General features: G+C 44.4%; 191 protein-coding genes, 3 pseudogenes and 1 other annotated feature (2 of these 195 cut by a window edge). Of the genes and pseudogenes, 110 read left to right on the top strand and 84 right to left on the bottom strand.

Going from position 1 to position 230,686, the window contains the following annotated elements; all coding sequences use genetic code 11:
- A protein-coding gene (locus VIA_RS16975; protein ID WP_004414436.1) for a methyl-accepting chemotaxis protein crosses the window boundary here: on the top strand, window positions 1-1,683 show its 3' portion. The gene continues 198 nt to the left of window position 1, outside the view; 1,683 of the gene's 1,881 nt are visible here — the last part of the coding sequence; its start codon lies off the left edge, out of view; the stop codon is at window positions 1,681-1,683.
- Here VIA_RS16975 and VIA_RS16970 read toward each other — a convergent pair.
- The 3 genes from VIA_RS16970 to VIA_RS16960 all read right to left on the bottom strand — a co-directional run bounded on the left by VIA_RS16970 (window position 1,680) and on the right by VIA_RS16960 (window position 7,014).
- Window positions 1,680-2,687, bottom strand: a complete 1,008-nt coding sequence (locus VIA_RS16970) for a lipid A deacylase LpxR family protein (RefSeq protein ID WP_004414435.1) — start codon at window positions 2,685-2,687, stop codon at window positions 1,680-1,682. The two genes, VIA_RS16975 and VIA_RS16970, sit on opposite strands and share 4 nt — an antisense overlap.
- Window positions 2,688-2,865: 178 nt before the next feature.
- Window positions 2,866-5,142 carry a formate C-acetyltransferase gene (gene pflB / locus VIA_RS16965; protein ID WP_004414434.1) on the bottom strand — a complete coding sequence of 759 codons (2,277 nt, stop codon included), beginning with the start codon at window positions 5,140-5,142 and terminating at the stop codon, window positions 2,866-2,868.
- 324 nt (window positions 5,143-5,466) lie between these two features.
- Complete coding sequence (locus tag VIA_RS16960) at window positions 5,467-7,014, bottom strand: DUF3360 family protein (protein ID WP_004414433.1); 1,548 nt, start codon at window positions 7,012-7,014, stop codon at window positions 5,467-5,469.
- A 676-nt stretch (window positions 7,015-7,690) separates the two neighbouring features.
- On the opposite strand from VIA_RS16960, the gene VIA_RS16955 reads away from it, so the two are divergent.
- The 5 genes from VIA_RS16955 (at window position 7,691) to VIA_RS16935 (ending at window position 13,734) form a co-directional block, all read left to right on the top strand.
- Window positions 7,691-8,461: an ABC transporter ATP-binding protein gene (locus VIA_RS16955; RefSeq protein ID WP_004414432.1), complete on the top strand. Its 771-nt coding sequence runs from the start codon at window positions 7,691-7,693 to the stop codon at window positions 8,459-8,461.
- 66 nt (window positions 8,462-8,527) lie between these two features.
- On the top strand, window positions 8,528-9,298 hold the full coding sequence (locus tag VIA_RS16950; RefSeq protein ID WP_004414431.1) for an ABC transporter substrate-binding protein: 771 nt from the start codon (window positions 8,528-8,530) through the stop codon (window positions 9,296-9,298).
- Between the two features lie 84 nt (window positions 9,299-9,382).
- Complete coding sequence (locus VIA_RS16945; protein ID WP_004414430.1) at window positions 9,383-10,123, top strand: ABC transporter permease; 741 nt, start codon at window positions 9,383-9,385, stop codon at window positions 10,121-10,123.
- A gap of 3 nt (window positions 10,124-10,126) precedes the next feature.
- Complete coding sequence (locus VIA_RS16940; RefSeq protein WP_004414429.1) at window positions 10,127-10,804, top strand: ABC transporter permease; 678 nt, start codon at window positions 10,127-10,129, stop codon at window positions 10,802-10,804.
- A gap of 140 nt (window positions 10,805-10,944) precedes the next feature.
- On the top strand, window positions 10,945-13,734 hold the full coding sequence (locus tag VIA_RS16935; protein WP_004414428.1) for an ImpA family metalloprotease: 2,790 nt from the start codon (window positions 10,945-10,947) through the stop codon (window positions 13,732-13,734).
- 51 nt (window positions 13,735-13,785) lie between these two features.
- Here the strand turns inward: VIA_RS16935 and VIA_RS16930 are convergent, their stop codons facing one another.
- Entirely contained in the window at window positions 13,786-15,468 is a 1,683-nt protein-coding gene (locus tag VIA_RS16930) for an aspartate:alanine antiporter (protein WP_004414427.1), read from the bottom strand.
- A 194-nt stretch (window positions 15,469-15,662) separates the two neighbouring features.
- Window positions 15,663-15,929, bottom strand: coding sequence for a GrxA family glutaredoxin (locus tag VIA_RS16925; RefSeq protein WP_004414426.1), 267 nt, complete (start codon window positions 15,927-15,929; stop codon window positions 15,663-15,665).
- A 263-nt stretch (window positions 15,930-16,192) separates the two neighbouring features.
- Here VIA_RS16925 and VIA_RS16920 point away from each other — a divergent pair, with 263 nt between their 5' ends.
- Window positions 16,193-17,443 carry an iron-containing alcohol dehydrogenase gene (locus VIA_RS16920; RefSeq protein WP_004417434.1) on the top strand — a complete coding sequence of 417 codons (1,251 nt, stop codon included), beginning with the start codon at window positions 16,193-16,195 and terminating at the stop codon, window positions 17,441-17,443.
- Between the two features lie 56 nt (window positions 17,444-17,499).
- Here the strand turns inward: VIA_RS16920 and VIA_RS16915 are convergent, their stop codons facing one another.
- From VIA_RS16915 to VIA_RS16890, 5 genes are all read right to left on the bottom strand, one after another.
- Window positions 17,500-18,354: a MurR/RpiR family transcriptional regulator gene (locus VIA_RS16915; protein ID WP_004414424.1), complete on the bottom strand. Its 855-nt coding sequence runs from the start codon at window positions 18,352-18,354 to the stop codon at window positions 17,500-17,502.
- A 281-nt stretch (window positions 18,355-18,635) separates the two neighbouring features.
- Window positions 18,636-20,294 carry a pyridoxal-dependent aspartate 1-decarboxylase PanP gene (panP, locus tag VIA_RS16905; protein WP_004414423.1) on the bottom strand — a complete coding sequence of 553 codons (1,659 nt, stop codon included), beginning with the start codon at window positions 20,292-20,294 and terminating at the stop codon, window positions 18,636-18,638.
- Between the two features lie 144 nt (window positions 20,295-20,438).
- Window positions 20,439-20,951: a hypothetical protein gene (locus VIA_RS16900; RefSeq protein WP_004414421.1), complete on the bottom strand. Its 513-nt coding sequence runs from the start codon at window positions 20,949-20,951 to the stop codon at window positions 20,439-20,441.
- Window positions 20,952-21,063: 112 nt separating this feature from the next.
- A complete protein-coding gene (locus tag VIA_RS16895; protein ID WP_004414420.1) occupies window positions 21,064-21,969 on the bottom strand; it encodes a LysO family transporter in 906 nt (301 codons plus the stop codon).
- Between the two features lie 19 nt (window positions 21,970-21,988).
- The gene (locus tag VIA_RS16890; protein ID WP_004414419.1) at window positions 21,989-22,909 is read right to left on the bottom strand and encodes an HDOD domain-containing protein; all 921 of its coding nucleotides are present in this window, start codon (window positions 22,907-22,909) and stop codon (window positions 21,989-21,991) included.
- 357 nt (window positions 22,910-23,266) lie between these two features.
- On the opposite strand from VIA_RS16890, the gene VIA_RS16885 reads away from it, so the two are divergent.
- Window positions 23,267-23,854, top strand: a complete 588-nt coding sequence (locus VIA_RS16885) for a TfoX/Sxy family DNA transformation protein (protein WP_004417436.1) — start codon at window positions 23,267-23,269, stop codon at window positions 23,852-23,854.
- 86 nt (window positions 23,855-23,940) lie between these two features.
- Here the strand turns inward: VIA_RS16885 and VIA_RS16880 are convergent, their stop codons facing one another.
- The 3 genes from VIA_RS16880 to VIA_RS16870 form a co-directional block, all read right to left on the bottom strand.
- Window positions 23,941-24,489, bottom strand: a complete 549-nt coding sequence (locus tag VIA_RS16880; RefSeq protein WP_004414417.1) for a hypothetical protein — start codon at window positions 24,487-24,489, stop codon at window positions 23,941-23,943.
- 165 nt (window positions 24,490-24,654) lie between these two features.
- Complete coding sequence (locus VIA_RS16875) at window positions 24,655-25,152, bottom strand: response regulator (protein ID WP_004414416.1); 498 nt, start codon at window positions 25,150-25,152, stop codon at window positions 24,655-24,657.
- Window positions 25,149-27,101 (bottom strand): ATP-binding protein, encoded by a 1,953-nt coding sequence (locus tag VIA_RS16870; protein WP_004414415.1) that lies wholly within the window; start codon window positions 27,099-27,101, stop codon window positions 25,149-25,151. Before VIA_RS16870 ends, VIA_RS16875 begins: the two co-directional genes overlap by 4 nt.
- A 173-nt stretch (window positions 27,102-27,274) precedes the next feature.
- On the opposite strand from VIA_RS16870, the gene VIA_RS16865 reads away from it, so the two are divergent.
- Window positions 27,275-28,540, top strand: coding sequence for a DUF945 family protein (locus VIA_RS16865; protein ID WP_004414414.1), 1,266 nt, complete (start codon window positions 27,275-27,277; stop codon window positions 28,538-28,540).
- A 123-nt stretch (window positions 28,541-28,663) separates the two neighbouring features.
- On the top strand, window positions 28,664-29,746 hold the full coding sequence (serC, locus tag VIA_RS16860) for a 3-phosphoserine/phosphohydroxythreonine transaminase (RefSeq protein WP_004414413.1): 1,083 nt from the start codon (window positions 28,664-28,666) through the stop codon (window positions 29,744-29,746).
- Between the two features lie 56 nt (window positions 29,747-29,802).
- On the opposite strand, the gene VIA_RS16855 is transcribed toward serC, so the two are convergent.
- Complete coding sequence (locus VIA_RS16855; protein ID WP_004417440.1) at window positions 29,803-32,112, bottom strand: YgiQ family radical SAM protein; 2,310 nt, start codon at window positions 32,110-32,112, stop codon at window positions 29,803-29,805.
- A 227-nt stretch (window positions 32,113-32,339) separates the two neighbouring features.
- On the opposite strand from VIA_RS16855, the gene VIA_RS16850 reads away from it, so the two are divergent.
- The 4 genes from VIA_RS16850 to VIA_RS16835 all read left to right on the top strand — a co-directional run bounded on the left by VIA_RS16850 (window position 32,340) and on the right by VIA_RS16835 (window position 38,330).
- Window positions 32,340-34,778: a bifunctional diguanylate cyclase/phosphodiesterase gene (locus VIA_RS16850; protein WP_071816353.1), complete on the top strand. Its 2,439-nt coding sequence runs from the start codon at window positions 32,340-32,342 to the stop codon at window positions 34,776-34,778.
- 54 nt (window positions 34,779-34,832) lie between these two features.
- Window positions 34,833-37,307, top strand: coding sequence for an EAL domain-containing protein (locus VIA_RS16845; RefSeq protein ID WP_004414410.1), 2,475 nt, complete (start codon window positions 34,833-34,835; stop codon window positions 37,305-37,307).
- A gap of 55 nt (window positions 37,308-37,362) precedes the next feature.
- The gene (locus tag VIA_RS16840; RefSeq protein WP_004414409.1) at window positions 37,363-38,043 is read left to right on the top strand and encodes a hypothetical protein; all 681 of its coding nucleotides are present in this window, start codon (window positions 37,363-37,365) and stop codon (window positions 38,041-38,043) included.
- An 86-nt stretch (window positions 38,044-38,129) separates the two neighbouring features.
- A complete protein-coding gene (locus tag VIA_RS16835) occupies window positions 38,130-38,330 on the top strand; it encodes a DUF4250 domain-containing protein (protein WP_004414408.1) in 201 nt (66 codons plus the stop codon).
- 37 nt (window positions 38,331-38,367) lie between these two features.
- On the opposite strand, the gene metR is transcribed toward VIA_RS16835, so the two are convergent.
- Complete coding sequence (gene metR, locus VIA_RS16830) at window positions 38,368-39,279, bottom strand: HTH-type transcriptional regulator MetR (protein WP_004417447.1); 912 nt, start codon at window positions 39,277-39,279, stop codon at window positions 38,368-38,370.
- Window positions 39,280-39,555: 276 nt separating this feature from the next.
- On the opposite strand from metR, the gene metE reads away from it, so the two are divergent.
- The gene (gene metE, locus VIA_RS16825; protein WP_004414406.1) at window positions 39,556-41,847 is read left to right on the top strand and encodes a 5-methyltetrahydropteroyltriglutamate--homocysteine S-methyltransferase; all 2,292 of its coding nucleotides are present in this window, start codon (window positions 39,556-39,558) and stop codon (window positions 41,845-41,847) included.
- A 91-nt stretch (window positions 41,848-41,938) separates the two neighbouring features.
- Here the strand turns inward: metE and ohr are convergent, their stop codons facing one another.
- Window positions 41,939-42,361, bottom strand: a complete 423-nt coding sequence (gene ohr, locus VIA_RS16820) for an organic hydroperoxide reductase Ohr (protein WP_004414405.1) — start codon at window positions 42,359-42,361, stop codon at window positions 41,939-41,941.
- Window positions 42,362-42,485: 124 nt separating this feature from the next.
- Here ohr and ohrR point away from each other — a divergent pair, with 124 nt between their 5' ends.
- Complete coding sequence (ohrR, locus tag VIA_RS16815) at window positions 42,486-42,944, top strand: transcriptional regulator OhrR (RefSeq protein WP_004414404.1); 459 nt, start codon at window positions 42,486-42,488, stop codon at window positions 42,942-42,944.
- A gap of 18 nt (window positions 42,945-42,962) precedes the next feature.
- Window positions 42,963-43,520, top strand: coding sequence for a GNAT family N-acetyltransferase (locus tag VIA_RS16810; protein ID WP_004414403.1), 558 nt, complete (start codon window positions 42,963-42,965; stop codon window positions 43,518-43,520).
- A 7-nt stretch (window positions 43,521-43,527) separates the two neighbouring features.
- Here the strand turns inward: VIA_RS16810 and VIA_RS16805 are convergent, their stop codons facing one another.
- From VIA_RS16805 to VIA_RS16765, 9 genes are all read right to left on the bottom strand, one after another.
- Window positions 43,528-44,217, bottom strand: a complete 690-nt coding sequence (locus tag VIA_RS16805; RefSeq protein WP_004414402.1) for a DNA-3-methyladenine glycosylase I — start codon at window positions 44,215-44,217, stop codon at window positions 43,528-43,530.
- A 111-nt stretch (window positions 44,218-44,328) separates the two neighbouring features.
- The gene (locus tag VIA_RS16800; RefSeq protein ID WP_038211194.1) at window positions 44,329-46,776 is read right to left on the bottom strand and encodes a molybdopterin guanine dinucleotide-containing S/N-oxide reductase; all 2,448 of its coding nucleotides are present in this window, start codon (window positions 46,774-46,776) and stop codon (window positions 44,329-44,331) included.
- Between the two features lie 23 nt (window positions 46,777-46,799).
- Window positions 46,800-47,894, bottom strand: a complete 1,095-nt coding sequence (locus VIA_RS16795) for a NapC/NirT family cytochrome c (protein ID WP_004414400.1) — start codon at window positions 47,892-47,894, stop codon at window positions 46,800-46,802.
- Window positions 47,895-48,160: 266 nt separating this feature from the next.
- A complete protein-coding gene (locus VIA_RS16790; protein ID WP_004414399.1) occupies window positions 48,161-48,760 on the bottom strand; it encodes a thiol:disulfide interchange protein DsbA/DsbL in 600 nt (199 codons plus the stop codon).
- Window positions 48,761-48,843: 83 nt separating this feature from the next.
- Window positions 48,844-49,185: a hypothetical protein gene (locus tag VIA_RS16785; protein ID WP_138977039.1), complete on the bottom strand. Its 342-nt coding sequence runs from the start codon at window positions 49,183-49,185 to the stop codon at window positions 48,844-48,846.
- Between the two features lie 110 nt (window positions 49,186-49,295).
- Entirely contained in the window at window positions 49,296-49,559 is a 264-nt protein-coding gene (locus VIA_RS16780) for a hypothetical protein (protein WP_004414396.1), read from the bottom strand.
- Window positions 49,560-49,657: 98 nt separating this feature from the next.
- Entirely contained in the window at window positions 49,658-52,480 is a 2,823-nt protein-coding gene (locus VIA_RS16775) for an Hsp70 family protein (RefSeq protein ID WP_004414395.1), read from the bottom strand.
- Between the two features lie 77 nt (window positions 52,481-52,557).
- Window positions 52,558-54,486: an Hsp70 family protein gene (locus VIA_RS16770; protein WP_004414394.1), complete on the bottom strand. Its 1,929-nt coding sequence runs from the start codon at window positions 54,484-54,486 to the stop codon at window positions 52,558-52,560.
- Entirely contained in the window at window positions 54,486-55,118 is a 633-nt protein-coding gene (locus VIA_RS16765; RefSeq protein ID WP_004414393.1) for a DUF2760 domain-containing protein, read from the bottom strand. The genes VIA_RS16770 and VIA_RS16765 overlap by 1 nt, the downstream gene beginning before the upstream one ends.
- Before the next feature lie 322 nt (window positions 55,119-55,440).
- On the opposite strand from VIA_RS16765, the gene VIA_RS16760 reads away from it, so the two are divergent.
- Window positions 55,441-56,970 (top strand): sensor domain-containing diguanylate cyclase, encoded by a 1,530-nt coding sequence (locus VIA_RS16760; RefSeq protein ID WP_004417459.1) that lies wholly within the window; start codon window positions 55,441-55,443, stop codon window positions 56,968-56,970.
- An 88-nt stretch (window positions 56,971-57,058) separates the two neighbouring features.
- Complete coding sequence (locus VIA_RS16755; protein WP_004414391.1) at window positions 57,059-57,589, top strand: 3'-5' exonuclease; 531 nt, start codon at window positions 57,059-57,061, stop codon at window positions 57,587-57,589.
- Window positions 57,590-57,638: 49 nt separating this feature from the next.
- Here the strand turns inward: VIA_RS16755 and VIA_RS16750 are convergent, their stop codons facing one another.
- From VIA_RS16750 to VIA_RS16740, 3 genes are all read right to left on the bottom strand, one after another.
- Window positions 57,639-58,091, bottom strand: coding sequence for a tellurite resistance TerB family protein (locus VIA_RS16750; protein WP_004414390.1), 453 nt, complete (start codon window positions 58,089-58,091; stop codon window positions 57,639-57,641).
- 77 nt (window positions 58,092-58,168) lie between these two features.
- Complete coding sequence (locus tag VIA_RS16745; protein ID WP_004414389.1) at window positions 58,169-60,070, bottom strand: metallophosphoesterase family protein; 1,902 nt, start codon at window positions 60,068-60,070, stop codon at window positions 58,169-58,171.
- A gap of 3 nt (window positions 60,071-60,073) precedes the next feature.
- On the bottom strand, window positions 60,074-60,439 hold the full coding sequence (locus VIA_RS16740) for a VC1380 family protein (RefSeq protein ID WP_004414388.1): 366 nt from the start codon (window positions 60,437-60,439) through the stop codon (window positions 60,074-60,076).
- Window positions 60,440-60,557: 118 nt separating this feature from the next.
- On the opposite strand from VIA_RS16740, the gene VIA_RS16735 reads away from it, so the two are divergent.
- The 11 genes from VIA_RS16735 to VIA_RS16685 all read left to right on the top strand — a co-directional run bounded on the left by VIA_RS16735 (window position 60,558) and on the right by VIA_RS16685 (window position 76,188).
- Entirely contained in the window at window positions 60,558-61,883 is a 1,326-nt protein-coding gene (locus VIA_RS16735) for a MipA/OmpV family protein (protein ID WP_004414387.1), read from the top strand.
- A 538-nt stretch (window positions 61,884-62,421) separates the two neighbouring features.
- On the top strand, window positions 62,422-64,869 hold the full coding sequence (locus VIA_RS16730) for a DmsA/YnfE/YnfF family dimethyl sulfoxide reductase (protein WP_004414386.1): 2,448 nt from the start codon (window positions 62,422-62,424) through the stop codon (window positions 64,867-64,869).
- Window positions 64,869-65,498: a DMSO/selenate family reductase complex B subunit gene (locus VIA_RS16725; protein WP_004414385.1), complete on the top strand. Its 630-nt coding sequence runs from the start codon at window positions 64,869-64,871 to the stop codon at window positions 65,496-65,498. The genes VIA_RS16730 and VIA_RS16725 overlap by 1 nt, the downstream gene beginning before the upstream one ends.
- Window positions 65,498-66,349 carry a dimethyl sulfoxide reductase anchor subunit family protein gene (locus tag VIA_RS16720; RefSeq protein WP_004414384.1) on the top strand — a complete coding sequence of 284 codons (852 nt, stop codon included), beginning with the start codon at window positions 65,498-65,500 and terminating at the stop codon, window positions 66,347-66,349. Before VIA_RS16725 ends, VIA_RS16720 begins: the two co-directional genes overlap by 1 nt.
- Window positions 66,350-66,460: 111 nt before the next feature.
- Complete coding sequence (locus VIA_RS16715; RefSeq protein ID WP_004414383.1) at window positions 66,461-67,072, top strand: molecular chaperone TorD family protein; 612 nt, start codon at window positions 66,461-66,463, stop codon at window positions 67,070-67,072.
- Window positions 67,059-67,556, top strand: coding sequence for a 4Fe-4S binding protein (locus VIA_RS16710; RefSeq protein WP_004414382.1), 498 nt, complete (start codon window positions 67,059-67,061; stop codon window positions 67,554-67,556). Before VIA_RS16715 ends, VIA_RS16710 begins: the two co-directional genes overlap by 14 nt.
- Before the next feature lie 129 nt (window positions 67,557-67,685).
- Window positions 67,686-71,630: an ATP-dependent RNA helicase HrpA gene (hrpA, locus tag VIA_RS16705; RefSeq protein ID WP_004414381.1), complete on the top strand. Its 3,945-nt coding sequence runs from the start codon at window positions 67,686-67,688 to the stop codon at window positions 71,628-71,630.
- 104 nt (window positions 71,631-71,734) lie between these two features.
- A complete protein-coding gene (locus tag VIA_RS16700; protein WP_004414380.1) occupies window positions 71,735-72,226 on the top strand; it encodes an outer membrane beta-barrel protein in 492 nt (163 codons plus the stop codon).
- Between the two features lie 171 nt (window positions 72,227-72,397).
- Complete coding sequence (locus tag VIA_RS16695) at window positions 72,398-74,188, top strand: ABC transporter ATP-binding protein/permease (RefSeq protein WP_004414379.1); 1,791 nt, start codon at window positions 72,398-72,400, stop codon at window positions 74,186-74,188.
- Between the two features lie 75 nt (window positions 74,189-74,263).
- Window positions 74,264-75,577, top strand: a complete 1,314-nt coding sequence (locus VIA_RS16690; RefSeq protein ID WP_004414378.1) for an ABC1 kinase family protein — start codon at window positions 74,264-74,266, stop codon at window positions 75,575-75,577.
- A gap of 161 nt (window positions 75,578-75,738) precedes the next feature.
- Complete coding sequence (locus VIA_RS16685; protein ID WP_004417468.1) at window positions 75,739-76,188, top strand: GNAT family N-acetyltransferase; 450 nt, start codon at window positions 75,739-75,741, stop codon at window positions 76,186-76,188.
- Between the two features lie 69 nt (window positions 76,189-76,257).
- Here the strand turns inward: VIA_RS16685 and VIA_RS16680 are convergent, their stop codons facing one another.
- From VIA_RS16680 to trpL2, 8 genes are all read right to left on the bottom strand, one after another.
- Entirely contained in the window at window positions 76,258-77,517 is a 1,260-nt protein-coding gene (locus tag VIA_RS16680; RefSeq protein WP_004414376.1) for a dicarboxylate/amino acid:cation symporter, read from the bottom strand.
- A 339-nt stretch (window positions 77,518-77,856) separates the two neighbouring features.
- Complete coding sequence (gene trpA / locus VIA_RS16675) at window positions 77,857-78,663, bottom strand: tryptophan synthase subunit alpha (protein ID WP_004414375.1); 807 nt, start codon at window positions 78,661-78,663, stop codon at window positions 77,857-77,859.
- Complete coding sequence (gene trpB / locus VIA_RS16670) at window positions 78,663-79,853, bottom strand: tryptophan synthase subunit beta (protein WP_004414374.1); 1,191 nt, start codon at window positions 79,851-79,853, stop codon at window positions 78,663-78,665. The genes trpA and trpB overlap by 1 nt, the downstream gene beginning before the upstream one ends.
- Window positions 79,854-79,907: 54 nt before the next feature.
- Entirely contained in the window at window positions 79,908-81,335 is a 1,428-nt protein-coding gene (gene trpCF / locus VIA_RS16665; protein WP_004414373.1) for a bifunctional indole-3-glycerol-phosphate synthase TrpC/phosphoribosylanthranilate isomerase TrpF, read from the bottom strand.
- A 21-nt stretch (window positions 81,336-81,356) separates the two neighbouring features.
- Window positions 81,357-82,355, bottom strand: a complete 999-nt coding sequence (gene trpD / locus VIA_RS16660) for an anthranilate phosphoribosyltransferase (RefSeq protein WP_004414372.1) — start codon at window positions 82,353-82,355, stop codon at window positions 81,357-81,359.
- Between the two features lie 11 nt (window positions 82,356-82,366).
- Entirely contained in the window at window positions 82,367-82,957 is a 591-nt protein-coding gene (locus VIA_RS16655) for an aminodeoxychorismate/anthranilate synthase component II (protein WP_004414371.1), read from the bottom strand.
- Window positions 82,958-82,966: 9 nt separating this feature from the next.
- Window positions 82,967-84,544, bottom strand: coding sequence for an anthranilate synthase component 1 (locus tag VIA_RS16650; RefSeq protein WP_004414370.1), 1,578 nt, complete (start codon window positions 84,542-84,544; stop codon window positions 82,967-82,969).
- A 128-nt stretch (window positions 84,545-84,672) separates the two neighbouring features.
- Window positions 84,673-84,776: a sequence feature (Trp leader region), on the bottom strand.
- Complete coding sequence (trpL2, locus tag VIA_RS16645; protein ID WP_004414369.1) at window positions 84,723-84,848, bottom strand: tryptophan operon leader peptide; 126 nt, start codon at window positions 84,846-84,848, stop codon at window positions 84,723-84,725. It overlaps the preceding feature by 54 nt.
- 82 nt (window positions 84,849-84,930) lie before the next feature.
- Here trpL2 and rnm point away from each other — a divergent pair, with 82 nt between their 5' ends.
- From rnm to rluB, 3 genes are all read left to right on the top strand, one after another.
- Window positions 84,931-85,797 (top strand): RNase RNM, encoded by an 867-nt coding sequence (rnm, locus tag VIA_RS16640; RefSeq protein WP_004414368.1) that lies wholly within the window; start codon window positions 84,931-84,933, stop codon window positions 85,795-85,797.
- Window positions 85,798-85,833: 36 nt separating this feature from the next.
- Entirely contained in the window at window positions 85,834-86,454 is a 621-nt protein-coding gene (locus tag VIA_RS16635; protein WP_004414367.1) for an L-threonylcarbamoyladenylate synthase, read from the top strand.
- Between the two features lie 106 nt (window positions 86,455-86,560).
- On the top strand, window positions 86,561-87,499 hold the full coding sequence (gene rluB, locus VIA_RS16630; RefSeq protein WP_004414366.1) for a 23S rRNA pseudouridine(2605) synthase RluB: 939 nt from the start codon (window positions 86,561-86,563) through the stop codon (window positions 87,497-87,499).
- Between the two features lie 128 nt (window positions 87,500-87,627).
- Here rluB and VIA_RS21945 read toward each other — a convergent pair whose 3' ends face one another.
- From VIA_RS21945 to trxB, 6 genes are all read right to left on the bottom strand, one after another.
- Window positions 87,628-88,056 (bottom strand): bactofilin family protein, encoded by a 429-nt coding sequence (locus tag VIA_RS21945; protein WP_071816327.1) that lies wholly within the window; start codon window positions 88,054-88,056, stop codon window positions 87,628-87,630.
- The gene (locus VIA_RS16620) at window positions 87,960-88,913 is read right to left on the bottom strand and encodes a M23 family metallopeptidase (RefSeq protein ID WP_004414364.1); all 954 of its coding nucleotides are present in this window, start codon (window positions 88,911-88,913) and stop codon (window positions 87,960-87,962) included. The genes VIA_RS21945 and VIA_RS16620 overlap by 97 nt, the downstream gene beginning before the upstream one ends.
- A 238-nt stretch (window positions 88,914-89,151) precedes the next feature.
- Window positions 89,152-89,304 (bottom strand): DUF1289 domain-containing protein, encoded by a 153-nt coding sequence (locus VIA_RS21940; RefSeq protein ID WP_328285401.1) that lies wholly within the window; start codon window positions 89,302-89,304, stop codon window positions 89,152-89,154.
- A gap of 141 nt (window positions 89,305-89,445) precedes the next feature.
- A complete protein-coding gene (gene cydC, locus VIA_RS16615; protein ID WP_004414363.1) occupies window positions 89,446-91,167 on the bottom strand; it encodes a heme ABC transporter ATP-binding protein/permease CydC in 1,722 nt (573 codons plus the stop codon).
- Entirely contained in the window at window positions 91,160-92,947 is a 1,788-nt protein-coding gene (gene cydD, locus VIA_RS16610) for a heme ABC transporter permease/ATP-binding protein CydD (protein ID WP_004414362.1), read from the bottom strand. Before cydD ends, cydC begins: the two co-directional genes overlap by 8 nt.
- A 146-nt stretch (window positions 92,948-93,093) precedes the next feature.
- A complete protein-coding gene (trxB, locus tag VIA_RS16605) occupies window positions 93,094-94,056 on the bottom strand; it encodes a thioredoxin-disulfide reductase (RefSeq protein ID WP_004414361.1) in 963 nt (320 codons plus the stop codon).
- Window positions 94,057-94,471: 415 nt separating this feature from the next.
- Here trxB and VIA_RS16600 point away from each other — a divergent pair, with 415 nt between their 5' ends.
- Window positions 94,472-95,128, top strand: coding sequence for a 2OG-Fe dioxygenase family protein (locus tag VIA_RS16600; protein WP_004414360.1), 657 nt, complete (start codon window positions 94,472-94,474; stop codon window positions 95,126-95,128).
- Window positions 95,112-96,347, top strand: a complete 1,236-nt coding sequence (locus VIA_RS16595; RefSeq protein ID WP_004414359.1) for a cysteine desulfurase-like protein — start codon at window positions 95,112-95,114, stop codon at window positions 96,345-96,347. The genes VIA_RS16600 and VIA_RS16595 overlap by 17 nt, the downstream gene beginning before the upstream one ends.
- A gap of 40 nt (window positions 96,348-96,387) precedes the next feature.
- Here the strand turns inward: VIA_RS16595 and VIA_RS16590 are convergent, their stop codons facing one another.
- Window positions 96,388-97,212, bottom strand: coding sequence for a DUF2797 domain-containing protein (locus VIA_RS16590; protein ID WP_004414358.1), 825 nt, complete (start codon window positions 97,210-97,212; stop codon window positions 96,388-96,390).
- Between the two features lie 305 nt (window positions 97,213-97,517).
- Here VIA_RS16590 and VIA_RS16585 point away from each other — a divergent pair, with 305 nt between their 5' ends.
- Window positions 97,518-98,789: a GGDEF domain-containing protein gene (locus VIA_RS16585; protein WP_004417478.1), complete on the top strand. Its 1,272-nt coding sequence runs from the start codon at window positions 97,518-97,520 to the stop codon at window positions 98,787-98,789.
- On the opposite strand, the gene VIA_RS16580 is transcribed toward VIA_RS16585, so the two are convergent.
- From VIA_RS16580 to VIA_RS16570, 3 genes are all read right to left on the bottom strand, one after another.
- Window positions 98,779-99,567 carry a SanA/YdcF family protein gene (locus tag VIA_RS16580; protein WP_167317849.1) on the bottom strand — a complete coding sequence of 263 codons (789 nt, stop codon included), beginning with the start codon at window positions 99,565-99,567 and terminating at the stop codon, window positions 98,779-98,781. The genes VIA_RS16585 and VIA_RS16580 overlap by 11 nt on opposite strands.
- Entirely contained in the window at window positions 99,540-99,860 is a 321-nt protein-coding gene (locus VIA_RS16575) for a DUF3392 domain-containing protein (RefSeq protein WP_004417480.1), read from the bottom strand. The genes VIA_RS16580 and VIA_RS16575 overlap by 28 nt, the downstream gene beginning before the upstream one ends.
- Window positions 99,861-100,021: 161 nt before the next feature.
- On the bottom strand, window positions 100,022-101,710 hold the full coding sequence (locus tag VIA_RS16570) for an NAD-dependent malic enzyme (RefSeq protein WP_004414355.1): 1,689 nt from the start codon (window positions 101,708-101,710) through the stop codon (window positions 100,022-100,024).
- Between the two features lie 157 nt (window positions 101,711-101,867).
- On the opposite strand from VIA_RS16570, the gene VIA_RS16565 reads away from it, so the two are divergent.
- The 3 genes from VIA_RS16565 (at window position 101,868) to VIA_RS16555 (ending at window position 105,669) form a co-directional block, all read left to right on the top strand.
- Window positions 101,868-104,213, top strand: coding sequence for a helicase-related protein (locus VIA_RS16565; protein ID WP_004414354.1), 2,346 nt, complete (start codon window positions 101,868-101,870; stop codon window positions 104,211-104,213).
- A 213-nt stretch (window positions 104,214-104,426) separates the two neighbouring features.
- Complete coding sequence (locus VIA_RS16560; RefSeq protein ID WP_004414353.1) at window positions 104,427-104,804, top strand: hypothetical protein; 378 nt, start codon at window positions 104,427-104,429, stop codon at window positions 104,802-104,804.
- Window positions 104,805-105,015: 211 nt separating this feature from the next.
- Complete coding sequence (locus VIA_RS16555; RefSeq protein ID WP_004414352.1) at window positions 105,016-105,669, top strand: outer membrane beta-barrel protein; 654 nt, start codon at window positions 105,016-105,018, stop codon at window positions 105,667-105,669.
- A gap of 70 nt (window positions 105,670-105,739) precedes the next feature.
- Here the strand turns inward: VIA_RS16555 and VIA_RS16550 are convergent, their stop codons facing one another.
- The 3 genes from VIA_RS16550 to VIA_RS16540 all read right to left on the bottom strand — a co-directional run bounded on the left by VIA_RS16550 (window position 105,740) and on the right by VIA_RS16540 (window position 109,177).
- Complete coding sequence (locus VIA_RS16550; RefSeq protein ID WP_004414351.1) at window positions 105,740-106,930, bottom strand: amino acid aminotransferase; 1,191 nt, start codon at window positions 106,928-106,930, stop codon at window positions 105,740-105,742.
- 208 nt (window positions 106,931-107,138) lie between these two features.
- The gene (locus VIA_RS16545; protein WP_038211204.1) at window positions 107,139-108,650 is read right to left on the bottom strand and encodes an HD-GYP domain-containing protein; all 1,512 of its coding nucleotides are present in this window, start codon (window positions 108,648-108,650) and stop codon (window positions 107,139-107,141) included.
- A 227-nt stretch (window positions 108,651-108,877) separates the two neighbouring features.
- Window positions 108,878-109,177 (bottom strand): hypothetical protein, encoded by a 300-nt coding sequence (locus VIA_RS16540; RefSeq protein WP_004414349.1) that lies wholly within the window; start codon window positions 109,175-109,177, stop codon window positions 108,878-108,880.
- A 186-nt stretch (window positions 109,178-109,363) separates the two neighbouring features.
- Here VIA_RS16540 and VIA_RS16535 point away from each other — a divergent pair, with 186 nt between their 5' ends.
- The 4 genes from VIA_RS16535 (at window position 109,364) to VIA_RS16520 (ending at window position 114,099) form a co-directional block, all read left to right on the top strand.
- Window positions 109,364-110,755, top strand: coding sequence for an aminotransferase-like domain-containing protein (locus tag VIA_RS16535; RefSeq protein ID WP_004414348.1), 1,392 nt, complete (start codon window positions 109,364-109,366; stop codon window positions 110,753-110,755).
- 89 nt (window positions 110,756-110,844) lie between these two features.
- A complete protein-coding gene (locus VIA_RS16530; RefSeq protein WP_004414347.1) occupies window positions 110,845-111,054 on the top strand; it encodes a hypothetical protein in 210 nt (69 codons plus the stop codon).
- 162 nt (window positions 111,055-111,216) lie between these two features.
- A complete protein-coding gene (locus VIA_RS16525) occupies window positions 111,217-112,068 on the top strand; it encodes an SMP-30/gluconolactonase/LRE family protein (protein ID WP_004414346.1) in 852 nt (283 codons plus the stop codon).
- 183 nt (window positions 112,069-112,251) lie between these two features.
- Window positions 112,252-114,099 (top strand): M3 family metallopeptidase, encoded by a 1,848-nt coding sequence (locus tag VIA_RS16520; protein WP_004414345.1) that lies wholly within the window; start codon window positions 112,252-112,254, stop codon window positions 114,097-114,099.
- Between the two features lie 94 nt (window positions 114,100-114,193).
- On the opposite strand, the gene asnS is transcribed toward VIA_RS16520, so the two are convergent.
- On the bottom strand, window positions 114,194-115,594 hold the full coding sequence (gene asnS / locus VIA_RS16515; RefSeq protein WP_004414344.1) for an asparagine--tRNA ligase: 1,401 nt from the start codon (window positions 115,592-115,594) through the stop codon (window positions 114,194-114,196).
- A gap of 521 nt (window positions 115,595-116,115) precedes the next feature.
- Between asnS and VIA_RS16510 the strand changes: the two genes are divergently transcribed.
- The gene (locus tag VIA_RS16510) at window positions 116,116-117,606 is read left to right on the top strand and encodes a SulP family inorganic anion transporter (RefSeq protein WP_004417482.1); all 1,491 of its coding nucleotides are present in this window, start codon (window positions 116,116-116,118) and stop codon (window positions 117,604-117,606) included.
- 108 nt (window positions 117,607-117,714) lie between these two features.
- Here the strand turns inward: VIA_RS16510 and VIA_RS16505 are convergent, their stop codons facing one another.
- Entirely contained in the window at window positions 117,715-119,337 is a 1,623-nt protein-coding gene (locus VIA_RS16505) for a methyl-accepting chemotaxis protein (protein ID WP_004414341.1), read from the bottom strand.
- A 315-nt stretch (window positions 119,338-119,652) separates the two neighbouring features.
- Here VIA_RS16505 and VIA_RS16500 point away from each other — a divergent pair, with 315 nt between their 5' ends.
- Both VIA_RS16500 and VIA_RS16495 read left to right on the top strand, forming a co-directional pair.
- A complete protein-coding gene (locus VIA_RS16500; RefSeq protein ID WP_004414340.1) occupies window positions 119,653-120,297 on the top strand; it encodes a hypothetical protein in 645 nt (214 codons plus the stop codon).
- A 613-nt stretch (window positions 120,298-120,910) separates the two neighbouring features.
- The gene (locus VIA_RS16495; protein ID WP_038211199.1) at window positions 120,911-122,065 is read left to right on the top strand and encodes an amino acid permease; all 1,155 of its coding nucleotides are present in this window, start codon (window positions 120,911-120,913) and stop codon (window positions 122,063-122,065) included.
- A 79-nt stretch (window positions 122,066-122,144) separates the two neighbouring features.
- Here VIA_RS16495 and tpdA read toward each other — a convergent pair whose 3' ends face one another.
- The 4 genes from tpdA to VIA_RS16475 all read right to left on the bottom strand — a co-directional run bounded on the left by tpdA (window position 122,145) and on the right by VIA_RS16475 (window position 127,691).
- Entirely contained in the window at window positions 122,145-123,860 is a 1,716-nt protein-coding gene (tpdA, locus tag VIA_RS16490) for a cyclic di-GMP phosphodiesterase TpdA (protein WP_004414338.1), read from the bottom strand.
- A gap of 219 nt (window positions 123,861-124,079) precedes the next feature.
- A complete protein-coding gene (locus tag VIA_RS16485; protein WP_004414337.1) occupies window positions 124,080-125,441 on the bottom strand; it encodes an L-serine ammonia-lyase in 1,362 nt (453 codons plus the stop codon).
- A gap of 97 nt (window positions 125,442-125,538) precedes the next feature.
- Complete coding sequence (locus tag VIA_RS16480) at window positions 125,539-126,792, bottom strand: aromatic amino acid transport family protein (protein ID WP_004414336.1); 1,254 nt, start codon at window positions 126,790-126,792, stop codon at window positions 125,539-125,541.
- Between the two features lie 290 nt (window positions 126,793-127,082).
- Window positions 127,083-127,691, bottom strand: a complete 609-nt coding sequence (locus VIA_RS16475; RefSeq protein WP_004414335.1) for a CoA pyrophosphatase — start codon at window positions 127,689-127,691, stop codon at window positions 127,083-127,085.
- Between the two features lie 84 nt (window positions 127,692-127,775).
- Between VIA_RS16475 and VIA_RS16470 the strand changes: the two genes are divergently transcribed.
- Window positions 127,776-128,318, top strand: a complete 543-nt coding sequence (locus VIA_RS16470) for a heme NO-binding domain-containing protein (RefSeq protein ID WP_004414334.1) — start codon at window positions 127,776-127,778, stop codon at window positions 128,316-128,318.
- A gap of 5 nt (window positions 128,319-128,323) precedes the next feature.
- Window positions 128,324-130,021 carry an ATP-binding protein gene (locus VIA_RS16465; RefSeq protein WP_004414333.1) on the top strand — a complete coding sequence of 566 codons (1,698 nt, stop codon included), beginning with the start codon at window positions 128,324-128,326 and terminating at the stop codon, window positions 130,019-130,021.
- A gap of 31 nt (window positions 130,022-130,052) precedes the next feature.
- Here the strand turns inward: VIA_RS16465 and pabB are convergent, their stop codons facing one another.
- Window positions 130,053-131,420: an aminodeoxychorismate synthase component 1 gene (pabB, locus tag VIA_RS16460; protein WP_004417487.1), complete on the bottom strand. Its 1,368-nt coding sequence runs from the start codon at window positions 131,418-131,420 to the stop codon at window positions 130,053-130,055.
- A gap of 170 nt (window positions 131,421-131,590) precedes the next feature.
- Here pabB and VIA_RS16455 point away from each other — a divergent pair, with 170 nt between their 5' ends.
- The 8 genes from VIA_RS16455 to VIA_RS16420 all read left to right on the top strand — a co-directional run bounded on the left by VIA_RS16455 (window position 131,591) and on the right by VIA_RS16420 (window position 139,256).
- Window positions 131,591-133,114, top strand: coding sequence for a fumarate hydratase (locus VIA_RS16455; RefSeq protein WP_004414331.1), 1,524 nt, complete (start codon window positions 131,591-131,593; stop codon window positions 133,112-133,114).
- Window positions 133,115-133,226: 112 nt separating this feature from the next.
- Window positions 133,227-133,412 carry a hypothetical protein gene (locus tag VIA_RS16450; RefSeq protein WP_004414330.1) on the top strand — a complete coding sequence of 62 codons (186 nt, stop codon included), beginning with the start codon at window positions 133,227-133,229 and terminating at the stop codon, window positions 133,410-133,412.
- Window positions 133,413-133,529: 117 nt separating this feature from the next.
- Window positions 133,530-134,906, top strand: a complete 1,377-nt coding sequence (locus VIA_RS16445) for a YcjX family GTP-binding protein (RefSeq protein ID WP_004414329.1) — start codon at window positions 133,530-133,532, stop codon at window positions 134,904-134,906.
- Window positions 134,903-135,949, top strand: a complete 1,047-nt coding sequence (locus tag VIA_RS16440; RefSeq protein WP_004414328.1) for a YcjF family protein — start codon at window positions 134,903-134,905, stop codon at window positions 135,947-135,949. The genes VIA_RS16445 and VIA_RS16440 overlap by 4 nt, the downstream gene beginning before the upstream one ends.
- 100 nt (window positions 135,950-136,049) lie before the next feature.
- Window positions 136,050-137,594: a transcriptional regulator TyrR gene (tyrR, locus tag VIA_RS16435; protein ID WP_004414327.1), complete on the top strand. Its 1,545-nt coding sequence runs from the start codon at window positions 136,050-136,052 to the stop codon at window positions 137,592-137,594.
- A gap of 1 nt (window position 137,595) precedes the next feature.
- Window positions 137,596-138,174 carry a ribosomal protein S5-alanine N-acetyltransferase gene (gene rimJ / locus VIA_RS16430; RefSeq protein WP_004414326.1) on the top strand — a complete coding sequence of 193 codons (579 nt, stop codon included), beginning with the start codon at window positions 137,596-137,598 and terminating at the stop codon, window positions 138,172-138,174.
- Between the two features lies 1 nt (window position 138,175).
- On the top strand, window positions 138,176-138,763 hold the full coding sequence (locus VIA_RS16425) for an HD domain-containing protein (RefSeq protein ID WP_004414325.1): 588 nt from the start codon (window positions 138,176-138,178) through the stop codon (window positions 138,761-138,763).
- Between the two features lie 19 nt (window positions 138,764-138,782).
- The gene (locus tag VIA_RS16420; protein WP_004414324.1) at window positions 138,783-139,256 is read left to right on the top strand and encodes a DUF2947 domain-containing protein; all 474 of its coding nucleotides are present in this window, start codon (window positions 138,783-138,785) and stop codon (window positions 139,254-139,256) included.
- Between the two features lie 25 nt (window positions 139,257-139,281).
- Here the strand turns inward: VIA_RS16420 and VIA_RS22620 are convergent, their stop codons facing one another.
- Window positions 139,282-139,503 (bottom strand): BLUF domain-containing protein, encoded by a 222-nt coding sequence (locus VIA_RS22620; RefSeq protein WP_160162472.1) that lies wholly within the window; start codon window positions 139,501-139,503, stop codon window positions 139,282-139,284.
- 19 nt (window positions 139,504-139,522) lie between these two features.
- Window positions 139,523-139,705 (bottom strand): BLUF domain-containing protein, encoded by a 183-nt coding sequence (locus VIA_RS22615; protein WP_004414323.1) that lies wholly within the window; start codon window positions 139,703-139,705, stop codon window positions 139,523-139,525.
- Between the two features lie 111 nt (window positions 139,706-139,816).
- On the opposite strand from VIA_RS22615, the gene VIA_RS16410 reads away from it, so the two are divergent.
- The 10 genes from VIA_RS16410 to VIA_RS16365 all read left to right on the top strand — a co-directional run bounded on the left by VIA_RS16410 (window position 139,817) and on the right by VIA_RS16365 (window position 150,150).
- On the top strand, window positions 139,817-140,788 hold the full coding sequence (locus tag VIA_RS16410) for a GGDEF domain-containing protein (RefSeq protein ID WP_004414322.1): 972 nt from the start codon (window positions 139,817-139,819) through the stop codon (window positions 140,786-140,788).
- Window positions 140,789-140,966: 178 nt separating this feature from the next.
- On the top strand, window positions 140,967-141,140 hold the full coding sequence (locus VIA_RS22440; RefSeq protein ID WP_004414321.1) for a hypothetical protein: 174 nt from the start codon (window positions 140,967-140,969) through the stop codon (window positions 141,138-141,140).
- A 200-nt stretch (window positions 141,141-141,340) separates the two neighbouring features.
- Window positions 141,341-141,937, top strand: a complete 597-nt coding sequence (locus tag VIA_RS16400; protein ID WP_004417490.1) for a GTP cyclohydrolase II — start codon at window positions 141,341-141,343, stop codon at window positions 141,935-141,937.
- A gap of 167 nt (window positions 141,938-142,104) precedes the next feature.
- Complete coding sequence (locus VIA_RS16395; protein WP_004414319.1) at window positions 142,105-143,367, top strand: imelysin family protein; 1,263 nt, start codon at window positions 142,105-142,107, stop codon at window positions 143,365-143,367.
- A gap of 120 nt (window positions 143,368-143,487) precedes the next feature.
- Entirely contained in the window at window positions 143,488-144,882 is a 1,395-nt protein-coding gene (locus VIA_RS16390; RefSeq protein WP_004417492.1) for a di-heme oxidoreductase family protein, read from the top strand.
- An 8-nt stretch (window positions 144,883-144,890) separates the two neighbouring features.
- Window positions 144,891-145,922 carry an imelysin family protein gene (locus tag VIA_RS16385; protein WP_004414316.1) on the top strand — a complete coding sequence of 344 codons (1,032 nt, stop codon included), beginning with the start codon at window positions 144,891-144,893 and terminating at the stop codon, window positions 145,920-145,922.
- On the top strand, window positions 145,912-146,988 hold the full coding sequence (locus tag VIA_RS16380; RefSeq protein WP_004414315.1) for a DUF1513 domain-containing protein: 1,077 nt from the start codon (window positions 145,912-145,914) through the stop codon (window positions 146,986-146,988). The genes VIA_RS16385 and VIA_RS16380 overlap by 11 nt, the downstream gene beginning before the upstream one ends.
- 105 nt (window positions 146,989-147,093) lie before the next feature.
- Complete coding sequence (locus tag VIA_RS16375) at window positions 147,094-148,647, top strand: L,D-transpeptidase family protein (RefSeq protein WP_004414313.1); 1,554 nt, start codon at window positions 147,094-147,096, stop codon at window positions 148,645-148,647.
- A 215-nt stretch (window positions 148,648-148,862) separates the two neighbouring features.
- Window positions 148,863-149,405, top strand: coding sequence for a peptidoglycan L,D-endopeptidase MepK (mepK, locus tag VIA_RS16370; RefSeq protein ID WP_004417493.1), 543 nt, complete (start codon window positions 148,863-148,865; stop codon window positions 149,403-149,405).
- A gap of 88 nt (window positions 149,406-149,493) precedes the next feature.
- The gene (locus VIA_RS16365) at window positions 149,494-150,150 is read left to right on the top strand and encodes an MBL fold metallo-hydrolase (protein ID WP_004414311.1); all 657 of its coding nucleotides are present in this window, start codon (window positions 149,494-149,496) and stop codon (window positions 150,148-150,150) included.
- A gap of 50 nt (window positions 150,151-150,200) precedes the next feature.
- On the opposite strand, the gene VIA_RS16360 is transcribed toward VIA_RS16365, so the two are convergent.
- On the bottom strand, window positions 150,201-150,869 hold the full coding sequence (locus VIA_RS16360; protein ID WP_004414310.1) for a DUF2982 domain-containing protein: 669 nt from the start codon (window positions 150,867-150,869) through the stop codon (window positions 150,201-150,203).
- Window positions 150,870-151,090: 221 nt separating this feature from the next.
- On the opposite strand from VIA_RS16360, the gene VIA_RS16355 reads away from it, so the two are divergent.
- The 8 genes from VIA_RS16355 (at window position 151,091) to VIA_RS16320 (ending at window position 158,123) form a co-directional block, all read left to right on the top strand.
- Window positions 151,091-151,465: a hypothetical protein gene (locus VIA_RS16355; protein ID WP_004414309.1), complete on the top strand. Its 375-nt coding sequence runs from the start codon at window positions 151,091-151,093 to the stop codon at window positions 151,463-151,465.
- A gap of 398 nt (window positions 151,466-151,863) precedes the next feature.
- The gene (locus tag VIA_RS16350) at window positions 151,864-152,952 is read left to right on the top strand and encodes a TRAP transporter substrate-binding protein (protein ID WP_004414308.1); all 1,089 of its coding nucleotides are present in this window, start codon (window positions 151,864-151,866) and stop codon (window positions 152,950-152,952) included.
- A gap of 125 nt (window positions 152,953-153,077) precedes the next feature.
- Entirely contained in the window at window positions 153,078-153,611 is a 534-nt protein-coding gene (locus VIA_RS16345; protein ID WP_004414307.1) for a TRAP transporter small permease subunit, read from the top strand.
- Window positions 153,612-153,621: 10 nt separating this feature from the next.
- Window positions 153,622-154,905: a TRAP transporter large permease gene (locus tag VIA_RS16340; RefSeq protein WP_004414306.1), complete on the top strand. Its 1,284-nt coding sequence runs from the start codon at window positions 153,622-153,624 to the stop codon at window positions 154,903-154,905.
- A gap of 91 nt (window positions 154,906-154,996) precedes the next feature.
- Window positions 154,997-156,358: a cache domain-containing protein gene (locus VIA_RS16335; RefSeq protein WP_004414305.1), complete on the top strand. Its 1,362-nt coding sequence runs from the start codon at window positions 154,997-154,999 to the stop codon at window positions 156,356-156,358.
- Window positions 156,351-156,989 carry a response regulator gene (locus VIA_RS16330; RefSeq protein ID WP_004414304.1) on the top strand — a complete coding sequence of 213 codons (639 nt, stop codon included), beginning with the start codon at window positions 156,351-156,353 and terminating at the stop codon, window positions 156,987-156,989. The genes VIA_RS16335 and VIA_RS16330 overlap by 8 nt, the downstream gene beginning before the upstream one ends.
- An 85-nt stretch (window positions 156,990-157,074) precedes the next feature.
- Window positions 157,075-157,413, top strand: coding sequence for a DOPA 4,5-dioxygenase family protein (locus VIA_RS16325; protein ID WP_004414303.1), 339 nt, complete (start codon window positions 157,075-157,077; stop codon window positions 157,411-157,413).
- A gap of 107 nt (window positions 157,414-157,520) precedes the next feature.
- Window positions 157,521-158,123, top strand: coding sequence for a 2OG-Fe(II) oxygenase (locus VIA_RS16320; protein ID WP_004414302.1), 603 nt, complete (start codon window positions 157,521-157,523; stop codon window positions 158,121-158,123).
- 3 nt (window positions 158,124-158,126) lie between these two features.
- Here VIA_RS16320 and VIA_RS16315 read toward each other — a convergent pair whose 3' ends face one another.
- Window positions 158,127-158,993, bottom strand: coding sequence for a patatin-like phospholipase family protein (locus VIA_RS16315; RefSeq protein WP_004414301.1), 867 nt, complete (start codon window positions 158,991-158,993; stop codon window positions 158,127-158,129).
- A 285-nt stretch (window positions 158,994-159,278) separates the two neighbouring features.
- On the opposite strand from VIA_RS16315, the gene VIA_RS16310 reads away from it, so the two are divergent.
- On the top strand, window positions 159,279-159,500 hold the full coding sequence (locus VIA_RS16310; RefSeq protein ID WP_004414300.1) for a hypothetical protein: 222 nt from the start codon (window positions 159,279-159,281) through the stop codon (window positions 159,498-159,500).
- A 485-nt stretch (window positions 159,501-159,985) separates the two neighbouring features.
- Window positions 159,986-161,404, top strand: a complete 1,419-nt coding sequence (locus VIA_RS16305; protein WP_004414299.1) for a basic amino acid/polyamine antiporter — start codon at window positions 159,986-159,988, stop codon at window positions 161,402-161,404.
- Between the two features lie 51 nt (window positions 161,405-161,455).
- Here VIA_RS16305 and rarD read toward each other — a convergent pair whose 3' ends face one another.
- Window positions 161,456-162,346, bottom strand: coding sequence for an EamA family transporter RarD (rarD, locus tag VIA_RS16300; protein ID WP_004414298.1), 891 nt, complete (start codon window positions 162,344-162,346; stop codon window positions 161,456-161,458).
- A 395-nt stretch (window positions 162,347-162,741) separates the two neighbouring features.
- Here rarD and VIA_RS16295 point away from each other — a divergent pair, with 395 nt between their 5' ends.
- From VIA_RS16295 to VIA_RS16280, 4 genes are read left to right on the top strand one after another with little or no spacing between them, the layout of a single operon-like run.
- Entirely contained in the window at window positions 162,742-164,856 is a 2,115-nt protein-coding gene (locus VIA_RS16295) for a type VI secretion system Vgr family protein (protein ID WP_004414297.1), read from the top strand.
- A complete protein-coding gene (locus VIA_RS16290) occupies window positions 164,846-165,364 on the top strand; it encodes a DUF4123 domain-containing protein (protein ID WP_004417719.1) in 519 nt (172 codons plus the stop codon). Before VIA_RS16295 ends, VIA_RS16290 begins: the two co-directional genes overlap by 11 nt.
- Window positions 165,361-168,936, top strand: a complete 3,576-nt coding sequence (locus VIA_RS16285; protein WP_004414296.1) for a LysM peptidoglycan-binding domain-containing protein — start codon at window positions 165,361-165,363, stop codon at window positions 168,934-168,936. The genes VIA_RS16290 and VIA_RS16285 overlap by 4 nt, the downstream gene beginning before the upstream one ends.
- Before the next feature lie 2 nt (window positions 168,937-168,938).
- Window positions 168,939-169,940 carry an SEL1-like repeat protein gene (locus VIA_RS16280; RefSeq protein ID WP_004414295.1) on the top strand — a complete coding sequence of 334 codons (1,002 nt, stop codon included), beginning with the start codon at window positions 168,939-168,941 and terminating at the stop codon, window positions 169,938-169,940.
- Between the two features lie 42 nt (window positions 169,941-169,982).
- Here VIA_RS16280 and VIA_RS16275 read toward each other — a convergent pair whose 3' ends face one another.
- Window positions 169,983-170,795: a fumarylacetoacetate hydrolase family protein gene (locus VIA_RS16275; protein WP_004414294.1), complete on the bottom strand. Its 813-nt coding sequence runs from the start codon at window positions 170,793-170,795 to the stop codon at window positions 169,983-169,985.
- A 227-nt stretch (window positions 170,796-171,022) separates the two neighbouring features.
- Between VIA_RS16275 and VIA_RS16270 the strand changes: the two genes are divergently transcribed.
- A complete protein-coding gene (locus VIA_RS16270; protein WP_004417721.1) occupies window positions 171,023-171,379 on the top strand; it encodes a PilZ domain-containing protein in 357 nt (118 codons plus the stop codon).
- Window positions 171,380-171,526: 147 nt separating this feature from the next.
- Window positions 171,527-171,955, top strand: a complete 429-nt coding sequence (locus VIA_RS16265; protein ID WP_004414292.1) for a hypothetical protein — start codon at window positions 171,527-171,529, stop codon at window positions 171,953-171,955.
- A 65-nt stretch (window positions 171,956-172,020) separates the two neighbouring features.
- Here VIA_RS16265 and copI read toward each other — a convergent pair whose 3' ends face one another.
- The 7 genes and pseudogenes from copI to VIA_RS22435 all read right to left on the bottom strand — a co-directional run bounded on the left by copI (window position 172,021) and on the right by VIA_RS22435 (window position 180,556).
- Entirely contained in the window at window positions 172,021-172,560 is a 540-nt protein-coding gene (copI, locus tag VIA_RS16260; RefSeq protein WP_004414291.1) for a copper-resistant cuproprotein CopI, read from the bottom strand.
- 65 nt (window positions 172,561-172,625) lie between these two features.
- The gene (locus tag VIA_RS16255) at window positions 172,626-175,769 is read right to left on the bottom strand and encodes an efflux RND transporter permease subunit (protein WP_004414290.1); all 3,144 of its coding nucleotides are present in this window, start codon (window positions 175,767-175,769) and stop codon (window positions 172,626-172,628) included.
- The gene (locus VIA_RS16250; protein ID WP_004414289.1) at window positions 175,766-177,478 is read right to left on the bottom strand and encodes an efflux RND transporter periplasmic adaptor subunit; all 1,713 of its coding nucleotides are present in this window, start codon (window positions 177,476-177,478) and stop codon (window positions 175,766-175,768) included. The genes VIA_RS16255 and VIA_RS16250 overlap by 4 nt, the downstream gene beginning before the upstream one ends.
- Window positions 177,479-177,487: 9 nt before the next feature.
- Window positions 177,488-178,756: pseudogene (locus VIA_RS16245) on the bottom strand (TolC family protein); the annotation flags it as partial.
- Window positions 178,757-178,975: 219 nt separating this feature from the next.
- Entirely contained in the window at window positions 178,976-179,449 is a 474-nt protein-coding gene (locus VIA_RS16240; protein WP_004417725.1) for a hypothetical protein, read from the bottom strand.
- A gap of 201 nt (window positions 179,450-179,650) precedes the next feature.
- Window positions 179,651-180,346 (bottom strand): VV20781 family protein, encoded by a 696-nt coding sequence (locus VIA_RS16235; RefSeq protein WP_004414286.1) that lies wholly within the window; start codon window positions 180,344-180,346, stop codon window positions 179,651-179,653.
- A 54-nt stretch (window positions 180,347-180,400) separates the two neighbouring features.
- On the bottom strand, window positions 180,401-180,556 hold the full coding sequence (locus tag VIA_RS22435) for a hypothetical protein (RefSeq protein WP_004414285.1): 156 nt from the start codon (window positions 180,554-180,556) through the stop codon (window positions 180,401-180,403).
- A gap of 647 nt (window positions 180,557-181,203) precedes the next feature.
- On the opposite strand from VIA_RS22435, the gene VIA_RS16230 reads away from it, so the two are divergent.
- The 4 genes from VIA_RS16230 (at window position 181,204) to VIA_RS16215 (ending at window position 186,742) form a co-directional block, all read left to right on the top strand.
- Window positions 181,204-181,908 (top strand): response regulator transcription factor, encoded by a 705-nt coding sequence (locus VIA_RS16230; RefSeq protein WP_004414284.1) that lies wholly within the window; start codon window positions 181,204-181,206, stop codon window positions 181,906-181,908.
- Complete coding sequence (locus VIA_RS16225; RefSeq protein WP_004414283.1) at window positions 181,899-183,248, top strand: sensor histidine kinase; 1,350 nt, start codon at window positions 181,899-181,901, stop codon at window positions 183,246-183,248. The genes VIA_RS16230 and VIA_RS16225 overlap by 10 nt, the downstream gene beginning before the upstream one ends.
- Before the next feature lie 353 nt (window positions 183,249-183,601).
- Entirely contained in the window at window positions 183,602-186,229 is a 2,628-nt protein-coding gene (locus tag VIA_RS16220; protein WP_004414282.1) for a cellulose-binding domain-containing protein, read from the top strand.
- A 207-nt stretch (window positions 186,230-186,436) separates the two neighbouring features.
- On the top strand, window positions 186,437-186,742 hold the full coding sequence (locus VIA_RS16215; RefSeq protein WP_004414281.1) for a DUF1330 domain-containing protein: 306 nt from the start codon (window positions 186,437-186,439) through the stop codon (window positions 186,740-186,742).
- A 107-nt stretch (window positions 186,743-186,849) separates the two neighbouring features.
- On the opposite strand, the gene VIA_RS16210 is transcribed toward VIA_RS16215, so the two are convergent.
- Together VIA_RS16210 and VIA_RS16205 are read right to left on the bottom strand one after the other, a co-directional pair.
- Window positions 186,850-187,881 carry a methionine synthase gene (locus VIA_RS16210; RefSeq protein ID WP_004414280.1) on the bottom strand — a complete coding sequence of 344 codons (1,032 nt, stop codon included), beginning with the start codon at window positions 187,879-187,881 and terminating at the stop codon, window positions 186,850-186,852.
- Window positions 187,882-187,908: 27 nt separating this feature from the next.
- Window positions 187,909-188,883, bottom strand: coding sequence for a DUF1852 domain-containing protein (locus tag VIA_RS16205; RefSeq protein ID WP_004414279.1), 975 nt, complete (start codon window positions 188,881-188,883; stop codon window positions 187,909-187,911).
- A 336-nt stretch (window positions 188,884-189,219) separates the two neighbouring features.
- Between VIA_RS16205 and VIA_RS16200 the strand changes: the two genes are divergently transcribed.
- Both VIA_RS16200 and VIA_RS16195 read left to right on the top strand, forming a co-directional pair.
- Entirely contained in the window at window positions 189,220-190,029 is an 810-nt protein-coding gene (locus tag VIA_RS16200; RefSeq protein WP_004414278.1) for a sulfite exporter TauE/SafE family protein, read from the top strand.
- Between the two features lie 106 nt (window positions 190,030-190,135).
- The gene (locus VIA_RS16195; protein ID WP_004414277.1) at window positions 190,136-190,492 is read left to right on the top strand and encodes a VOC family protein; all 357 of its coding nucleotides are present in this window, start codon (window positions 190,136-190,138) and stop codon (window positions 190,490-190,492) included.
- Between the two features lie 105 nt (window positions 190,493-190,597).
- On the opposite strand, the gene VIA_RS16190 is transcribed toward VIA_RS16195, so the two are convergent.
- On the bottom strand, window positions 190,598-191,695 hold the full coding sequence (locus tag VIA_RS16190) for a hypothetical protein (protein WP_004414276.1): 1,098 nt from the start codon (window positions 191,693-191,695) through the stop codon (window positions 190,598-190,600).
- Between the two features lie 435 nt (window positions 191,696-192,130).
- On the opposite strand from VIA_RS16190, the gene VIA_RS16185 reads away from it, so the two are divergent.
- From VIA_RS16185 to VIA_RS16175, 3 genes are all read left to right on the top strand, one after another.
- Window positions 192,131-193,009: a 6-pyruvoyl trahydropterin synthase family protein gene (locus tag VIA_RS16185; protein WP_004417888.1), complete on the top strand. Its 879-nt coding sequence runs from the start codon at window positions 192,131-192,133 to the stop codon at window positions 193,007-193,009.
- 76 nt (window positions 193,010-193,085) lie between these two features.
- Window positions 193,086-194,789, top strand: coding sequence for a protein adenylyltransferase SelO (locus VIA_RS16180; RefSeq protein WP_004414273.1), 1,704 nt, complete (start codon window positions 193,086-193,088; stop codon window positions 194,787-194,789).
- Window positions 194,790-194,899: 110 nt separating this feature from the next.
- Entirely contained in the window at window positions 194,900-195,238 is a 339-nt protein-coding gene (locus VIA_RS16175; protein ID WP_004414272.1) for a hypothetical protein, read from the top strand.
- A gap of 89 nt (window positions 195,239-195,327) precedes the next feature.
- Here the strand turns inward: VIA_RS16175 and VIA_RS22610 are convergent.
- The 3 genes and pseudogenes from VIA_RS22610 to VIA_RS16160 all read right to left on the bottom strand — a co-directional run bounded on the left by VIA_RS22610 (window position 195,328) and on the right by VIA_RS16160 (window position 198,734).
- Window positions 195,328-196,598 (bottom strand): annotated as a pseudogene (locus VIA_RS22610) (methyl-accepting chemotaxis protein).
- 212 nt (window positions 196,599-196,810) lie between these two features.
- Window positions 196,811-198,226, bottom strand: coding sequence for a leukocidin family pore-forming toxin (locus VIA_RS16165; protein ID WP_004414268.1), 1,416 nt, complete (start codon window positions 198,224-198,226; stop codon window positions 196,811-196,813).
- 1 nt (window position 198,227) lies between these two features.
- Window positions 198,228-198,734 (bottom strand): hypothetical protein, encoded by a 507-nt coding sequence (locus tag VIA_RS16160; protein ID WP_004414267.1) that lies wholly within the window; start codon window positions 198,732-198,734, stop codon window positions 198,228-198,230.
- Window positions 198,735-199,377: 643 nt separating this feature from the next.
- Between VIA_RS16160 and VIA_RS16155 the strand changes: the two are divergent.
- A pseudogene (locus tag VIA_RS16155) lies at window positions 199,378-200,226 on the top strand (site-specific integrase); the annotation flags it as partial.
- A gap of 292 nt (window positions 200,227-200,518) precedes the next feature.
- Here VIA_RS16155 and VIA_RS16150 read toward each other — a convergent pair.
- Window positions 200,519-201,367, bottom strand: a complete 849-nt coding sequence (locus tag VIA_RS16150; RefSeq protein ID WP_004414265.1) for a DUF4435 domain-containing protein — start codon at window positions 201,365-201,367, stop codon at window positions 200,519-200,521.
- Window positions 201,367-202,683 (bottom strand): AAA family ATPase, encoded by a 1,317-nt coding sequence (locus VIA_RS16145; RefSeq protein WP_004414264.1) that lies wholly within the window; start codon window positions 202,681-202,683, stop codon window positions 201,367-201,369. The genes VIA_RS16150 and VIA_RS16145 overlap by 1 nt, the downstream gene beginning before the upstream one ends.
- A gap of 873 nt (window positions 202,684-203,556) precedes the next feature.
- Here VIA_RS16145 and VIA_RS16140 point away from each other — a divergent pair.
- Both VIA_RS16140 and VIA_RS16135 read left to right on the top strand, forming a co-directional pair.
- Entirely contained in the window at window positions 203,557-204,420 is an 864-nt protein-coding gene (locus tag VIA_RS16140; RefSeq protein WP_004414263.1) for a phage integrase N-terminal domain-containing protein, read from the top strand.
- Between the two features lie 344 nt (window positions 204,421-204,764).
- Complete coding sequence (locus tag VIA_RS16135) at window positions 204,765-206,927, top strand: hypothetical protein (protein ID WP_004414262.1); 2,163 nt, start codon at window positions 204,765-204,767, stop codon at window positions 206,925-206,927.
- A 25-nt stretch (window positions 206,928-206,952) separates the two neighbouring features.
- Here the strand turns inward: VIA_RS16135 and VIA_RS16130 are convergent, their stop codons facing one another.
- The 3 genes from VIA_RS16130 to rplY all read right to left on the bottom strand — a co-directional run bounded on the left by VIA_RS16130 (window position 206,953) and on the right by rplY (window position 208,420).
- Window positions 206,953-207,318 (bottom strand): phage protein, encoded by a 366-nt coding sequence (locus VIA_RS16130; protein WP_004417879.1) that lies wholly within the window; start codon window positions 207,316-207,318, stop codon window positions 206,953-206,955.
- Between the two features lie 252 nt (window positions 207,319-207,570).
- Window positions 207,571-207,705, bottom strand: a complete 135-nt coding sequence (locus tag VIA_RS22605) for a hypothetical protein (RefSeq protein WP_004414260.1) — start codon at window positions 207,703-207,705, stop codon at window positions 207,571-207,573.
- A gap of 436 nt (window positions 207,706-208,141) precedes the next feature.
- Window positions 208,142-208,420, bottom strand: a complete 279-nt coding sequence (rplY, locus tag VIA_RS16125; RefSeq protein ID WP_004414259.1) for a 50S ribosomal protein L25 — start codon at window positions 208,418-208,420, stop codon at window positions 208,142-208,144.
- 338 nt (window positions 208,421-208,758) lie between these two features.
- On the opposite strand from rplY, the gene VIA_RS16120 reads away from it, so the two are divergent.
- The 15 genes from VIA_RS16120 (at window position 208,759) to VIA_RS16050 (ending at window position 225,822) form a co-directional block, all read left to right on the top strand.
- Window positions 208,759-209,487, top strand: coding sequence for a glycosyltransferase family 2 protein (locus tag VIA_RS16120; RefSeq protein WP_004414258.1), 729 nt, complete (start codon window positions 208,759-208,761; stop codon window positions 209,485-209,487).
- 17 nt (window positions 209,488-209,504) lie between these two features.
- Window positions 209,505-210,776 (top strand): LssY C-terminal domain-containing protein, encoded by a 1,272-nt coding sequence (locus tag VIA_RS16115; RefSeq protein ID WP_004414257.1) that lies wholly within the window; start codon window positions 209,505-209,507, stop codon window positions 210,774-210,776.
- Between the two features lie 187 nt (window positions 210,777-210,963).
- The gene (gene tssI / locus VIA_RS16110; RefSeq protein WP_004414256.1) at window positions 210,964-213,018 is read left to right on the top strand and encodes a type VI secretion system tip protein TssI/VgrG; all 2,055 of its coding nucleotides are present in this window, start codon (window positions 210,964-210,966) and stop codon (window positions 213,016-213,018) included.
- A complete protein-coding gene (locus tag VIA_RS16105) occupies window positions 213,018-213,800 on the top strand; it encodes a DUF4123 domain-containing protein (protein WP_004414255.1) in 783 nt (260 codons plus the stop codon). The genes tssI and VIA_RS16105 overlap by 1 nt, the downstream gene beginning before the upstream one ends.
- Window positions 213,797-215,869 (top strand): phospholipase effector Tle1 domain-containing protein, encoded by a 2,073-nt coding sequence (locus VIA_RS16100; protein ID WP_004414254.1) that lies wholly within the window; start codon window positions 213,797-213,799, stop codon window positions 215,867-215,869. Before VIA_RS16105 ends, VIA_RS16100 begins: the two co-directional genes overlap by 4 nt.
- A 1-nt stretch (window position 215,870) precedes the next feature.
- The gene (locus tag VIA_RS16095; protein ID WP_004414253.1) at window positions 215,871-216,587 is read left to right on the top strand and encodes a DUF2931 family protein; all 717 of its coding nucleotides are present in this window, start codon (window positions 215,871-215,873) and stop codon (window positions 216,585-216,587) included.
- A 181-nt stretch (window positions 216,588-216,768) separates the two neighbouring features.
- On the top strand, window positions 216,769-217,476 hold the full coding sequence (locus VIA_RS16090) for a CDP-alcohol phosphatidyltransferase family protein (protein ID WP_004414252.1): 708 nt from the start codon (window positions 216,769-216,771) through the stop codon (window positions 217,474-217,476).
- Window positions 217,470-218,402, top strand: a complete 933-nt coding sequence (locus tag VIA_RS16085; RefSeq protein WP_004417875.1) for a phosphatidate cytidylyltransferase — start codon at window positions 217,470-217,472, stop codon at window positions 218,400-218,402. The genes VIA_RS16090 and VIA_RS16085 overlap by 7 nt, the downstream gene beginning before the upstream one ends.
- A 6-nt stretch (window positions 218,403-218,408) precedes the next feature.
- On the top strand, window positions 218,409-219,050 hold the full coding sequence (locus tag VIA_RS16080) for a lysophospholipid acyltransferase family protein (RefSeq protein ID WP_004414250.1): 642 nt from the start codon (window positions 218,409-218,411) through the stop codon (window positions 219,048-219,050).
- Between the two features lie 140 nt (window positions 219,051-219,190).
- Window positions 219,191-219,835 (top strand): winged helix-turn-helix domain-containing protein, encoded by a 645-nt coding sequence (locus tag VIA_RS16075; RefSeq protein WP_004417873.1) that lies wholly within the window; start codon window positions 219,191-219,193, stop codon window positions 219,833-219,835.
- Complete coding sequence (locus VIA_RS16070) at window positions 219,828-220,277, top strand: hypothetical protein (protein ID WP_004417871.1); 450 nt, start codon at window positions 219,828-219,830, stop codon at window positions 220,275-220,277. Before VIA_RS16075 ends, VIA_RS16070 begins: the two co-directional genes overlap by 8 nt.
- A gap of 201 nt (window positions 220,278-220,478) precedes the next feature.
- Complete coding sequence (locus tag VIA_RS16065) at window positions 220,479-221,630, top strand: efflux RND transporter periplasmic adaptor subunit (RefSeq protein WP_004417870.1); 1,152 nt, start codon at window positions 220,479-220,481, stop codon at window positions 221,628-221,630.
- A complete protein-coding gene (locus tag VIA_RS16060; RefSeq protein WP_004414246.1) occupies window positions 221,617-224,688 on the top strand; it encodes an efflux RND transporter permease subunit in 3,072 nt (1,023 codons plus the stop codon). Before VIA_RS16065 ends, VIA_RS16060 begins: the two co-directional genes overlap by 14 nt.
- On the top strand, window positions 224,688-225,377 hold the full coding sequence (locus VIA_RS16055) for a winged helix-turn-helix domain-containing protein (RefSeq protein ID WP_004414245.1): 690 nt from the start codon (window positions 224,688-224,690) through the stop codon (window positions 225,375-225,377). Before VIA_RS16060 ends, VIA_RS16055 begins: the two co-directional genes overlap by 1 nt.
- A complete protein-coding gene (locus tag VIA_RS16050; RefSeq protein WP_004418003.1) occupies window positions 225,370-225,822 on the top strand; it encodes a hypothetical protein in 453 nt (150 codons plus the stop codon). The genes VIA_RS16055 and VIA_RS16050 overlap by 8 nt, the downstream gene beginning before the upstream one ends.
- Before the next feature lie 68 nt (window positions 225,823-225,890).
- On the opposite strand, the gene VIA_RS16045 is transcribed toward VIA_RS16050, so the two are convergent.
- The 4 genes from VIA_RS16045 to radD form a co-directional block, all read right to left on the bottom strand.
- Complete coding sequence (locus VIA_RS16045) at window positions 225,891-227,234, bottom strand: ATP-binding protein (protein WP_004414243.1); 1,344 nt, start codon at window positions 227,232-227,234, stop codon at window positions 225,891-225,893.
- Window positions 227,224-227,883 carry a response regulator transcription factor gene (locus VIA_RS16040; RefSeq protein ID WP_004414242.1) on the bottom strand — a complete coding sequence of 220 codons (660 nt, stop codon included), beginning with the start codon at window positions 227,881-227,883 and terminating at the stop codon, window positions 227,224-227,226. Before VIA_RS16040 ends, VIA_RS16045 begins: the two co-directional genes overlap by 11 nt.
- A gap of 13 nt (window positions 227,884-227,896) precedes the next feature.
- Complete coding sequence (locus tag VIA_RS16035; RefSeq protein WP_412774855.1) at window positions 227,897-228,235, bottom strand: PepSY domain-containing protein; 339 nt, start codon at window positions 228,233-228,235, stop codon at window positions 227,897-227,899.
- A gap of 132 nt (window positions 228,236-228,367) precedes the next feature.
- Window positions 228,368-230,110 carry a DNA repair helicase RadD gene (gene radD, locus VIA_RS16030; RefSeq protein ID WP_004414240.1) on the bottom strand — a complete coding sequence of 581 codons (1,743 nt, stop codon included), beginning with the start codon at window positions 230,108-230,110 and terminating at the stop codon, window positions 228,368-228,370.
- Between the two features lie 73 nt (window positions 230,111-230,183).
- Here radD and rsuA point away from each other — a divergent pair, with 73 nt between their 5' ends.
- A protein-coding gene (gene rsuA, locus VIA_RS16025; protein WP_004414239.1) for a 16S rRNA pseudouridine(516) synthase RsuA crosses the window boundary here: on the top strand, window positions 230,184-230,686 show its 5' portion. The gene runs 199 nt beyond the window's last position; the window shows 503 of its 702 coding nt (coding positions 1-503); the start codon lies at window positions 230,184-230,186; the stop codon falls past the right edge of the window.

Here is a 230,686-nt window from a genome sequence, read left to right as displayed (position 1 = left end):
GATCTCGATGCGATGACCGGGTCACGCGTTGCTGGAACGAAAAACGTTATTGAGGACGTAGTAAAAGCGATTGAACAGGATTCTCAGTTTCTAACGAAAGTTGGATTAAACCAACAAGCTCAACGGCTTACTGAAAGTGTTATGAACTTTCGTAGTGCCGTAATGCCGTGGTTAACGCTAAAGCAAGAGATGGGCTTCACTATTGATGAAGGCAAACTCGGGCAATTAAAACAACTGGCAACGGTGATCGAACAAAAGATCGCTGAGACAGGTATGGTAACGCTGAATTCAGACTTTCAAGCGATGGTGAAGTCTCAGCAAAATTATCTACTGCAGCCAACCGAAGACAATTTAAAACTGTTCAATCGTGCGATGGGTAGCTTTGAGAGCATGTCTAATGTGTACGCCATGCTTGAGTTATATGAAAAAGAAATTGAACAGTACAAGCAGACATTTACTCGGGTTGCGGAGCTCTCTCAGCAACTGGGGACAGTGGAGCAACAGCTTGATGTTTCTAAGAATGAAATGACGCAATTGATTGGTAACATCACCGCAGAGTTAGGGGGGATTAGTGCCAATTATCAACAAGTCGCGGAAAAAGCATCAACTCAGACAATGTGGTCAATCATGGTCGCCTGTGTCGTGCTAGCGGTGTTTACTATTTCGATCTTTGGTATGCAGAGTGCTTCGATGTCCCGTTCGTTGAATCGTACCAAAGAAGTCCTGAACAGTTTATCTCAGGGTGACCTTTCTCAGCGTATGACGCCCGCAAAGAACCCTAACGATGAATTCAACCAGCTAGCCACAAGCATTAATCAAAGCTGTGAAAATTTAGGTGAATTGGTATCCGGAGTACAATCGAGTAGCCAAGAGCTTTCGGGGAATGCAGCGGAGCTTAACCAAGGGCTAGATATGCTTGCTCACCACCAGTCTGAAGTGTTGGGGCAAACTCAACTACTTGCCTCGGCGACTGAAGAGGTCAGTGTCACAACACAAGAAGTGTCGAGTTCGCTTGAGTTTGTGGCAGAAATTAGCCGCTCGTCAACGCACGCAGCGGAAGAGGGGGCAAAGGTAATTGGTTCTGCGATTGGTTCGTTAGAAGAGGTGGGGGCGATCATGACCTCTGCTGCGGGTCATATTAAGCAGTTAGAAGAGGCTTCCTCAAAAGTTGACTCAGTGATGGAGATCATCAACGGAATTGCTGAACAGACTAACTTACTCGCCTTGAATGCAGCGATTGAGGCGGCGAGAGCAGGGGAGCAGGGGCGGGGTTTTGCCGTCGTAGCTGATGAAGTACGCAGCCTGGCTGTTCGTACCGTCGATGCTGTAACTGAAATCTCTGGAACCATTGATACGATGAAGAAAGAGAGTGCCGAGGTGATCCAATACATCGGTCAGTCTGAATCTTCGATGACTGCGGGTCGAGAAAAAGGTCAGGAAGCGATGGATGCGCTTAAATTGATCACTGAAAAAGCGGACGAAGCATCACATCAAACCGAAGTGATTTTTTCCTCTATCAAAGAGCTAGCGACCACCAGTCAGTCGATGGCTGATAACATGACACAAATATCCTCGGCGATGAAAGAACTCGAAGAGAATAACGCGCAGTTGAAGAGTGTCAGTGGGGCGGTAGAGCAGAGAGCTGGCAGCCTCAATCAAGACTGCCAGAAATTTACGATTTAGAAGAAAGCGTAAAGAGTGACAGCGCCTGTGCCGTAGACGGATTCAGGCGCTTTTTTGTAATCAGGTGTTTTTACGGTTGCCGTCAAAGTAGCACCGAAGCTTTGGCTATACCATGCGAAACCTGCAACGCCTGTTGCTTGGACATTCTCTAGCTCGACATCATAGATGCTAGGATCTTCGCCATTGGCAATCGCATATTCATCAACACCAGGGCGGTCACCTTCGATAGTAATATCATTAAAGCGATAGCGTGCTTCGGCGCCAGCGAACAAGAACCAGCCGCCTTGTGAAGCGCCTAGCATGCCCGCTCTAAACGGATTCTCGTTGTCGATATTAGCTGCACCCATACTACCGCCTAGATCGGCACCCCAACGGAACATTAAACCGGTAGATACATCGCTGCGGAAGTTGCCGACATTAACCTCAGAGACGTTTGATATTTCCCAATCGGTATTGGCAACGGAACGCTGACGTAGCAAGTTAAAGTGGCTCAAATAGCCGATACTACCGACCACTTCATTATCAATTTGATAGCCCCAGCCATTTGGTTCATCTGACTTGGTGATTGAATGGACTAACTTTTGTGCCTCTTCCGAAAGAGAGTTCTCACCAGTTGTACCAATGGTTAGATTGAATCGCTGTGCTTGTTGAGGGTGAAGGCTGATGTAATTGAATTCACCATGTAAGTAACCCGCATAAGGTCGATCATTGATCATTGGTTCGGTCGCTTCGATATCCGAAGGCGTATACATCTTATGGCCTAAAGTGAACTCAAACTTATCTAATGACGCACCACCCCAGTAAGAAAGACTTAATGGACTAAAGAGTGAATAAGGAGTAATCGCTCCACTGGTATAACTTAGGAAAATACCATTGGTATAGTCTTGGTCAACGCCAAAAACCCCATCATTATCAAGAGAAAATTGGATGGTTGATTTTTCCGAGGCAAAAGATGCCGTAGAGGCCAATACAAGTGGCAAGAGTAGGGCGTGGTTTAACTTCATTTGATTGTGCTTCACAAAATAACTGAGATGATAGTACAGGATAAGTTGATACAAATGGTAGCAATAAATAGGCCATCTGTAGCTAAGTGTGTGCGAAATCGCTGAAAGCGTAGAGTTTGATAAGTAGAAATAATAAAGCCCCGCGATTGCGGGGCTTTAGTCAATCATTTAACTGAGATTATAGAGACTCAGTAAATGTACGTGCGATTACGTCTTTTTGCTGCTCAACAGTTAGAGAGTTGAAGCGAACAGCGTAACCAGATACACGGATTGTTAGCTGAGGGTAGTTCTCAGGGTGCTTAACAGCGTCTTCTAGAGTTTCACGGTTAAGAACGTTAACGTTCAGGTGTTGGCCGCCTTCGATGCCTTGTTCATGGTGGAAGTAACCATCCATAAGACCAGCAAGGTTAGCGCGCTGTGAACCTTCTTCTTTACCTAGTGCATTTGGCACGATAGAGAATGTGTAAGAAATACCATCTTTTGCGTCAGCAAACGGTAGTTTACCTACAGAAGTCAGTGAAGCTACAGCACCTTTCTCATCGCGACCGTGCATTGGGTTAGCACCTGGAGCAAATGGAGCGCCTGCTTTACGACCGTCTGGCGTAGTACCAGTCTTCTTACCGTAAACCACGTTTGAAGTGATAGTAAGGATAGACTGAGTTGGGATTGCATCACGGTAAGTCTTAAGCTTACGGATTTTGCCCATGAAGTTAGAAACAAGTTCACAAGCCATGTCATCAACACGTGCGTCGTTGTTACCAAATTTAGGGTAGTCGCCTTCGATTTCGAAGTCGATTGCGATGCCATCTTCGTCACGGATAGGCTTAACCTTACCGTATTTGATTGCAGACAATGAGTCAGCTGCAACAGATAGACCAGCGATACCACAAGCCATAGTACGACGAACGTCACGGTCATGAAGAGCCATTAGCGCTGCTTCGTAGCTGTACTTGTCGTGTGAGTAGTGGATAGCGTTTAGCGCAGTCACGTATTGCTTAGCTAGCCAATCCATTAGGTTGTCTAGACCAGCCCAAACTTTGTCGAAGTCTAGAACTTCGTCAGTCATTGCTTCAGTCTTAGGACCCACTTGGATCTTAAGCTTTTCATCTACACCGCCGTTGATAACGTAAAGTAGAGTCTTAGCTAGGTTTGCACGAGCACCGAAGAATTGCATGTGCTTACCGATAACCATTGGAGATACACAACAAGCGATAGCGTAGTCATCGTTGTCGAAATCTGGACGCATTAGGTCATCATTTTCGTACTGGATAGAAGAAGTATCGATAGATACCTTCGCACAGAACTTTTTGAAGCCGTCAGGTAGTTGCTCAGACCAAAGTACAGTGATGTTTGGCTCTGGAGAAGGACCCATAGTGTATAGCGTGTTTAGGAAACGGAAGTTAGTACGTGTTACTAGCGTACGACCGTCAACACCCATACCACCCATAGATTCTGTTGCCCAGATTGGGTCGCCAGAGAATAGCTCGTCGTACTCAGGAGTACGTAGGAAACGAACCATACGTAGCTTCATTACGAAGTGGTCGATCATTTCCTGAGCTTGTTCTTCAGTGATGATGCCAGCAGCGATATCGCGCTCAACGTAAACGTCAAGGAACGTAGAAGTACGACCTAGAGACATAGCCGCGCCGTTTTGAGATTTAACAGCAGCTAGGTAACCGAAGTAAGTCCACTGGATAGCTTCTTGAGCTGTAGTCGCAGGGCCAGAGATATCGTAGCCGTAAGACGCTGCCATCTCTTTCATTTGACCTAGTGCACGGTGCTGCTCTTGAATCTCTTCACGAAGCTGCATCGTCATTTGTAGGCTTTCACCAGACTCAAGTTGGTCTTGAGTTGAGTGGAATTGAGCTACTTTGTCTTTGATTAGGAAGTCTACACCGTATAGTGCTACGCGACGGTAGTCACCGATGATACGACCACGACCGTATGCATCTGGAAGACCAGTTAGAACGCCAGACTTACGACATTTTAGGATGTCAGGAGAGTAAACATCGAAAACACCTTGGTTGTGTGTTTTACGGTACTCAGAGTAGATTTTAGAAACTTGTGGATCAAGCGTACGGCCGTATGCTTTACAAGAACCTTCGATCATACGTACGCCGCCGTTAGGCATGATTGCACGCTTAAGCGGAGCTTCAGTTTGTAGACCTACGATAGTTTCTAGGTCTTTGTTAATGTAACCAGCATCATGTGAAGTGATGGTAGAGATAACAGAAGTATCGAAATCAACAGGTGCGTGAGTCGCGTTTTCCTGCTTGATACCTTCCATTACTTTAGCCCAAAGCGCATTTGTCGCTTCAGTACCTTCAGAAACTAGGAAAGACTCGTCGCCTTCATATGGTGTGTAGTTCTTCTGAATGAAGTCGCGAACGTTTACTTCGTTTTGCCAATCACCGTTAGCAAAACCTTCCCAAGCTTTAGCAAATTGCTCTGCCATGACATACCTACCTTTTTAGTAGAAAAAACACGTACCTTGCTAACTGTTGAGCCAGCTAGTTTCCCATTGCTGGGGCGGTACACTCTTATGAATAACAATATGTATAGTCTTTAAATTCGATCAGTCAAATTGGTGTAAAACTATAGATATTGTCACTGTTATCTAAATGGTTGCTTACTAACTTGCTTTCAAGAGTACGCTAAAAAAAATTTGCAAACCTTAAACTAAATCAATAAATGGACGTTTTATTAAATTATTTTTTAAATTAAAGCTTGTTGTTCAAAAAAAGTTGAGAGCCTAACTTGGCTCTCAACATTATTTTTCTTATAGGAACGCAGGGATTCCGTACTGACCTTCTAGCATACCAACTGCTAGCATTGCAACTAGACAGATAACTAGAACACCAACAGGGATAACAATCTTATCGACGAATGATAGACGTGCTGCGCGCTCTTTATCACCGATTAGACCGTTGTTGTCTAGCAGCATAGTAAGTGCCCAAGCAAGTACTGGGTTAACAACCGCAGAACCAAAGATACAGATACCAGCCGCTTGTGAGTCTTTTGAATCTTTAACCATCTGCATACCCGCTTCAAGTAGAGGTAGAGATACACCTACAAGCAGCGCAACGCGCATTACTGGTGGCCAAACTGCAACGTCCATTGGGAAACCCAGAATCGCAACAATAATACATAGAGAGCCTAGTAGAATTGCACCACCTGGAATAGGGCGCTTAGCAATCGCTGCAGGGATCATGTAAGTACCCCAAGAAGAAGTAATGTTACCACCACCAACTGCTGTACCCACCATCTGACGAACAGAACACATAGTCATTGTGTCATCAACATCCATCAGCACTTTTTCAGATTTTTTCGGGTAGTTTAATTCTTGGAAAATACGGTGACCAAGGAAGTCTGGAGACCACATTGCAACAGCAAGGATTGCGAACGGCAGTGAAGCAATGAAGTGCTCTAGGTTTGGTAAACCAAGCATCCAACCTTCTTCTGTACTACCCCACCAGTAAACTGGGTTTAAGTTTGGTAGACCCGTTTCAGTCACAAATTTGATATCGAAGCCGGCACCGAGTATCAATGCGATCACTAGTCCTGTAAATGCACAAACTGGAATGGCTAACCAACGTTTGTTTACTTTAGCAAGGAATGCATAGAGACCAATGGTTACCGCAAGAACGATCAAGCCAATGTAACCCATGCTGCCAGCAGCAACAGTGTCAGATTGTAAACCAACAGCCCAAGCTTGGATTGAGTTGATCTGGCTCATTGTACCGGTCAAACCAAGGAAGATAAGCAATCCCCCCGCGGTTCCTTGTGAAGTCAGGTTAACCAGTTTTGAACCACCCTTTAGCAGACTCAAAATCAGACCAAATACACCAATTAGAATTGCCAATGCAAGAGGGTGTGCACCCGCTAGAGCGATTGTGCCTATAAGAGGGATCATTGGCCCGTGGTTACCTGCTAGGTTAGCTTTAGGGTTAATAAAGCCAGAAGCAAGAATACAGAAAAGGAGTGCAGGGATAAGCATTTCTACACGTGCAACTTCAATAGCAAAATCTTTGCCTAAGTTAACGTGATCCCATGCTGCTGTTAGACCTTCTGCCCAAGACATCATTACCGCTGAGTACATTGCGATAATACCGATAGTACCGGCAAGAGCTGGGACCAAATCTTCTAGTTCGAAGCGGAAGTCACGACCAGGAAGGTTCAAACCGAAGCGGCGTGGCTTCATGATTTGCAGTTCGTGATCTAGGTAATCTGAACGGCTTTCAAATTCAGAAGCTGGACGGTGCAGCTCTTTATAGCTCTTGTTTTCGATATCCGAATCAGAGTGCGGCTTGTTTACTGCGTCTGACATAGATTCCTCATATTCAAAAATTGTTAATAACTCTTCAACATACGACCCGATTATTATTCTATGACGGTCGCACTATATATAACCTGGCTTAGCTTCCTGCAATTGAATCCTGGTCACCTTAGCTGTAGCACGATGTAAGTGAGCTTAGCGTAGAGGATTTAAAAGACAAAAAATATGCCTATTGAGGCTTTTATCTTTGAGGCGAGTGTAACGTGGTAACCCTAAAGAGTGATTGATTTAGATCACTTTATGAAAGGTTGTGAAAGAAAACTACACAACAGCGGATTTATTGCGTGTCTGCCGATGATTTCAGTGAAATATAATTTCATATTCTGAGAAAAATTAACGGTCTACAGTGAATAATAATCGGCCAGTTTATTAGATATGAGACGATTAAGTGAGTTGGATCTTGTTTTTATAAAATTGTTAATTAGCTATAAGTTGCCGTCACTGTGTTAGTGAATGGTTTTATGCGTAAAATGAAGTTTATTTGTCTGTAATGAGCATTTTTACTCATATAAATTGACTGTATATCTGGAAATGGCAGGTTAATAATTTGTTGCAACTTAGCCGGTGTAGTGCTAATTTGTATCGCAATGTGGGTGGAACCCAGCAGTCAACCAGTCTCTTCTTTTATAGAGTGATTGGTCATAATAAAGACAGGGAGTAATAGCGCATGAATGATGTACCAGCGCTGGACATAAAAGAACTGCACAAAACATTTGGACAAAATGAAGTTTTAAAGGGCATCTCATTAGAAGCTCACAAAGGGGACGTAATCTCAATTATCGGTTCATCAGGTTCCGGTAAAAGTACCTTTCTCAGATGTATTAACCTTCTAGAAACGCCAACTGCGGGCGATATTTGGGTAAACGGTGAGTTAATCCAGATGAAAAACAATCGCCAAGGTGAAGCAGTTCCGGCTAATGAAAAACAAGTTCAACGCATTCGCTCGCGTTTAGCGATGGTGTTCCAAGGTTTTAACCTATGGTCACACATGACCGTGCTTGAAAATGTCATTGAAGCGCCTATTCATGTGCTTGGTGTACCCAAAGCTCAAGCCATCGAAAATGCAGAAATGTTGTTGAAAAAAGTGGGTCTATACGAGCGTAAAGATTACTACCCAGGTCACCTTTCTGGTGGTCAGCAACAACGTGCTGCTATTGCACGAGCTTTAGCGGTTGACCCAGAAGTAATGCTATTCGACGAGCCTACCTCAGCCCTTGATCCTGAGTTAGTCGGAGAAGTGCTAGGGGTTATGCGAGATTTGGCAGAAGAAGGGCGCACCATGCTAGTGGTTACCCACGAAATGGCTTTTGCTCGCGATGTGTCTAATCACGTTATGTTCTTACATCAAGGATTAGTTGAAGAACAAGGTAACCCATCTAAACTATTTACGAACCCGGACTCTGAGAGATTGCAGCAGTTCATTTCGTCAATTTACTAATCGCCGGACAACGGCAAACACAACAAGTACGTTTAAAATAAAAATCACAATATCAGGAGTATGGAAATGAAAAAGTGGTTATTAGCAGCAACATTAGCAGCTACCGCAGTTACAGGTGTGGCACAAGCAAAGGATTGGAAAACAGTTCGTTTCGGAATTGAAGGTGCATACCCTCCGTTTAGCTGGACAGAAGCCGATGGCTCACTGAAAGGCTTCGATGTCGATATGGCAAACGCACTTTGTGAAGAGATGCAAGTGAAGTGTAAGATCGTACCTCAAGATTGGGATGGCATCATTCCTTCTCTATTGGCTCGTAAATACGATGCAATCATTGCAGCAATGTCTATTACTGAAGAGCGTAAGAAGAAGATCGACTTCACTGGTAAATATGCTCTTATCCCAAATAAATTCATCGCGAAGAAAGGCGCAGGTCTAGATTTCGATAACCTAGATGGCCAGAAAATCGCTGTTCAGCGTGCAACAACACACGACAAGTACCTAACTGATAACTACGGTGACAAAGTATCTATCGTACGTTACGGTTCATTCGATGAAGCTTACCTAGATCTTGCTAACGGCCGTGTAGCTGCAGTTTTAGGTGATGCATCAGCGCTTGAAGAAGGCGTGCTAAATAAAGCAGGTGGTGAAGCGTACGAATTCGTAGGTCCATCTCTAACTGACCCTAAATGGTTCGGTGAAGGTTTTGGTATCGCTGTTCGTAAGCAAGACAAAGACCTAACTAAGAAGCTAGATGCGGCTATCCTATCTCTACGTGAGAAGGGCGTTTATCAAGACATCGCTGCTAAGTACTTCAACTACGACGTTTACGGTCAGTAATCGTCAATAGATGGCCGTTGGTTTTTGTTCCTAGGAGTATAACCAACGGCCTAGTTTTATAGTCTAGGGATCAGGAACATACCTATGCTGGATTTACAAGGATATGAAGCCTCTATTTTAAAAGGGGCCGTAGTGACCATAGAGGTGGCTTTATTGTCGCTGCTGGTGGCAATGATTTTGGGTATGCTTGGCGCGCTTGCTAAAATGGCACCTTATCGCTGGGCGAGAGCAATCGCAACGCTTTATACTACTGTAATACGTGGCATTCCAGACTTAGTTCTGATGATGCTTATCTTCTTTGGTGGACAGATTCTTCTTAACAACAGCCTTTACTCCATCAATGAATGGCTCAATGAATGGTTTGCATCTGGCAATCCAGATCACGAGTGGACTTCTTACCTACCAGATTATATTGATGTCAGCCCTTTCATTGCTGGCGTTCTAACCATTGGATTCATCTTCGGTGCCTATATGGCTGAGACCTTCCGCGGCGCAATTATGGCGGTAGACCGAGGTGAACTTGAAGCTGCTAAAGCTTATGGTATGAGCTCGTTCTTAGCATTTCGTCGAATCTTATTACCGCAAATGATCCGCCATGCTTTACCAGGCTTTGGTAACAACTGGTTAGTACTTCTTAAGACCACAGCCCTTGTGTCCATCATTGGCTTGGAAGACATGGTGCGTATGAGCGCTCTAGCGGCGGGTACGACCAAAATGCCGTTTACATTCTATATGGCGGTGGCGCTTATTTTCTTATTCTTTACCAGTGTATCGACAGGTTTCCTGAAGATGGTAGAGCGCAAATTTAGTATTCATGCGAGGTAAGAAATGGATTTCTCTTTGATTATCGAAAGCCTACCGATTTATTTGGATGGGCTTTGGACTACAGCGTGGTTAGTTGGTGCAGCACTGATCATCGGCTTGGTTGTCGCAATTCCTCTAGGTGTTGCTCGTAATAGCCCGAACTATTTGTTTAATGGGCCAAGTTGGGCGTTTATCTACTTTTTCCGTGGCACGCCATTGCTTGTTCAACTTTACCTAATCTACTACGGCATGGACCAGTTCTTCCCGGTTAAAGACACCTTGTGGGAGCATGCGTGGTTCTGCGCGTTAGTCGCATTTGTACTCAATACCTCGGCTTATACTGCTGAAATCATTCGTGGGGCGATTAACGGATTGCCGAAAGGTGAAGTGGAAGCCGCAAAAGCGTACGGTATGAGTACTTTTAAAACTTATCGACGCATTATTTTACCAAGTGCACTGCGCCGCGCATTACCGGCTTACAGTAACGAAGTGATCTTTATGCTGCATGGCAGTGCAGTTGCCGGCATCGTTACTATTGTCGACCTGACAGGAGCTGCTCGTTTAGTTAACTCGCGCTACTATGCGCCATTTGAGTCCTTCTTAACTGCTGGCCTTTTCTACATGGCACTGACGTTCATTATTCTCGGTTGCTTCAAGTTTGCTGAGAAACGATTCTTAGCCTATTTAAGGCCCCTCAGCTAGCTCACTAACGGCACCGAAAGGTGCCGTTTTCATTTCTATTTTGATAGCACGCTTCAAAAATACAAAAGATCAGAAAACTCCCCATAGGCTCTTGATTCTGTAGCGATTAAACTCCGAAAAAATTTAATGAGCTACTTAATATGAGTCGTATTAGCTGGAAAATTGTGTCGTGTTTTTCATTTGTTGTACTGCTCTCTGCCTGTGGTGGAGACGGGGAAAACGGTGCCCAAGGTAATGTTAACACTGGAGGTGTGGATACGGGGGGCTCTACAGGAGGAAGTGGAGGTGGCGGCGTTATTGTTAAACCGCAAACTAACGTAGAACGAGCTTTATTATCCGGTGACGCGCTTTTGGTCAAAGATGCAAAAGAGTATGCGCAGCATAGTGAAAAGCTGCTCGAAGGTTACCAGAACCAGTTTAATCAAATAAAACGTAGCCTCAACGGCGATACCAACTCACTATATTGGGACCCTAGTCATGATGCAGCAATTATGTCTCCAACCTACGGTTTTAATGACTCAATATTAAAGACCAATAAAGCGTTGCAAAGTGGCTATGCTGACCAGCAGCTCACATTAGGTATTGCAGGAGAGTATGGCGTTTCAGGTCGCTATGTCGCGCTCGGCAGTAACCCATTTCGAACCAGCTTGCGTTCACCGTCATCAATCAATAGTGAGATGGAGCAGTGGTCAGAGAATCTATGGACTTGGCTAAATGGGCAGGGCATTACTAAAACGACCAATATTGTGTTAGCTCACTTGGATCAGTCTTATTATTTTCCTGATGAGTCCGCGACTAGAGAGTGGATAGATAAACGGTTTAATGAAGTGGTGACAGTTAACCAAGTTGGTGCTTGCGATGGGGAGCAGCTATTAAGTTGTGTAGAGGCGAGGCCGAACGTTTTGGTGTTGTCTCAGCATCTCACCGATGAACAAGATTTACCTGCAGTAGAAGTAGCACTTCGAAGAGCTCTTGAGTTAGAGATTCCGATTTTCTACCTACACTTAAATGGTCATATGATGCCGCTTGGAGACTTGGTATTTAATTTGTTGAATATCAAATACGTTGGCGATAACTATTGGAGAAAACTAGGTATATCTGATTGGTCGCCAAGCGAGTTGATTGATCATGTTCCCGCTGAAATCAGCCAGCAGCAAGCTCTGTTAGAAAAGCTGGCTGACGACACATTCAGTATTGATCTCTCTTTGTGTGATGACAAATCGTGTCCAGCCGAGGCAAATATGGATGAGTTTTATCAGCCGGCTAATAGTATACGTGAACATCTAAAGTCGTTAGATGAGCGGGGCACAGAACTGTTTAATACAGACCAGTACGAGTATGAAAAGTTATTGGTTTTAACCGCTGACTATTATCGAAATAAAGTGTCTTTCCCGATGGATAAGCTCAATACAGAACGAGTGGAATTCCTCAGGTCATACTATGCAGATTATGCGCAGTATAACAGTCGCACGCTTAACTATGCTCAACCCGATATGGGCAATTTCAGTCGTAGTCACTTTGATGAACGTGTGGAACGTATTTCGAAAACCGTAACCTTAGAATCTAAGCGTAACTTTCGTAGTGCCGGGGTTTACGCATTGCCTGGCGAGAGCGTAGTTGTCACGCGACTGGACAATGAGCCCGTGACAACCAAAATCGTCATTAATACCTTGCGCAGCGGGGCAACGCATGAGTTCAATGATCACGCGTATAGTCGACCTAAGTTAGTCACATCGTACGCTTATGAAGTGAAACCTAGGGAGACAATTCGTTTAACCTCCTCCTATGGCGGGCCAATTCAAGTTCACTTCAGTGCTAACAATTACGATGTTTCGCTTAAGTTTGAAGGGGTGGCGCAGCATCCGGTTTGGCGAAGCCGAGAAGATAATCAAACGTTCGTCGAACAGCTGAACGCCAATCTTTTCGATTGGGCCGAGCTTGTTACTCCGGGTTTTGAAGTTCACTCTAAGTCAGAAAAAATGAAGGAGTCGATCAGCGCGCCAGAATGGGAACAGCCAGAAGATATGGCTTTGGCTACGGAAAGATATGTACATAACTTGCCTCATGCGTTAGCCGGATTCCAAGGGCCGGGGATCGACAGTATTGAGGATATTCATCACTACGCAATCAATAAGGGATGGGAAGTTGAAACCATTGATGTGGTAAAGCATATGAACGCAGATCAAGCGAACTGTGGCTATGGTTGTTCAGGGAATCCGTATGATGCGTATTGGTCATTCCATCCACTCGGACACGGTGACTTGCATGAGCTAGGCCATGGACTTGAAAAAGGGCGATTTCGTTTTGCTGGTTGGGATGGACACTCAACAACCAATTACTACTCGTATTACAGCAAGTCCCGATACTTTGCTGAAACAGGTAAAGTCTCTGCGTGTCAAAGCCTAGATTTTAAGAGCCAGTATGAGTTGTTACAAACGAGTCGTCAGCAAGCGGATCCTCATGCGTTCATGGCAGCGCAGGGTCAAACGAGTTGGAGCTGGGGAGCAAGGATCTTCATTCAGATAATGATGCAGGCACAAAGTCAGGGCGTGATTAACAACGGTTGGCATTTGCTTGGAAGATTGCACATTCTAGAACGAGAGTTTAACCGACTAAGAGCGGATGAAACGCGTTGGTTAACTTATCGGGATAATATAGGCTTCTCGAGCTACAGCCGTGATGAGGCAAACACCATCAGTAATGATGATTGGTTGTTGATTGCGTTTAGCATCATCACTGAGCGTGATATGCGTGACTATCTCGACATGTGGGGTTTTAGTTTTTCTGATAAGGCGAAATCTGAAGTGAGTGCAAAGAGTCTTACTCCGATGCCTCTAAGCTATTTTTCTTCAAGCAATACGGGGTATTGTTTGGATGAGTTCGCTCAAAGAGAAACACCAGTGGATGGCGTGACTTCTTGGCCACTATAGTAGAAACGAGAAGAGGAGGCATTGCCTCCTCTTTGCTTGTCAGTCAGTTTGCTAGCTCAAAATAATTAACACTGTACCTGCGAGGGTCATTAATATGTTGGCTATAGCGTATGTGCCAGCATAACCCAATGCAGGAATTGTCGATTTAGCGTAGTCATTAACGATGTCCATCGCTGGAGCACAAGTACGTGCGCCAATAATAGCACCAAACAGCAAAGCGCGGTTCATCTTGAGTATATAAGCGCCAACCAAGTACGCCAGCACGACAGGGACAACGCTGACCAAAAACGCAAGGCCAATAACTTGCGGACCAACTTGTGATAGGTGCTCAAACATCTTACCGCCAGCACTCAAACCGATCCCGACCATAAAGAACATCAGACCAAGATCTTTGACCATGTTTAGCGCGCCTTGAGGTACATAACCAAAAGTCGGGTGGTTTGCTCTTAAGAAGCCCAGTGTAATACCTGATAGCAGAAGACCTACCGCATTGCCCAGTCCGAATGAAACTTGGCCGAATGTCATGGTGATCAAGCCAAACATAATGCCTAAGATGAAGAAGCTACAAAAAGCGAGCAGATCCGCCATCTGGCTATGAATCGAGATGAAACCGATTTTTTCAGCAAGGCCGTGAACGCGACTTTTCTCGCCGCTCACCTGCAGGACGTCACCTTTAGCAAGAACAATATCAAGATCCATTGGCATTTCGATTTGCGCTCTGACTACTCGGTTTAGGAAACAGCCGTATTCGGATAAGTTCAAATCTGACAGGCGTTTACCGGCGATAGAATCACTTTTTACCACGATCTCTTCTTCAACAATACGAAGATCGAGTAGGTTACGGTCGAATACTTCTTTACCGTTACGGAAACTTGGATCCAGTCGAGCGTGGCTATCCGGGAAGCCTACCAGTGCTATCTCATCGCCTTGTTGCAAAATCGCATCACCGTCAGGGTGCGCTAGGATGCCGTTACGACGAATACGCTCGATGTAACAGCCAGTCTGACGATAGATCCCCAATTCTCGCAGGTTCTTGCCATCTATCCAGTCAATAAGCTCTTGGCCGACTCGGTAGGCACGGATAATCGGCAAATAGACTTTACGTTGCCCTGAGCTACCTAATCCGCGTTCTTGCGCGATTTGTTGGGCAGAATCAGATAGGTTTTGCTTTTGCAGTTTCGGCAGTAACTTAGCAAACATGATCATGCTAATTAGACCAACCAAGTAAGCCATCGCATAACCCACGGATAAGTTCTCTATGACTTGCGCAAAATCCATATTTCGTGGCGTAGTGGCTAAACCGGAATTTAGTGCGTCTTGCGCACCTACTAGTACAGGCGTTGAGGTGAGAGCTCCTGCCATCATACCGGCTGAAAGGCCGAAATCGAGACCAAAGTGGTGGCTAGCAAAGTAAGTGATGCAGAGTGCAGTCGATAACACAACCATACTTAATATGAAGTAGTGCTTACCGTCCCTGAAGAAGATGCCAAAGAAGTTCGGGCCGGCTTCGATTCCCACACAGTAAATAAACAGCATGAAGCCAATGGTTAAAGCGTCAGCATTGAAGGTAAAACCAAGGTGACCCATAACTAGCGAGGTAATTAATACGCCAATTGAGTTACCGAGTTGTAAGTTGCCGAAGCGCATTTTTCCGATACCAAGGCCGATAGCCAAGACAACGAAGATCAATAGGATAGGGTTTTGTTCTAACAGGAGTACGACGTCTATGTTCACGGGCAATTCTTGTTTGTGCCGAGGGGATTAAGTAAGTGTGCGAATTGTATCTGATTATTGCAAAAAGATAAGTGAAATATTTTATAATTGACTATTAGTTTACTTAGTCAAATAAGTTCACACGAATTTAATGAATGAGTTGGACTGTGGGTATAAAAAAAGCCGCGATAAGCGGCTTCTTTCGAAATATTCGATTACTCAGCGAATAGGCCTAGGTGCTCTTTCGCGTATGCTTCGAAATCATCACAGCCACCGATGTGCTCTTGATCAACGAAGATTTGAGGAACAGTTTCAACGGGCTTACCTACTGTTTTTTCTAGGTCAGCTTTAGAGATACCTTCTGCGTGGATATCTACGTAGCGGTAGTTGAAATCATCGCGTTGTGCTTTAAGTGTCTCAGCGTGCTCTTTTGCACGAACACAGAAAGGACAAGCTGGGCGACCAAAGATAACAACGAACATATTTCTTTCTCCTTTAATTTGATACCTGCAACTATGCACGAATCATTGTCGGAAATAAAGTGGCATTTGCCTGTTGTTTCGATAGGTGAAATCTATCGAACAAAATTTAAGCCTTACAACGCTCATTCGTAATGTTTTGACGTGCGTTAGGTCGAGAAGCCGCATGAAAGTAGGGGTTATTTCCAACAACTTGCAGTGCATCAAGTTAATTTTGACTGCGAGGGTGCAAGCTTAATCTACGACTTAGAAAAGGGGTGAATAGCATGTTTCAATTTATGACCTCCACACGAATTATCTTCGGAGAGGGTGCTCTGAATTCTTCATTGTCAGTCATAAATCAGTACGGTTATAGCGTTCTTCTTGTGACAGGTAAGAGCTTGGAACGCGCCACACCGATCATACGCTACTTGAAATCCCAAGGAATGCGCTACCAGCACGTTTCAATCAATGGGGAGCCTAACATCACCATGATTGAAGAGACAGCGTTAGCTGGTCGTAAATTCAAGCCTGATATGGTGGTGGCGATCGGTGGTGGGAGTGTTCTTGATATGGGTAAAGCTCTCGCTGCGGTGATTCCCAATCAAGGTGATGTATATGATTATGTGGAGGTGGTTGGACGAAATGTGCCACTAAAATCTAAGCCGCTACCTTATATCGCGATCCCGACAACAGCCAGCACCGGTTCTGAAGTGACCAAGAATGCGGTGCTACGCTCCGGGCAAGACCAAGTCAAAGTAAGCTTACGTAGCCCTGATATGCTGGCTGACGTTGCGATAGTTGACCCAACGCTTACTTATGGCACTGAACGATATTTGTCAGGACGTGGTGCAATGGATGCGTTTACCCACTTAATGGAAGCGTATGTTTGTGGCGAACCAAATCCGCTTACCGATATGATATGTGAAGAGGGACTTCGTCGTCTGGCTCAGTCGATGGTGGCAGGTTGTCTGCAAGATGATCACCGTGCGCGTTCGGATCTTTCTTTCGCTGCAATGCTAGGGGGAATGGCCATTTCTAATGCTAAGCTAGGTGCCGCTCATGGACTAGCGTCTGCACTCGGAGGCAAGCTAGATGCTCCCCATAGTGTTATTACCGCTCGGCTAGCTCCTTACGTCATGTCGGAGAACATTAAGGCTGCCTTTTCGGCAGGGCGTAGTGATGTTCTCAGTCGTTATACTAAGCTGGCACAAATACTAACGGGTAGGGCGAATGCCCATAGAAACGATGCCATATTATGGGTCAATATGATGTTAGAAAAGCTCGCTATTCCTACTTTAGATACCTTTGGTGTGTGTACAACATCGTTTGAATTGGTTACAGAGGATGCATTGAAAACTGTCGCCATTAAAGGTAATCCGCTTCCACTTACTAAGGAGCGTCTGCGTTATATACTCGAGAATGTTTGTCAGTGTGGTGGCGTGTGCAAAGAGGAATCTGCCGTGCCGACACCTAAGTCTGCTGGTGTATTGCGAATTAGCGTAGCAGAAGATGAAAGCCGCTACTCGAAAAGCTAGTAATATCTTGAGATAGAAATGAAAAAAGCGGAGCATGTTGCTCCGCTTTCTTTAGATTAAAACTGTGACAGTTTATCGTAACGTGAGTCTTTTAAGACATCTTTAACGCGCTTGAGGTTCTCTCTAAAGCCAGAACCTCGGCGAAGAGTAAATCCTGTTGCAAGCACATCAATCACTGTCATTTGGACAACACGACTCGCCATTGGCATGTAAACGTCCGTATCCTCTGGCACATCAAGCGAAATAGACAGTGAACTCGCTTTATCAAGCGGTGAGTCTTTTGCTGTGATAGCAATAACGGTCGCACCATTTTCACGGGCAAGGTTCGCAATCTCAACCTGGCTCTTAGTGCGGCCAGTATGTGAAATCAACACAATCACGTCGTTGTCTGTACAATTGATACAGCTCATACGTTGCATCACGATGTCTTCGAAGCAAGTAATTGGAATGTTAAAGCGAATAAACTTATTTTGTGCGTCTTTTGCAACGGCAGAAGATGCGCCTAAACCAAAGAATGAAATGCGTTTCGCTTGAGTCAGTAGATCGACCGCACGGTTAACTTGCATTGCATCTAAGCTGTTCTTTGCCACATCCAGACAAGCCATCGTAGATTCGAAAATCTTATGCGTGTAAGCATCTGGGCCATCATCTTCTTCGACATTACGGTTCACATAAGGAGTACCGTTAGCCAAGCTTTGAGCGAGATGAAGTTTAAAGTCTGGGAAACCTTTGGTATCCAAACGACGGCAAAAACGGTTAACAGTCGGCTCACTCACATCAGCCATTTTAGCCAGTGTAGCAATACTAGAATGGATAGCAGTCTGAGGTGAGGCCATAATGACTTCAGCAACTTTACGCTCTGACTTACTAAAATTTTCTAGGTTCTTTTGAATTTTTTCTAATGTGTTCATAGTGTTCACGAGGGTATAGAGAACAACTCACTGGACATACCCGAAATTAATGATAAGAAACAAACTGTTTCCTAAGAGAGCAAATACAATCCAGCGCCATGCAGCCAGTATAAACCTAAGCAAAAGGTTTGCGGCAACTTTTCTACTAGGGAATTGGCTAATATATGACAAGCCTCAAACTAAATTTTGGCTAAACTACAGAATTCGATCCTGTAGCGCTAAAACTTTCAATAATGAGGCTGTCGTTGATAGAGAAATTACACTTTTCTAGAAAGAAAATTTCAGTTTTTTCTAGACGAATGATTAATGTCGTCGACTAATCGTTCAATTTTTGCCATCAGCTTAGGCGCTTGCTTGGCAATTTCTCGCTGTTCTTCGAGCACTGAGCTTAAAATATCACAACCCGTTAGTGGGTTCGCAAGAACAACTCGGAATACGATGGTATTTAATCGTCCCCAACGCTCTGGGTTTAAGCGTGTACGTGAGACAAAGGATTTCCCTGTCTCGCGCTGACGTTTTTGAATGAACTTAGTCAACTCATTGAGTAGTTCGTTTAATTCTTGTCGCTGTTTACCGGATGCGCGTTCTAGCGTGGATTGAATGTGGCTTGGTACATAGCGATAGGTGAGCAAGCAAAGCTCAGGCTCAGAAACCAGTTCGAAGTCATCTTGCTGTTCGATGTGGTTTGCGAAGAACTTTGCTTTTTCGATACTTTGGTCGATAAGCAGTTCATAGCCTGGGCGGCTGATAATATGCATTGCAGCATAAACCAACATTGCCATTCCTGAGCGAGAGCCCTCAAGCGTATGACTACCTAAATCTTTAGACCCTTTGCGTAAAATGTATTGAGCGTGGTGCTCGATCGATTTCATCGCATCAGGCTTTTTAAACAGTACCATCCCTGCACCCATAGGAATGTATAACTGTTTATGAGCATCAATAGTGACAGAATCCGCCAATTCAACACCATCTAGAAGGTGACGGTAGTTGTTCGACATCAATGTTGCTCCACCCCATGCCGCATCAACATGGAAATGACAAGCTTCTTGTTGGCAGATCTGCGCAATAGCTTTAAGCGGGTCAATGCTCCCAGTTTCTGTCGTTCCTGCAACACCAATAACCGCGAACGGCTTAATGTTCTGTGCTTTTAGCTCGATGATTTTTTCATGTAGAGCGTCAGGACAAATTCGATTGTTATTGTCAGTTTTGACCGCGACAAGGCCTTCTTGGCCAATGCCTAAGACATCGGCTGCTTTCTTCAGCGAGTAATGGCCACGTTCAGAGACAAGTACAGCAAGCCCTTCATAGCCATAGTGTTTCATGGCTTTAAAGAGGCCTTCTTTTTCTACGCCTTTGAAACTTCCTTGGGCACGTAAAGCATTGTTACGAGCTACCCAAAGTGCGGTGATGTTAGCGATGGTACCACCAGAGCAGAATGCGCCTAATGAGTGGTTGGCGCTGTGCATCCATTGACTGTAAAACTGATCATTTTGACCGTATATAAGGCGATGTAGCATGCCAAGAACTTGGCGCTCTAATGGAGTGAATGCTTTGGACGTCTCGATTTTAACCAAGTTTTGGTTAAGCGCGATCATAATCTTAGACAGCGGCATTAAGAAATAGGGCAGTGCCGACGTCATATGACCAATAAAGCTGGGTGCGGAGGTATGAACCGAATGCGAGACTAAAGAATCTAGCAAATGCTGCGTATGGTCTGAAACAAATTCGGGTTGCTCAGGAATTGAAGCGTTAGAAAAGTCTTTTTCAATCTCTCGCAGCGGTTTTTCTTCTGCGACGATGTGCTCGCGTAGAAACTGGTTCAAGTTGCGCGATAGCTCTTCTTCAATTCTTGTTAGCGTTGAGTCTGGCCCTTCAGGTACTGTGAAAATTCGGAGTAAACTCTCGAAGTTCACATCAGCCGTTTTGTGTTCCGATATCATACAGCCTACATTGCTCTAATCTTTTTTATTGCAGCGCGACAATCTAAACGAAAACGGGAGCAAAGTCCCGTCTTAATTAACGAATCTTAGATTTTGTAATACGCCAGTCGCAGAATCTAGTTAAAGACCCTGTGAGCAATAAGGCTACTCACATTTGATCGATTCTAACTGTTTAATTGATGAATTGTAGCGCTTAAGTGCAGCATCAATTTTTGTTGGGTGGCTGAGTAAATCAGCAAAAGCCGAGCGGAGTTCGTAATTTTTTTCGTGTGGCTTTGCTTGACGATCACCAAAGGTTACTTTTGCTAGCTGGCCTAGTTCATCGTTACGAGATGCAAGCACCTTAATATCTTTCTGTTCCAGTTGCAGCCATGCTTCGACTGGTTGTGCAGTAGCTACTTTGGTTTGATCTTGCGTTAAGTAATAGTGAACCGCAGCTCGATTTAACTCAAAGTGGTGTTTTCGGCCTTCTAGGAACCAATCGCTTACTTCTTTGAGATCTGGGTATTGCTCAGACGTTAAACTCGCTAAATCTTCATACCAATGGAGTGAAGCGTCAATGTACGCATCATATTTTTTTGCAAGGCAAGTGTTATCTGCCGCAGCAGCAAATGTAGAGGTAGTGCCTAGCAGCAATGCAACGAGCATGCGTTTCATAATGATTCCTTTTGAAGTTTTATCTTATTATTTTTCCGTTTAGATAACTCTAAACAACTCAGGCTAAAAATAAGGGCCAATAATAGAAAAATTACAGATGAATTCCTGCGATCTAGCCTGCAAGTGAGACAAAGAACAGCATCAATACTGGTACAAGTAGGCTGAGTATGAAGCCACTAACGATTGCAATCGGCACACATCTGACCCCACCTGTTGTTTGAATCACAGGGAGAGTGAAATCCATAGCGGTTGCTCCTGCGTAACCAATCGATGTACACGGCTTAGTGCGGATGAATAACGGAATCAGAATTAGAGCGACCAATTCGCGCAGCAGCTCGATCATAAATGAAGCGCCGCCGTATATCGGGCCAAATGCGTCGCCCATTAAAATGCCTGCCAATGAGTACCAGCCGAAACCCGAAGCCATCGCTAAACCTCGGTATATATCGATATCAAGGATCAAAGCTGCGATGATGCCACCAATCATTGAGCTAACGATAATGACCAAGGCGATGACCATGCCATGTTTGTTGAGCAGGATTTGGCGCAGAGTAAGCCCGCTGTTGCGTAATTGAATGCCAATAAAGAAGAGAAGGAGAAATAGAATCCATTCGCTTGCGGTATCGACCCAACTGAGATCAAAAGGTAATGCTAACCCGACAATTAAGCCACTGCCGACCACCAAAATAAGCTTCGCAGATTCCATCGCCATCGATGAAAGAGGTAACTTTTTGTTGCTAGTGTCAGTTTTAATCGGCATCAACTTATCGACAAATGGCAGTACTGCCAAGTTAGCGAGGCTCAAGCATATGAAGAAAACAGCAGTGGTCTTTAAGATCAATTGCAGGTTCTGGCCTAGGTTATCCAACCCAGCCAGACTCAAGCCCATCAACGACAAAATAACGTAGATAAGATTTGAAGTAGTGACGTTTATTGTGTCGAGAGTCGATTTTTTAGATATAGAAATTAGATACCCCACCACCAATGGGGCAAAGATAAATATCATCCCTGAAAACATGGTACATCCTGTCTAGTGGTTATAAGCCACTTGCACTAATAAGTTCATCAATCTGTGTGTTGAACTCACTATCACTTAAATTACTGAGTTTGTACAGTATATCCGCGCCGGTGATATCGATTTCGACAGTATGTTCGTCTATCGCGTCATCCTTACGACGATACATCAATATATGATTAGCGATACGCGCGATATCTAAGTAAGAGATCAGGTGTTCAGTTGATCGGAGGGCTTGGTTAGATGCCACTTCTAGGAAGTCGTTATCGAACCCCCAACTATCAAGGACCAGTTTACTTGCTTTAGAACATTGCCTATCAAAGATTTGGAATGCGATATCCTCATCTAGGTAGTTTCCTTGTTCAAGATAGTTGTGGTATTCGTTTACGATACAAAACAGACCAATATCCGCGAGAAGGCCACACAATAGTGCTTTATCCGTTTCAATATGACGATATTGTGCTTGTTGACTCTCTTTGAATCCGCGGGTGACTAATACCATCGTTGCCGCAAGTTCACGAGACGTAACCGCACTTTCAACTAAGATACTGTTGCATGAGTTGCTGAGATTAATGGAATGCTTTAATTGCTCGATCGCTTGGGCGGTCACAATGTCACGTACTCGGAGAATTCCTAGTCTAGAAACAGCTGTCACCAGATCGGTACAAGTGATGTTACGGCGATTAAAAATAACAGAGTTTGCAACGCGGATAACGATTGCGGCCAAGCCTGGATCTTCAAGCAGTAAGTCTGCGACATCCGAAATCGTTGTTGATTCTTGAGTACATTGTTGCTGAATTTTGAGAACGACATCAGGAATAGGGGGAAGAGATATTTTCCTTGAACTAATTGCGTGTTCAATCAGGCTAAAAAACTCAGACTCAATTCCTTTGAGCAACAGATCGCCATTTTCAGGCAACCAGTAAAAAGATAGGTGATTCATATAAACTTAAGGGTTATGCCACTTTTTACAGTGTAACGTTTCTATATGCATATTAGCAAATGATTGATCACTATTATTGATATTTTTCGTGGCATTTTATTGGTGAATTCCTAACGGGTTTTATAAATGCTAAAAGTATTAAGGTGTGATTTACTTCCCAATAAACCGTCAACTATCTCTATTTGATGTGATTCATGCACAGACTTATTTCGTTTCGTTAACTATCATTTACCTTACTTGTTATCGCTTAGGTTAAACAACAAAAAATAATGTAACTTAGGTGAGTTTTTAATTTTTTCGCTTATAACTGCTGCTATCTGGTGATCGTAACTAATCGGGGTTTTAGATTAAGGATCAATGGATATGACAGAGCAACAATTTATTCAGTACGTGACAAAATTCGGTGACTTCCAAAAACGTTCGATGTTTGGCGGCACAGGTTTGTTTAGAGACGAAGCAATGTTTGCACTTTTAAGTGCGGACAAAATATTTATTCGTGGTGGTGAGAAGCTTGATCAGCAACTCAATTTGCTTGGTTGTGAAAAATACCGTCACGTGAAGAAACAAACGACAGCGACAGTAAACTATTATGATATCACTGAGCTGTTCAACACAAAGCACGCTGACTTATCTGATTTAGTAGAGCAATCTATCTCTTTTTCAGTCTCTCAACGTGAATTTAAGCGCTCTTCAGCAAACCGACGCTTACGTGATCTACCCAACATGCAACTGACTCTTGAGCGCATGGTGAAGAAGGCGGGCGTAGAAGACGTAGAGACTTTCCTAGAATTAGGGGCGCCAGCTGTGTTTTCTCGAGTTAAGCAGGCCTACGGTAGTGATGTCGATGTGAAACTACTATGGAAGTTTGCTGGTGCGATAGAAGGGATTCACTGGAAACTGATTCAAGAACCGCGCAAGCGTCAGCTATTGGCGAATTGTCACTAAGCTAACCGAAATAAATGCTCAAGTGCAAAAGGATTTGCATTAAAAAAGCCGAGGTATAAACCTCGGCTTTTTAGTAACAGTAACGCTTAGAACTTAAAGCGCGTAGTGAACATAAACTGATCACCATAGTAGTCGTTGATGCGCAGTTCGCCACCTAGAGAGAATAGCTCTGTAGAGTGGAAGCGTACGTATGCTGAACCAATCCAATCATCATTGTCATCAATTGATACGTAACCACCTGTGCCACCCACTTCAAGTTGTGGACCTAACCACTGGCGAACACCTAGGTTCAGTTCCATACCAGTGTCAGTGCCTTTAGCAGCGCCATCATCGACTAAGCGGAATAGCATTTCACCAGTAAGGTCTGCCCAGTTGTTGATTGGGGCGTGGAAGCCGAAACCTGCTGCGGCATCGTAATCGCCTTCGAACTCAGAGTCGATACGGCCAATTAGGTGTGCATTTGGGTGTACGGATTTGCTCATTGCGGCACCAAAAGTAACCGGGCTTGCGCCGATACGAGCTTCTAGGTAGTCATAACTAAAGTTGCTCATTACCGCCGGGCTGTTTGGGTCGGTTTGAGCAAAAGATTGACCAGATGCTAGCACGAGTGCTGCAGCTAAGATTGTTTTACGCATATTGACGATAAACCTATATCTTGTGAATTTCCTTGGTCTTTAGCGACGGGCGCCATGACGTTTAATACGACATGATAATGCATCATAGCGACTGCCACTATAGAAATGTCATTGTTTTGTCGTTATTTATATAAGAAAGCAATAGGCGTGCCAAGCTTTGTTTAATTATTCACCATAGTTGATTCTATTTTGTGCGACGGCTTCGAATATTTTCTCAGTATCGAGCGCGGCCGCCCAAGGCATCAGCTCTTGTTCATTGTCGATGATGTAACTGGTTAGCTGCTGCTTCACCGCTTGTCGTAATTCATCTCCGCGCCACGGCTTAGCAATGTAAAAGTCGAGGCTTGAGTGATTAACGGCCTCAACGGTGTCTTCTAAACCTGCTTGGCCTGTGAGTAACACTTTTTTAGTCGGGATAGTTTCTGGCTGCTCATTCAATTCAATCAAGAATTGAATCCCAGTTTGGTCAGGCATGATATGATCACAAACGATAAGCGCCAATTTTATGTCTTGTTCCTTACATTCACTGATCAATTGTTTGGCTTCTTGAACGGACTCCGCCGCTTCTAATAAAAAGTGCTCTTCAAAACAATCTAAGTCTTGAATGACGCTATCTAATACTTCACGTTCGTCATCAACACATAAAATGAGGTATTTGTTCATTCATGGCTCCTTGCTGTTAACTGAGGTTGGCTAACCGGTAGCCAAACTGACATTTGAGTAAACTTATCCAGACATGAATCGACCAATATTTTGCCGCCATGTTGATGGATGATCTGTTGGCAGACTGACAGCCCGATACCTAGGCCAAAATTGCCTTCTTTCTTGGTGGTAAAGTTTAAAGAGAAAATATTGTCTATGATTTCTTGCGGAATACCGCAGCCATTATCAGTAAACGAAATGACCGCCCAATCTTGAGCATCTTGCTGAGTAAGTTCGGTACGTATTGTTAGCGTTCCCTTGTCGGGAAAAGCATCGATAGCGTTTGAAATGAGGTTGGTCCACACTTGCTGCAATGCGATGGGTAAACAAGGCAGTTGCGGTAACTCATTATAGTCTCGTTCAACGGTGTGGAATTTGAGTTTGTTTTCGAAGATCACTAAGGTGTCTTCAATACCTTCATGAATATCAACAACATGAAAACGCTCATCATTCGGTCTAGCGTAGCCTTTTAAGCTTTTGACCATGTCGGCAATTCGCCCTGCGCAAACACCAATTGACCTCAGTGTACTCCCTGCGAGGTAATATTCTTCTAGCCGTTCTAATCGTTCTAAAGTTGCGTCGGGAGATTGTTGGGATTCCTCATACCAACGGCTTTGCTGTTCAAGCCCAAGCTTAACCAGTTTTTTGGCAACGCGTCGATTATCGACTTTCTGATTCACTTGATTGGCTAAGTCGCGTTCAGCGGCCGTTGATTTTGGCCTTTGAGTCAATCCGAGTTTAAGGACACCAATGCCGTCATCTCCGACCTGATCAATCGAGCGTGCGTCAATCAGGGTTTGAATTTTGTTGGTTAGAGTTTCAGTCCCTCTCAAAATCGCAGCAATAGGGTTATTCAGTTCGTGAGCCACACCTGAAACAAGCTGACCGAGCATCGCCATTTTCTCACGCTCAATAAGTTGTTGATGAGCATCTTCTAGTGACTCAAGGGTTTTTTGTAGCTCTAGTTTGGTATTGATACTGCGTTGCAAGCGACGATTAAAGTGGCGTAAGAGAAGGTTGGTAAATAGAGGCAGCAGCGAAGTATTCGAATGCATCACTTTAGAAAATACCTTGCGGTCGAGCTTAATCACTTCGGTTTCGGTGAGCGTTACTGCGGTCGAAAAAGAGGGCTCACCCGTGACAAAAGACATACCACCAACAATATTCCCCTGAGAGTGGCGTACCACTTCTCTTTGGACGCCTATTTCATCTTTCTTATATAGCGCGACCGTCCCCTTGGTGATGAACCAGAGAAATTGGTTTTCTTCACCTTCCGTAGTCAGTAAGTGATCTGAAGAATAAGTACGTCTTGCTCGGGTTTTATCTTCTTTAGCAAAGAACTCTAATAGCGCGGTAGTGACTTGTTCCACCAACTGCTGATCAGAAAGGCTGTGATGGTCAGTGATGAAGCCTTCACGATAGTGACGCATTTTTTGGTCAATATGAGTGCGAAGTAATCGGTGTTGGTCGAGGATTTGACTATAGGAAAGCAAATTCTCTTTGTCGTTTTCAATGATAAAAGTGGTTAGTTCTTTCTGCGCCGTTTTGTGAACCAAGTTATCTTGTAGGGGCTTGGTCAAACAGTGGTCGAGTCTGCCATCGTTAACCGCAGATAAAATCGCCTGGATGTCTTGGCCGCAACTGATGAGAATCTTTCGCGCTGTTTTAGTGTGTTGGTTTTTATCGAGTTGAATTAAGAAGTCAGCGCCATTAAACGACTCATGATGACTGGCGATGACTAAGGCGACAGTTTGTTTTCGTTCAGTGCAAAAGGTCAGAGCGGCGTTTGCTTCCTCGATACTTTCGGCACTATGTAAGTCGAACTTAGCAGCGAAAGGGCTAAGTTCGCGACGTAGTTGTTCAATACTGATCGGGTTACTGTCTAAACAGAGTACGGAAAATTGATTCACAAGTAGGCTACACTTTAAACACGGACACTGGTTACAGTAACAACTATTCAAGGTAGGGACTGGGAGCTAGATATGAGATTTTCGATTGTTTTCGCTTGAAAGCCAATACACTGATTTATCTCAATGTTTTTTCGTGTAGACTGAAACAAATCTTAATATAAGAAACGAATACCATGGAACTAAAAAAACTCGGTGCCATCGGCGGCGCCATTGCGCTTGCATTGTGTTGGCCTCTTGCGGTTGGCCAAATTGGACAGTCCGTGATTCAAGACGGGATCGCGAACCTCTCTTCGGAGTCAGTTAAAGCTGAGGTTGTAAGCTATGAACGCGGCTATTTCTCATCGAAAGTAACAACGCGCTATACCGTGTTAGATCCAGTGTTGGCAGAGCAGTTAGCGATTGACGGCTTGCCTTCTGAGGTTGTAGTAAACAGTGACATTAGCCATGGTTTATTTAGCTTAAGCGCAGACTCTGTCTTACAAGATATGCCCGAGTTTCCTTTGACGTTGAGTACCACGACGCAACTTAACGGCAATACAGACTTCGACTTACAATTGAGTGCGTGGAATCAAGTCAGCGAAGGCGTTGATGGCGCGATTGTGTCGGTGACGCCATCTACCTTAAAAGGCCATGTGAGCGTTCTAGGTGACATTACTTATGATCTCGATGTGCCATCGGTTGAGATCGATTTTAATTCCGGCGAAAAGGTCTTGATGTCTGGTCTAAGCGGCCAAGGTAATGGCAAAAAAATGAACAGTTTTTGGCTCGGTGAACAGACATTAAAAGTGACGGAAGCGTCTGTGATGAATGTTGACCAAACCCCTTTGTTTAGCATGCATGACAGCCAGTACACATTCAGTAGTTCATTTGATGAAATGGCTAAGACGGTTAGCAGTCAGCACAAAGTCGATCTTAATGATCTTATAACCTCAGATGGTCAAGTTGACAGGGTCTCTATTGATCTTGCGTTTGGTGATTTAGACAGTGAGTCGTTTGAGAAATTGGTTAACCTATATCAAAACAACCCAATGCTCACGAGTGCTGATATTGAAACGGCCATTCCATACGTTGAGAGCTTATTCTCCAAAGGTTTCTACCTAGCGATGAATAAAATGGCGGTGAAGCTAAGTGAAGACAGCGAGTTTGAGTCTAAATGGAAAATTACCGTTCCTGAAGGCACAAGCAATGTTACCCAAAACCCCGCGATGATTTTGCCTGCTCTAACGGGTGACTTAGATACCTTTTTCTCAAGTGGTCTAGTCACTGAGTATCCATTTATCAAGCAAGGTATTGATGAAGCCATGGTGATGGAGCTAATCCAAGAGACAGAGCAGGGCTACCAAATACAAGCTGAGCTAAAAGAAGGTAACTTGGTGTTTGAAAATGGGCAGCAGATTCCATTGATGGCATTACTTCTACCCGCATTACTGCAACCATAATTGCCACATTTGGCAGCTTAAAGTGAAAAGAGGTCTTAAGACCTCTTTTCTTGCTTTTTATCAGTGCTAAAACATGGTATTAATCGAGTAATTAGTTATTGAATCATCTGCAAGGAAAGACAAATGGGCAATGTGTTTAACTTTAGTGCGGGTCCGGCGGGCCTACCTAAAGCTGTGATGGAAAAGGCGCAAAAGGAATTGGTTGACTGGAACAACCTAGGCACTTCTGTCATGGAGATTAGCCACCGTAGTAAAGAGTTTATTCAGGTGGCGGAAGAAGCAGAGCAAGACCTGCGTGACTTACTCAATATCCCTGACAACTACAAAGTACTATTTTGCCAGGGTGGTGCGCGAGCTCAGTTTGCTGCGGTTCCTCTAAATCTTTTGGGGGCAGCGAAGAAAGCGACTTATGTTGACGCGGGTTATTGGGCAGAAAGTGCGATTGATGAAGCAAGCAAATATTGCCAAGTTGATACCTTTGTAGCCAAAACAGAGATTGATGGCAAAGCAGCGGTTATCAATGCGTCAGATTGGAAAATTGACCCAGAAGCGGCATATGTTCATTTCTGTCCAAATGAAACCATTGACGGTATCGAAATTTCAGAACTGCCACAGACTGACAAACCAATCGTAGCGGACATGTCGTCTAACATTTTGTCTCGCGAGATTGATGTTGCTAAATATGGCGTTATCTATGCAGGTGCGCAAAAGAACATTGGCCCAGCAGGCATTTGCATTGCGATTGTTCGTGATGACTTACTCGAACTGGCTAACGAATTGCTTCCTAGCTTTATGAGTTACAAAGTTCTGGCTGAGAAAGATTCGATGTTTAATACACCACCAACGTTTGCTTGGTATCTTTCTGGCCTAGTCTTTAAGTGGCTGAAAGAGCAAGGTGGCGTGGCCGCGATGGAAAGCGTCAATAAGCAGAAAGCAGAGCTGCTTTATCAGCAGATTGATAACTCAGATTTCTATGTTAATAACGTTCACGCGCAAAACCGCTCGCGTATGAATGTACCATTCCAATTGGCTAAACCTGAGTTAGACGCAGTGTTCCTTGAGCAGGCAGCTGAGCGTGGTTTGGTTTCTCTAAAGGGTCACCGTGCCGTTGGAGGTATGCGCGCATCCATCTACAATGCAATGCCGTTGGAAGGCGTACAGGCTCTAGTCGAGTTTATGCAAGAATTTGAAACTGCTAACGCTTAACGTCTCTCGTGTTATCAACGTAAAGGCCTAGCTCTTGAGCTAGGCCTTTATTTTTATTAGCGGCGTTTTGGTTTGCGTCCTGCTGGTGGCTTATTATTGCCTTGGCTTGAAGGTTTACCATTACGGGATGTATTAGGTTTACTCGCCGGCTTACCATTACCATTGCCATTGCGGTTACCTTGGGTTTTGTTGCCACCTTGAGCGCTTGGTTTTCCCTTACCATTGCCGCGTTGTTCACCATTCATCTTCTCGAATCCTGGTTGACTCTTAGTATGTTTGGTCGCAAAACGTTGCGAGCCGTGACGGCCGGACTTTCTGCGTTGGGCTGGTGTTTTCGCGTCGATATCTTCAGCAGGAACAAGACAGTTTGGCTTATCGCCAATTAAATGCTTTTTACCCATGCTGATCAGAGATTCCCGAATGATTGCCCAGTTATCGGGATCATGGTAGCGCAGTAAGGCTTTATGCAATCGACGTTGGCGCTCACCTTTAGCCACGGGTACTTCTTCACGCTTCTTGTACTTCACACGCTTAAGCGGGTTAGTTTCGGAGTAGTACATTGACGTCGCATTACACATCGGTGACGGGTAGAAGTTTTGTACCTGATCACATTCGAAGTTGTTCTTCTTCAACCAAAGCGCCAAGTTGAGCATATCCTCATCTTCGGTACCTGGGTGCGCCGAGATAAAGTATGGAATTAAGTATTGCTTCTTACCGGCTTCAGCACTGTACTTTTCAAACATCTCTTTGAAACGATCGTAAGTGCCCATGCCTGGTTTCATCATCAGATCCAGAGGACCTTTTTCTGTATGCTCAGGGGCAATTTTAAGGTAACCACCAACATGGTGCGTCACAAGCTCGCGCACGTACTCAGGTGATTCAATCGCTAAGTCATAACGTACACCAGAAGCAATCATTACTTTCTTAACGCCTTCCACTTTACGCGCTTCACGGTAAAGGTCGATGGTGTGTTGGTGATCAGTATTGAGTTTATTACAGATCCCCGGGAACACACACGATGGGCGACGACAGTTTGCTTCTGCTTTAGGATCGCTACAGCCTAAACGGTACATGTTAGCCGTTGGACCACCAAGGTCTGAAATGGTGCCAGTAAAGCCAGGTACCTTATCACGGATTTCTTCTAACTCGCTCAAGATAGATTCTTTCGAGCGGTTTTGAATAATACGACCTTCGTGTTCGGTAATCGAACAGAATGAGCAACCACCAAAACAGCCACGCATGATGTTCACTGATGTTTTGATCATGTCATAAGCAGGGATTTTCGCCTTGCCATACATAGGGTGCGGCACACGGGCATACGCGAAACCAAATACATGGTCCATCTCTTCCGTCGATAGTGGAATAGGCGCTTGGTTTACCCAAAGTTCACGATCGCCGTGACGTTGTATCAGCGCACGACCAGAATACGGGTTGGTTTCAAGGTGCATAATCCGACTAGCATGAGCATATAAAATTCGGTCGTTATTGAGTTTTTCAAACGGCGGAATTCGCACAGCGGTTGTTGCTGCATCATGGCGAGAAGGACGAATAGTAATGGGTTTAGCTTCAGGCTCTTCTGTTTTCGCCTTGGTGTCACATTGCTCTTCAACCGCATATGGGTTTTGAGGAACAAAGGCTTCTTTACGCGGCTTTTCGATGCGTGAAGAGTCAATGACGTTGTAGCCTTCTGGCGCTGCAGCTAAGTTTACTGCGGTACCACGAATATTGGTGATAGTTGAAATATCTTCGCCATCAGCAAGACGGTGCGCAACCTCAACCAATGCACGCTCGGCATTACCGAACAGGAGAATGTCCGCTTTTGCATCAAAAAGTACAGAGCGACGAACTTTATCAGACCAGTAGTCGTAATGAGCTAGTCGACGCAAACTTGCCTCGATGCCACCTAATACGAGTGGAACACCTTTGTAGGCCTCGCGGCAACGCTGAGAGTATACAAGTGTCGCGCGATCAGGTCGTTTGCCACCTTCGTTATTCGGCGTATAAGCATCGTCATGACGGAGTTTACGATCGGCTGTATAGCGGTTAATCATCGAATCCATGTTGCCCGCAGTAATGCCAAAAAATAGATTTGGTTTACCAAGCTTCATGAACGCATCTTTATTGCTCCACTCTGGCTGGGCAATAATACCGACGCGAAAGCCTTGAGCCTCAAGTAGTCGGCCAATGATCGCCATACCGAAACTTGGGTGATCAACATATGCATCACCAGTAACAATAATAATGTCACAGCTGTCCCATCCTAGGGCATCCATTTCTTTTCGGCTAGTAGGAAGAAATGGTGCAGTGCCAAAGCATTCTGCCCAATATTTTTTGTGCTCATGAATAGGAGTAACGTCGCTGTACATATTTTGCTCTCAGTTTCAAGGAGCGCGAATTATAGCGACTTGGACGGCGACTATCTACCTCAAATATATGTGATCTGATAAGCAGAAAATTCCCTTATTTTGCCTATGGAAATATAGGAGCACTGAAAGTGTTATCTAAGTAAAGCATTACACAGAGAAAATAAGCTAAATTATGAGTCTGAGTGCTTATTTTGTCTGGGGGTATCGTGACGAACGCGATCAATCAAATGTCGAGGTCTCAAGCCGTTCCGGTTACGTGGGATAAATCTAGTGTTTATGATTGGCAAATTGATATCAAAAGCCAGACATTACAATGCGATGAAGAGCTTAAACTCTTATTGTTTGGTGACAAGCACTATGAAGTTGGTGCGGGGATGTTGTTTGAGTTGTTACCTAAATCGCAGCGTGCCCAAATCAAGCAAGCGTTTAAGTCAGTTTTAGAAAGCGATAACTCGCAAAGGGTGAGTTGTTGCTTATTAGCCCCTGACATTCTATTTGCGTATGTTGAGATTAAGATTGATAGGGTAAGTCCGCATGAACTTTCGGGTACCTTGTCCCCAAGCCTAATCATTACGGATAAGCATCAGTTAACTGAAGTCTTTTATTTCCTGTTCGAAAATCACCACCATGGAATCCTAGTCGCAGACGAGTTAACCAAGATCTTGGTATGTAACCATCACTACGAAGAACTAACGGGTTACGCTAGTAATGAAATTACAGGGCTGAAAACCAGCATTTTTAATGCAGAAAAACACAGTGATGCTTATTACGAACACCTATGGGGGCAACTAAAGCAACAAGGCCACTGGAGTGGGACTATTCTAACTCGCCGAGCTGATGGCACTGTCTTCCCTCAGGATCTCACTATTCAAAAGATCCAATCGACCAATCGCGCGCCTTTTTTTATCGGCCTTTCCGCAGATCTTTCCGGAAAGTTAGAAAGAATCGATGATATCGAAAGTGGTGGTATCGACTTACTTACTCAATTGCCAAATCGTGAGGGCTTTTTGGCGCTGTTGACGCAAGCATGTAACGATATTCAAAAGGGGCAAGGTTTAGTGGTGGTCGCACTACAGCCAAAGTTGGATTCTACGGCGGAAGTGAAAAGGCAGTTTGCGAGCTATCTAAAAGACAATGCGCATACTCTGTGCTGCGGTTACTTAGGCCATGATTGCTTTGCTTTGTGTTTGCCATTTGAGTATCAACACAATCAGCATGTGGTAGCACAGATCGGTCGCGCAATTACAAAGCTGTTTCATAGTTTTAAGCATGCACAAGCGCCGGTGGCCATGGCTTTAAAGTCTGGAATAACGGGTGTTTCAGTGTTTCAGGCCGATGCGACAACACCGAGCCAGCTTGTTTCTCATGCCTACCAAGCGGTTTTAGAGTTGCACTCAGGGCATGAAAGAAGAGTTAACTTTTATGATCGCCAGATCCACCAGCAGATAGAGCGTAAGAAACGTATTGAAGAGCATGTCATCGATACATTGAGTAAGGGAAACATTGAAGTTTACTTCCAGCCAATTGTTGACTTGAAGATGCAACAGGCAGTGAAGTTTGAGGCTTTATGTCGCTTTCCTGAGCATGAGGAGTTTGTCGCTTCAACCCAAGAGATGATAGAAGCGGTTGAAGATCTAGATAAGGTGGTAGAACTCGATGACCTTGTTTTAGTCAATGCACTGAAGCAGTTTCCAGATTTACAGCAGCGTTTCGGAAATCATGTCTCTTTATCCGTTAACCGTTCACTGAAAACGACCACAGAGTTGAGCGACATTCTAGAGCGAGCAGCAAAAATTCTCGATGTTCAAGGAACGGATCCTGAACTTATCACTTTTGAATTTACCGAGAGCGCTTACTTTGATAGCGATGAAAAGAACAGAGAGATTCTGGCCCTATTGAGAGGTGCTGGCGTTAAGATCGCGGTTGATGATTTTGGCACAGGTAGTGCTTCGTTTCGTTACTTGAAAGAGTGCTACTTCGATACTCTTAAAATTGACCGCACTTTTATTCAAAATATCACGCCTGATTCAAGGCAGTACAACATTGTTAAGGCATTGGTGCATTTGTCCGCTAAGCTCGACTTGGAAGTGATAGCGGAAGGTGTTGAAACCGAACAAGAGTTAGAGGCAATGAGATCTCTTGGCGTCAACTTAATCCAGGGTTATTACTTTTCCAAACCGCTTCCTTTGGAACAGTTACCCACTGAACAAGATTGCTATCGCGTGGCGGAGAAGGAGCAGCCATCATTGGCCGATACTCTCGGTCATATTGTTGAGGTTTCTCATCATATCGATCCGGGAGAGCCACTTTCATTGGTCTATCAATACTTTAATGAAGGTGAACACGATTGTTTTCCGGTGGTTGAACAAAAAGAGTGTGTAGGCTTTATTGACCTACCAAGTATCAACCTGCACCTTACTCCCAATATGGGGACGGATTTAGAGTCAAACAAAGAAAATACTTATTGGTATAAACCAGCGAATAGGATTATGCAGCCAATTTTGAGTATTTTACATTGGCATACTCCTCAGGAGGAAATTGCTCAACTTGTGGCGAATGAGGTGCCTTTCCCTTGGTGCTTAGTTGACGATAAAGGTCAGTTTAAAGGTTTGGTTAGTCAGAAGTCTGCGTTGAAGTGTTTGGTTAATAATATTTATGTTAGTTAGCCACTATTGTTCTAATCTTTAGTAGTAGTTATAGCTAAACTAAAGAGGCAATAAATGGCCCAAGTGCAAGGCTCTAGCACGAGCTCTCCTGAACTGTCGCGATACTCTAGCCATTTGTCTATAGAGTGGCGGTGGGATATTGCAAAGCATCGACTGGATATTGATGAAGCGCGGTGCCGCCAAGTTCTGAATGCCGATTTACCTTCGCTTACTGGCAACGTGCTGCTGCCTTGCATGAGTTACCACGATCAAACCATCCTATTAGACAAGTTGACCAATCTTAAGCCGCAGTCAGGTTTACAACGCTTTAATTGCTGCTTGAGATTGGAAAGTGATCAATGCTGCTATGTTGAAATGAAGTTTCGAACCGATGATGGAAAGCTGGCATTTGGACATCTCACCCCCTTATTTTTCTTCCAAGCTACCGCTCTGAGTATCGGAGCCTTATTTGGTCAGCTGTTCAATAATGCTCATCACGGCGTGCTATTAATTGATGCAGAGCGCAGCATCATCGTCTGCAATGATAATTTTTTGTCTCTGTCTGGTTATGCGAACTCTGAATTAAAAGGGCAGCCTTTTTCGTCACTGCAATCTGATCGGCATAGCGCCAACTTTTACACCAAGATTTGGTGTGAGATTGGGCAATCAGGTCATTGGTCTGGGGTGATGTTACTCGAAAGTGCTCAAGGTCGCGCTTATCCCCAAGATGTAACGATTCAGCGTATCATGCTTGAAGAGGGCATCTTTTATGTCGCAGTGTTGCTAGACCTTTCCAACAATATCTACCGCATCGAAGATGTTGAGCATGGTGGGGTAGAGCTACTGACTCAACTGCCGACTCAAACGCAGTTTATTCGTGCAGTCACCTACCGAAGCCAGCGTGAAGGGAGTGAGAAGGTGACCATGGTGGTTGCCTTTCAACCTCCCTTCGACCACACAGAAGATTTTGAGCTCAAGGCGCTCTTATCGGAACACCTGACCAAAGAACCTCAGGCGGTCGAGGTAGGCTATCTAGGCAGTAACCATTTTGTCGCCTGTGTAGAGTGCAACAAAGTCAAAGGCCCGTCTCAAGTGAGGATGATTCACCAAGCGATACGGCGTTTTTTCTCATCGATTAATCAGCACGTCGGTACTCAGATTTACAATGCAATCATGACCGGCCGAATTGGCGTCTCTGTTTTAGGTCAAGATACGCATGATCCCAAACTGCTGGTGGCTCACTCTGTTCAAGCGATGTTAGAACACAGCGTAACAAGTCGCGGACAAATTACGTTTTATCACGGGGTACTCCATAAACAAGTATTGCGCAGAAAAGAGCTTGAGGAGTGGGCGGAAAAAACCATCAAGACCAAAGATGTCGAGGTGTACTACCAACCGATAGTCGATACAAAAAACTGGGACGTGGTTAAATTTGAAGCACTAAGCCGTTTTAAAGGGCCAAATGGTCAGATGCTCAATACCCAGGAGATGGTCAATATTGCCGAAGATTTAGATTTGGTTTCGGATTTAGACTGGTGTGTGGGGCAGCGAGCGCTGCAAGACCTCAACCATATTCAGGAACGATTTGGCCAACACCTTGGCGTGACGATTAATCGCTCCCTCAATACCAAGTTAGATACTGATGAAGTATTAGCAAGCGCGGATTCTCTGGTTCATAAGTACGCTAAACGTCCGGAAACCGTGACCATTGAATTAACCGAAAGTGCATATTTTGATAGCGAATCACGTCAGTCCTCTTTGATACGAAACATTCGCCGCCGAGGGGTACAGGTCGCGATTGATGACTTCGGTACGGGATACAGCTCATTTTCTTATTTGAGTGATAGTAATTTCGATGTGATAAAAATTGATAAAGAGTTCGTCACTAACCTGATGGAAGGGACCAACAAATATTATATTGTCAAAATGATTACTCAATTGGCTCATACGCTCAATGTTAAAGTCGTGGCGGAAGGTGTAGAGACCCGAAATGAACTTGAAGCGGTCTGCTCGTTAGGGGTGGATTACATTCAAGGCTACTATTTCTCCAAACCGTTACCGCTCCAGGATCTCGAAAAAGCATGGGATTATTGCGAAGATCTTGAGAAGTTCCTTTCTGGAAAAGGTCGTAAACTGAAGTCCAACATATTGGGTATTACTCAGGTTCATCTACCGTGTTTATCGCCTGATGATACGATAGAAAGAGCGCGCTCATTACTCACCTCAGAACAATACAATTTGGAAGTTATTCCCGTTCTCGATCGCAATATGTGCGTCGGCGTGGTGGGGTTAGAAGAAGTGAACCTACATTTATCACCAACGGCGGGGACTAAGTTCGAAACCCGCAATGACATTGTAAATAGCCGAAAAACGTTAAATCAGGTCATGCGGCGAAATATCCATACTTTGACGCTTGAAGAAAACAATGATCAAGTGACGGAAACACTAAAACAAGGGATTAGTCCTCCTTGGCTTGTGGTCAATTCGGTGGGGGAATACCTTGGCGTTGTGACGCACCAAAATATATTGTCTTACTTCACTGATAGCTAAAATTAACCAGTCTGCTATTATCCGCAACCAGTAATAATTTTAGTTTAATGACACCATGATCCAGCAGCTACTAGCCGTGTTTGCGCCAATGTTATTGGGCGCTCAACTCCTTTTGACCCTGATTCTTGTTAAAGGCGATATTTGTCCCGGTCAACGAGGCCGTATTCATAAAATGTTGCCTTCACTAGCGATACTTTGGCTTGCGCTGGCATCACTGCGAATTGAAGCCATGATGGTAGTGTTTGCTATTGCCTATTTTTATTCTCAAGTGCAAACCAAGAAGACACGCGACCAAGGCCCTATGTGGGTAATGTATCTAGCCAATGGTTTAGCACTAGCGTATGTCGGTATTGAAGTTAGCGCACAAACTTCGATTGCGGCGGGTTTAAGTGTTTTGTTCCAAGTGTTTTTGCTTGGTGCTTTGCTTGCGCATTTATTGCTGACCATTGCCCGTACACGTTTGCAGGCATTTCATCGCATTTTGCCTGTAACAGGTGTGGTTGCTGCCATGATGATGTCGCTCGCTATCTTACTTAAAGCGTACGGCTTAGATAGTGATGTGCTAACTTCAGTGACTCAGCCTCTGCTAACCAGTTTTGCGCTGCTGATTACCGCCATTGTGGCCTGGTCTTGGCACTTACTTGCATCGAAAGAGATCAACAAAGGTCAGCTTGCTATCGCACTGGTATTTTTGCTTCTATCAGCAACGTCAAATCAGGCTCTATTTGTTCTGTAATCACTTAAGAGTTTGAAGCTAGCTCACTTCAAGGCGGTGAATTTGCGTCTACTATAGAAAGAGTAGATGTGGAGTAGGAGGACGCCATGGATCTGAGCAATGTGAGCAACTTTGATAGCATCATCTTGTTGGGCATAGTGAACGAAAAGCTGCGCCTAGAATGTGACAGCTTTGAAGAGCTTGTTTCTATGTACGAAATGGATGTAGAAGCCGTAATTGGTAAGTTGGACGTGCTAGGTTACCAATACGATCCATTGACCAATCAGTTCAAATCTTATGAAAGATAGCAAAAAGGAGGCTTAGGCCTCCTTTTTAGTATTTTGATTAAACGGTTTTAATCCCATCAAGGTGACTTTGAGACTGCTGTCTTGCGGTATTAAAGAACGCCTGCAAGTAACGTTTATCTTTGTCTGCATGGCGTGTCGCAGCAAATAGGCGACGCCACAAGCCACTACCCAGTGGAATACTACTGATTAAGCCTTGTCTAGAAAACTCACTGATCGCCCAGTTTGGTAAGGCCGCCACACCTAATCCCGCTGAAACCATCTGAATTAACATCAATGTATTGTCCGCCTGTTTCCATTTAGCTGGCTCAATGCCAACCGGCTGCAAAAAATGCTTAACCACATCTAAGCGATTTTTTTGCACCGGGTAGGAGAGCATGGTTTGATCGGCAAGATCTTCTGGCTCAATGCACTCTTTTTCAGCCAGTGGATGCGAGATAGATGTCACTAGGCGCATTTCAAAATCAAACAGTGGCTCATAATGTACTTCAGACCGGGGTTGAATGTCTGAGGTAATCACCAAGTCGAGTTCACCTGCCATCAGAGCGGGTAGTGGTTCAAAGCCGAAACCAGATGAAAAGTCGAGTGTCACACTCGGCCAGGCGACTTGGTACTCCTTCAGCGCTGGCATCAACCATTGGAAGCAAGAGTGGCACTCGATCGCCATATGCAGTCGGCCATTAACATCCTCTTTGAGACTGGCTATCTCATTTTCTGCTTTGGCTAATCGCGGCAGCACATCATCAGCAAGCTTAAGTAAGATCTCTCCTTCGGAGGTGAACTTAACCGGTCTGGTTTTGCGCAAAAACAGTTGCCCACCAATTCGAGCTTCCAAATCTTTAATTTGGTGAGAGAGGGCAGATTGAGTCAAATGCAAGGTTGTCGCCGTTGCCGTGAGCGATCCTGTGTCTCTGAGTGTGGTGAGTGTTCGTAAGTGCTTTAGCTCTATCATGAATTCCCTTCAGTCAGACTGTTTAAGCATGAATATTATTAACCTAACCTGTTTTTATGGGAGTGTAAACATCTAGACGTCTAAAAATTCAAGGGAGTTTAATTATTAGTTAAGTGGTTGAGAAACGAATCATCATGAAAAATTTTAATAAACAAGTTGAATATTTGTCGATTGTCGTTCGTCCAGTTTAGCGAGATAGTTTAGCCATCCAGACATCCTAGGTGGTGAGCTGACCAGAATAACAGATTTGAACGTGCAGAATTAAGGATGAACACCATGACAACTACGACACACATACTCGGTTACCCACGCATTGGTGAAAAACGAGAGCTGAAATTTACCCTTGAGAAATATTGGCGCGGAGAAATTAGCCAAGCTGAACTAAAATCTGTCGGCAGCGAGCTGCGCATTAAAAACTGGCAGACTCAATCAGACGCGGGTCTAGACTTTGTCGCCGCGGGTGATTTTGCATGGTACGACCATGTTTTAACTACGACGCTGTTACTTGGGCATGTGCCTAAGCGTCACCAAAGCGGCTTCCCAGATCTTGATACCCTGTTTAAGGTTGGTCGCGGTCAATCTCAAGTTAGCTGCGATTGCAGTGGTCATGCCGCATCAGACATGACTAAGTGGTTTAACACTAACTATCACTATATTGTTCCGGAGTTCAGCAAGGACGATAGCTTTGAAGTGAGCTGGCCGCAGCTGTTTGAGGAAGTGAATGAAGCGGTGAAAGCGGGTCATAATGTAAAACCAGTGCTGCTTGGCCCTCTGAGCTATTTGTACCTAGGAAAAGAAGTTGAAGAAGGATTTGACCGACTGTCATTGCTGCCACGTTTGTTGACTGCTTACCAAGCGATTCTGGCGAAACTCGCCAAACAAGGTATTGAATGGGTGCAAATTGATGAGCCAATCCTAGCGCTTGAACTAGATAAACCTTGGCTTGATTCTTTTAAGCTGGCGTATCAGGTGATTCGCAGCGATGTAAAAGTTCTGCTCACCACTTACTTTGATTCAGTGGTCGACTCACTCGATAAAATCGTCGAGCTAGAAGTAGACGGTCTGCACATTGATTTGTCGGCTTCTCCACAGCAACTAGAGCAAGTTGCGGCAAAGTTACCAAGCGACTGGGTGCTTTCAGCCGGTGTTGTGAATGGCCGTAACGTGTGGCGAGCAGATTTAAGCGCGCAACTTGAGCTCCTAAAACCATTGAAAGAGAAACTTGGTGATAAACTTTGGGTGGCTAGTTCGTGTTCACTGCTGCATAGCCCAGTTGATTTAGACCTAGAGCCTGCTTTAAGTGACGAAGTTCAAAGTTGGTTTGCGTTTGCGAAACAAAAAGTGACCGAAGTGGCGTTACTCGGAAAAGCGCTAGATGGCAGCCAAGAAGCGATCCTAGCGTGTGATACCTACAGTGCGCCAATTCAGGCTCGTAAAACGGCAACCCATGTGAATAAGCCTCAGGTGCAAGCCCGCCTAAACAAGATTACAAAATCACTGGCTGAGCGAAGTGCGCCATACGCAGAGCGTGCTGCCCACCAGAATGAAGTGCTTGGTTTACCTCTGTTCCCGACCACGACTATTGGTTCTTTTCCTCAGACGAGTGAAATCCGAGTTCAACGCAGTGCTTATCGCAGCGGTAAACTGTCCGAACAGGAATATCAAACGGCACTAAAAGGTCATATTGCAGACGCGGTAAAACGCCAAGAAGCGCTGGATCTGGATGTCTTAGTACATGGTGAAGCAGAGCGAAATGACATGGTGGAGTACTTTGCGGAAAACTTAGCCGGTTTCCAAACCACCAAGTTTGGTTGGGTGCAAAGCTACGGATCTCGCTGCGTGAAACCAGCCATTGTGGTTGCCGATATTGAACGTGAAAAACCGATTACAGTTGAGTGGTCTACTTACGCACAATCATTAACTTCAAAACAGATGAAAGGCATGCTGACAGGTCCGGTCACGATTCTATGTTGGACATTCCCTCGTGAAGATATCACCCGCAAACAAATCGCTGACCAGCTGGCATTAGCTTTGCGTGATGAAGTGTCAGATTTGCAAGACGCAGGTATCAACATTATTCAAATCGATGAGCCGGCCATACGCGAAGGCCTACCGTTGAAAAAGCGTGACCACAAAGCGTATCTAGAGTGGGCGGTAGATGCATTTAAGATCTCGGCTGCGAGCGCTAAGCCGGAAACACAAATCCATACTCATATGTGTTACTCAGAGTTCAATGAAATCATCGACTCAGTAGCAGCACTGGATGCCGATGTGATTACCATTGAAACATCACGCTCAAACATGGAGCTACTTAAAGCGTTTGAAGAGTTCAATTACCCGAATGAAATTGGCCCAGGTGTGTATGACATTCACTCGCCTAACATCCCAACTAAGGAGTGGATCGAAGGCTTAATCAATAAAGCCGCGGAGAAGATTCCAGCTCAGCGCTTATGGGTAAACCCAGATTGCGGGCTTAAAACTCGAAACTGGCAAGAAACAGAAGCGTCACTAGCAAACATGGTTCTTGCAGCGAAACAGTTACGTAAAGAGTACGCCGAAGAAGCGTAATATATCTGCAAGCATTTAACGCAAAAGCCGACCTTTACTAAGGTCGGCTTTTTATTTTGACTCGCGTGTAGTGAATTAGCTTTATGAGCGCTTAAATTGCTTGACCATTTACAGTCACTGCCACATCAATATTTCCGCGTACGGCGTTTGAGTATGGGCAAACCTGATGAGCAACACGCACTAGCTCTAGCGCTTGTTCTTGAGGTAATTCGATAGCCGCGGCTAGGCTAACCGTTAGCGCAAAACCACCTTGATCGTTAGGGCCGATACCCACTTCAGCAGTAACAGGTGCTTCTTTTAGTGCAACTTTACCTTCACGAGCAACATGTAAAATTGCGTTTGAGAAACATGCAGAATAACCCGCAGCAAATAGCTGCTCAGGGTTTGTTGCTAGACCAGAGCCGCCCATTTCTTTCGGGTAAGACAGCTCAAGATTAAGAAGACCGTCGTTAGTTTTTACGTTGCCATTTCGGCCAGCTAGGGCAGTCGCTTGAGTTTTGTATAGAGTCGTCATGATGTCATCCTTATTAATTTAAGTTGCGCGCAATTTAATTGTTTGCAATATTAGATCGAGAAATGACTTGAATGCAAGTATATTGTGCGCAATTTATTTTTTAATTACTTGTTTGAGGTTGAGTATGGCCAGTTGCGACAGTGATATGATTAGCGCTCAAGAAGAGAGTTTACGGTTAGATAATCAAGTCTGCTTTCCTCTTTATAGTGCCGCAAACGCAGTGATAAGGACATACCGTCCGCTACTTGATGCGATGGATCTGACTTACTCGCAATACCTTGTGATGATGGTATTGTGGGAAAGTGATGGCATTAGCGTCAAAGATATCGGTGCTAGATTGCACCTAGACTCAGGCACTCTGACTCCGTTACTGAAACGACTTGAAGCGAAAGGCTTTGTCAACAGAGGTCGTAGCGAGCAAGATGAGCGGGTGAGGGTATTAAAGCTCACGGATTCTGGTGTTGATCTGAAGAAGGCAGCACTGTCTGTCCCGCAAGCAATGAAATGCAAAATTGAACTGGAAATGGAAGAGCTAATTCTTTTAAAGAAGTTGTGCGAAAAAGTCATCGCGACACTCGATTAATGATTAAGGCAGGGAAGCATGTTAGAAACCGAACGTTTACGATTAAGGCAATGGCAAGATAGCGATGTTGAGCCATACATTCGATTGAATGCTAACCCAGTGGTCATGCGCTACTTTCCATCTGTGATGACTGAAGAGGAAACTATAGCCCAAATTGGCCGTGCTAAAGCTTACATTGATAATAATGGCTGGGGGTTCTGGGCGTTGGAGCTAAAAGAAACAGGCGAGTTTTTAGGCTTTGTCGGTTTGCTTGGGCAAGATGAGCAACGCGAAATCCCTAACACGCCGTTTGTTGAAATCGGCTGGCGTTTAGACGAACAACATTGGGGTAAAGGTTACGCGCCGGAGGCAGCCCAAGCAGCGCTAGATTTTGCGTTCAACCAACTCGACTTACCTGAAGTTTACTCGTTTACCGCGCTGCCTAATCATCCTTCACAGCGGGTGATGGAGAAAATTGGTATGGTGAATACCGAGCAAAATTTTGACCACCCGAAACTAGCCAAAGGGCATGAGTTAGAGCGCCATTGTTTGTATCGAATTACTAAACAACAATGGCGAGAGTCTAACAAGTTATAAAAGCGGATTATAAAACTCGGTTATCGCCTGTACTGTAGGCGATAACTTGACTGATCTGAGTCAGGCTACGACCGCTTTCTTGTTGCCACCCGGCGAACGCTTCATTTGTCGCGGCCAGCGAACGTTTAGTATCTTTTCCGCCTTCAATGACTTTACAGTTGCGTAGATAACTTTCGACATCTCCCGATAAAATGAAGGTATCTACACCTAATTGACGCAAACTATAAGGTCCGGTATTGCCACCAAGTCGATTACCATGTTTCTTCAAATAGAGCCACAAACCAGTAATATCTTCACTCGGCCAATTGGCGACCATCTTAGCGAAAGAACCGTGCTCGATAGACGCTTCATGGATCATTTGAGCATTGGCCAAAATGGATTTCACTTTAGCGTGGTGGCGAATGATTCGAGTATCCGCTGCTTTGTTATCCCATTGCTCTTCCGACAGCATTAATAACGGTTCAATCTTAAAACCGAAAAACACCTCTTCAAAATTTGGCCATTTGTTTCTAACCACTTTCCAAGAAATACCGCTTTGAAATACCTTCATGCTGAACGCTGCTAACCAACGGTCATTGGGGATTTCTAACAGCTCTTCTCGACTTAAAGGAGTGGCCAATAGCGACTCTAAGTTGGCTTCTCCACCTTTTCTAGCCGCGGCTCGGTGGTAGATGTCATCAAATTTTTCAAGTGTCATAGGTTAAGTTTCTTTCGCTGAGTAAACGTCAAATATCCTAACTGATACGGATAAAAAAACCAGAGCGTTAAAGCTCTGGTTTTACGATGGAATTTTAGTTATTGAACGCCGTTAACCGTTTTTAGGCGGTGTAAATGCGGTGAGTTCAAGCACTGGGCCTTGGTACTTTTCGATGCGTACCAATGCAGAGTTTGCTGCACAGCCATTAGCAAGACGAGAGGTTGGAATGTCTAATGTTAGAACGTTACAACCGCCGTTTTTACAGATACCTGTTTGCGGGTCTAGATCTGGCCAGCCACCTTCGTGGATACATACCGAACCTTGCTTGATACCATCAGTCACCAATGCACCGACTAATACCTGACCACGGCCATTGAAAGCACGAACAAGATCGCCGGTCTTAATGCCGCGTACCTTTGCGTCTTCAGGGTGGATAGAGATCGGTTCACGGTCAGCAATCGCATACTCTTCACGAATCTTCGCGTAGTTGAACTGACTGTGCAGGCGGTGAGCTGCGTGCGCTGTCATTAACTGCAGTTCGCCATCAACAGCGTTACCTGTGTACTCCGTTGGCTCTAACCATGTTGGGTGCGGAGGACAGTCTTCTAGCTGGTAGCCTTCGATAGTGCGCGAGAAGATCTCAAACTTACCACTTGGTGTACCTAGAGGGTTCATGATTGGATTCTCACGGAACTCGGCGTAACGAACAAACTTAGCGTTCTTCTCGTTCCACTTCATCTCGATTAGCTGGTTATCTTCCCAGAACTTGCTGAAGTTTGGCATTGCGATACGCTGACCGCGACCACCTTGTTGCGCCGTTTTGTAGAAGCCGTAAAGCCATTCCATTTCTGTCTTGCCTTCGGTGTAAACGTCACGACCGCCCGGCGCAAGAAGTTCTGACATATCTGCAAATACATCAAAGTCGTTACGTGCTTCGCCCTGAGGCTCCACCACTTGCTTCATTGGCACAAGGTGCTGGTTACTGTAGTCACCTGTCATGGTCATATCGTTACGCTCGAACGAGGTAGTGATAGGCAGAACAATATCCGCGTGCTTCGCTGCTGCTGTCCAATAAGGTTCAGAGATGACGATAAGCTCAGGCTTTTGCCACGCTTTGATCAAGCGGTTGGTGTCTTGGTGGTGAGTAAAGTTCGCACCGCCTGCCCACCAGATCATCTTGATCTCTGGGAAGGTTAAGTTGTGACCGTTGTGATGGTAACTGGTGCCTGGGTTTTCTAGTGCTTCAACAATACGTGCTACAGGGAATGCGTTGACAGAACCAGAAACCGCCCAGTCATTGCCCGCTGAAGAACCGCCACCAAGTGATGCTGAAATCGCAGGAAGTACGCCCGCGTCACGTGCCGGATTACCGCCGTTAGAGTAGTGGTAAGATAGACCGAAGCCACCACCAGGTAGACCGACTTGACCAAGCATAGTTGCAAGAGTTACTAGCATCCAGTGGCGCTGCTCACCGTATTGCTGACGCTGCATACCCCAGCCAGACATTAACATTGTGCGGTTTTTGCTGAAGATATCGGCCAGTAACTCTAGCTGTTCTACAGGTACGCCACAGATCTTAGATGCCCACTGTGCAGATTTCTCTACGCCGTCTTCTTTACCCATTAGGTACGCTTCAAATACGTCGTAACCCGTGGTGTATTTAGCTAGGAATTCTGTGTCGTGCTTACCTTGCTTAACCAGCGTATGCGCAATACCCATCATCATCGCTACGTCAGTCATAGGGTGAGGGGCAATCCACTGCGCGTTGTCACCGAAGAACTCGATCGTTTCAGAACGCATAGGGTCAATTGCGATAACCGTCTTGCCTGACTTCTTAAGCTGATGGAAGAACTCAAGGCCCGCACAGTCTGTTGAGCTCCATGCGATTTTCAATGTGTTGATTGGGTTTAGGCCCCAAAGCACCACAACGTCACTATGTTCAAGAACCACAGGGTAAGTGGTTTGCTGCTCATAAACTTCGATAGAGCCTACAACGTGCGGCATGATCACCTGCGCAGCACCTGTAGAGTAGTCACCAAGGTGGCCCGAATAACCGCCAGCCATACTCATGTAACGTTGCAGAAGCGTTTGTGCTTTGTGCAGTACGCCACTTGAGCGCCAACCGTAAGAACCTGCGAATACAGACTCAGCGCCGTGCTCTTTACGAATGCGCATATGTTGTTCGTGGATCAGCTTGTAAACCTCATCCCAAGAGACACGAACGAATTCATCGCTACCACGTACGCCTTCTGGTGCTGACGGGTTAGCCAAGTAGCCTTTACGTACCATCGGGTACTTAACACGAGCCTTAGTATGAACTTGATCTGGACCGGTGGTTTGTAGGCTATTTGGTACTGTTTGTGGCAATGCGTTGGTGGTTGAAACCAGCTTGCCGTCTTGTACTTTACACAACATTGGGCCCATACGGCCAGATGTTAAAATACCAGAGCCACGCTTGTCAGAAGCAAGCGCACTCATTGGCGTTAGCGATGTGAATGCTAAGGCACCTGCGGTAATGCCAGTACCTTTTAGAAATCCGCGACGAGTTAAATTAGTCATCATTATTATCCTTCTATTATCTATTAGTGACCAACCACATCTTTCGCGTGGTGCTGGAAGAACTTAGTCAAAATTTCTAGGTTTTCGACGGTAATATCCGTGCGATCACCCATACTCTTCGCGACAGGCCCCCAAGCGTTCACTGTGAAGTGATTTGAAGGAATTTTCGCGTGACAAGTTGCACAGTAAACATTGTCCAACTCTTCTGCGTATGACCAAACTGGCGCTAACGTGTCTACGACTGGAGAGTCGATAGAAGCCGTCAAAGAAACAGAACGCCACTCGTTGCCGTATACGTCTGCTTTGAACTCGCCCGCTTCTAGCGCTTGTTGGCCTTGTTCAGATAGCGTTGCTACGATGGCACGTTGACCTTCACCCATGTAAAGCACTTGTTCTGCGCCTTTCATTTGGAATGCATTAAGCTTAACCGTACGGTTATCACCTTCAGCTTTCACAACTTCAAGCTTGGTTGTTGGGTTTAGCGTACCGAAGTCACCCATAGAGATTGCTGTTACTGGGTAAACCACTTTGGCGTCAGCAGCTGTTTTAGTTGTGAAGCTCATTAGTGTTTCAAAGGCTTTGCTATCTAGCTCCGCTTCTGGAGCGAAGTGCGCCACACCTTTGTGACAGTCGATACACGTTTGGTCGTTTGCTTTGCCGTATGCATGCATTTTTGCTGCATCGCGTGATTGCTCGTACTCTTCCATTGCACCGAAATCGTGACAAGAGCGGCAAGTTGCCGAATCATTTTCACGGAACTGAGCCCATACGGTTTCTGCCATCTCAGTGCGATGCGCTTCGTATTTCTCTTCAGTGTCGATCTTACCAGTCACAAACTCATGGTAGATGTCTTTAGACGCTCGAATCTTGGTAACTAAGTAATCCATTGGCTCTTGAGGAATGTGGCAGTCTGAACATTCCGCGCGGATGCCTTTCGCGTTACTGAAGTGAACGGAGCCTTGATACTCTTTGTAAGGGGTTTCCATAGAGTGGCATGAGACGCAAAACTCTGTATCTGATGTGTAGTGCATTACTGCAGCAGAGCCGCCTAAAGTTAACCAGCCTATCCCAACACCAACAGCTGCAATCAGTGCGATATAACGTTTTTTTATAGACATGAAGTGAAATAACTCTTAATAAAAATACATGATTCGTTACATTACTCCTTTAGGGGTAGGTGGCTTTGATCTGGCGCATAACAGTGTTCTGTTTAATTCCTTGGGAGAAAATTCTTACTTAATGCTTATCTTATGTATTTGTTAGGTGAATATATTGCAGTGAAGGGGTATGGCTAGGATGTGCAGTATGGATAACTTGGAAAGAAACGGGTATAGAAACACCAAAGGGTATAAGCCAGTCAGGGTTTCCGACTGGCTCTGAGCTTTTATAGAGTCAGCAGGTAGTTAACTAACTGGTTGTACTCTTCGAACGAACGAATCTGATCAGGCTTAACAATGTATTTGTCGTTAACCAGAACGCCAGGTACACCTGTTAAAGTACTTTTCTCAAACTGCTTGTCGAAGCCGCGTTGCATTGAGCTAACGACAAAGCTGTTATAGGCTGAATCAAACTTGTCTGCGTCGACACCATTGTCGATAAACACTTGGCGTAGCGCTTGTTCATCTTGCGGTGCACTGCGTAGTTCATGGATCTGTTTGAACATCGCAGGAACCATGGATTTTTCTGCATCGAGTGCAACCATAGTGGCATACGATTTTGCCATTGGAATCGCCATATTGTTGCCCATAAACGCTACGTGTACTTTTTCAAATGTTGCGCTGTCAGGAAGCGATGCTTTGAGGTTATCGATTACTGGTTCGAACTTGTAGCAGTGTGGGCAGTAAAATGAGAAAAACTCAGTCACTTTGGAGGTCGCTGATTTCTCGACATCAAGAACCTTGTAGTGAGTGCCTTCTTCAAATTGTGTGGCATGGACTGAGAATGACAGTGCCATAGTCGCGATGAGCGCAAATAACTTTTTCATTAGCGAATTCCTAAAATTATTCAGATAAATAGTGTTTAGGCTCTGTCATTGGACGGAGCCGAATCGTGGACTAAATTTAGGGGTTATGCAATCGGAGGGCGAAAAAGCGTTTGAATACGTGAAACGGCTTTTGCGAATTCATCTTTTCCAATCAAAGCTAAGGATGCTGCAATCGGATTGGTGACAGAAATAGTTTGAGAAAATGGCATTTTCAGCAGGCAGAATGACGCACAACAATGGTGGCTTATCGCATTGTTCTCATGGTCAGTCTTTGGACACTCAGCTTGATGAAGCGGCGTTGTATGCTGAACGCTTGATTCGTTATTTGTGGAGATAGGTTCGTAAGCAGACACCGGGACAGAAACACTGCCGAGTAACAGTGCCAATGACATCAACAAACTAATGACTATTTTACGACTCTTCAAAATAGTGTCCCTAATCTACCTAGACCGTTAGCTTACTAAAATCGCACCTAATGAGAAGGAGAGGTGTTCGAAGATGTTAACCTAAGGCCATTTTTCTCGGTAGTGAAGGGCTATTGGTTGCGTGTGATAAGTCGAGATAGTTTATGGCCGATAGCAAAACTGACCACCAAAACTGTCACGATGACAAAAATTGTATAGATATGGCCAACTAAGGTTGAGACACCAAAGCCCCAAACAAATGAAAATACCAGACCTTGAAATGCTTCATATGGCCATTGTGCGATTGGAAAGTGGGAATCGGAAGTGAGAAGAATAATCAGTCCCAAGAGCCCAAGTAATGAAGTGAAACTACCAAAGTAAATATGCTTATTCATGATTGTACTGCTGTTTGTTGTAATGACTTCAAGGAAACGTCTGATTGAGATAATTCGATGAAAAAGCATGCCTAACGAGACGTTGGCATGCTTTCCAATCAATGATGAACTAAGGTTAAACCGCTCGGCAAAGCATCACCGAATACGCGTTTTGATTCGCTTTCTGATAGCTCTTTGACTTCCTCTACGAGAGAGAGCCAAGAATCGGGCACTTTGCTTTGTTTTAGCTTAGCGATGACCTGATTCCGGAAGTCATCGGAGATATCAAATAAGCGATCGCCTGTCTTACGACAAATCATAACAGCCGCAAAGGCGATCATTGGTTCTTTCTGCCAGTTTTGTTCAAGCAGTTTTGGTAGCCATTGTTCTGCTTGTTCACGCGGAATCACACTGTGCTGACTGCCGTACAGAGGCGTACGTGATGCTAGTCGGCCTAATGCCCACCAATGTGCTTGTTCAAACTGGTTGTGGTTAATGGCCTTACTTAGACACCAAGAAGCGAGTAACACTTTGTCTTCGACTTCTAAGTGTTCTAACGATGCCGCCAAACGCACCATCGACTCATAACCCATATCTTGCGCCGCTTTGGCAGATTGTGGGTTCTTCATTGCGCCAGGGTGCAGGTATTTTGCGATATCGGCAAGAATGGTTTCTTGTTGCTCTTGGCTTAGCCCCCCGGCGATACGACGCCAGAATACCCACCAGTCCGTCCAACCTTGGTGATTCTTAAATTGAATCCCTTGTTGGTAGAGTCCCCAAACTTGTTCAATACGCCATGAGTCAGTGGCATCACCAAACCCTGGGCGTAGTGAAAATCCAGCCAGCCGTAACCAGTTTTTCTCATGCGGTTCTGAGCGGCGGCGACGTTTTCGGCCAAGGGCAAAGGCATCAAATAGGTGGCGTAAAGTCGTGAAATCCCACTCGTCACGTTTACCGAGTTTTTTCTCTAGCTCTTTGGCCAATGTTTTAATTTCTTTTGAATCACCGCTCTTTTTATTGCTGCTGTAAAGACGAGAAATCAGCTCTTTACAGTCTCCAAGTCGCGGGTGCAGATCTTGCTGTTGTTCGTCATCGGCTTTTTGATTACGAACTTCAAATTCTAATGCCCAGCGCTTGCTGTCATCATCGACATGGACACACTCCATCTTCAGTGTACCGACCTCAGTCAATTGGCATGCGAGTTGAACTTCGACACGCTCTTTTTGGTTGGCTTGAAGTTCAGCACCTTCACCTTCCAATGTAGAGATATAAGGTGGGAGAGGGGAGAATAAGTCAGGGTCGACGTCGACCATCACACCATTTTGAATAGCGGTGTTATTCGATAGCGTATCATGCGTGGTTGTCAGTAGATTGAAACGAACCGGTTCGCCAAGAGTCAGCGAGAAGCGACGACCACTAAGGCGAATTTCTTGCCCTTCTTCGGTACCTTTTGAGAGCAGGCAAAGCGCCTTACCCATTTTATTCTTTTCTTGTAGATGCAAGAAGTAAGAGCGTGCAGCACCACCACCAATTTTTAGTTGAGCGCCGCGGCGAGCTTTACCGAAAGCCACCGCACCAAGCGCAACCGACCAATCGGGATGTGGGTTATCTAATACCGTGACAGGAGCGCCGCGCCAATTACCGAGTAAGTTAGTGACACGCTCAGTAACCAGTTCACTATTAAAAACGCCGCCATTGAGCAATAAGCCTACAGGTATAGCAGGCTGCGATTGGTCTTCTTGATTCAGCGCAGAGTAAGAAACTTGCTGATGCTGATTCAAAAACTCCGCGACGTGTTTACTCACCGCAGGGTCGGCAACGTAAGGCAAACCAAATTCGACTACCGCACTGCGGCGCTTGTCTGGCGTGTCATTAAAATCGCTGAGAGGGAAGAAGCCATCTAACGCGATTTGGTGTACTTCTTGTTTTGAAAGGCCGATACTCTTGGTGCCACCCAGCAGTTTTGAGCCACTACCGAGCATAGTGATTTTGACTTCTTCAGGGGCATCTGCGGAAAGCAGGTTCTCTTTCGCTTTTCGAGTTTGCTGAATTAGCTTAGTCAAACTGGCTGCATTGAGCTTTTTCGATTGGTTAAAGCGAGTTTCTGCTAGGTGAGCGAGTGCAAGATCGAGGTTATCACCGCCAAGCATAAGGTGTTCACCGACACCGATACGATCCAGTGACAACTCTTCTTGCGCGCCATTTTCAGCATTAAAGCGCGCCTCAATTAGGCTCAAGTCAGTCGTACCGCCGCCGACATCGCAGACTAGAATTAGAGGTAACTGTTTTAGCTCATCAGCAGCTGAGTGCTGGTGGCGAGCGTACCAGTCGTAACAGACTGCTTGAGGCTCTTCGAGTAGTACGATTTTGTTGAGGCCGGCGAGTTGCGCTGCTTCAAGTGTCAGTTTGCGTGCCGTTTCATCAAATGAGGCTGGAACGGTCACCACAACATCTTGGTCTTCGAGTTTGTTACTTGGATTGCGATAGTTCCAAGCTTGGCGAATATGGTTGAGGTAGCTTGCACTCGCAATGACCGGAGAAACTTTATCGACGTCTGTCGCACCCGCCCAAGGGAGAATATCGCTACTGCGATCGACGCCTTGGTGAGAAAGCCAGCTTTTAGCACTAGAGACTTGGCGGCCTTCGACTTTAGCGCCTAGCTCACGCGCCCATTCACCAACGATAACGTTGCGGATGTCTCCTTCTACGGGTTGATCTTCCCAAGGCAGAGTTAGGTCTGATGGTGAAATTTGGCCTTGTGCAGGGTGGTAGCGAAATGAAGGTAGTAGAGGTTTACGTACTACTTCGCCGGGGCCAATTAACTGATCAATATTAAATAGGGATACATCGGATTGTTGTAAGTCGTCGGTGATTTCACAGAATGCGACAACCGTATTGGTTGTACCTAAATCAATACCGACAAGAAAACGAGGAGATGCCATACAAACCCTTATTTTGCCAATGTGATGACGAATTCTTATTATAAAAGAGCGGCACCCAAGAGGGTGCCGCACATTGATTAAATTTGCTCGTTGTCAGCTGCGTTAGCGTCTTCGCGGACATCGAACTCAACGTGCCATTTTTGACCGTTGTCGGTTGCGATGGCTTCTAGGTAGAGTGTACCGAGCTCAGTTACGCGTGAGGCTAGAGTGACAGGAACCACTTCGCCTTCACGGCGGCCTTCTGACACTGGAAGCGTCACTTGAATTTCTGGTAACTCATCAAGCTCTTCTGGACCCCAATGGTCGAGGTGCGTTCCTGCGAGATCTTCACGACGAACCGTTGAACCGAAGAACTGGAAGTTAACTGGTTGGCCGATGATCAAACCGAATTCTTGACTCGGTACGTCAACACTTGAACCTTCTTCCATACCAAATGGTGCCACACATAGCGCTTCCATTGGAGGCGCCATACCAGGAATTGCTGGCATAGCACTTTCGATACCTACGTAGTAGCTTGATGCAATACCGCCGCGGATACGAACACCTTGACCACGACGTACAGAACCGTAGTACGAAGCGCCGCTTGCTACTGCAAGATCTAGGTCAACACCCGTAAGGCGTTTTGCCATCTCAGTATCAGCGGTTAGCAGCCACTCGTTGATGGTATCTTCTAAGCGGTTTGCAAGTAGTGTTGATTTCAGAACACCACCGTTAAACAAAATTGCGGTTGGTTTGATGAAATCAGCGATTGTCGCTTCGCCGCCCATGCCCGGCATGTTAGCAAATGGGTTAAAGTCTTGTGCTGGAGCTTCACCGTTCTGCGCGTTAGCTTGTTTGGTTAAGAACGCAGCAATATGGCGTGTAATTCCCGCATCTTGTGCATACGGTAGACCCATTTGAGTCAAAGCACCACGATTACGCTGAACAGGATGCTCGGTCACTGCAACTTGTGGGAAGAAACCATCGACTAGCGTCTGTTGTACTTCTTGCTGAGTTAATTCAGTCTTCAGCGTAGCGCCTAGTAGCTTAGAACCACGACTTGGTACAACGATTGGTACTGACTGAAGCTCACTGTCATTAAGCAGTGCTTCTTTGGCGTCACGACAAGCGTGCGTCATGGCTTGAACTTGCCACGGTTGAAGCTCTTTACCGTCTTGGGCTAGCTTCATTTTTAAGCGGTACGCAAGTGCTAAGTCCATGTTGTCACCGCCAAGTAGGATATGCTCACCTACAGCGATGCGGTTTAGAGTTAGGTTACCTTGGTCTTCCGTCACTTCAACTAAAGAAAGGTCCGTGGTACCACCACCAATGTCGACAACCAGAACAATATCACCAACAGCGACTTCATCACGCCACTTGTCATTACTGTTATCAATCCAGTTGTAAAGCGCCGCTTGTGGCTCTTCAAGCAAGGTTAGGTGCACAAAACCGACATTGCGCGCTGCTTCAGCCGTTAAATCACGTGCAGCCGGGTCAAATGACGCAGGCACAGTAATCGTCACATCTTGATCAGCGAGCGGGTTATTCGGGTTAGTATGATCCCAAGCTTGCTTTAGATGCTCTAGGTAAAGCTCAGTTGTGCGCAATGGCGATACTTTTTCAACTTCTTCTGGGCTACCAGCAGGTAAGAATGCGTCACGGCGATTTACACCACCGTGGCATAGCCAAGATTTTGCGCTGGCGATAAGACGAATTGGCGTTTTCGCACCAAGGTTACGTGCAATCGCACCAACCAGCGCCGTTGGTTCAGTTGACCAAGGCAATACGCGCGATGACGGGTTCATTTCATGTTCGTGTGGTTGATACAAGAATGAACCCAGTTGGCTGCGTGTTTCAACTGTTCCCGGCGCAGTTAGTTGTGGGATAGGCATGACTTGCACGCGCGAATCTTCTTGCGTTGTATCCACATAAGACAACACACAGTGAGTAGTACCTAAGTCGATACCAACACTGAACTTAGGTGTCTCAGATACAGATGTTTGTTGTGCTAGATCTTGGTGTTCCATTACAGCTCAACCTCAGCTGGAGCAATCACAGAAGCGTCGTAGTTCTCGGCCAGTTTAGGTAGGTTCATTGAACTTGCTTTCCAACCTTTGTGAACAAGTGTGCCGCTGAAAGGTGCGCTGCCAGTCACGTTACCAGTTAAACGTACTTCTTGTGGGTTGAAGCCTTCTTGGACTGTGATGCGAGTTTCTTCGTCTTCATTACGAATATGCTCAAGCGTTACGTAATCAGCCAGCACTTTTTGTCCGCCAGTATGAATAACGCGAGCAGCTGCGCCAACGTCTTCGTCTGAGAATGACGTTAGGTCTTCTTTTAGGAAGTCAATTAGGCGCGCTTCTTGTTGCATGATAGAAAGCAGTTGCATCGCTGAGTCAGTCGAGGCTGTTGCTAACTTAGACTCTACTTCGACTACTTTCTCAATAACTTTTTCTACTTCGACCACTTTTTCAACTTCAACGATCTTTTCGACAGGCTTTTCTACTTCTACGATTTTCTCTACTGGTTTCTCAACCACTTTTTCGATCACTTTTGGTTTACGAGAAACCGCGATGAGAAGTAAAAGAACACTTGATGCAGTTAAACCTGCATGAAGCATATCGAACGTTTGAGGGATCATTTGTAAATCGAACGTCATGACAATTCTCTTATGTTTAAGTTTACTGAGAGATTGGCTCAATCTCTGCTGTGGCTCTATTAAAGAATTAAGAGCCAATTTATTCTGATAAATTGGGGCTGATAGTACCATAATCAAGGTGCTATCCGGCTACAAAAACAGGTCTAATCTTATGTTTAAACGATTAACTGGTTTGTTTTTGAACGAATGGCTGAGCGTAATAGCGGCAAAGATCATAGAAATGAAGGATTTTGCTCAATCTGGTTATTAGTGCTTTTAGTCAATAATGCAATATGGCTAAAATGAGGGGTCATTTTCGATAGGCTAAAAGCACCAAGGCTTTATGCAACGACTTACTCAAAAGAAATTCCTATATCCAATAGTTACCTTCGTTATTACGGCCTTAGTTGCCATCTACGCGGTACACTTTGTTTATAAAACGCAATTTGATCACACCGTATCAATGGTGAACAAACTCGCCGAACAGCAAGCAGAAAATTTGCAGAAAGTGGTCGAAAGTGACCTGCACTTTATCGGTGCTGGCGCGAACTTCTATCATTCAACGGAGCAAAGTAATTGGAGTCGTTTCCCAGTTTTTGCTGAAGAGCTAGTTTCTAAATCGGATACCTTAATTGCTTTGCAGTGGATGCCAAGAGTTGAGAGCGGCGACGTCGCTGAGCATACCCGTAAAGTGCGCGCTACTTTTCCCAACTTTGAAATTTACACTATCCCTAAGGATGGACCCAAAACCTCCGGTTACTTGATGGCCGACAATCAACCGATTTTTGTTGTCTCTGATATTTTCCCGCGCAGCGAAGCCAACATAGGTCTATTAGGCTTTTACTCTTCACGTTTACGTTTTCAATTGGTACTCGATGGTTTAGCGGCAACGGGTGAGCCGAACGTCTCTGATAAAGTCAGATTGCTGCAAGATGGCCTCGACCAAAATCTTAAAAAGACTGGTATGTTGGTCTATCACCCTGTGTTTGATATCGAGAAAAAGCAAGAGTTGATCGGTGTGGTGGTCGGTGTAATCAGAACGACCCACTATTTTGATGGATTAGTTAAGCGGACTGCAACGGAACAAGATCTGTTGATCAAAGTGATTGATATGGGCTTTGATGCTGAAGATGACTCGGTTCTTTATCAAAGTGAAGGGTGGGATAGTTCAGAAGGTATTGAAATTACAAAGCGCGTCACTTTGCCGAACCGAGAGTGGCTAGTCGACTTTAAGTTGGTTAATAACGTGACTGAAAACGAGCGTTTAGTCCTGACTTGGATCGCACTGGCAGGATGCGTTATCGCCGTTTTACTTAGCTATATCGTTTGGCTGTTGGTAAGAGACAAAGAGCACCTCGGTTTGTTACTTGATGAGCGAACGGAAGAACTGCAGTTTATGGTCGATCACGATTCATTGACGGGCTTATATAATCGACGTGCATTTAATCGCTTTTTATCGGATATGGTTGAACGAGAGCAAACCTTCTCTCTGATTGCCTTTGATATTGATAAGTTCAAGTCGATCAATGATTACTTTGGTCATGTGGCCGGAGATGAAATGTTGGTCTTTGTCACCAATACGGTACAGGCTCAATTGGATGAAAGTGATATTTTTGTCCGTATGGGCGGGGATGAGTTTTGTATCCTCTCCCCTAAAATTGACCGTGACGATCTATTTGCGTACTTAAACAATATTTGTCGAGTCGTTGCTAGCTCCGTTTATGAGTCTGACCATCATAAAATTCGTTGTACATTAAGTGTTGGGGCGGCGGTGAGAATGTTGGAAAGTGAAGAAGAAATTCTTAAAGCCGCGGATGCTCAACTGTATAAGAGTAAACAAGCGGGTCGAAATTGTGTCACCGTTGCGGATTAACTGACCACTTAACGGATCAATATTCGAGTTTTGCGTGATTCTCATGTAGAATTTTGCGCTTTCTCAATTGTTTGAACATAGGCGAATCATGAACCATAACCGTGTAGTTTGTTTCGATTTAGAGATGTGCTGTTGGAATGAAAACGGTGTCGGTACGACTGGCGAAATCATTGAAGTAGGCTTAGCTGAAATAGATCTTGTTAATGGCGAGATCGTTAAGCGCGCTCAGTACTATGTGAAGCCGGAACATGATGAGGTCTCGCTGTTTTGTTCTCAATTGACAGGGATTACGCCGCGCAAGGTAGAAAAACAAGGTCGACCTCTTGAAGAGGTGCTTAAGTCGATGGTTAAGAACTTCGGCGGCGCAAATAAAATCTATGCGGCATGGGGACGTGATGACCGTATCTTGATCAAAGAGTGTCAAGATAAGGGTATCGAGATGCCATTCAATGAATTTATTAATTTAGCGACCTTGTATCGAATCCAAAATCGCCTTAAAGACAAACGCATCGGCCATAAGGCGGCGCAAGAAGCAAAAGGTATCGAGTGGGAAGGGCGCCAACATTCTGGTTATGTTGATGCGTACAACTTAGCAAAACTCGCTTTAACCATGTTTTAAGCCAGATACAAGATAACAAGAGGGAGCCGAATGCTCCCTTTTTTGATCGTTACTCTTTCGTTTCAGTCACTGACAATTTAGCGCGAATAAAGTCGCTATGATCGACATAGAGTAATTCAGCTGTCTTACGAATAACGGCATCTTCAACGGGATCGATTTCACCGTCAGCATGAGCGACTTCCCACATCGCCTTGATTAACTCAAAGCGAGTTTCTTGGCTTAGCTCCCTTAGCTGAGAGGTAAAGTCGTATAAAGACGCGGATTCTTTGCTTTTGGCTTCAGCGCGAGCTAACAATGCTACAGCGCCGTTCTCATCAATATCCAACAATCTCGCCAGCAATAACCTCTTTGCTTCAATCTCTACTTGTTCAATTTGATGATCTGCACCAGCGACCTCACACAGTAAACAGGCAATTGCGAGGTTACTGTCTGCATGCGTAGTGTGGCCTAAATCGTTTCCTTCAAGTAGTTGCTTGAATAGTGAAGTAATAGAGTTGAGCATATAACGCGCCTTTATTGGGGTGTTATTGATATAAATAGTGCTTATCGAACCACAACTCAAGGCTCTTTACAGAAACCTTACTTTTCTTCAATTGGTGGAAAGTCCCATTCAACACCTTCACCGGTCAAAATGGATATGCGCTGTGGCTTACCATGACTATCGAGTTTTAACTCACCAATAGCACTGGTATTGACCAATCTACGTCTACCCGAAGTATTTGGATCTCTTTTCTTTATCTTGAGTCGCTTACGCTTAGTTAAAAAGTTAAGTGGTGAGCGAGGTGAGTAGAGTAAGCGGTCTGCGTGGTCGCACCCTGCCAGTAGGGGCTCAGGAAACTGATTCTTAAAGCCACTACAAGTGATTTGATAGATGTTAGGACTACTGCGTCTGAATCTTAACTTAATGTCATAAGCAAAGGAGTAGTGGACGTCGCCTGAGAGAATAACAAAGTTGGTCGGCGTTTTGGTGTGGGTAAAAATGCTCAACAAAGTATTGGCACTACCCGGATGGGCCATCCAGTTTTCGGCATCGATTAATAGTGGCTGAGCCGCCATTGTTGCCGCCTTTTGCATCGCCTCGATGACCTTCACGCCAAACATTGGTGCAGCGGAGACCACGACGACTTTGTCTTGGTGCATCAGCTCATGTTGAAACTCGATGAGGGCTTCCCAATCCATTAGGCCAGAAGGTTTGTTCATACGTGATTCAGAGCGCCAGCGGCGGGTGCGAGTATCTAATACGACAACCTTAGGTGATGTGTGAATGGTGTAGTGCCAGCGTTCAAAGGTGTAAAGGTATTGAATAAACTCATCTTGATAGCGCTCACCTGGCTCCGATAAAAAGCGAGTCGCGACCGACATAAATTCTTGATTGAAGTTGTCAGGCTCATTTCCCCAACCTTGGCAAAGCCAGTAGGCGATCAGGCCGTTACCGATAATACGGTTAGAGAAAGGGTTACTGTAGGCCGCCTTTTCCCACCCAATGGTCAGGTTCCAGTCATCAGTGACATCATGATCGTCAAAAATCATATAAGTGGGAATGTGGGCGAACAAACGTTGGACCTGAGGCAGGCCTGTAACGAACTGGTCAATAATCGCTTTTTCTTCACGCCACTTTTGTTGCCATTTAGGCTCGAGTTCTTGACCCGCTTGGGTGAACTTGTTGTCGTGTAAACGCGAAGTATTCAGCAGTGGCCACAATGTTGGCGACCATACCAGCAGATACATGGCAAAAAATTCAGAGAAACTCACTAGGTGGTTCTCTGCCTCACGCGAGCTGAAAATAGGCGTGTTGCGATGTGGGAACAGCTTAGTTAATAAGCTACCGTCATCGACATAGTGCGGCAGGATTTTATCCCGACCGTAATAACAATCGGCATGGCTGAACAGTTCCGTCGCGGAAGAAATCGGTGCTTCACCATATCGCTCGTCTGGTAGCCCCAATAGTCCAATCGTTTGAATTATTGCATCGAGTGTCGGCCCAGCAACATGATCGGCATAGATTTGATCACCACTCATCATCAACATATCAGGACGCTCTTCAATTGGCAGTGTTGCGACCTTGTTGTCAGCACTGACTAACGCGTCAGAGCTAGGGTGGTGTGGGTTACGACAAGAACCGTGCAAAATGTAGTCGGCTTGAGTGGATATCTTAAAGGTCAGCCGTGTTTCATCGCCATACAGCAATTCTGGATAAAGCTGACTTAACGCGCCTTGGTCTGTGTGGAACTCATAGCTAAGTGCGACATTGGCAGGGAACTCACCGCGAAAATGGGCGAGCGTAAGATAACAGTGGCTGCCAATTTGCAACTGGCTGCAACTATTTAAGTCTTCGCTAAAAATCTGTCCTTGCTCAGGCTCTAAGTGGAGAGAGAAATGGCCTTTAAGTGGCTTACTGGTGACAAGCCAGAAAACCAGCTCATTGGGGGTCACTTTACGTAAGATTGGGCCTGCAATAAGAAAAGGTAAACGCGTTTTCATTCACTACTCGGTTGGGTCTTTAGGTACGTCAGGATCTTCGAGTATTTCGATGATTTCGGAGCTGGAAAGTTCATGTCCCATTAAAAATAGTGCGAGCATCGCATCCGCTTTGGTTTTGATATCTTCGCTATCCATCAAGATTTGTTCAAAACGGTAGCGAATCATGTCAATTTCATGTTCAACGAACCCTCGTCCTTCTTCATCGCCTTGGATATCTTCGGGCGCAGAATCGAATTCGAGAAACATCAATTCACCGTCAAGTGCCGCGTTGACTAAACGTTCAGGCAGCCACTCTTCACCGATCACAATTTCAGGGTCGCTATCGTCCGGTAAGGCGTCGAGTAATCTTTTTAATTCTGAGGCTTTCACTATTTTTAGATTTAATGGATTATATATTCATATTTTAACGACCAATCGCCAATAAACATAAGTATTAACGAGATTAATTGGTCAGAATTTGAGTGTCTTCGGTACTTTTGAGTAAAAAATGTCAAATTATAAACGTCTAGCAGGCTTATTTTTAGCCAGTAGTGGGTTAGTAACAACGTCTGTACAAGCGGAAAAAACTTCTGCAGTGGCAGAACAAGACTGGGGAATAGCCGCAGTTTATCGCACTGCTTCAATCCCTTTTGATACTCAAGGTGGGGATCAAACCGTGGGTACATTTGTACCTATGATGTTTTTCGAGAACGAGCATGTTTTCATTAATGGTTTGGAAGGTGGTGCGTATCTTTTTGAAACTGATGATGAACAGTTTCAGCTTAACGCGCTAATGCGTTTGCGGTTCGTTGATATTCCAGCCTCAGAACAGAACGTCAATGAAGGGGATTCAGTCGACTTTGGTGGTCAACTCCGATACCGAATCAATGAGCAGTGGACCCTCGATACCGAGCTATTAGCCGATAAGGATTTCCGTTTTCACGGCAATCTAACGGCGACGGGCGATTATGAGTTTGGCGACTGGGAACTCAAGCCTCACGTAACCTTACGCTACAAAGACGCTGACTTTAACAGTGAGTATTACGCGTTCTCTGCTCAGACTGGTGAAACGGTCGGAGCGGGTATCGATATGAATGTCGGTGTGAGTGCGCGCTACCACGTCTATTCAAACCTATACTTGTTAGGCGCAACTAGTGTGACGCGACTCGACGACAATACCTATGATTCATCAATTATTGAAGATAGATATCAAGGAGAGTTTTACGTTGGTTTCGGCTTCTTCACTGACAAGAGTAAAGCGAAAAAATCTGAGTTAACTAATAAACGCTACGTTCGTATTGCACACGGCTGGGCTACTCCTTCTAATATCGGCGACATCATGAAGTTGAACGCCGAAAAAGACCCTTATAATAACCAGCTAACGTCATTTTTCTATGGTCACCCTTTAACCGATGAGCTATTTGGCTTGCCGATAGATATCTACCTGACGCCGGGTATTGTCCATCACTGGTCGTCAGATGTTCAGTCTTCATCAACAGAGTATGTTGCGGCAATCAAAGCGTACTATACGTTTGATTGGCCAACCAAGTGGCGTTTTGGTGTTGCGGAAGGCATGTCGTACATCGACAACATCACTTATATCGAAGGCTCTGAAATGGCAGAGAAGGGCTATACACCAAGCCACCTTCTTAACTATTTGGACTTCTCGTTTGATATGAATGTCGGCGACTTAATTAATAATCGCGATTTAGACAATATGTGGGTAGGCTACTCGCTTCACCACCGTAGTGCTATCTTCGAACAAGCATCCCAATACGGCCGAATCAAAGGCGGCAGTAACTACAATACGATTTACGTGCAGTATGACTTCTAATCACAGATTTTCGTCATAATTTGGACGTAGTTATTTAAAGCCTTGCTCTTGACGCAAGGCTTTTTATTATTTATTCAATTGGTAATTATTTCTATTTCCATTCTTCTCTATTTGTTTTTTCTATTTATGCTTAGTGTGATTAATTGATCAATATTATTGGTTTGACATGCCTCTGACCTATTAATATTTCATTCATATAAAACGTTGGAGTGGAATATAAGATTGCATCTTGTACTTTTTATTAATTGACTGTGGTCAAGATTATAACCCCTCAAATCTACAAGGATATTAATAGTGGCGGTGGCCTTGCCTTTGTTTGCTCAAGGCTTGTGCTATCTAGCTTAATTGATGGTTTTGTAGAAATGTTGCTTTGATTTGTCTTGTGTATTAATTAAAGCAAAATTAGATATTTTCAATGAATGCCTATTTTGAAAATACAATCTCTATGTCTTTTATTTCTAACGAGTGTTCTTTCCCCACTTAAAGCCATTAATTAAGCGCCACGACCAAATTCAAAAACGTAATTTAGGAAAAAACCATGAGTCAAAATGGTAAGTTTAATATTACTCGGCGTGATGCTTTAAAGGGTGGTTCTGCACTTGGCGCTCTAGCGCTAGCAGGAAACGCGCTTTCTCTCCCGTTTGCAACTAAAGCGATTGCCAAAGAAACACCAGCAAAACCAAACGAAAAAATTGTCTGGTCGGCATGTACCGTAAACTGTGGCTCTCGTTGTCCGCTTCGTATGCACGTGGTCGACGGTGAAATCAAATGGGTAGAAACCGATAACACGGGTGATGATGTTTACAACCACAATCACCAAGTTCGCGCTTGTTTACGTGGTCGCTCTATGCGCCGCCGTGTTTACTCGCCAGACCGTTTGAAATACCCACTTCTTCGCGTTGGTAAGCGTGGTGAAGGTAAGTTCAAACGCATCACTTGGGATGAAGCCTTTGACCTCATTGGTGATAACCTAAAACGCATTATTAAAGACCACGGTAACGATGCGGTGTACCTAAACTACGGTACAGGTACGCTTGGTGGCACAGTAACTAAGAGTTGGGATCCGAGCGCGACATTGGTTGCTCGTATGATGAACCTTTGTGGTGGTTACCTAAATCACTACGGTGATTACTCTGCAGCAAACATCGAATGTATGTCGGAGTACTTCTACGGTTCGTTCGTTGACAACAACTCGATTGACGATGTTCAAAATGCAGACCTATGTCTGATGTTTGGTAACAACCCAGCAGAAACCCGTATGTCGGGTGGTGGTCAGGTTCACAACTATGTGGATGCGAAAAACATCAGTCACACTCGCACGATTTGTATCGACCCTCGTTACACCGATACCGCAGCAGGTCGTGAAGACCAATGGATTCCTATCAAGCACGGTACAGATGCAGCTTTAATTGCAGCCATCGCCCATGTATTGATTACAGAAGACAAGGTCGATCAAGACTTTCTTGACCGCTACTGCGTGGGTTATGACCGTAAAACGCTTCCTGCGTCAGCGCCAGAAAACGGCAGCTACAAAGACTACATAATGGGCACAGGTCCGGATGGTATCGAGAAAACGCCAGAATGGGCACAGCCAATCACAGGTATTCCTGCTGATGTGATCTTGAAACTTGCGCGTGAAGTGGGTGACGCAAAACGTATCTACATCACGCAAGGTTGGGGTCTACAGCGTTCAGCGAACGGTGAGCAAGCATGTAAAGCAGTAATGATGTTGTCATTGCTACGTGGTCAAGTTGGTCTGCAAGGCGGCGGTACCGGTGCTCGTGAAGGTAACCACTCATACCCATTCCAACGCTTCCCGAAAGTGCCAAACCCAATCAATGCGTCAATTCCAATGTTCCTTTGGACAGACGCGATTTACCGCGGTACGGAAATGACAGACCTGACCGACGGCATTAAAGGTGTTCAGAAGCTACAAAACAACATCAAATTTATCTGGAACTACGCAGGTAACTGTCTGATTAACCAACACTCAGATATCAACCGCACGCACGATATTCTTCAAGATGAAAAAGCGTGTGAAATGATTGTTGTGATCGACAACCACATGACGTCTTCTGCGAAGTATGCCGATATCGTACTGCCAGACTGTACAACGTCTGAGCAATCGGATTTCTGTATGGATGGTGCTGCTGCGTCGATGCCTTACTTCATTTTTGCAAGCCAAGCGATTAAACCTCGTTTCGAATGCAAACCTATCTACGACATCATGTCTGGTGTGGCGAAACGCATGGGCGTGTTTGATGAGTTTACCGAAGGTCGCACTCAAGAAGAGTGGTTGCAATGGATGTATGCTCAGACCGTTAAACAAAACAACGATCCAAACCTACCGTCTTACGATGAGATGAGAAAGCAGGGTATCTATAAGAAGCAATTCGACCGTCCACACGTGGCGTATGAAGACTTCCGCCGTGACCCAGAAGCGAATCCATTGCCATCGCCTTCGGGCAAGATTGAGATCTACTCAGAGACGTTAGCGAAGATCAACGAAGAATGGGAATTGGACGAAGATGAATCGATCAAGCCATTACCAGAATACGTTTCGACGTTTAATGGCTGGGATTCTCCTGATCGTAAAGAGTACCCACTTCAGTTAACGGGTTTCCACTACAAAGCTCGTGCGCACTCTACGTACGGCAACGTCGACATCCTAAAAGCAGCCGCACCACAGGAACTTTGGATCAACCCAATTGATGCAGCGTCACGCAACATCGATAACGGTGACTTGGTTTGCGTGCGCAGCAAGTTTGGTGAAATGAACGTTCGCGTAAAAGTAACCCCACGCATCATGCCACACATCGTTGGCTTAGGTGAGGGCGCATGGTACTCACCAAATGGTAAAGGTGTTGACCAAGCGGGTTCAATCAACGTACTGACGACACAACGTCCAAGCCCGTTGGCAAAATCAAACCCGAGCCATACCAACCTCGTTGAAGTGACGCTAATTAAGAAAATGGGGGCTAAATAATGAGCACAGCGAAGCAGTATGGCTTTTACATTGATTCAAGCAAATGTACTGGCTGCAAAACATGTCAGCTCTCTTGTAAAGACAACAAAAATCTGGGTATCGACCGTAACTTTCGTCGTGTTTACGAATACGTAGGCGGCAACTGGACGGAAGAAAACGGCGCGTTCCGTCAAAACGTGTTCGCGTACTACCTATCGATTTCTTGTAACCACTGTACTAACCCAGCGTGTACCAAGGTTTGTCCATCAGGTGCAATGCACAAGCGTGAAGAAGACGGCTTTGTTGTTGTCGATGAAAGCGTGTGTATCGGCTGTAAATCTTGTCACATGGCATGTCCTTACGGCGCGCCTCAATACAGCGAAGAAAAAGGTCATATGACCAAGTGTGATGGCTGTTACGAACGTGTCTCAGAAGGCTTAATGCCAGTGTGTGTCGATAGCTGTCCACTGCGTGCGATTGAGTTTGGTCCAATTGACGAGCTACGTGCGAAATACGGTTCAAATGCGGATGTGGCACCACTGCCTGATTCTCGTATTACCAGCCCGAACCTGATCGTGAAGCTAAATCCAAATGGTCGTCCAACCAATGATCGCACTGGTTTCCTACAGAATCCAAGAGAGGTGAAATAATGTTATACGAAGCACCATTAGTTGCCTTTACGGTTCTTGCTCAAACAGCGGTTGGCGCGCACCTAACGGTTAATGCGTTCGAGAAATTCGGTAAGCCACCACGTGTGACAGAACCTCGTATGAACATCGCTCGTTTCGCTATTTTGGTTGTGATGGGGTTGGGTTTCTTGTTCTCAACCACTCACTTGGGTAGTCCACTTCGTGCGTTCAACGCATTAAACCGTGTTGGTAGTGCGGCGCTATCTAACGAGATCTTAACGGGCGCAAGCTTTCTGTCTCTAGCGGGTTTGTACTGGTTGCTGACGATTCTAAAAATCGGCAGCGAAGGCGTTCGTAAAATCGTGAACTGGTTGTCTATCGCGGTTGGCGTGATTTTCATGTTCGCGATGGCGAATGTTTACCAAATCGAAACGGTACCAGCATGGTACTCTCCAATGACCACGGTTGCGTTTTGGTTCACGGTGGTGACTTCGGGTCTGATGTTCGGTTACACGCTGATCAATGTATTGGACGTGACGGCTGAGAAAACCAATCGTCGCCTAATGTGGGCTGGCGTAAGTCTGATTGCGCTGAACCTTGCGTTCTCAGTAATGCAGACGATTTACTTTGCAGGTATCTCAACGGCGATTCACAGTGGCTTGGATCAAATCACAATGCTATCTGGTTATGTTGCTGGTCATGTGTTGTTGCTTGTGGTTGCTGCTGCTCTTTGGGTATCCGCTGAGTTGTTTACCGCAGAAGGTCGTCAGAAGAACTTGCTGGTTATCGTGGCATTCGTTGCCTTGTTCGTTGCAGAGATTCTAGGTCGCAACGTGTTCTACGGCATGCACTTTACATCTGGTTTGTACTAATAATCGTTATTTGTACTGATAACCATTAATAGAGTGGGGCGAGTGTTCGTCCCACCTCTATTCCGTTTCATTGAACAGAAGAATAAAAACACCAGTCATCAAAGGTACTTCATGCAAATTTCTCAACTTGAACCACAAGATACCAGCATCGTTCTTAAGCTGTTTGGTGCACTGTTTTACTACCAGCCAAAAGATTACTCAGCGGCGAATCTTGATACATTGTTGAGCAATACCGATACCCCAATCGAAGCGCTTAACAATATGCTACGAAGCTTTCAAAATGAGAGCGAAGAGGTGCTGCAATTGGAGCACGATCGTTTGTTTTCTGGTATTGGTGAAATGCCAGCGCCGCCTTGGGGTTCTGCCTATCTCGACAAAGAAGCGGTGTTGTTTGGTGAATCGACTATCGAATATCGCTACTTCTTGCAGCGTTGCAGATTCTCTTTGGAATCTGAACAACGTGAACCAGAAGATCAGGTCGGTTTGATGCTGATGGTGTTGGGTATGTTGATTGAGGCTGACCAACAAAAATTGGCGACTGAAATGCTCAGCGAACACCTAATGACGTGGTTTGGCTTTTTCATTAAGCGTTTCAAAAAAGCGGCAACACTGACGCCGTACTTAAAGTTATCCGAGCTAACTGAAGCGCTACTCCAATCCTTAAGTGAGCAATACCAAGTGGTTGTGCCAACGAAGAGAGATTACTCGGATGCGCCAGTCTGAATCGGTAGATCTAAGCAAGCGCCGCCTGTTTTCGTTTCGTCGCGCGCCAATTGAACAAGCTCAAGAGCCTCGTGTTAAGGCGAGACCGCCGTGTGCGGTGGAAGAGTCGATGTTCACAAGGCTGTGCGATGGTTGTGGTAAGTGTGCCTCTGCGTGCCCAAGTCAAATCATTGAAATGATCGATGGCGTTGCCGCGCTAGACATCAGTTATTCGGCATGCGATTTATGCGGAGAGTGCAAGTCGGTGTGCCCAACGTTAGCGCTTTCAAACCAAACAGAGTCTACAGGTTTGATGGCAACTATCTCGAACAGCTGCGAAAACCTATACGGTTATTGCGGCAGTTGTGAAGACAGTTGCCCTTACAATGCGTTGCAATGGCAAGACGACGCCAAACCCCTAATTGACGCTGCCAAATGCAAAGGTTGCGGGCAATGCGCGCAAAGTTGTTACACCAGCATGATAAGCTTTGACTTAAAACGATAAAAAAGGGATTGGCGCGAACCAATCCCTTTGGCTTCAATTAGTCCCTGAACGCCGCTTTCCGTTATCTTGTTCTAGCCCTTATGTGATACAATTCACGCAGTTTTATCGATAAAAAGAATAGGTAACGCTTTGACTTCGTCACAGCCAGAAAAATCGACCGCAGCTGAGGGTAAAGCTCAGGCCAATAATGCGGCGTCACTTCGCAAAGCACTTAACCAGTGCATGATCAAAGACAGATTCCGTTTAAGTAAGCGTATTTCCGGTGCAAATAAAATTAAGAAAGATGCCGCGAGAAACGCTGTTTTCGACGAGATCGCATTAGATATCGCTAAGTCCATGATGGATGCTGAGCAGCGCGGTAGCTATACCCCTACCATTGAATACCCTGAAATTCTTCCGGTAAGTCAGAAAAAAGATGACATCGCTAAGGCGATCGAAGAAAACCAAGTGGTGATTGTTGCCGGTGAAACTGGTTCAGGTAAAACCACCCAGTTGCCGAAAATCTGTGCTGAACTTGGCCGTGGTAAGTTTGGTTTGATTGGCCATACGCAGCCTCGTCGTCTGGCTGCTCGTTCTGTAGCGAATCGTATTGCAGAAGAGATGGAAACCAAACTCGGTGAATTTGTTGGTTACAAGGTTCGATTTAACGATCAGATCTCTGAAAATACCCAAGTTAAATTGATGACGGACGGTATCTTGTTGGCAGAGATTCAACATGACCGTTTTCTCAACCAATACGACACAATCATTATCGATGAAGCGCACGAGCGCAGCCTGAATATCGATTTCATTTTGGGCTACTTAAGAGAGTTACTTCCGCGTCGCCCAGATCTAAAAGTGATCATTACCTCGGCGACCATCGATCCTGAGCGTTTCTCTAAGCACTTTGATAATGCGCCGATTATCGAGGTGTCGGGTCGAACTTACCCAGTTGAAACACGTTACCGTCCACTTCGCGGTGATGATGACGTCGATCGTGACCAACTTGACGGTATTTTTGAAGCCGTTGATGAACTGTGCGATGAAGGTTTAGGTGACATCCTGATCTTTATGAATGGTGAGCGTGAGATTCGTGATACGGCTGATGCGCTGAGTAAGCGTAATTTGAAGTCGACGGAAATTGTCCCGCTATATGCGCGTTTGTCTGCGGGTGAACAGAACAAGATTTTCCAACCTCATGCGGGGCGTCGAATCGTACTCGCAACCAACGTTGCTGAAACATCGTTGACCGTTCCGGGCATTAAATACGTCATTGACCCAGGTACAGCGCGTATTTCTCGTTACAGCTACCGCACTAAGGTTCAGCGCTTACCGATTGAGCCAGTTTCTCAAGCGAGTGCCAATCAGCGTAAAGGTCGTTGTGGTCGTGTTGAAGAGGGTATCTGTATTCGCCTGTACTCTGAAGACGATTTTGAGTCACGTCCAGAGTTTACTGATCCAGAAATCTTACGCACCAACTTAGCGTCGGTTATTTTGCAGATGACGGCACTTGGGCTGGGTGATATTCAAGCCTTCCCATTTGTTGAAGCGCCGGATAAACGTAATATCCAAGATGGTGTCCGCCTGCTCGAAGAGTTAGGTGCAATCAATGCGGAAGCGAAAGAGCCAGCTTCTCAAGGTAGTAAGAAACGTTTGACCTCTATTGGTCGTCAACTTGCACGTTTGCCAATCGACCCACGTTTAGCTCGTATGGTTTTAGAATCGCCAAAATACGGTGCAACCAAAGAATTGATGATCATTGCTTCGGCGTTATCGATTCAAGATCCGCGTGAACGCCCAAGCGATAAGCAGCAATCGTCAGATGACAAGCACAAACGTTTCTTCCATGAAGAATCAGACTTCCTGACGTTTGTGAACCTGTGGGACTACATCCAGAAGCAGCAGAAAGCGTTGTCTAGTAATCAGTTCCGTAAGCAGTGTAAGCAAGATTACTTAAACTACTTGCGTGTCCGTGAATGGCAAGACGTCTACTTCCAAATCCATCAATCAATGCGTGAGATGGATTTCAAACTTAATGATGAGCCTGCTTCGTACCAAGGCGTGCACTCAGCGATTCTTGTTGGCTTGCTATCGCATATCGGTATCAAAGACCAAGAGAAGAATGAATATCAAGGTGCGCGTAATGCTCGCTTCCATATCTTCCCTGCGTCTGGCCTATTCAAAAAGCAGCCAAAATGGATCATGTCCGCTGAGCTGGTGGAAACGTCCAAGCTATGGGGTCGAATTATTGCCAAGATTCAGCCTGAGTGGATTGAGCCTTTGGCAAAACACCTGATTAAACGCAGCTACAGTGAACCGCATTGGTCGAAGAAGCGCGCTGCTGTTATGGCTCATGAAAAAGTGATGCTTTATGGTGTGCCAATTGTACCTAAACGACTAGTGAACTATGGCAGCATTGACCCATCAGTAAGTCGAGAGATTTTTGTTCGTAGCGCACTGGTTGAAGGTGAGTGGGAAACCAAACATGCGTTCTTTAAGCAAAACCGCAAGCTACTGCGCGAGGTTGAAGAGCTAGAGCACAAGTCTCGCCGCCGCGATATCTTGGTTGATGACGATGAGCTGTTTGATTTCTATGATCAACGTGTCGGTACTGAAGTGGTATCTGGCAAGCACTTTGATACTTGGTGGAAGAAAGCATCGAAAGAAAACAGTGAACTGCTCAACTTTGAAAAAGAGATGCTGTTCAAAGGGGATGCGAGTCATGTTACCGACCTCGATTATCCAAACTTCTGGCATCAGAATGGACTTAAGCTCAAGCTAAGCTACCAATTTGAGCCGGGTGAAGATAACGACGGTGTGACGGTTCACTTACCGTTGCCGATTCTTAACCAAGTCGAGCCGGGTGGCTTTGATTGGCAGATCCCTGGGCTTCGCCACGAATTGGTGGTGAGCTTAATTAAGTCTCTGCCAAAGACCATCCGCAAAAACTTTGTTCCTGCGCCAAACTACGCGGATGCATTTTTAGCGCGAGCAACAGCGATGGAAGCTCCGCTTTTAGACTCGTTAGAGAAAGAGCTACGCCGTATGACGGGTGTCGAAGTACTGCGTGAAGATTGGAAGCTTGACCAAGTGCCAGAACACTTGAAGGTGACGTTCCGAGCTGTGGATCACCGCAATCGCAAACTGAAAGAAAACCGTGACCTACACGAACTTAAAGAGAGCTTAAAAGACAAGGTTCAAGAGACTTTATCTAAGGTTGCCGATGATGATATCGAGCAGCAAGGTCTGCACACGTGGAGCTTTGGTGAGTTACCTAAAGTGTATCAACAAAAACGTGGCGGCTACGATGTAAAAGCCTATCCAGCGCTTGTTGATAGTAAAGATAGTGTCGAGATTAAGCTTTACGAAACTGAGTATGAGCAAGTCACTGCCATGAAAGCAGGTCAGCGTCGCTTAATCTTGCTCAACGTACCATCGCCAATTAAGTATTTGCACTCGAATCTACCGAATAAATCGAAGCTTGGCTTGTACTTTAACCCTTATGGCAAAGTACTTGATCTCATCGATGACTGTATCGCTTGTGGTGTAGATAAACTTATTGAAGAGAAGGGTGGCATCGTTTGGGAACCAGAACAGTTTGAAGTGCTAAAAGAGCACGTTCGAGCGGAATTAGGTGACACTGTGGTGGAAATCGCTCAACAAGTAGAGACTATTCTGACAACCGCATTTAACATCAATAAGAAGTTAAAAGGTAAAATAGACTTCACGATGGCGTTTGCGCTGTCTGATATCAAAGCTCAGATTGAAAGCTTGATCTTTAAAGGCTTTGCAACCGAATGTGGCTGGAAACGTTTGACAGATATTTTACGGTACATGAAAGCAATAGAACGTAGAATGGAGAAGCTACCAATCGATCCAAACAAAGATCGTTTGCACATGCTCAAAATTGAGTCAGTAACTAATGATTACAAAGAGTTGCTGAACAAAATACCAAAAGGTGTCGCGGTCCCTGACAATGTTAAAGAGGTTCGCTGGATGCTCGAAGAGTTGCGAGTAAGCTATTTTGCGCAGCAACTTGGAACACCTTACCCAGTATCAGATAAACGTGTGAAAATGGCTATAGACGCTTGTTAGGCACATTAGTTGCATAATTATTGGGTATCAATCGGAATTTTGACTATACTGGCAGAGGTTTGCCGCAGCGAGCCTCTGTTTTAAATAACTAGAGAAGGTTTATTATGAAAAAGACACTACTAGCGCTAGCTCTAATCGGCGCATCAGCTACAGCTTCTGCTGATTCTTGGATTTACGGTAGCGCAAGTGTAGGTCAGGCGGATCTGGGCAATGAGTCATCAACGTCATACAACGTACACGTTGGTACAGGTATTCTGCCATTCATCGGCCTGGAAGCGGGTTACCAAAATTTTGGCGATTTTGATGGCGTTAATTACGGTGGCGTAATTCGTGATCTAGAAGGTTCAGCGGTTTACTTTGCAGCAAAACCAAGCATTGATTTTGGTCCACTGCACGTATATGCAAAAGCGGGTCTGCATTCTTACGAGCTAAGTGGCGGCAACTTTAAAGAAGACGAGATCGACATGATGTACGGTGTGGGTGCTGAGTACTTCGTAATGGGCCCTATCTCTCTAGGCGCTAGCTACAACGTATTCTCGATGAAAGAAGAAGACGTGAAGAACTTCTCTCTAAACGCGACATTCCACTTCCTATAATGAGTTCGCGGTTGTGATTTCAAAAGCCTGACTTCGGTCGGGCTTTTTTGTGGCTCCTGATCGCTAGTCGGTGTATCACAACGCACACAATTCACCCTGATCACTTGCGAAAGTTATATATGCCCCAATAACTTATGTTAGAGCGCTAACGTATGGTGAAAAGGTATCTAAATGCAATCAGCATCAAATCTCGAATCAGAGAGTCCCCAAGCCACCAAGAAGAACCTTGGAATCCTTTTTGAGCTATTAGAGTTCATTAAGCCTTATCGAGTAAAAGTTGGCGCAGCATTGCTTGCCCTGATCTTTACGGCGTCGTTAACGCTAACCGTTGGCCATGGTGTGAGAATATTGATCGACCAAGGCTTTGCTCAGCAATCAACGTCTGAGCTCGGTAGTGCTATTGGCTTTATTCTGATTGTTACGGTTCTTATCTCAATCGGTACATTCTTTCGCTTCTATTTAGTGTCGTCAGTGGGAGAAAGAGTCAGTGCTGATATCCGCTTAGCCGTGTTCAATCATATTGTCACGCTTCATCCAAGCTACTTTGAGACCAATGGCAGCGGTGACATCATGTCTCGTATCACCACCGATACCACCTTGCTGCAAAGCATTATTGGCTCTTCGTTCTCGATGGCGATGCGCAGCGCGCTAATGTGTGTTGGCGCTATCATTATGCTGTTTGCCACCAACATCAAATTGACCCTCATTGTGTTGGCGTCAGTGCCGTTTATTCTGGTGCCTATTCTGTTTTACGGCCGACGAGTCCGCGCGCTGTCTCGTCAAAGCCAAGACTCGATGGCAGATGTGGGTAGCTATGCTGGCGAAGCGATAGAGCATATTAAAACGGTGCAAAGTTATAGTCGGGAAGCTGAAGAAAAAAACTACTTCTCTCAAGAGGTTGAGAAAGCGTATGACATTGGCCGACAACGCGTAAAGCAACGTGCGATCTTGATTTCTGGTGTGATTGTTATCGTGTTCAGTGCCATTTCCGGCATGCTATGGGTGGGTGGCAGCGATGTCATCAACGGCACAATGTCGGCGGGTGATTTAGGTGCCTTTGTCTTCTATGCGATTATGGTTGCTTCTTCGTTGGCAACGATTTCTGAGGTGATGGGAGAGCTACAAAGAGCCGCCGGTGCAACAGAACGATTAGTAGAAATCCTTCAGGTGAAAAGTGACATTGTCGCGCCGAAAATGTCGACCAAGCCTTCGCCATCTTTGACAGCCGAAGTGAGCTTCAAAGATGTGACGTTTCATTATCCCTCGCGGCCAGATACTCCCGCATTAGGCCAGTTAAGCTTGCAAGCGGAAGAAGGCAAAGTTCTGGCACTAGTTGGGCCTTCAGGAGCAGGCAAAAGTACGCTGTTTGAGTTGCTGCAGCGCTTTTATGACCCACAACAGGGGGAAGTGATGTTTGGTGGGGTGGACGTGCGAAACTTTGCGCCGAGTGAGTTACGTGAACGGATGGCACTTGTTCCCCAGCAACCTGCATTGTTTAGTAATGATGTTTACTACAATATTCGTTACGGAAACCCTGATGCCACTGATGAGCAGGTGATTGAAGCAGCCAAGAAAGCGCATGCCCATGACTTTATTATGAAACTACCGGAAGGCTATCAGAGTTTTTTGGGCGAGAGAGGCGTACGCTTATCTGGTGGCCAACGTCAACGTATTGCTATTGCGCGAGCCATCTTAAAAGATCCAAGTATCCTATTGCTTGATGAGGCGACAAGTGCGCTTGACAGTGAGAGTGAACATCATGTCCAACAAGCGTTAGATGAGCTTATGCGCAATCGAACAACCATTATTATTGCTCACCGACTTTCTACCATCCAACACGCCGATAAGATCGCGGTATTTGACCACGGAAGGTTGGTTGATGTCGGTAACCATAAACAATTGATGGGTAGCTGCGAGTTGTATCAACGCTTGGTTGAACTCCAATTTAAGCACCTTAGCTGAGAATAAATCGGCACGAGTTAAGCCCATGTAGTCCTTTCGAGCGTATACAAGAGAGAATCATTAAAGAGATAGTTTATGTCGACAAAACAGAAAAACATTCCTACCCATCGAATCTCACGCTTCGGAAAACTTGCGTCACTTGCTACTCGCGTTGCAGGTAATGTTTTAACAGAAGGGACTAAGCAGTTAGCAAAAGGTCAAAGGCCTAAAGCGAAAGATCTAATTTTGACACCAGCGAATATCTCAAGACTCACCGAACAGCTGGCACACTTACGTGGCGCTGCAATGAAGCTAGGTCAAATGCTATCTATGGATGCGGGCGACGTTCTTGAGCCAGAACTCGCTGATATTCTCGCAAGGCTTCGCTCGGATGCTGACCCGCTACCCGCTAAGCAGCTCAATCAGGTGTTAGAAGGTGCGCTAGGGGAAGATTGGAAGCTCCAGTTTGCTGCTTTTAACTTCAAGCCTGTAGCCAGTGCCTCTATCGGTCAGGTCCACCAAGCCTATAACGATGATGGTGAAAAGTTGGCCGTGAAAGTTCAGTATCCGGGAATCAGAAAAAGCATCGATAGTGATGTCGATAACGTGGGGACATTGCTCAGTATCGTTGGCCTGATTCCAGAGTCTGTTGATTATAAGGGCTTACTTGAAGAAGCGAAAAAACAGCTGCACGATGAAGCTGATTACCAGCGAGAAGCGAACTTTGCACAACGTTATCATCAAGCCCTGCAAAATACCGATCACTTTGTGGTACCTAATATTCATAGTGAGATAACCTCAGAATCTGTTTTAGCGATGGACTTCCTTGAGGGTATATCGATAGAACATGCCGGTAGCTTAAAACAATCAGAGCGAGACCTTGTGATGCATCGACTGCTTGAGTTGATGTTCAGAGAGTTGTTCGACTTCAAGATGGTTCAGACTGACCCCAATTTTGCTAACTACCTTTATATGCCGGAAACAAAGCAGATTGGTTTGCTCGATTTTGGTGCGACACGAGAATACAGCGACAGATTCAGTGACGGGTATCGCAAGGCATTTTCTTCGGTGGTGCAGGGGAGTGAGTCGGGTTTGAATTATGCCTTGGAGCAAATCGGCTTCTTCAGTCAGGACATTTTACCGGATCAGCGCCAAGCCATACTTAACTTAGTTGAACTTGCCTGTGAGCCTATGTTGGTGGATGAAGAGTATGATTTCAGAGCCAGTGGCTTAGCTATGCGTTTAAGAGAGGCCGGAACGATATTAAGTATGGAGCAAGACTACTGGCACACCCCTCCGGCAGATGCGCTGTTCTTACATAGAAAAATTGCTGGTATGTATCTTCTTGCTGCACGCTTGGGAGCAAAAGTGAATATCCATCGATTGGCGACGCCTTACTTAAACATCTAAAGTGATCAATCCAGACCGTACTTCAACTGATTGTTTGGGCGAGGTGAAGATCAAAGGCTTAGCTTTGAGACATGCCTTTTAAACTTCGCATTTAGCGTTGAGATTTGTTGAGTCGATTGACACTATTTAAAGCATTAGAAACAAGGAGTGTGAGGATAAAATTGACTACTAGTATTATTAGGGCAACCGTGGAGCAACTAGACTTAGTTGCCGACCTATTCAATCAGTATCGAGTTTTTTACGGCCAAGAGAGCGACCTAAAACTCGCTCATCATTACATCAATGAAAGACTTCATAACGATGAATCCGTAGTGTTTTTAGCAGTGAATGCCGATGGTGAGGCGTTGGGCTTTACCCAGCTTTACCCAAGCTTCTCGTCTGTGTCAGCGCAACGTAGCTGGATTTTAAACGATCTGTTTGTGACCGAGAGTGGGCGTTCGGGCGGAGTAGGCAGAGCATTAATGAATGCCGCTACACAACATGCGATAGAAACCGGAGCGAATGGTCTTAGTTTAGAAACCGCCCATGATAATGTTGTAGCACAAAGCCTCTATGAATCATTAGGCTATAAAAGAGAGACCGCCTATTTGAGCTACTTCTTGAGCGTATAGATTAGTAAGGAATAGAATTAAAAAAGCCACTCGTTTGAGTGGCTTTTGTCTATCTAGAACAAAGAGAATTTACGCTTGTTGCTTTTGCAGTTCAGCTTCTTTTGCTTCGTCTTCGATTAGTGCATCAACGATAACTGCACACGCTGCATCACCGGTGATGTTAAGTGCTGTACGAATCATGTCGAAGATACGGTCAAGAGCGAACAGTAGTGGTAGACCTTCGATTGGAATACCGGCCGCTAGAAGTACTGCAACCACTAGGAAAGATGGACCAGGAACACCTGCTTGACCTACCGCACCTAGTGTAGAGGTAACGATGATCGCGATGTACGCGCCCATACCTAGATCAATGTTGAATAGCTGAGCAAAGAAGATTGCAACCAAACCGTAGTAGATTGCGTTACCGCTCATGTTGATGGTTGCACCTAGAGGAAGAACGAACGATGCCGTAGTGTTCTTAACACCTAGCTCGTGTTCAACGGTGTCAAGTGTTACTGGTAGCGTTGCCATAGATGACGCTGTTGATAGCGCAACTGCTTGAGGCTTCTTCATCGCGACTAGGAACTTCTTCGCAGAAGTTTTAGTGAAGATGTGCACCATTAGAGGGTAAGCAACAAAACCGAAGATAAGAATCGCAGCAACGTAAACAACGAATAGCTTGAACACCACCATTAGCGCGCCAAAACCAAACGTACCAACGGCTTCAGCCATTAGGCCAAATACGCCGATTGGTGCAATGATCATCACTTTGTTGATCATCCAAACCATTGCGTCAACGATAGCGTTTACACCGTTGATGATTGGCTCACGTTTTTCTTTAGCTTGCTTAGAAATCGCAATACCAAAGAACATACAGAATACTAGGATCTGTAGGATGTTTGCTTCATTCAGTGATTGGAAAACGTTGGTTGGGATCATACCAGTGATGGTCGCCCAGAAAGTTGGAAGTTCACCTTTTGAAGCGTATTCAGCTGAGAACATACCCTCAACGCCAGATACGTCGATGCCCATGCCAGGCTGGAATACTTCACCCATAAATAGGGCTAGTGCTACCGCTAGCGCAGACGTTAGGCCAAAGTAACCCAAAGTCACTACGCCCACTTTACCTGCTGATTGGCTATTACCAAGGCCCGCAGCACCAGAAATCAGTGCAACGGCTACCAATGGGATAACCAGCATTTTAATTAGGTTGATGAAGATCGCACCTAGCGGAGCGAACATTGTCGCGCTCTCGCCCATGAAGGCACCAACGGCAGTACCGATAATCATGGCGATGACAACTTGCACACCAATATTGCTTAGCAAACTCTTTTCTTTTAACACTTCCATAACCTCTGTGCTAATAAAATTTAAATATCCAGAATTACCATCTGAGTTAAAACTCGAACATGGTTAATAATTTCGCCTAGCTTTTTACACGTTATTTTTACAATTGGCAATACGTGTCGATAGTGAGAGTTGGATTTAAAAACAGATTTATTGATAGCTGACAATTTTTTAGCCGTTAGCAAACGTTTGCCCAAAAGGAATGCAAGAGCTTGGTGAATTGGATTTTATAGAATCATTTGGTATTTGAATGCTGGGATGGGGAGGGCAAATGTTAAAAAAAAGATCGATTTCTCTGTTTGTTAAGAAATCGATCTCATAGATGTTTAGATGGCTAACACGTTACTTTTGTGTCGCAGTCTTCATGGATGAAACAAAATTTGCGAGCTGCTGTAACATAGTTTCTGGCTGTTCAATATTGTTTTCAATGATCTTCACAACGGCCGAACCAGAAATAGCGCCTGCTGCTCCCGCATCGATAGCTTGCTTTACTTGCTCAGGTTCAGAAATACCAAAGCCTAATAGCGCTGGAGGCGCATCAAATTGGTTTAGTCGCTCAAGTAACGTACTGACTGGCATGTTTGCTTTGGTTTCTGCACCAGTGACCCCTGCGCGCGAGAGTAGGTAAGTGTAACCACCGCCTAGTTTCGCCACTTGGGTTAGAGTTTCGTCGGAAGCGGTTGGTGGCGCAATAAAAATTGGTTCAACACCATGCTTTTTAGCGGCTGCGACAAATTCTTCACTTTCATTAGTCGGAACATCTGCAATAAGAACTGAGTCGATGCCGGCGTTTGCACAGCGCTGGTAGAAGTCTTCAATACCACGAGAGTAGACAAGGTTTGCATACATCAGCAGACCAATTGGAAGGTCTGGGTATTTAGCGCGAATTTGACCAATTAGCTCGAAACAGATATCAGGTGTTGCACCAGAATCTAGTGCACGAATGTTCGCGCCTTGAATCGTTGGGCCATCCGCTAGCGGGTCAGAGAATGGAATACCAAGCTCTAGGGCATCAGCGCCAGCTTCAACCAAAGCTTCCATGATTTTTAGAGACTGCTCAGGGTTCGGATCGCAAACTGTTACGAACGGAACGAAAGCACCTTGGTTTTTATCGTTTAGGCGCGCGAATAGCTTTTCATAACGGTTCATTAGATCGCTCCTTTTTGTTGCAGAATGTCATGTACAGTGAAGATATCTTTGTCGCCGCGACCAGATAGGTTTACCACTAGTAGTTGTTCTTTCTCTGGGTTCTCACGAGCCATACGCAGTGCGTGTGCAAGAGCGTGAGATGATTCAAGAGCAGGGATGATACCTTCGCTACGAGCCAACTCTTGGAACGCATCTAGTGCTTCATCATCTGTGACGTTGTCGTATTCAGCGCGACCAATGGCGTTAAGGTGCGCGTGTTGCGGACCAACTGATGGGAAATCGAGACCTGCTGATACTGAGTAAGACTCCTCAACCTGACCATTTTCATCTTGCATCAATGGTGCTTTCATACCAAAGAAGATACCCGTTTTACCGTGCTTCAGAGGTGCACCGTGTTGGTCAGTATCGATCCCTTTACCTGCAGGCTCAACACCGATTAGGCGAACAGTTTCTTCTTCAATAAAGTCAGCGAACATACCGATGGCATTCGAACCACCACCCACACAGGCAATCACTGCGTCAGGTAGGCGGCCTTCGCGCGCTAGAATTTGGTTCTTAGTTTCTTCACCAATCATGCGTTGGAATTCGCGAACGATGGTTGGGAATGGATGAGGACCTGCTGCTGTACCTAATAGGTAATGCGCGTCTTCATAGCTTGCTGACCAGTCGCGCAGAGCTTCGTTACAAGCATCTTTGAGTGTTGCAGAGCCAGAGTGCACAGGGATAACCTCTGCGCCCATTAGCTTCATACGGAAAACGTTCGGGCTTTGGCGCTCAACGTCTTTGGCACCCATGTATACGCGACATTTAAGGCCAAGTAGGGCACACGCCAGCGCTGTAGCCACACCGTGTTGACCCGCGCCGGTTTCAGCGATGATCTCTTCTTTGCCCATGCGCTTGGCTAGCAGAGCTTGGCCTAATACTTGGTTAGTTTTGTGTGCACCACCGTGAAGGAGGTCTTCACGTTTTAGGTACAGTTTGGTTTTCGTGCCCTTAGTTAGGTTACGCGTAAGTGTTAGCGCGGTAGGACGGCCTGCGTACTCTTGCAGTAGAGTCATAAACTCACTGCGAAACTCTGGGTCTTCCTGCGCGTCAATAAACGCTTGCTCTAGTTGCTCAAGAGCTGGGACAAGAATTTGTGGTACATACTGCCCACCGTATTCGCCGAAGTAGGCATCTAATTTAGCCATGGTGTAAATCCTTCATTTTGGGATAGCGCCAGTTATCACTCACGCTATAAATAATTAGTAGTTTCGAATTGCTGCAAAAGCTTGTTCAAGTTTTTCCGCGTCTTTCTTACCTGGAGAAGACTCCACGCCGGAGTTTAGGTCTAAGCCCAGACAACCTTGCTTTGCGGCTTTTTGGGCGTTGAACGGAGTGATTCCACCTGCCAGCATGACCTTAGATGGATCGCCAATCAGTGACCAATCAAATACAAGGCCTGTACCGCCGACTTGTTTACCAACTTTAGTGTCCAATAAGTGACGGTCGATATGCTCAGTAATCAGCGTTGGCATAGATTCGCTAACACCATACGCTTTCCAAATTTCGATCTGTTCTGGAAGCTTGCTTTTGAGCTCGGAAACAAAGGCTTGGTCTTCGTCGCCATGCAGTTGCACACCGGTAAGACCGAGTTGCTCCGCGGTCTCAGTGATTTGTTCGATGGCGTGGTTTTGGAATACGCCGATGTACTTTAGCGGTGCGCCACTCATGGTTAAGCGCGCTTCTTCTAGGTTAACGAAGCGTTTAGAGGCTTCAACGAAAATGAGGCCACCAAAGATCGCACCTGCTTTGTAAACTTTAGCGGCATCATCTGGGTGAGTCAGGCCACATACCTTATTCTCACCTAAGGTCACTTTGCGTACTGCAAGTTCTAAGTTGTCTTCAGCCATTAGTGAGCTACCAATGAGGAAGCCGTCTGCATATGTGGCCAGATCTCTCACTTGCTGATGAGTGTAGATGCCAGACTCTGAAATGATGGTCGCTTCAGGTGCGAGCTCACGAATAGTTGGAGCCAGTTCTTTGGTGCGATTCAAATCAGTTGAAAGGTCGCGCAGGTTACGGTTATTAATGCCGATAACTTTTGCGCCTAACTTGACGGCGCGATGCAGCTCTTGTTCATTGCTGACTTCCGTCAACACGCCCATTTCAAGTGAGTGCGCAACTTCAGCAAGTTCAGCATACTCTTGGTCGTCGAGTACTGAAAGCATCAGGAGAATCGCATCCGCTTGGTAGTGGCGAGCCAAGTAAACTTGGTAGCTATCAACCATAAAGTCTTTACACAGGATAGGCTGCTTTGCTTGCTTGCGTACCTGTGGCAGAAACTCAAAGTTACCTTGGAAGTACTTCTCATCGGTCAGCACTGAAATCGCATTAGCGTGGTTGTTGTATACCGACGCAATGTAATCTAAATCGAAGTCATCTCGGATCAGACCTTTCGAAGGCGATGCTTTTTTACACTCAGTAATGAATACCGTGTTTTGGCTTTTAAGTGCATCGTAGAAGCTGCGATCAGAAGCAGTCAGATCGTCTTTAAATGTATCAAGTGGCTGTTGCTCTTTGCGCTCTGTGACCCATTGATATTTATCTTTAACGATTTTTGCCAATACTTCAGCCATTTCAGCTTCTTTTACTGAAACGTGCTCGGATAGCTTATTTTTAACCTCAGTCATGATGTTTCCTTTTGCTCTGGGTTACGCGTGCGCGGCAAGTTTTTTGACAAGCTCGTAAGCTTTACCTGAATTCATCGCGTCGATGGCTTGTTGGGTATTGGCTTTAAGATCTTCGTGACCGAATAAGCGCATTAGCAGGGCAACATTGGCAGCAACTGCGCCAAGTTGAGCGTCAGTGCCTTTGCCCGTCAGCATGTTGGTGATGATCGCTTTGTTTTCTTCTGGATCGCCACCTTTAATCGCTTCAAGTGGATGAGATTCTAAACCGAAGTCCGCAGGGGTTAGGGTGTACTCAATAATCTCACCGTCTTTGATCTCAGCGACTGTCGTTTCACCGTGAATTGCGACTTCATCTAAACCACTACCGTGCACCACGGCCGCACGCTTCATACCCATTTGCAACATGGTTTCTGCAATAGGGCGCACAAGCTCTTGTGAGTACACGCCCATCAGTTCGATGTTTGGACGAGCAGGGTTAATCAATGGGCCTAAGATGTTGAAAATCGTACGCGTCTTCATGGTTTGACGTACTGGCATCGCATGACGAACGCCGCCGTGGTATTGCGGAGCGAATAAGAAAGCCACACCGATCTCATCGACTGCTGTGCGAGTATCTTCGGCACTCATCGCTAGGTTAATACCGAAAGAGTCCAGTAAATCAGAGCTGCCGGATTTGCTCGATACGCTACGGTTACCGTGTTTAGCGACTTTTAAGCCACAAGCTGCTGCGACAAATGCGGCAGTCGTCGAAATATTAATCGTGTTATGACCATCGCCGCCAGTGCCAACGATATCAGCGAAATCATAATCCGGGCGAGGGAAAGGGTTCGCATTGGCTAATAGAGCTTTTGCTGCGCCGGCAATCTCGTCTGGGGTTTCACCTTTGATTTTTAGCGCTGTTAGCGCTGAAGCCATTAGAATTGGGTCTAGCTCACCACGAATGATGACATCAAATAGCTGTTGGCTCTCTTCTTGAGTGAGTGACTGCTGCTCGTAAAGTTTGTTGATAATCTGTTCCATGACATTCTTCCTTATTTGTCGTTCTTCTTTAGAGCCCACTCAATCGCATTGGCCAATAAGGTCGCGCCGTAGGTGGTCATAATCGATTCAGGGTGGAATTGGAAGCCACACACCTTGTCTTCTTCTTGTACTACAGACATCACTAGGTCATCAACTTCAGCAGTGATGGTTAGCGAGTCTGGCACATGAGTTGCGACTAATGAGTGGTAACGCGCTATTGCAAGTGGAGAAGGCAATTGAGCATAGGTCGCGTGATTCTGGTGTTCCATCATCGACACTTTACCGTGAATTATTTCACCGGCGCCAGCAACGGTACCACCGTACGCTTCAACGATCGCTTGGTGACCAAGACAGATACCAATCATAGGTACTTTGCCTTTTAAGCGCTGAATGATTTCAGGCATAGAACCCGCGTCAGCAGGTGCACCGGGACCTGGCGATAACAAGACGACCGGGTTTTCTAATTGTTGAACGGCTGACTCAATCGTGTCAGCGGCTATATTGTTGCGATAGATTTTGACTTCATGACCTAAGGAACGAAATTGATCGACTAGGTTGTAAGTGAAAGAGTCAAAGTTATCGATAAATAGGATATTCGCCATCTCTTCCACCTATTGCTTATCTTGAATTGGCTGATGAGCCGCTTGAATCGCAGAGATCACTGCCTGAGCTTTACCGCGTGTTTCATCTGCTTCCGCTTGCGGATCAGAATCAAATACCACACCTGCACCAGCTTGAACTTGTGCAATGCCGTTTTCCACGTATGCTGAGCGAATCACGATACAGGTATCTAATGTACCTTCACCAGTTAGGTAACCAACTGCGCCACCGTAGCTACCACGACGAGCACCTTCCACATCACGAATCAACTGCATTGCGCGAATCTTTGGGGCACCTGTTAGCGTGCCCATGTTCATACACGCTTGGTAAGCATGCAGGGCATCTAGGTCGTTACGTAGTTGACCAACCACGCGAGAAACTAAATGCATCACGTGACTATAACGGTCAACTTTGAGTAGGTCAGCGACATGGCGGGTGCCTGCTTCAGAAATACGCGCAACATCGTTACGTGCCAAGTCAACCAGCATCATGTGTTCTGCGTTTTCTTTCTTGTCGGTGCGAAGCTCTAATTCAATGCGGCAATCTAGATCGAAATCGATCTCTCCATTCGGGCGTTTGCCACGGCGGCGAGTGCCAGCAATCGGGTAAATTTCTACCTGATTGGTGTGAGTTTCGTACTTCAGTGCACTTTCAGGTGACGCACCAAACAAGGTAAATAGCTCATCTTGCATATAGAACATGTAAGGGCTTGGATTTGACTGCTTGAGTTCTTTATATGCGGCGAGAGGAGAAGGGCACGGCAAGGTAAAACGGCGTGACGGTACGACTTGGAACACATCGCCCCTTACGACATATTGCTTTAAGTCTCGTACTGTTTGACAGAAGTCTTCATCAGAGATGCTCGGGACTGCTGTCGTGTCAGTCACAGGTGCTGCATTCGGCAATTGTTTTAGTGTCGTACACGCTTGACGTATCTCTTCTAAACGCGCTTCAAGTGTTGGTTTTTGTTGGTCATTGGCAAACAGTGCCGCTTGTAAGTCGCAGCTTCGCTTTTGGTGATCAACAACCAATAAAGTTTCGGCGACATAGAATACGTAATCTGGACATTGATTGGTCGCTTGCGCGTTACCTAACGGCTCAAAGTTGGCGACAAGATCGTAAGCGAAAAGACCACCGATAAATATCGCATGTTTATGCAGCCCTTCAATGTTGAAGCTGTGTTGAATCAGTCTGAGTGCATCGAAAGAAGACGCTTCACGTAGTCGTGAATCTTCATCAAGCGTATCGCAAGGAGAGGTGTACTCAAGGACAAGCTCTGTTCCGTCAAAACGGTTTTCAATACCGTCGTTAATGTTAAGAGTTAAGTGAGAAAGTAGGTGCTTACCGTTTTCAGTCAGCGCGGTCATAGTGACAGTGTGACCAAAACAGACGATACGTACTGCAGAGTCGACAATCAGCAGGCTTTGAAGATCTTGCTTGGAATCGATCTCGGCCGACTCTAGCAACAGGCTATCCGTCTTGTTCTCGCATAGAGTATGGAACAACTGCGTTGGATCTTGAGCGTAGGGTGCAGTAGTGCGAATCAGCTCAAGGTTACCTAGCTTTTGAATATTAATGGCCTTGTTCACAAGACCTCCTTTTCTCTTAATAATTTTTCTTCCTGCCGTACATAGTCGCATAAAGCAAACGTTCTCCCAATTAAGATTTGGTCAAATCTGGTGATTGTTTAAGCACTTAGGTGTGAGGCAGACAACAAAACAAAAAGCCCGCTATGGTAGCGGGCTTGATATACATGAAATCTATAATTTAGAAGTACACGTTAGCCCACCAAGAACTTGTCCAAGTGCGCCACCAAGCAAGGTCAGCTGAGCTACGATTAATCGTATCAGCGTTAACTTTTGCGTTTTGCTTTAGGTTGATGTCTTGTAACATAATGAGCCCAAATTCAGGTACTTCGTATTTGTGTACTAGTTAACTAGTGCAGAGGTAAAAAGTCAACTAAAAAAACAAAATTATGAGAATTGATTTACATAGCCACACCACAGCCTCTGATGGACGATTACCTCCGAATGAACTTATTGATAGAGCATTAAGCTTTAACCTCGAAGTATTAGCGATTACTGATCATGATACGGTTGATGGTTTGGATTTGGCGCATCAATACATCAATGACAATGATCTGCCGATCAAACTGATTAATGGTATTGAGATCTCGACGGTTTGGCAGAATAAAGACATTCATATCGTTGGTCTTAATATCGACCCGACAAACGACGCGTTGTTGTCTCTCATTGACCAACAGAAAAGCCATCGAGAATCTCGTGCTGAGCTGATTGCCCAGAGACTGGAAAAGGCGACCAGAGAAGGGGTGCTCGAAGAGGTAAAACTAATCGCTGGAGATGCGCCCGTCACTCGCGCCCACTTTGCGAAGTGGTTGGTGGATAATGGTTATGCCAAAACCATGCAGCAGGTATTTAAAAAGTATTTAACGCGCAATAACCCAGGCTATGTACCACCGACATGGTGTTCAATGAAAGATGCGGTAGATGCAATTCACGCCGCTGGTGGCGAAGCGGTTTTAGCTCATCCTGCGCGTTACGATTTGACCGCTAAATGGCTCAAACGCCTATTGGCCGCTTTTGTTGAAGCGGGTGGAGATGCGATGGAAGTCGCTCAACCTCAACAAGGGCAACAAGAAAGACGCAACTTGGCTGATTATGCTATACAATACAAACTATTAGCCTCACAAGGCAGTGACTTTCATTATCCGTCGCCGTGGATGGAGCTAGGACGAAACCTTTGGTTACCGTCAGGTGTCGAAGCGGTATGGAAAGATTGGGGTATTGAGCCTTCTAAGTCAGATTCAATCAATACCAATTAACTATAGAGTCGTGAGACTCGATATTGAGGAATTACAATGAGCCAGTTTTTTTACGTTCACCCAGAAAACCCACAGGCTCGCTTGATTAACCAAGCTGTAGCAATCATACGAAATGGTGGGGTAGTGGTTTACCCAACCGACTCAGGCTATGCCCTTGGCTGTCAGCTTGAGAACAAACAGGCGCTGGAAAGAATTTGTCAAATCCGTCGCTTAGATGACAAGCATAACTTCACGTTACTATGTCGTGATCTTTCTGAGCTTTCACTCTATGCACGTGTTGATAATGGTGCTTTTCGTCTGCTGAAAAACAACACTCCTGGCCCTTTCACATTTATCTTTAAAGGGACAAAAGAAGTGCCTCGTCGTTTGATGAATTCAAAGCGTAAGACGATTGGTATTCGTGTTCCGGATAACCGTATTGCTTTGGATTTGTTGGAAGCGCTGGGTGAGCCTCTAATGTCGACGTCACTTATCTTGCCGGGTAATGACATCACCGAATCAGACCCTGAAGATATCCGCGATAAACTAGAGCATGCTGTTGATTGTATTTTGAACGGCGGTTACCTAGGCGAACAGCCAACGACTGTCATCGATTTTAGTGATGACGAACCTAAGGTCGCTCGTTTAGGCTCGGGTGATCCAACCCCTTTTGAGTAATCAAAAGTTAGTGATTTCCTCCACAGTTTTTGCGATAATGTGCGGCCGCGATTTTGGGTCGCACTTGTTTATTCGACGTCTGAGAAGACGACACATAGGTAGATAAATGAACGAAAAATTACAGAAAGTATTAGCTCGAGCTGGTCATGGCTCTCGTCGCGAACTTGAAGCTTTAATTAAAGCGGGTCGCGTGAGTGTGAACGGTGTTGTAGCTAAGCTTGGTGAACGACTAGAAGATGAAAACGCCATTGTGCGTATCGATGGTCATACTGTTTCTGCGAAAGCTCAGGAAGAGGTGGTTTGTCGAGTTCTTGCGTACTACAAGCCGGAAGGTGAATTGTGTACTCGTCATGACCCTGAAGGTCGCCGAACTGTATTTGACCGTCTACCTAAAATCCGTGGTTCTCGTTGGATCTCTGTTGGTCGTCTAGATGCGAACACATCGGGTCTACTGCTATTTACTACAGACGGTGAACTTGCGAACCGCCTAATGCACCCAAGCCGTCAAGTTGAACGTGAATACTTGGTACGTGTGTTTGGTGAAGTAACTGAGCAGAAGGTTAAGAACCTAGTGCGTGGCGTAGAGCTAGAAGATGGCATGGCACGTTTCGAAGATGTTGTATACGCGGGCGGTGATGGTATGAACCACACTTTCTATGTTGCAATCAACGAAGGTCGTAACCGCGAAGTTCGTCGTCTTTGGGAATCTCAAGATACGACGGTAAGCCGTCTGAAGCGTGTTCGCTACGGTGATATCTACCTAGACAAGAAACTGCCTCGTGGCGGTTGGATGGAGCTTGATCTGAAAGAAGTAAACTACTTGCGTGAGCTTGTTGAACTTCGTCCAGAGAAAGAGACGCTACTTGATGAAAACAAAGCGAACACTTCTCGTAAGCGTGAGCGTTCTCGTAGCCAGAAGATTCGTCGTGCGGTTAAACGTCACGAAGAGCGCGTAAGCAGCGGTGGTGGTCGTAGCAATAACCCATCTCGCCGCAAGCCTAAGAAAGGTGCGGGTAAACCAAACGCACGCAATAAGCAGCGCTAAGTAGTACTCTTACTTAAACCGTCTCTAAATCCGAGTGTTGAACAACACTCGGATTTTTATTTTGAAGCTCTAATACATCATTACTGAATAAAGCGAAGTGACTTCTTTCGACAAACGTCATTGATGGGCTAAGCGCTTTTGTGGTTAGAGAACGTTTTGGTTTGGTCTTCAGTTGATTGACTCTTTAGACTAACGACTTCTTTTTCAGGCAGCTCTGCCGCTTCACCGAAGAACTTACCACCGGGTTCAATGCTCAGGTTATTGCTCCAAATCTTGCCACTGACGCGTCCTTTCGAAAGAACTTGAACACGTTCTACATAGCAGTTGCCATCAAGAATACCGTTGACGATAAGCTGCTTAGCGTAAATTTCTCCTCGCACGCGGCCACTTTCTGCAACGATTAAGGTGCCGTCTACATGTAGTTGACCCTCTACGATGCCATCTATTTGGATGTCACTTTCTACCTTGAGTTCTCCGCTAACAGAACATCCTTTGGCGATGATAGTTGAAGTTGCTGAGCTACTCGTTGTTCTACTGTTTCGATTAAAGATTCCCATCGTATTTGTCGTTCCTTAGTAAAGATGTCTTCAAAATTATTGAGGTTCCATTCAACGAATGACCTAGGATTTAGTGCTCTGCCAACAAAGCGAACCTCGTAGTGAAGGTGGGGGCCAGAAGAGAGTCCGCTATTGCCAGAAATAGCGATAAGTTGTCCTTTTTTGACGAACTCACCGCTTTTGACTTTGAACCCTTTTAAGTGCGAATAAGAGCTCGAAAAGCCGAAAGAATGTTGTAAACGTAAAAAGTTGCCAGAACCTTTCTTGCTGTATCGAGTGACTTCAACCACACCATCTGCTGGGGCGTAAACCTTAGTTCCGGTATTGGCCGCAAAATCCAATCCTCGGTGCATCTTGGACGTTTTGGTTACCGGGTGAATGCGTTTACCAAAGCCCGATGAAAGGCGGATATTGCCGACAGGTGATCCATTTGGAATCTGGTTGAGCATCGCCAGTCTGACGTTTGAGGTAATGGCTGCAATATCTAAACGTGCATCTAAGCTGTGTTCGGTACTCTCATTAGCAACGCCTAGGACTTTTTCCAAGTCAACCAATCGTTCCGACACCAATTGGACACGTTCTTCTCGCTCGGACAAATCGTTTTCGAGTTCAGACTTAAGGGCCTTTAAGCTCTGCAACTCTTGGCCGATATTTCGCGAATGTTCTGCCAGTTCTGACTGCTTTAACATTGCATCGCCAACCTGAGAATAAAGATGATCAATGAGAAACACGGTTGCGGTGATTGCTAGTACAACCACAACGAAGCCGGTTTTAAAGTGACGCTGCATGGTTTTGCTGAAATACCAATGCTTGGAACCATTGATAGTCGAAACAGTAATCGTTAATTGGTCTTTCATGGTGTCTATTGATTCATTGACTTAATTGTTCTTCGTTATTGATAAGTGTGACTGTAAGGAAAAATGGTCGTTACCGCTAGGATTTCACCTGGATGAAATGTCAGGGCGTGAGCTGTTGTCAGACTATCAACAAAAGTTATTTGCGCGCTTGAATCTTACGAGAAGTTTGTTTTGCAGAATAGGGTAATGAGTCAATTTTGAGAGGGTGAAATAGTAATAATGTGTGTGTGAACTGAAGTTAATACCGGTGGTTTTGTGCTCTTCTTTCTTTACATTTGGCTAAGATAGCTTGCTTTTCTACATTGGAGGAGTGCGACCAATTTAGAATTTCTTCAAGCGTGCGAAAGCAACCCAAGCACACATCGTTTCCATCGAGACAGCAGTTGCGCACGCATGGGCTAGGGTAGATGGGCTCTTCATCAGACGTTTCGTTCAAGAACTTGTTACCCTTGTTAGGCTCATAGGTATAAATATACAAAAAGACCCAGAACAACGAGAAGTCGCGCTGGGTCTTTTTAATTAATTGGCCTTTTTATAAGGTTTGATTAAGCGCGTAGTAACGTCCTTGCTCAGCCATCAGTTCATTGTGGCTGCCATGCTCTACGATTCTGCCTTGCTCAATCAGACAAATAGAGTCCATTTTATCGAGGTCAACTAATCGGTGAGTAATGAATACCACCGTCTTACCTTTAAAATGCTGCTCGAATAGCTGCATCATTTGCTGTTCAGTCTGTTTGTCTAAACCTTCGGTCGGTTCATCGAGTAGCAATATAGGGGCATTGTGGAGTAACGCTCTCGCAATACCGATTCTGCGTTTTTCACCACCAGACAACTGACGTCCGCCATCACCCAGCCAAGTGTCGAGCGCCGTATCTTCTAACAGTTTCGATAGACCCACTTTTTCGAGTGCTTGAGCGAGTTCTTGATCATCGGCTTGTGGTTTGGCCATCACGAGGTTATCGCGCAGTGAGCCATTCAATATATCAACCCTTTGGCTAACGACACTGATTGCTTGGCGAAGCTGGCTTTCGCTCCATTGTTCTATTGGTTTGCCTGCTATCTCGATGGTTCCTTGCTGCACATCCCAATAGCGGTTTAGCAGCTGTAGCAAGGTCGACTTACCTGAACCAGTTTGACCGACGATAGCGATACGGTGCTGCGCTGGAATGGTCAGTTCAACATTGGAGATCACTTGGCTATCACTGTCAGGATAGTGGAAAGAAATATCGTTATAAACAATAGAGAACTCTTCACTGTGATCAAGATGCTCTTCAGGGAACTGAACATCGGGTTCGGAAAGAATGATGTCATTCAGTCGGCGAGCAGACGTCAAGGTTTGCCCGAGATGCTGGAAGGCTCCGGCAATCGGCATGAGTAACTCGACGCTTGCCATGGTTGCGAAGGCGACTAACGCGATCATTGGGTCTGGGGTGTTTCCGCCCACACCATCGGCGGCAAGCCACAACATGAGAACGACCGTCCAGCCATTAGCTAACATCAGCAGTGCTTGAGCAATGCCAGAAAAGTGTGCGTTGAAGTACTGATTTTTCAGTAACTTATCTTGAGCACTAAGAATCGCATTACGGTAGCGTTCTTCTGCACCAAACAAGGTAAGTTCGCTATACCCTTGAAGCCAGTCGAGTGTTGAGATTCGCAGTTGAGCTTTGTGCTGAGTTAATTCGCTACCGTTTCGTTTACCAAGCTTATAAAACAAGACTGGCCAAGCAAGGACAAGCGACATTAGAATCGCACCTAGTGTTAGGCCGAGATCTTTATCAAACCAGCAAACAAGAGCAGTTAGACCAAGAATACCTAGAGTACCCACAACCATAGGGCTGATAAGACGCAGATAAACATGGTCCATTGCATCCACGTCGGCGACAAGGCGATTGAGTAAGTCAGCATCACGTAGGTTCGAAACTCGACCCGGAATAAGAGGGGCTAACTTCGAGAAGAAGAAGACTCGCAGATCAGTTAAGAGTTTGAATGTTGCGTTATGGCTGACGACACGCTCTCCCCAACGGCCTGCAGTTCGGCCCATCGCAAAGCCGCGCACGAAGGCACCCGGTAGCATGTAGTTAAAGGTTTCACGAGCAATGGTTAAGCCAGCAACCGCTGCCGCTGATAAAAACCAACCTGACAGAGTTAATAGACCAATCGATGCCGCTACAGTTAAAAAGGCGAGTAGCATGCCAAGGGATAGGCCAAACCAGTGCTTCTTATATAGCTTTAAGTAGGGAAGTAAATCACGCATCTAGGTTCCCCTTATTCGCTTGGTTTAAGGCTTGGTTTGCTTGCAGCATTGACTGGAATAGACCTTGCTCTTGCGCGAGCGTATCAAAATGGCCGGATTGCACCAAAAGTCCATTTTCCATGACAAGTATCTGGTCGACATTTCTCAGTGGCGTCAGTTGGTGGGTGACCATTAGTGCAGATCTGCCGTCAATTTGATTTTCTAAGCCTTGCATAACCAATTTTTCACTACGCGCATCGAGGCTTGCGGTCGGTTCGTCCAATAACCAGAACTTACCATTTTGAACCATCGCTCGAGCAAGAGCTAAGCGCTGCGCTTGACCAACAGACAGACCACCTGAACGGTCGGAGATTGAGTAATCTAATCCGTGTTGATTAACAAACTCGGCAGAAAATGACTCTTCTAATGCGTGGTTGATTCTTTCGTCACTCACATTGGATTTACCCAAGGTAATGTTGTCTCGAATCGAGCCATGTAAGAGGAGAGGATTTTGACCAACCCAACTGATCTTTTCTCGCCAATCCTCTAAAGAGAGTTCACTGCGTTCTATACCATTGATGGTGAGCGAGCCTTTGTAAGGTAAGAAGCCAAGAATCGCATTGATTAGGCTGGTTTTACCTGCACCACTTGGGCCAACAAGGGCGGCGGTTTGCTTAGCATTGAGTAAAAAGCTGATGGGACCGACGAGCTTCTGCCCTTCAGGCGAATAGACTTCTAAATCTTGCGCTTGGATAACAATATCATCTTCGTTATCAAGGGTCTTTTGACCTGAGTTGACGGTTTCAACATCGGTTTCAATAAACTCTACAATGCTCTCAGCTGCGCCTACGGCTTGTTGCTTAGCATGATAGAAGGTACCCAAGTCACGTAGCGGTTGATAGAACTCGGGAGCAAGAACAAGGATAAATAGGCCAGCAAACAGCGTGACACCTGCACCGTAGTCGCCAAAGTTCAATTCACCAATGAAGGCAAAACCGAAGTAAACCGCAGTAAGTGCAATCGAGATGGAAGTAAAGAACTCAAGCACGGCTGATGAGAGGAAAGCGATCTTTAACACATCCATAGTGCGTGTACGGAACACTTCGGATGCACCGTGCATGACCTCGGTTTCCGCTTTTGTACGATCAAACAGTCTGATGGTTGTCATAGATTGCAAACGATCGTAAAAATGACCCGAAAGGCGTTGTAAGGCTTTGAAGTTCTTACGGTTTGCATCCGCCGCTTTCATCCCAACTAGTGCCATGAATAAAGGCACAAGTGGCGCAGTGATTAAAAAGATTAATCCTGCAGCCCAGTTAACGGGGAATACCACAATCAAAATAACGAAAGGTACCAAAACGGACAGAGACATTTGTGGTAAGTAGCGAGCAAAGAAGTCGTGCATGTCTTCGACTTGTTCAAGTAGCAAGGTTGCCCACGCTCCAGCCGGTTTACCTTTTATGTACGCAGGTCCTAACTCACGCAGCTTGTCTAAAATTAACTGACGGATATAGACGCGTATCTGTTCGCCACAGCGGTAACCTGCGATTTCTCGTCCCCATGAGCAAAGGGCACGGACCGCAATGATAGCTGCTAGACCAAAAAAGTGAGGTACAAGCTGGTATTTATCGACTTGTTCAATGATGAGTTGGTGCAAAATTGTGGCAAGCAAAGCCGCTTGGGCCAAGAGAAATATGCTTGAAAGAACACCGAGACCCACAGCGATCATAAGCCAGCGCTTGGCGAGCTTACTCTGCTGCTTGAGCCATTGATTCAAGCTGCGTTGTTTCTTTTTATCCATCGTGAAGGCTTAATGAGAATTATTATTACGAATTAGAATGGCGCATTATACAAAAGAAAGCCCTGCGGGAATACCGCAGGGCTTTAAGGATTTGAGCTAAAAGTGAAAAATATTATTTACGTTTAGCGTGGAACTTATAAAAGAGGTTAGTTGTTATCAGCTAATCCATCTAAGAAACGTTCAGCATCTAGCGCAGCCATACAACCCGTTCCTGCAGAGGTAATCGCTTGGCGGTAGTTATGGTCCATTACATCACCAGCGGCAAAAACTCCGGGAATACTCGTTTGAGTCGCATTACCTTCAAGTCCTGATTGAACGATGATGTAGCCATCTTTCATCTCTAACTGGCCTTCGAAAATTGAAGTGTTTGGTTGGTGACCAATGGCAATAAACGCGCCCATAACATCAATCTGTTCGATAGCGTCTGATTGAGTGTCCTTAATACGAACACCTGTAACGCCCATATCATCGCCAACGACTTCATCCAGAGTTCGATCAGTGTGAAGAACGATGTTACCGTTTTCTACCTTATCCATTAGGCGCTTAACTAGAATCTTTTCAGCGCGGAACGTGTCACGACGGTGGATCAAGTGAACTTCAGATGCGATGTTTGAAAGATACAGAGCTTCTTCGACAGCAGTATTACCACCACCAACAACAGCTACTTTTTGGTTACGGTAGAAGAAACCGTCACAAGTGGCACAAGCTGAAACACCGCGGCCCTTGAAGGCTTCTTCAGACTCCAAGCCCAAGTACTTAGCAGAAGCACCTGTCGAAATGATTAAAGCATCACAGGTGTATTCGCTGCTATCACCTTTGAGACGAAACGGGCGCTGACTAAAATCAACCTCGTTAATATGATCGAACAAAATTTCAGTTTCAAAGCGTTCAGCATGCTCCTTCATTCTGTCCATCAAGCTAGGGCCAGTTAGACCTTCAGGATCACCAGGCCAGTTTTCAACTTCAGTTGTGGTGGTCAATTGCCCACCTTGCTGCATGCCAGTCACGAGAACAGGGTTAAGGTTTGCGCGAGCAGCATAAACTGCTGCTGTGTAGCCAGCTGGTCCTGAACCTAGAATAAGAAGGTTGCTATGTTTTACGTCGCTCATTTGTGCTCCATTAGCGGTGACGCTTTATCATCTATTTGAGTTCGATTGTATGGAAAATATGGGGTCTTTGAAAGCATTTGCGAGGCTGAGGAATGTAATAATTGGTTATAGATTAGAACGCAAACGTTAACTTCTTGGATTTAGATAAGACTCTAACATATTGATGTTCATGGTTATTTGTAAACAGGCTAGTGAAGTCATCTAGTTTTCGACATTTCGACTTTCTTAAACTGGTTTATATCTCTAAGTAACGATAATAACTTGGTGTATGTGTCTTTATTTTATATTTTGATGGATTGAAATGCTAAATAAAGTTGATCTGCCGATATATATGCGCAAATAATAAATGTGAACAAGATGTTAACTACAACTACAACTGCAACTACAAGTATGTACCTTCATTAAGGAGATGATGATGCTGCATCAGCGAGAAACAACCTTACAACTGACTAAGTTAAGTGATTCTGCCATTTCTCAACTAGCCCCTTCTTTTATGCACCTGCCGCATACAGAGCACGCAGATGGGAAATTTCGCCTAAGACGTTATTCAGTGGTTGCACTTAAAGATGGCCAGGTTGTCGACTTAAATAAAAACGAATTCATGCAAACGGATGATATAAACCGCTTCCAAGGAAATGTGATTCGTCAATTTGAAGGCATTGAAGCCTCTATCCTAGAAAGTGATGGTATGCGAGAAATGTGTTCTCTGTTCGCTGCATCGAACCAGCTGAAAAATGGTCAAGAAATAGAAATCCACCAGATCCGAATTTCTGCGATTTACGATGAAACGCAAGTGGCACCAGAAGGTGTTCATCAAGACGGCTTTGAACATATCGCATTGGTAGGTATGGGGCGTCACAATATCGAAGGGGGAGACATCATGCTGTACAACAGTTTCAATGAAGCTCCATTCTTTCGCAAAGTACTATTAAGTGGTGAAGTCGCAATGCTTGCTGATAACAAGCTTTGGCATAATGCGCAGCCAATTCGTTCAGTAATTGAAGGCACAGAAGGCCATATGGATGTTTTTGTTTTAACTGCAAAGGGCGCTGTTAATGAGCTTCACTCCTAACCTAGCAAGAGCGCAATTTAGCGCGTTAAGCCAAACGCACAATGACCTACCGGTTATTTTCCTCGATGGCCCGGGAGGCTCGCAAGTACCTAAATCAGTATTAGAAGCGATGCAGGCGTACTTAGGTTTCTTTAACTCTAACCTTGGTGGGCACTACTTTTCGAGTCGAAATACCACGGATTTAATGCAGCAAGCGCGTGAACATGCTCAGGTCTTGGTCAATGCTGAATCGGCTGACAACATGGTGTTTGGCGCCAATATGACATCTTTGACATTCCAATTAAGCCGTGCGATCAGTCGCGGTTGGGAGTCTGGAGATGAAGTGATCGTCACCGCGCTCGATCATTACTCAAACGTATCGAGTTGGCAGCAAGCGGCAGATGACAGAGGGGCTGTTGTGCACCAGGCTCGTGTGAATGAGTCTAACTATGGGCTTGATATAGACCATCTGCTGTCGCTAATTAACGATAAGACGAAACTGGTCGCTTTAACCTTTGCATCAAATACCACGGGATCAATGGTTGATGTCAAACGCGTGATAGAAGCGGCTCATGCTGTCGGTGCGATGGTCTACGTCGATGCTGTTCATTACGCGCCACATCATTTGGTTGATGTTCAAGCATTGGGTTGTGATTTCTTAGCCTGTTCAGCGTATAAATTCTTTGGGCCTCATGTCGGTATAGCCTATGTCGCACCGAAGTGGCTACACACTCTTCAACCATACAAAGTCGAACCTGCCACCAATCAAGGTCCGGGTCGATTCGAAACGGGGACGCAGAGTTTCGAAGGGCTTGCCGGTGTCATTGCAGCGGTGAAGTACCTGTCTCAATGGGGGAATAGTGCTGACTCACTAAGAGAACGTCTGGTTGATTCGTACAAACAGTTTAATCAACACGAATCAGCGATCAGTGAGCGATTTTTATCACGCTTGTCTGAATTAAGCGGTGTCACCTTATGGGGAGAGCATCAAGCAGACAGTGAACTGAGAACGCCCACGTTTGCCTTAACATTTGACAGCCATTCACCAATCGAGATTGCCCAAAAGTTAGGCGAGAGAAATATATGTGTCTGGAACGGGCATTTCTACGCGTTAGGGTTAGTGCGCCAACTCGGTTTAGAAGAGAGTGTGGGTGTCGTTCGCGTAGGGTTTATGCATTACAACACCCTAGAAGAAGTTGATATCTTTTTTGATGAATTGAAGATTATATTGAATCAATAAAGCCTAAAAAAAGACCTCCAATCGGAGGTCTTTTTCTTATTTAGGAAGAGACTTCAACCTCGTAGGAAGTGAATTTCCTGATATTTATCACACCAGTATCAAAGATCATGTATTGCCCTTTGATACCTTGCAGAATGCCAGTGACTTCGGGGTTCTTATCAAAGTTGTGCGAAGTGATCTTAGTTGGATGCTGATTTACCGGGTAACTGATTGGTGTAATAGCTTCGCTCAGGATTTCAATCGCATCATCACCAAATTGCTGTTTGATTTCAGCGATCTTATCTTCAACTAGAGGAAGTAGTTCTGCAAAGCGCGCTTCTAACTCCATTGGCTCACCATCGCCTTTTAACAGGGTACGCCAGTTGGTTTTATCAGCAATGTGCTTAGCGAGCTCAACTTCGATTAGGCCAGAAATATAACGGGTTTTAACCTTAAAAATCGGTAGGCCTTGTGTTGCGCCTTGATCAATCCAGCGAGTAGGAATTTGGGTATGTCGCGTAATGCCAACTTTTAGGCTAGAAGTGTTTGAGAGATACACAAAGTGATCCACCATACAGTTCTCTTCCCCCCATTGTGGCTCACGGCATGTGCCTTGGTCGTAGTGGCAAGTCTCTGGCTTCATGATGCACATATCACAGCTTGCGAGCTTCTTCATACAGACAAAACAGTGACCTTGAGAGTAACTTTTTTTGGTTTTCTTGCCACACGCACTGCAAAAAATATTTCCAGTATGGGTGAGTGTTAAGCGTTGTCCAATAAAGGGGGTGAGATCGACGAGTTCGTCACCAACTGGCAATCTATATTGGACGGTATTTTCGAGAGAGGCGCGCATTTTACTTAGCGTACCTTTTGCTAATAAAGACATGACATTGCTCTTGCTGTATGGGCTGAACCCTATTGTATTTTAGGCAAACAGTGTAGCAGGTTTTGTATCGTTACTCAGGTATTCTGTTAAATCCTCTTACACCATTCAGAAGCGGCTAATAATTCGACTATTATTGAAAGTAAGCTACCTCTTTATGAGTGAATTCATGTTTTTATTGATTTCTCAACAATAAAAACAAGTTAAAATTGGAACCAAGGTTGCATAATATGCATGATGTGAATTCTGGTTTTATATTGGTTTCTTATGGGTGTTGAGTGAAGTTAATACACAAAATTATCTTTGGCATGGGCTTGGGGACCATTTTGCTAGTGCAATTATATTGGATGCACGGTAGTAGCCTTATTTACAAAATATCACCGAGTGATTTGTCCTATTTGGCGACAAACGATCAGTCTCAAGGTGGAGTTTCCACATCAAAGCTGACCTTTGATGGGGAGGAAACGATTCTGGAATGTGAGCTAGGCAAATCGCCGAGTTATAGTTGGCCTTATTGCGGTATTTCTATCAATCTCGGTCAATCCGATCATCAAGGTGTCAACTTGGACAAATTCCACACTATTCGACTCAATATTGATTTTGAGCAGCTTGATAGTGATGCTGAACCAAGCTTGCGCTTTTACTTGCGTAATTTTAACGAGGCCTACTCGACCGAGGGGAATGACTATACGCAAAAATATAATGGGGTAGAGTTTAAACCTGGTACAGGCCAAGGCATCATTGAGATACCCATTGCCAATTTACAAGTGATGACATGGTGGTTGGCAGACAATAACATTCCGATCGAGCACTCGGCTCCCGAATACACTAACTCGACTAAATTTGAACTGGCGACCGGCTCTGCCCACCATAATGGGCAATACCGGATGGTCATTAAGAGTATTGAATTTGTTGGTCACTATATTTCCGGTGAAAAACTGATGCTTGGCTTGTTGGTGTTTTGGGTTTCTTTAGCGCTGATATACAGCATTGTTGAGATTCGCCGTAGCCATCAATTGATTTTGCAGGCGCACTTTAGACAAGACCACCTTAAAAAGCTCAATCGTAGCCTGAAAGAACAGAATGTACATTTTGCAGAATTAGCAAATCGTGATGCTTTAACTGGTGCGATGAACCGTCATTCAATTCGTGAATGGTTAGATGTGAACTTCGAAAAAGAGGCCAATACAGCCAAGCTATTATCGGCGCTCTATCTTGATATTGACCATTTCAAGCATGTCAATGATCAATATGGTCACGGAATGGGGGATGACATTTTGCGCGAGTTTACAATGGTTGTGCTTTCTGCTCTAAGCCCTAGTGAACGCCTTGTTCGTTGGGGCGGTGAAGAGTTCGTTGTCTTCTGTCCTGGAATGGAACTCAGTGAAGCTGCAGAATTGGCAGAGCGCGTTCGTCATAAAGTGGAGGCGCATATTTGGGTTCATGGTGATGTATTAACGACGAGTATCGGTGTCGCGAGCCTGGGGAATGAGCGGACCAATGAAATGCTAACACGTGCTGATGAGGCATTGTATTTGGCTAAGCGCAAAGGGCGCAACCAAGTAACTATCAGTGAGTAATATCGTCTAGCGCTTCGGTTTCTTCTAACGAAAGCTCGAGTTCAGATTCTGTATTATCATGGTCTGCATTAAGAATGGGCTCTTTTGGTCCTAAAAATTTAGGTTGAGCGTTTATCACATAGATATCTAGTACGGCCTTTGCCCTTGCAAACACTTCTCTTACGCGCACCTTCCATCCTGAGTGGCGAGAAGGGCCGGGCACGGCGAAGCAACTTGCGTTGATATTGTGCGATTTAGCAATGAACAGGGCGCGCTCACAGTGGAATTTTTGAGAGATGATCAGGAAGTTATCGGTGTCGAAAATCTCCTTTGCACGTACAACGGAGTCTAGGGTTCGGAAGCCAGCGTAATCCAGAAAAATTTTCTCTTCCGGTACTTCTGCTCTCAATAGGTCTCGCTTCATTGTCCAAGGCTCATTGTATGAGCGATGTGCATTGTCGCCACTCAACAAGAAATGAGCTACCTTCCCTTCATTATAGAGTTCTATTGCAGCATCCATACGGTGTGAATAGTATTCGTTAAGGATCTTGCCGAGGTATTTACTTGTTCCCAGTACAACCGCTACGTCAAATTTATCGATCTGCTCAACTTGGGTAAATAGCTGCTTTTGAGCTTGATAAGAGACCCAGCGGTCAATGGCGAACAGTGATGCAGCCAATATTAGAGCGAATACCGGTAGCCAACGAGCAACCTTGGTAACTTGTGTCCAATTAAGCCATCTTGATTGTTGTCGGTGGAATAGTCTTCGCACTAGATTTGTCGATTCCTTTGAGCCCATAGGCCGATAGTGATGAAAGTGATTGAAACGCAGCTAAACATAATACCCGCTTCCAAGGAGTGCAGTGTCCGAGATAGGTAAGGTGTTGCTTTTACGATGATTAAGCCGTATCCGAACGCATTAATCAATATGAAAGCGAGTGTCCTAATCACAAAGTTATAAGGCCTTAACACTTTTCTCAATAGCGTATTGATTTCGCCACCTGCCACGACGAGAGCACATGCAATCAGTGCGGTCGAGATTTCATTCAGGTATGGGACAAGGTAGTTTCCCAGTAAGTTCAAATATTCCATGAATTTCGTGAATTAATTGCTCGTGAAAGTAGGATACCACGAACTGATGAGAGCGAGTGAACTTAGAAAAACCAAGTTGGAAGTGTTTGTTTAACAAGCGTTAAACTACTTAGATAAAAAAAGCCCAGCATCTCTGCTGGGCTTTTTGATACTAACGCCAATTAGAAAGCCGTACGCTTGTACTTGCGGTAAACCGGCTGCCAGAATGAAGCATCGATGGCTTCTTCTAACGCTTCATCGGTGATTTCTAGTGCCACACCTTGCTCGATAGCCTTCTTAGCAACGGCAAATGCAATCTTCTTAGATACAGAGTGAATCGCTTCTAGAGGTGGGAGTAACGCACCTTGGCCATTGATTGCTAGAGGAGAACAAGTCGCAAGTGCTCGGCTTGATTCCATTAGCATTTCGTCAGTAACACGCTTCGCCTGTACAGCAAGCACACCTAGGCCGATGCCTGGGAAGATGTAGCTATTGTTACATTGGGCGATTGGGTAAGTTTTACCTTCGTGTACCACTGGGTCAAATGGGCTGCCTGTCGCAACAAGTGCTTCACCGTTGGTCCAACGAATAATGTCATTAGGTGTTGCTTCAACACGGCTAGTCGGGTTCGATAGAGGGAAGACAATCGGACGAGCACAATGTTTGTGCATCTCTTTGATGACTTCTTCGCTAAATAGACCCGGCGCGCCAGATACGCCAACCAATACTGTTGGCTTAGCATTACGCATTACATCCAGCAGTGAGTAACCATTACCTTCAGAGTCCCACTTAGCGGTGTTCTTATGCTTTTGAACAAGGCGCTGCTGGAAGTCGAGCAAGTTAGGCATGCCTTCTTGCAGTAGGCCCCAGCGGTCAACCATGAACACTTGTGAACGCGCTTGTTTGTCACTGATACCTTCCGATACCATCTGTGCAATGATAGCTTCAGCAATACCACAGCCAGCAGAACCCGCACCTAAGAAGGTAACACGTTGATCAGACAGCTTGCTGCCTGCTGCTTGACATGCTGCAAGTAAAGAGCCGACAGTAACGGCAGCTGTACCTTGAATATCATCGTTAAAGCAACAAACGCGATCTTTATAACGCTCAAGTAGTGGCATTGCGTTTTTCTGAGCAAAATCTTCGAACTGGATCAGTGCATCAGGCCAGCGACGCTGAACCGCTTGCATAAATTCTTCTACGAATGCGTCATATTCTGCGCCTGTGATACGCGGATGGCGCCAGCCCATGTACATAGGGTCAGCCAGACGCTGCGGGTTGTTAGTACCCACATCTAACACGATTGGTAGAGTGTAAGCAGGACTGATACCACCACAAGCGGTGTAAAGAGCCAGCTTACCGATAGGAATACCCATACCGCCGATACCTTGGTCGCCTAGGCCTAAGATACGTTCACCATCCGTTACAACGATTACTTTTACGTTGTGGTTTGATGCATTGTTCAGAATGTCATCAATGCGGTCTCTGTTAGCGTATGAGACAAACAAGCCACGGCCACGGCGGTAGATGTTAGAGAAGTTTTCACATGCTGCACCAACGGTTGGTGTATAGATGATTGGCATCATCTCAGAGATGTGGTTTTGTACCAGACGGTAGAATAGTGTTTCGTTAGTGTCTTGAATGTTGCGTAGGTAGATGTGCTTATCCATATCGCTTTCGAAATTACGATATTGTTGGTAAGCGCGTTCCACTTGTTCCTGAATTGTTTCAGTGTTTTCTGGAAGCAGACCTTCTAGGTTAAATGAGCTTCTTTCTTCAGCTGAAAAAGCACTGCCTTTATTAAGGAGCGGGGTGCTGAGAAGCGCAGGGCCTGCATATTGGATATATAGAGGGCGTTTATCGTTATTCATCACATGCCTATAGTAAGGTTTAGGGTCGACAGACCTTTGGGAACAGGAACATAAAAATGATAGGGATTCGTTGTCGTATTGTAAACTGAATATTCCTGCATTCTGGCACAGTTTACGTATATAATTTCGTGCTTTATCCCAACAGATAGCTTAGTCCATGTCTCGCTTGCCAATCGATAGCCTCAAATCTCAATTCTTAGCGCAAATCTCTTCGCATCACCTGATTGTTGAAGCAGAAACAGGCTCGGGAAAATCGACGCGTTTACCACTGTGGGCTGCAGAGAAAGGGCGCGTGTTGGTGATTGAGCCTCGGCGAATTGCCTGTACATCTTTGGCACAGTTTTTAGCTGAAGAAAGTCAGCAACCGCTTGGCAAACAAGTTGGCTATGCGATTAAGCTTGAAACACTTTATGACGAAGATACTCAAGTGGTATTCGTAACGCCTGGTGTTGCACTACGCTGGTTCTCTGAAGACAAACTTGCCACTTTCGATACCATTATTGTCGATGAGTTTCATGAAAGGCGCTGGGATACCGATTTGCTGGTAGCTCTACTCAACGATTGGCAGCAGCACCGACTAGTTGTCACCTCTGCAACGATTGAAGGCGATAAGCTGGCGGCTTATGTTGGCGCGAAACGACTGCAGGCGAGTGGGCGAAATTATGATGTCGCCGTCGGGTATCGCAGTGGTGACTCTAGGCAATTGCCTGATGCAAGAAACCTAGACGAAAAAGTAAAACAAGAGGTGCTTGCTCTTCTCGATATGGAAGGGGATATTCTGGTGTTCCTTCCGGGGCGTAAAGAAATCGCCCAATGTATGAGCAAGTTATCTAATCTTGAGAGTATTGTTCCGGTTCCCTTGCACGCATCGGTGACTGACGAGCAGCGACAAGTCGCACTAAATACTCAACCCTACAAAAAAGTAGTTTTAGCGACCAATGTGGCTGAAACATCATTGACGATCCCAAATATCGTTGCGGTGATTGATTCAGGCCTAGAGCGTAGAACTGAACAAAGAAATGGCCGTACCGCTTTAAGTTTAAAGCATATCTCCAAAGCGAGCGCTAAGCAGAGAGCTGGGCGTGCCGGGCGTGTTATGGATGGGGTATGCATTCGACTTTATGGCGAGCATGCTGCTTTGGCTGCGACCACTCCACCTGAACTTCATAGAGAGACACTCACCGAAGCGATGTTAGCTTCTTCAAGCTGTGGCTCTGCGATAACCACGTTAACCTTCCTAGAACCTTTACCCGAAAAGTCTGTCACTCAGGCTCTCGATGTATTGCATAAAATGGGCGCTATTGATGAAGAGGGATTAGCGACTGAGCATGGCAAACGTCTCTATCCACTCCCTATCGATGCACTATATGCGGATCTCGTCACTCGCATCGAAAAAAAATCGCTCAGGGAAGCCATGGTTGATATGACGGCTGTCCTTGCGACGCCTGCAAGCCTCTATCGCTATTCAAGCAATGAAGAGCAGCAAGAGAAATTGGCCCAAGAAGAACCAATCGGCTGCGATGCTCAATTGGCAATTGCTTTGATTCGCGGAGAGACATTCTCTGGCGTTAATGTCGATAGTGATGTGCTAAAAGAAGCGCAGGCATTGGCCAAACAGATGAGAGAGGCGTTTGAATTACCAGAGCTTTGTGTTGCGTCACGCTATAGTCATTCTGAATTGGCCTTTGCAATCGCAGCACTGCATCCAGAGTTAGTCTTTGTTAGACGAGTTAAACGTAGGGAAGCCTTCGCCAATGGTTTGATGGAAGTTACGCTTGGCCGGGATAGTCGCTTGCTTGATAAAGCGGAAGCGGCATTGGTACTGGATACTCATAGCCTGCCAGGTCGGGGAGTGAAACAAACACTTAATTTAGCCACATTTACCATGCCATTAGCTCAAGCAAAACTTGCTGAATTGGGCATAGGTGAGTGGGAACAAGCGGAGACTCAACTGATTGAGGAAGTGCCTCATGTTGTGATGCAGTTGGTCTATGCGGGAAAAGTTATCGCTAGTAAAACTGAGGTGGCTAAAGGGGAACTGGCAATACAACCTATGATTGAAGCGGTAAAAGCGAACACAATCATGCCGGGATTTGCCAAGTTAAGAACTCAACAGATAGAACACTGGAAGATCTATAACGCACTTGGATTAAACAGTGAAAGCTTAGAGTCCAATCAGTTAACGTTTGAGACATGGTTCCACGAACAGCTAGCCATGCTAGAGCTGACTGATATTGAAGAGCTGCAATTATTTAACGCCGATGATTTCGTTTTTGAAGGGATCCCTTACTGGGAATATGAAGACTTCGCGCAAACTTATCCATTTGAACTCATGTTGGGAGACTTAAACCTCGACGTTGAATATCACGTTAACAAGAAGTTGGTTTGTGTCGTTTATCGGGATGGTCTACGTAAGACCTATCCAAAACGTTGGGAGCTACCAAGGTGGAACGGCTGGCGAGTGCAATATAAAAAGGCGAGTAAGGTCGTCGATATAAAGTAGCTGATTTTGTTGTATATTATTCGGTAATAAAAATATTAAACTTCGGAAACTGTATGGCGTTTTGTTGTGTGGTTTTTGTTACAAAGTGTGTTTTTATATAGCTTTTCTAGCTCTTTTTTGGGCATAAAAGATGATTGTTTTATATCCTATTGCTATAACAAAGCTTATGAAGGATATTGAATACACTGTGTTGCCGACGTTACGGGGGATGATATGGAACATCTAGGCAAGACAAGTGTTGTATTCGACTATACTTCTTTTCTCGGTGCTTCTTGTAGTAAGAAATGGACATTCTTAGAGGCAATGAGTACGTTTGCTCCGATCTTTAGTTTAGCTTGGAAGAATACGATAAAAGAAACTATCTCGGTTGAAGACCGCTTGTGGGATCAGGCAATGAAATCGTTGTCTGCCAATCGTAGTGATGAGTCAAACATCGTCACCTTACTTCAACTTGCACAAACTGAAGGTATTGAAGAGTTGAAGCTTGTTATGCCTTATGAATTAGAGGCAGAACAACTAGAAAAAGTCCGCTCTAAGATTAACGTAGAAATCTCTTCATTGTCTCAAGACGAGCTCATGATTAAGTTCTAACCAAAAAAGATCTCCCTGCGAGATCTTTTTTAGTTTTCATTGTTCATAAGATAGCGCTCGATCATAAATCTTACTATTACTTCAGTAACTTGCCGAATACTTACGCTATATTTCTAACTGTTGTTCTAATTTATCTATACACACTTTAACGGTCAAACTCCCAAAAGTATGGGGTTAACGTGAAGGTAGTTGGAGAGTCACAGGGGTTATAATGGAATTAAAACTAAGCTGGGTATTGGCACCTCTTCTAGTCGCTACATCGTTTCCATCATTTTCTAGTCCAGAAACAAATGAGATTAAGTACGATTACTTCTATGCGGATTTAAGTGCTGGTTCATTGAATGAAAACCTTGGGGTAAACAATAACGTGACCGCACTGTCTATAGGCGGTAATTACCTATGGACTGATAATGTGTTGGTTACGTTAGATTATACCGCGAGGTTTATCCACCCGAGTGCGACGACGACAGAGTTCTACACATTACTTCCTGGCGTTGCCTATCGCTACCCATTACTCGATAAGCTTGATGTCATTGCTGGTGCCAAGTTAGGTTATTTATGGGCCTCGCAAACCCTTGATGCAACCGATCAAGAACTGTTTAAAGACAACGAAATGATGTGGGGTGCGAGTCTTGAATTGAAGTACGCGTTAACCAAAGCGTGGGAGCTCGCAATGCGAGGTGAGCTGAACAGCAGTGACTTAGCTGACGTTGGTGTATTCCATGTTCGTGCCGATTATCAATTTAGCTCCAACTTAAGCGTCGGCGGCTTTTATACTCACAGAGATGGCGACTATCAGACCGCTGAAATTAACGGAAATGCGACCACTAATGAAGGTGGAATCTCACTACGTTATCTCTATTAATTCGCTTTTCGATGCCTAGAATCAAAAAGAGCCAGCAAATTGCTGGCTCTTTTAATTTGTCACAGTGCTATTAAAGAACAGCAGCGATGCCTTTACAAAGTGGCAGCATGTTTGAGCGAGTCATACCAGCAACACTGATGCGGCCTGAACCAACGATGTAGATAGCGAACTCATCTTTTAGGCGATTAACTTGTTCTTTAGACAGACCAGAGAACGAGAACATACCATTTTGGCGTTCGATAAAGCTAAAGTCAGCGTCAACACCTTGCTCTTTCAAAGTCGCAACGAATAGTTCGCGCATTGCTTGGATACGATCGCGCATTTCAGCGACTTCTGCTTCCCATTCTGCGCGTAGTTCAGCGTTATTCAGAATATGAGTCACAACGGCGCTACCGTGTGCTGGTGGGTTAGAGTAGATAGAGCGAATAATTGCTTTTACTTGAGAGAATGCTGTCGTAGCAACTTCCTCAGACTCAGCGACTAGAGTAAAGGCACCAACACGCTCATTGTATAGGCCGAAGTTTTTAGAGAATGAACTCGCAACTAAGATTTCTTTGTTGTACTTAGCGAAAATACGCAGACCTTGAGCGTCTTCTTCTACGCCTTTCGAGAAACCTTGGTAAGCGAAGTCGAATAGTGGTAGAAGTTTTTTATCAGCAACAAGTTTCGCTAATGTTTCCCACTCTTCAGCTGTTGGGTCAATACCAGTAGGGTTGTGACAACAACCGTGTAGTAGAACGATATCGCCTTCTGCAGCTTTTTCTAGGTCAGCGACCATAGATGCAAAGTCTTTGTCTTTAGTTTCAGCGTTGTAGTAGCTGTATTGAGCAGTTTGGATACCCGCAGCGGTGAATACACCGTTGTGGTTCGCCCATGTCGGGTTGCTGATCCAGATCTTAGCATCACCTAACTGACGCTTAATGAACTCACCGGCTACGCGAAGTGCACCTGTACCACCTGGTGCTTGCGCAGTTTTTGCACGTTTGTCTGCAACGAGGTCTGCATCAGCACCGAATAGAAGCTTCTGAACCGCTAATGCGTATTCTGCTGTCCCTTCGATTGTTAAGTATGATTTGGTTTTTTCCGTTTCAATAAGCGCAGCTTCGGCTTTCTTTACCGTCGCAAGAACAGGGGTTTCACCTTGTTCATTTTTGTAAATACCAACACCTAGGTTAATTTTTTCTGAGCGAGCGTCTTTTTTAAACTCTTCAGTAAGGCCTAGAATCGGGTCCGCAGGAGCCGCAACTACTTTTTCAAACATAATCGTCATCCGTGTTAATCGAAGGGAAGATATAAATAACTCGTTTATTTATACCTGTCTCAGCGATGAGTGACAACAGCGAAAGGAAGAAAATAGTGAAATATAAACGTTTAGCGTTTACTCAGGCAAAATTGAGGGATTTAAAACAACTATCCCTTTCACTTTTAGAGTGAAAGGGAGAGTAGAGTACAGAAAATCGTCGAGGGAATTATGCGTGACTAGGGGTGAACTGTTGCAGCTGTTCTCGCTCAAGTTCATTTTCTTGTTTTTCGAGCCCGCGATACTTGTCGGCAATCGCAACAAACTCATGCTCTATGGCAAGGAAGGCTTGCACGATCTGCGGGTCAAAGTGTTGTCCATCCCCTTCAAGGATAATCGATTTCGCTTTGTCATGACTGAATGCTTTTTTGTATACACGTTCGGAAATAAGTGCATCATAAACATCGGCTAATGCCATTAATCGTCCTGAAAGGGGAATTTCTTCGCCTTTTAGACCATTAGGATAGCCTTTACCGTCCCACTTTTCGTGGTGAGTCAGTGAAATCTCTTTGGCAAGCTGCAAGAACGAATTACTGCCGAGTTGTTGTTCTGCCATCGATAACGCTTTCGCGCCAATTTCAGGGTGACCTTTCATTACTTCAAACTCTTCAGCGGTTAACTTACCCGGTTTGAGTAATATCTGATCCGGGATACCGACCTTGCCGACATCATGGAGTGGTGCTGACTTGTAGAGAAGTTCGATATAGTTCTCGGTGAGTAATGTCTGGTGTTGCTCAAACTGGCTGAGGTATTGGGCGAGGGCTCTAACATACTCTTGGGTTCTTAATATATGCGCCCCCGTTTCATTGTCGCGCGACTCGGCCAAAGCCGATAGACTAATGATCGCTACATCTCGAGTTGTCTTCACTTCTTCTTGGCTTGACTGCAAGCTGTCTAGCATTTCATTGGTTAATGATGCCATCGACCCCAACTCGTCATGCTCGAAGATGGGTAGTCGGGTATTCATATTACCTTTGGTGACTTCGACTAGTGAGCTCTCTTGAGCCAGTAGAATTTTGTGCATTAGTTTTGACCATAACACCATGATAGTGATGGCATAGCCACCTAGCACAAATGCAATATAAATAAACTCTTTGATAACACTTATCTTACCGCTGCCATCAAGCACACGGTCAGGGTTGTGCTCTAACCAAAAGATGTCTTTAACCGCGACCATTGCGAGCATCGTCGATAGAGTCACTAACAACAAACTCACCATAATGATCATCTGCTTGACCATCGATTGTCGTTCGCCGCTTAACTCAAAATCGCGACGCTGTTGATTGGATAGATTGTCAAACTGGGCTAGTTTGGCGATGAGCTGCAAGATTAACCCAGTAAAAAAGCCAAAAAGCGTCATTCCCAGTAGTACTTTTAAATTACTATCAAGCGGAAAGTCATAATGAAAATTGTAAAACAGCGCTAGTGGAAGGCTGGCTAAGCAAAACAGCGTAGCATCAAGCCTTGCAAGTCGGTTTTCTTTAACCAGAGAGTGGTCCCGCAATAAATAGTGGCGGAATAAAAAAACGGCTCCATAGGTGACAGAGATATGGAAGAGTATCTGGCTAGCGGTTAACGTTTCAAGCATTGGGCAAACGCGCCCGCCATAGATACCAAAAATCAGTGCAGCTACTACGTAAAGTTTTAGTGTAAGAGATGCATTATAGTTTGAATTCACCATCATCTAGCCCCTGCGCCTTTCGTTTCCGCTATGAATAAGAATAGTATTCATAACTACTAGTGATAAAGACCCGGAATCATATCGCCAAATTTCGCTTATGAATACATTTTTACAACAATAGTCGTACTTTTGGTTTCATACTAAAGATTAGTACAGTCGTCAGAGAGGGGATGGAGGTAAGGTTCCATGCCTAGATTGACATGGAACCTGTGTCAGTGTGGGAGTGACTATTTCTTTAGATTAATTTCTGATTCGCGAGCTTGAGTTTCAATGTCAGGCGTAGAGCTTAATTTATTTTTAGCCCAATCATTGATATGAGATAAAATCGCTTTAACAGCATGTTTTTCTGTTGCCACTTCACCATCCGTCACATCGAGATCTTGTTTTGGGTGAGAGCCTGTCGCGTCTTCTGCGATATGTAGCCAATCAGGGTGCCAGTAGTAAGGTTGGCCGCTTGGAGTCGTCCAACTATGAACGCCATTGCTCTCGCCTTTGTATTCAATGTGTGATGAATCGTACTTTTTCATTATTGTTATCCCTGTTATTAAGGTTAATTGGATCACTTTAACCTGATAAATGTAACAGAGTTTTAAAGATTTAATGTGATATGGCGCAACAAACAGGATGCGTTAAAAACTAATGTTGCCGACGAGAGATAAGTAACTCTTTGATTTTGTGAACTATGATATGGTTCAGGCACTAAAGAGGGAACAATGAACCGATATCAGCAGTTAGCGCAACAACTTAAAGAACAGATCAAGTCGCGAACTTGGAGGGCAGGAGAGAAGATTCCGTCGATCCGAGCGGCAAGCCAAAGCTTTTCTGTAAGTCCAGCCACTGTCCTACAAGCCTATCAGCTATTGGAATCTGAAGGGTGGCTCAACGCGCGCCCCCAGTCTGGCTACTTTGTTACCGCAATACTTGAACGAGGCAGTGAGCCCGAGCTAGAAGCTCTACCTGATTTGCCTAAGTTTAACGACACGTTATTCGAATTCCTGCAATCTAATAGTCGTGCATCGGTGGCACTTGGGTCCGCATTCCCTGACCCAAGCTTGTTTCCAATTGCCACATTAAATCGCCATCTAGCGAGCGCAGGGCGTAAAATGTCAGCGCAAAGCGTGGTATCGAATATGCCACCTGGTAATGAAGACTTGAGGCGACTTATTGCTCAACGTTATCTCAAACAAGGGGTAGATGTCTCACATCAGGATATTGTTATTACTTCTGGTGCACTGGAAGCCTTAAACCTCAGCTTACAAGTGGTGACCAATCCGGGAGGTTATGTCGCGATTGAAACGCCGACTTTTTATGGCGCGATACAAGCAGTCGAACGGCTTGGGTTACAGCCTATCGAGATCCCGGTTGATCCGAAGCATGGGCTTAGCCTCAAAGCGTTGGAAGAAGCGTTCAAAAATAACGATGTTAAAGCATTTTGGCTGATGGCGAATTTTCATAACCCAACAGGCTCTACATTAAGCAATCAAAAGAAACAGAAGGTAGTGCAGCTTGCGAATCAATACAAAGTTAAGTTGATTGAAGATGATGTTTATTCAGAGCTGTACTTTGGCAGTGATAAGCCTAAGCCACTTAAAGCTTGGGATAGTCATGAGGATGTATTGCTATGCGGTTCACTCTCTAAGGCGCTATGTCCGGGTTATCGAATTGGCTGGGTGGTGAGCAAATTATTTAATGCGCCGATTCAAAAGCAGCAATTAATTTCTACATTATCAGGCAGCGCGCCGATTCAACAAGGTGTTGCACACTTTCTGACTCACGAAAGCTTTGATAATCACCTCAGGAAATTACGTAAAGAGTTGGAAACTAGACAAGAGTATGTTGTGACTTTGCTTCGTCAATTACTCGGGGAGCGGGCTAGGTTCTATATACCTAACGGAGGCTATTTTATCTGGATAGAGTTACCCAAGAATACCGATACGCATAGTTTGTTTAAGTCTACGGTCGAACAAGGTATTACTTTTGGTTTTGGTGGGCTATTTGGTGAAGAGAAGCGGCATGGTAACTTTATACGTTTGAATACATCATTTAAACCTAGCCCTGAACTTGATCAGGCATTGCAGCTTATCGCATCGAAGGTAATGGAGTAACTGCTTGGTTAATTTTTGCCACAACTGTACTGCTCGTTAACTCACTGTTTATGCTGAAATAGCGAGATTTGTTTAAGTGTGGTGACAGTATGGAAAAGCAGAACATTAACAATGAACTTCGTCTGGTTGGCGTAGCCATTGTACTCGCGTTGCTCTTAGTTGTGGGGCATTTGATTTTAGCTAAATCATTTGAAGGAATCGCTTGGGTAGAATACACGGCGGCAGCGATACCTTTTGTCATGTTTGGTTTATGTATATTTGGAATACACTCCGCTGCACGTTCTAATCGTTCGCAGTAATAGAAGGGCTAACTTATCAGGTTAGCCCGTTAGCGCATTGTTGATTAGAGTATTGTTGATATAGTGCAACAGTATTTTGAGTAATGGTGTATTTATCAACAGTAAGCGTTTCCTTAGTATTCATGTTGAATTATTAATCAACGTAAAACATAAGGAAATACGATGAAAATTCTTGCTCTCGAGCTTGCTGCCGCTCTAGTAATTAGTGCTCCTGTTATGGCTGAACCACAGCTGATGAAAACCATTCCTAACTTACCAGGAGCGGAGTCGATCGTTTACGATCAATCAAAACAAACATACTTCGTTTCCCTTCAAGCTGGTGATAAAGCCGGAGATGGGTCTATTGTCGCATTGAACAAAGATCTCAATTTTATTGCGACGGTAGCAAGTGGCCTAGAAAACCCCAAGGGGATTGCATTAGCCGGAGATACATTATTCGTCGGGGATATGGAGTATTTAGTTGAGGTTGATTTATCTTCTGGCGAAATCATTAAGCATGCAGCGAAAAATGCGCAGTTTCTAAATGACGTGGCAATTGACGACAATGGTGACGTCTACGTTTCAGATATGTTTACTTCAGTCATTTACAAAATGTCTGAGAATCAAGTGACGACTTGGATAGACTCGCCGGAGCTCGAAAACCCGAATGGATTGACCTTTATTGATGGCGATCTCTACGTAGCAGCGTGGGGTTACTTCAATGACGGCAATCCTATTGAAGCCCCTTATGGACGAATTCTAAAAGTCGATCCAAAGACCAAGAAGATATCAGCCATCACTGAAAAGCCACTTGGAAACTTAGATGGCATTCAAGTCGATAACCGCGGCGATCTGCTTATCTCTGACTGGAAGCAGGGAACGATCTACTCAGTATCAGAACAAGGTCAATCACGTATGTTGATAGACTTACCAAGGGGCGTTGGTGATATCTATTATGCGCCGAATACGTATCAACTCTTCGTCCCAATGGCACTGGAAGGGGAGATACTAGTCTACCGCAACATCAGTCTATAAGTTTTTGCCCCATGACCAGTCTTTACTTTGGTCATTGGGGCTTTCTTCTCTGTAAACTGAAATAGCGTACGTGTAACAGAATTTACGCTGACCCGAGAGCTCGATATGCTACTCATTTTCTAAATACGATCAAAGCGTGTCATAATCCTTTCTCTACACTAAGTTAACATTTGAAGGACCCAAATGACTGCTACCGAATATCTCAACGACCTAAACCGACGCTATCTTGCTATCCACCGCAGCAAAGAAGACTTCTTTTGGGCAACGTATATGGGGATCAGCGATGACCATGATGGCTCGACCAAAGCGCAAACTAGATGGACGAGTTTCTTAAGTGATGCGGAGCAAATAGCAACCATCAAGCAGCAGTTACAAGCGGCAGAATCTATTGCAGATGCCACCGAAAAGCAGCAAACAAGTATTGGTCTACGAGGCTGGTTAGCGACGTTTCAATCTCATGCAATTGAAGGCGCTGCTGCTCAACAACTGAAAAATGAACTGATCGAATTTGAAGCCGGTTTGTTTGAGAAAAAGCAAAAACATACGCTCTACTACCAAGATGAAAATGGTCATCAAGTCGAAGGCTCCTTACCTGTATTGGCTGCGGCTATCCGCACCAACGATAATGAAGACACGCGTCAGTCAGCGCATCAGGCTCTCCTTAACTTAGAGCAATGGCTACTTGAAAATGGCTTCATTGATCTGATAAAACTGCGAAACCAATTTGCTCGCTCTCTCGGGTACGAGAGTTTCTTTGATTATTCTGTCGCCAAGAAAGAGATGATGTCATCGCAAGAGTTGTTTGCGATCTTAGATGACTTTGAAGCGCGAACTCGCGAAGCCAACCTTTCTAGTTTAGCGAATCTCGCTCACGAAAAAGGTCAAAATGCATTAACGGGACATAACTTTGTCTACTCATATTCAGGTGACGCGATGCGTGACCTCGACCCTTATGTTCCGTTTTCAAAATCTTTGCGTCGTTGGGTAGAGTCATTTGGCCGCCTAAATATTGAATACTCTCAAGCCGAGCTCACTCTGGATTTACTTGATAGAAAAGGAAAATACCAAAACGGTTTCTGCCATGGGCCAGTTCCATCATTCTATGATCAGAATGAGTGGGTCCCAGCTCAAGTAAACTTTACCAGTAACGCTAAACCAGACCAAATAGGCAGTGGTTATTCTGGCATTAACACCTTGTTTCATGAAGGTGGCCACGCGGCACATTTTGCGAATGTGAAAATGAATGCGCCTTGTTTTTCCCAAGAATTCGCTCCAACTTCAATGGCGTACGCTGAAACACAATCGATGTTTTGTGATAGCTTGCTAAATGATGCAGATTGGCTAAAACAGTACGCTCTAGATGCAGATGGCAACCCGGTCCCTGATGAGATTATTCAAGCGATGATCAACAGCAGTCAACCCTTTGCGGCTTACCAAGAACGCAGCATACTTGTGGTGCCATATTTTGAACGATCTCTTTATCAATTGGCTGAAGAGGAACTGACTCCTGAACGCATTACTGCATTAGCTCGAGAGTGTGAGAAAACGATTTTGGGGATCGAGTGTAGCCCTCGTCCTTTGATGGCTATTCCGCACCTAATTTCTGATGAAGCTGCTTGTGCATACCACGGTTACTTGCTGGCACACATGGCCGTTTACCAAACGCGCGCGTACTTCTTAGATAAGTTTGGCTACCTTACCGATAACCCAGAAATTGGCCCTCTGCTAGCAAAACACTATTGGCATGCTGGGAATCAAAGATCTCATAACGAGACGATCATTAGTTTAACTGGGGAAGGGTTTAATGCTAAGTATCTTGCGGATGCGTGTAATCAATCTCCACAACAAGCATGGGCTGCGCAGCAAGAGAAGATTGCTGGCTTAGCAACGCGCCAAAGAGCCAAGGTCGCTTCACTTAATGCAAAAATTAAGGTGGTTGATGGCAGTCAGGAGCTGGCCAATAATCAAGGTTCTGACGAGCAAATGTGTGAGCAATTTGAGCGTTACATTAAACAAACTTACGGTTGTTGATGCCCAGTTCGCTCTAGGTTCGGCGGTTTGAATCCGCAGAACAAAAAAACGGTCCTAATCAGGACCGTTTTTATATGCAAAACTTGCTAGATAATTAGAAGTTCGCAGAGCGTGGTGTACGTGGGAACGGGATAACGTCACGAACGTTGCCCATACCAGTTACGTAAGATACTAGACGCTCAAAACCTAGACCAAAGCCTGCGTGTGGCACAGTGCCATATTTACGTAGGTCGCGGTACCAGTTCATGTGCTCTGGGTCGATACCCACTTCACGCATACGCTCGTCTAGGATGTCTAGACGCTCTTCACGTTGAGAACCACCAATGATTTCACCGATACCAGGTGCTAGTACGTCCATTGCTGCGACTGTCTTACCGTCGTCGTTAGCACGCATGTAGAATGCTTTGATATCTTTCGGGTAGTTTTTAACGATTACAGGCGCTTTGAAGTGTTCTTCAGCTAGGAAACGTTCGTGCTCAGAAGACATATCGATACCCCACTCAACAGGGAATTCGAACTCACGACCAGAATCTACAAGGATCTGGATTGCGTCAGTGTAGTCTACTTGTGCAAAATCAGAAGAAACGAACTGCTCTAGACGAGTAATTGCTTCTTTGTCGATACGTTGAGCGAAGAACTCAAGGTCATCACGACACTCTTCAAGTACCGCTTTGAATACAAACTTAAGCATATCTTCTGATAGCTTGGCAACGTCGTCTAGGTCTGCAAATGCAACCTCAGGCTCAACCATCCAGAACTCAGCTAGGTGGCGGCTTGTGTTTGAGTTTTCAGCACGGAAAGTAGGACCGAACGTGTAAACTTTGCTTAGGGCACAAGCGTAAGCTTCAGCGTTAAGCTGGCCAGATACCGTTAGGAATGTCTCTTTACCGAAGAAATCTTCATTGTAATCTACTTCGCCTTTGTCTGTGCGAGGTAGGTTTTCCATGTCTAGCGTAGATACGCGGAACATTTCGCCAGCACCTTCTGCATCAGAAGCCGTGATCAATGGAGCAGATACCCAGAAGAAACCTTGCTCGTGGTAGAAACGGTGGATCGCTTGAGATAGACAGTTACGAACACGCGCTACTGCACCAATTACGTTTGTACGTGGGCGTAGGTGAGCGACTTCGCGAAGGTATTCGATAGAGTGGCGAGTTTTAGCCATTGGGTATGTTTCTGCGTCTTCAACCCAGCCAACGACTTTTACGTCAGTGGCAGCAAGCTCAAAATCTTGACCTTTCGCTGGAGACTCAACAATCTTACCAGTTACTTCGACAGAGCAGCCTGTAGTCAGCTTCAGTACTTCGTCTTCGTAATTATTCAGATTATTTGGGACCACGGCCTGAATCGGGTCGAAACAAGAGCCGTCATAAATGGCAAGGAAAGAGATTCCAGCTTTGGAATCACGACGTGAACGGATCCAGCCGCGAACAGTTACTTCACTGTCTACCGCTAGCTTGCCGCCAAGTACGTCTTTTACAGGCGCGTAAGTCATGTTGGTTTCATTCTCCATTGAGGGACAAATTCAACGCAAGGTTTACAACCGTTTGTTTAGAGTTCGCTAAATTTGAACAAAAAACAGTCGAAACATTGAGTTGTATAAACTTTTTAAATCAATGGAACATATTACCTGTCATTCAGCGAGCTTCAACCATTATTGTTGCTTGTTGAAAGAAATATTGCGTATGTAAGCGATAAAAATCACTAGGGGTTGGTTTTTTGTTCAATCTTATCGCGCGAAATCGGAATCTTTGTTTTCAAAGATGGTAGTGTGATTGAGTAATGAGTCGCTCTATATTGGCGTGGCTTCAGTTACTTTGGAGCTTATTCACAACCTTAAGTACCAAGTCAATGAACAACTAGAGGAGTTTAATATTCACGTGTTAATTACGCCGCCTTAGCCCCTGCATTCTCTATACACCCGCACTTTTCGAGCGCTCGCTCATTCATGAAAAACAGTCGATCAAATTATGTCTGAACAAGGCAGGACTGGCTGTATAAGTAAAAGAGAATTACATGCTTAATTATTTAAAAAAACACTGGTTATCAAATGTTAAAGGAGATTTATTGTCTGGGATTGTAGTTGCACTTGCATTGATCCCGGAAGCTATCGCATTTTCCATTATCGCAGGCGTCGATCCCAAAGTTGGGCTTTATGCGTCTTTTTGTATTTGTGTCGTGACCGCTTTGGTTGGTAGCCGTTCGGGCATGATTTCAGGTGCTACCGGGGCAATGGCTCTGTTAATGGTCACCTTAGTGAAAGAGCACGGACTAGAATACTTACTCGCCGCTTCATTTCTGGCAGGTGTGATTCAAATTGCAGCGGGTTATTTAAAGCTGGGCAATTTGATGAATTTTGTTTCCAAGTCGGTGATTACTGGTTTTGTCAACGCGCTCGCTATACTCATTTTTATGGCTCAACTACCGGAGTTGATCAACGTCCCTTCGAGTGTTTATCTGTTGGTTGGGTTAGGCTTGGCGATTATTTATTTGCTGCCTTACTTCCCCAAATTTGGCAGAGCGATACCTTCGCCTTTGGTGGCAATCATCGTACTTACCACCATTAGTTTGTTATTGGGTTTAGATGTCAGAACAATAGGAGATATGGGCAAACTCCCAGATTCACTTCCTGTCTTTTTAATCCCAAATATTCCATTCACGCTTAATACCTTCGAAATCATTCTTCCTTATTCTATTGCTCTGTCAGTTGTCGGCATTTTGGAATCATTGATGACCGCGACGATAGTTGATGACCTTACTGATACAGAAAGCAACAAGAACAACGAATGTAAAGGACAGGGGATCGCTAACATCGTCGCATCACTGTTTGGTGGTATGGCTGGCTGTGCAATGATTGGTCAATCGATTATCAACATTAAATCTGGCGGCTTGACCAGACTATCAAGCATGGTTGCTGGTGTCGTTTTATTGTTGATGGTGGTGTTTGCGTCTGATTGGTTGAAGTTAATACCTATGGCCGCGTTGGTCTCTGTGATGATCATGGTATCAATTGGTACGTTCTCATGGCGTTCTATTGTAGAGCTTAAAGATCATACGTTACCCACCAATATCACCATGTTAGCAACTGTTGTGGTGGTTGTGTTTACTCACAACTTAGCGATAGGTGTTTTGGTCGGCGTGGTTCTTTCCGCTTTGTTTTACGCCCATGCGAGTCAATCCATGGTTTTTATATCTGATGAAGTGGTGACGAATAAGCTGAGTACGATCCACCGAGTAAAAGGCCACGTCTTTTTTGCTTCTTCTGATGCGTTTGTCGACTTGTTCGATTATGACAAAGCGACCTCCTTAGTAACGATTGATATTTCTGACGCGTCTTTTTTAGATAACACCTCGGTTGAAGCCCTGGATAAGGTTGTGTTCAAATTTCGAAAAAAGGGTGCGAATGTTGAGGTTGTAGGAATGGATACCATGAGTGCGAAGCTCATCGACAAACATGCGATGTACCACAAGCATGAAGACTTATCTGCAGTGTCTATTACACACTAAACACTTTTGAAAACGTCGAGTTATCCGCTAAATCAAGTTGGATGACAAATAAAAAGCGCTCATCACCGAGCGCTTCTTATTAATCGTGAGATTCAACACCTGTTGGCGCTAATACTTGTTATTTGAGTTTGAAAAGGTGAACTGATTGATGAGTGATTCAAGGTGATTGGACAGCTCTTCTAAGTCATTGCTGATCCCACGAGTCTCAGCCGCAGATTTCGATGTGTTGTTTGCGTGAGAAGTAATGGTTTCAACCTTTTGCTGAACATCTTTGGTCGCGTGGGTGGTTGATTGCGTCTGCTGTTGGATATTTTGTGCATGATCGAGCACTTGCTTCATCTCTTTGACTACGCCATTCATTTCAATAGATAACGCGTCAATATCCGTTGAGCTTTGATGTGCTTGTTCGCAAACGCGATCGGCAGATGCCAGAGACTCTTCACTGCCTTGTTGGAATTGGTGGATAATCGATTCAATACTGCCCGTTGCTTCAGCGGTTCGCGATGCTAGGTGGCGGACTTCATCAGCAACCACAGCAAAGCCTCGGCCTTGCTCACCTGCGCGAGCGGCTTCGATGGCGGCATTCAAGGCCAGAAGATTGGTTTGATCGGCGATGCCACGAATAACACTCAATATAGAAGAAACTTCTCCAGTCTGTTCATTGAGGGTCATTATCTTGCATTTCACTTCTTCTATGCTGGTAACTAGGTTCTTTATCTCGCTGCTTGCATCGTGGGCTTGGTTAGCACTTTTACATGCTACGTCGGCGGTATGATTGATCAGAGCTGATGCCGTTAAGGTGGCTTGTTCTACATTGATCTGTTGGTCTTGTATCCCTTCCACATTATTCTGTACTTCAGCCGTTTCGTTTTGTTGATCGGCAGCTGCTTGCTCTGTGATTTGTGCGACGCTAGTCAGTTGGTTGGCAGAAGCATTCAGCTTGTGCGAAGTATCTTGTACCTTTTCTAAACTATCTGAGACCGTCCCCATAAACGAGTTGATCGAGTTCGCTAAGGTGCCGATTTCATCCTTACTTTTCTCTGGTAGTCGAGTTGATAAGTTTTTGTTGTCACTGACTTGGGTCATAAAGCGTGACGTTTGCTGAAGTGGTCGTACTATTATCTTACGAATGAGCCCCATCGTTAATAGGAACCCCGCAAAAGAGATGACGGCCATAATACCAACCGCTGTCATTGTTTGGGTGTTGATCAGCGAATTGACATGGCTCAAGTTGTACTCCAATCGAATCGCACCAAGTACCTCGCCCTCCGGCGCCATATGACAGGCGACGCAATTGGTTCCGCGGTAATTTTCGCTCGACTTCATTGGCAGAGCGATAACTAAGCCTTTCCCCCAATCTGCAGAAAAGGGTTCGATGACGGTTTCGCCAGCCAACGCTCGTTTATCGATATCGTCAACGGGGGTTTGGTTATCATTGCCGGGCCCATACAGTTTGCTTACCGCGTCGGCGCGTAATACCCGAACATCTTCAATGCCTTCTTGGGTCAATGCCTTCTGACGTAGGGTCTCTTTTTGAGCCATTGTGCCAGTAAGCATCATCATATTGAGGCTGTCGAAATAATTGCTCGCCTTATCATGCAGCTGTTCACTCAGGACAGAGTTGATAAGATCTCTTTGTTGTATGTATTGATAGCTTGTTGAAGCGAGTAGCACGATACCGAAAACAGCCACCAGTGTGATCAATAGCTTTGTTGTAATTGTTGAGCGCATTATTAGATAGAATTTTTAATTATTGGAATAGACATCATAATCTTCGCCTATATAACCCTTATGGGGAATAGCCAGAAATTTATTATGTGACCACACACTATGAGTGGTTATTGTAAATGTGATGTAAGATCTATGTAATCAAAACTTTGGCGCAGTGACGGTTTTTCGTCGTAAAGGCGTTGTTGGTACTAAGTGGGCTTGGTGACAGCTAAATGAAGGTTTTCTCTCTTGATTATGACTGAGATCTTCGCTTTTTTGTGCCAGAGTTACGCTATTATTGGCTGATTAAAGCCGCAACTTTTCGAAGGAATGAATATGGCTGCCAAAATCGGCTCAGCGATTCAATTGTTACTTGCTCTATCGATATTTTATTTAGGATACGCCATTCATTCGATGACTTCGAAAGTTGGTGACGTGATAGACACTTACCCGCAAGTTTTGCAAGACGTTGGGACGTTATCAAAAAACTTGCAAATCGACGAATGGCTGCAGGTTGCTGATACTTTAGAGACGTTGTTACCTAGTGTCATAAACAGTGTCGATGGTGTAACGGCTGCGGTAAATGATACTAATAAGACGGCGGCATCCATAGACCAAAAAATCCCGGCCATTGTTGAAGAGGTTAGCTTATACCGACAGCAAGTGATCCCTCCAGTACTTGCCGAAACCAAGCAATATCGAACCGACGTATTGCCAAAAGTACTGGTTGAAAGCAAAGGCTATCGTCAAGAAACTATCCCTCAGTTAGTTAAAGAGTCTGAAGCGTTACGTAGTGATATTCCACCCATCTTAACTAAGGCGGATGAGCTGGCCCTAAAAACCGACCAGATAATTGATAAGAGCCAAGAAATTGCCAAGCAAGCGACACAAGGCGCCGTGAAAGGGGTGATCCTCTCTCCAATTGATCTTATTCGTGAAGCAGGCAATGAGATAAAAGGGCGTGTGGTAAGTGAAGAATAGTGAAATCAAGTAGATAAACGCTTTTCGTTACGACATGAATACCTTGGTCGTGCTTCCTGAATACTGACAAGCAAATCAGAAAGTCCGCATTCAAACCAGATTGAAAACACATTAGTATATATCGTGTGCAGTAACAAAAGGACTGAACTGTACGCTTTCATTTAATAAAGACATTTGTTTTTGCCGCCATTTTCCCCTTCATAATGGCGGTTTTTTTACGTTCAAACATTGTGCATTGGTGTTTATTTGACCACTTGAAAAATAGGTCATTGCAATCGGAGTTTGAACCGATAAGATGGAGTTATCTCATTCGAGATGACGTCACGCAGGATTTGTGGCGAACACTCAAAGGATTGTCTGCGCTATTAGGACATCTTAATGCTTTTCAAAATTACTTCTCCAATCTTGGAGCCAACTGAAGGGTCGCCACATGCGATCATTTGTCAGCTACGTACAAACTCAACGTCTCTTTTCTCCTCCTTCTTTCCAAGCTCGGCGTCTCTTCAGCCTCGTTCATTTTCTCGATTTTATTTTTCTTATTGATTCCATCTAAATCAATCACGTTCGTGTTTTCGCACGTCTAAATCTTTTCAATATTACGGTTTTAAAGAAAATGAACACAAAATTAATGGGTAGCGCCCTTATTATCTCAGGTACCGCTCTAGGTGCCGGTATGCTTGCAATTCCAATGGTTCTGGCTCAATTTGGCCTACTATACGGCACACTACTGATGGTGCTGATTTGGTTTGGCACGACTTATTCCGCATTGCTATTACTCGAAGCAACAATAAAATCTGGCGGCGGTTTAGGACTCAATTCCATTGCACGTAAAACGCTGGGGAAAGGGGGGCAGTTACTGACGAATGGCTTGCTTTACGCACTGTTGATCTGCTTGCTGATGGCCTACATCTTAGGCGCGGCCGACCTCTTAGTTCAGGCGCTCAATGCCGTCGGACTAGAGCTAACCTTTATGCAAAGCCAAATCCTATTTACATTAACCACTGGTGTGATCGTAGCTTGCGGCACTGGCGTGATTGATAAACTCAACCGTTTGCTGTTCTTCATTATGTTAGCAAGCTTACTGATGACCTTAGCGGTTCTTCTTCCTGAGTTTTCAACCGAGAATTTGAGCCAAGTAAGCAATAGCGATCATATTGGCTTAATCAAAACTAGTGCTGTTCTATTTACCAGTTTCGGCTTTATGGTGGTGATTCCAAGCTTGGTTTCTTACAACTCCGAAGCGAGTGACAAGCAACTCAGAAATATGGTGATAGCGGGCTCGATCATACCGCTTGTATGCTACCTTTGTTGGTTGTTTGCGGTTGTGGGCAATTTGCCAGCTAGCCAACTCAAAGAGTTCGGTAGTGTATCTGAACTGATGGCAGGGTTTGAGCATGACGCACCTTGGGTGGGCGGGTTCTTATCCGTGTTCACAGGCTTAGCTCTGTTGACCTCTTTCTTCGGCGTTGCGATGTCACTGTTCCACCAAAATAGCGACACATTTAATCAAAACCGAGTGGTAACCTATGTACTGACGTTTGTACTTCCATTAGTCGGTGCAATATTGGCCGCTGACCAGTTCTTGTCAGTGCTTGCTTATGCCGGGATTATATTGGTATTCCTCGCGGTGTTTGTGCCACTCGCAATGGTGTACAAGTTGCGTTTATCGCAAGCATTACCTGAGCGATACACCGCGGAGGGTGGCTCTGCAATGATGGTATTCGCCCTATTGTTTGGTGGCTTCTTACTGGCTTCGCAAGTCATCTAAACGTAACCCAATTCAACGATTAAACAGCCTTCATTATTGAAGGCTGTTTTTGTATAAGCGTTAGATGTACTTGTCGATGTTAATGACAAAGAGGGTAGTAGAATCCTTGATGGATATGCGCCCCTAGAGTGGTAAGCAGGTGAGCACAATCCCCATTTTCAACCCCTTCGACGATGACTGTGCAGTGGTAGGTATGACCCATGGCGATTAACTGGCGCAAGGTTTCGACTTTTTTATCATCCTGTTTTAAGTCCATGACAAAGAGACGATCTATCTTTAGGTAGTTTGGAGATATGTGGCCAATGAGCTCAACATTGTTATTGCCCGTACCAAAGTCATCAATACTAATTCTACAACCTAACTCTTTAAGTCTTTTGGTATTTCGGAAGATTTCTTGGGTGTAGTACATCGATGCGTTTTCGGTGATCTCAATCGTCAGTAACGAGCAATCTAACTGTTCGAGCTGACGATAGAGACGTTTGAAATTATCCCCTTCAAGTAGGGAAGGACATACATTCACACTTAACGGGGCCAACAAGGAATGGCTGTTACCATAGATGAGTTTAATCACTAATAGCGTGTGGTTAATGAGCAACCCATTGCTAATCAGGCTCTCAATAAACTGCTGGGTATTTTTGACCTTGAAACGTGAGAGCACTTCATAGTGTATGTTCTGGTTATTGGTCGTGTTATGTATTGGCTCAAGCTTTAAATTAAAGTGCCTTATTGCCCATAGGTAAGTGATGACCGCACGTAACGTTTTACGCCGTGCAATAATGAGAAAAAGAACGCTAAAGATAGTGATACTCGAGATTGGGTTAGAGACATAATAGATCTCTTTGTAATCATCTTGCTGAAAGTTATGCATCAGAGATTGACCTTCAGTATCACCGATCTCCAATGGTAAACCCGTGTTGGTACATACTTTCATTCCTGATAGGAAGAGACGAGACATATGGCTTTCAATACTATTTTCTACATTGATATTCTTAACTCTCACCAACACGTCACTATCAGCATCGGAAAATGAGTGATAGGTGTAGTTTAAGTTGCCCTGCCAATCATTTTGATCACGAACGTTAACCGGGTCAACGGTCTCTGGGGTCACTAAGCAGCGCACATTATATCGGTCGGTAAATAATGCAGACTCAACCAGTTGGACATTGTCGAATAGTTCTCTCAGTAATTTTTCTTGTTCAAAGCAGCCATGTTGAGCAAGTTCTTTAGAAAATGCTAACGCACCTTCGAAGTAGTTCTGACGAACAATCGTACTAATGGCGTAAAGGCAGATCAAAATATAGAGTACGCTCGTGATAGTGACGAAAAAAACTATGTTTAGATAAGGTTTACGGTTGTTAAGGCATATGCCCATTGCCGTTCTAATGCTGTGTGGTACTAGTTTAAAGATACGTGCTTGTTGCAGTAGTCCGTCTTTTTGCGCATGTTGGCTGTCGAAGGGTACGAAATAGCCTTTCCGATGAACGTTTTCAATCAGTGATTTTGACACCTTGGTGTGTTTCCTTACGAGTTGTCTGAACTTTTTTCTGATCGATGCCACGGCGTTTTTGAAGCCATTTTCTGGCAATATTATCTGATGTTGAGTCGATAACTTCTTTTCAATTCGTCTTTGGCTGATTGGTGAATTTACGCTGCCAAAAGCAGCGATAGTACTCAGGATAAAATACTCAATTTGATTAATGGAAACTGAGGATTGGCTGGACTCGTCGAGCGTTAGTGAAAGTTCATTTTCGGACAAGCAAACGCAGATTTGGTTTCCAAGTTCAAACCTAATCATGTGTTAAGCACTCCAGGATTGATTTTTTCGATACGGTAGCAACATTGGTATATGAGGTATGTGACCTTTTACCGGCATATCCTAATCTTATAGATATATCATTAAATTTAGATTTTTTTATAGACTAATCTATCAGCGACTAGGGGGAATATCAGTTGATCTTAGCTAGAAAATAAAAAACCCGAGCGATTTGCTCGGGTTTTTTCAAACAGGTGAGATTTAGCAAATAACTTTAATTGCTAGGCCACCCTGAGAGGTTTCGCGATACTTTGCGTTCATGTCTTTACCTGTCTCTAGCATGGTTTCGATAACCTTATCTAGAGAAACAGTAGGAGCAGAAGAACGACGTAGAGCCATACGAGTCGAGTTGATCGCTTTCACTGCCGCGATGCCGTTACGCTCGATACATGGAACCTGTACCTGACCAGCAACTGGGTCACAAGTAAGACCTAGGTTGTGTTCCATTGCGATTTCAGCTGCCATACATACTTGCTCAGGGCTACCACCCATAAGCTCAGCAAGGCCCGCCGCCGCCATAGAACACGCTACGCCAACTTCACCCTGACAGCCAACTTCAGCACCAGAGATAGAAGCGTTACGCTTGTATAGACCACCGATCGCGCCAGAAGCAGCGAAGTAACGGATGTAGTCTTTCTCAGTCACAGTTTGGATAAACTTGTCGTAGTAAGCTAATACCGCTGGGATGATGCCACATGCACCATTCGTTGGGGCAGTCACAACTCGGCCACCTGCTGCGTTTTCTTCGTTTACTGCGAAGGCAAACATGTTAACCCAGTCAACAACCGCCATTGGGTCGTTGGTGGTTTTTTCAGAGGTAAGCAGTTGCTGGCGAAGTGCTGCTGCACGACGTGGCACACGAAGTGGCCCAGGTAAGATACCTTCAGTATTCATACCACGGTCCATACATTCGCGCATCGTCTTCCAGATGTTAGCAAAGTAAGTGCGAGACTCTTCGTCAGAATGCAGCGCCGCTTGGTTTTTCATCACTAGCGTACTGACTGAAAGACCGTTCTCTTTACATTGGTTCACTAGCTCTTCAGCTGTTGTGAATTCGTAAGGAGATTTAATAGGGTTTTCTTCTTCTTTGCCGAAGTGCTCTTCATCAACGATGAAACCACCGCCGATTGAGTAATAGGTTTTCGAGTACTCTTTTTCGTCGCCGATCCAAGCATGGATCTGCATACCGTTTTCGTGTAGCTCTAGGTTAGTAGTATGGAAGTTCATACCACCATCTTTCGGGAACGATACTGTGTGACAGTGCATGCCAACAGGAAGGCGCTCAGTTTCTTCTACGCGAGCGATGAAGCCCGGAATAGAATCGATATCTACTTTCTCAGGAGTATTGCCAGCAAGACCCATGATGATTGCGATATCTGTGTGGTGACCTTTCCCTGTCAGTGATAGTGATCCATATACGTCAACGGTGATTTTAGTGATGTCGCGCAATTTTCCCATTGAACGTAAATCATCAATAAACTCTTTACCCGCTTTCATTGGGCCTACAGTGTGAGAACTAGAAGGACCAACACCGATTTTATAGATGTCAAAAACACTAATCATATCGATTACCTCAAAAGAAAGCCTCCCAAGGGGAGAAGGGAGGCTCATTATTATCGTTATATTCTTGTATTAATCAGACTTTATAAAAGTGTCTAGATTAAAGAGCGCCGTAGATTACAGAAGTAATTGCTGCAATACCACAAAGAGCTGTGAAAACTTGCACAGGTGCTGAAGTTTTGTACTTAGCCATTGCTGGTACTTTCTGCATTGCGAATACAGGCATTAGGAACAGGATAGCTGCAATCATTGGTGCACCCATTGTTTCAATCATGCCAAGGATACTTGGGTTAACGATAGCCACAATCCAAGTTGTTACAACGATGAAGATTAGAGACGCTTTTTCAATCTTGCTTACAGAAGTGTTAGAGCGAGACTTGATTAGACCAACTAGACCTTCGTGAGCACCTAGGAAATGACCAAAGTAGCTTGAAGTGATTGCTGCGAAAGCAACTAGAGGACCCATGTAAGAGATTAATGGAGATTCGTGAACGTTCGCTAGGTAAGAAAGAACAGAGATGTTTTGTTCTTGAGCCATTGCTAGTTGCTCTGGAGACAGTGAAAGTACTACAGAGAATACGAAGAACATTACGAAGCCCATTAGCATCATCGCAGCGCCACCAGTGATCGCGTCAGTTTTCTTAACTGCATCATCACCGTATACGCGACGTTGTTCTTTAGAGAACTGAGAAATCACAGGACTGTGGTTGAAAGAGAACACGATGATTGGAATTGCTAGCCAAACAACAGATGGCATTGCAGACCAATCAGGTGCAACTGACATCATTGAGCTGTTCCAGTCTGGGATAAGGTAGAAAGAAAGTGCTAGCAGGATTGCAACTAGTGGGTAAACCAGTGCAGATGTCGCTTTTAGCATTAGCTCTTTGCCAAATACTACACCAGCGGTCATAGCTGCGATTAACGCACCAGAAAGTAGCCAGCGTGGGATAGACTCCATACCCATTTGGTTAACTAGGAAAGAGTCAACTGTGTTTGTGATACCAACACCGTAGATAAGTACGATTGGGTAGATAGCGAAGAAGTAAGCAAAAGTAATAAGGTTTGCGCCAGTCTTACCAAAATGTTCTTCAACAGTGTCAGTGATATCAGCTTCAGGGTTTTTCGCAGAAAGTACGAAACGTGCAAGAGATTTGTGTGCGAACCAAGTCATTGGCGCAGCAATTAGAGCAAGGATAACTAATGGCCAGAAGCCGCCAGCGCCTGCTTTAATTGGAAGGAAAAGTACACCAGCACCTACCGCAGTACCGAAAAGTGACAGACACCAGGTGAAGTCCTTGTAAGTAAACTTACTAGGGGATTGTGCGGTTGTAGCCGCAGAAGTAGTAGTATTCATTTTGTGATACTCATTTTTGGGAACAGGAAATAAGTCAGGCGCAATTTTGCATAAAAATCTTGCACGAAAACTAGATCTAAATCATGAATTGATGCGAGTTATAACATGATATGTCAAAAAGGCGTTTTTGGTCACGAAAATGATGTGCCACTAGTGATTTATGCTAATCCTTGATATTAGTTTTTCTAATATTGCTATTGTAAAGTTAGTTATGCGTCGCGAGTAAACGTTTGCTTTATTGATAGAGAATTAAACTAATGTGAACAAATCTTGTTCAATGTGTAATTTTATTAACATTGATGCATAATATGATTCTGCATTGCTTGAATAATTTGGGCCGTCATTCCCCAAATAAAATGTTGTTTATATGACAATCCAAAAACACGATGTGAAAAATTATTAATCTGAAATGTCTGGCTATGTAAATTATGCCTATCTAGAACGATATTTGCGGGTACTTCAAAAATCTCATCCACTTCATTTCTGTCAATAATGGTTTTGTAATCTGGAGAAACAAATGCCAGAAATGGTGTGACGGTAAATTTACTTACCGTGATGAGTTCCGGCATTTGACCAAATATTGTGATCTGTTCTTGGTTGATGCCGACTTCTTCAAATGTTTCACGTAGAGCAGTGTGCGACAGGTCTTCATCAGTAGGTTCAAATTTACCGCCAGGAAAGCTTATCTGACCGGGGTGATGCTTTAGGTGAAGAGCACGTTTGGTGAAAATGATATTTAGGCCGTGTGGTCTTTCTACAAATCCAATAAGAACCGATGCCTTACGGAGGTGGCTTTGGTTTAAGTGTGAGACACGCTTAAGTGCTTCTTGATGGTAGTCAACCGTCTGATGCAATTGGAATCGTTGAATGAGATGATTTTTGTTTAACTCTGACAACACGTTAGCTCCTGTTTTTATTTGTAAAAGCCTTAAATATGACTCATGCTTTCTACTACGTTAGTTAAAGCAAGGATAGCGCCACTGATGAAAGGGATTATCTTTACTGAGTTTATGGATCTCGTAGAGCAAAAGTTTGGCCTAGAGGCTCTCGATAGCTTACTGGCTGACTCCGGCGATTGTGGGATCTACACAACGGTCGGGAGTTATGATCACCGGAATTTAATTAAACTGATTGTTCAGTTAAGTAAGAAGACGGGGATCTCTCCTGAAGAGCTACAGCGTGTATTTGGACAATCCGTTTTTCATAACCTTTATAACACCTTACCTAATAATAATAGCCTACAAGCATGTAAGACGTCGTTTCAATTTATTAAATTGGTTGAAGATTACATACATATCGAGGTCAAAAAACTCTACCCCGAAGCGAATCCACCTTCGTTCTATTTTATCTCTGAGTCGGAAACTGAATTGGTATTTGATTATGTCAGTGCACGGTGTATGTCTTATGTTTGTTTAGGACTGATGGAAGGGTGCGCTGAGTTCTTTAACGAGGAGTTATCAATGTCGATGGACAACGTCGAAAATGACGGCAGCCGTGTCCGTTTTACGGTTAATTTGGTCGAGTAGTTTTAATGGATAATGATTCCCCTTTAGAACGAAAATTGGCACGTGAGATAGCGGCAAGAAAAGAAGCAGAAACCTTACTTGAAAAGAAAAGTTTGGAGCTTTATGAAACCAATCAGCATTTGCAATTGGTATTAACTCAACTCAAGCGTCAGAATTTACAAGATTTAAATAAGCTTGAATTTGAGCAACAAATTAATGAAGCACTGATTCACTTTGGACGAGCTTTCCTTAGCCGTACGCTCGATGATGGATTGATTTCAAGTTTATTAGAGTGCCTGGAATCATCGTCTGCACTAGAGAAAGCCCACTTATATGTGGAACAAGATCTTGTGACGAGTTTGGTCGGCAGTGAGTTTGGAGAGAGTTTAAGTACTGATCTTGCCAATATTAAGCCCTATGCTACTTGGCAAGATAACATCCTCAGTTTGCCCGTCGAAGTTGATCATAAGGCTGTCGGAATATTGTCTGTCCTTGTTAACGAAGCAGGAATAAGTCGAGATTTTGTGGTCAGCCAAATGCTGTTGGTTGGTGAACTACTGTGTAGTGCGCTAAGTCGCCAAATCATTTTATCTCGTCATCAAGAAGCGCGCAGTAGGGCGGAAGAGTCGGAACGTTCGACCAAAGAGTTTGTTGCCATGATTAATCATGAATTACGCACCCCCTTAAATGGTTTGCTAGGCAGCGCCGAACTCTTAGATGGTACCGAGTTAGACGAAGAGCAACGTACGTTATTAACCAACTTAACCCATTCTGGGGATCTCCTGCGCCATATTATCAACGATATTCTCGACTTCAGTAAGATGAATGCGGGCATGATGGAGCTCATTCCCTCTACGTTTCAAATGTCTGAACTGCGCAATATGATCCATGGAATCTTTGAGCCTAGAGCAAGAGAAAAAGGGATTGAATTTACGATTACTGAAAGCGGGGAACTGCCAACAAGCTTTATTGGTGATTTTGAGCGAATAGGGCAGATACTGGTCAATCTTGTCGGGAACGCCGTCAAATTTACTTCAGAAGGAAGCGTCACCGTCACTGCTCGTTGGAGCGCAGGCAGTTTAACCATGTCAGTGAGTGATACTGGCGTAGGGATTGCAGAAGAAGCAAAGAAAGAACTGTATAGCCCGTTTGTTCAAGCTGACAGAACAGCAAAGCGCCATTTCGAAGGGACAGGACTCGGCTTAGCCATTTGTAAGAACCTCGTGGAGTTAATGTCTGGAACGATAGCTCTTGAAAGTGAAGTCGGTAAAGGAAGCTGTTTTGAAGTTACTCTTCCGCTGAAAGTGGCTGATAAGTTGCCGGTAGGGGAATCAAGTAGTGACACTGGTCTGAGAGAAAAACCTTTAGAAGAGCTTGCGATATTGGTTGTTGATGATATTCGTATGAATCAAGTGATCATTAATCAGATGCTTAAGAAGCTCTGCATCACCCCTGAGATTGCTAATAACGGATTCGAGGCTATTAAAGCGATCAGTCACACTAAGTATGATTTGGTTTTTATGGATTGTAGGATGCCGGAAATGGATGGCTTTGAGGCTACCACGTATCTGAGAGAGCAAAAATACGATCTGCCGATCATTGCGTTGACTGCAGGGACGACGCTAGAAGAAAGAGAGAAATGCATTGAATGTGGTATGGACGACATACTCACCAAGCCATATTCGGCGAAAGACTTGCAGTTAATGCTCGAAAAGTGGGCTTGATGTTCGATTATCAAGCCCATCACCACATCGTTTAGTCACGTAACACGGGTAAAATGCGACTGAGCTTATCGAGAGTCTCTTGATACTCAGCATCGCACTGACTGTCTGCGACCAAGCCGCCACCCGCCCAAACATACATAGTTCCTTGCTCTGCGACCAAAGTACGAATGGTAATGCTTGTGTCCATTCTACCGTGGCGACTGATGTAGCCGATACTGCCACAATAAGCGTTGCGACGATGGGGCTCTAACTCCTCGATGATTTCCATGGCTCTAATTTTGGGAGCCCCAGTAATTGAGCCTCCAGGAAAAGAAGCGCGGAGCAAATCGGTAGATGAGTAGCCCACATCAAGCTCTGCTCTGATGGTACTCACTAAGTGATGAACAGCAGGGAAGCTTTCAATATCAAACAGCTTCGGAACGTGAACACTGCCAGGTTTGGCTACTCGCCCTACATCGTTACGCAGTAAATCAACAATCATCAGGTTCTCTGCCTGATCTTTTTCTGCATGGGCTAAGTCATAAGCAGCTTGTTGGTCAGTCGATTTGTCTTCGCTACGAGGGCGCGTTCCCTTAATTGGCTTAGTCTCTATCTGCTTATCTTTAACTTGTAGGAAGCGCTCAGGAGAGACACTCAACACCGCCCCTTTATCAGTGCGGATAAAGGCAGAAAAAGGACCTTGATTGACGTTTTCTAGCTTTTGGTAAGCTTGCCATTCACTTCCTTGGTATTGGGCTTTAAAGCGTTGGGCGAGGTTGATTTGATAACAGTCACCGCTACGCAGATATTCTTGGACCTTGGCAAACTTGTCACTGTAATTTTGTTTAGTCATGTTTGACTGCCAGTCACTGGCGAGTTTGAACTCGCTGGCTTGCTCTGATTGCTGGCTGGTTAGCCAATTCCAGTGTTTCTCTACCTGTTCGCCGACAATAAATGCGGACTTTTCTTGATGATCGACAATCAACGCCCAGCTATAGATGCCAACCATCATATCCGAGGTATGTAAGTCTTGTTCTGCCAGTTCTGGCATCCGTTCAATTCGTCGTCCCAAATCATAAGAGAAATAACCCAATGCTCCGCCAATGAAGGGAAGGTCTCCGTCGTAATCGAGAGCTGGTAAGCAATCATCTTGAATCTGCTTGATGATATCGAATGGGTTGTCCGTCGATGTGGTTTTGTGGCCTTTAATCGTAATCAGGCTTCGCTCGCCATCGGTCGTAATCGTTGAGACAGGCTTAGCGACTAAGATATCGAAACGGCTATCGATATGGTTCTGAGACGGTGAGCGCAGTAACATCGCCCAAGGTAGAGATTCAATGTTAGCAAAGTGTTGAACCGCAAGGTCCGACTGGTAGCTGATCGGCTTGATTTCTAAGCAATTTGGCGTGTTGTTATTCATTTGTTTAATTTGTGACAAAGAGATCGTTGATTACGTGGCGTGTTGAGGAAAGCAAGAGTATCATATTGGTATCAAAGGCCGCTACATCAGTGTTTTGCAATTATTACAATCGATAAGCAAACGTTTGTGTACGGCAGCAAAAGGAAGCAAAAAATATAACGAGGCATGCAATGACCGTAATTCGCCAGCAGGATGTGATCAGCAGTGTTGCTGATGCGCTTCAATACATTTCGTATTACCACCCATTAGACTTTGTTCAAGCCCTAGAAAAAGCCTATCACCGTGAAGAGAGCCAAGCAGCGAAAGATGCGATTGCTCAAATCTTAATTAACTCTCGTATGTCCGCAGAAGGGCACCGTCCAATCTGTCAAGATACAGGTATTGTGACCTGTTTTGTTAACGTGGGTATGGGCGTTAAATGGGACTCAACGGATTTAACTGTGCAACAGATGGTCGATGAAGGTGTTCGTCAAGCGTACACCAATCCAGACAACCCTCTGCGCGCTTCAGTTCTAATGGATCCTGCGGGTAAACGTATTAATACTAAAGACAACACGCCTGCGGTTGTTCACATTAATATGGTGCCGGGTGACAACGTTGAAATTCAAATCGCGGCGAAAGGCGGTGGTAGTGAAAATAAGACTAAGATGGTTATGTTGAACCCATCGGATGACGTTGCAGAGTGGGTAGAAAAAACACTACCTACGATGGGTGCGGGCTGGTGTCCACCGGGTATGCTGGGTATAGGTATCGGTGGTACGGCAGAAAAAGCCGCGGTACTAGCAAAAGAATCGCTAATGGAGCACATCGATATTCAAGAGCTTATCGATCGTGGCCCTGAAAACGCAGAAGAACAGCTTCGTTTAGATATCTTTAACCGCGTTAATAAGTTAGGCATCGGTGCGCAAGGCCTAGGCGGTCTAACGACAGTTGTCGACGTTAAGATCAAAACGGCGCCAACGCATGCGGCTTCTAAACCAGTTTGCTTGATCCCTAATTGTGCGGCAACGCGTCACGTACACTTCACTCTTGACGGCACAGGTCCGGCGGACTTAACGCCACCTAAACTAGAAGAGTGGCCAGATATCACTTGGGAAGCGGGTGCGAATACACGTCGCGTTAACCTTGATGAAGTGACTCAAGCTGACGTTGAACAGTGGAAGACTGGTGAAACGGTTCTGCTATCAGGCAAGATCCTAACGGGTCGTGATGCTGCGCACAAACGTATTCAAACCATGCTACAAAATGGCGAAGGCCTTCCTAAAGGTGTCGATTTCAAAGGCAAGTTTATCTACTACGTTGGTCCAGTTGATGCAGTGGGTGATGAGGCCGTTGGTCCTGCAGGTCCAACAACGTCGACTCGAATGGATAAGTTTACTGACATGATGCTAGAAGAAACCGGCATTATGGGCATGATTGGTAAAGCTGAGCGTGGCCCAGCAACGGTTGAGTCAATTAAGAAGCATAAAGCAGTCTACTTAATGGCAGTTGGTGGCGCGGCTTATCTAGTTGCTAAAGCGATTAAGAAAGCGCGCGTCGTGGCATTTGAGGATCTTGGTATGGAAGCAATCTACGAGTTTGAAGTAGAAGATATGCCAGTTACCGTTGCCGTGGACTCTGAAGGAGCCAATGCGCACCAGATTGGTCCTGACACTTGGAAAGTGAAAATCCAAGAGATGGAATCTCAAGCATAAGATTGTGAGAAAGTGCTGATTTAGTTAGCAAACATTTGACAAAGGTGCGGGTAAAACTGCACCTTTTGTCTATATACTCGAATAATTGTAAAACTATACGTCAGGAGCTCAAATGCCTCGTTTTATCCAAATCCTACAGCTGATTATTGCAGTTGTGATAGGTGCCTTCGTCGGTTATGACCTAATTCTTCACGGCATCAGTATCTTCGATGAAAAATACGTAACGATTACATGTGTGCTGTTTGGTTTGATAGAAATCGCACTGTTTGTTATTTATAAATTGATAGAAGAAGATTAGCCAATAATCTTAATGAGTTCTTATGAAGCCTCTGATTTATCGGAGGCTTTTTTGTTCATATAAGATTAATATTAGCTTCGTTAAGCTAGTATCGAACTGAATTATAAGAGATCGTGAATGAAGCAAATTACTCAAGAAGTGAATGATTTAATCAGTCGTAGTATGGACTCCCATGTACGCATTGCTGTTACTGGCCTTTCGAGAGCCGGTAAGACGGCGTTTATTAGCTCCTTAGTGAATCAGTTACTTCATACTTCAACTCATGATAGCTTGCCACTTTTTGCTGCATCGCGAGATAAGCGCCTAGTCGGTGCAAAGCGTGAGCCTCAAACGAACATGATGGTTCCTCGTTTCGCCTATGATGACGCAATGGAACATGTGCACTCAACGCCTCCCAAATGGCCTGAACCGACGCGGGATGTCAGCGAAATACGTCTCGCGCTCAAATATAAGCCGAAGAAAAAGACCAAAAAGTTGTTTGGCAGCACCTCCACATTACATATCGATATCATTGATTACCCCGGCGAGTGGCTGCTTGATTTACCGCTATTGGATATGGACTTTGAGCAATGGTCACAAAGCCAGTTTGATGCACTGACAGGAAAACGCAGAGAACTCGCGCAGGCTTGGCTAGATAAGCTGGACAATCTTGATATTTCGCAGCCGCTCAATGAAAAAGCGATTGCCGATGTCGCGCAAAGTTATACCGAATTTCTTTATGAGTGTAAGCGTGAAGGTTTACATTGGGTTCAACCGGGTCGATTTGTCTTGCCGGGTGAATTAGAAGGCGCACCAGTACTGCAATTCTTTCCATGTCGAGTAGATGACAACGTTAAAGCCGGCAAGGGCTCTAACTTAGCAATGTTAAAAGCACGCTATAACGAGTATCAACAGAAGGTGGTAAAGGCATTTTATAAGCACCATTTTTCGACGTTTGATCGCCAGATTGTGCTGGTGGACTGCCTACAACCGTTAAATGCAGGTTATGAGTCGTTTCAAGATATGCGCCATGCGTTAGAGCAAATCATGCATAGCTTTCGTTATGGTCGTAGCAATCTACTCAAACGACTGTTTGCGCCTCGAATTGATAAAATACTCTTTGCCGCTACTAAAGCTGACCATGTCACACCAGAGCAACACCCAAACTTGGTCTCTCTATTACAACAAATGGTTCATCCAGCATGGCAAAGTGCTTCGTATGAAAATATAGAGATGAGCTGTATAACAATGGCGTCAATTCAGGCGACGCAAGCGGGCTTCATCAATAAAGGTGACCAAGCTTATCCGGCATTGCAAGGCACGACGGTTGATGAGCAGGCGCTAACAGTGTTCCCGGGGGAAGTCCCGAAGAAGCTTCCCGACCAAGCGTATTGGCAAGAACAGGGATTCGAATTTACGGCGTTTAGGCCAAGAAAAGCCTCATCAGATGAGCCGCTACCGCATATCCGCATGGATAAAGCCCTAGAGTTTTTGATTGGAGACAAGCTGAAATGACCGAATCAGAACAAACCACATTAAAGCAGAAACAAGTATTCGAAGAGTCATTTGCACAGCCGCATGATGAGCAAAACGTTGAGATCACTGCGCAAATGCAGTTTGAGCAGCAAGATAAGTTCGTACCAGCGCAAGTGAACAGTGACGAGGATTCAGTCGAGGAAGCGCGTTTAAGCCAAGTGATTCGTCCTCGTTCAGGCACAAAATGGATGGTGACCGGCCTGCTAACGGCATTTTCCGGATTAGTCGGCTGGCAAGCGATAGATAGTGTTGTGACTGCAGTGCAAACCTCCGATTGGTTAGCATTGGGCTGGGCTGGCTTTATCGCCACAATCTCGTTGCTCGGGGTTGGTGCGATCGGTAAAGAGCTGTTCAAACTGCGTAGGCTACGTAACCACTTTAGTGTTCAAGAGCAAAGCGAAGCGTTAATCCAGTCAGACAGTGTCGGCAAAGGAAAAACGTTTTGTGAGTCAATTGCGCACGAGTCGGGAATTCAACCTGAGTCACCAAGCTACGACCGTTGGAAAAACAGTATTAACTCTTCTCATAGCGATGCAGAAGTATTGGATATGTACGATGCGATGGTGGTGTCGGAGCAAGATAAAGCAGCAACGAAAGTGGTGTCTCAGCATGCCACCGAGTCGGCTGCACTGGTGGCTATAAGCCCATTGGCCATTGCGGATATGTTGCTTGTTGCGTGGCGCAATTTCAAAATGATTGATAGTTTGGCCGAGATTTATGGTGTCGAGCTTGGCTATTGGTCCCGCTTGAAACTATTTAAAGCGACCTTAATCAATATGGCCGCCGCGGGAGCGAGTGAACTTGCCATCGACGCGAGTATGGATCTGATGTCGATGGACCTTGCAGGTAAAGTGTCGGCTCGTGCAGGGCAGGGGTTAGGTGTTGGTATTCTAACCGCAAGGCTAGGTATTAAGGCAATGGCTCTATTGCGCCCAATTCCTTGGCATAAAGACCGTCAAGTAAAACTAGGTGCGATTAGAAAGCAAATTGTTGAAAAAGTCGCCGCAATAACAATCAAATAGTGTGAATGTGAAGCAGGTAATATCAGTTTGCTTGACGAGGATCTAGGCTTAAGAGAAACTACTGTCAACTTTTCGTGACACCTAAGTTAGGAACTCATCTGTGCGCTTAGAAGTTTTCTGTGAGGACAGACTTGGTCTGACTCGTGAACTACTCGATATTCTTGCTTCCAAAAACCTTGATCTTCGCGGTATCGAAATCGATGTTACTGGGATTATTTACCTCAATTGTCCGGATATCGATTTTGATACCTTTAGCGAGCTCATGGCTGAGATTCGCCGCATTTCAGGTGTGAAAGATGTTCGAAAAATCCAATTTATGCCGATTGAGCGCCACAACAATGAGCTTATATCACTGCTAAATAACCTGCCTGAACCAGTTTTAGCGATTGATCTAAAAGGTCACGTTGATATGGCGAACCACGCAGCACTTTCACTGTTTGCCAGTGAAGAGAGCGAGATGATTGGTCACCAAATTACCACGCTACTGCCAAGCTTCAACTTTGCAAAATGGGCGGAAGGTAATATTACTCGCCAGCGTGAAGAGATTGTGATTCGTGGTTTAGATTACATGATGGAAATCATGCCAGTGTATATCACCAACGAAGCGAAGGAATCGGTGCTCGCCAGTACCGTGATGATCATTCGCTCAACGCAAGAAAAGCCATTGTTTGATGATTCGCTCCCACTACACAACAACTTAGGCTTTGAACATTTTGTTGGTGCTTCGAACCGACATAAAGCATTAATCAGTCAGGCGAAAAAGCTCTCTATGCTTGATCAACCGTTGTTGATTCAAGGTGAGACTGGAACAGGTAAAGAGATGCTTGCGCGAGCTTGTCACAGTCGCTCTCATCGCGCCGCAAATCCATTTTTAGTTTTAAGCTGTGCCTCGATGCCTGATGACGTTGCTGAGACAGAGTTATTTGGTCACGCGCCAGGTTCATTTAACCATGAGCAAGGGCACAAGGGCATTTTTGAGCAAGCTAACGGTGGCACGGTTTTCTTAGATGAAATCGGCGAAATGAGTCCGCACCTGCAAATTAAACTGCTGCGTCTACTTCAAGATGGTCGCTTCCGTCGAGTAGGCGAAGAGGATGAAATTCACGTTGATGTACGTGTGATCGCTTCAACTCGTCATCACTTGGCAGACCTTGCTGAATCAGGCACTTTCCGCGAAGACCTATTTTATCGTCTTAATGTACTGACCTTGCAGATTCCGCCACTGCGTGAGCGTTCAAACGATATCACTCCATTACTAGAGCTATTTATTGCCAAGTACGTTTCCCAGCTTGGTATCTCTAAACCTAGAATTGCGGATAGCCTTGTCGATCAACTTGTAAGTTATCAATGGCCTGGCAATATGCGCCAGTTGGAGAACATGGTTCTACGTGCGTTAACCGAACTGGAAAGTGAGGAATTGACCGCTGATTTATTCCACTTGCCTCAACTTGATACCGCGAGCGCTAATGGTCCGGCATTGAGCCTAGACGGTTCTCTCGACGAAATAATGAAAGAGTATGAGTCGCAAGTACTTGGTCGCTTATATCAGTCATTCCCATCAAGTCGTAAGTTGGCTAAGCGCTTGAACGTTTCGCACACTTCCGTGGCGAATAAGCTTCGTGAATACGGAATTCGTAAAAACTAGTATGAAAAGAGTAAGTACGCCTACCCAAGCTTATGAAGTAGATCAAGACATTGTTATCCGCACGGCTGAGCCGACGGATGGCAAGTTAATATCAGATTACTTTATAGCAAATCGAGCGCATTTGAAGCCTTGGGAACCAAAACGCGAAGACGCTTTTTATTCCGAATCAGGCTGGACGCAGCGCTTGATAAAGCTCAATGAGTTACATCGAATGGGGCTTGGGTACTACCTGATTATCTTGGATAAAGAAACCAACCAAATGCTTGGTACGGTTTCATTTAGCAACGTCTCTCGTTTTCCGTTTCATGCCTGCAACATGGGTTATTCGCTGGCTGATAGTGCCCAAGGTCGTGGCGTGATGACTCGAGCGGTGAAAATGGCGGTTAACTACATGTTCAAAATCCAAAATATGCACCGCATTATGGCTAGTTATATGCCTAGAAATACACGCAGTGAATTGGTGTTGGAACGTGTGGGGTTTAAAAAAGAAGGCTTTGCTGAAAAATACTTGTTGATTGACGGCCAGTGGGAAGACCACAATTTAACGTCACTAGTGAATCCAAACTGGGAGGATGCGTAAGATGGAAAGACTAGAGAAGCAACTAGCTCTGTTAATGGAGTTAGATCGCCTCAAGTCGGTGTTGCGCCGTACTCGGGTTAAAAGCGCAGAAAAACGTCTAGAGAACAGTGCAGAACATAGTTGGCACGTAGCGCTGATGGCGATTTTAATGGAAGAGTATGCAAACGAGCCTGTCGATACTGGGCGAGTGGTGAAAATGCTACTTCTCCATGACATTGTTGAAATAGACGCTGGTGACACTTTCGTTTATGACACCGCCGCATCGGCTAAGCAAGAAGAGAAAGAGCTCGAAGCGGCCAAGCGCCTTTTTGGTATGCTGCCCGAAGAGCAAGGCAAAGAGCTCTTTGAACTATGGTTAGAATTTGAATCAGCGGACAGTGCTGATGCCAAGTTTGCCAAAGCGCTCGATCGCATTATTCCTATGCTGTTGAATTACCATAATCAAGGTCAAAGTTGGCAGGAACATGGTGTGACAAGGGAGCAAGCGTTAACGGTGAACCAAAAAATTCAGCTTGGTTCTGAAACGTTGTGGGATAAAGCGAAACAAATTATTGAAGAGGCCACCAATAATGGTTGGCTAAAAGCATAGTGCTTTAAGAGGTTACTAAATGTCGTATTTAACTTTGGATGAATACCAAAGAAAATGGATTTTCACGCACCAATCGATGCCCGCTCCAGAGGAAGAGCTGAAAGCGATTAAACCGATGACTCAGGCTAGGTCGTCTCAGCTGTGGCAAGAGAACATTAGTGCACAGAGTCCAGATGTGGATCGTTTGAGCTCTTCAGATTGGCCAATGAACGAGTCCAATTGGAAGGAAACGATCGATTGGATGGCCGCGTGGGAGTCTGATGATGAAAGTTTACCTGAAGAAATACTCGCATTTATTGATTGGCAAGATGACGTAACCGTCTACTTTTGCTATGAAAAGTATAACGTTATTGAAACGAAATGGTCGACATTTAAGAGATGTTGGAAGAACTTTTTATTCTATGATGATGGTCCTATTCTGATAGGTCGCCGTCGTAACGAAGCGTTGTGGTTTGATGGTAACGGCAACGTAAGATTAGGTAGTAGAAAGTAAAAAAAGCAGGCTAAGCCTGCTTTTTTTAGACTACATTGACTATTTTACTCAGATGAACAAGAAACTTGTGAGCACTTGGGCCCGACATATTGTAGGGGTCGAAGCTCTTGTTTGATGAATACTTCAAATTTACTGGTGCCGTCATAGCAATCTCTGGTATGTACCCCATACTCCATTCGCCAAATTCTCTTTCTGATACTTCCCTATAATCGAGCAAGACAATTTTATTATGTCTTTGGTCGTTCAAGATTTGATGATAGATGTCATTAATTAACGCGCGAACGTGAACCTTCAAGACACTGTAAGAAATAGTTTTGATTAAAAAGAAGCAGTCCTGTTACGTCGACTGATTCATTATTTTTTTTGGCTTTGTTCAGCAAACCTTCGATGTCTATTGGTGTGATCCCTAGATTGACCGTACTAGCATAAACTAAACGAACTAGAAACATGTTATTCCCTCATAAAAAGTGACTAGCAAATCCAATTATATGACATGAATGGCATATTGGTGATCTTGGCCCTATACTTTATTTATTCAGTAACCAAGTTGGGGCTGACGGATGAAAGATAGAATACTGGACTCGGTTGTCGAGATTACTGAGCAGAGAAATTCGATTTCTTTAGGTCATTGTGTATTAGCAACGTTGACCGAAATGATGCCAGTTATCAATGCAAGCCTGACTTATTATATTGCAAATACAAAGGTAGTATTAGCCGAAGTTACATTGAACCGAGGCTCTGGAAGTTATCAATGGCAGTATGAAAACTCGGGTATGCGCACAAGCCAGCATGATCATGAGGCGGTTGAATGCGATATATATAAAACATGCAGAAACACCCATACCATTTGTTATCCGATTCCAATTTCTTCTGATTGCTCCGCTGAGCTTATTGTAGAAATGGATGGCGATATTGAGGAGTATCATTTACTGATAGATGGATTTGCGAAAATCTATAAAAACTACTTAGTTGTTTTGCATGAAAGTGAGCGTGATAAGTTAACCGGACTGCTTAACCGAAGGACATTAGAAGAGCGATTAACACGATGTTTTGACCTAGTCCCCGGTGACGTTGATGGTTTGAATATGTGGGTTGCGATCATCGATTTAGATCACTTTAAAAATATCAACGACACTTTCGGTCACATGATAGGTGATGAAGTACTGTTGTTGTTCGCGCAACAGATGCAAAACTATTTCTGCAACAACGAACAATTATTCCGCTTTGGTGGAGAAGAATTTGTCATCATCTTTCCTCCTCAGGAAAAGCAGCAAGTTTTAAACACGCTAGAGAATTTTCGCTCCTTAATAGAACAATACCGTTTTCCTCAGGTTAACAAGGTGACCTTCAGTTGCGGTTTATGTGTGATTTCTCGGACTCAGTACCTACCTACGATACTCGATCATGCAGACAAAGCGCTCTATTTCGCTAAAGAATCGGGGCGTAATCAAATACAGTGTTATGAGGATCTGTCTAAAGCAAGTTCACATTTAAATGATGATGATCTATTTGATGAGGCAGAGCTATTCTAAATGATCAAAATAGATCGTATAACTTCATGAATTGTAAAGAGTAAAACCACAACAAAAATGTGACTTTTAGCTCATAAATTGACGCTTTCTTTGCGTAAATACTGTAATTTGTTATCATTTATGAGAAGAATCAATCCAATGAGCAGTTTTAAGCAATCAACCGTCTTAGGGAAGAGCAGTGAACTTAAATATATCTCAATTACGTACAGACTTTTACGCACATATCAGTGCGTTTCAGGCTTATGCACTGCCTCAGACAAAACCGACGCTTTCATTTTTGAGTGAAGAAGAATTAAGAGAGCTAGAGACGTTATGGATTGAACACTCGGTGTGGAAACACCAGCAAGACTAACCCCTGCTGACTCACCTGATGATAGCCTCACAATATTATTGTGGGGTTTTTTATTGCCTCAATGTTAAAATGTTATATTATAACAATTGCTAACTAACCATTGAATTATGACGTAAGAGTCCCCATAGTTAGTTTCAAAGTGAGATCTTTTGATAAATCCCACACTAGATAAAAACATAGAGATTCAAGTGAGTAAAAATATGGCGGAAGTAAGAGCCAGAGTCGACTTCAAAGTAGGTGTAAACAGTAACATCGATGCGGAGCTACTTTCTTTTCATGGATTGAAAACAGAAAAAGAGCACGTGGCGGTAATATTTAAACAAGCCGATAAAAACCAAGAAGCGCCACTTGTCCGTATGCATTCAGAGTGCCTTACTGGTGATGTATTCCACTCATCACGCTGTGACTGCGGTGAGCAACTTGACGAAACGATCAATCGCATGGGCGAATCTGGCGGCATTATCTTGTACTTACGACAAGAAGGGCGCGGAATTGGTCTATACAATAAAATTGACGCTTATAAGCTTCAAAGCGAAGGAATGAATACCTACGAGGCGAACAACCATCTTGGTTTTGGAGATGATCTTCGTGATTTCACCGAAGCAGCACAGATGCTTAAAGCGTTAGGTGCAGAGCGAATTCGTTTGGTGACCAACAATCCGAAGAAGGTCAATGATCTGAAAGAATATGGCATTCAGATAGAAGAAGTAGTCAATACCTCTGCGCATGTTAAAGATGGCAACGAAGGTTATCTACAAGCCAAAGTCTCTCACGGTAAGCACAATCTAGATATCTAACATATTGAAAAGCCTATGTTGATAAAAGCCTCACTTTAGTGAGGCTTTTTTCGTTTCTGGGTTGCAAAAAAATTGTAAGTTTGTATTATTCGCATTAATAGTGCAAATGAGAATAATTAGCACTAACAATGTAGAATAATTATTAAGCTCAACAAGGATGCTTTTCAATGAATGTAAAAAACCTCTTGGCTCAATCTGTCGCCGCTTCACTTTTGATCGCTAGCGGTTCAGTTTTCGCAGCAAACGTAACAAAAGATCAAGTCGTAGAGCATTATGCGGATGTTGCTCACGCAGTATTTGCAGACTCTGTGACGACTGCTAAAGCGCTAGATGTTTCAATCGAAAACTTTCTAGCTAATCCAACTGCAGCTAAATTTGAACAAGTAAAGCAAGTATGGCTTGCTTCTCGCGTACCGTACCAACAGTCTGAAGTATTCCGTTTTGGTAACGCGGTTGTTGATGATTGGGAAGGTCAACTTAACGCTTGGCCACTGGATGAAGGCTTAATCGATTACGTTTCTGCTGATTACCAATATGAACTAGGTAATGAAGGCGCTAACGCAAATATCGTTGCAAACACAGAGCTGACTATTGGCGCATCTAAACTCGACGTTGCGAAAATTACGCCCCAACTTATTGCAGACTTAAACGAAGTAGGTGGTTCTGAAGCGAACGTTGCATCAGGCTACCACGCGATTGAATTCTTACTATGGGGCCAAGACTTAAACGGCACTAATGCTGGTGCTGGTCAACGTGCTTACACCGACTTTGTTGTTGGCGCAGAGTGTACCAATGGTCACTGTGATCGTCGTGGCGACTTCTTGAAAGCAGCAGCTGAGCTTCTTGTTCAAGATCTAGAGTGGATGGAAAACCAATGGTCTGCTGACGTGAAAGGTAACTACCGTGAAGAGCTACTAAACGATTCAGCAGATAATGGTCTACGTAAAATGCTATTTGGCATGGGTTCACTATCTCTAGGTGAGCTTGCAGGTGAGCGTATGAAAGTTGCTCTAGAAGCAAACTCAACTGAAGATGAGCATGACTGTTTCTCAGACAACACGCACAACTCGCATTACTACAATGAGCAGGGCATCTATAACGTATACACAGGTCTTTACAAGCGTGAAGATGGCACACTACTGTCAGGCCCAAGTATCCATGACCTTGTAAGCCAAAACGATAAGCAAGCCGCGCAAGAGATTCAAAAGCAGTTTGATATGACTCGTTCTCAGGTCGGTCAATTAGTGACTTCTGCAGAGAAGAACAATCAGTACTTCGACCAGTTAATCGCTGCGGGCAATACGCAAGGTAATGCTCTAGTCAATGACACAATCATGTCTCTAGTAGCGCAAACAGTACAAATTGAACGTGCTGCAAAAATTGTCGGTATCACTAGCCTGAATCCAGATACAGCAGACCATGAGTTCTAATTAATACTTAGATCAATAGAAAGGGCTCATTAGAGCCCTTTTGACGTTTATATACATTGTGCATTTGAGAATTATTCCCATTTAGTTTGTGCGGATATATCCGCTTAGTGAGCCATCGTAATGAAGTTGTACACGAAACCTGCCATCATCAGTCTGTTCTTACTCACAGTTTCTTCGTCAGTTGCCGCATATGACACCAAATCTGGCGGCGATACCTCAGTGAAAAAAGAAGGCCCTAACGCTTTTTCATTGCCTGCTGGCAACCTGCCCATGTCTAAAAGGCTGGATTTCAGCGTCGGAAACAGTTTTTTTCGAAATCCTTGGGTTCAAGCGCCTGCCTCTACCGATGCGCGTGATGGTCTAGGGCCGTTGTTTAATACTAATGGATGCCAAAATTGTCATATTAAAGATGGGCGTGGCCACCCGCCTGAAGAAAACGATCTGCATGCGGTGTCAATGCTAGTTAGGTTGAGTATTCCTGCGATGACGCCAGCGCAGAAAAAAGCGTTTATCAAGGATGGGGTTATTCCGGAGCCTACCTATGGTGGACAACTTCAAGACTTTGCTTTGCAAGATCAAAAGCCAGAAGGAACGATCAACATTACCTACCAAGAGGTTCCAATGACGTTTACCGATGGTACTGTGGTTAATCTACGTAAACCAAACTTAACGATCACCGATTTAGGCTATGGTGAGATGCACCCTGATACACAAATGTCAGCGCGCGTTGCACCACCAATGATTGGACTCGGTCTCTTAGAGAGCATCCCTGATGCAACATTGAAACAGTGGGCTGATGAAAATGATACCAACAATGATGGTATTTCGGGCAAGGTAAACGTGGTTTGGGATGTTCGTAAAGAAGACTTCGCAATTGGTCGCTTTGGTTGGAAAGCGGGGCAGCCCAATTTGATGCAGCAAAATGCAGCAGCATTCAATGGTGATGTTGGTTTAACCAGTAACCTGTTCCCCAATGAAAACTGTACTTCTAAGCAGTCAATTTGTGATGACATGCCAAATGGTGGTAATCCAGAGGTTAGCGACAACATCCTTGATTTTGTCGAGTTTTATTCGCAGCACCTTGCGGTTCCCATTCGTCGCAATGTTAACGATCCGCAAGTGAAGCAGGGCCAAGATCTGTTCGCGAAAGCGGGTTGTGAAAGTTGTCATAAGACCAGCATTAAAACAGCTAAGAGAGATAACCTACCTGCGCTATCGGAACAGGTTATTCACCCATACACAGATATGCTACTGCATGACATGGGACCTGGCTTAGCGGACAATCGTCCGGAGTATTTAGCTAATGGTCAAGAATGGCGTACTCCGCCACTTTGGGGCATTGGGTACACGCAAGAAGTGAACGGTCATACCTATTTCTTACATGATGGACGCGCTCGAAACTTGATGGAAGCTGTACTGTGGCACGGTGGTGAGGCAGAAGCAGCTAAGAGCAATGTCTTAAAATTCAGCAAGAAAGAAAGAGAAGCGCTGATCGCCTTCTTGAATTCGTTATAGGGTGAATGATGAATCTTAAACAAATGACTTTGAGTGCAGCGATAGTGGCACTGATGACCGGCTGCCAATCTTCCGATAGCGATACCATCAAACCAGAGATGACGAATCATTTCAGCCAAGGTGTTTATCAAGTTGAGTTTGCGTCTGCTCAGCAATTGAAAAATGAAGCTGAAAAGCTATCTCTAACTATGAAAGGTTATTGCTCAGCAAATCAAGAAATTGAGGCAGTTAAGAGCCAGTGGCAGCAAACTATGATGGCGTGGATGGCACTTCAAGGCCAAGAGCGTGGACCAGAATTAGCATTAGCTCAGAGCTGGAACATTCAATTTTGGCCGGACAAGAAAAATACCACTGGACGTAAGATGGGGGCATTGATCAAGCAGCCTAAATCATGGGGTGTTGAAGAAATATCACAGCAAAGCGTCACTGTTCAGGGGCTGGGCTCGATTGAATGGTTACTGTATGACAAAGCCTCCGATCTAAACACGAATCCAGTGACCTGTTCTACTGCTGAGTCGATTGCAGCTAACATTGCGCAGAATACTTCTAGTATTGCGCAGGCGTGGGCAACTAACCCTTGGGTAGAGCTAGACGAAAAACAATGGGATTCTGAATACATCGCTTTGCTTTCGAATCAGCTTGAATACAGCATGAAGAAAATGAGTCGTCCTTTGGCAAAGTTTGGACAACCTCGACCATACTTTGCTGAATCTTGGCGTTCTGAAACATCGATGATGAACCTCAAAGCTAATCTTGAAGCACTGCAGGCACTTTACTTTGCGAAAGGGAAAGGGCTTGATGCCACTCTTAGAGCAAAAGGAAAATCTTCTTTGGCGGATAGAATTGCTAATCAATTTTCGATGGCGATAGAAACTTGGCCAACCAATGAGAGCCTGTTTGAATTGTTGCAAACCAAGCGCGGCTATCAAACCGCCTATTCGCAATACAATAAGCTAGAGCAGCTTAAGTATCTGATTCACGAAGAAGTCGCGATAGAGCTTGGTGTGATTATAGGATTTAACGCAACTGATGGTGACTGATAATACAAGACGCTCATTACTAAAGGCCGCGTTGTTTGGCGCCGCGTATCCACTGGTGGGTTGCACAGTAACTTCTAAGCAAAGCTCAGCACCAGTACTTATCGGCTGTTCTATTTCCGGACGCGATCGCTTTAATGCGGTTGTCGCTGATTCGGCTGGAATGCCATTACGTCAGATTGCTTTACCAGAAAGGGGCCATGGTGTAGCCGCAAACGCAGCATTACATCACGCCGTTGCATTTGCGCGCAGACCGGGTACCTATTTTCAAGTGTTTGATTACCAAACTGGTGAGTCGATTAAGCTGAGAGTAGCAGATAAAAACCGCCACTATTATGGGCACGGAGTGTATTCCAATGATGGGCAGTGGTTGTATGCGACAGAAGGTGAGCGCGGCAGCAGTCGCGGCATCATTGGCGTCTATGATGTGGTCGCCGGTTATGAAAAAGTCGCGGAGTTTTCTCAGTTTGGTTTAGGCCCGCATGAAGTTATTGTTATGCCTGATGACACCTTAGCGATTGGTGTTGGCGGCGTTCATACCAATGGTCGAAAACCTCTAAACATCGCTACCATGCAACCGAGCTTAAGTTACCTTGACCCCAACGGTGAATTGATAGAACAAGTTGGACTGGCAGATAACAAATTGAGCATTAGGCATTTAGCGCATGATGGTTCTAAGACCGTGCTGTGTGGACAACAATATCGCGGAGAGCCTGATGAATACCCATCGCTATTGGCGATGCATACTTTGGGTGAAGCGTTATTGCCGCTAAAGGCTGAACCGGAGCAATGGGCAAGGTTCAATCATTATATTGCGAGCATTGCAGCGACGGACGAGTGGATATTAGCCACGTCTCCAAGAGGTAACTGTTATGGTATTTGGTCTAAGCATACCCAGCAATTAGTAGAACTTTCTCCTTTGCCTGATGCATCGGGCGTGGTTGTCCAAGGTGACGAATTTAGGGTCAGTTCTGGTGCTGGCAGTGTCATTAGTCAAGCTGCACCTGGTAATAAAGTGACGGCTCGATCTGGGGTTCAATGGGATAACCATTGGTCAGTGATAGGGTGAGGGGAGTGATTCTTACGTGTTAATGGAGTGATTCTCACAAACAAGCCGTTTTGTTTATCCATAACTCTGCCATACTGAAAGTTCAAGGAGCTAGAGGGTTCTCGAATGGCAAGATGGATTTGCAAACTGTTGGTGTTGAGTCTATTCACACCAGCAGTTTTCGGCGCGCAGTATTTTAATCAAATTGGGTGGCTTCCATCAGATAGCCCGCTATATGGTTTACTTCAATTCCCACAAGCGGTTGAGGAAGTTTATCGTGAAAATGATAACCAAATGGTGTGGTTTGATTTGCAGCAGGGAAGCAAGCTTGAGTTTCAATTAGAAGTCATCGATCATGCTGGCTTTAGCCCACTATTTTCTCGTCAATTAAGTTACCTGCAGTTTTATCGTAAAAGTAATCGCTGGCATGAGTATGATGTGTTAGCAACAGACACGCTTTTGCTTTATTTAAGCTATGCCGAATCAGCAAAAAACGATGGCAAATATTGGTTTTTTGAACAAAAGTTATCGACTCCATTACCACTGCCGCCCCAAAGTGCTCAGATCGCGCTTAAAAGAGGCATCTCGCAACAACATTTGGCTGAACTGATTGAGCGTTACACACCAGATTCTCAAGAGTATCAGTATCTTATTGATACTTATCTGCACATCATTAAGTTTGACAAACTAAACACACCACCTTATCGCCAAGTGGGAATCAAACGAGTAGGGGATCGATTAGAAAATCGTGATGTATTGATTCAACGCTTGTCCATTGTTGACGTCGATCTTATTGATGTGAGGAAAGACATTCGCTGGTTTGACCAAACGTTAAAAGTTGCCGTTAAGCAATTCCAAAATTTACATGGTTTGAAGCCTGACGGGATAATAGGCCCAGAGACTATCAAATGGATTAATCTGCCGATTGAAAAACGCTTGAGTACGTTAGCGATTAATGCCGAAAGAATTCGCTACTGGCCATCTCAGCGTGACACGATCATCGTAGTTAATGTGCCAAGCTTTCAAATGACCTACTGGTCTTCGGGCGAAGAAGTCTTTGAATCAAAAGTCGTGGTAGGAAAGATTGAGCGACCAACCCCTTTGATGCAAATTAGGCTCGACTCATTAATCTTGAACCCAACTTGGAATGTTCCATGGAAGATCATGGTTGAAGATATTATCCCTAAAGTCCAGCACGACAGAGCTTACCTAACAAAACAGAATATTAAAATCATACCCAAGTGGGGCTCAGATGAGATCATAAACCCAGAAACCATCGACTGGGACAACCTGAACCCTAGCTCATTTCCATATCGCATGACTCAAGAGTCAGGTAATAGCAACGCGCTTGGTTTATACAAATTCAACACACCGAATAGAAGGGCAATCTTTCTTCACGACACCCCGAGCAAAAGTCTATTTAGCCGCCAACAGCGAGCTTTCAGCTCAGGTTGTATTCGAGTCGAAAATGCAGATGTTTTTGCAAAGCGGTTGATTGAAGCACAAGGTGTTTCTCGTAGAGCAAAGCTTGATGAACCGCCAGGCCCAAATCAATCGATTCCATTAAAAAGTCGTGTGCCCGTACATATCATTTATCAAACGGCATGGTATGAGGAAGGAAGTGTCCACTATAGGGAAGATATTTACCGCCTAGACAAAGCCGTTTTCCCCCAAGGTTAATGTTTAAACAGATGCTAATTGATACTTTTCGTTGATTGGCATTTTTTTACAATTTTTCCTTAATCACTTTTTTACTAGTCTGTTCAATAAGTAAGCTTCTTATTATTGGCTTGGTGTCATTTTGTGCATAGTTTATGCATTTGAACTTCATGAAAGAGTTATGTAGTGTCGCGGTTTGACACATTTCTAGAACTTATTTGTGAAGGTAATTTATCGTGGCATTATCCCGACGAGAATTTATAAAGCTGGCCGGAAGTGGTTTGGTAGTTGCAGCTTGTACGCCAAGCATTGCACTTGCATCCTACCCAGATCAACCGCGTAGCCTCGCTTTGACTAACCTCCATACGCGAGAAGCATTAGAAACGTGTTATTTCGATGGTAGCAATTACGTAGACAGAGAGCTTGGTCGTTTGAACCACATTTGTCGCGATTTCCGTCGTAATGAAGTACATGCAATGGACAAACGTCTGTTTGACCATATCAGCAATATTCAAAAAGAACTTGGTGTTGAAGCTGAGGTGCAAATCATCTCCGGTTACCGTTCACCAGCAACCAACGAAGCGCTACGTGGCAAATCGAGTGGTGTGGCGAAAAAGAGTTACCACATGCTAGGGCAGGCGATCGACTTTCGCTTAGATGGGGTGAACCTTAAGCAAGTGCGCGATATCGCTCGTGAGCTAAAATTTGGTGGCGTTGGCTATTATCCAGGAAGCAACTTTATTCATATGGATACTGGGCCTGTACGTTACTGGGCTTAATTGCAAAACATACAGTTGTATGAGAGTTGTCAAAGTGGCGAGCAAGTGTCATAGTTCAGCCAGTTTGGATGGTTATCAAGGTTAATATATGTCCCTTAAGTATCAAGTTGTCCCTGTGACGTCGTTTTCTCAAAACTGCTCTATCGTTTGGTGTGACGAAACAATGGAAGGAGTTGTCGTCGATCCGGGTGGTGATGTAAAACAGCTCGCGGTTCTAATTAAAGAGCTGGGTGTGAAAGTGGTTAACCTTGTACTGACACATGGTCATTTAGACCACGTTGGCGGCACTGAACCATTAGCTCGCGAGCTCGATGGTGTGCGTATTGTTGGTCCACATCAAGATGACAATTTTTGGCTTCAAGGTCTAGAAGGCCAAAGCCAAATGTTTGGTTTTCCGCTAACTGAAGCATTTGAACCTGATCAGTGGCTAAATGAAGGCGACAAGATTAAGTTTGGCAATCAGGTGATGGATGTCATCCACACGCCGGGTCATACGCCGGGTCATGTGGTGTTATTTAGCGATGAAGCAAAACTCGCTTTTGTTGGCGATGTACTGTTTAACGGCTCTGTTGGTCGCACCGATTTCCCTAAAGGTGATTTTGATACATTGATCAGCTCGATCAAAACTAAACTGTGGCCGCTAGGTAATGACGTTCGTTTTGTTCCGGGTCATGGTCCTGAATCAACCTTTGGTCGTGAAAGAGCATCGAATCCTTTCGTGGCTGACGAGATGCCGCTTTATTAAGTTGCTCGATTGGAATAGTTAGAGGTCGCTATAGGCGGCCTTTTTTGTCTTTATTGATTTGGATCTGCTGCGGCAAGATAACGACGCACTAGTCCGACAAACTCTTCGGGCTCTCTATCGATATCATGAGCCGAGATAAAAATATCGTAATCATAATAGCTTCTCTGATACTTCATGCGATTGGCGAGCATGGCTTGCAAGCCTTTAAACTCTTCACCTTGCGCATTTTTATAAATCGTTGAATCTAAGACGATATCCTCAAAGGTATCCCCCTGTTTGTTTTGTTTTGCGCCTAGGTAGAGTAGAGCGCGTTGACTCAACAGAATTTCGGTTGCGATTCTAGGGCAAATGCTATTTAAGTAAGGGGAATAATCTCTTAGCTTGATACCAATCCAAGGCAACGGTTGATGCCAACCGTCATTTTCATAGGTACAAATGCCTATCTTACTGATGTTACTCCACTTTACGACCCAGCCTCCCTTAAAAAGGTGTTGCTGGAAATGGCTAGCGGTTAGGGTGAAGCGAACCGTGCTTTTCAATATCAATAGATAACCAAATCCTCCCACACAGATAATCGCTATGATGCTCAATACTGCTTGCTCAATTCCAGGGGCATAAAGCAGCAAAATCAAGCAACCAATCGCCAATAGTCCACCTACCCATCTGAGGGTAATGGTAGAGAAAATGAACGGTTGGTTGGTGAGGTGTACGGTTTCCATTTTGGCTCAACTCTAATCAACAAAGCACATCTGTTTATATAATCAGTGGTTTACGTCTCTATGCCAAGAGTATTGATTAAATTGTAGTCTCATGTCGCCATATCGCGTATTTTTGTGCCATAAAGCCGCTCATACCCTGTAAATGTGAACAAAATTTTGGTATAAATCGCGCTTCAAATTTTCACCACTGCTCCGTATGCAGTGAAATGGAGAAATACTCGATGAGACTTGCTCATAAGCGTAAAGTGCAGCTGAAACTGCAAAAGCGCATTAAGGCGACAGTTGCAACAGTAGAAGCAACAAAGAAAGCTAAGCCAGAAGTTGAGAAAAAAGTAGCTGCAAAACCAGCTGCGGAGAAAGTTGTAGCTGCGGCTAAAACAACTGACGTTGCGCTTACTCCAAAGCAGCAACAAGTGCTAGACATCGTTGTTAGCAACGCTGAAGGTATCAACCCTAAAGGTATCGGTCTAGCGGCTGGTCAAGAAGATGCAAAAGCAGCATCTTGGGCAACAGGCGCTCTTAAAAAACTTCTAGAAGAAAACCTAGTAGTGAAAGAGCAGCTAGCTGGCAACAAAGTTATTTACAAAGCCGTTTAATTGCCAATTGCCAATAGCCTATCTCTAGCAATCATTGCGGAGAATACATGCTTGAGAGCCTCGACACTGTCGGGGCTTTTTCATTTCTTAGATGGCAAAAGTTTATCTTTGTCACACATCTTACTATTCACTTAATTTAGTCCTCATTACTTTCACTACGTATAATCTGCATGTTTGCTTTTTTTGTTTTTCGTATAACTAATTGTATTTAATGCTTATTATCTATGTATTAGCCGCTGTAGTACGTGTTACTACGTAGTGCTTTAGTCTAGTTTTAATAGCAGCTGTTAAAATTTATCCGTGTTCACGCTGATTTTATGTTGCTTATAGATAACTCACTCTATAAGTGAAACAAAAGGTACCTAGAAAGGTATGATCGTTAAACAAAGGACGTGAACATGAGTCTTATTAAACAATCTCTAAAACGAGTATTAAAAGGCACGGCGATGGCAGCAGCACTTGCTGTTATGGCGACATCAGCGAGTGCCGCTGAAAAAGTTTATCGCTTGAAACTGGCTGAAACATGGGGACCGAACTTCCCAGTATTCGGTGATGCGACGAAAAATATGGCGGCAATGGCTGAAAAAATGTCGAATGGTCGTCTACAAATCCGTATCGACTCTGCGAACAAGCACAAAGCACCTCTAGGTATTTTCGATATGGTGAAATCTGGTCAGTACGATCTTGGCCACTCTGGCTCGTACTACTGGAAAGGCAAAGTACCAAACACACTTTACTTTACTTCTATGCCTTTCGGTATGACACCGGCTGAGCAGTATGCATGGTTCTACCATGGTGGCGGTATGGAGCTAATGGAGCAGGTTTACTCTCCGCATAACCTATTGTCATTCCCAGGTGGTAACACGGATATTCAGATGGGTGGTTGGTTCCAAAAAGAGATCAACTCAGTTGAAGATCTACAAGGTCTGAAAATGCGTATTCCTGGCTTCGCGGGTGAAATCCTAGCGGAACTGGGTGCTAAGCCAACAAACATTGCCCCGGGTGAACTTTACACGTCTCTCGAGCGTCGTACGATTGATGCTCTAGAGTGGGTTGGACCTTCACTTGACCTGCGTATGGGCTTCCACAAAATTGCCCCTTACTACTATACAGGTTGGCATGAGCCAGGTTCAGAGCTTCAATTCCTTGTGAACAAGCGCACTTACGAGCGTCTACCAGAAGATCTGCGTGAAATTTTACGTGTAGCAATGCGTACAGCGGCTTATGACATGTACACTCAAGCGACTCACGAAAGTGGTAAAAACTGGGTTTCTATCAAATCTGAATATCCAGATGTACAAGTTAAAGATTTCCCACCAGAAGTGATGGGCGCGCTACGTGAAGCCAATGACCGCCTACTGGCTAAGCATGCTGAAAAAGATGATCTAGCAAAAGAGATTCAAAAATCTCAAGCTGATTACTTGAAGCAAGTACGTTCATGGACGGATATCTCGCACCGTGCGTACCTAAACAGCCAAGCTCAATAAATATAACTATCGACTAGGGTAGGTGACATTGTCACTTACCCTATCAAGCCCAAGAAACCTAATTAAATACAACTTGTCGTCACCATTGATAGTGACGCGATTTTCAAAATTCCATGGAGTAGGGAATGAGAAGCCTAATTTATGTAGAGCGCCTATTTAATCGCTTTGGTGATTTCTTAGGATGGCTTTCAAGCATACTGTTTATCTTATTGCTCGCCAACGTTGTGTATGACGTGGTGATGCGATATGTCTTTAACGATGTCTCCATCGCTTTTCAAGAAATGGAGTGGCATTTATTCTCAGCGGTATTCCTACTCGGTGTTCCTTATGCGATTAAAGCGGGGGGGCATGTGAGGGTCGACCTATTCTATGAGCGCTTATCTCATAAGGCGCAATCCATTATTGACCTACTCGGCACGCTGTTCTTTTTGCTCCCATTCTGTTTGCTGGTGGCGTACTACGGTATCGACTTTGCGAAAGAGAGTTATGCATTAGGAGAGACATCAGGCGATCCGGGCGGCTTACCTTACCGTTGGATCATTAAAGCGATGATCCCGCTTTCATTCTTTTTTATGGCCATCAGTGGTGTTGGTTTGCTACTGCACTCATTGAACAAGATTTTTAACCCGCACCTCATGCACGCTCAAGAACAAAAGTAAGGAGACAACAATGGTCGGTATTGTAATGTTTTTTGTTGCCTTGTTTGCTTTGCTACTTGGCTTCCCTGTTGCGTTTACCTTTGGTGGTATTGCGCTTATCTTCGGTGTGTGGGCAGAAGGTATGGACATGTTTGCTTTCATGCCATACCGAATCCAATCTATCATGGAAAATACAGTCTTAATGGCTGTACCTCTGTTTGTTTTCATGGGGCTTGTTTTGCAAAAGACTCGCCTAGCGGAACAGTTGCTTGAATCGATGGGTAAACTGTTTGGTGGAGTACGCGGTGGTATTGCGATTTCTACCGTACTCGTTGGTGCCTTACTGGCGGCCTCGACTGGTGTTGTTGGTGCTTCTGTTGTTGCAATGGGCCTGATCTCGCTACCCGTTATGCTCAAGTATAACTACGATAAAGGTCTTGCCTGCGGCACTATCTGTGCGTCTGGTACGTTGGGGCAGATTATCCCACCTTCGATTGTCCTTATCCTACTTGGTGATGTACTCGGTGTGCCTGTCGGGGATCTGTTCCAAGCTGCGGTTTGGCCCGGCCTTGTTCTTGTCGGCGCTTACGTTATCTATATCTTGATTTATGCCAAGCTCAACCCCGAAGCGGCTCAGCCTATCCCAAGTGAGGGTGACATCAGCCGTAAAGATGAAGTGATTGCAGCACTGAAAGCGGTTGTGCCGCCATTGGCTCTGATTGTTGTCGTATTGGGTTCGATCTTTGCGGGTGTCGCGACACCGACAGAATCTGCGGCGTTGGGTGGTGCAGGTGCGATCGTTCTCGCGGTATTGTATCGTCAGTTTAGTTGGTCAATGGTGTATGCCGCGTCAAAAGAGACAGTAAAAGTCACCGCAATGGTATTTGCGATCCTATTGGGTGCAACTGCCTTCTCTATGGCATTCACCTACACAGGTGGTGACTATCTTGTAGAAGAGTGGATGCTACAGATTCCAGGCGAGAAATGGGGTTTCCTAATCATCACCATGCTAGTGATCCTTATCTTAGGCTTCTTCATCGACTTCGTAGAAATATGTTTTATTATTGTTCCAATTTTAGCGCCAGTGGCTGAAATGATGGGCATCAATATGACGTGGTTCGCGATATTGATTGCGATGAACTTACAAACCTCGTTCTTAACGCCACCGTTTGGCTTTAGCTTATTCTACTTAAAGGGTGTTGCTCCAAAAGGCGTAACAACACGTGATATCTATCGTGGGGTCATGCCATTCATTGCTATCCAAATTCTTGTCTTGGCGAGTTTATTGGTCTTCCCAGAATTTTATGGAATGTGATCGAAAAGTTACGCTAATGAGGTAACAACTGATAAAGTGAGGCTGCTTGCCATGAAGGGAAGCAGCCTTTGTTGTTATCTGAGGAAAAGGAATGCCTCTACAAGCCAAACTGATCTTACTCAGTTTATTGCCATTATTGCTCGTTACGGCTTTAACTAGTTGGATCTCAATTCATCAAGCTAAAACGCTCGGCGAGAAAGAGATTCAAATTTTTGAAGATGGCTTGATTCGCTCTAAAGAAACTGCCTTAAAAGATCACGTCGACCTTGCCTTCGATGCCATTTCTCATATTTATAATGATCCCGATATGCCTGAAGAGATCGCCAAGCAGCAGGTGAGAGAAATCTTATCTAAGCTTCGTTATGGCAAGGATAAAGACGGCTACTTCTTTGCCTACGATGAGCAAGGAACCAACTTAGTTCACCCGATCATGCCAGACCTTATTGGGCAAAACTTGCTACATATTCAAGATGAAAATGGCGATCATCTTATTGAAGCACTACTTGCTCAAGCACAGAGTGGAGGCGGATTTCATCAATATCTGTGGCAAAAGCCATCAACCGGAGAAAACGTCATCAAGCTCAGTTACGCGGCATGGCTAGATAAATGGAGTTGGATGATTGGAACGGGTCTGTACATTGAAGATATCACTTATGAAGTCGCGAATCTCAAGTCTGAAGTGAACAAGAATATTGAGACGACGTTCTTTTCCGTGATTGTGATTATGATCGTGACGGTGGGCGTTATTGTTGTGATTACTCTAGCAGTTAACCTACATGAACATCGTTTGGCCGATCGCAGCTTAAAAGAGCTGGCCCATAAAACAGTTATGTTTCAAGAGGATGAGAAAAAACACCTAGCGCGCGAGCTTCATGATGGGATTAATCAGCTCTTGGTTTCGAGTAAGTGTCACCTCGAGCTACTCGCGAGTAAGATTGATGATGCACCGTTGCAACAGCATATCGTGCAATCACAAAACTCGCTGATGACCGCAATCAATGAGGTCAGACATATTTCACACAATTTAAGACCCAGTGCTCTTGATGATATCGGTCTTGAGGCCGCAATGAACAGCTTGTTGCTCGATTTTAAATCTCACTCTGGCATAACGATAGAAGCCTCACTATCCACTCAGCCTGGTAAGTTACAATCAGAAGTAGCGACAACGCTATATCGCGTGGCGCAAGAGTCGCTGACAAATATTGAAAAGCATGCCAGTGCGAAAAAAGTGAGCGTGATTTTGCAGCAAATGGGCAACATGCTTCAGCTTATTATCCGTGATGATGGCGTCGGCTTTGATGTTAACTCTACGCTAAAAAAGCAAGGAATAGGGCTGCGTAATATGCGTGAAAGAGTGGAGTTTATCGGTGGTGACTTTGAAATAGAGAGTGAGCCCGGCTTTGGGACAGAGATAACCGTATTACTGGAATTGGATGGATTAGTTTATGGATAAACCAATTAAAGTGGTGATTGTTGATGATCACCAAGTTGTACTCGATGGATTTATCGCGCGACTGCAAACCGAACCCGATATTGAGGTCATTGGCTCTGCGAGTAATGGTGTTGAAGCGGTGGAAGTGGTCAAAAAGCTACTTCCGGACGTAGTGCTAATGGACGTCAGTATGCCACTGATGAATGGTATTGATGCGACACGTATTATCAGAGAGTCGATACCCGATGCGAAAGTGCTGATGCTCACCATGCATGATAATCGTGAGTATATTATGAAGGTGATGCAAGCTGGGGCGGTCGGTTATATGCTCAAAGAGATCTGTGCTCAGCGCATGGTACAAGCCATTAAAACGGTTTATCTCGGTTCGACCTATTTTTGCGAGTCAGCGACACAAACACTCTTTTCTCAGGAGGTGATTCCTAACATCCAAAAGCCCAACCCCTTGAGCCGTAGAGAAGAAGCGGTGTTAAAACTGGTTGCAGAGGGCAACAGTAGTAAGAAGATTGCGTCACTGCTTGATATTAGCTACCGCACGGTTGAAACTCATCGTCAGAACATTAAGCATAAGCTTGATCTGCACAGTACCGCTGAGTTGGCTAAATATGCGGTTGAACAAGGTATTGTTGCGTAGCTGAAATGTAATGATTGTAAGTAAAGCGGTAGAGAAAGGGCATAGTTGCTAGTATAGAAATATAGATAACAATCAAAATGATATTATGACTTTTCCTAAAAATATCCATGAAAACTACCACGCTCACATCTATTTTGACCAACCCTCCGCTGGCGTAGCGAAACAGTTACGCCAACAAGTGATCGAGCAATTTTCACTGCCCGTTGGTAACTTTAACGAGAAATTGGTCGGTCCACACTTAATGTGGAGCTTCTCGATTACGTTTACCTCGTCAGACTTTGAAGCGCTTATTGCTTGGCTAGAAAATCACCGTCAGTCATTTTCTGTTTTGGTTCACGCATTGACGGGCGATGACCTCAAAGACCACACCGACTTTGCTTATTGGTTAGGAACTCCTGTAGAGCTCAACTTGTCGGGCTTGTAGAGTCTAATCAACAACATTTATCGTAAAGGTAACAAGTCTGATTTGTGGCTGGTGGCTGCGTTTGTGTATAAGGCGTCCTTGATTTAATCACTGGACAACAGCCATTCATGAACAAACTTATCGATGCTCTTTTCACTCAGGGTTATTACGTTTGGGACGACTTTCTATCTGAAGATGAAGTATCACAACTAAGAGACGCTATCCCTGAAGATTGGAAGAAAGCACGTATCGGGCGTAACGATGACGTTATGCGTGAAAGTGCTATCCGAAGTGACAAGATCCAGTGGCTTCGTCGTGACATGGGTCAAGCGGTGGGTTCATTCTTAGACAAAATGGAACAGATCCGACTTGAAGCGAACCGCCATTTCTTCCTAGGTTTGTTTGAATATGAAGCGCACTTCGCTAAGTTTGAAAAAGGTGACTTTTACCAGAAGCACTTAGATTGCTTTAAAGGTAATGAAAACCGTCGCTTAACGACGGTATTCTACATGAACGAATCTTGGTCTGAAGACGATGCGGGCGAGTTGGTCGTCTACGATATTAACGATAATCATATTGCGACGATCCCACCAAGATCGGGTCGTTTATTTGTCTTCTTCTCTGAGCAATTCCCTCACGAGGTTCTGCCGACTAACGCGGAACGTTACAGCATTGCTGGTTGGTTCCGCGTAAATGGTGTGAAAGATAATCAGCTTGATATTGCTCACTAACGCTTATAAGCAGAAGTGACAATTTTCGTCAGTTAATCCGAAAACACCTTTCCGACTTGAGAGGTGTTTTTCTCCCTCTTCTAGCCCCATTTCATAGCCTTCGTTCAATACCTCTTGCTTCATTGTGAGCCGTTTAACTGAGAATGACTCAGGTGGCGCGATGACACGAATGATGACGTCTTGAGGTGGGTTGCGAATAAAATCCAACGATTGGTTGTAGCGCCTTGCTCTTTCTTGCATTGCTTGACCTATCATCGGGTGTTTCTTTAACAGCCTTTTTATTAGCCAAGAGCTTTTACTCTCAGGCATCTCATAACTGAGTGGATGAGATAGAATCACCGTGATTTCCTTTGCACCACGTCGATACGCTTCAATGACAGGAATCGAATCAGCAACACCTCCATCAGCATAACAGCCACCCGAGAAACATGGGGTCTGCTTATAAGCAATCGGCAGTGCTGCGGTCGCTTCCAGTACTTGTTCAATATTGTCTGAAGTGACGTTGTAGTAGTCAGCTTGACCTGTTTCAATGTTCGTTGCGGCCGCCCAAAGCGGGGTGGTTGAAAACAGTTCATCTCGGTTCATTGGATAGCTTTGCTCTGATTGAGAAACCAGCCAATGTACATCGACAAGGCTTCCCCCTTTTAGGAACCGCTTAGGATCAAAGAAAGAACGCTGAGTAGCAAGTTTGGTTATGACGCTGTAGCTTCGATGTTTTTGCTTTGACAGATATCCGACAAGATTTGAGGTACCTGCAGAGACACCAATGGCAAAATCGAAAGGGAAGTAATCACTTTCAATAAAGCTGTCCAATACACCTGCTGCAAAGATGCCTCTCATGGCACCGCCTTCCACAACGATCGCTTTCATAATTTCTATCATTTTTGTCTAAGTTGTCGCTAAGTTTAAAAGCTTGCTCACGATGACTGAAGTAGGAGATATAGATAGCTGCAATAGGTGCTGCCTATCACTTTTTGATAAGAATTACCTATCGAATATATAGTTTTAGATGTTTATGTCTATAATTAATAATGAGGTAAGGTTATTCCTATCAGAGAGTTATTAACGTTAACTGGTTTTATATACAGTAAAATGCTTGACGTTAACTTATACCGAACTATACTGGATATAGATACAGGTAACTGGAGGTGTACTATGTTGTCAGAAACAATTGAACGCGTTAACCGCCTACGCCAACAAGCTTTGGCTGATCCAGCTTTTATCCAATCAGCGAAAGCGCATGAAAAAGCTATACATAGCCAAGATAATCAGCACGCATCACAATCTAAGAGTGGTAAGCCCAAGAAGGATAGGACACTCGCAGACATATACCAGCAAGCAGAGTTTGGTCAGCGGAATGACGGCGCTAACCACTAGAACATTGAACAGAACAAGAGGCAGCCATTCGGTTGCCTTTTTAGTTTTGAGCAGGCAAAAAAATTGGCCGCATAAAGCGACCGTACAAACAGGAAGTAATGGATACTAAGAGCGGTTGTTGATGCATCTCAGCCACTGAAAATAAGTTTAGACCATGTTCTGTTTTATGCGAGTTATTCAATCATATTGCATATTATTTTGTTGAAATCGTAATTAGAGTGTTAATGGCTAGTAGATTAATGTGTTTTATGCTCATTTAAAGATAGTGAAATTACCTTTAAATATTGATTTTGATGGTCTTATTACGATGTTTTTGGTTAATGTTTTAGGTCAAAAGAATTAGAATGCGTTCCATGAATTGATCGGTGACAATGAAATAGAAGATTCGCTTTGGATGTGCGCGACATAGCTCACACAGCCTCTAACTATCGCTGACATTTAGGCGTAATATTGCACCTTCCTGAACGGTAACTCCGGAAATAATAATGGACAACAAACTCGGCTTGAGTTCTTTAACAGCGATCGTCATTGGTTCAATGATCGGTGCTGGTGTATTTAGTTTGCCACAAAATATGGCTTCAGTGGCAAGTCCAGCTGCCGTGATCATTGGTTGGATGATCACTGGTATTGGTATGATTTTTTTAGCCCTTTCCTTCCAGAAGTTGGCTTTGCATCGCCCTCATGTTGATAGCGGTGTATTTGGTTATGCAAAAGCCGGTTTCGGTGATTTTGTTGGCTTTTGTTCTGCTTGGGGGTATTGGCTAAGTGCGATGTTAGCTAACGTCTCTTACTTGGTTATTGTTTTTAGTACCTTAGGCATGCTGTTTGATACACCTGACAATATCATATTCGGTCAAGGTAACACCCTTATCTCCATTGTCGGAGCATCTTGCTTACTTTGGATGGTGCACGCCTTAGTGTTACGAGGAGTGCAAACCGCCGCATTGATTAATATGGTGACCACCTATGCCAAGTTGGTACCGCTGCTAATATTTATCATCGCAGCAATGTTTGCCTTTAGTTGGAATACGTTCACGTTAGATTTTACTGGTCTGCACTTCGGTGACGGCCACGATCTGATGACGCAAGTAAAAAGCACTATGTTGGTGACGGTCTGGGTATTTATTGGTATCGAAGGAGCGGTCGTGGTCTCTAGCCGAGCGCGTAACCGTAAAGATATCGGACGTGCCACCATACTGGGTCTACTCACTGCACTCGCGATCTACGTGTTTGTCACGCTGTTATCTATGGGCGTTGTTAAACCTGTTGAGCTGGCAAGTTACCAGAACCCATCAATGGCGAAAGTGTTGACTCACATTCTCGGCCCTTGGGGACAGTACATTATCAGTGTGGGATTACTTATCTCAGTTTGCGGCGCTTTTCTTAGCTGGACAGTACTGGCATCAGAGGCGCCATATTTATGTGCAAAAGAGAAGATGTTCCCGAAAAAGTATGCTGAGCTTAACGAGGCAGGCAGCCCAGTTAAACCTTTGACGCTGACTAACGTGTGGATTCAAGTCTCTCTAATCTTCGTTATGTTTGCTGGCAGTACTTACGACACTTTACTAATCATTGCATCAGAAATGATCTTAGTGCCTTATTTCCTTGTGGGCGCTTTTGTTCTTAAAATCGCTATTGAAGAGAAGAATAAAGGCAGTTTATTACTAATTGGTACGGGCGCGACGGTTTACGGACTTTGGCTGCTTTATGCGTCAGGCCTTAACTATTTACTGCTCTCAGCACTGCTGTACATACCGGGTCTCTACTTTTATATTCAGGCTAAGAAAGAGCAGGGCATTAACCCATTCGAAGGCAAAGAAAAATTCGGCGCTGGAATGCTAGGAGTCGTAGCGATTGTTACCGTTGGAATGATTTGGCAAGGCAGTTTGAGTGTAAGCTTCTAATCGCAAACCCCCTACCGTATGGCAGGGGGTTTTGTTTATTGGGTCAATCGATTATCGATACTTAGCAATGTAACGGTAGCGTAGGCTGTCAAATATCGTAAAGATCAAACCTGCCCAAATAAAAGTAAAGCTGATGAGTTTGACTTCATCGAAGGCTTCCCCAAACAAATAGACAGCCAAGAAGAATTGAATGGTCGGTTCGATGTACTGCATCAGCCCGATCGTTGACAGAGTCGTCAGGCGAATTGCAATCGAGTAGAACACCAAAGGCAATAACGTTGCTGGAGCTGCGCCAATATATAAAGCAAGGGTCATCGCCCCTGAATGAAGTGACTCGGTTCCGACGGTCCACTCCTTAAGCAAAATATAGCCGAGCGCTAACGGGAGCAATACGAGCGCCTCTACAAACAGGCCAGTGCTCCAATCATAGTTAGCTTTCTTCTTACACCAGCCGTAAAACGTGAAAAATATCGCCATCGTCAAAGCAATATAGGGCACCTCGCCATAGTGGATGATTTGGTAACCCAAACCAATACAGGCAAGGACTAACGCGACTTTTTTACCAATAGACAGCGACTCTTTTAAGAAAAAGATACCAAGCGTCATCATAGTGATAGGGCTGATAAAGAAGCCCAAGCTTGCATCCATGACTCGATCATTGGTTAGTGCCCACGTAAAAGCACACCAAGACATCGACATCATCAGTGACGCAGCGGTCGAGTACATTAGAGAGCGTTTATCTGCCCAAATTGCTTTGAAATTTGGTAGACGTTTGGTGATAAGCAATACGATAGCGGCACCAAATGGTACTGAAGCAATGAGCCTTATTGCCAATAGCTCATCGGTCGCCGCATTCGGCAAAAATTGGTAATAGAGTGGGAGTAGGCCCCACAATAGGAAGGAAAAGGCAGCCATCCCATTGCCTAAACGCTGCTCAGACATAATGACTCTAATAGATTAAGTAATTGAGCGGAATTTATGCCCATTTGTACAAAAAGTAAAGTGAATATAGGGCGTTTTAGAACATCTATTCTAACCGCTTATACTAATCCGTCTTGTAATTTAGTTAGGTCGATTGACTCGCCCTATATAGAACTGTTCTAGTGAGGAGAAATCGGACATTTAAGTTGCTCTAGTACGGTTCGATTGCGGTCAGAACCTTTAGAATTAGACGCTCGCAAGTAAAAATTTGCTCATAAAGGGCGGGTTTTCGCTTTTTGAGTGTTAGACTTAAATTAAGTAATTGTATTTATTGGTATTATTGGTTGGTATTAAGTTTGCTTTATATGCTGTTCACAATGCTGTCTACCTGAACGGTAACCATAAGGACTTTGATAATGCCAACGCTCAACTTGAATATTCATATCGATGGGTTTGAACACGATACTCTAAGCGTTATTGAGTACTCAGGCAGTGATAGCATATCAAGTACTGTTGACCGTAATGGCGTTGCCTATAACGGTTTTCGATTCGAGTTTAAACTCGCAAGCAGACACTCTGATCTGGTCCCTAGTGACCTCATTGATCGCTCAGTCGACTTCGAACTGGTCCAAGACGGTCAGGTTGTCCAACAGCTCAACGGCATTGTTCGCCAGTTTTGTAAGGGTAATACCGGGCATCATCACACGTTTTATCAGTTAACCATGGTGCCAGCGCTAGAGCGTCTATCCCTACGTCGAAACTCTCGACACTTTCAGCACAAAACGATACCTGAAATCATCTCAATTATACTCCAAGAGATGGAGATTACTGACTATGCGTTTGTCTTAAAGCATGAATATCTACAGCGGGAATTTGTAGCGCAATATCGCGAGTCTGATCTGGATTTTTTGCATCGATTGGCCGCAGAAGAGGGGCTGAGCTATAGCTTTGTCCACGAGCAAGGTAAACACACGCTACTATTTACGGATTCTAATGATGGCTTAATCGCGATAGAGCAGCCAGTTCCTTATGTTAATTTGAGTGGTGGAATCGTTGAGCAGCCATACATCAGCACTTTCTCGACCCAATCAACAGTTGGCGTCAGCCATAGTGAGCTTCAAGACTACAGTTTCAAAAAGCCAGCGTACGATTTTACGCAGCAAGCGCAGGGTAAAGAACTGGGTGCGCAGCGAGCTGATGTCTATGAACATTTCGACTTTCCAGGAAGGTTTAAAAGCGACGCTTTAGGCCAGCAGATAAGTAGAGCTCGATTAGAGTTTCTGCGCAGAAATACGCGAGTTGTGCTAGGGGAAAGTAACCACGGTTCGCTACTATCAGGTAAAAAGTTTCAGCTGCAAGATCATCCCGACGCTACGGTCAACCGAGAGTGGGTCGTCGTTGCAAGCCACCATTTCGGTACACAGCCCCAAGCATTGGAAGAAGAAGGCAACACTGGAGAAACCACTTACTCCAACCATATTGAAGTGATTCCAGCAGATAGAGTTTGGCAAGCGCAACCATCACCTAAACCGAGAGTTGATGGTCCGATGATCGCAATGGTAGTTGGTCCTGAGGGCGAAGATATCTATTGTGATAAACATGGCCGCGTCAAAGTCCATTTTGATTGGGATCGTTATTCAAATACCGATGAACACAGTTCTTGTTGGGTCCGAGTCTCCCAAGGGTGGGCGGGTTCGCAGTTTGGTAGTGTGGCGATACCGAGAGTTGGCCATGAAGTAATCGTCTCTTTCCTCAATGGTGACCCTGATCAGCCGCTCATCACGGGCAGAACTTATAATGCAGTCAATATACCTCCGTATCCTTTACCTGAGCACAAAACCAAAACAGCGATTAGATCAGAGACCTACCAAGGCCAAGGTTTTAATGAGCTGAGCTTTGAAGATCAAGTAGAGCAAGAGCGTGTTTACCTCCATGCACAAAAAGACATGGATGTAGAAATCAAAAATGATCACGTGACCAAAATTGAACGTGATGATTACTTAAAGATTGAAAACGATAGCTTTGAACTGACCAAAAACAACCGTCATACAACGGTTCAAGGTGAGTCGCGTGAAAAGATCGTCGCCGATAAATCTGTAAGTATTGGCGGAGCACTTCAGCAAAAAGTGAACAGCAAAACCGCCATCGATGCAGGTTCTGAAGTACACCTAAAAGCAGGCAACAAAATCGTTTTAGATGCAGGCAGCGGCATCACCATCAAAGCCGGCGGAAGTTTTGTCAAAGTCGATGCAGGTGGCGTCCATGTCGTTGGCCCAGCAATCAATATGAACTCCGGTGGCAGCGCAGGCAGCGGCAGCGGATTTGGTGGTTTAGCTCCAGCAATGCCAATGGGGTTAGAGGCGTTGGCTGCTCCGGAGGAGGTTCTTATAGCACCGACTTCTGCTTCGATGACAAGTTTGCTTCCAGCCATAGCAACTTTAGATCTACCTATTTCAGAACTGTGTCAAAAACAGATAGATGGTAGCTGTTCTAAAACTAGTTGTGAGTGCATAAATCAAAATGACAAATGATCATAGTTACTTAGTCCTGGATACTATACGGGTTCCAGATGCAAAAATAATATGTGCTCAAAATGAAAACGAATGGGAACCATTGTACTTAGGTACCATTTGGCAGCACCAAATGGATCTCAGCCCGATCTGGATACGTATCGATCCTAAAAGTGCTGTATGGAAAAAATGGGAAACGGATCCTAACTGGGCTTCTAGCGGCGTCCTTTTTACTTTCCCCAACGAGATCAGCCAAAACTCTGCAATCACTACTTTACAAGAGAAAATCACTGCCAAGAGTGAAGATGGGCGTTTATTCTTACTGCGTTTTTATTCACCATACACGCTGTCCAAAATAGCTAAGTATGGTGAGCGAACTGAAATAGACGGTATTTTAGGAGACGCAATATCTGCTCAAATATCTCCTCTGCTATCAAAGCGCTATTTCGTTGATGTTATAGAAAATGGCAAAACTCGAACTTCGTTGTCCCTCCTTTCAAACAAACTCGTCAAGGAATTACTAGCATGAAAACCCACGTGATACGACGAGGAGAAACCCTCTCTCAGCTAGCCAAACACTACAATACCGATGTGGCTACACTACAAAAGCTAAATGCTGAACAGATCAAAGATATCGACCTTATCTTCGATGGCAACAAACTCATACTCCCAGAAGAAATCGACAACACATCAGGTGCACGGGCAGAAAAACAAACCTTTCCAAACAACCAGTTGGTGCTCGCTCAATGCTCGACTCCTAAGTATGTGGATGCTCTATATGTCCCAGAACATCCACATACAAGAAAACAAATGTTGCTTCTCCTAACCAAAGACGCAAAGCAGTATGTCATCGAGGATCATCAGCGTTGCCAGCAAGCATTAAGTGGTGATAACAAAACAGTGTTGGCCCAACTCACCAAGCTAGGCGTCATGGATCAGTTTAACAGCATTACCCATGAAGTATTCCTGAGTCAGCTTGGCGATAATAAGGTCGCGGCCTACCGTAAAGCACTGCTTGAATGCTCTGCTTTAAAGAAAGCGTATAGCAATAATGAGCTGACGTTCCCGAATGATGATATCGAGATTACCTTAGTCAACGTTAGCGTAAAAATTGATCGTATCGAACAGACTTACTCTAAAGCCGTTGAGAATATCGAAAACGAAGCAATTGGTAGCCTCGTCCCTATACAGGGGGCGTTTGGCGAAGTTATGCTCAAGCAAGATGCGATTGATGGCGCCCAATCACTCAGAGTCAAACAATTACGTAAGTTACAGCAAGAACTCATCGAAGGCCTGGATGAAGCGATCAATAAGTTTGAGCAACAAGCAATGGAGCAAGCAGCCAGTACAACCATTGACGAGCAAGGCCATCAGTACAAGTTTTCAAATAAGCACGGATTCTATAGCTCAAATATCGAGCTGAACATCTACGACGCACTAGAAACCATCAATAAAGAGAAAAAATCCATTGGCCTGAACGACTCTCTTGATAGTAAAGACCTAAAAAGCACCAGTAAACTACCTTCGCTTAAGAAGGCTTACGACGTTTACTGTTACTGGGAAGATAAAGCCCATGCTGTCATTACAAAACTAAACAACCAACAATTTGAATGGGAGCCAATGGCTTTCTTCAATGCCAATAGCGAAAACAGAATTAGTTACCGAAAATTTTTTGCAGCTGTGCATCGTTTGAATCAGACAGGGACCTACCTTAAAGAACAGTGCTTAAACAAAGATGAGCTCTTTAAAGGGTGGCAAACTGTTGAATCTATTCGTGAGGAGCTTGAGAACAAAAGCCCGAGCATCGATGCATTAATCGGCGACTTAGATAAGCTTGACGAAGACACGTCTATTGCTAGCGAGCTTGGTTATTACAGTGCCTATATATTGAACCTTATATTACTACAAGAGATTGCGATCCGAATCCGGGATTTTTCTGAGCGATTTGGTAACAACGACAGCTATAACCGATACGTTAAGCGACTGTTCCTTTTCGCTGAAAATGCGCAAGAACGTTGCAAGGCCTTACGTACGGAGGCGAGCGAGCGAGTTGACTCCCCAAACTTTGACTACCAAAGAACATCCATAACCTTCGTCGGTGACATTCCTGTCATAGAAACATCGGATCGAAGTGTTGTGCTCCATGAAGCCCAATGGAAGCCGAAAAACTTAGACAACCATATATTTGCCAACAGCGGTGTTAACCAAAGAACCGTTGTTGAATGTGCTCTGTCTTCTGACCCCAAAAAGCTATTATATATTCTGTCAGACAGCCCTGTACTATCTACCGATATAGCGGAAAACAAAAAGTGCACTTCAATTGTTAACTTAAATTTAACGACCTCTGTTAATCGACAAAAAGAGCAACTATCTAAGGCATTTAAACAAGCACTGGGTGGCTCTTCTGATGCAGTTCTCTCCTCTTTAAAATTTGAAAAATCGATTAGCTGGGCGAATATCAGCGATGTCATTTTTCCTTGGAGTAGTAAAGAGTACGAAAACGAAACACTTGGCATTACCGCAATGACAGAAACCAGTGGAGGAGCACAATTTGCTCGTTTTACCTACAGTGCTAGTACCGCGATTGACCAAGACACATACAGCAAAGGCACGTTAAAAGCCGATTTTCAAACCGATTTCTCGCTGGCAAGTACCGAGCAAAAGATAACACTCAGACTACCAGCGAGTGGGGACATGCAGTTGGACATCCCCTACCGTGTTCGTGACGACGAAAAGCGTCATACTGAAAACATCGGCTCCGCCGTGCTTGAAATAGAAGGAAAGGTCTATGGTGTGCTCGCGGCAAGCTTAAAAGTGTCTACTCAGCTCCACATCGGCAATATGGAAGAGTCCTCAGGAGAACAAGAAGTCCGTCCTCTCGGCATCAAAGGAACAGTACCAAGCAGAAGTGACTATACCAATTACAATGTGTCCGGCTTAGGTCAGCAAGGCAGCCACGCCAGCACGCTTGCGGCTGGAGCTACTGCGGAAGCAAAAGCGTTTGCCGGACTAGAAGCTGGCGGGGTTCTGAGCTGTAAGTTAGATTGGGCAAAAGATCAAAAAAACGCAAAGCAAAATCTGTTTAAAGTCAGTTCTGGCTTTAAAGTCTCGGCGGGGATTGGGTATGATGGTGTATTCCAGTGCACGTTCAATAATGGCCGGTTTATCTTTATTACCGCCATGGCTGCCACGACGGGTATTGGTTTTGGCGGCAAATTTGCCACTGAGCTAAACCCTAAAGCCGCTGATGATTTCTTTGCTGCACTGCTTGGCGTCATGAACAACAAGGGTTTTCAGCGATTTGAGTTTTTTGACGAGTCTGGCAAAGCCAACAGTTTTGCCGAATTCAATAAGGTGCTGACGGTAGCCGCTGCATTTGGCTTAACAATCGGGCAAGTGATGATGCTGCCATTTAACATCATTGATGATATGGAGAAGCAAGCAACTGACGAAAAAAATGCCTACTTTGTTGCCAACTTTTTGCTTTCTGAACAGCACCAACAAGAAAACCAGAAATGGATAAAAAATATGCCCGCTGAGACAATGGCAAAATTATTGACAGTGCTAATTAATTACAATGACATTCCCTCAACTTCTTTTTTCGGTGACAAGGAGCGTGAGCGAAATTTTGCTGCAACAAAAAATGAAAAACAGCGAAAAGCGATTAATGAAATATTGAAATGGTTAGGGGCAGATAAGGCAACTAAAGGAAAAATAGTTACTTTTGAAAACGCGGTCCAAAGAATGAGGTTAAAGCAACCAACTGAGCTTGATAAAGAAATGCAATGGCAACGCTATGCCCAAAATACAATTCGTATGCGTGACTTTTTCCTCAAAGGTTTATCACAGCCTTATGAAAATCCAAATGATAAAGACAAAACTAAGTACATGAAATCATTGAACGATGAGTATGATAAATTTAACGAGTTTATGTTTTGGCTTACCAAAGAACACCTAATCCTAGAGAAAAAGCCTCGTACTTCCGAATATAGAGCTAGCCAGCTGACCAAATACACTACCCTACCAGCAGGTCAATATGAGCGGGAAGAACAGCTAAAAGCAATGGGATACACTATTTGCAACTGGCGACCAAAGAGTTAAAAATGAAGAAACTTATAATCACTTCCTTGTTATTTTTTCACGCAGCCACTTGGGCTGGAGAGCCAATCGACGAAGGAGTTCGACTATTTAATCAACAAATATACGCACAAGCTGAGCAAGTATTCCAACAAGAATCAGATAGTGGCAGTGCCCACGCGACATTTTGGCTTGCGATAACGCAGTATAAAAACGGTCAACACTTTGATGCAGGAAACACTTTTTTAAAAGCCGCTCAGATGGGAGACCCATGGGCAATGGGTGTTATGGGAGGAGGCAAATTATATGTGAATACACCATGTAGCTACCTTGGTTGGCCTTGTGATGAAAAGTGGCTCCCTAAAGCGCAACAAGGATGGACAAGACTCGCCCAAAATGGCGATGGAAAGGCTGCTTTTGCCCTAAAAATAACCAAAAGAGAGTGGTGGGAATACATCCCTTTTTATCGCCAGACTAAATACAAAGAGCTGGTTAGCAATGCAATCCCCAATGGTGGGTATCAATTCCTCGATTACAATACATATTGGGAGTCATTTGAAGATAAACTTCCGTACCTAAGGCTAGCTGCAAACCAAGGTCACGCCCCTGCCATGGTTTCTCTGTACTATTATTTGCTAGATCCTGAGCATTTGGATGAAGCTACAAAGTGGATAAACAAAGCAATAGATTTGGGGTACGCGGAAGCAGCCAGAGTCTTATACTACTCATATTCTCAAGGCGAAAAAGATAGTACTGGAAACGTAATAATCCGACCAGACCGAAAGAAAACTTATTATTACAACCGTATATCGGGAGCACTGGGAGGAGAACAAGAAGAAGACTCGAGAATTACTCAAAAAATGCTTGTGAAGAACAACCGGCCAGTAGTTGACAAAGATGGTGGTCCCGTATTCGAAATACTTATCACTGAAGAAGAACAAGCTGAGTTAAATCGACAAGTTGAAGAACGTATCCAAGACATAAAACCTAATATGTTCTTAGATGAAACATCTATAGACCTCTTCTAATCCAATATAAAGCCGCTCACCTGAGCGGCTTTATTCTATCCATCAAAACCTAACCACATTCTCCACAGTACCTACACCCTCAATCGATACTTCCACTACATCACCATCTTTCATCGCCTTGGTTTTCCCTGGAGTCCCCATATAAATCAAATCGCCAGGTTTTAAGGTAAAGTGCTTGCTTAGATAGCTGACCACTTTTGCGGGGCTATGAATCATATTTCGAGTGTTTTCTTGCTGTACCACTTGGCCGTTTAGGCGGGTAGTGAGCTCCACATTGTTGTAATCCACGCCGACGGCAATACTGCTGCCGATTGGGCCGAATCGATCTGAACCCTTGGCTCGAATCCATTGCAAGTCACTGTGTTGCCAGTTTCTCTCAGTAATGTCGTTGCCGACAGTGACGCCGAATATCGCTTGCTTGGCCTCTTGTTCGGATGCGTTTTTAACCGTTTTACCGATAACAATGACAAGCTCACCTTCAAAATGCACATTAGTGGCACCTTGTGGGACGTTAATGGGCGCACCGGAAAGGGTTAAAGAAGACGGTAGCTTAGAAAATATTGGTGGCGGCTGATTCGCAGGAGAAGCCAAGTGGCTGGCGTAATTCATCCCAACGGCAAATACTTTCTCGGGCTTGGTCGGTACCAATAAGGTCACAGCGTTAAGATTAATCGTATTTGATGAAATCGCTGTCGAAGAGAACAAATCGCCTTGGAGCGGATAGATTTTGTCCTCAACCAGTTTCCCATAGCTGACTTTACCTAAGTGCTGACAACGAACGTAATGGGTGATTTCTGCGTAGGCTAGTGAAGGAAGAAGAGAGATAAAACAGATGAGATAACGCCATAAATACATGGATAGGCTCCTTGGTTGAACCAGCAAGTATATCTTATCTATCAGGGCGCTAGCGAGTGTATTGCGTCATCTTCAACCTAACATAATGGTGAAGAATTTAGGCAATTTGCCGATAACTTAGGTAATATATTCAGTACATTGATTGCTCCTCCACCATGTTATGGATGATAGAGCTATAATAAAGGGATGACCTGCTTCAATATGCAGTGTGAAATGGGACTAAGTCTATGAATGACGTTGAACAAAAACGCAAGTACTACCGATTAAAGTATCCTAAGCGAGCTAGGCCTTTCGTGCGGTTCGGTGACGAGATGTTTCAGGTGACTGAGGTGTCTGAAGGCGGCATTAGAATGGTCTCTAATAACTTTACCAATATGTATCAGGGGTTGACCGTAAAAGGTGTGCTCAACCTCAATGAAGAGAACGTTATCGAGGTTGAAGGTGCGGTACTTCGTTTTGACAAAGATGAAGTGATCATCCAACTCAGAAAGGGACCGACGTTTAAAATAATGGTCGATGAACAGCGCTTTATTCGTACTAAATATCCGGTCTTCTTTGAGAAACTTCGCAAAGAAGTGGCTTAAAGCAAAGCGCGTAAAACCAAACAAAGACTTTATTTGAAGACCCGTCGTGGGTCTTTTTTCTTTTCTAGATGTAAGACCTATGTTTAAGAATTAAAGTAACAACTCATAGACAATAGGGTGATGACAAATTGAAGTAGATGACAACCAATGGACAAAAGCGCCTTATTGCAGCAGTTGTATTTGAGAGAGTGTGAAACAAAGGAGTTGGTTGATGTATCTCAGATTCCTTTAGGTTTGGCCCAATCGACAGAGTTTCAGCTTTGGCTAGGCACGAAACGTGATATAAAACGTGAAGACGTAGAGAACACTCATTGGATTAAAACTTGTACCGGTGGCTACATTACCGAGCTGATTTTTCATGGTGATGGCTCGCTAGATGAATTTCGGCTGTTTGACCGTTTCGAAACAACGGGGCAGTGGTCCTTGGATGATGGTGTGTTGTTGGTTGAGATCCATAAAGGCCAAAACAGATACAACTTGGCGGTGATTGGCAAGGCGTCAGTCAATATTCATTCTGCAGTTGAGTTGAAAAATGATGAGTTGCACTCGTATCTAAAACTTGCGCAAATTAAGTAGTTCTTAGGCTAAACATCGCTTAACGGTACGAGAGTAAAGAGGCAGCTTTCGCTGCCTCTGTAATATTAAAGAGTTGTTTTCTTAACCATCCCAGCTTCAGCGTGGCCAGGGATATTGCAGGCAAACTCAACGTTATTATCGCCGTGGAAGTGCCAAAGGATCTGCTTGGCTTTACCCGGTTTAACCGTCACAGCATTACCTGAATCGTGGGCATGATGACTCATTGTTTTCATCATTTCACGGTGTTCTAGTTGCTCTTTCGCCGAACCAATCGTGAACTCATGGTCAATCTTGCCTTTGTTCATCACGACGAACTGCACAACATCATTCGGTTCAATCTTCACCTCTTTTTTAAACTTGATGGTCATATCATCATCAAGAATCACGTGAACCACTTTATCTGGCTTAGCGCCTTTGGCTGGCATACCAACGTCGGACATACCCTCCATATTCATCATTGAGTAGTCCATCTTATTGTTGGACATGTTGCTGTGATCCATTTTCCCATGGTCCATATTGCCATGATCCATGTTTGAGTGATCAGAGTTTGCGTAGACCGCAGTAGTTGAAAGAGAAAGCATGATTGCAATAAGAGTCTTTTTCATTGTTTTTCCTTACCTATTAGGCGAATTAATTATAGTTGGGGAAGTTGCTTCCCCAACGTGTTGAGTTAGTTGTGTATTGATTGGTTATGAGACTTAAGTTCGCGTTGTTTCCACAATTTAAAAATTGCTGGTAGTACGAGTAGGGTAAGCATCAGTGCGGAAGCCATACCGCCAATCATTGGCGCCGCAATGCGCTGCATCACTTCAGAGCCTGTCCCTTCGCCGTACATAATAGGAATCAAGCCGATAATCACGGTGAGAACGGTCATCATCACCGGACGTACACGAAGCCCAGCACCTTCTCTAATCGAGTCGGTCAAATCGCTGGCTTCAAGTGGTCGCTCTCCCTCTTGCGCCTTAAGTTTGGTGTAGTGCCACGCTTGGTTTAGGTAGACGAGCATAATCACGCCTATCTCGACGGCGACACCCGCTAAAGCAATAAATCCTACCCCGACTGCAATAGAAAAATTGTAGTTCAGGTAGTGCATTAACCAGAGGCCGCCGACCATCGCGAGCGGTAGTGTCAGCATAATGATCATCACTTCGCCGACACGGCGGAAGCTGAAGTAAAGCAGTAGCATGATGATGGCAATCGTAATTGGAACGACGACACCTAGGCGCTCTTTCGCGCGCTCCATATATTCATACTGACCAGACCAAGCTAATGAGTAACCCGCGGGTAGCACTAGCTGCTCAGCGACGGTCTGTCTTGCTTCTTCAACGTATGAACCGAGATCTCGGCCATCAATGTCAACAAATACCCACCCATTAGGACGTGCGTTCTCTGTCTTTATCATTGGAGGGCCATCTTCATAACGGATATCCGCTACATCAGCTAGGGCAATGCGAGCACCATTTGGTGTCACCAATGGCAAGTTTTGCAGTTTGACGACAGAGTCACGGTAATCTTGTGGGTAGCGAACGTTGATAGGATAGCGTTCCAACCCTTCGATCGTTTCACCCACATTCATTCCGCCAACGGCTGTCGAGACTACCTGCTGAACTTCTTTGATACTGAGCCCGTAACGCGCTGCTGCTCGGCGGTTGATATCGATAGTGACATAACGACCACCTGCAACACGTTCAGCGTAGACTGAAGCCGTACCATTAATCGCATTAAGGATTGGTTCTAGATCGGAGCCTATTTTCTCAATCACTTTTAAGTCAGGACCCGCGATTTTAATACCAATAGGAGTCTTAATACCGGTTGCAAGCATATCGATACGAGTTTTGATTGGCATTACCCAAGCATTGGTGAGGCCGGGGAATTGCACCAGTTCATCAAACTCTCTACGCAGCGATTCGGTTGTGACGCCGTCACGCCATTGTTCGCGTGGCTTCAGTTGAATCACAGTTTCGATCATCGTCAGCGGGGCAGGGTCGGTGGCGGTTTCAGCTCGGCCGATCTTACCCCAAGCGGTTTCCACTTCCGGCACTGTCATGATCAGCTTGTTTGTTTGCTGCAAAACCTCACGTGCTTTACCAATAGAGATGCCTGGGTAAGTGGTTGGCATATACATCAAGTCGCCTTCATCCAATGGAGGAATGAACTCGCTACCCATTTTAGTGGTTGGGTAATAAGCCGATGCCATTAATACTAGGGCAAGAGAAATAACGCTTTTCGGATATTTCAGACTGAGATTCAATAAAGGCTTGTACAGTGATACCAATCCTTTGTTGATCGGGTTTTTGTGCTCTGGTAACACATTACCGCGGATAAAGTAGCCCATCAGTACAGGTACGAGCGTGATAGCGAGACCTGCAGATGCTGCCATCGCATAGGTTTTGGTGAAGGCGAGAGGAGAGAACATCTTGCCTTCTTGTCCCTCTAACGCAAACACCGGCACAAAGCTAAGGGTGATAATCAGCAAAGAGAAGAAGAGAGGTGGGCCAACCTCTTGCGCAGCGTCCCCAATTACTTGCCAGCGATTCTTATCGTTGAGCGGCGTCCGTTCTATATGCTTATGTACGTTTTCGATCATCACGATTGCCCCATCAACCATGGCGCCAATCGCAATGGCAATCCCCCCTAAAGACATGATATTGGCGTTAATTCCTTGCCAATGCATGACAATAAAAGCCGTGAGAATGCCAACAGGTAGACTTAACGCGATTACCAGCGACGAACGAATATGGAACAAGAACAGTGCACAAACAATGGCAACTACGATGAACTCTTCTGTCAGCTTCTTCCAGAGGTTTTCAACGGCGGAATCAATCAGTGTTGAACGGTCGTAAGTTGCGACGATTTCTACGCCTTCCGGCAAGCTATTTTGCAGCTCACCAAGCTTTTGTTTAACGTTGGAAATGACTTCGCTAGCGTTCTCGCCAAAGCGCATCACAATCACGCCACCGACTGCTTCACCTTCGCCATTCAGCTCAGAAATACCGCGGCGCATTTGCGGACCTAGGTTGATATCAGCAATATCACCGAGTAACAGCGGTGTACCTTGCTCGGTCACTTTAAGCGGCAAGGCTTGGATATCTTCAATACCAGATAGGTAACCGGTAGTGCGCACCATATGTTCCGCTTCTGCAACTTCAACAACCGACGCACCACTTTCTTGGTTACCGTTTTGAATTGCCATGTTGACCTGTTGCAGTGTTAGGTCGTACGCACGCAGTTTGGCCGGATCAATCTGCACTTGGTATTGCTTGACCATACCGCCTACGGTCGCAACTTCAGAAACGCCGTCTACCGTCTGCAGTTCATACTTCAAAAACCAATCTTGTAGGCTGCGAAGTTCGGCTAAATCATGTTGGCCAGTTTTATCTTGCAAAACATAGCTATAAACCCAGCCCACTCCCGTGGCATCTGGGCCAAGCGTTGGTTTTGCACTTGGTGGTAAGTTAGGTGCGACTTGGCTTAAGTACTCCAATACTCGCGAACGCGCCCAATACATATCGGTATCATCGTTAAAGATGATGTAGACATAGGAGTCACCGAAAAAAGAGTATCCGCGTACTGTCTCGGCTCCTGGTACCGCTAACATCGCGGTCGTGAGTGGGTAAGTCACTTGGTCTTCAACAACCTGAGGCGCTTGGCCTGGGTAGCTGGTCTTAATGATTACCTGAACATCAGAGAGGTCAGGAATCGCATCAACAGGGGTATTTTTAATGCTGTACAAACCGCCAAAGACCAACGCAATGGTCGCGACAAGGACTAAAAATCGGTTGCTGATGGACCAACGAATAATCGCATTAATCATACTCGGTCCTCATCTAACTCAAGTTGTTTCAGCACGTATTCCGAGCCATCTTTCTGGATTAGAAACCGCACTTTTTGGCCTTCTTCAAAACCAGAAAGGTTGATCTCTTCACCGACAGAAAAATTGATTTCACCTGACTCCCAATCCCACTCGGTGACAGGCAAATGGTTCAATGTGATCATGCCAAAATCTTCCATTAACATAGAGATATCGCCGCGCGCCCACACCTCAGCAGAGACGACAGCGTCGCTGATTTTGTAGTCAACGATCTCGTATTGACCTTGCGGCGTTTTCTGCATTTCAAACTCTATCGCTTGTCCTTGAGCAAACGGAGTGAAGTCCGCTGCTTCTGCGACAGTGAAGTTCATCACCATGCCCGGCCAATCCCATTCAGGTACCGGTTGGTGGTTGATCGTTAGCATACGGTGACCCGGCATTACATCGGTAATCTCGCCTTTCGCCCATGCGGTTTCTGCTGGTGGTTCAATGCCATTGATGCGAGAAAGGTCGGCCGATTGGCTTGATTCTGAGTCGAGCATGAAATGCGCTGAGGTAACAATTTTTTCGCCAACTTGAAGGCCACCGAGCACTTCGATTTTGTCTCCTGCTTCTCGGCCGACTTCGATGCGGGCTGAACGATATTTTCCGTCGCCTTCAGCCAGCACTACGCGCGTCATTCCGCCAGAGCGAATAACGGAAGATCGAGGAATCGTCAGTACTTGTTCGTTACTCACAGGCAGCAATGCGACGTTGGCAAACATATTAGGTTTCAGCTCACCATTAGGGTTAGGGAACTTTAAACGGACTCTTAAGGTGCGAGTTTTAGGGTCTAAAATCGGGTAAACGTAATCGACTTCACCTGTCCAGCTTCCTCCCGGAATAGCGTCTAAGGTCATAGAGGCTTGGCTACCTTTGCTAATCCAGTGCGACTGGCGCTCAAACACTTCGGCATCTACCCAGACTTCGCCAAGAGGCCCGGCACTAATTACGGCTTGCGCTGGTGATAAGTAACCACCTTCACGGATATTTAGGCTGGCAATAACACCGTCAGCAGGCGCTTTGACCTCAATGGTTTGAGATGCCTTTCCTCGACGAGTGATTGCGCGTATTTGCTCTCTATCTACGCCAAGAGTTAGCAATCTATCTGTTGCGCCTTTTATCATGCCTTTGCGCTGAGTTTTATAAGCACTTAACAGTTCTTCTTGTGCCTTGACCAGTTCAGGAGAATAGAGCGAGAACAAGACTTCACCTTGAGAAACTTTCTCCCCAACGGCATTGATATTGAGTTTTTCAACCCAGCCAGAAACGCGCACGTTGGTTTGCCATAACTTACTTTCGTCAAATGCGATGTAACCAACAGTTTCAATGCGAGGAGATAATGCTTCTTTGGTTGCTAAAGCCGTTTTTACCCCCAAGTTGTTTTCTACAGCAGGGGCAATTTTGATTGTTCCTGGCTTATCATTGTCACCGTTTAGATCTGACGCATAAACTGGAATTAGGTCCATACCCATTGGTGACTTTCCAGGCTTATCCCTTTTGTAATTTGGATCCATTGGAGCCACCCAATACAAAGGTTCATCTGCAGTCGTTGCTTCTTCAGCTGTTGCATTTGGCATCGAATGCCCAGCGCCAGATAAATAGAAGTTAGCGCCGTAGCCAATAGTGCCGCCCACAATCAAGGCAAGCGTTGCTATTTTTAATGTACTCATGTGAATTCCTTATTGTTGCTTGCTGTGGGTAAGGGGGGACTCTGGGCTTGCGTAGGTAAAGCCACCTAACAGTGCCGCTAACTTACTATTGGTAATGTGTAGGTCAGTGGTTAGACGAGCAACTTCAAGTTGCAAAGCTAGTTCATCGCTCGATGCGGTAATCACATCTCCAAACTGTGCGGTACTGTTTTGATAGCCGCGTTCGACAGCTTGAGTTCTTGCTGTCGCTTGAGGAAGTAAACGGTCTTGATAGCGCTCAATTCGCTCTTGCAGATTGAGTCGGTCATTGACCAATGCGTTGACCTGAGCGTTCATTTGCGCGAGCAGAGTATCTTTTTGATATTTTGCCGCTCCAACTTGGTGCTGTGCTGCTGCTAGATTCTTGTCTTGGCGGCTTCCCGTGAAGAGGGGGATATCCATAGTGAGGTAAGCACTGACGAGATCAGATGCAGGTTCCCCCCTCATATTGTTGGCTTGGCGATAGGCGTACATTACCTCAACTCCAAATTGTGGCGTGTAAGCTTGTTCAGCCACTTCGACTTGGATTTGATTTACAGAAATGTTTGAGTCAGCCATCTGTGTCATTGGGTGCTGGCTAAGTTGGTCGTAGTATTGAGCTGTACCCGCGTGTGACGACAAAATCGCCTCTAGCGTGGGCCAATTCAACGTGTAGCTTGCCGAAAGAGAGCGATTGCTGCCTAACCAATTCGAGCCAAGCCACTCCGAAAGCTGAGAGATAATACGACTTTGCATTTGGCGATTGAGCTGCAGTTTCTCTTCTAGCTTATCCACCTGTAATTGAGTGTTGAGCAGGTCCTGAGCCTCACTTTTACCAATGGAGTAGTTAGTCTTTACGAACTGCTCCATTTCAGCCATTAGACGCTGGTTTTCAACGATGATTGATTCTGCGTATTGTAGGTAACCAAGCTCTAACCAAAGTTGAGTCATTTGCGTAGCGACTTCTCGCTCTCTGAGACCAACTTGTAACGACAAACCGCTCGATTGTTGGCTCGCTTTACGTTGGTTCAATTCTAATGTTGAGCCGCGTTCGAATTGCTGCATCAAACCAACAGATATGTTGGTCATTGGATCGTCGTCAAACTTAAAAGAGTCGACAGGTAATCCTCCAACCCCCACTTTGAGTTTAGGATCCATTAATGTTGCGCTCGCAGCTCCGGACTCTGTCATTGCCAGTGACTGAGAGGCATATTGTGCTCGGCTACTATCTTGGCTTAACGCAGATTCAATCAGTGCATTGAGCTGGTTTGTTGATGCCGCGATGCTCGCAGAAGTATTCACTTCTTTGGCATAGGAGACGGCAGGTATCGCGGCGATTGATACGGCGATACAAAGGCTTAAAGGTTTAGCAAAACCAAGGCCGTATAATTCATTGTTCACAATCATAATCCATTGAGGGCGTTAGAAAACGCATAGACTTATCCCGGTGCTTTTAACGAATAAAACTTACGCGCGGGAAACGATATTTATGAATGAGAATTAAACGGTTGGCGGGCGGAGAATAGATTGAAGGCGTGTAACGGTATCACCGATCTTTAGCGATTGGTGTAGAGCTAATGATGGCGTAATCGCACTCAAGAGCTGAGCGCCATGATTTGGGTAGGAGGCACTGGAGCAGACGGTTGTACAGCAAGTGTGCAAGCCACTGTCGCTTTCACCGCAATGAACAGAGTTAGTAGCATCGGGTTGGGCATTATTCACCATAGAGTGATGATCATTCCCCTGATTCATCGACATGCAGTCAGTGTGCTGTGACTGGGAGCGTTTCGATGCAGATACCTCGGTGTTCTGCGTAGATTGAGAGTGGTGGTTGTGAGCCGCCGCCTCCACCATCGCATTTTCAAAGGTGACGCTATTCATCGCCATTGCTGGTGAACTCGACACATAGTTAGAGATCAGCATCAAGATGATACTGAACATCATAATCATTGTGTTTTTGAGCGAGTGAGTCATAGCATACCTTTGTTTATAGAGTAGAACTTTAAAGGCTACCCTAAGGGTAAGGTCAACAGTTTTTTCGATTTAATGCGAATTTAGTTGATGTATAGTTAGTATAGCGCTCTGGATAAGATGACAATCAATTTATGAGCTTGCATTGAATACAAAAAAGGCGCAGTCACTGCGCCTTTTTATCTTGTAGATATGTTGCCTAGATTAGTCAGCCGGACGCCAACTTAAGGCGCTTGCAATTGCACCGACAGCCAAAACATCTCTTTGTTGAGCCGTCATTTCTGGTAGCCATTGCACAGTGAGGATGCCATTGGTTTGTACGGCCGCGACTTCTTGTCCTTTTTGCTTAAAGCTATAACCAAGCGGATTCTGTAAGGGCATCATTAGCCCCGAGCCCGTGTGCACGGTTTCAACCTCAAAATGAACGCCATCAATTGCAATTGACCCTTTCTCTTTGTCTTCTGTACCCAAGTCGATCACCTTTGACTCTTGCTCAAGAATGAAGGTACCGATGGGCTTGCCTTGGGATGAAATATCACATAGGTATGGTGCATTGCCACCGAATTGCAGCATGCTAAATTTTACTGAAGTACCACCGCCACTGCAGCTTAACAGCCAAGTTTTCCCACTGTCTTTATTGGTGACCTCGGCTGCCATCGAACCGTCTTTGGTTGAAATCGTATTGAACCAAGTTGATGTCGATGCATCACGTGAGTATTTGCCTTCATAAGAGGCTCCTAAAGTGAATTGGCCTTCACCACCAAGCCCCCATAGATCGCCATCGGTTTTGATTAACATTTCTGGCTGAGCGTTAACGGCTTCAGATTTATCCATAATGGCAAGGCTGCCACATGCGGTTAAACCAAGCATTGAGATTAAAAGAGTAAGTTGCTTTTTCATTGTGATTACCAATTGAATGCTCCCAGCCAATTGACTGGGAGAAAATAGTGATTATTAGAGCGCGATGGTTTTGTCAGAGAAGGTGATTTTTTCGATGTCAACGAGCTCGTCGGTACCTGTTGTCGGGCAAGTGATCTGATTTTCTACTGAAGCCGTTACACCTGCAGAGAAGAAGGTGGACAATAGGTGAACAGAAGGATGAATCTTCATACGCAATTACCAGTTGTTGATGAACAGGAAGAATTGAAGCGTATGGTAATGGCAAATTAATAAAACTTAACTATGCATCAATGGGCGCATTCTGTTTTTATATCTGAATGTAAGCATGCACCTCGCGATGGTTACAATAATTTAACCAGGTTTGGGCTGTTTTTATGAATAAAGCGCCATTTCATTGTTATTTAGTCAGAGAGCGAAGCAATTTACGCCACTTTAATTGGCATGTCATTTTGTAAGTTGTAGGTGTGTAAGCGTATGTAAGCAATCTTTTAGGAGGTGAGAAAAATGACGCATTCATAACTGCCTCATAAATGATACATGGCACTGTAAGATTTGGTTTACGGTGACTGCTTTTTGTCCATTCTTAAGTCAGCTTGCACTATTATTCACTCGCAATTAAACACAATAAATTACAACCTTTCATATTTTGTTATATCTCATTTCGATGCTGTTTAAAAACTACGCAATAACATCTTTATATGGCACTCGGTTCTGTAATTGATTGCATGGTGCTAGCAGTGGGCACATTAAATGTAAGGTAATTCTTACTCTAATTATTTGTGAGGTTAATGAGTTGCCTTGAAGAGTAAATCGTTTGCTATATACTGCGCGCAAATTTATAAATGGTGTGTAGATAGATGAATTCAAAGATTTTATTGATCGAAGACGATCGCGATATCTCTCAACTGACTCAGATGTATTTAACCGCAGAGGGATACCAAGTTGAAGCGATATACGATGGCTCAAGTGCGATAGATAAAATCAAAGAATTTCAGCCTGATCTTGTGCTGTTAGACCTGATGCTACCGGGTAAATCAGGGGCAGAGATATGCAGTGAAGCACGCCAATTTTATACGGGTATGATCATGGTCCTAACTGCGGCCGAAGATGAGATGAGCGAAGTGAGCTTGTTCAAGTTTGGTGCGGATGATTATGTCACTAAGCCAGTGAGAGGGCACATACTTGTTGCTCGAATAGAAGCGTTGATGCGACGTTATCAGCGTCAGCAAAAGCTTGAACAAGTCAGCCATGTTTCTGATGCTCACGGAATTGTTATCAATGCTCAAAGCCAGACCGCCTATTATGAGCATAAACCCATCAGCTTAACCAACTCTGAATTTGAGATTCTACAATTGCTGATTGAGAACGTTGGACAAACCGTATCACGCGATCATTGCTGTCGTTTAGCGAGGGGAATTGAATACAACGTCAATAACCGCTCTATTGATATGCGAGTCTCTGGATTGCGCAAAAAACTGATTCAAGCCGAAGTTTACAGCGCAACAATTAAAACCATTCGCAACCAAGGCTACAAACTCGTGGGCAGCAGTGCATGCGCGTAGAATCACGACCTCGCTCAATGTTTACGTGCCTATACATAGAAAGCTTGCTAGGCATGATACTTACTTTTGCGGTCTTCATGCACTTTGGCACCGGCTACATGCGTAAAGCGGATTTGGATATCTTTGTTGATGATGGAATCTACCATGCTCAGCGCTATGTCAACAGCCGTTATGAACGTCATGGGTTGTATGAGAAGTTAAACCAGTATGGTGAGTTGACCTTTTATGATTATAAGTTAGAGCTTTTAAAAGGGTGGGATGAAAGTCAGCCATTATGTCAGCACTGTACGATGCATATCAGCTCGCAGGGTATACGAGTCTATATGGATGAAGATGAGCTGCTAATGATGGCTTCGCCCATTCCTAATTCGGCTTATCATTTACTGTTTCAAGAGATCGACGACCCTCATAATGTCGCGCTTCCTTGGTATAAAGATGAAGAAGTTCATTTTATGATTTCTCTCTTTATCACTATGAGCATTGCACTCGGTTTACTCATTTACTTACCACTGCATCGCGTCAACAAGCGTGTGAATCGACTTATTATGACGCAAGAGCGTTTTGGTCGAGGCGAACTGAGCGTAAGGGCTGAGGCTTACCATATATCTCCAATCAAAGAGATCGCCCAAAGCTTCAATGATATGGCGGAAGACATCGAGCGACGAGTAAAGCAAAATCAGATATTCTCGCAGGCAATCCCTCATGAGATCCGTACGCCCCTAAGTAAGATTCAAATGGCGTGTGACATAGTTAGACGGGATGATTGCCAAAATAGAGATCAGCTTTTTAATGATATCGACGATTACATAGAAGATATATCAGATCTGACAAGCGATATCCTTCAGCTATCAAAGTTGAACAATAAACTTGGCTATGATGAAAAGCTGACCGAAAAAGCGATTCCACTCAGACAGTTTTGTCGCTGCCGTTTAGACATGATGGCGAGTAACACAACCAAGCTCAATGTTGCTGATGATGTGATCGAAGATGAAGTGACACTTGCTCCAGCGTTTGCCAAGTTAGTACTAGATAACTTAATCAAAAATGCCGACAGGTATGGCAACGGTCTAGTCGAAGTGACGTTACACGAATATCCAACCTGTTGGACCATTGATGTAGAAGACAACGGAGAGGGCATACCCGAAGAGAAACGCCAAGAGATCTTCATGGCTTTCGCTCGATTAGATAAGAGCCGAAACGCCCATGGTGGCGGCTTTGGACTCGGCCTTGCTATTGCCCAGAATGCTGCGAGAAACCTAAACTGGACAATTTCTGTTGATCGAAGCCATTTAGGCGGTGCTCGATTTACGGTAATGATCCCGAAACAAGTTGAGGCTTAACCACGCGTTAAGCCTTTTATATTGAGCTAGAGACTTTTAGCACTCACCTGTAATCCTCAAATAAAACAACCACCTAGATATATCCTCAATAGCCATAGAACGCTGTCCTTATCAGAGCTACTTAATTTATTGGATCGATGTATAAGTTGCTTTGCTTGAATAAGTAAGTTGTATGGAAAATTGTATTTCCCCGTGATATTAACCGCATAACAGTATGAATAATTATGATTTAACAGATAAATCAGCCAAGAGTTGCTAACTTAATTTTTGATAATTATTTATCCACTCAATAAGTGGTTTATATAAAAAACGTGAAATACAAATAGAAAATCAATAACTGATAAGGAACTGATATGTTTAGGATGAACAAGGTGGCGGCAACGTTAGCTTGTATCGTTTTGAGTGGCAACTTGTTTGCGGCTGAACCTTACGATGCAACAAAATCATACTCAGGTGGAACACAGGTAACTGTAGACGGTAATACTTACGAAGCAAAATGGTGGGTGAACGCAGGACAAAGTCCAACCGACAGCTATGCGAATGAGTGGGACTCTCCTTGGAAACTGGTGAGTGGTACGGAACCAACCCCAGACCCTGATCCAACCCCGGACCCGACCCCCGATCCAGACCCTACGCCTGATCCTACACCAGACCCAACTCCGGACCCAGATCCGACACCAACCCCAGACCCTACACCGGGCGTGGGTGTGTGTGCCGAATTCAATGTCTATCCAAATTGGACACAAGGTGACCACGCAACGGGCGGCGACATCATGGTCAATGACAATGTGGCCTATAAAGCGAACTGGTGGACATCGTCAATCCCGGGTAGCGATGGCAGCTGGGGTCATCATTTAGATTGTGATAATTCTTCTTCTGGTGGTGGTACAACAGCACTTTCATTGCCAAACCCACTTGATCCAGTACGACTAGAAGTGGCGGGTTGGCCAAGTAACTTTGTGGTTGCAGGTCCAGCGACTTTAGACACGCCATCAACCCTAAGCGTGAATGTAGCAAGCAGTCAGGATCTCGCTGATGTCGCGAAACTTACCGATGCTTTTGTTGCTTTGATCCAAGCAGCTGACACAGCAGGCTCAACGTCTATTATTCTTAGCAGTGATGTACTTGATGTCGCAACGGCCGACAAAGGTGCCGCTTTAGGTGTGGTTGCGGTTAAGCAAGCTCTAGCAGCCGCAGTGGATGCAACAGGTACACATAGTCAACTTGACGCGAATACAATCAATGCACTGACTGATGATGTGCAAGGTTGGGCGCAAGCACACAATCTTGTGATTTCTACTTTTGCTCCACAAGCGACGTTTGGTTGGACAGTTAGCATTGGCGACTTTGCTTACAACACTCATTCTGGTAAGCGTGCAGTATGGAATGCAGCTTCTGGTGCATCTGCAGATTTGTTGTCAACGTTTGAACTGTACAAGGCAGACTCTACGAGTAAAGCAGACTTTGTTGCATTTACTAAGTCAGCAACGACTGCAGCATTGACTAATGAGCAGTGGCATTACGCGTTAGAGTACGTTAAACAGGTTTCTGACCACATCAAGACACCTGCGCTACTAGAGTCGATTCCAACGGCGCAAGCAGCGAGCTATTTCTTAGGCAACACGTCTGGAGACCGTAATATTCGTAAAGCTGCACACAGCAATGTGTTTGCTATCTTGTTTGATACTGATAGCGCTGATCTTAATGCGAAAATCGCCCGTTACCAGACGGAAACAGTGCCGTTGTACTACGTAGGTGAAAGCGTTCAAAATGGTCCTTTGACTCGTATCGCATCATTGAACTCTGAGTTAGCAAGTGCTGAAAACGCGATGAACAATCAAGCGTTCCTTTATGAAGTAGCACAGGCACAGTGGGCGCCATCAACTGTGTACAAATGGGCTGACTTCCTAGCAGGCCTTAACTCAATGCACAACGTAGGTGTGGCTGGCAATACTTTCTGGCTATTAGATGATGCGGCAGATGATGCAACGAACTCTATCTATGCAAAAGTCGCTATCGCAGCCTTCTTATCGCAAAGTATGCAAGAAACTATTCGCTACAATGCTTGTGATGAGAATAACTGGTCTGAAGTACGCTATGGAGCTCCGGTTAACTACCCAATGACAGCGAGCTGTGGTCAGCTAGGTCAAAAATACGCTGACTACGGTATGGACCCGAATACAGGTATCGACCACCCGTACTCTTGTCCTCGTGATCCGAAAATGGAAGTGACTGCGTTAACCAATGCGAAATGGTATGGCGCTCCAGCTCCTGTATTTGCAGCACCAGACTCAGTACTTGCAGAGCAAGGTTTACTCGTAAACGGTAACGTTGGTCGCTGGACGAATGACGGTCACTGTATGGAAGTCCCAACAAGCGTTGATACCTCTAAGCAAGTTTGGGAGCGTGGTGAATGTAAGATCTACGAAGGCCAGAAAGCCGGTAAGTTTATCTGGGATGGTAGTGATACTAACGGCACCGTTGAAGGTTGTGGCTGGTGGGGTCGTGGTGTAATTCAAACTACGGGTCGTCAGAACTTTGGTACATTGAACCACTTCATGGGTCGTTCACATGTCGATCCAGAGACTATCGGTACAACGGTCAATGGTACAGTAGTCGAAGCGCCTCCTGCGAACCCGCTATATGCAGACCTAGACTTCTGTTCTAACCCAGGCTTGATTTGTAGCTCGGAAGAGAACAGAGAGATCAAGTGGATTGCTGGTCTATTCTACTGGGTTTCATCAGTACAGACATACAATGACGTAGGTGGTCCATACGCAGATTGGAACTACCATGCTGAGTTGAAAAAGTACGTTGATGGTGGACTGCAAGGCACGGCGTTTATCGATGCGGTTTCAGGTATCGTAAACCGTGGTTGTCCAGATAGCCATTGTCCAGTGAGCGGTGAAGTACATGCGGTGAAAGAGCGTCAAGATAACTTTAAGCTAGTGCTTCAGACTCTAGGTCTTAACCCTCAGTAAGATAAAATGAGGTAACGCCTCTCTTACAGATAAATCCATAAAAGCTCCCAATTGTTGGGAGCTTTTTTTATTTGTATTTTTTTCGTGGCTACGTTGATTGAGGCAAGCTTAAGGAGCCAAATGGAAGTCCTGTAGACCTTTCCTATACTGAGTAAGGAATCTACGCCCGCTAATTGATCATTAGCCGACATACAACCGGAGCCTCATATGACGAGCTACTACTCTGTAATCGAAGTAACACCGACCCAAGAAGAATGGATCCCAGGCTATATTGGTCCTGCAACCCAATTAGTTCATAAGCATGGAGGCAAATACCTTGCACGAACAGCAACTCACGAGAGAGTAGAGGGGGATAGAGACAACCCTGCGCTTCGAGTGATTATTGAGTGGCCATCGAAGCAAGCTGCGTTAGATTTTATGAATGACCCTGATTATGCCCCTCATCTTAAATCACGCAGTGATGGCTCAATAAGTCATCATGCATTGGTGGAAGGTAAAGATGATATGGCGTAGCTAGGTTGGAATGAGGGAATCTTTGAATTGCTCTATAGCTCCCGAAATATAGGAGCTATAGTGATATTCATTGGTGTTGGGCGAACTTTGGCGGTTAGTCGCCTTAACTACCGGTTCGCAAGCTCATTTCGTACGATCTCTGCTCCTTCGCTTAATGCTTTCAGCTTCCCAGACGCAACATCACGAGCGAGAGGAGCCATACCGCAGTTAGTACAAGGGTAGAGCTTGTCAGCATCTACGAACTCAAGCGCTTTACGTAGGGTATTCGCGACCTCTTCAGGAGTTTCGATCGCGTCAGTTGCGACATCGATAGCACCGACCATCACTTTCTTGCCACGGACAAGTTCAAGTAGCTCAATTGGCACACGAGAGTTATGACATTCTAGCGAGATAATATCGATATTGGACTTTTGAAGTTTTGGAAACACTTCTTCGTATTGACGCCACTCCGTGCCTAGTGTCTTCTTCCAATCGGTATTCGCTTTGATGCCATAGCCGTAGCAGATGTGGACAGCGGTTTCACACTTGAGCCCTTCAATGGCTCTTTCTAAACACTTGATTCCCCAATCATTGACGTCGTCAAAAAACACGTTAAACGCAGGCTCATCAAACTGGATGATATCAACGCCGGCCGCTTCAAGTTCTTTGGCTTCTTGATTCAGGATCTTGGCAAACTCCCAAGCAAGCTTCTCGCGACTTTTATAATGGTCATCGTAAAGCGTATCAATCATTGTCATTGGGCCCGGCAGCGCCCACTTTATTGGCTTGTCAGTTTGCGTGCGTAAGAACTTGGCGTCTGCGACGAAAACGGGCTTTTGACGACTCACAGGGCCAACAACGGTTGGAACGCTTGCATCGTAACGGTCACGAATCTTAACCGTTTTACGATTTTCAAAGTCGACGCCACTTAAATGTTCAATAAAGGTGGTCACGAAATGTTGGCGTGTTTGCTCGCCGTCACTGACAATATCTACGCCAGCTTGGTGCTGTTCGTGCAGAGAAACACGTAGTGCGTCGTGTTTGCCATCCGTCAGCTCATCACCTTCAAGTTTCCAAGGAGACCAAAGCGTTTCTGGTTGTGCTAGCCAAGACGGCTTAGGTAAGCTGCCCGCTGTAGAAGTAGGTAATAATGGTTTCATAATACTGTTTAAGCTCGCGTTAAATGACTAGGCGTAATTGGCAGACCACTGCTCAAGAACCGTTTGGTAAGGCTTAATGAAGTGTTCCTCGGCAAACTTACCTTGCTCTACCGCTAACTTACTGCGTTCTTCGCGATCATAAACAATTTGAGTCAATGAATGATCTGAATTCTTCAGGTTAGGTTGGTAACGTTGCCCTGCAACAGCGTTAGCATTGTAAATCTCAGGTCGATAGATCTTTTGGAAGGTTTCCATCGTGCTAATTGTGCTGATTAACTCAAGGTTTGAGTAGTCATTCAGCAAATCACCAAAGAAGTAGAAGGCTAAAGGCGCCACGCTATTTGGCGGCATGAAATAGCGAACCTGTAAGCCCATCTTCTGGAAGTATTGCTCAGTTAAAGAGGATTCGTTCGGTTGGTATTCATAACCTAAAATAGGGTGTTTGTTCTCTGTTCTGTGATAGGTCTTATTATCAGACACACTTAGGCAGATAACAGGCAATTTCTTAAAGTGCTGTTTATACACATTGGAGTTGATGAAGTGTTGGAATAGTTTTCCATGCAATTCACCAAAATTATCCGGAATAGTAAATGTAGATTGATCTTTATTATGGTCTAGGAGTAATACGCTGAAGTCATAATCTCGAACATAGGAAGAGAAGTTATTTCCAACGATACCTTCAATACGCTCATTGGTTTTATGGTCGATAATATGAGTCTTTAATACTTCAATCGATGGAAATACTTGGCCATCATTTTCAATATTCATATCAACAGAAACGATGTCGAGTTCAACAGAGTAGCGATCACCTGTTGGATTATCCCAGCACGCTAATGCGTTGAAACTATTGTCGATCATCTTAAGCGCATTACGTAAGTTTTCCTGACGGCTTTCTCCTCGCGCCAAGTTAGCAAAGTTGGTGGTAATACGAGTGCTGTTTGATGGATGGTAGTTTTCGTCGAGACTAATGCTCTTAATATTAAATGTGAAATCGTTATTCATGGCAATCTGGTTTCCTATATCCTTAGATGAAAGCTGGACTTATTCCTTGCTCTTTGTGAGCTTACTGCTGTTATTTTTTAATTTTCTCAGTCGCTAGCCATTGCAGTCTTTTTCGATAAACTCGAAATCTGAATCTCAAGAACTGTATTTCGTATAGAACCAAGAGCAGTGGTTCTTTTATATCGTTAATCACTGAAGGAATAACAATGGTTTTCTTTCACAATCAACATGAGAAATATTCATGTTTCATTATTTTCTAACGAGTTATATTAATGGGCTTAATGGAAAAATATCCACAAAGGGTAAACCCTGATGGATACGTAAGAGGTGAATGGAGTGAGTGAGTTACTGTTATTGGTTATCTACTGCGCGATACTGGGCAGTGGTGTTGGTTTTTTAGCGGGTCTGTTAGGTATCGGTGGGGGATTAGTGATTGTTCCGATACTGAGCGTTATATTGATCTATTTCGAGGTACTACCAAGCGATCAGGTAGTGATTGCTGCAGTCGCGACTTCTTTGGCATCCATACTCTTTACGTCTACCTCTTCAGCGATTGCCCACCATAGAAATGGCAATGTACCGTGGGAGCTTGCACCGTGGATCATGACGGGTGTGGCATTAGGCGCTTTGGTTAGCGGCTTTATGGCAGCACTTCTACCAGAACAGGTCGTTCGTTTAGTCTTCGCGATTAGTGTTGTACTGATTGCGTTGAAGATGTTTTATAGCAGCAAGAGTGATCAGCCAACTGAACGTAAGATGCCTAATAAAGGTGTATTAACGGTGCTGACGACCATTACTGGCGGGCTTTCTGCCATGATAGGGATCGGCGGCGGCGCATTGCTTGTGCCTTTGCTGACGTTTTTCTCCATCGATATGAAAAAAGCGATTGGTTGCGCATCGGCTTGTGGCATCGTGATCGCTCTGTTTGGTTCTATCGGCTATATCAGTTCGGGCAGCGCGCACTTTTCGATATCAGATGGCTTTGCGGGGTTTGTTTATCTGCCAGCTCTATTCGGTATCGTTAGTACCTCTTGGTTTACCGCACCGCTTGGAGCGAAAGCGACAAACACTCTGCCTGTTTCAACCATCAAGAAGATTTTTGCGATGTTACTTTTGGCGATGGCAGGGAATATGGCATTTAGCTAGTGCTAACTGGTGGCGGTTTATCGTGATAAGTGAAATGTCTCCTGACACACCTTGTCAGTAGCTCAAGGGTATGATTGTTCGTTCAATTAGACGGAGTTATTGAAGCATGAAAATGAATTACTTTGTTGTTGGAACGAACAACATGCAAAAGGCGACACAATTTTACGATTCACTGTTTGAACAATCAAAGTTAGAGAAAGTCGTTCCAACGAAAAGAATGACCTACTGGCTTGGCGACGATTTTGCTTTTGCTGCTGCTCTACCATTTAACGAAGCTCCGGCGACGAATGGCAATGGCACTATGGTTGGCTTTAGTGTTGGTTCGGCTGATGAAGTAACGCGGATGTATGACAAGGCCATCGAACTAGGTGCCGCGTGTGAAGGTGAGCCGGGTCAGCGCGGGCCACGCTTTTCAGCTTATGTGAGAGATCTAGATAGAAACAAAATCTGTTTTACTGATTAAGAGTGGGGTCAGGGTGCTTACATGACACCTATTTGTGCAGCTCTTACGTAGAAGAGTGAAATGAAACCACCGAGCAAAGGCCCGGTGGTTTCAGTAAGTCAGAATCTATTTAAGTGGTAAAGGATACAGTCTTATCTGAACGTTATACGCATCATTGTTAACGTCAAACAGTACATTGACGAAGTCTTCAATGTTGAAGATCCACTCTTGCTCGTAAGTTCGACAATGTAAGGTATCTGGCACGTCTCCATCTGCTAGACACATACCGCCATCATCTAGGGTTACCTCATCAGCGATTTCACAATCGTAGACAGTACCGTTGTATTCGATATCTCCAATTCCGTCGTATTCATCAACGATGGTGCAGCAGAAGTCTTTATCTGTACATACATTGGTATTACCGTCTAAACAAGACTCGTCGTCATCCCAGTAGCACACCTCTCCGCTGAAACTAAATAGCCCAGTCAGGTTAGTTGCCGTTTTTGCTCCTTTCCCTTTTTCCGTTGATTCCCAACGTTCAAGCGTACATCCTCCGTCATCACAGGTGCCGGGAATTAACGCGCCCTCATTGTCAATCACACCGATGAGCCAAACATCATCAGAAGTATTATCACCATCACCGATGATCGGTATTTCACGGCCAGTGACACTGAAATCAGGCCCGCCATCATCAGTAGGTTTGCCGAGAACGCGAGCATACACGGCATAACCGTCTCTATCAGCGGGAATACGCACTACTGCGGGATCATTGCCACTGTAACCCGTACAAGCATCAGTGACTTGCAAGGTTGTTGAATCAAGATCGGCATCACTCCCTGATTTTTTCGCCGGCCCTTTGCTACCTGACTCCATTAAAATCTGGCTGCTATCACTGCCTCTAGGCATGTTGATTACATTGCCGTAGGCGCAGCGATATTCAAACCCCGCTTGTGTTGGACATTCGCCAGGTAAATACTTATCGCCAACCGCATAAGACGGCTCAGTTAGATCACCTAGGTCCGTGTCGGTAACCTCGACAATTTCTACGTAAGTTTCACATACGTGACTGTCCTTTTTACCATGGAGAATCAGGTTGAAATGCTCGCCACTAGGAAAGCCATTGCCTAAATAGGTTCCATCACTCTTTACAGGCTTACCAGCTTCTGCGGTTAGTGAAAATAGTAACACTGTGGATGCAAGCCACAGACTCCGTTTACATGTCATACCCAACTCCATACACTCTCGTTCCACACTTATTGAGTATATGGTCAATAGTACTTTGGCATTAGAACGTATTTGCTACTTAAAGCGGTTATTAGATTGAATGATTACAAGGGAGCTACATGGCACATGTTATGCGTGACTGTATTTGTGTTACCCATGATGGTTTACACTGCTGAAAGTAAAGGCTTCCTTGTCGTCTAAACCGCCTATTGTCTTATTGCGTTTATGGTTATTGAAGGCCACTTGGACTACTTTTGAGGAGTAAGTGTATAGACTTTGTCCTTTTCCTAATCGAGGGGGATGAAAAAGGTGGACTTTACTAAGTCATTGAGACATTCTGCCTCTCCATTTTATTCACCCTAAACCATGAGACGAAGTGCCTGCTGAAATGATACTCAGCCTCCCGTATCTCATTAATGAAGTAAGGAGTTCAACTTGAACCTATTTGTAAGAGATCTTACCGTTATCGATTCTTCATACATCTGTGAACAGAGAGGCGTCGTAGGAGATAGTTGGATTTTAGACGTCACCATGTCTGGCGAGCTCAATGAGATGAGCATGGTGTTAGACTTCGGTCGGGTGAAAAAACAAATTAAGCACTTGGTTGACGAGTATGTCGATCATCGCCTGTTAGTGCCAGCTAAAAGCTCAGCCGTTACTCTCAAACCGACTAAAGTAGGCTACTCTACACTCGATGTTAAGCGCGGTGATAAGAGCATTCATCTTCACTGCCCAAATGAAGCTTATTGCTTGATCGAAGCAGAATCGATCAGCATTGAAAGTATCACAGAGCACGTATATCAAATCCTTCGCAATAACCTGCCAAGTAATGTCACGGGAATAGAGATCACGCTAAGGCATGAGAACATTTCTGGTGCGTTTTATCACTATACACACGGTCTGAAAAAGCACGACGGGAACTGCCAACGCATCGCCCATGGTCACCGTTCTCCGATCGAAATATTGATTGATGGTCAAAGAGACAGCGAGATAGAAGCTAGGTTGGCCAAACGCTGGCAAGATATCTACTTGGGCTCTAAAGAAGATCAAATCTCCGTCACGCAGCTTAACCTTAGCGAACAGGCCAAGTCTGTGACAGACGAGACTCATTTTGGATTCCGCTACACTGCGCCACAGGGTGAGTTTGAGCTGGCTATCGCAAAAAGTGAGACAGAGATTCTGCCAACGGATACCACGGTTGAGCTGCTAGCTTGCTATATTGCCGATGTGGTGAAACCCGATGTTGATGACGGTAAGTCTTTACAGGTCATTGCGTATGAAGGTGTTGGTAAAGGGGCAATGGCTTTCGCATAAGTCACAGTGATGCCTTTAGCGTAGCAAGACGTATCAATGATGGTAAGTCAGAACAAATACACGGAGTAGTAAAGCGATGACCAAAAGAATGGAATCTGAAAATTCGGCGAATATTTTTACATTAAGTGGTCTCGCTGAGGCATCCGACTACTCACTGCTAGATAATCTGACTCAAGATCCTGACGCAACGGCTGATGGCGTAGACTTTTATCCAAGACAGGTCTTCTCTGGGCATTATGTGCCCGTTAAACCGACGCCTATTGCGGATCCTATATACGTGGCTCATTCTCCGCAGTTCTTTAGCGAACTTGGCCTTGATGAAAGCTTGGCTAAAACAGACGAGTTTAAACGGCTGTTTTCTGGTGACATCAGCAATGTATCCGCACCCATGAGAGCAGTAGGGTGGGCGACGGGTTATGCGCTTTCAATTTTTGGTAACGAATACACAGATCAGTGCCCATTTAAAACAGGGAATGGGTATGGTGATGGTCGCGCTGTGTCGGTATTTGAAGGTGTGCTCAACGGTCAACGTTGGGAAATGCAGTTAAAGGGCGGGGGACCAACGCCTTATTGTCGCGGTGCCGATGGTCGAGCGGTGCTGCGCTCTAGTGTTAGAGAGTTTCTTGCGCAAGAACATATGCATTCCCTTGGGATCCCTACATCACGCTCATTAAGCTTATTTACTTCTCAATCAGAAACCGTTGACCGCCCTTGGTACAGCGAAGGATCTCGCTCGGACAATCCTGATATTATGGTGTCAAATCCGGTTGCGATTACGACCCGTGTTGCCCCTTCATTCTTGCGAGTTGGTCAACTAGAGCTGTTCGGTCGAAGGGCTCGTGCGAACGAACACCCGAATGCAATGTCGGAACTCGAAATACTGGTACTGCACGTCATTGACCGTGAGTATAACGAACAGATTGCAGCAGACCTTCCATTAGCAGATAAAGTGCTGGCTCTTGCTACAGAGTTTCAAGACAGGTTGACCTCTTTAGTCACGCATTGGTTGCGTGTCGGCTACTGTCAGGGGAACTTTAATAGCGATAACTGCGCCGTGGGAGGATTCACCCTAGACTACGGCCCGTTTGGTTTCTGTGAATACTTTGAACCTTACTTCCAGCCTTGGACGGGCGGCGGTCGCCATTTCTCTTTCTTCAACCAACCTTTAGCTGCCGAGAAGAACTTCGAGAGTTTTTGTTCTGCCTTAAAACCGCTATTGCAATCAGAGTCGGCAGAGCTAGACAAGTTGGAACGAATAGAAGGGGAGTTCTCTTCCGTTATGCAGGCTAAAGTCAGCGCTATGTGGGCATCTAAGCTCGGCATGCAAACATTCGACAGCGAATTGTTTAATCAACTTCTAGCACTTATGATGAAAAGTCATGTTGATTACACCATCTTTTTCCGCGAGCTCTCTAACATTCCGTCTGATTTCTCAGAGCTCGCGCCGTGCTTTTACGCACAGACAACAGAAGAGCTCGAACAAGAGTGGAGTCTATGGCTTGCATCATGGCGTCAGCTGCTTAATCCGGCGTTAAGTCATGAACAACGAGTTAACCAAATGAAAAAGGTCAACCCTAAGTATACTTGGCGTGAGTGGCTTATCGTCCCTGCCTATGAGCAAGCAAAAATGGGAGACTTTTCTCTGATCAATGAGCTTCAAGATATTTTAGCCAAGCCATACGATGAGCAAACTGAAGCGATCGAGAACAAATACTACCAGCTAAGGCCATTGGAGTTCTTTGCCGCTGGTGGCGTTTCCCATTACAGCTGTTCGTCTTAGTAGCAAGCGGCACTTTTTGCAATCAGGTGCCGCCTTTAGCAACTAAATCGATACTAGGTTCTTCCCCTGATAGTGATACAATCCCTGCATCAGAATTACCGAGACACTCTATGTTTATCCATCATGTTAACGGCATCGACTGGCTAGTGATTACCGCTTTTGAAGAACTGAAAACTATGTTTATCGAAGATGCCGGTGCGATCCCCTCATGCTTTTCTACCGTCAGTGAATTGAGCCTGATTGATCAAGCTAAGCGCGCTTATGGATATTTGCCTACACTCAGCGGCGTAATCACCGATACCGGCACGTTTCTAAGCCAGGATAACGAAGAAGATTTGAATCCACAGCTTGCCTGCTTAGTTGAGGGGCGTGGCCGTGTGTTTATCTATCACGGCGGCTTTGTCGCTTTTGTCGATGACGAGCAAACCTTTATTACCCGCATGGACTGAAGGTTATTCAATAAGTTGAAATCGGTGAATTGAATAGAGCCTGCTCTCAAGTAATAAACAAGATCTGACTCTGTTCAATCCAACCGTCACTATTTCTCTTTAAATTGATCAACCGCAGCGGCAACATTTTCAGCGCCTTCATAAATTTCATTCATTGTAGAAGAGACCTCTTCTATTTTCGTGTTGGCTTCCTCTGCAATTTCACTGACCTCGGAGATGGCTTTGGTCACTTCCGTAGTGAGTGACATATTTCGATCTACGACTCGTGTGATTTCTTCGGTTGACTCTGAAGTCCTTGAAGCTAGTTGACGCACTTCATCGGCAACAACCGCGAAGCCTCAATCGCAGCATTTAACGCGAGAAGGTTCGTTTGGTCAGCAATCCCCCCGATGGTTTTTACAATTTCGGAGACATCTTTGGAGAGAGCGGCCAACTCTTCAACTTTAGAAATTGAGCCCGTGAGGTTCACCACCATTTTTTGCGAGATATTGACCGTTCCTTTGAGTACTTGATTGCCCTCTTGAGCGACTTGGGAGGTTTCTACAGCAGTACTATAGGCGACATTGGCAGCGTCAGAGATAGCTTGCTCACGTTCAACATCCTGAGTGATATCAGAAGCGAACTTAACGATTTTGTAGACCTCACCCTTGGTGTTTCGTATCGGGCTATATGAAGCTTGTATCCATAAGTTTGTCCCTTGCTGTGTTTTCCTCAAAAAACGCCCTGAAAAAGCCTGACCGCTCGCCAATTGCTTCCAGAAGTTAGGGTTCTCCTGATAAAAATCGTCAAAACAGAACATCTTATGGTGTTTTCCAACTATTTGGTCAAGGTTGTATCCAAGTCCATTAAGGAAGTTCTCATTCGCATTGATAATGGTGCCATCGGTTTCAAATTCAATGACCGCGAAGTTTTGATTTAGGCCAGCGATGATATCTCGTTGGGAGCGAGCTTGAGTGACTTGCTCAGTCACAACATTGGCAATTTTCATTACTCTCTCAATTTTCCCTTCGTGATTAGCGATAGGGAAATAAGTGGCCTCAATGATCACTAAATCGCCAGCTTTGTTGTATCGCTCAAATGTACCTGACTTAGGTTGTCCTCGTGCAAGAGAGGACCAAAAGGCATGATATTCATTACTTTGAGTATAACGAGGGTCGCAGAAGATACGATGATGCTGACCTTGTACCTCACTGAGTTCATAGCCCATGGCTTCTAAGAATGGTGTGCTAGCCGATAAAATGTTCCCTTGTGGGTCAAACTCTATGGTTGCCAATGATTGCTTGAGTGAATCGACGATGAAGTCATTCAGTGTCGGGTTTAAGTCTCTAGAGGGCTGAGAGCTTGATTTAAAAGGCCACATAATTTATCTCTTATTAATATAAATGTCATAATAAGTGTTCACCATTATGGGGATTTTTCAAGTAACAACTATTCCTTGCTCTTAAACCACATATGGTTCAAATAAAAACTAATGTGGATGCTGAATGCATACCTACAGTAATCACGCTTAGCGTAGTACAGACAGTAAAGAGCTTAAAGTGGATACTTTAAGCTCTTTTTTAAAAACATTGATTACAGCTTAATTTGTTGAAGAACGGGCTTCCATCTCGCGTGGGTAGCTTGATCTTCCGGTGTTATACCAACGTTTTGACCAGACACTATATTTAGAACATAGCGATCGTTCGAGCCATCAACGTAACGGCTGATTAGCTTATCACCTTCCCAGAACCATTTCTGCGCCAGATTAGAGCCGCATGATTCTACCGTTAAAGTCTTAGACGCTGAGACAGTCAGGCAACGATCTGGATCAACACGACTGCGGTATCGTTCTTGTTTGTCCAGGCCCCAGGTTTGATTCCAATTGCCATGGCAAGAATAACCATTCACTTCTCCACCTTCTACTGACTTATCACCATTGGTACCGTATACATCAAGACATAGATCGTTGTTGCTTAATGACTGCAAGGTAACGTGTGCTTCTGCTTCAAACAGTGGATGGCTCCAATCAATTATGAATGACGTATTGATAGAGCGAGCGATCCATGATGAACCCGCAGGGCCATATACCGAGAACAGCGCAGATGGAATAACATCGCCATAGCGTGCCTTTGCAGTGAACTGGGCACCGATTTCAAACTTAGTCGTCCCATCTTGATTCACAGGCGCTTCATATATAACGTCATAGTTTGGTTTGAAGTTTGCGTAAGAGATCGGATTAAACTTCGATTTATCAAATACCCAGCCGCTGCCCCAGTGTGCGGCAGTGAAGTAGCAGCCTAGCTCCTGACGCCTTAGCTCTGAACACTCGTCAAACTCACGCTCAAATGAGAGCTGAAAATCGCTCAGCGAAGAACGGTTGTTTACGCGGTAGTCTTTGGTATCAAATACCAGCGTTTTTTCATTCTTATAGCTGAATGAGGCACCCACTTCGCCACCGACCTTAGGGCCATCTTTACCCACTTCTGCACCTAATGAGCCATTGATGCCAATTGAATAACCATGCGTATCTCGGTGCTGGTAGTTTTTGTTTTCATTATGAGGAAAATCGCTGACTTTTTTCGGTACATAACCCGAGACAGGTTTCACCCATAAATCATAACTGCTGGCAAACGGGCCGATGTATGTACGACGGTTTGCCCAGCTCTGAAACCAACTATGATCCTGCTGCAGGTCATCGACCAGATGGAAGCCTGTGCCAGGTTTGTCTGCATCAATAGTAAAGCGAACGATCTTAGCGTCTGGCGTGAAGCCTTGTGAAGTGGATGATTGAACAGAACGCATTTGAGCAACGGTTACTCGCAGATCAACCGATGCACCAGCATTACACCAATCGCGCGTTTTATCGAAATCTTTACTCGTGTACAGGTTACACGTCATCTTAGAGCTAGTGATGTAGTGTACAGTCTCAACAATAGGTACATAGTTGTCGGCAAAGGCATTGGTAGAAGCGGCGAGTAAAGAAAGTGTGCAAAAAGTAGAAGTTTTCATATTACTTACCTCCAAAACCAAGACGATCTAGAGCATGAACCAGCGAGTGGTTGAGACTTGCTAGTTCAGCTGAAGGGTTATTAATTGATTGACCATTTTCATCGCGAACGTCGGCCACAATAGAATTAATGATCTTGTCGCCCTGATAAAGGCCGGTGACAACAAGAGGGCTGTCGCTACCTAGCCCAGTTAACGATTGGCTCAGTTCGATTTTTGCTTCTTCTCCTGGAATTTGACGTAGGTCTATGATGACAATATCTCCCTGATAAATGTGTGATTTTGCTTTGTTGATGTCATCATCGGATGCCGTTGCTACGTTAATGTAGAGTGCATCATTGTTAGCCAAGCTACCGTCGTAAAATCGACTTGATTGCTGATAGTGATCAGTGATTGATTGAGATATCTCACTTTCACTTCCGAGTATCTGAATATCAGCAAATGAATGTGCAGCGATTAAAGAAGAGAGCAGGGTAACTGCGCCTAACACTTTAGTGTTTTTCTTATACATACCAGAATCCTAGTAAAGAGTTCCTACTAAATAACAAACCAATAATCAGTTATTAATCTCTGATATTTGATTTTTTCTCGTGCGGGAATTAAGTACCTTTTGAAGCTAAGTAATACTCCAAATCAATCCCGTGTTTTATTTATTAACACGGTAAATAAGTTTCGGAAAAGGGAATTTTTATATTAGTCTTTGTGAATTTATATTTATTAAAGTGTGATGTTTATTCAGTGTTGATTGCAGGGATGAAGGTGGGTTAATTCTTACAAATACTATGGTTTTTATTTCATGAAACGGATAAAAGAGCACTTTATCATTAGTCTGATAACAATTTTGATATTTAGCATTGGCTTGATTAAACCGATGAGACAAATGGCAATATATTGATAACTTTATGTTTTAGATGGTATTAATTTATATATCAGCAATTATGTATATTCTTTGTTCGATTTGGTGGTGCAGTTATGGTACTTGTGAGGATATATTTACCGTTCAAAATGCCTTAAAGGTTAATGTTTAAAAAATAATTAAAGTAATTGCTCTAATTTTATTTTTGTCAGCAGTTTAATATTTAGGGAGAAAGAGAGATATAGATCAAAATTATTTCATATAGGAAACGTTAAAGAACGCCATGCCCTACATGGTGTTAAATGAGCACGTTGGTAAATATTATTCTGAGCTTACTAATCGGCAGCTAAATGGAAAAATCAGCAACCTGAAAAAGATATTTTCCTATTTGGCTGATGAGAGTGCGATAGAGAGTAACTTTGTTCTTAACAAGAAACAGCGACGTTTATCCAAAGAGGATTGCACCAAAGCGCGTCACAATTTAGACTACGGAAGCTATCTTCAGATCTATGAAGCGGCACCACTGTTCTTGAAAGTAGCAATGTCTTTAACCGTAGAGACGACTCATGCTGTACGAGAAATCTACAGATTGCGCTATCGAATCAAGAAGCCTAGGGAAGGCGTATGCGGTATTCTTTGGAATCCAGAGGGCAGGGTGGATTACATTGACGGCCAACCCATCTACGGCACGCTTTATATCCATCGTCAAAAAGTCCAAAAATCTGAGACATCTGCGGTAGCGATTCCAGTCACTCAGGCGATTAAGGATATTGTCGATCTGTCCAAAACTTCAAGGCTGCATTGCCCATACGTGGTGCATAGAAAACCTCGCCAATTACAAAGAGGTATCTCTAAGGAAACGGATCATCTTTACCAGGTTCACCATCACAATATCAGTAAAGAGTTCAGCAAAGTAAGAGATTCTTTGGGCCTATACGATCACCTTAAGAAAGCCCTTCGACCAACCTATCATGAGATCCGAGGCTTATCGGCCAGAATGATTGAAGAGCAGGGCATAAGCGCAACGGAGAGAATGGCCCATGCCAATGCTGATACAACGAAGATATACACGAGAGAAAATGATATTCGCTGGAATCAGGTTCCAGCGATTGAGGTTGAACCAAAGATGAGTTGGGGAGGCAGGTAAGCTTCAAGTCTATTGATTTGTATCAATGAGTTCTAGAAAATCTTAATACAAAAGCTTGTGAGCAGCCTTTCTAAATTAAAGATCACTGAAATGCAATATACTCGCTATACACCTGTTTTAAGTACAGATCAGAGAAAGATCTATGACCGAGAAGCCGGATAGTCACTATGTTCAGATATAAATTCAATCTTGACTAGAAGTAAACGCTTCAATGTTCTACTAAAAACAGTAAGTTGCATTGTGAAGGAAGAAAAAGGCAGTATATTTATACTGCCTTTTTCATACGTTGATTCTAAACAAGGTTTACTGCTAAGTTTAAGTCTTTGAAGGTGTCAACACTGCAGTTGTTAGACAATCGATGTTTAATTGCTATATTAGTGCTATTAGTCTTAACGTTCTTCTTAAGTCTCATAAGTAGTAGCGGCATTAAGACATCCTTACCAGAAATATAGCTCAAGAAGTCGCAGTCACTAAAACTAACTATCTGTGATACTTCACTTCTTGCCTCCTCATATGTCTCAATATCCGTTGCTTGAATAGTGCTTACTCTTACTTCTTTAATATGGTTTTGAATTTTTTCGCTATCAACAATACCTGTATTATCATTAATCAGGCATTTGTGACCGTGTGATACGGTTTTAATGTGGGGAGCAATCTTCTTTGCTATCGCATATTCAATATATAATAATAATAGATTCTCTTTATTAGAGTTTACCCACCCATTAAAATCGAATATTTTTCTCAAAGTTTCAATTTCTTTCTCTGGGTCTTCTTCTTCCATTATTTTTAAAATCGATTCAGAACAAATTAAATGATTCTCTATGCAGTATCTAGGAAGAATATACAAACCCTTAAGATTATGTTTTTCGCCAGTTAAAAGATACAAATCACCGTCTATTATATATATTCTAGGTCGATCACTTTTTACTTGATCATCGTGACAAGCTTTAATAACTTCTAGTCTCCCTCCCAAAGGGAAAACATTTTCAACCTGGTATTTCCCTTTAAAATATCTAGACATAAGTTTTGTAAAAAGCTTCTTATATCCAACTGCAGTATCTTCAATATAAATATCAATTTCATTATACTGTTGAAAGAATTTACTCTTAGCTTTTTTTGCGTTTGATTTTCTCTCGAGCATTAATCACTTTCCCTCACGTACTTACACTTATTCCCCAAATCACCCACAATATCGGGTGAATGCGTAGCAAGTATAAATTGCGTTTCAGGACTAACCTTTAGAATGATCTCGGAGAAAATCTCCTGCCACCTCATATGAAGTGAAAGCTCAGGTTCATCAATAACAATAACGCCTTTTTTAGTTATCATTTCTGAGCCATATTTATTAAATAGTACGTGAGCAACGATAATTAAAATTTGACGTTCACCTGAAGATAAACATTCAACACCTATAGATTTTGCTTTACCATTAACTTTAAGAGCAAGCCTACCAACTGTATCCATCGTTAAAATCTTGTTTGAATCTTTAAAGAAGAGATTGATCGTATCTATAAATTTATTAATTGGTTCATTTATTTCTGAAATCCTTTGCTCGTACTTATCTATAACTTCAACCATGTCTGAAATACGTCCAATGATAGCCTGATTCATCAACCAGTTTACATTTAGAGTTGCATCTTCCTGATCATCTTCTAGATCTGAAAGTAATTTATTCAAACTTGAAAAAAACACATTAACTTCCTGAGTTATCGAGCTATCTACATCGCTAATTCTGTGGAGTGCAGTTAATATTTCTTTTTTCTTTTTAATAAGAAGCTCTGCTTTGTTTCTATTGTTTAGTAATTCTTCAGACTCAAAGTCAAAAAACTTAAAGGTAGACTTTAATATGCTATCTCTAAGTTCACTATCCATCTTTCTCTCTTCGTTTCTTATACCCTTATAAGCATTTTGTATCAGAATTTGAGTTTCTATTAATGCATCTCCTAGAAGCCCGAGAGACAGTTCTCTTCTAGTTCTTGGTGAATTTGCAAATGAGTCATAATGATAGTATTTGTTACTTATTTTGTGATCACTTTTTTTTCTATCTACTCCTAAAAATATTGGAGTAGGCATTCTTTCTACTTTTCGAAAGAAGTCATTTGCAAACGAAGATATAGCTCTTCGTCCGTTTTCAATGTATTCGTCGTAAGCATTCTCTAATATCTCTCGTGGTAATTTTAGATTCTTCTCATTAATAATAAATTCTATTAGTTGCCCGCAATCATTAACGGCGAGGATATTTTCTTTATTGTTTCTAAAGTAAATTAATTCACAGTATTTAAATTTGATTTGTGAGAAAAATTCAGGTGTTGGATTTAAAAGTGCTTTTATAATCTTAATTGCAGTTGTTTTGCCCGAGCCGTTTGAACCTATAAGAAAGTTGACGTCTTGGTTAAAATTTACATCGAAGTCCATATAGCCATGAACCCCTTGCGCTGAAAAACTTACCAGTTTCAAGGTTTCACCTCGGTTGTTATACAAATATTCACCAAGATTATATGTGCATACTTGCTGAGCACCAAGTTTGGTTTTCTGTTTGTCGACACCAATCAAATTTTTATAGGCACGAATATATATACCCTAAACCATACAGCATTAACCGTTTTTTGAGATGACTAAGCGTCCCAAGAAGCTATTGGGGTTAGTTGAAATTTTCTCTTCAGTACATAACGGTAATCCACTGTCAATAGTGTGATAATGACTCAAATATTTTAAGGCAAATTTGGGCTGGGAGATTTAAGAGTCTAACTCACAATAGGACGAAAACGTCTTTGAATATGACCATAAAAACAAGATAGATAAAGCGAGATTGCATTAGTCCTGTCACTACTAATAAAGGAGTGACAGGACAGACAGCGCCCGCATTTACTACCTTCCGAGCCGATTCTCAGAATTATCAACGAATGACGCCGAAGCAAAACTGGCGCTGAGAGCGTCACCAAATTTGAATACTCAGCCTCCATCGCACACAATGAAATGGAATTAAATACGCAGCCATTGCTGCATAGCCTACTTGTAAAAGAAACCAATTAATTACCAGCGCATTCTTATCTCACTAGCCCAACGGGCTTCTGGGGATTAAGCAATTGCACATGGCTTACAGTCATTCAATTGTTCGGAATTTCTGACCGCACAGTAGTCTCACTCCATTACCTAATTGCTTCAACGAAGCGATAGGCGTTCTGTCGAAATGAACGGGGGTAACAACACTAATCTGAAATCGCATTGATACCTAACTACTGCACCCGTGAAATAAGAACCTTCGAATGACAGAGAAAGAGCCGAAACCACGGCTCTTTATTTTTCATTGAACAAGAAGAGGGTTAGCGCATGGCTACTAATTTCTATTTCCAAATTACCCGTTTACTAAACCGAAACCCAGACGGCTCGAAAGCCACTCAAGCAGAGAGAAAGAAAGTGCTCAAGCTGGTGGACAGTCTACTGAAAGAGCTGAATGTACGAAACTTAGAGCTAAAGAACTTTGGCCGTCGACACGCCGTAAAGTTGTTAACTCATTGGCAATCGCAAGGCTTATCGGCAGGTACAATAAAAAACCGAATGTCTCACCTAAGATGGCTATCAGAAAAAATTGGTAAGCCTGGTCTTATACCCGCTAACAATGCTTCTCTCGGTATTGAAAAGCGCCACTACGTTACAAACATCAATCGGTCCCGCCACATATCAAATGAGCAGTTATCTAGGCTCAATAACCGCTATTTAGAAGCGAGTTTCAGATTACAGGCCGCCTTTGGTCTTCGCCGAGAAGAGTGCATGAAGATAATACTGCGCTTTTCAGATAAAGGTGATCACTTAGTCCTGACTAAAACAAAAGGCGCTAGACCGCGAACCGTACCAATCAGAACCCAAGCGCAACGTGAACTTATCGATTCGATAAAAAAGTGGGTGGGGGATGGATCACTTATACCGAAAGAGGATACGTATAAAACGCACCTAGGTAGATACGAACGAGCATGTATCAAGATGGGACTCGATCGTGCACATGGCCTGAGGCATGCGTATGCGCACCAGCGATACCTTGAGTTGACGGGTAATAGCGCTCCTGCTGCGGGAGGGCCGTCAACGAAAGGGTTGAGTGGTGCAGACAAGCTGCGTGACTATGAAGCCAGAATGATCATTAGCGAAGAGCTAGGACACGGTCGAGAGGAAGTGACTGCGGTTTATCTAGGGCGTTGAATTAGCGGTTAGATTCCAACAACCGATCTTAAAAGTGTTCTAGGTTAGAACACTTTTTGTCATTTCAGGAGTGGCAGAGTGTTCAAAGTCAGAACATTTTTAGCTGTGTGTCCGAGTTTTCCTAACTTGTTCTTGCCCCATTGTTGGATAGACCTTTTACTCATTCATATCCTGTTCGCCGTGAATTCCCGTGTTGTATTACGGGGGTAAATTCCACCTTACTATCAGGTCTACTTATCAAAATCGCCAAGTCAGCTTTCACTTTTCTTATGGAATAACATACCATTCAATCTAATCTATTGATTTATAACACTATTGACGCTTTTGTTACTAGAGGAAGTTGGATGACTATATTAAATGTGCAATTGAAGAACTGTTACGGAATTTCAGAATTAAAGTATGACTTCGACTTTTCTGGTCGTGGAAATCGAGCTTTTGCCATCTACGCTCCAAATGGATTAATGAAAACCTCGTTTACGAGAACATTTGATGCTTTACGACAAGAGAAACAACCTCAGGAAGAGAGGTTTCAACGCCCTTCCACTGCGAATGTTAATTTCAAGGGGGATCAGATAGACCCGAATTCTATCTACGTCCTCAATTCAAACATAGATCTCACCACTGATGACGAATCCGTCACTAACCTTTTGATCAACAGAGAAAGTAAAGAGAAATATGATTCATTAGTTAAAGATATTGAAAGTGCTAAATCTAAAATGCTTTCGAAACTTCAAAAACTTTCAAAGGTTAAAAAAGCTGACGTAGAAGAAACAATTCGTAAAGATTTCCCTGCACAGTCACTTATCGAATCTCTGCAAAAAGCAAAAACTATTTCACCTACATTCTCATCAGATAAAGTTTTTTATGCCGATGTTTTTCATCAAAAGGCAGTAGAAGTACTAGACAGTCCTGAGTTTGTATTAAAAGCACGAGAGTTTCTTGAACGCTATGACGATGTTTTTAAATCAAGTGGAGGACTATATCTAAAAGGAGTTTTTAACCCTAACCAAGCTGACGCCAGTCGTGATGCTCTAGAAAAAAACGCTTTTTTCGACGCTGGTCATACCATAAAAATACAAGGTGACACCGGAGACATTGGGCTAGAAGAATTTAAAGAAAAAATTAAAGAAGTAAACAAAGAGATAGATACAGACACAAAGCTCAAAACTCTCAAAACTAAATTGGCAAAAAATGCTCAATCTATGGCAATCCAAACTCTCTTAGAGTCGAGCAGTCCAACTGAAGCTGAATCCTTAATTGTTAATTTGAATCCTGGTAAACGCGAATGGTTCAAACAAGAACTATGGCGAATGTATATTGAGAACTGTCCTGAAGTAGATCTTTTTTTGTCAGCATGGGAATCGAATAAAGAACAGATCCAAAAACTTGAGGAGCAAGCTGCTCAAGAAGCCCCTCAATGGCTGGATGCAATAGAACTTTTTAACTCTCGTTTTGTCGATATGCCATTCAAGTTAGGTTTGTTTAATCAATCTGACGCAATTCTAGGAAAATCAAAAGCTGTATTGAAGTTCATATTTACAGATAAAGAAGACACCCTAGAATGCGAACGCCATGAAATATCCTCCCTCAGCCAAGGAGAACGCCGAGCTTTGTACTTGCTTAGCTTTATTTTTGACGTTGAGTATAGAAAAAGGGAGTCTCTAGAAACAATCTTCATAATTGACGATGTAGCTGATTCTTTCGACTATAAAAACAAGCATGCAATTTTGCAGTATCTAGATGACTTGAATAAAACAGAGTTCTTTTATCAAGTAATCCTAACTCATAACTTCGATTTCTACCGTTCTCTATTACTGTCATTTATCCCTGATAAACGATGTTTAATGGTGAATAAATCAGAGACAGAGTTGCAACTTGTTCAATCAGAGGGAGTACGAAACATCTTTGTTGGGCTTTGGAAGAAACACGTAACAACTTCTAATTCAATTCTATATTCATGCGTACCATTCACTAGAAACCTAATTGAGTTTACTACTGGCACGGACGATGAAGGCTATCTACTTCTGACAAAGTTACTACATTGGAAGCAAGGCTCTAGTGACATAACCGTTGGTCAATATTTCGAGGTATATAATCAGGTATTTTCTACTGAACATAATCCTGAGAATCAGGATTCCTATATGATTGATTTACTTTTTGATACCGCAGGCTCAATCGTCAGCCAAGCTGATCATGAAGGTGTTAACTTACAAGATAAGGTTCTTTTATCCATAGCAATTCGAGTAAAAGCAGAAAAGTTTATAACTGAGGAATTGAGAACAGTTAAGGGAGCCGATTATTGGAGTACTCAGTTTTCCTATGGCAGGCTCTTAGGTAAAGAATTCGAAACTCAATTTCCAGATTCACAACATTTACCTACACTTAAAAAAGTTAGTGTCACCGTATGTTCAAACATTCACTTAAACTCATTTATGTATGAGCCAATTTTAGATTTATCGATTACTCACTTGATTGACTTATACAATGAGATAAGTGGTCTTACATAATTTAAGAGGGCTAATGCCCTCTTTTTTACTTTAGTGATGCTAGTACCCTAGCGTAACTTAACAGCTTTCGTGAAGTTTTAATTTCTAATTCTGATTGTATTTCTAGCAGCGCAATACCCGTCAGTACCTGTTGAGGTGATACCAGTTGGCCAGTTGGAAGCTCCAACTTGTTTGCCACTACCTTAAACCCTTTCCATTCTTCGTAATGACTTAGGGCCATTCTTTTGTGTATTTTCATTAGTTTTCTGCATTCATTCGGAATAGGATTACCTTTATCCCATCCTCGAACTGTCCCTATGCTTTTACAGCATATCTGAGCTACGTCTTCTATAGATAAACCACAGTTAAACTCACGGAAAATTTGACTCTTAGTCATTTCGTGATACTTCATAACTTGTTCCCTTGTTAAATACGGGAGCGTAAAAGTACCGATACGTGACGTTGTCATTTCAAATGTGAAACTAGTTCCATTTAACTTAAGGTTGCAAAGTGCGCACTGTACGAAGGCGCACTAATTGGCAAGTTTGCCTTATAAAAAGTTATTCATGCATTGCAAATGTTCGAATTTCCGAAAATGATAATTGTCCAAAAATGAGTTAATCCCTCAGGTCAATTTAAAGATAAGCAGCTGCGAATGAGCGCTTTACTCGTGGCTGCCTTCTTCTTCGACTTCTAAATCTACCTCTACTTCAACCAAATCTGCCAGTTCATCTGCATGTGCAGTATGAGCATCTAATCCTTCGAGTAGCTCTTGCTCGGTCAAAGTCATCATTTTCATTTCTGTAGCCTCACCAGTAAGCGATTTAATAGGAAGTATATCACTGATGGAGGATTTACTCCGAAGCCGTTTAGAGGCTTTAGGAGGCACTTTCGGATATGTTCTAGAGTTAAAAAATAAAGTAGGGGGAGTGGGGCAGTAATTTGAGTCGTGGTGAAAATGGGTCTAAGATAGTTGAGAGAGAAACTACTGCATAAGTCCACCTTTCGTCCACACTTAATCCACCCAAAAATGATGTGGTTATTGTAGGGGGAGTTAAAGTGGCAAAGTTTCAGTAAGTTGAAGAGAATTGAGAGCGTTTTTGAGGGCTCAAAAACGGTGAAACCCCGATGTTGGTAGCATCGGGGTTTCGAATTTTTAGACTTCTCGGATGGTAAGGCCGATTATCTTATATGCAAAAGGCTGGATTTAATCCAACTAATTCCTTGGAAGGAAATTAGATACGGATGAAGTCCATGTGCTCAACTTTTGGCTTGAACGCGTGACGTTGAACGTCTTGTGGCTTAACCTTAACTTCTGCGCCGTCGATCACTAGAGTGATTGCTTCGTAGAATTCTGGCTTGTCCATTTGGTTCATAACTTCATCGTGTGTAAGAACGATAGCTACTGGTGCTGCTTCACCGCCGTATACAACTGCAGGGAATTTACCAGCGTGACGTAGGCGGCGGCTCGCACCTTTACCTAGTTCAGTACGTACTACTGCTTCAAATTTCATAGTATTACTCTCAAAAAATTAAGATATTCATATTCACACTAACAATGCGACCTTGTTAAGTGTCTAACCGCTTAAGAGAAATTGGTAGTAACTCTGTAAGCGAGCGCGGATACTATCACTCAATCCCCATTCTAGCAATAGATATTCAGCTTTTAGCCTCTATTTTAAGGGCAAATAGAATCAATCGGTTAACTTTGATTCAACTCACCTTTGCGTGGGTCTGAGCGAGTAAATGAACCGGATCTGAATAAAGCCCTCACTACGGGTTAAGTTAGTGCCTTGTAATCTTAATACCAAGTTAACCAAACCTGTCTATTCAAGATTATAAGGAGCGCATTATGGGCCCAGTAAGTATTGTTGTTATCACGTTAAACGAAGAAAAGAGAATCGGTCGTTTAATGGAAGACTTAAGTAAGCAAACACACAAAGACTTTGAAGTGATTGTTGTTGATTCAAACAGTGAAGATGCAACCAGAGAAGTCGCAACGGCTTACGAGTCGTCATTACCGCAGCTGACGGTACATAAAATGGAAACCCGTGGCGTGAGCTTAGGCAGAAACACCGGCGCCGAACTGGCTAAGCATGAGCGTTTACTGTTTTTGGATGCCGACGTTCAGTTAGAACCGACCTTCTTGGCAAACGCGATTAGCCAACTAGAAGACAAGCAGTTAGAAGTCGCTGGCGTGTATATGGGGTCGAAGAATCTTCCTCTGGTGCATAAGTTTGGCTATGGCCTGTTTAACTTAGGTTTGTTTGTCACTCAGTTCGTCTTTCCAACCGCGGTTGGGGCCTGCATTTTTTCTACCAAGCGTGTCCACCAGCAGTTGAACGGCTTCGATGAGGAAATTGTTCTATGCGAAGACTGTGACTATGTAAAACGTGCAAGTAAGACTTGGCGCTTTAGATTCCTTAATCTTACCTTCGGCTTTGATCCTCGAAGATTAGACCAAGATGGGGTGTTTAAGATGGGGGCAACCTATCTAAAAGCGAATGTCCGTCGTTTCTTCTATGGTGAGATGCGTAACAACGAGATGGATTACAAATTCGGTCACTACAAAGAGCAATAATTGCTGGGTGATTGACGATGTTTGAAGGATTCAGTTTATTCGTAGGGGCCTTATTGGATGCTCTAATTGGCCCCAATTTATTTGTTCCCGGTGAGCCGTTTTTGATTGCGGCGGGGTATCAGTTACACCAAGGGGTAATAAGTGGTGTGATTGCGGTACTGTTAGGCGGCTTTATTGGCGATCAAGCAAGCTACTTCATTGGCCGAAAATTCGGGATGCCCGCACAAAAGAAGCTTATTCAATGGCAGCCGAAAACTCGTCGGCCAATTGCACGCTGTCGACATTTAATGGCCAAGAAGGGCAATTATGTGCTGGCATTTTCGCGCTTGCTTGGCCCGGTAGCTTGGGTAGTACCGTTCATTGCGGGGACGCAGAAAGTAACTTGGCAAAGGTTTACACTCTTTTCGAGTATTGGTCTTGTGCTAGGCGTGGCGCAGTTTGTCGCATGGGGATACTTGCTGTCTTATGGTGTTGAGCGGTTTCCTATGATCGCGCAAGCGAAATTGATCGCCACAGAGCATCTTCCAAGCATTATCGCTATCTGTATTAGTGTTGCGTTTTATCTTGTCGGTAGAAAGCTTCGTTGGCGCTTTATGTTTGCTAAGTTTACTGCTGTGTTTGCGCTCTCAATGCTGTATGCCAATTATGCGCACTTTTTCTTTTATGCGGATGATTACCAACAAGAAGCAAATACCAAGACTGAGCGACTCGCGCAGACAGAAGTTGCCCCTCAGAACGTGACATTCAAAGTCTATCCGGGCAAGTCGTCCATCTTTGATGCCCAAGCGGTGAACGTTTTTTATTATGGTGAAAATCCAAGAAATCTCATGTTAGAACTCGGCTGGATTGAGAACAAAACCTTCTCCCGAAATGACCTGGAATTTTTGGATTACATAAGACTACTGAAAGACAATACGCCACCCGTTTCTGATTTGTATTGGAATGATATCCCGCAGGAGATGGCTTTTCAGTTACCCGGTAACTTAATGAGGCGCAGCCATATACGTTGGTGGCAAGCGGGCATTGATGCGGTAAATAAACAGAAGTTTTGGGTTGGCGCTCTAAGCTATGACGATGGATTGCAGTTAACGCCATATTCGGGGATTGTGACGGTGCTGCACAGCGTTGACCCTAATGTGGATGCAGAGCGAGACAAGTTTGCCGCTCAAATCAGTGAGCAGCTTCCTGCTAAACAAGTGGAGCTTGCACTGCTTAAGCAGCCAGTTTATCTGGATGAAGAGCATGACTACTACACAGATGGTCGAGTGTTACTCGTGTCGGATAGATAAAGCTAAGGATTCTAAAAACTGCCCATAAGTGATTTTTTGTATCGTTTGGGCAGTTGTTTGCTCACGTTTGTCACTTAAACATGAACCAGTGTTGATATTTCACGGCTTTTGAACTGGCATCAACCTTGCGTTACACCATGAGTTTAATTTCGCTGAACAAGCTTATGAGTATCGCACAGGGAGTACCATGCCAAGACTGACGTTTCACATTCAAGTTGATGGAGTCGACGAAGAAGCCTTTGTCGTTCGTAAGTTCACTGGTCTTGAATCACTCTCGAATGATCTCTCTCAGGCTAACGAATTATGTTGTGGCTATCGTTACCAAATAGAGCTTGCCAGCCGACGTTCTGATATTGCTCCTGATGAGTTGATTGATAAAAATGTATGCCTTGAGTTGCGTCGTAACGGCGTTTTGCAACGTAACGTCTGCGGCATTGTAAAAGCTTTTACTAAGGGTGATACCGGGCACCATCATACGTTTTATTCGCTTCAACTTGTGCCTCCTGTAGAGCGCCTATCTTTGCGCCACAATAGTCGTATTTTTCAGTATCAATCATCACCTGAAATCATCTCTGTTCTTCTGCAAGAGATGGGGATATCTGAATACGCCTTTGCACTCCAAAATGAATATCCTCAGCGTGAATATTGCGTTCAATATCGAGAAACCGACTTGGACTTTATTCATAGGTTGATGGCTGAAGAAGGAATGATCTACAGCTTTGATCATGAACAAGGCCAGAGTCGTGTGGTCTTTAGTGACATCAGTACCTCTCTAGACAAGCTGCCTGACCCGATTCGATATGCACCTGCCTCGGGGGGAGAGGCGGACATTACTAGCATATCGAGTCTGAAAGAAACCAAGCAGTTTGATGTGAGTCAGGTTGATCTAAATGAATACAGCTTCCTCAAACCTTCTTACCGATATTCTCAGCAGCAACGCGCAGGTGATGAGGGCTACCAAGATATGGAAAGCTATCAGCACTTTGATTTTCTTGGCGATCATCAAAGTGATGGACTGAGCCAAAACTTGAGTAAAGCCCGTCTAGAAGCCTTACGTCGTTATAGCCACACCGCGGAAGCGAACAGTGATGAAATGCGACTAAAAGCCGGTATGAGATTCACTTTATCTGAGCATATTGACCAAAACGTATGTCTAGATTGGCAAGTGGTTTCGATGACAATTCATGCTGAGCAACCACAAGCGTTAGAGGAAGAGGCCGGCTCAGGGGCGACAACCTACCATAATCAATTAATCCTTATTCCGGAATACCACCAATGGAAGTACTTACCCCAGTTAAAACCGATCGTTGATGGTTCTTCTATTGCCACGGTCGTCGGGCCAGAAGGCGAAGAAATATACACCGATGAGTTCGGTAGAGTGAAGCTGCATTTCCCGTGGGACAGGTACTCAAACGCTGATGAACATAGCTCGTGCTGGGTACGAGTTTCACAAAGTTGGGCAGGGTCTCAATATGGAATGGTTGCTCTGCCAAGAGTCGGACAAGAGGTGATCGTTTCGTTCTTAAATGGCGACCCTGACCAACCTATCGTTACTGGTCGAACTTACAACGCGAATAACCCGGCGCCTTATGAGCTACCCGAGCACAAGACGAAAACAGTATTTAGAACTGAAACCTACCAAGGTAGCGGCTTTAATGAACTGAGCTTTGAAGATCAGTCAGAGCGTGAACAAATCTACATCCACGGACAAAAAGACTTTAAAGCCAAGGTCAAAAATGATGTGAATACGGTCATTCACAATGATCATCATGTCTTGGTTGAAAACGATCAATTTGAGCAGGTTAATCAAGACAAACACCTGACGATAGATGGTGAAAGCCGATTGGACATTAAAGGAAGTAGTAGTGAAGTCCTTGAGAGCAGCCTTCATCAACAGCTAGGCGAAAAAATCTGCGCCGAAGCAGGCAGAGAAATCTCATTGAAATCCGGGGCCAAGATTGTTGTTGAAGCTGGCGCTGAAATTACCCTAAAAGCAGGAGGAAGCTTTGTCACGGTTGATGGAAGTGGCGTTAGCTTAAGTGGTCCTGCAATTAACCTCAATGCTGGTGGGAGTGCCGGGCAAGGAACGGCGTACAACGGGATAGTCGCCAGTTTACCAAACGGGGTAGAGGCTCCTGCTACACCAGACGTAGCCAAAGCGGTACGCCATCAAGCCTTGTTATTAGCCGAAGAGAGCCGTATTCCTCTTGTGAAGCCTTGTCCCCAAGAAGGGGCGAAATAATGTTATCTGAATGGTTTCAATTGAATGAGGGTAAATATTATTGGTTGGCCGATGCCAATACCCATCAGAAAGCGGTTAAAGAATATGGCTTTGGGTTCGATGATTCAGTCCCCGTTTTTTCTGGACCTACATTCGAGTCAGCAAAAGCGTTGTCACCATGGCTAGTACCTGTTTCAGAGGAGTTGCTGAGTGTAAAAGCTGACGTGCTTAATCTCGGCATTGGCATTCAAAGCTCGGCTGAATTTGAGTCGCTACTCGTCCATTTACGAAGCTTACTACTGGCCTCATATGAAGGTGAAGAAGTGATGTTTCGCTTTTACGACAAGCAAGTCATTGGGCCAATGCTGTCGGCAATGGAAGAGAGCGAAGTAAATAGTTTACTGGGCAACATCGACCAGCTTGCCATAGTGGACGATTCCCTTACCTGTTACGCCAATCAATCTAAGATAACGTTTGATCTCAACACTGACACATGGTGGAAAGTTCAGCCTCATCACTTGTCTGCGCTTTATAACGAAAATACTCATGCTAAATCGATCGAACGAAGATGGTGGAACCTGTTCCCTCAAATGATGGAGCGGTTATCTGATCCGAATGAAGTGATTTTGAATGCATTGAAAAAAGCAAAGGAAAGAGGGTATCAGCAAGACCAAATGGAGGCTTGCGCTTTGGTTGAAGTGACTCGCCAGACTCAAACTCATTTGAGCGAACTGTCGCAACCTTTTCATTTAAACCTCGAAGAGCTTAAAGAATTAGAAACCCTAAAAGAGGTTTGGATATGACTATTGAAACAGGCAGCAGCCCGTATTTTTTGCCGTGCGAACAGTGTTCTCGCTGGATCGAAATATTTGTTAGAGATGAATTTAATCAGCCGTTCAATGGCGTTTCCGGGACACTAACAGATTCAGCAGGCAACGAGTTCAGCGTTACATTAGGCGAAGCCCCTATCTACCTTGAAGGACTGGCTTCTGGCCCGGTGTTGCTCCATTTAGATAGCGAGCAGTGGTTGCTAGAGTCACAAAAAGATGAGCATAAGCCGAATGCTGACTCGAAACCTACGGCTGATTTCGCCAATGAGCATGTGGATAAGCTCGGTGCCAAAGCTAAGTTTGTTGAAGTTACTGCCGGAGATCTCACCGAGTTAGCGGAAGGGCAATCCCTGCCTGCACGTCATGAGAAAGGTAAAGCCGATTCACTCACACTCATCACCGATAAAAGCTACGTACTTCAGGTGCGTGGCTTTAACTTCATTACCTTACGTGTCGGGATGTTCTTTGATGGAACAGGTAATAACACATACAGCGCCGAGTGGGGTAAGAAAGAGCTAGATAAGTATTACTACAAGTGGCGACCTAAGTATGAGGTGCATAAGGACAAACCGGTTACACAATGGCCGGGTGACATGTTCAAATATCCAAAGGATGAAAAATTTCATTTCTTCTGGGAAGAAGATTATGCCGTTGATGGTAGTGCATCGAATGAACTCACAAATATCCAGAAGCTCCATGATTTGTACTTGAGAGATGAATACATTTCAGAGAGTAGAACATTTGTTCATCCCGAATATATTACAGGTATTGGCACCGGTAATGAGGTTGACAATTCTAAGCCAGCGGATGAGTCCGTAGTTCCAGGGCAAGCATTTGGGACAGGTGACTATGGCGTAATAGCAAAAGTTGATACCGGTATTGAGAAGTTGTGTAAAGCTTTGGGACCGATTTCCGAATCAGAGCAATTTATAAAGATCAATGCTGATGGGGTAAAGTGCATTGAGCTAGATGTGTTTGGTTTTAGTAGAGGTGCGGCAGCGGCGAGACATTTTACCAATGTGGTAGCTGATGGTGAGAAAGGAGCTTTTGCTTCTCAATTTTCTAAGGCATGCAAGGCTAACTCAATTAGCTTCAAGTCGGGCTTTGATTGGGAAAGTAACGAGTCAAGCTGTATAACGTTTGTCGGTATTTTTGATACTGTTGCTGCGATTTTTGACCCATTGAATGGTGACTTCACGCCACATAACGATAATAACGGCGATGTCAGACTTTGGCTCGACCCCGGTCGTATTGAAAAAGTCGTCCACCTTACAGCGCATAAAAAGACCGAGTATCGATATAACTTCTGTTTAAACAAAGTAAACTCGGATGGCAAATTTGAAGAGTTTGTTGTACCAGGTGCTCACTCAGATCTAGGTGGTGGCTACCAGTCTACATTAGCTTATGAAACAGTCGGTGGTCAGGAAAAAAATAGATATCTCTTACCTTTACTCGAATCAAAGCCAATTAAACGACTAAGACGAGATATAAGTCGTTGGAACTACGATAAGGTTAAAGCTTCATTAGATGAAAAGTTCAAAAAAGTCATCGACCATGAGGTGTCTTTAGGTTGGAGCAAAGATGATTATACCGTTGACTACAAAACTGTTAGACGTGGAGGTAATGACCAAACCTATTTGGAAGGTACACTTCAAAAAAAACGCGTAGTAGAAGGCGACTTATCACGTCTATACCTAAGGGTCATGTATGGGTTTGCTGAAAATGCAAAGGTCCCTCTAGACGATCAACAAGGCGAGATTTGGAACGAAGAGGGAGACAGTTATTATTCTGCACCTAGAACTATTGATGGTTATGAGTTCGGAGAGTTTTGCGAAAAAGCGTTATCTGCAGCCAAAAATGGGGAGCTTTTAGGTGAGCTCGATGTTAGCAATGTTGAAGAAGTCAAAGATAGCTCTATTATGACTAGTCTTATGAAAGCGAACTTAATTCACCATTCTTCGGACTGTTCGATTGCTAATAAACCTCACGAGTCTGACGATACCTTTGTACGCGAAATATTTGAATGCAAAAAGGAAAGCTAACATGAAGCAATTAATGGCCACATTACTACTGCTAGTTCCGGTAGTTTCCAATGCATTTGCAAAAGTACCTAGCGTTCCTGAAGATATGCCTCAATGGCGAATTGGTTATGCCATGTCCTCATTGTATCCTGCGAAAGTAACCGAAGCTTATGGTGTGAATGAAGAACAAGATTGGACATCCTCTGTTCATAATGACATGCACTTTATGCGTAGAAGCGACCTGAACAGAATAAGACAAGATATAGCAGATTATGACGGTTTTGGGTTAGTTCTCGGAACTCCTGTAACCAAAATCAGTCAAGTAACGGGTACCCAAACACTCCCGGACAGTGTATATCTTTATTGGGCTTCGATTTCAAACCAAAGGTTTTTCACCACCAAATGGGACTTACCAGCGGATATCAAGACGCTGATGAGCACTAAAGAAACTTTTACTCGTTATGATGGTGTGGTTCGTGACTGTTATCGGACAGATATGATTTTTGGTTTTTTGCCTAACGGAAATACTAAAGTTTGGTTACGTGGTTGTGGGGAATATAAATATATTACGGAGTTGGCGCCAGACGCTGAGCTTGAGGCCGATACATTTGGCAATGATGCTGCAATCTACAGAGCGAATTATAGTAAGAGGATTGCTGAGCGATCTGAAGATGCAGGAGCCCTCTTGGACCCAATCCCTTGGGACAGAGTCAATAAAGTATACTCTGACATAAACTGACCGAGCTAAATCAAAGTTGCACCACCTAGCGAGTAACTAACACTTCTCCCTAATTTATAAAAATGCGATAGAAGTAACTCACTCTAATGGCCTTTACGTCCTTAGAGTAAGTCAGCATGGCTATAATGTCACCACATTGCATATTTCCTATTAAGCAAATCAGCTGTCTCTGAGAGGTTACATGGACAAGGACCCAATTGAAGAAAATAACCGCAGGCCTCTTGCCGTGCGTGATGTCGCCATCACCCGCAAAGTGGCCATTTGGTTAAGCAAAAAAGACGTCACTCCGAATCAAATCTCTTTAATGAGCATCGCTTTTGCCGTTGTGGGCTATGGCGTCATGCTTAGTTACCACTTCTTGCCAGTAAGCTATTTGTTGTTATTGGCGGCCGTCACTATCCAGCTGCGTCTATTGTGTAATCTGTTTGATGGCATGGTTGCGATCGAAGGAGGAAAGAAAACTCCAGCAGGGGAGCTTTATAACGATGTGCCAGACCGCATTGCCGATCCTCTCTTTATTGTTGCGGCAGGCTTTGCGACGGAGTCAGTCTTTGGTATGCCGCTCGCTTGGACTAGCGCAATAGTGGCGGTGTTGACTGCTTATGTCCGCGTTTTGGGAGTAAGCATGGGGGCGCCAGCTGATTTTCGCGGCCCTATGGCGAAGCAGCATCGCATGGCGCTCTTAACGGGAGTCTACTTGCTGCTATTCTTGCAGCATGCACTGGGTTGGCTACCAAATATCTTTATTTACAGCATGGATGTAGCCCTGCTGATAATGCTGTTAGGCGGTATTTATACTACTTGGAGGCGTCTCGCTTTTATCTCTGAATATAAAGCACAAAATGTGAGTGAAGAGGCGCAGCCAGAAGAGAGGGAATCACAATGTTAGGGATCCCTTTGCATTCGTTCAATATCATGGTCGCTATCGTTTCGATATTGGTGTTAGGAACGCTAGTCTATCTCTGGCTGTCTAGAAGGCACAGAGAGCGTGATTACCTAGAGCTAAAACTTAGAATACGCTCTTGGTGGTGGATGATAGGGATCGTTTTCGTCGTTCTCTACTTACCTCTGCAATACACGTTGTTCTTCGTAGGCTTTTTGAGTTTCATGGCGCTCAAAGAGTTTCTCTCTATTGTTCCAACGCGCATGACTGACCGTCGAGTCATCTTTTGGGCTTACCTTTCGATTCCGTTCCAATATTATTGGTTATCGATTGGCTGGTACGGCATGTACATCATCTTTATCCCTGTATACATGTTCTTGTACCTACCAATGGTCGCAGTGCTGATAGGAGATACTAAAGGTTTTATTCGCTCCGCGGGTGTTATTCACTGGGCATTGATGCTGACAGTCTTTTGTATCAGTCACATGGCCTATTTATTAGTTCTACCAAGTTTGAACCCTGATGCTGGCTCAATGGGGATGTTACTGTTTTTGCTGATATTCACTCAATTCAATGATGTTTGCCAATATGTCTGGGGTAAGTCGTTTGGCAAACATAAGATCGTCCCGAAAGTGAGCCCCAACAAAACCTGGGAAGGCTTTATTGGTGGAGCATTGACGGTTATTGCTGCTTCATATTTTGTCGCGCCATACCTGACTCCGTTAACAGGAGTACAAGGCTTGGTTGCGGGCGTTATCATTGCTTTTAGTGGTTTTATTGGTGATTTGGTTATCTCTTCCGTTAAAAGGGATTTGAAAATTAAAGATACCAGCCAGTTTATTCCGGGCCATGGTGGGATTCTCGATCGCATTGATAGTTTAATGTTTACTGCGCCACTGTTCTTCCATTACATCTACTATCTGTACTATTGAGGACTTATGGCGAGAATACTCAGAGTTTTATTTATACTGTTTTTCGTAAAACCACTCGTGTTTATTGGCCTAGGGCTGAATATCATCAATAGACAAAATCTGCCGATGAAAGGGCCGGTTGTCGTGGCGGCGAATCATAATAGTCACTTAGATACATTGGTGTTATTGGCGCTATTTCCAATCAGCATCATTCACAAGGTTCGCCCTGTAGCCGCGGCCGATTATTTTTTAGCTAACCCATTAGTTGCTTGGTTGTCACTGAATGTTATTGGCATTATTCCAATTCGAAGATCACCCTCGAAAGCGCAAAAAGAGGCGATTTTTGATGAGTGTCATAAGGCTCTAGAACAAGGAGATATATTGATTATATTTCCTGAAGGAAGTCGAGGTGAACCAGAAGTCATGAGTGGACTTAAGAAGGGGATATATCATTTAGTCAAAGATTACCCTCAATGCTCGGTGGTACCCGTTGTTATGCGTGGTTTAGGCGCATCATTACCCAAAGGGACAGCGATGTTTGTTCCGTTTAACTGCGATGTGGTTCTTGGTGAAGGAATCAGTGACTTTACCAGTGCAGATCAGTTCGTAGATGTTATGCAGAATCAATATCGACAGCTGAGTGAACGGTGTATTGTTCAAGTGGAATAGCAACGTGTCCGGAAGGCCAGTTTATATAAATTAGATAAAATGTTCCTCTTATTTATGCCCAGCCTCGTGCTGGGCTTTTTCATTTTATGGAATATACGATATGGTTATGGGCATTAAGAGAAAGACTTAGACAGTTAGCTATGTTGATGATTAACGATAAGTACATACTCAATGTTCTCACCGGCATCTTGGAAGAGCGTAAGAGTGGTGTAAAAACAGCGCTGGGAAGCAATGAAGTTGCATTGCTGCAATTTATGACTGAACACTCTAGAACTCCTTTAGAAAAAGCTAGATTGCTTGATGAAATATGGTTTAAAAAAGGGGTGGTAGTAGAAGAGAGTAGTTTGCTTCACTCAGTCTCGATTTGTCGTAAAGCGTTAGATGACCGAAATGGAGAAATCATCACTACAATAAGAGGTGTGGGTTATCAGTTTAATGGCGATGTATCCTCTTATCAGAGTCCATCGACACAGCCGTCTTTGACTGACACTCAGGATGTCGCTCCCTTAACAATTAAGAAAGCCAATACTCGTTATCTAGCGGCCTTTAGTGCCAGTGCATTGGCGGCGTATTTTTTATACGGTGCAATCAGCACTCCTTGGGTGGAAGCCGATTACACAGAGCAACGTTATCTGGGTTGCATTGTCCCGACTCAAGACCCGTCAAAGCCAATAGTTCTGAATAATGTAAGAGCATTTTCTTCAGATAATCAGGTCATACTGGTTGCTAAAGATGGTCAGTCTGTGAGTTATCTTCCGAGCGAAGTGGAGGTGATGTGTGAATAATAAAATATTATTTGCAAGCATTGTCTCCGGATTAGTTGTCGGCGGACTAGCGGCAGAAATTGAATCGCCAACAGTTTCGAGGTCACTAAAGAGTGAAACCAGTATTGTGATCAAATCAAACGAAGGTTTACATCTTATGGATCTGAATGCAGGGATAAAATTAAAGCGTTCAGGAAAGTACGAAATGTATTTTTTAACAGACCAGAAAGTTGGTTTCAATGCATCGGGGGATTACTACTTTCAGCGCCATGGTTTGTCTCTAATGCCTGAAACATCAGAACAAGTCATTCCATCTAAGAATGATGCATCAGTCATTGATATCATGTTTTCTCAGCGCGGTATGCATTCATTAGAAGATCTAAAACTCATCCCCGTTTCAGACAAACAAATGATACTTGTTGCCCCAAGATACTCATATTTATTCGCGGACACTACTGAATAAGCTCGGTTTTTAAGATCTAAAAGCCCACATTCTCATTAGAGAACATGTGGGCTTTTTTGTCCCTTAATCTAACAAAATCAATGTCTTGATATTTATTAAGGTAGATTAAGGATGAATTATTATCTGACTGACAAAGCTCTAACTTTGAGAAAAGATTGTTGAGTATAACAACAGTAATTTCCACTCATTAGAGTTGCCTCAATGAACAAAACTAAGACGCTATCTTTGTCTTTTCTATATTTGTCTGTATCAGTCTTTAGTACAGCTGCACTATCAAAAACCTTGGAAAGTGTTCCGGTCACAGTAGAAATTACTCAGCAGTTTGCTGCAACTATGACGATTGAAGAAGTCGGGAAACTGAAAGCAACTGACTCAGCTGCATTAACATTCAGTGCCGGAGAAAAACTAAAATCTCTTCAATTTAAAGACGGAGATACCGTCAAAAAAGGTGATTTAATTGCTCAGCTTGATGACTCGAAAGCCAAAGCTGAACTAGAAAAATCATCCAGTTCGCTTGCTCTTGCAAAGTCAAAGCTGTCTCGTGTATTAGCTCTTCTTAAAAAGCAACCTGACTCAATGTCAGCGCAAGATGTTGAAGAGTTGAAGCAGCAAGTTGCGTTGGCCGAAGCGGACTATTCACAAAGAAAGACCGATTTGCAGAGCTACCAATTGATTGCGCCATTTGATGGCCAACTAACCAGTTTTTCACACTCTGTTGGTAGCCGTGTTGAAGCCGCGGTTGTTCTGGTACATCTAATTAAACTCGACCCCGTCGAAGTCCATTATTCCATTTCTCAGTCTGAAGTCGGTAAGGCGGAATTAGGCCAATCGGTGACTTTAAAGGTCGATGCATACAGTGATTCTACGTTCTCTGGTCGAGTTGATTATATCGCGCCACTTGTCGATGAAAGTTCTGGTCGAGTTGAAGTTCACGCAAAACTTGATAACGCTGACAACCGCTTAGTGCCAGGAATGTTTGCTAAGGTAAGCCAAGATATTGGTGAGTCGATTAATCATGTGGTTGTGTCCCAAACAGCGGTAGGTGCTGATGGAAAGCAACGATTTGTCTGGCTTATTAGGGGTGATAAAGCGGTAAAACAGCCTATTGAATTAGGGGAAAACATCAACAACGGGTATGTAGCAGTTAAATCGGGTTTGAGTGTCGGAGAGCGTGTTGTGATTACCGGGCAGCAAAATCTCGATATTGGTGTTCCTGTGATAGTACAGGGTTCGAAGCCTTCAATTACACTGCCAGCTCTTCGTGATGAGAATAAAACGGCAGAAGAGAAAAGAGTAGAAGAAAGTAGAAAGAGTGAAAATCAATCAGTAGAGGTGGACAATGAAGCTACCTGAAATTTGTGTTAAACATCCGGTGTTTGCATCAGTATTAAGCATTGCAATCGTCTTGATTGGTCTTGTCTCATTTCAAAAGCTATCAATACAGTATTTTCCCGAACATCAAACTTCATCAGCGTCTGTTAATGCATCGATAAACGGTGCGAGTGCTGAGTTCATGTCCCAAAATGTCGCCGATAAGTTGATCTCAGCGGTGACAGGTCTTGATAAGGTCAAGTCGATGACGACGGACTGTAGCGAAGGCAGTTGCTCGATGAAGATTCTGTTTAAAGATGGCATTAGTGACGTTGAGTACTCAAGTCTAATGAACAACTTACGCAGCAAAATTGATGGTATTTCTGATTTCCCTCCTGCAATGGTTGATAAGCCTACGGTGACAGACGACTCTTCGGAAACCAGTATGCCAAGTAACATCATTACCTTTGTTAATAAGGGAACGATGGACAAGCAAGAAATGTTTGATTTCATCAGCCAGCAATTAGCAACTGAATTTAAAAATGTTCAAGGTGTTGGAGGAGTATGGGGCCCATATGGTGGTTCCTCACGTGCGATACGAGTTTGGTTGCTACCTGAACGTATGGCTGCTCTGAATGTGAGTGCTTCTGATGTGGTTGGTACTTTGAGTACCTACAATGCCACCTTCACTGCGGGAACGATCAAAGGTGAAGTCCGTGACTTTGCGATTAATCCTGTGAATCAGGTGACTTCCATTGAAGACGTTCGTGATCTCGTGATTCGTGTAGAAAGCGGCAAAATCATCCGTATTAGTGATGTCGCCAATATAGAGATGGGAGAAGTCAGCCTAACACCGAGTACGTTACATATCGATGGTCATCAAGCGATGTCACTGCAGGTATTGCCGCTTAAAGATGAGAACCCAGTTAAGGTCGCACAGCGTGTAAAACAAGCGATGCAGCAGATGGAGCTGCCAGATGGCATTGAGATGAAGATGGTTTATAACCAAGCGGACTTCATTGAAGAGGCAATTGATCAAGGGTTCATGACACTTGTTGAAGCAGTTGTATTGGTATCCGTTATTGTCGTGTTGTTCTTGGGCTCACTGCGTGTTGCAGCAATTCCTTTAATCACGATACCAGTGTGTGTGATTGGCGTGTTCGCAGTTATGGCCATGCTAGGGTTTAGTATCAACGTTTTAACTATTCTAGCGATTATATTGGCGATTGGGTTAGTTGTTGATGACGCGATTGTAGTGGTGGAAAATTGTTACCGTCATGTAGAAGAAGGCCATCCTCCCATTTCTGCCGCTTTGAAAAGCTGTAAAGAGATTGTATTCCCGGTTATCGCGATGACCCTGACATTGGCTGCGGTATATTTGCCAATCGGTTTAATGTCGGGGCTGACTGCAGACTTATTTCGACAGTTTGCGTTTACCTTGGCGGCTTCTGTCATTATATCGGGCTTCGTTGCATTAACACTGTCACCAATGATGAGTGCTTATATGCTCAAGTCTTCATCAGCATCGCCGAAATGGTTCTCTTGGGTCGATGCGAAGCTAGACTGTCTAACAGAGAGTTACTTTAAGCATTTACAAGCATGGATAAGACACCCGATCCGCGTATTAGGTGTGATAGCAACTTTAGTCGGTTTCGCGTGTGTTTCCATTTTTATGATGCCTAAAGTGCTATTACCAACTGAAGACACGGGATTTATTGAAGTGAGCTCAGATGCGCCGACAGGTGCAGGCCGCAGTTACCACTTAGAAAATGCACATCAGTTGAATGATGTCTTCTCAGGTAATGATTCTATAGAGGCAAACCTAGCTTATATTGAAGGTGGGCCAACCAACCATATCTTACTGAAGTCGTGGGAGGAAAGAGGAGAGTCAGCCTTTGATGTTATAGATAAACTTACCATCAAAGCAAAAGAGACCTTATCAGCCTATGGCGTCTCTTTCTCAGTGCGTTCAGCTGATAATCTGAATGTATCGAGCAACGTGGTTATTCAGCTCACGACGACTAATCGAGACTTAGACGAGCTTTCAAAAACAGCAGAACAAGTTGTTGGTTTGCTTAATGATTATAAAGGTTTGAGTAATACCAACAACTCTATGCATCGTGATCAATTAAGGTTTGACTTATCCATAGACCGTAATGCAATTATCCTGTCAGGGGTTAATTACGCAAACGTGACTAGCGCAATCTCTTCGTTTCTTGGGTCAGTGAAAGCGGCTGATCTTAAAGCGGAAGATGGATTTACTTATCCGATTCAGGTTCAGGTGAATCGTCAAGCGTTAGGCGATTTTAGGGTTCTCGATAAGCTGTATGTCAGTTCCGATTCTGGGCAGAGATTACCACTGTCGCAATTTGTATCGATTAAGCCTGTGACGGCAGAGTCCAATATCAAAACTTTTGCTGGTAAAGATGCGGCGGAAATTACAGCGGATTTGGTGACTGGATACAGTGCGAGTGATGTCCAAGCGTACCTTGACGCCGAGTTACCTAAGCTACTAAAAGCAGGGCAAGGCTATGAATACAACGGTGTGATTAAAGAACTTAATGAGTCTGAAGCGGGTACCCAGATTTTATTTGGACTCGCACTTATCTTTATCTTCTTAATATTAGCGGCGCAATTTGAGAGCTTTGTTGATCCTCTCATTATCCTACTGACCGTACCGCTTTGTCTTGTTGGGGCTTTGGTAACGCTTAACGTGTTTGGACATAGCTTGAACTTATATTCAAAAATTGGATTACTCACGTTGGTTGGTTTGGTGACTAAACATGGCATCTTGCTGGTGGAGTTTGCCAACCTAAAACGTAAAGAGGGCTATGGAGCAAAAACTGCGGCATTGATGAGTGCCAAATCACGTTTAAGGCCAATCCTAATGACGTCATTGACCATGATCATTGGCTCTTTGCCCTTAGCGCTTGCTGAAGGCCCGGGCTCGCTTGGGAGAATCAATATTGGATTAGTACTCGTTGGTGGATTAACGATTGGAACATTCTTCTCTCTATTTGTGGTGCCGATGGCTTATGTCGCCATTGCGTCTATGTCTGAACCTGATGACTCTTTCGAGTTTGTAACGGAGAGGCTGTAATGTTCCTGATCAACGACGCACACGTCTTGGATGAAAACGGCAGCTATATTCACAGCTTAAAGAGTCATATTCGCCATCCTATCGGGGTAAATGAACTGTCATTGTTGAACTATATGTTTGCCAATCAAGGTCAAGTGTTAAGTAAGCACGAGCTCATGCACGAAGTCTGGCACAAAAGAGGAATTGTCGTAGAAAGTAGCAGTTTGTTGCACTCGATTTCGACATGCCGCAGGGGGCTTGAAGATAAAGCCGGTGAAGTTATCCGTACCGAGAGAGGAATCGGTTATGAGTTTACGGGGTCAGTAAAAAAGATCACGTCGATCTCAGAAGTAACAGAACCTTTAGAGCCAGTTATTGAAACACCACCAATCAAGGAGTTGGAAACAAAGGTTGAGGTGACGGCACAACTGAACGCTGGACATATTCGAGTGATAAAGGCGCTCGGCATCTTAATTTTGGCGATCTTTGTCGGTTATATTGGGGCAAGTCATTTTTACAAGAGCCCATTAATCATTGGCTATAAGGTAACGAGCTATAAACAGTGCAGTTATATGCCACAGCAACAGGGTGAGAAGGTTTTCTATCAAAACCCGACACTATACCAATTTGAAAAGCTGAGTTTACTTGTCGACTCCGCTGGCCGCTCAGTGAGTTTTGATACTGGGAGTGGGGTGGTGAACTGTGAATAACATTATTGCTTCTTTTATCGTGATTAGCGGCTTAGCTTTAGGTTGGCTATTGGCTTTGTTTGGGGTGTCTGAGCACAATCGTCACTTTAACAGTAATACAGTAACGCACATAGAGATTGACGATTATAGAAATGCTCAGTCAATATCATTGCCGATTAGGTTTGAACTAACGTTAAAAGAGAATCAAACCTACGGGGTGTTTGCGATGTTGCCTAGTAGTCAGGTGGGCTTTTCCGGGAAAGGGGCCTACACACATAACCATCAAGGAATGATGTTTATGTATGACACGCACACGCCTTTAGAGTTGGATGATGCGAAAGAAGGTTTAGTTGAGCAATTGTTTGTTAGGCCTGGTGCATTTGATGGAAGGATGACGTTCGTTGAATTAGATAATGACCATGCCATCCTCGTTGGACATAAGGTGGCTCTTTATTTGCAACCATAGTGAGCTTATGTCCAAGTGATATAAATAAAGGCGATGCAGGAGCATCGCCTTATGAGTATTGGCCAAGCTTAATTTGAGGACTTAAATGAAAGCACCGCTTTTAAGCCGCCCATAGAGCTAGCCGATAGGGTAAATTTGCCTCTATAACTGTGTGCCATTTCACTGACAATATTGAGACCTAGACCAGTGCCAGGGGTCGTTTCATCGAGACGAACACCTCGTTTAACCGCTTGCTGAAGCTTATCATCAGGAATACCCGGTCCGTCATCTTCAATGATGATATCGATATCGCCATCGTTGGTTAGCTGTGAATGAACACGAATGATGCTTGCAGACCATTTATAGGCATTTTCCAGTAAGTTACCCACCATTTCATCGAGATCGGTCTTATCTACAGCGACTTCTATATCTGAATCAAGCTCGTTGATGAGCGCGATGTCGCGTGAAGCATAGACCTTATCAAATGCCATAGAAATAGCGTCAACACGCTCTGAAGGGTTCGCACGTACCGCCAAAATGTTCTTTGAGCCGGCCATGCGAGCGCGACCTAAGTGGTAATCAATTTGACTTTGAATTTGATCAACAGGAGGCTGCAATAGCTTCTGTGTCTCGCTGTCAAAGTTATGAATCTCGTTCTTCAGTACTGAAAGCGGAGTCTTCAACGCATGAGAGAGGTTGCCGGCATGATGTCGCGCGCGTTCTAGTAGCTCTTGATAGTGAAACACCAAAGCATTCAAGTCGGAAACAACCGGCGCGACTTCTTTCGGGTAATCTTCTTCGAGCTGCTTTTTATCGCCAGAGCGGAGCTGCGAGAGCTCTTTGTGCATTTTGGTTAATGGGTGTAATGACCACTGAACCTGCAACATGATAACCGCAAGCACACCAAAGTAGAGTAGGCCGAGAATGATCCAAAGCTGACTCATCAAATCACGCACTGTATCTTCAATCGGCTGTTCATCAATACCAACCAATACTTCAATTGGGCCATCGTAGTCGGGGTAATAGAGTGTGGTTTTTAGGTAGATGAGTTTTTCATCTCTCGCACCAAAATACTCTTTCTTTAGGCCTTTCTTGGCTTCAATCTTTTGATCCCACAAAGAGCGAGAACGCAGTAAATCAGCGTCGGTTCTTGCTGACCAGTAGAGGCCACTGTATGGGCGGTTAAAACGAGGATCAGAAAGGTTAGTAGTAAGAGTTAGTGCACCCTTGTCGTCTGCTTCGAGAGAGGCAGAAATCTCATCCATATAGATAGACAGCTGAGATTTTGTGTCGCCAACCATGTAGTTAAATACTTGAGTGGGCACGCTGACACCGGCCGCAATGACCATCGCGGTTAACCAAACGATAGCCGCCAGTACGAGGCGGCTTTTTAAACTTAGACGCTTAAGCAGGGTGCGCTTATTATTCGGCATTAAGCTGATATCCTAGACCGCGAACGGTTTTGATCACTTTTGGCGCGATTTTTTTGCGGATACGACCAATGAAAACCTCGATGGTGTTTGAGTCCCTATCAAAGTCTTGTTTATAGATGTGTTCAACCAACTCTGTACGTGAAATGACCTTCTCAGGGTTATGCATGAAATAGGCAACAACCTTGTATTCTAGTGCTGTGAGGCTAATTGCTTGGCCTTGCCACATTACCTTGGAAGTACGAGTGTCTAAACTCAGATTGCCAATCTGCATCACAGGGGAGGCATTACCCGAAGCGCGGCGCAGTTGAGCGCGTATACGTGCGGTTAGCTCAACCATTTCAAACGGTTTGGTTAAGTAGTCGTCAGCACCAGCATTTAAGCCTTCAACACGCTGCGTGAGTGTGTCTCGTGCACTTAGGATAACAACTGGCGTGTTAATGTTTTCGTCTCGAATACCTTTAAGAACTGTCAAACCATCAAGTTTCGGAAGGCCTAGATCGAGGACAATCACGTCCCACTCTTCAGAGGTCGCTCGGTACAATGCATCGATGCCATCTTGAGAGAGCTCTGGCACCCAGCCAGTTTTCTCAAGAGTTTCAACAATTTGTTCGCCTAGGCGCGGGTCATCTTCCACTACAAGAATTTTCATAAGCTTTTATCTTCTATTTTTTTAGTGCTTGTTTAAGGTTTCTACCTTTAATTTGCAGCATTTCGAGTGTTTCTGCGTTGTATTCAACTTTGATGATGTTGTTATCGTGGTTTATCTTGAGCTCGTAAATCCAAATATCATCATCTTCTTCAAGTTCGACGTGAATAATTCGTCCATGCAGATCGCGCTCAACGGCAGCATACATTTCAGAGAAAGGACGAATGTAGCCTTCTTTGACCGCTTCATAGACTTCGTCTTGGTCTTCTTCAAACTCAATTTTAGCACCTGGTTTGTGAACGTCTTGCACCAGTGCGTGGCCATCTTGATCGTCGTGATCGTGTTTCTTCGCCATGCTAGGGAAGGCGATCAGCAGACAAGTTAATATTGTTGCGGTACTGAGCAGCGGTCGCTTGAACATAATCTTACCTTTTACGAATTTCTGGAATCCAGTATACATTGGCAAAAATGAACACCAAGTGAATGGTTAACTATTCGATAACTCATCTTCAAATATTTTATCGCGCATCTTCCAAAATCGACCTGATTTTCGCGCAATCACAAATTGAGGGGGACGAAAACGGTGCTGGCTGTTGACCACCTTGGTTGGTGAGGCCTCTTCAAAAGGACGATGTTTGTCGGCAAGGTGGGGTCTAACAAACTGATCTTTAAATCGTTGCTTTTGGTTTTTAGTGGTCAATGACCAAAATTCACTGACCTGAGCCTGATTTTCTCCAATATAAGAGACTTTAAGGCTGCTTTTACCCTTGTCATCTTTATACACGCTGAGATCCATCTCTATACATTCAAATACTAATGCATCTTTCAGGTTTAACGCCTCTTTAAGCTTTTTGTCAGGGTCGACTAAGGTTGCATCACACTCGTGACAGATTCGTGCGGCAATATCATTGTCCGCGCCACACTCGCCACAGTACTTCGCTCTGAAGCGATAATTGCAGTGTTCCCGTTCACCCGTTTCATCATCTTCAAAGAAACCTTGGCATTTACGGCCAAAGTGTTCGATTAAGTATCCGTTACTATCAAGCTTACCCCAAAAGTTGTTATTAAATCCGCAGGCAGGGCAAGGGATGGTGATGATTTCACTGTCTGAGTCTGGCTTAGGGTCGCCCACTTCAGGTTGGTAAAGATCGTAGCTGTTACCTGCGTAATCGAGTACCAAACACTCATCTTTTCCAGGCGATAAACGCAGTCCTCGACCAACAATTTGCTGGTAAAGGCTGATGGATTCCGTCGGGCGAAGAATCGCTATAAGATCTACGTGAGGGGCGTCAAAGCCTGTTGTTAATACCGATACGTTGACCAAGAATTTGATTTTTCGATCTTTAAAGTTCTGAATGATGGCATCGCGCTCAGGTGTTGGAGTGTCACCAATTACGATAGCGACCTGATCTTGTGGCAGTAATCCATAAATTTCTTGAGCGTGGCGAACCGTCGCGGCAAAGATCATGATGCCTTGTTTCTCTTTAGCCAGTTGAATGATTTGCTCAACGATTTGTGGAGTCGCACGCTTAGCTTTATCGATCACCATATCGAGTTCCGCTTCTTTATATCGCCCTGTATTGGCGGGTTTCAGCTGGGAAAAGTCGTAGCTTAAAACCGGGGCGTCCATCATTCGAGCTGGGGTTAGGAAGTTTTCATCCAGCAAATAGCGAATAGGTAACTCGAAGATGCAATCTCTGAAAAAGCGTGGCTCTTCGCTTCTGACCAACCCTCGGGTGTGATATTGATAAATCCATCCCATGCCTAAACGATAAGGTGTAGCGGTTAATCCAAGTACTTTGATGCCTGGGTTTTGCTCTTGCAGATGGGTGATGACCTTTTGATAACTGGTCTCTTTATTATCCGGAACGCGGTGACACTCATCGATGACCAGAAGCGAGAATTGGTTTTTAAATTGGTCAAGATTGCGTACGACAGACTGAACGGATGCGAACACCACTTGTTGGTCTGTTTCTTTGCGGCCAAGGCCTGCTGAAAATATTGAGCCTTTAAGCCCGTAACCTTCATACTTTTCGTGGTTTTGCTCAACCAGTTCTTTAACGTGGGCCAGCACTAAGACTCGACCTTTAGCAAGGCGTGCGAGCTCTGCAATTACAAGGCTTTTCCCTGCACCAGTCGGTAGTACAAGTACCGCTGGGGTAGAGTGTTTACGAAAGTAATGGATAACAGCTTTGACAGAGTCAGCCTGATAAGGACGCAGTGTATACATAAAATGTGTGAAATAGCTCAACTATTTAGTCTAGTGGCACTATAATACCTCACCTAACAAAGATGAGGTATTCATGCGTTTAGATAAATATTTGTGTGATGCACTAGGTGCGACACGTAGAGAGGCAACAAGAATCATCAAAAGTGGTGATGTAACAGTTAATGATGTCGTGCAGAAAAGTGGTTCAGTTAAAGTAACAGATGGCTGTACTGTTGAATGGCAGGGGCGTGAGCTCCAAAAGCCAGGTCCTCGCTATATCATGCTGTTTAAACCCGATGGCTTTGTTTGCTCGCATGAAGACGGCTTTAATCAAACTGCGTTTATGCTGCTCGATGAAGTGAAGATTGAAGAGCTGCATTTCGCGGGTCGACTAGATGTCGATACCACAGGGCTAGTATTAATTACTGATGATGGTAAATGGTCTCACCGTATTACTTCACCAAAGCATAAATGTGAGAAAACTTACCGAGTGTGGCTGGCTGACCCAATTCAAGCTGACTATGTAGAGAAGTTTGCCGAAGGTATTCAACTGCGCAATGAGAAGGGGCTGACGCTTCCAGCGCAACTTGAGATTGT

This window comes from Vibrio orientalis CIP 102891 = ATCC 33934 (assembly GCF_000176235.1).
GTDB classification, from domain to species: domain Bacteria; phylum Pseudomonadota; class Gammaproteobacteria; order Enterobacterales; family Vibrionaceae; genus Vibrio; species Vibrio orientalis.
The sequence above is the reverse complement of the archived record's forward strand: the minus strand, read 5'-3'. Positions and strand labels throughout refer to the sequence as shown.

Excerpts from the sequence above, each read along its gene's own strand:
- VIA_RS16970 (WP_004414435.1), bottom strand. The coding sequence starts at position 2,687 with ATGAAGTTAAACCACGCCCTACTCTTGCCACTTGTATTGGCCTCTACG.
- pflB (WP_004414434.1), bottom strand. The coding sequence starts at position 5,142 with ATGGCAGAGCAATTTGCTAAAGCTTGGGAAGGTTTTGCTAACGGTGAT.
- VIA_RS16960 (WP_004414433.1), bottom strand. The coding sequence starts at position 7,014 with ATGTCAGACGCAGTAAACAAGCCGCACTCTGATTCGGATATCGAAAAC.
- VIA_RS16955 (WP_004414432.1), top strand. The coding sequence starts at position 7,691 with ATGAATGATGTACCAGCGCTGGACATAAAAGAACTGCACAAAACATTT.
- VIA_RS16950 (WP_004414431.1), top strand. The coding sequence starts at position 8,528 with ATGAAAAAGTGGTTATTAGCAGCAACATTAGCAGCTACCGCAGTTACA.
- VIA_RS16945 (WP_004414430.1), top strand. The coding sequence starts at position 9,383 with ATGCTGGATTTACAAGGATATGAAGCCTCTATTTTAAAAGGGGCCGTA.
- VIA_RS16940 (WP_004414429.1), top strand. The coding sequence starts at position 10,127 with ATGGATTTCTCTTTGATTATCGAAAGCCTACCGATTTATTTGGATGGG.
- VIA_RS16935 (WP_004414428.1), top strand. The coding sequence starts at position 10,945 with ATGAGTCGTATTAGCTGGAAAATTGTGTCGTGTTTTTCATTTGTTGTA.
- VIA_RS16925 (WP_004414426.1), bottom strand. The coding sequence starts at position 15,929 with ATGTTCGTTGTTATCTTTGGTCGCCCAGCTTGTCCTTTCTGTGTTCGT.
- VIA_RS16920 (WP_004417434.1), top strand. The coding sequence starts at position 16,193 with ATGTTTCAATTTATGACCTCCACACGAATTATCTTCGGAGAGGGTGCT.
- VIA_RS16915 (WP_004414424.1), bottom strand. The coding sequence starts at position 18,354 with ATGAACACATTAGAAAAAATTCAAAAGAACCTAGAAAATTTTAGTAAG.
- panP (WP_004414423.1), bottom strand. The coding sequence starts at position 20,294 with ATGATATCGGAACACAAAACGGCTGATGTGAACTTCGAGAGTTTACTC.
- VIA_RS16900 (WP_004414421.1), bottom strand. The coding sequence starts at position 20,951 with ATGAAACGCATGCTCGTTGCATTGCTGCTAGGCACTACCTCTACATTT.
- VIA_RS16895 (WP_004414420.1), bottom strand. The coding sequence starts at position 21,969 with ATGTTTTCAGGGATGATATTTATCTTTGCCCCATTGGTGGTGGGGTAT.
- VIA_RS16890 (WP_004414419.1), bottom strand. The coding sequence starts at position 22,909 with ATGAATCACCTATCTTTTTACTGGTTGCCTGAAAATGGCGATCTGTTG.
- VIA_RS16885 (WP_004417436.1), top strand. The coding sequence starts at position 23,267 with ATGGATATGACAGAGCAACAATTTATTCAGTACGTGACAAAATTCGGT.
- VIA_RS16880 (WP_004414417.1), bottom strand. The coding sequence starts at position 24,489 with ATGCGTAAAACAATCTTAGCTGCAGCACTCGTGCTAGCATCTGGTCAA.
- VIA_RS16875 (WP_004414416.1), bottom strand. The coding sequence starts at position 25,152 with ATGAACAAATACCTCATTTTATGTGTTGATGACGAACGTGAAGTATTA.
- VIA_RS16865 (WP_004414414.1), top strand. The coding sequence starts at position 27,275 with ATGGAACTAAAAAAACTCGGTGCCATCGGCGGCGCCATTGCGCTTGCA.
- serC (WP_004414413.1), top strand. The coding sequence starts at position 28,664 with ATGGGCAATGTGTTTAACTTTAGTGCGGGTCCGGCGGGCCTACCTAAA.
- VIA_RS16855 (WP_004417440.1), bottom strand. The coding sequence starts at position 32,112 with ATGTACAGCGACGTTACTCCTATTCATGAGCACAAAAAATATTGGGCA.
- VIA_RS16850 (WP_071816353.1), top strand. The coding sequence starts at position 32,340 with ATGTCGAGGTCTCAAGCCGTTCCGGTTACGTGGGATAAATCTAGTGTT.
- VIA_RS16845 (WP_004414410.1), top strand. The coding sequence starts at position 34,833 with ATGGCCCAAGTGCAAGGCTCTAGCACGAGCTCTCCTGAACTGTCGCGA.
- VIA_RS16840 (WP_004414409.1), top strand. The coding sequence starts at position 37,363 with ATGATCCAGCAGCTACTAGCCGTGTTTGCGCCAATGTTATTGGGCGCT.
- VIA_RS16835 (WP_004414408.1), top strand. The coding sequence starts at position 38,130 with ATGGATCTGAGCAATGTGAGCAACTTTGATAGCATCATCTTGTTGGGC.
- metR (WP_004417447.1), bottom strand. The coding sequence starts at position 39,279 with ATGATAGAGCTAAAGCACTTACGAACACTCACCACACTCAGAGACACA.
- metE (WP_004414406.1), top strand. The coding sequence starts at position 39,556 with ATGACAACTACGACACACATACTCGGTTACCCACGCATTGGTGAAAAA.
- ohr (WP_004414405.1), bottom strand. The coding sequence starts at position 42,361 with ATGACGACTCTATACAAAACTCAAGCGACTGCCCTAGCTGGCCGAAAT.
- ohrR (WP_004414404.1), top strand. The coding sequence starts at position 42,486 with ATGGCCAGTTGCGACAGTGATATGATTAGCGCTCAAGAAGAGAGTTTA.
- VIA_RS16810 (WP_004414403.1), top strand. The coding sequence starts at position 42,963 with ATGTTAGAAACCGAACGTTTACGATTAAGGCAATGGCAAGATAGCGAT.
- VIA_RS16805 (WP_004414402.1), bottom strand. The coding sequence starts at position 44,217 with ATGACACTTGAAAAATTTGATGACATCTACCACCGAGCCGCGGCTAGA.
- VIA_RS16800 (WP_038211194.1), bottom strand. The coding sequence starts at position 46,776 with ATGACTAATTTAACTCGTCGCGGATTTCTAAAAGGTACTGGCATTACC.
- VIA_RS16795 (WP_004414400.1), bottom strand. The coding sequence starts at position 47,894 with ATGTCTATAAAAAAACGTTATATCGCACTGATTGCAGCTGTTGGTGTT.
- VIA_RS16790 (WP_004414399.1), bottom strand. The coding sequence starts at position 48,760 with ATGAAAAAGTTATTTGCGCTCATCGCGACTATGGCACTGTCATTCTCA.
- VIA_RS16780 (WP_004414396.1), bottom strand. The coding sequence starts at position 49,559 with ATGAATAAGCATATTTACTTTGGTAGTTTCACTTCATTACTTGGGCTC.
- VIA_RS16775 (WP_004414395.1), bottom strand. The coding sequence starts at position 52,480 with ATGGCATCTCCTCGTTTTCTTGTCGGTATTGATTTAGGTACAACCAAT.
- VIA_RS16770 (WP_004414394.1), bottom strand. The coding sequence starts at position 54,486 with ATGGAACACCAAGATCTAGCACAACAAACATCTGTATCTGAGACACCT.
- VIA_RS16765 (WP_004414393.1), bottom strand. The coding sequence starts at position 55,118 with ATGACGTTCGATTTACAAATGATCCCTCAAACGTTCGATATGCTTCAT.
- VIA_RS16760 (WP_004417459.1), top strand. The coding sequence starts at position 55,441 with ATGCAACGACTTACTCAAAAGAAATTCCTATATCCAATAGTTACCTTC.
- VIA_RS16755 (WP_004414391.1), top strand. The coding sequence starts at position 57,059 with ATGAACCATAACCGTGTAGTTTGTTTCGATTTAGAGATGTGCTGTTGG.
- VIA_RS16750 (WP_004414390.1), bottom strand. The coding sequence starts at position 58,091 with ATGCTCAACTCTATTACTTCACTATTCAAGCAACTACTTGAAGGAAAC.
- VIA_RS16745 (WP_004414389.1), bottom strand. The coding sequence starts at position 60,070 with ATGAAAACGCGTTTACCTTTTCTTATTGCAGGCCCAATCTTACGTAAA.
- VIA_RS16735 (WP_004414387.1), top strand. The coding sequence starts at position 60,558 with ATGTCAAATTATAAACGTCTAGCAGGCTTATTTTTAGCCAGTAGTGGG.
- VIA_RS16730 (WP_004414386.1), top strand. The coding sequence starts at position 62,422 with ATGAGTCAAAATGGTAAGTTTAATATTACTCGGCGTGATGCTTTAAAG.
- VIA_RS16725 (WP_004414385.1), top strand. The coding sequence starts at position 64,869 with ATGAGCACAGCGAAGCAGTATGGCTTTTACATTGATTCAAGCAAATGT.
- VIA_RS16720 (WP_004414384.1), top strand. The coding sequence starts at position 65,498 with ATGTTATACGAAGCACCATTAGTTGCCTTTACGGTTCTTGCTCAAACA.
- VIA_RS16715 (WP_004414383.1), top strand. The coding sequence starts at position 66,461 with ATGCAAATTTCTCAACTTGAACCACAAGATACCAGCATCGTTCTTAAG.
- VIA_RS16710 (WP_004414382.1), top strand. The coding sequence starts at position 67,059 with ATGCGCCAGTCTGAATCGGTAGATCTAAGCAAGCGCCGCCTGTTTTCG.
- VIA_RS16700 (WP_004414380.1), top strand. The coding sequence starts at position 71,735 with ATGAAAAAGACACTACTAGCGCTAGCTCTAATCGGCGCATCAGCTACA.
- VIA_RS16695 (WP_004414379.1), top strand. The coding sequence starts at position 72,398 with ATGCAATCAGCATCAAATCTCGAATCAGAGAGTCCCCAAGCCACCAAG.
- VIA_RS16690 (WP_004414378.1), top strand. The coding sequence starts at position 74,264 with ATGTCGACAAAACAGAAAAACATTCCTACCCATCGAATCTCACGCTTC.
- VIA_RS16680 (WP_004414376.1), bottom strand. The coding sequence starts at position 77,517 with ATGGAAGTGTTAAAAGAAAAGAGTTTGCTAAGCAATATTGGTGTGCAA.
- trpA (WP_004414375.1), bottom strand. The coding sequence starts at position 78,663 with ATGAACCGTTATGAAAAGCTATTCGCGCGCCTAAACGATAAAAACCAA.
- trpB (WP_004414374.1), bottom strand. The coding sequence starts at position 79,853 with ATGGCTAAATTAGATGCCTACTTCGGCGAATACGGTGGGCAGTATGTA.
- trpCF (WP_004414373.1), bottom strand. The coding sequence starts at position 81,335 with ATGACTGAGGTTAAAAATAAGCTATCCGAGCACGTTTCAGTAAAAGAA.
- trpD (WP_004414372.1), bottom strand. The coding sequence starts at position 82,355 with ATGGAACAGATTATCAACAAACTTTACGAGCAGCAGTCACTCACTCAA.
- VIA_RS16655 (WP_004414371.1), bottom strand. The coding sequence starts at position 82,957 with ATGGCGAATATCCTATTTATCGATAACTTTGACTCTTTCACTTACAAC.
- trpL2 (WP_004414369.1), bottom strand. The coding sequence starts at position 84,848 with ATGTTACAAGACATCAACCTAAAGCAAAACGCAAAAGTTAACGCTGAT.
- rnm (WP_004414368.1), top strand. The coding sequence starts at position 84,931 with ATGAGAATTGATTTACATAGCCACACCACAGCCTCTGATGGACGATTA.
- VIA_RS16635 (WP_004414367.1), top strand. The coding sequence starts at position 85,834 with ATGAGCCAGTTTTTTTACGTTCACCCAGAAAACCCACAGGCTCGCTTG.
- rluB (WP_004414366.1), top strand. The coding sequence starts at position 86,561 with ATGAACGAAAAATTACAGAAAGTATTAGCTCGAGCTGGTCATGGCTCT.
- VIA_RS21945 (WP_071816327.1), bottom strand. The coding sequence starts at position 88,056 with ATGGGAATCTTTAATCGAAACAGTAGAACAACGAGTAGCTCAGCAACT.
- VIA_RS16620 (WP_004414364.1), bottom strand. The coding sequence starts at position 88,913 with ATGAAAGACCAATTAACGATTACTGTTTCGACTATCAATGGTTCCAAG.
- cydC (WP_004414363.1), bottom strand. The coding sequence starts at position 91,167 with ATGCGTGATTTACTTCCCTACTTAAAGCTATATAAGAAGCACTGGTTT.
- cydD (WP_004414362.1), bottom strand. The coding sequence starts at position 92,947 with ATGGATAAAAAGAAACAACGCAGCTTGAATCAATGGCTCAAGCAGCAG.
- trxB (WP_004414361.1), bottom strand. The coding sequence starts at position 94,056 with ATGAGCGACGTAAAACATAGCAACCTTCTTATTCTAGGTTCAGGACCA.
- VIA_RS16600 (WP_004414360.1), top strand. The coding sequence starts at position 94,472 with ATGCTGCATCAGCGAGAAACAACCTTACAACTGACTAAGTTAAGTGAT.
- VIA_RS16595 (WP_004414359.1), top strand. The coding sequence starts at position 95,112 with ATGAGCTTCACTCCTAACCTAGCAAGAGCGCAATTTAGCGCGTTAAGC.
- VIA_RS16590 (WP_004414358.1), bottom strand. The coding sequence starts at position 97,212 with ATGTCTTTATTAGCAAAAGGTACGCTAAGTAAAATGCGCGCCTCTCTC.
- VIA_RS16585 (WP_004417478.1), top strand. The coding sequence starts at position 97,518 with ATGGGCTTGGGGACCATTTTGCTAGTGCAATTATATTGGATGCACGGT.
- VIA_RS16580 (WP_167317849.1), bottom strand. The coding sequence starts at position 99,567 with ATGGGCTCAAAGGAATCGACAAATCTAGTGCGAAGACTATTCCACCGA.
- VIA_RS16575 (WP_004417480.1), bottom strand. The coding sequence starts at position 99,860 with ATGGAATATTTGAACTTACTGGGAAACTACCTTGTCCCATACCTGAAT.
- VIA_RS16570 (WP_004414355.1), bottom strand. The coding sequence starts at position 101,710 with ATGAATAACGATAAACGCCCTCTATATATCCAATATGCAGGCCCTGCG.
- VIA_RS16565 (WP_004414354.1), top strand. The coding sequence starts at position 101,868 with ATGTCTCGCTTGCCAATCGATAGCCTCAAATCTCAATTCTTAGCGCAA.
- VIA_RS16560 (WP_004414353.1), top strand. The coding sequence starts at position 104,427 with ATGGAACATCTAGGCAAGACAAGTGTTGTATTCGACTATACTTCTTTT.
- VIA_RS16555 (WP_004414352.1), top strand. The coding sequence starts at position 105,016 with ATGGAATTAAAACTAAGCTGGGTATTGGCACCTCTTCTAGTCGCTACA.
- VIA_RS16550 (WP_004414351.1), bottom strand. The coding sequence starts at position 106,930 with ATGTTTGAAAAAGTAGTTGCGGCTCCTGCGGACCCGATTCTAGGCCTT.
- VIA_RS16545 (WP_038211204.1), bottom strand. The coding sequence starts at position 108,650 with ATGGTGAATTCAAACTATAATGCATCTCTTACACTAAAACTTTACGTA.
- VIA_RS16540 (WP_004414349.1), bottom strand. The coding sequence starts at position 109,177 with ATGAAAAAGTACGATTCATCACACATTGAATACAAAGGCGAGAGCAAT.
- VIA_RS16535 (WP_004414348.1), top strand. The coding sequence starts at position 109,364 with ATGAACCGATATCAGCAGTTAGCGCAACAACTTAAAGAACAGATCAAG.
- VIA_RS16530 (WP_004414347.1), top strand. The coding sequence starts at position 110,845 with ATGGAAAAGCAGAACATTAACAATGAACTTCGTCTGGTTGGCGTAGCC.
- VIA_RS16525 (WP_004414346.1), top strand. The coding sequence starts at position 111,217 with ATGAAAATTCTTGCTCTCGAGCTTGCTGCCGCTCTAGTAATTAGTGCT.
- VIA_RS16520 (WP_004414345.1), top strand. The coding sequence starts at position 112,252 with ATGACTGCTACCGAATATCTCAACGACCTAAACCGACGCTATCTTGCT.
- asnS (WP_004414344.1), bottom strand. The coding sequence starts at position 115,594 with ATGACTTACGCGCCTGTAAAAGACGTACTTGGCGGCAAGCTAGCGGTA.
- VIA_RS16510 (WP_004417482.1), top strand. The coding sequence starts at position 116,116 with ATGCTTAATTATTTAAAAAAACACTGGTTATCAAATGTTAAAGGAGAT.
- VIA_RS16505 (WP_004414341.1), bottom strand. The coding sequence starts at position 119,337 with ATGCGCTCAACAATTACAACAAAGCTATTGATCACACTGGTGGCTGTT.
- VIA_RS16500 (WP_004414340.1), top strand. The coding sequence starts at position 119,653 with ATGGCTGCCAAAATCGGCTCAGCGATTCAATTGTTACTTGCTCTATCG.
- VIA_RS16495 (WP_038211199.1), top strand. The coding sequence starts at position 120,911 with ATGAACACAAAATTAATGGGTAGCGCCCTTATTATCTCAGGTACCGCT.
- tpdA (WP_004414338.1), bottom strand. The coding sequence starts at position 123,860 with ATGATTAGGTTTGAACTTGGAAACCAAATCTGCGTTTGCTTGTCCGAA.
- VIA_RS16485 (WP_004414337.1), bottom strand. The coding sequence starts at position 125,441 with ATGATTAGTGTTTTTGACATCTATAAAATCGGTGTTGGTCCTTCTAGT.
- VIA_RS16480 (WP_004414336.1), bottom strand. The coding sequence starts at position 126,792 with ATGAATACTACTACTTCTGCGGCTACAACCGCACAATCCCCTAGTAAG.
- VIA_RS16470 (WP_004414334.1), top strand. The coding sequence starts at position 127,776 with ATGAAAGGGATTATCTTTACTGAGTTTATGGATCTCGTAGAGCAAAAG.
- VIA_RS16465 (WP_004414333.1), top strand. The coding sequence starts at position 128,324 with ATGGATAATGATTCCCCTTTAGAACGAAAATTGGCACGTGAGATAGCG.
- pabB (WP_004417487.1), bottom strand. The coding sequence starts at position 131,420 with ATGAATAACAACACGCCAAATTGCTTAGAAATCAAGCCGATCAGCTAC.
- VIA_RS16455 (WP_004414331.1), top strand. The coding sequence starts at position 131,591 with ATGACCGTAATTCGCCAGCAGGATGTGATCAGCAGTGTTGCTGATGCG.
- VIA_RS16450 (WP_004414330.1), top strand. The coding sequence starts at position 133,227 with ATGCCTCGTTTTATCCAAATCCTACAGCTGATTATTGCAGTTGTGATA.
- VIA_RS16445 (WP_004414329.1), top strand. The coding sequence starts at position 133,530 with ATGAAGCAAATTACTCAAGAAGTGAATGATTTAATCAGTCGTAGTATG.
- VIA_RS16440 (WP_004414328.1), top strand. The coding sequence starts at position 134,903 with ATGACCGAATCAGAACAAACCACATTAAAGCAGAAACAAGTATTCGAA.
- rimJ (WP_004414326.1), top strand. The coding sequence starts at position 137,596 with ATGAAAAGAGTAAGTACGCCTACCCAAGCTTATGAAGTAGATCAAGAC.
- VIA_RS16425 (WP_004414325.1), top strand. The coding sequence starts at position 138,176 with ATGGAAAGACTAGAGAAGCAACTAGCTCTGTTAATGGAGTTAGATCGC.
- VIA_RS16420 (WP_004414324.1), top strand. The coding sequence starts at position 138,783 with ATGTCGTATTTAACTTTGGATGAATACCAAAGAAAATGGATTTTCACG.
- VIA_RS22615 (WP_004414323.1), bottom strand. The coding sequence starts at position 139,705 with ATGTTTCTAGTTCGTTTAGTTTATGCTAGTACGGTCAATCTAGGGATC.
- VIA_RS16410 (WP_004414322.1), top strand. The coding sequence starts at position 139,817 with ATGAAAGATAGAATACTGGACTCGGTTGTCGAGATTACTGAGCAGAGA.
- VIA_RS16400 (WP_004417490.1), top strand. The coding sequence starts at position 141,341 with ATGGCGGAAGTAAGAGCCAGAGTCGACTTCAAAGTAGGTGTAAACAGT.
- VIA_RS16395 (WP_004414319.1), top strand. The coding sequence starts at position 142,105 with ATGAATGTAAAAAACCTCTTGGCTCAATCTGTCGCCGCTTCACTTTTG.
- VIA_RS16390 (WP_004417492.1), top strand. The coding sequence starts at position 143,488 with ATGAAGTTGTACACGAAACCTGCCATCATCAGTCTGTTCTTACTCACA.
- VIA_RS16385 (WP_004414316.1), top strand. The coding sequence starts at position 144,891 with ATGAATCTTAAACAAATGACTTTGAGTGCAGCGATAGTGGCACTGATG.
- VIA_RS16380 (WP_004414315.1), top strand. The coding sequence starts at position 145,912 with ATGGTGACTGATAATACAAGACGCTCATTACTAAAGGCCGCGTTGTTT.
- VIA_RS16375 (WP_004414313.1), top strand. The coding sequence starts at position 147,094 with ATGGCAAGATGGATTTGCAAACTGTTGGTGTTGAGTCTATTCACACCA.
- VIA_RS16365 (WP_004414311.1), top strand. The coding sequence starts at position 149,494 with ATGTCCCTTAAGTATCAAGTTGTCCCTGTGACGTCGTTTTCTCAAAAC.
- VIA_RS16360 (WP_004414310.1), bottom strand. The coding sequence starts at position 150,869 with ATGGAAACCGTACACCTCACCAACCAACCGTTCATTTTCTCTACCATT.
- VIA_RS16355 (WP_004414309.1), top strand. The coding sequence starts at position 151,091 with ATGAGACTTGCTCATAAGCGTAAAGTGCAGCTGAAACTGCAAAAGCGC.
- VIA_RS16350 (WP_004414308.1), top strand. The coding sequence starts at position 151,864 with ATGAGTCTTATTAAACAATCTCTAAAACGAGTATTAAAAGGCACGGCG.
- VIA_RS16345 (WP_004414307.1), top strand. The coding sequence starts at position 153,078 with ATGAGAAGCCTAATTTATGTAGAGCGCCTATTTAATCGCTTTGGTGAT.
- VIA_RS16340 (WP_004414306.1), top strand. The coding sequence starts at position 153,622 with ATGGTCGGTATTGTAATGTTTTTTGTTGCCTTGTTTGCTTTGCTACTT.
- VIA_RS16335 (WP_004414305.1), top strand. The coding sequence starts at position 154,997 with ATGCCTCTACAAGCCAAACTGATCTTACTCAGTTTATTGCCATTATTG.
- VIA_RS16330 (WP_004414304.1), top strand. The coding sequence starts at position 156,351 with ATGGATAAACCAATTAAAGTGGTGATTGTTGATGATCACCAAGTTGTA.
- VIA_RS16325 (WP_004414303.1), top strand. The coding sequence starts at position 157,075 with ATGACTTTTCCTAAAAATATCCATGAAAACTACCACGCTCACATCTAT.
- VIA_RS16320 (WP_004414302.1), top strand. The coding sequence starts at position 157,521 with ATGAACAAACTTATCGATGCTCTTTTCACTCAGGGTTATTACGTTTGG.
- VIA_RS16315 (WP_004414301.1), bottom strand. The coding sequence starts at position 158,993 with ATGAAAGCGATCGTTGTGGAAGGCGGTGCCATGAGAGGCATCTTTGCA.
- VIA_RS16310 (WP_004414300.1), top strand. The coding sequence starts at position 159,279 with ATGTTGTCAGAAACAATTGAACGCGTTAACCGCCTACGCCAACAAGCT.
- VIA_RS16305 (WP_004414299.1), top strand. The coding sequence starts at position 159,986 with ATGGACAACAAACTCGGCTTGAGTTCTTTAACAGCGATCGTCATTGGT.
- rarD (WP_004414298.1), bottom strand. The coding sequence starts at position 162,346 with ATGTCTGAGCAGCGTTTAGGCAATGGGATGGCTGCCTTTTCCTTCCTA.
- VIA_RS16295 (WP_004414297.1), top strand. The coding sequence starts at position 162,742 with ATGCCAACGCTCAACTTGAATATTCATATCGATGGGTTTGAACACGAT.
- VIA_RS16290 (WP_004417719.1), top strand. The coding sequence starts at position 164,846 with ATGACAAATGATCATAGTTACTTAGTCCTGGATACTATACGGGTTCCA.
- VIA_RS16285 (WP_004414296.1), top strand. The coding sequence starts at position 165,361 with ATGAAAACCCACGTGATACGACGAGGAGAAACCCTCTCTCAGCTAGCC.
- VIA_RS16280 (WP_004414295.1), top strand. The coding sequence starts at position 168,939 with ATGAAGAAACTTATAATCACTTCCTTGTTATTTTTTCACGCAGCCACT.
- VIA_RS16275 (WP_004414294.1), bottom strand. The coding sequence starts at position 170,795 with ATGTATTTATGGCGTTATCTCATCTGTTTTATCTCTCTTCTTCCTTCA.
- VIA_RS16270 (WP_004417721.1), top strand. The coding sequence starts at position 171,023 with ATGAATGACGTTGAACAAAAACGCAAGTACTACCGATTAAAGTATCCT.
- VIA_RS16265 (WP_004414292.1), top strand. The coding sequence starts at position 171,527 with ATGGACAAAAGCGCCTTATTGCAGCAGTTGTATTTGAGAGAGTGTGAA.
- copI (WP_004414291.1), bottom strand. The coding sequence starts at position 172,560 with ATGAAAAAGACTCTTATTGCAATCATGCTTTCTCTTTCAACTACTGCG.
- VIA_RS16255 (WP_004414290.1), bottom strand. The coding sequence starts at position 175,769 with ATGATTAATGCGATTATTCGTTGGTCCATCAGCAACCGATTTTTAGTC.
- VIA_RS16250 (WP_004414289.1), bottom strand. The coding sequence starts at position 177,478 with ATGAGTACATTAAAAATAGCAACGCTTGCCTTGATTGTGGGCGGCACT.
- VIA_RS16240 (WP_004417725.1), bottom strand. The coding sequence starts at position 179,449 with ATGACTCACTCGCTCAAAAACACAATGATTATGATGTTCAGTATCATC.
- VIA_RS16235 (WP_004414286.1), bottom strand. The coding sequence starts at position 180,346 with ATGAAAAAGCAACTTACTCTTTTAATCTCAATGCTTGGTTTAACCGCA.
- VIA_RS22435 (WP_004414285.1), bottom strand. The coding sequence starts at position 180,556 with ATGAAGATTCATCCTTCTGTTCACCTATTGTCCACCTTCTTCTCTGCA.
- VIA_RS16230 (WP_004414284.1), top strand. The coding sequence starts at position 181,204 with ATGAATTCAAAGATTTTATTGATCGAAGACGATCGCGATATCTCTCAA.
- VIA_RS16225 (WP_004414283.1), top strand. The coding sequence starts at position 181,899 with ATGCGCGTAGAATCACGACCTCGCTCAATGTTTACGTGCCTATACATA.
- VIA_RS16220 (WP_004414282.1), top strand. The coding sequence starts at position 183,602 with ATGTTTAGGATGAACAAGGTGGCGGCAACGTTAGCTTGTATCGTTTTG.
- VIA_RS16215 (WP_004414281.1), top strand. The coding sequence starts at position 186,437 with ATGACGAGCTACTACTCTGTAATCGAAGTAACACCGACCCAAGAAGAA.
- VIA_RS16210 (WP_004414280.1), bottom strand. The coding sequence starts at position 187,881 with ATGAAACCATTATTACCTACTTCTACAGCGGGCAGCTTACCTAAGCCG.
- VIA_RS16205 (WP_004414279.1), bottom strand. The coding sequence starts at position 188,883 with ATGAATAACGATTTCACATTTAATATTAAGAGCATTAGTCTCGACGAA.
- VIA_RS16195 (WP_004414277.1), top strand. The coding sequence starts at position 190,136 with ATGAAAATGAATTACTTTGTTGTTGGAACGAACAACATGCAAAAGGCG.
- VIA_RS16190 (WP_004414276.1), bottom strand. The coding sequence starts at position 191,695 with ATGACATGTAAACGGAGTCTGTGGCTTGCATCCACAGTGTTACTATTT.
- VIA_RS16180 (WP_004414273.1), top strand. The coding sequence starts at position 193,086 with ATGACCAAAAGAATGGAATCTGAAAATTCGGCGAATATTTTTACATTA.
- VIA_RS16175 (WP_004414272.1), top strand. The coding sequence starts at position 194,900 with ATGTTTATCCATCATGTTAACGGCATCGACTGGCTAGTGATTACCGCT.
- VIA_RS16165 (WP_004414268.1), bottom strand. The coding sequence starts at position 198,226 with ATGAAAACTTCTACTTTTTGCACACTTTCTTTACTCGCCGCTTCTACC.
- VIA_RS16160 (WP_004414267.1), bottom strand. The coding sequence starts at position 198,734 with ATGTATAAGAAAAACACTAAAGTGTTAGGCGCAGTTACCCTGCTCTCT.
- VIA_RS16150 (WP_004414265.1), bottom strand. The coding sequence starts at position 201,367 with ATGCTCGAGAGAAAATCAAACGCAAAAAAAGCTAAGAGTAAATTCTTT.
- VIA_RS16140 (WP_004414263.1), top strand. The coding sequence starts at position 203,557 with ATGGCTACTAATTTCTATTTCCAAATTACCCGTTTACTAAACCGAAAC.
- VIA_RS16135 (WP_004414262.1), top strand. The coding sequence starts at position 204,765 with ATGACTATATTAAATGTGCAATTGAAGAACTGTTACGGAATTTCAGAA.
- VIA_RS16130 (WP_004417879.1), bottom strand. The coding sequence starts at position 207,318 with ATGAAGTATCACGAAATGACTAAGAGTCAAATTTTCCGTGAGTTTAAC.
- VIA_RS22605 (WP_004414260.1), bottom strand. The coding sequence starts at position 207,705 with ATGAAAATGATGACTTTGACCGAGCAAGAGCTACTCGAAGGATTAGAT.
- rplY (WP_004414259.1), bottom strand. The coding sequence starts at position 208,420 with ATGAAATTTGAAGCAGTAGTACGTACTGAACTAGGTAAAGGTGCGAGC.
- VIA_RS16120 (WP_004414258.1), top strand. The coding sequence starts at position 208,759 with ATGGGCCCAGTAAGTATTGTTGTTATCACGTTAAACGAAGAAAAGAGA.
- VIA_RS16115 (WP_004414257.1), top strand. The coding sequence starts at position 209,505 with ATGTTTGAAGGATTCAGTTTATTCGTAGGGGCCTTATTGGATGCTCTA.
- tssI (WP_004414256.1), top strand. The coding sequence starts at position 210,964 with ATGCCAAGACTGACGTTTCACATTCAAGTTGATGGAGTCGACGAAGAA.
- VIA_RS16105 (WP_004414255.1), top strand. The coding sequence starts at position 213,018 with ATGTTATCTGAATGGTTTCAATTGAATGAGGGTAAATATTATTGGTTG.
- VIA_RS16100 (WP_004414254.1), top strand. The coding sequence starts at position 213,797 with ATGACTATTGAAACAGGCAGCAGCCCGTATTTTTTGCCGTGCGAACAG.
- VIA_RS16095 (WP_004414253.1), top strand. The coding sequence starts at position 215,871 with ATGAAGCAATTAATGGCCACATTACTACTGCTAGTTCCGGTAGTTTCC.
- VIA_RS16090 (WP_004414252.1), top strand. The coding sequence starts at position 216,769 with ATGGACAAGGACCCAATTGAAGAAAATAACCGCAGGCCTCTTGCCGTG.
- VIA_RS16085 (WP_004417875.1), top strand. The coding sequence starts at position 217,470 with ATGTTAGGGATCCCTTTGCATTCGTTCAATATCATGGTCGCTATCGTT.
- VIA_RS16080 (WP_004414250.1), top strand. The coding sequence starts at position 218,409 with ATGGCGAGAATACTCAGAGTTTTATTTATACTGTTTTTCGTAAAACCA.
- VIA_RS16075 (WP_004417873.1), top strand. The coding sequence starts at position 219,191 with ATGTTGATGATTAACGATAAGTACATACTCAATGTTCTCACCGGCATC.
- VIA_RS16065 (WP_004417870.1), top strand. The coding sequence starts at position 220,479 with ATGAACAAAACTAAGACGCTATCTTTGTCTTTTCTATATTTGTCTGTA.
- VIA_RS16060 (WP_004414246.1), top strand. The coding sequence starts at position 221,617 with ATGAAGCTACCTGAAATTTGTGTTAAACATCCGGTGTTTGCATCAGTA.
- VIA_RS16055 (WP_004414245.1), top strand. The coding sequence starts at position 224,688 with ATGTTCCTGATCAACGACGCACACGTCTTGGATGAAAACGGCAGCTAT.
- VIA_RS16045 (WP_004414243.1), bottom strand. The coding sequence starts at position 227,234 with ATGCCGAATAATAAGCGCACCCTGCTTAAGCGTCTAAGTTTAAAAAGC.
- VIA_RS16040 (WP_004414242.1), bottom strand. The coding sequence starts at position 227,883 with ATGAAAATTCTTGTAGTGGAAGATGACCCGCGCCTAGGCGAACAAATT.
- VIA_RS16035 (WP_412774855.1), bottom strand. The coding sequence starts at position 228,235 with ATGGCGAAGAAACACGATCACGACGATCAAGATGGCCACGCACTGGTG.
- radD (WP_004414240.1), bottom strand. The coding sequence starts at position 230,110 with ATGTATACACTGCGTCCTTATCAGGCTGACTCTGTCAAAGCTGTTATC.